Genomic DNA, 223,681 nt, shown 5'->3' on the forward strand with positions numbered 1-223,681 from the left:
CCTCAGCCTGATGATGCTGCCCGGCGCGGTGGCCAGCCTGCTGGTGCTGGGCGCGGTGCTGCACTTCGACATGGCCGGGGATAACCAGGCGTGGTGGATCATCAGCTGCTTGATCGTGTTCATGATCTTCAACTCTGGCGGCATCCAGGTGATCGGCTGGCTGACCGGCGCGGAAATCTACCCCATCGCCATCCGCGACCAAGCCGCCGGCCTGCACGCCGCCATGCTCTGGGGCTCGAACCTGCTGCTCACCGGCACCGCGCTGACCATGACCCACTGGCTCGGTGTGGGCGGGGCGATGTGGGTGTACGCCGGGTTCAACGCGCTGGCGTGGGTGTTCATTTACTTTTTGGTGCCGGAAACCGGTGGGCGCAGCCTGGAAGACATCGAGCGGAGCTTGCGCGACGGGACCTTCTTGCCACACGCCAAAAAACACTGAGGGCTGGCCGTACTCGCGGTTTTGCCTAACAGCTTGCAGCGCTGGCGATGCTGCCTAAGCTGGTGTGCTTTGCCCAAACCGCAAGGCACACCATGAGCATCAAGCAACTGCGGGCCGATGTAGAAGCCCACTTCGACACCTTCGAAAAAGTCCCTCTGAACGCCGCGTGGCGGCGGCGCGACACGCGCATCTGCCTGCTGTGGATGTTGAGCTGCATCATCGCGATCAGCATCGCGTTGGCCGGGCTGCCGGCCACCGTGCTCACCGCCTGGATACCCGCGCTGCTGCCAGTGATGGCCATCACCCTGCTTTGTGCCCTGCACATGAGCGAGGTGTACGCACAATTGCGTGCCCAACGCCTGGGCGCGGCCGGCCACCTCTCCCCCAGCGAGCGGCTGCTGCTGCAACAGCACTGGTTGTGCGAGCGCTACGCCTGCCAGCCGGCGGAGTTGCTCGGCATCGCCCGGCAACTGCGCCACGCCTGGGAAGAGCGCAAGCAGCTTGAAAAGCTCGCCAGCACCGACACCATGGCGCCACGCTTCGTGGCGTTCTTCACCCTGCCGGACTCCGCGCGGCTGATCGGGCTGGTGGCGGCGGTGGCGGCGATCATCGCCACGCTGATCACCTTGGGCGGCAGCATCGATAACGTGTTTTCCGCCCTGGAAGACTGGCGGCCACTGGTGTTCGGTATCGTGCTGCTGACCTTTCTCGGCGCCGAGCTGGTGCTGCTGTGGATCATGGCCTCGGCGATGCTGCGGGAGCTGGGCAGCACGCTGCTGGAGCAACTGGGCTGGCTGCCGCTGAACCCGCGCCGCGTTTACGGTTACCTGCTCACCTTGCACATCGCCCATGAACCGGTCACACCCACCGGGCGCAAGATGACCACGCTGATCCGCGCGATTGCGCTGTGCTTCGAGCCGTTGCCGGTGGTGTGGGGCGTGGTGCGTGGGCGGTTGCGCGGGCCAGTGGGTGGGCTGGGGGCATGAGGGCGTAGCGGCCGGCCCCTCGCCCGGCACAGCCGGCCTCCCACCAGATTTGTGTAAGCCATTGATTTACGAGGCAACACAGAACCCGTGGGAGGCCGGCTGTGCCGGGCGATGGGCCCTCACGCCCGACCTACCACCACAGCTTCACCCCCACCACCAGCCGCGCCTCTTCCACATCATCGCCTTCCTCGCGCACATAATCGGCGCTGCGGCCGAACTGCTTGTTCCAGGTCACGCCCACGTACGGCGCCACCTCGGGGATGATTTCGTAGCGCAGGCGCAAGCCGGTTTCCACATTGGCCAGCCCTGCCCCCTGCTGGCGCTGGGGGTCGTTGCGGGAGAACAGGTTGGCCTCCAGCATCGGCTGCAGGATCAGGTTCTGGGTGATGTTCAGGTCGTACTCGGCCTCCAGCCGCAGCGCGCTCTGGTTGGCCTCGCCAAGGTAGGCGGTGGCCTTGGTGTCGAGCCCGCCCAGGGGTTCGCCCTGCAGGCCCAGCGCCGCCCAGGTTTGCGGGCTGGCGGGTTTGAAGTCCTGGCGCACGCCGGCGACCACGTCCCAATAGGGGCTGATGGCATGCCCGTAGAGGGCCTGCAACTCGGCCTCTTCGGTCAGGCCGTTGGTGCGCTCGCCCTCGGAGCGCAGCCACAGGCGGTCGATGTCGCCGCCCACCCAGCCTTCGAACTCCCAGGCCAGCGCGGTGCCGGCGTCGGCCTTCTGGTATTCGAGGCGGTCGAACGAGAAGTAGCTGTGCAGGTCGCTGTCGTGCATGCCCATCGCGCCCATGCTGGCGTCGGCCCAGGCGCCAGGGCTGCTGGCCAGCAGGCAGGCTGTGAATAACTTACGCATCAACGCGCACCTCGCGGAACATGCCCGCTTCCATGTGGTAAAGCATGTGGCAGTGGTAGGCCCAACGACCGAGGGCATCGGCAGTGACGCGGTAACTGCGGCGCGTGCCTGGGGGGATGTCCAGGGTGTGCTTGCGCACCTTGAACCGCCCGTGTTCGTCTTCCAGGTCGCTCCACATGCCGTGCAGGTGGATGGGGTGGGCCATCATCGTGTCGTTGACCAGCACGATGCGCACCCGTTCACCGTACTTGAGCAGGATCGGCGCGGCGTCGGCGAACTTCACCCCGTCGAACGACCAGGCGAATTTCTCCATGTGCCCGGTCAGGTGCAGTTCGATCGTGCGGCTGGGCTCGCGGCCGTCCGGGTCGGGGAAGGCGCTGGCGAGGTCGGCATAGGTGAGCACGCGGCGGCCATTGTTGCGCAGGCCGATGCCTGGGTCATCCAGGCGCGGCTGGGGGTTCATGGTTTGCATGTCGACCAGCGGGTTGTGCTGTTCCGTGGCCGGGTGGGTCACGGCCGCGGGCTGGGCGCCGTGGTCCATGGCCGGCATGGCCATGCTGCCGTGGTTCATCTTCGAGTGGTCCATGCCAGCCATGCTGCCGTGGTCCATCTTCGCCATGTCCATGCCCGCCATGCCGCCGTGGTCCATCTTCGAGTGGTCCATCCCTGCCATACCGCCTTGGCCCATCTTCGAGTGGTCCATGCCCGCCATGCCGCCGTGGTCCATGCCCATGTCCGCCATGCTCACCAACTGCCGCGCATCCAGCGCCGGCACCGGCGCGCTCAGGCCCACGCGCTGGGCCAGGGTGGCGCGGGCGTAGCCGCTGCGGTCCATGGCCTGGGCGAACAGCGTGTAGGCCGGTTGCTCGGCCGGCTCAACCAGCACGTCGAGGGTTTCCGCCACGGCCAGGCGGAACTCATCGACGCTGACCGGGTTCACGTACTGCCCGTCGGCCGCGACCACGGTCATCTTCAGGCCGGGAATGCGCACGTCGAAGTAACTCATCGACGAGCCGTTGATAAACCGCAGCAGCAGCTTTTCACCGGGCTTGAACAGGCCGGTCCAGTTGCCGTCCGGGGCCTGACCGTTGACTAGGTAGGTGTAGGTTTGCCCGGTCACGTCGGCGAGGTCGGTGGGCTGCATGCGCATGCGTGCCCACATGGCGCGGTCTTTCACGGTGGCGGCAAAGCCGTTGTCGGCCACGTCGTGGATAAAGTCGACCAGGGTGCGCGGCTGCTGGTAGTAGCCGGCCTGGGCCTTGAGGCGGGCGAACACCCGCTTGGGGTTCTCGTCGGTCCAGTCGCTGAGCAGCACCACGTGCTCGCGGTCGAAGCGGTACGGCGCTGGCGTGGCCGGGTCGATCACCAGCGGGCCGTACACGCCCAGTTGCTCCTGGAAGCCCGAATGGCTGTGGTACCAGTAGGTGCCGTGCTGGCGCACGGTGAAGCGGTACTCGTAGAGGCCGCCGGGGGCGATGCCGTGGAAGCTCAGGCCGGGCACGCCGTCCATGTTACTGGGCAGCACGATGCCGTGCCAGTGCAGCGAGGTGGCCTCGTCGAGGCGGTTGCGCACGCGCAAGGTCACCGTGTCGCCCTCGCGCCAGCGCAGCAATGGGCCGGGCAGGCTGCCGTTGATGGTTTGCGCCGGGCGCGAACGGCCGTTGAGTTCAACCGTGCTGGCGGCGATGAACAGGTCGAAATCGCTGCCCTGCAGCACCGCCTGTTGGCTGCCCGAGGCCGCCCAGGCCGGCTGCCGCCACAGCCCCAGGCCACCCAGTAAGGCGCCGCCGGCCAGGCCGGTGACGAAGGTTCTTCTGCTGTGCATGCCGCCTCGCTGCAAGGGCTCTATCGTGCCGCCCAGCATGGCGCCTGGCGGCTGTCAGTGTGCTGATCAGAACATTACAGCCACGTAAGGTTGCAGCGCCTGGGCATATCCATATACCCCTGGGTGGTTCTAAAAATAGAACCGTGGCGGTCAATATTCATATAAGAAAAGGTGATTTCATATTCTCCCGTTATTAAAACTAGGCTCGACTCCACATTCCGCCCCACACCAAGGAGTTGGCCCATGGCTCTCAGCATTGAACCGGTTGCCGGCCGCATCGGCGCACAAATCAATGGCATCACCCTGAGCGGCGACCTGCCCCGCGCGCAGTTCGAGCAGATCGAGCACGCCTTGCTCAAGCACAAAGTGCTGTTCTTCCGCGGGCAAAACCTCACCGACGAGGAACAGGAGCGCTTCAGCCGGCTGTTCGGTGAGCAGGTGCCGCACCCCACCGTGCGTTCGGCGAACAACTCCAGCGCCCTGCTCAACCTCGACTCGAAAGAAAGCCGCGCCAACTCCTGGCACACCGACGTGACCTTCGTCGCCAACCCGCCGAAAATCTCCATTTTGCGTGGTGTGGTGATCCCGCCCTACGGTGGCGACACCGTGTGGGCCAACACCGTGACCGCCTACGAAGAACTGCCCGCCCCGCTCAAGCAACTGGCCGACAGCCTGCGCGCGGTGCACAGCAACCTGTATGACTACGCCCCGCCCGCCCACGCCGCGGAAAACGCCCTGAAGCGCTACCGCGAAGAGTTCACCGCGCTGGAGTACGAAACCGAGCACCCGCTGGTGCACGTGCACCCACAAACCGGCGAGCGCGCGCTGGTGCTGGGGCACTTCGTGAAGCACTTCGTGGGCGTGACGCCGAATGACTCCAAGCAGCTGTTCCGGCTGTTCCACGACCGTATCACCCATGTGAACAACACCGTGCGCTGGCGCTGGCAGGCCGGTGACGTGGCGATCTGGGACAACCGCGCCACCCAGCACATCGCGGTCAACGACTACGGCGATGCCGAGCGCGTGGTGCGCCGCTCGACGCTCGACGGCGAAATCCTCATCGGCGTAGACGGCCAGCCCAGCCGCGCGCTGAAACCCAGCCCGGAAACGCGCTCGCCGCGCACCGAGGCCGACAAAACCCACCTGGCGGCCTGACCCGGAGCACTGCCCATGAAGCGCATAACCCTCAAACGATTTGCCGCCACCGCAGGCGCTACCATCGTGCTCGGCTGGCTGGCCGCGGGCGCCCAAGCCGACGTGCTGCGCATTGGCGTGGCCTCGGCCGGCGGCGGCGACCCGGTCACCTTCGGCGGCTCCACGCTGAGCGTGGTGCGCAACCAGCAACTGCTGGAGAAAGCCTTCGCCGGCAGCGGCACCGAGGTGCAGTGGTTCTTCTTCAAAGGCGCCGGGCCGGCGGTCAACGAGGCGTTGTCGAACCAGCAGATCGACTTCGCCTACGAAGGCGACCTGCCCCAGGTGGTCGCCCGTTCCAATGGCCTGGACACCCGCCTGCTGGCCTCGCTGGGCACCCGCGCGCCGATCTACATCGCGGTGCCGAAGGGCTCGAGCATCAAGACCCTGGCCGACCTCAAGGGCAAAACCGTCGGGCTGTTCCGCGGCACCAACCTGCACCTGCTGGCGATCAACGTACTGGGCAGCGCGCACCTCACCGAGCGTGACCTGAAAGTGATCAACCTCGACACCGGCAGCATCCAGGCGGCGCTGGTGTCGAAAGGGATCGAAGCCGGCGTGGGCGGCTATGAGCTGTTCAAGCTGCGCGACCAGGGCCTGGTCGACATCATCTATTCCAACGAGGAAAACGACCCGCAACAAACCCGCCAGACCAGCCTGCTGGTGCGCACCGACTACGCCAAGGGCCACGAAGCGCAAACGCAAAAGGTGGTCGACACGCTGGTGCAGGCCGCGCGCTGGAGCAGCGACCCGGCCAACCAGCCGGCGCTGTTCGACGAGTTCGCCAAAAGCGGCGTGCCGGTCAGCTCCTGGCAGGCCGAGTTCGCCCCGGGCAGCTTGCCGGTGCGGCTGTCGCCGCTGATCGACGACTACGTGATTGGCCGCTACCAGGCCACCGCCGACCAGGCCCTGCAGGAAAAGCTGATCCGCCGGCCGGTGAAGGTCGACGGCTGGTTCGACACCCATTACCTGAACAACGCCCTCAAGGCCCAAGGCCTGCAAGGCTACTGGACCGCCTACAAGGCTGACGGCAAAACCGCCGAGCAAAACGCGGCCACCGCTGCCGCGGCGCAGGAGCACAGCCATGAGCCAGGCTAGCGGCGCGGCCTTGGCGCGCGGCGCCAGCCTGGCGGGGCCACGGGCACCGTGGCTGCTCGACCGTGCGCTGCCGTGGCTGCTGCCGGTGGCGCTGTTCACCCTGTGGGCGGTGGGCGCGCAACGGGGCTGGGTGTCGCAGCAGGTGCTGCCGCCGCCCAGCTTCGTGTGGGAAACCCTGCGCGACCTCGCCACCAGCGGCGACCTCTGGGTGAACGCCAGCGCCAGCTTCCAACGGGTGGTGCTCGGCTATGCCCTGGGCGCTGGGCTGGGCCTGCTGCTGGGTGGGGCAATGGGCTTGTCGCGCAGCGTGCAGGCTTACCTGCTGCCCAGCTTCAATGCCCTGGTACAGATCCCGGTGCTGGGTTGGCTGCCGTTCGCGCTGTTGCTGTTTGGCATCGGCGAGCCACTCAAGTACGCCCTGATCGCCCACGCCGCGCTGGTGCCGGTGACCCTCGGCACCCTGCAGGCGTTCCGCCAGGCGCCGGCCAAGCTGCTCGAGGTGGGCCGCGCCTACGGCTTCAGCCAAGCGCAGTTGATCACCGGCGTGGTGCTGCCGGCGGCGGTGCCTACGCTGTTCACCGCGTTGCGGCTGGGCTTCACCAAGGCGTGGTTGTCACTGGTGGTGGTCGAGCTGGTGGCCTCCAGCGAAGGCCTGGGCTACTTGATTGTGTACGGCCGGCAACTGTTCCAGCTCGACCTGGTAATGGCCGCGGTGGTGGTGGTCGGCGCGGTGGGTTATGCCATCGACCGCGGCTTCGACTTGCTGGAGCGGCGCCTGAGCGCCTGGAGGCCACTATGAAGGATTACCGCGGCTGGGTACTGCCGATGCTCGCCTTGGGGGTATGGTGGCTGGCCAGCGCGCAGGGCTGGAGCCCGTCTGGGCTGTTGGTTTCACCGGAAAAAGTGTGGGCCACCAGCGTGCAGGAAGTCAGCAGCGGCCACCTTTGGGTGGCACTCGGTGCGAGCCTGGCGCGGGATTTGAGCGGGTTTTTCATCGGCGCCGGGCTTGGCCTGGTGCTGGGTGGCGTGCTCGGGCTGTCGCCCTTGGGCAACCGCTTGCTGGGGCCCAGCTTCAACACCTTCAAGCAGGTCTCGCTGTTCGCCTGGATCCCGCTGATCTCGGTGTGGTTCGGCCTGGGCGATGTGGCCAAGGTGGTGTTTTTGTCTTTGGCGGCGCTGGTGCCGGTGGTGGTGAACACCGCCGACGGCCTGCGCAACGTGCCGCTGCCACTGCTGGAAGTGGCCAAGGTGTATGGCTACAACCGCCGCCAAACCCTGCTGCTGGTGCGCCTGCCGGCGGCCTTGCCGTCGATCTTCACCGGGCTGTACCTGGGGCTGATCTACTCCTGGCTGGCGACCATCGGCGCGGAATACCTGCTGGTGTCGGGGGTGGGCATCGGCAACACCCTGATCGACGGCAGCGAACACTTTCAAATGGACCTGGTGCTGTTCGGCATGGTGGTGATCGGGCTGGTCGGCGGGCTGCTCAACAGCCTCGCGCGCCTGGCCGAAAAACGCTTGCAGCGCCTGTACGGCACGCCCTGAACCCAACGAGGCCTTAACGATGCACGCCAACAGCCTGGTGCTTGATCACGTCAGCAAACACTTCCATAACCCTCAGGGCGGCCCGGCACTGCAAGTGCTCGACGACATCGCCCTGGACATCGCCCCGGGCGAGTTCATCAGCATCGTTGGCGCCAGTGGCTGCGGCAAGTCCACCCTGCTGCGGATGATCCTGGGCCTGGAGCAAGACTTCGACGGGCAGATTCTGCTCGACGGCCAGGCCGTGAACGGCACGGGCCTGGAGCGCGGCATCGTGTTCCAGGACCACCGTTTGTTCCCTTGGCTGAATGTGCAGGCCAACATCGCCGTGGGCCTGAAAAACAGCCCACTGCCGGCGGCGGCCAAGCGCGACGCGGTGCGCGAGCATTTGGCGCTGGTCGGCCTGGAGCGCTTCGCCGAGGCTTACCCGCATCAGATCTCCGGTGGCATGGCCCAGCGCGTGGCGATCGCCCGCGGCCTGGTCAACCGCCCCAGCGTGCTGTTGCTCGATGAGCCCTTCGGTGCCCTCGACGCGCTGACCCGCGCGCGCCTGCAAAACGAACTGCAGCGCATCTGGGCACAGGAACGCATCACCATGGTGCTGGTGACCCACGATGTAGAAGAAGCGGTGCTGCTGGGTGACCGGGTGGTGGTGATGCAGCCCAACCCGGGGCGGATCAAGCGCATCGTCGAGGTCGATCTGGCGCACCCACGGCAACGTAATGACCCACGCCTGGTGGCCTTGCGAGACAACGTATTACAAGACTTCATTGAGCATTGAGGTGGGGGGCTGGCAAGCTAAATGCCAGTATGCTTCCATGGCGCTTCCCGCTTCGCTGGGCAAGCCCGATGGACGCACACCACTTTTTAAAGCTGCTGCGCAGTTGGCAGCACGGTTCGATCAGCCGCCGTGACTTTCTCGGCCGCAGCGGCCTTGGCGTGGCCGCTGCGGTGCTGGCCAGCCAGTTGCCCACCGCCCGCGCGCAAAGCGCCGGCAGCCTGCTGCTGGAAACCTGGCCGCACTATCACAGCCCGGCCACCCTGGAGCAGTTCCAGCAAAGCCATGGCGTGAAGGTGCTGCAGGCGGTCTCGGGCTCCAACGAAGAAATGCTCGCCAAGGTGCGCGCCCAGCCCGGCGAGGTCGACGTGCTGGTGGCCACCAACTATGTGATCGGCAGCTACGCCGCCCAGCGTTTGATCGAGCCGCTGAACCTTGCCCGCCTGCCCAACTTCGACCCGGCCGCCTACGACGGCCGCATGCTCGCCCAGGGCCAGTTGGCCAGCACCTTCTATGGGGTGCCGAAAAACTGGGGCACCACCGGCATGCTCTACAACGCCCAGCGCCTGGCCCAGGGGCCAGCGACCTGGAAGGCCTTCTGGCAATTGGCGCAAACCCGCGCCGACCGCCGCGCCGTGGTCCACGACTACCCGCTCACCGCCATCGGCAACGCGCTCAAGGCCTGTGGCTTCAGCTTCAATTCACTGGAGCCGGCCGAGCTGGACCAGGCCGAAGCCTTGATGCTGCAAACCAAGCCGCACCTGCTGGCGATCACCTCCGACACCCAGCCACTGCTGCGCGCCGGCGATGCCTGGCTGGCGATGGCCTGGACCGGCGACGCGCAGTTGCTGCACCGTGAAAACCCGGCCATGGCCTACGTGCTGGGCCGCGAAGGCGGCGAGATCTGGACCGACTTCTACTGCATCGCCCGTGCCAGCCAGAACAAAGACGCCGCCTACGCCTTGATCGACTACCTGCTCACCCCGGCGCACAACAAACAGGACGTGCTGGAAGTCGGCTACCCCTGCGGCGACCGCCGCGTCGACGCGCTGCTGCCGCCCGAACTGCTGCGCGACCCGATCATGTACCCGGCGGCCGAGGCGCTGTCGCCGCTGGAGTATGGCGCCGCGGCGACCTTGACCAGCCCGCGCCGGGCCGAGATCATGGCGCGCTTCAAGGCTTGAGGCCGGCTGTGCCGTAATGCTGTTCACTTGAGCAATCAAAGCGCTGATTCAAATGGTTTTATTGAGCGCATGACCTGCCCGGCCCTTCGCCCGGCACAGCCGGGATGCCGGACCACGGCCTCCCACCAGATTCGTGTAAGCCATTGATTTACGAGGAAACACGGACCCCGTGGGAGGCCGGCTGTGCCGGGCGATCTGCACAATCCTTCAATACACCCAGGCCCCACCCCGCCACACTGGCGCTTTGCACAACAAGACCGACCCCATGCACCCGAACCTTGCCCTGCCCACCCATGCCTTTCGCCAAGGCGCCCTGGCCATCGTGCCGCTGTCATTGGCCTGCGCCCCCTGGGGCCTGCTCGCCGGTTCACTGGCGATCGACGCCGGCCTCAGCCCCGCCCAAGGCCAGGGCTTGTCGGCTTTCGTGTTCGCCGGGGCGGCGCAACTGGTGGCCATCGGCATGCTCAAGGGCGGCGCCAACCTGCTGTCGATCCTGCTCACCACCGCCCTGCTCACCTCCCAGCACCTGCTGTACGGCCTGCACATGCGCGCCCACCTTGGCGGGCTGCCGGCCCGTTGGCGGCTGGGCCTGGGCTTTTTGCTCACCGACGAATTCTTCGCCCTTACCAGCCACCACACCCCGCAGGTGTTCAACCGCTGGTACGCGCTGGGGGTGGGGCTGACCTTCTACCTGGCCTGGAACGCCTTTACCCTGGCCGGCATCGCCGTGGGCAAAAGCCTGCCAGGGCTGGCCGGGCTGGGGCTGGACTTCACCATCGCCGCCACCTTCATCGCGCTGATCACCCCGCAGGTGCGCAACCTGCCCAGCGCCCTGTGCGTGGTGGTGGCCTTGCTCGGCTCGGTGCTGCTGAACTACTGGCACGTCGAGGCGGCGCTGGTGCTCTCGGGCCTGGCCGGGATGGTCGCCGGCTATGCCTGCAAACGTTTCCAGGAGGCGCGCTGATGTTCGTTTGGCTGGTGATACTGGGCATGGCCCTGCTGGTGTTCCTCAACCGCTACCTGTTCCTCGAGCCGCGCCTGCCCCTGAAGCTGGGCAAAGGCCTGCGGGATTTTCTCGGCTTTGCCGTGCCGGGCATGCTCACCGCCATCTGCGCGCCGATCATTTTCCTGCCCGATCACGCGCTAAACCTGTCGCCGGCCAACCCGTACCTGCTGGCCGGCCTGTGCGCGGTGGGCTTGATGGTGTGGACGCGCAGCGTGCTGGGCACGCTGGTGGGCAGCGCGTGTGTGTTTTATCTGCTGCGGTGGTGGCTGTGAGGGCCCTGCACGCCTGCGCAATCATCCCGCCGAACTCTGAAAAATCGCCTATGGTTGTGAGAGTCCACGACCTGAGGTGCCGTTATGGAAATCGCGTCCCTGTTTGACCAGCTACACACGTTGCCCAGCATTCCCAAGGTCGCCCAGGACCTGATCCTGCAGTTCGACAACCCCAATTCGAGCCTGGATGCCGTCGCCGCCAACATCGAGAAAGACCCAGTCATCTCGGCGAAAATCCTTCGCCTGGCCAACTCCGCGCGGTTCCGCGGCGCGCGGGAGTCCACCAGCATCCAGGACGCCGCCTCGCGGTTGGGCTTCAACACCCTGCGCACGCTGGTGCTGGCCAGTGCCGTGACCGGCGCGTTCAAGGCCGGGCCGTCGTTCGACCTCAAGGCCTTCTGGATGAAAAGCTTTGAAGTGGCGGGTATTTCCCGGGTGATCGCCAAGCAAACCGGCGCCGACGCCGAAACGGCGTTTACCAGCGGCATGATGCACAACATCGGTGAGCTGCTGATCCAGACCGGCGCCCCGGACGTGGCCGAGCGCTTCAACAGCAGCGCCAAGGGCAACACCGCCGGCCACGTGGCCAGCGAAAACCTGCGCCTGGGCTTTGGTTACCCGGAGGTGGGCGCCGAGCTGGCGCGCCGCTGGAACCTGCCGAAGGTGATCCAGGAAGCCATCGCCTACCAGGCGCGGCCGCTGCAATCGCCCGAGGGCAGCAGCCAGCCGACCATTCTCGCCCAGGCGATCCTGGTGGCCGACGCACTCGACAGCCACGGCGGCCTGACCGACGAAGCCAAGGCCGCGCTGGGCAACCCGCTGATCGAGAAGCTCGACCTCGATGCGCTGTTCACCGCCCTGGCGCCGGTGATCGAAGCCGACAAGGCGTTTGCCCAACTGCTCGCATAACCCCCTTGCATGCCAGGGCCTGGCGCGTTTGAATCACAGGCCCTGCGCAACCAAAGCCAAGCCCCCATGCCCAACCCTACCGGTCGCCGCCGTGATTTCCTGTTCGCGGCCTTTGCTTTTTCCGTGGCGATGGTCGGCACCACGCTGCCCACGCCGCTGTACGTGCTGTACCAACAACAACTGGGCTTCGGCCCCACCTGGCTGACGTTGATCTTCTCGATCTACGCCGCCGGGGTGATCGCCGCGCTGCTGCTGGTCGGCAGTTGGAGCGACCAACTCGGCCGGCGCCCGCTGCTGGCCGCCGGCATGCTGATGGGCGCGATCAGCGCGGTGATCTTCCTCTATGCCGGGTCGATCCCGGCGCTGCTGGTGGGCCGGCTGTTTTCCGGCTTCAGCGCCGGGATCATGACCGGCGCCGCCACCGTGGCGGTGATCGAGGCCGCCCCGGCCGCCTGGCGCCAGCACGCCACGCTGATGGCCACCGCCGCCAACATGCTCGGCCTGGGCCTGGGGCCGTTGCTCGCCGGGTTTACCTCGCAATACCTGCCCTGGCCACTGCACCTGGTGTTCTGGCTGCACCTGGGGCTGTTGGCGCTGGCGCTGCTGGCGGTCGCGGCACTGAGCGAAACCGCCCCGCGCCCGGCGCGGCCACGCTTGCGCATCCAGCGCCCGGCGGTGCCCAAGGCGGTGCGGCCGTGGTTCATTCCCGCGTCGATCGGCGGCCTGGCTGGCTTCAGCGTGGCCGGGGTGTTCACCAGCCTGGTGCCGTCGATTCTCGGCCAGGTGATCGGCGTGCACAGCGCGCTGCTGATCGGCGCGCTGATCGGGTTGTTCTTCCTCGCCTCGGTGCTCGGCCAGGCCGCCTTGAAGTGGCTGCCGGCGGCGCGGCACATGGCGCTGGGCTGCAGCGGCCTGTGCCTGGGCATGCTCGCGCTGGGGCTGGCGATCGGCTGGGCGCAGCTGTGGCTGTTGCTGGCCGCCGCGCTGCTGGCCGGCGCCGGCCAGGGCATGGTGTTCCGTGCCGGGATGGCGGCGGTGGCCCAGGCCAGCCCGGCCCAGGAAAAAGCCGCAATCACCTCAGCGCTGTTCGTGGTGCTGTACGTTTGCATGTCGCTGCCGGTGATCGCCCTGGGGCTGTGCATCCCGCTGTTTGGCCTGCGCCCGACCGGCGAAGCGTTCAGCGCGGTGGTGGCGGTGGTGGCGCTGCTCGCGCTGGCCAGCATGAAGCGCGCCGAACGCCGCCAGCAGGGGCTCAGCGCCGCGGGGTGAAGGTGTCGGCGTACTGCTGGCTACGCGGCAGCCCGGCCATGAACAGCGCGCGGGCAAAGGCCTCGACGCTGGCCGGGCCGCCGCACAGCAGCGCCACCGCGCGGCGTGGCACGCGCAGGCTGGCCGGGAGTTGCGCCAGGTACTGCACCTGCAAACCGGGGTGCTCGGCCTGCAGTGCCTCCAGCGCCGCGCGCTGGTAGTGCTCGCTGGCCACGTGCAGCAGCTGGATTGGCCCTTCGTGGCCCTGCCGCAAGGCCTCGCGCAGCACCCCGTACAACGGCGCGAGGCCGGTGCCGGCGGCCAGCAGCCACAACGGCTGGGCGTGCCAGGCCGGGTCGTAATGCAGGGCGCCACCGTGCAGTTCACCCAGGCCGAGGCTGCTACCGGCCACCAGGCCGCGGGCGGCGTCGATAAACGCACCGGGCTGGCGGCAGTCGAGGTGGAACTCCAGCGCGCGATCTTCACCCGGCAGGCTGGCCAGCGAATACGGCCGCGCCACCCCCTCGAGCCACAGCACCAGATGCTGGCCGGCGCGGTACGCCAGCGGCCGTTGCGGCAGCACGCGCAGGCGCAGCACGTGCGGCGACGGCCAGGCGGCGTCGATCACCTGCGCCTGCAGGGCGTCGCGGCGGGGGTCGAAGGTGGCCACTTGCAGGTCACTGACCACCTGGCACTGGCACGCCAGCCGCCAGCCCTCGGCGCGGGCTTCAGGGGCCAGTGCCTGGGGCTGGGCGTCGGCCGGTTCACCTTGCTCACAGCGCACCAGGCAGGCGTGGCAACTGCCGGCGCGGCAGCTGTAGAGCACCGCCACCCCGGCGGCGTTGAGGGCATCGAGCAGGTTGCTGCCCGGCGCCACCTGCCAGCGCCGCCCGCCTGCGGCCAGTTCAGGCATCGACGGCATTCCACGCCGGCAGGCACTGGTTGCGGCCGTTGCGCTTGGCTTCGTAGAGGGCTTTGTCGGCGCGCTGCAAGGCGTCGTCGAGGTCATCGCCGGGGGCGAGCAGGGTCATCCCCGCCGACAAACTCAGCGGCGCCACCCGCCCGGCCACCGGCGCGGCGTTCTGGTAGGCCAGGCGCAGGCGCTCGCAGCACAGGGTCAGGCGCTCGGTGTCCGAGCCCAGCAACAACAGCACGAACTCTTCGCCGCCATAGCGGGCCAGCACATCGCCGTCGCGCAGGCAGGTCGCCGCCACCTGGGCGAAGGCCTGCAGCACCTGGTCGCCAGCGGCATGGCCGTGCACGTCGTTGATGCGCTTGAAGTGGTCGAGGTCGATCAGCGCCAGGCCGTGGTGCAGCCCCGGGCGTAGCATGGACAGCTCGCGCGAGGCCAGGCGCAGGAAGTGCCGGCGGTTGAACAGCCCGGTGAGTTCGTCGGTGGCGACCAGGTCTTCGAGCTGGCGCATCATCCCGCGCAGGGTGTCTTGGTGGGCCTGCAGGGCGAAGCGCCGCTGGCGCATGCGGTGGCGCGAGGCCTGCACATAGCTGGCGTACAGGCACAGCCACAGCAACCCCACCGCCAGCACCCCGGCCTGCATCAGCGCCACGCGCTGGTCGCCCAGGCTGCCGGCCCACCCCAGCGCCAGCAGCATCGCGCAAAAACAGCCGAAGGCCACCACCGCGCAGCGCACGAACACCGGCCGGCTCAGGTGGAACAGGCCGAACAGCAATAGAATGAAGTAGAACACCATGAACAGCCCGCGCAGGCTGTCGGCGACTGCCAGCAGGCAGGTCAGCGCCACGGTCGCCAGCAGCACCTGGGGCTGGGTCAGGCTGGGGTCGGCAAAGCGATGGTTGGCCTGGCTGAGGAACATCGCCAGCAGCCCGCCCTGGCAGCCGAGCGCCACTGCGCTGCCCAGCACCGCGCAGCTCAGCGGCAGGTTCACCAACCCGGCGAACCAGCCCAGCCACGCCAGCGCCAGCACTAGCACGTAGGTGCCCGCCGCGAGAATGAACCGCTTGAGCAGCAATCCCTGCAGGCTTTTTTCAGTCACTCGTTGACTCACCGTGCTCAAGGCGACTCCATCCCTGGCCGATACCACTGGATATGGCAAGGTGCCACTTTAGTGATATGCATCAGAAATAACCATCCCCCAGCGTCTGGCACGGGCCAAAAAGTTGCCCGTTCGGTTGAAACGGCAGGCCGATCACCGACCAACGTTTAAAGCGCAAGCGCTGCGCCCCGCGTTTGCCTGCGGTATACTGCCGCGCCTTTTCGCGCGGCCTGGCCTGGCCGCGAACGATGCCTATGTTCCCGCCTGATAGAGGAGCGCGCTGCATGACCGTGATCAAGCAAGACGACCTGATTCAAAGCGTCGCCGATGCCCTGCAATTCATCTCGTACTACCACCCCGTAGACTTCATTCAGGCCATGCATGAAGCCTACCTGCGCGAAGAATCCCCCGCCGCACGCGATTCGATTGCCCAGATCCTGATCAATTCCCGCATGTGCGCGACCGGCCATCGGCCCATCTGCCAGGACACCGGCATCGTCACCGTGTTCGTGCGCGTGGGCATGGACGTGCGCTGGGACGGCGCCACCCTGAGCGTCGACGACATGATCAACGAAGGCGTGCGCCGCGCCTACAACCTGCCAGACAACGTACTGCGCGCCTCGATCCTCGCCGACCCGGCCGGCAGCCGCAAGAACACCAAAGACAACACCCCGGCGGTGATCCACTACTCGATCGTGCCGGGCAACACCGTCGAGGTCGACGTCGCGGCCAAGGGCGGCGGCTCGGAAAACAAATCGAAGATGGCCATGCTCAACCCGTCCGACTCGATCGTCGACTGGGTACTGAAAACCGTGCCGACCATGGGCGCGGGCTGGTGCCCACCGGGCATGCTCGGCATCGGCATCGGCGGCACCGCCGAGAAAGCCGCGGTGATGGCCAAGGAAGTGTTGATGGAGTCCATCGACATCCATGATCTGAAGGCCCGCGGCCCGCAGAACCGCATCGAAGAAATGCGCCTGGAGCTGTTCGACAAGGTCAACCAGCTGGGCATCGGTGCCCAGGGCCTGGGCGGCCTGACCACCGTGCTCGACGTGAAGATCATGGACTACCCAACCCACGCCGCCTCGCTGCCGGTGTGCATGATCCCCAACTGCGCCGCCACCCGCCACGCGCACTTCGTGCTCGACGGCAGCGGCCCGGCCAGCCTCGAAGCGCCGCCCCTCGACGCCTACCCGGAAATCGTCTGGGAAGCCGGCCCGTCGGCGCGCCGGGTGAACCTCGACACCCTCACCCCCGAAGAAGTGCAAACCTGGCAGCCGGGTGAAACCGTACTGCTCAACGGCAAGATGCTCACCGGCCGCGACGCCGCGCACAAGCGCATGGTCGATATGCTCAACAAGGGCGAGCAACTGCCGGTCGACCTCAAGGGCCGCTTCATCTATTACGTCGGCCCGGTCGACCCCGTGCGCGAAGAAGTGGTTGGCCCGGCGGGCCCGACCACCGCAACGCGGATGGACAAGTTCACCCGGCAGATCCTCGAGCAAACCGGCCTGTTGGGCATGATCGGCAAATCCGAGCGCGGCCCAACCGCGATCGACGCCATCCGCGACAACAAAGCCGTGTACCTGATGGCCGTGGGCGGCGCTGCCTACCTAGTGGCCCAGGCGATCAAGAAGTCGCGAGTGCTGGCGTTCCCTGAACTGGGGATGGAAGCGATCTACGAGTTCGACGTCACTGACATGCCGGTGACCGTTGCGGTCGACAGCAAGGGTGAGTCGGTGCACATCACCGGGCCTGCGATCTGGCAGAGCAAGATTGCCGAGAGCCTGGCGGTGGAAGTGAAGTAAGGGGGCCAGCCGCAAGGGTTGAGCTTCAAGCAGCAAGAGAGACCGCGGCGCCGGGTGCGCCGCGGTCTTTTTTTATGGCCGCAGGTTGATGGAAGAGACCAACCTGTGAGCGTTGCTGATGGTGTGCATGAGCTTACAGATTGATCCCTTCCTTAAAGCCGTGAAATGGCTTAAGTGAACAGCATTACGGCTGTGCGGGAGCTGAGCGCCAAGGCGCAGAACCTGGCCAACCACAAGTACATCAGTTGCCTGACCGCGTGCCGCTATGGCGACGAGCGCAGTGTGATCGGCGCGCTTACCTATCGCTGGTAAGCGCCGGCGGCGTGGCAGGCACCGGGCGGTGCCGCCACGCCCACACCTCAGTGGTGCTCGCGGGTGGCGCGAAATTTCACGTCCGGCCAACGCTCTTCCATCACCGCCAGGTTGACCCGGGTCGGCGCCAGGTAGGTGAGGTGGCCACCGCCGTCGATGGCGAGGTTTTCCATGGCCTTGTTTTCGAAGTCTTCGAGCTTCTTCTTGTCGGCGCAGTCGATCCAGCGCGCCGACCACACGGTGATCGGCTCGTACACGCACTCGACCTTGTACTCTTCCTTCAAGCGGCTGGCGACCACGTCGAACTGCAGCACACCGACCGCGCCGAGGATGATGTCGTTGCTACGCTGCGGGAAGAACACCTGGGTGGCGCCCTCTTCGGCCAACTGCTGCAGGCCCTGGCGCAGCTGCTTGGACTTGAGCGGGTCTTTCAAACGTACCCGGCGGAACAGCTCCGGGGCGAAGTGCGGGATGCCGGTGAAGCCCAGCGCCTCGCCTTCGCTGAAGGTGTCGCCAATCTGGATGGTGCCGTGGTTGTGCAGGCCGATGATGTCGCCCGCCCAGGCTTCCTCGAGCTGTTCACGCTCGGAGGAGAAGAACGTCAGGGCGTCGCCGATGCGCAGGTCTTTGCCCAGGCGCACGTGGCGCATCTTCATGCCTTTTTCGTACTTGCCCGAGCAGATGCGCATGAACGCGATGCGGTCGCGGTGCTTGGGGTCCATGTTCGCCTGGATCTTGAAGATGAACCCGCTGAACTTCTGCTCCACCGGCTCGACCACCCGCTCGCGGGCTTCGCGGGGCAGCGGCTTGGGCGCCCAGTCGACCACGGCATCGAGCACGTGGTCGACGCCGAAGTTGCCCAGGGCGGTGCCGAAGAACACCGGGGTGAGCTCGCCGCGGAAGAACTCATCGGCATCGAACGGGTGGCAGGCGACCTGCACCAGCTCGAGCTGTTCGACGAAACGCTCGTACTCGTCGCCCAGGTAGGCGCGCGCCTCGGCCGAGTCCAGGCCCTGGATGATCTTCGCCTCGGTGCGCTCATGGCCGTGGCCCGGGGTGTAGGCCACGATGTAGTCGCCGGCCAGGTGGTAAACGCCCTTGAAGTCGCGGTAGCAACCGATCGGCCAGGTGATCGGCGCGGCCTTGATCTTCAGCACCGCTTCGATTTCATCGAGCAGCTCGACCGGGTCACGGATGTCGCGGTCAAGCTTGTTGATGAAGCTGACGATCGGCGTGTCGCGCAGGCGGCACACGTCCATCAGGGCGATGGTGCGCGGCTCGACGCCCTTACCGCCGTCGAGCACCATCAGCGCCGAGTCCACCGCGGTGAGGGTGCGGTAGGTGTCTTCGGAGAAGTCTTCGTGGCCGGGGGTGTCGAGCAGGTTGATCATGTGCTCGCGGTAGGGGAACTGCATCACCGAGGTGGTGATGGAAATACCCCGTTGCTTTTCCATTTCCATCCAGTCGGAGGTCGCGTGGCGGTCGGATTTACGCGACTTCACCGTTCCCGCCACGGCGATTGCCTTGCCCATCAGCAGGAGTTTTTCCGTGATGGTGGTTTTACCCGCGTCGGGGTGGGAAATGATGGCGAAGGTACGGCGCTTCGCGACTTCAGCGGCCTGTTGGGTCATGAAGGGTGCCCGGGGAACGGTAAAAAAAGGGCCGGAATTATAGCGCGGGTGGTTCTGCTTGTGGGGATTGTGTGATTGCGGGCCTAGTGCCTGAAAGTGCCTACCCCCCACCTGTCGAGTTTTTCAAACACCCTGAAACACATACAGGGCTTGGCCCAAAGCCGTTTCAGCGCCACCCTGCCCTCCCCCCTGCGACCTCACAGCGCTGGCCAAATGCCGCCTCGCATGGGAACCTTTTAAAAGATGGAGACGTCCATTCCCCCGTTACGACCTTCCGTACGGGGCTGATTCATCGGCAATTTTCAGCCTGACGGGGTTGTGCTCATGGCCCGAACCGCGCCCTGTATTCCAGGCCACGCGACCGGGCTGCTTCTCGCGCAGCCGGCACCGGCCGCCCCTTGTGGGCACTGGCCAACGCCCGCGCTGCGCCGACTGAAAATAGGAGTCCATCTGTGGCTAATGGCTATGGAAAGGGGCTGATGGGGACCGCGGCTATCGTGGTTGTCCTCGCCCTGCTGGTCCACTGGATCGGCATAGACACGCTGCGGCACTATCAGGATGACCTGTGGTTCTACCTGCAGGCGCACCTTGAGCTGGTCCTGGCATCGATGCTCGCCGCCATCCTGGTCGGCATCCCCGCTGGCATCTGGCTCAGCCGCCCTCAGCGCGCGCACAGCGCTGAGCGCTTCATGCAAGTGTTCAATATCGGTAACACCGTCCCGCCCCTGGCCGTACTGGCCATCGCCCTGGGCATTCTCGGCATTGGTGCCGGCCCGGCGATCTTCGCGCTGTTCCTCGCCTCGTTGCTGCCGATCGTGCGCAACACCTACGAAGGCCTGAAAAACGTTGAAGGCTCGCTCAAGGAAGCCGCCACCGGCATCGGCATGACGCCCCGCCAGGTGCTCTGGCAAGTCGAACTGCCCAATGCCGTGCCGATCATCATCGGCGGCGTGCGAGTGGCGCTGGCGCTCAACGTGGGCACCGCCCCGCTGTCGTTCCTGATCGGCGCCAACAGCCTGGGCAGCTTGATTTTCCCGGGCATTGCCTTGAACAACCAGCCGCAACTGGTACTGGGTGCCGCCTGCACCGCGCTGCTGGCGCTGCTGCTCGATGGCCTGGTGACCTTCGCCAGCCGTACCTGGCTCGAACGAGGGCTGGCGCCGGCTCGCTGAGCCCGCCGACAAGGACCGAACATGAAGAAGACAAGCTTGATACTGGGCCTGGCCCTGCTGTGGGCGAGTGCCGCCCAGGCGCAGAGCGCCGTGTTGCGGGTGGGCGCGCGGGTGTTCACCGAACAGACCGTGCTCGCCACCCTGACCGCCGAATACCTCAAGGCCAAGGGCTACGACGTGCAGATTACCTCCGGGCTGGGCAGCAACATCGCCCGCAGCGCCCAGGAGACCGGCCAGCTCGACCTGCTGTGGGAATACACCGGCGTGTCGCTGGTGTCGTACAACCACGTGAACGAGAAGCTCGACAGCGACGCTACCTACCAACGGGTGAAAGAGCTCGACGCGAAAAAAGGCCTGGTGTGGCTGGCGCCGTCGAAGTTCAACAACACCTACGCGCTGGCCTTCCCCGACAAGATCGCCCAGCAGTACCCGCAGGTGAACACCATCAGCCAGTTGAACCAGCTGCTCAAGGCCGAGCCGAAAAAAAGCCACGTGCTGGCCCTGGACACCGAATTCGCCAACCGCCCCGACGGGTTGGTCGGCCTGACCGAAACCTACGGCCTGGCATTCACCCGCCGCGACATCCGCCAGATGGACGCGGGCCTGGTGTACACCGCGCTGCGCAACGGCCAGGTGTTCACCGGGTTGGTCTACACCACCGACGGCCGCCTCGATGCGTTCAAGCTCAAGGTGCTCGAAGACGACCTGCATTACTTCCCCGACTACACCGCCGCCCCGGTGGTGCGCAAGGAGTACCTCGACGCCCACCCGAACCTGGCGGCGCTGCTCAAGCCCCTGGCCGACCTGCTCGACAACGCCACCATGCGCCAGCTCAACGCCCGGGTCGACGTCGACCACGCCAGCCCGACCTCGGTCGCCCGCGATTTCCTCGCGCAGCACCCTGAACTGAACCAGGAGGCGCCATGAGCTTTTTAGACACCTTCGCCCACATCGACTGGCACCAGGTGCTGCAACTCACTGGCCAGCACGTGATGCTGGTCGGCGTGGCGGTCACCCTGGCGATCTTGGTGGGCGTGCCGATCGGCATCGTGATGACCCGCTTCCCGGTGCTCGCCGGCCCCTTGCAGGCCAGCGCCACGGTGCTGCTGACCATCCCGTCGATCGCCCTGTTCGGCCTGCTGCTGCCGTTCTACTCGAAGTTCGGCCAGGGCCTCGGCCCCCTGCCGGCGATCACCGCGGTATTCCTGTATTCGCTGCTGCCGATCCTGCGCAACACCTACCTGGCGCTGACCAGCGTCGAACCAGGCATTCGTGAAGCCGCGCGCGGCATCGGCATGACCTTCGGCCAGCGCCTGCGCATGGTCGAGCTGCCCATCGCGGTACCGGTGATCCTTGCCGGCGTACGCACCGCGGTGGTGATGAACATCGGCGTGATGACCATCGCCGCCACCATCGGGGCCGGCGGCCTCGGTGTACTTATCCTGACCTCCATCAGCCGGAGTGACATGTCGATGCTGATCGTCGGCGCGGTACTGGTGAGCGTGCTCGCCATCATCGCCGACCTGCTCCTGCAATGGCTGCAACGCTCGCTGACCCCGAAAGGACTGCTCAAATGATCGAACTCCAGAACCTCACCAAAACCTTCCAGAGCAACGGCAAAGACGTGCGCGCCGTCGACTCGGTCAGCCTGACCGTCAACGAGGGCGAGATCTGCGTGTTCCTCGGGCCGTCTGGCTGCGGCAAGAGCACCACGTTGAAGATGATCAACCGCCTGATCGAGCCCACCTCGGGCAAGGTGCTGATCAACGGCGAAGACACCACCTCGCTGGACGAGGTGACCCTGCGCCGGCAGATCGGCTACGTGATCCAGCAGATCGGCCTGTTCCCGAACATGACCATCGAAGAGAACATCACCGTGGTGCCGCGCCTGCTGGGCTGGGACAAAGCCCGCTGCGCCGAGCGCGCCAAAGAGCTGATGAGCATGATCAAGCTCGAGCCCAAGCAGTACCTGCAGCGCTACCCGCGTGAGCTCTCCGGCGGCCAGCAACAGCGCATCGGGGTGATCCGCGCGCTGGCGGCCGAAGCGCCGCTGCTGCTGATGGACGAACCCTTCGGCGCGGTCGACCCGATCAACCGCGAGATGATCCAGAACGAATTCTTCGAGATGCAGCGGGCGCTGAACAAGACCGTGATCATGGTCAGCCACGACATCGACGAAGCGCTCAAGCTGGGCGACAAGATTGCCATTTTCCGCGCGGGCAAGCTGATCCAGATCGACCACCCCGACACCCTGCTGGCGCACCCGGCCGATGACTTCGTCAGCAACTTCGTCGGCCAGGACAGCACCCTCAAGCGCCTGCTGCTGGTCAAGGCCGAAGACGCCGCCGACAACGCGCCCTCGGCCAGCCCGGAAACCCCGGTGGCCGAAGCGCTGGAGCTGATGGACGAGCACGACCGCCGCTACGTGGTGGTCACCGACGCCGCCAACAAGGCCAAGGGCTACGTGCGCCGGCGCGACCTGCACCGCCAGAGCGGCAGCTGCGCCGACTACCTGCGCGAGTTCAACGCCACCGCCGCCTACGACGAAAATCTGCGCATCCTGCTGTCGCGCATGTACGAGTTCAACCGCGCCTGGCTGCCGGTGCTCGACGCCGAGAATGTATTCCTTGGCGAAGTGACCCAGGAATCGATCGCCGCCTACCTGAGCTCGGGCCGCTCGCGCGGGATGAAAACCAACATTACCTCGCCGGCTGAGCAAGCGGCGGGCTGACCCCTGGCGGGGCCCGCGCCGTTCATCTTGTAACGGCGCGGGAACACCTGCCTGTCATATCGGTCGTTTAAATAGATGAGGGCAACTTTCGCCCCTTGTTTAATTTATTTAAGCGCGACGTTGAATTTATTTAAACGCGACATTTTTAGTTGATCTTGGCCCCCTCTCGCCCTACAGTGCGCGCCGAGCGTCCATGCTGGAAACGATCCATCCGGCTCAAGTACTGACGACGAGACAGCAAGGTCACCCCCTACCGCGGCGTGACCTTTTTGCTTTCGGCGACATGCCTTGGGAAGTAGGCGAACCAAAGTGGGGATACGGAGGGCGCTTGGGTTTCAACCACTTACATTCACCGTTTGCCACTTGAGGAGTTCCTGCCCATGTCGATCAAGGTCGAAGATTACTACCCTCGCGACACCTTCCAGAAAATGAAGGCGTTCGCCGACACGCAAGAAACCCCATTCGTGGTCATCGACACCGGGATGATCAGCCAGGCCTACGACGACCTGCGCGCCGGCTTCGAGTTCGCCAAGGTGTACTACGCGGTCAAGGCCAACCCGGCCGTCGAGATCATCAACCTGCTGCGCGACAAAGGCTCGAGCTTCGACATCGCCTCCACCTATGAGCTCGACAAGGTCATGGGCTGCGGCGTAGGCCCAGAGCGCATCAGCTACGGCAACACCATCAAAAAAGCCCGCGACGTGCGCTACTTCTACGAGAAGGGCGTGCGCCTGTTCGCCACCGACTCCGAAGCCGACCTGCGCAACATCGCCAAGGCCGCGCCGGGCGCGAAGGTGTACGTGCGCATCCTCACCGACGGCTCCACCTCGGCCGACTGGCCGCTGTCGCGCAAGTTCGGCTGCAACCCGGACATGGCCCTGGACCTGCTGATCCTCGCCAAGCAACTGGGCCTGGTGCCGTACGGTGTGAGCTTCCACGTGGGTAGCCAGCAGCGCGACATCGACGTATGGGACTCGGCCATCGCCAAGGTGAAGGTGATCTTCGAGCGCCTGAAGGAAGAAGACGGCATCACCCTGCAGATGATCAACATGGGTGGCGGCTTCCCGGCCAACTACATCCAGCGCACCAACAGCCTGGAAACCTACGCGGAAGAGATCATCCGCTTCCTCAAGGAAGACTTCGGCGACGACCTGCCGGAAATCATCCTCGAGCCAGGCCGTTCGCTGATCGCCAACGCCGGTATCTTGGTCAGTGAAGTGGTGCTGGTGGCGCGCAAGTCGCGCACCGCGGTCGAGCGCTGGGTGTACACCGATGTGGGCAAGTTCTCCGGCCTGATCGAAACCACCGACGAGTCGATCAAGTTCCCGATCTGGACCGACAAGAAAGGCGAAGACGAAGAAGTGGTCATCGCCGGCCCCACCTGCGACAGCGCCGACATCATGTACGAGAACTACAAGTACGGCCTGCCGCTGAACCTGGCGAGCGGTGACCGCCTGTACTGGCTGTCGACCGGTGCCTACACCACCAGCTACAGCGCCGTGGAATTCAACGGCTTCCCGCCGCTGAAGTCGTTCTACCTGTAAGCTGTACGGGCGTTAACAAAAAGGCGGCACGTGAATCACGTGCCGCCTTTTTTGTTGCTGGGGCACCAGCGCCGTGGTGGCCCGGGCGGGTTAGCCGGCAACAGGGCTCGGCACGCCTACGGCCTCGATGGTCAATTCGAAGGCAACGCTCTCACCACCTTCTACTTGCAGATACAGCACCTCGCCGGTCGCACCGCCCAGCCCCACGGGCTGGCCGTCGGCGTTTTGCAAGGTAACCCCGGCGACGGTCCCGGCCGCTGCGAGCATGGCGCCATCGGGCGCTTTCAATGCCAGGTAGGCGCCAGTCTCTTCCCCGGAGTAGGCACCGAGATAGCCGTTACGGCTGATGTCGATACGCTGGCCGTAAAACGCACTGCCGCCATCGGCGACACGGGCTTCGTAAAGGCCTGCGCCATTGGCGGCCGGGCCAAACCAAAGCGCACTGGATACCGCGTGGCTGATCGGGGTTTGCGGCGTCACCAGCCAGCCGCTATCCGAGTGCAGGGCCACCGTGGCGTCGCTTTGATACACCCGTACAGGGCGTTCGCCGTGCTCGTCTTTTACAACTAGGCGCGCGACGAAAGCCACGGGTTCGCTATTTGTCGGTGGGGTCACTGGCGGGGTCACCGGAGGCGTGACTGGCGGGGTGACCGGCGGGGTGACCGGGGGCTTGACCGGTGGGGTCACCGGAGGCGTGACCGGTGGGGTCACCGGGGGCGTGACTGGCGGGGTCACCGGCGGCTTGACCGGTGGGGTCACCGGAGGCGTGACCGGCGGGGTCACCGGGGGCGTGACCGGTGGGGTCACCGGAGGCGTGACCGGCGGGGTCACTGGTGGGGCCACCGGAGGCGTGACCGGCGGTGCGACCGGCGGCACGGCTGGCTTGGTTGTACCGTCCGGCTGGGTAGCCGGCATGGGGTTGTTCTGAGGGGGCAATGGGTTCGTCATGGCGTTGCTCCTTGGGTGAAGGCAGCCACCCGCGCGAGGAGTCTCGCGCTCGTGCTGGCTGCCTGAAAAGGAACGCCACCTTGGCAGACGGAGGGCGGCCAGGTGCATCCAGAACCGCTTCCCCGTAAGCGAGCCTTAGGTGAGCGGCGAGTGCTCACGCCGCTGTATTTCCTCGGCATAACCCTGGGCCTGCGCTGCCAAGGCAGCCCCCGCGCCCTGCAGGGTGGCCAGGCTGTGGCGCAAGAACGCCGTGTGCCCAGCGGCCTTGGCACGGCTGAGCCAAACGTCCGCTTCGGCCGCCTGCCCCGCTTCGGCCAGCACCAGCGCATGGCTGAACATCCCACGAAAATCCCCCGCCTCGGCGGCGCGGCGGTACCAGGCATGGGCCTCGGCCGGCGCGGCAGGCACCCCAAGCCCCTGCTCCAGGTAACGCCCCAGCAGGTTCATCGACTTGGCGTGGCCGAGGCTGGCGGCGCGCCGGTAACAGGCCAACGCCGCGCTTTGGTCCTGTGCCACGCCGCGGCCGGTGGCGAGCAGGTTGGCGTAGTTGTACAAACCCCAGTCGAGCCCGGCCGCGGCAGCCTGCCGATAATGGCCGGCGGCGGCCGGCAGGTCGGCGGCGCAGCCCCAGCCGTGCTCATGGCAGCGGCCGAGCATGTTGCGCGCCATCAAGTGGCCGCGGCGCGCCGCCAGCTTGAACCAGGTCAGCGCCAGCGCCGGGTCGCGCTCGATGCCATGGCCGTCGAGTAACAGTTGGCCGAGCAGGGCCTGGGCTTCGAGGTCGCCTTCGGCGGCGGCCGCGAGCACCCACTGCGCTGCCTGGCGCGGGTTGCTGGCGGCACTGGCGGGGTCGGCCAGTTCCTCCCGGCGCAGTTGCCAGCCACTCACACCTCCACCCAGCGCCGCAGCAGGTTGTGATAGGTGCCGGTCAGGCGCACCAGCGAGGGGTGCTCGGGCACGTCGCGGTTAAGCGCCTGGATCGCCGCGTCCATCTCGAACAGCAGGGTGCGCTGGGCGTCTTCGCGCACCAGGCTTTGGGTCCAGAAAAACGCCGCGTAACGGGCGCCGCGGGTGATCGGCCGAACCTTGTGCAGGCTGGTGCCGGGGTACAGCACCAGGTCACCGGCGGGCAGCTTGACCTGCTGCACGCCGTAGGTGTCCTGGATCTCCAGCTCGCCGCCGTCGTAGTCGTCCGGGTCGCTGAAGAACACCGTGGTCGAGAGGTCTGTGCGCACCCGCTCGGCGCTGCCGCGTGGCTGGCGCACGGCGTTGTCGATGTGAAAGCCAAAGCTATCGCCGCTGCGGTAGCAGTTGATCAGCGGCGGGAACACCTTGGCCGGCAGCGCCGCCGACATGAACAACGGGTTCGCCCACAGCCGCTCGACGATCGCCGTGCCGATCTCCTTGGCCAGGGCATGGCCCTCGGGCAACTGCAGGTTGTGCTTGGCCTTGGCCGACTGGTACCCGGCGGTGATCTTGCCGTCGGCCCATTCGGCCTGCTCGAGCGCCTGGCGAATGCGCGCGACTTCCTCGCGGGTAAACACCTCGGGAATGTGTAACAGCATGGCGGATGGACCGGTGATTGCGAAGGGGCGCTAATGGTAGTAATTCCCATTGCCTTAGCACAAGCCCTAGCGGCCTGATTGCTCCCGCATCCCTTACATCTTGCAAACCATTCTCGTTTGCAGCCATTGGGGCTGGATCCTAGAGTGCGCACCCAATGCCAACAGGGGGAGCACTCTTAGAAATGTTCAGAAATATCAATGGTTTGAAGATTCCATCTGGCCAGCTCGCATCGTCGCTGGGCGTTTGTGCCATGGCCGCCGCCCTGCCGGCATTTGCCGAAGAACCGCTGGAGCTTGACGCCGTAGACGTCAGCGCCGAAACCGAGGGCTACCGGGCCACCCACAGCCGCTCGCCGAAGCAGACCGACGCCCTGCGCGACACCCCGCGCTCGCTCAGCGTGATCAACGAAACCCTGATACGCGACAGCGCCGCCAGCACCCTGGTGGAGGCGCTGCGCTTCACCCCGGGCATCACCTTCGGCGCCGGCGAGGGCGGCAACCCGTTGGGCGACCGCCCGTTCATTCGCGGTTTCGATGCCCAGGGCGATGTGTACCTCGACGGCGTGCGCGACATCGGCGGGCAAACCCGCGAGCTGTTCAACCTCGAAGCCATTGAATTGACCCGCGGGCCCGACTCCACCCTCAGCGGCCGCGGCGCCGCCGGCGGCACCCTCAACCTGGTCAGCAAGCTGCCCAAGGCACGGGACTTCACCGAGGCCACCACCACCTTCGGCACTGACCAAACCCAGCGCTACAGCCTCGACCTGAACCGCCGCCTTGGCGACAGCGCGGCGTTCCGCCTGAACCTGCTGAGCCACGAGCAGAACGTGGCCGGGCGCCAGGCGGTGGAACAGCAACGCTGGGGCCTGGCCCCGTCGCTGGCGTTGGGCCTGGGCGGCCCGACCCGGCTGACCCTCAGCCATTACCACCTGCGCGGTGACGAACTGCCGGATTCCGGCATTCCCTACCGCTTCGGCGCCGCCACCGGCCATGTAAAAGACCGCCCCGACCACGGCGGCAACCGCAACAACTTCTACGGCCTGAGCGCACGGGACTTCCGCAAAACCCGCAGCGACATCACCACCCTGATGCTCGAACACGACTTCAACGCCCATGCCACCCTGCGCAACACCCTGCGGGTGGGCAACTCCGGCCAGGACTACCTGGTCACCAACCCCGACGGCAGCCAGCACAACATTGACCGCTACGGCACGGTGTGGCGCCGGGCCAACTCGCGTTATTCCGACACCGACACCGCCAGCTACCAGGCCGACCTGTTCGGCAGCTTCACCGCGCTGGGCTTCAAGCACCGCTACAGCGCCGGGCTGGAGGCCAGCCGCGCGCACACCGACATCCGCCGTTATGCGGTCAGCCCGAATCAAAACCCCGCCCCGGAGGGCTGCCTGCCCGGGCTGATCGGCAACGGTGAATGCACCTGGCTCGGCCGCCCGGCGCCGAGCGACCCGTGGGCCGGCAGCGCCCGCCTTGACCCGGCCACCCGCCTGAAAACCCAGGGCGACACCCTGGCGCTGTACGCACTGGACACCGTCGAACTGGCCCCGGCCTGGAAGCTCAACCTCGGCGCGCGCTGGGACCGTTTCGACACCACGGTCAGCGACCCGGCCGGATCCCGCGTGAGCCAGACCAGCCTGTTCTGGAACGGCCAAGCGGCGTTGATCTACAAACCGGTGGAACAGGCCAGCCTGTATGTGGCTTATGGCAGCAGCGCTACCCCACCCGGGGCGTTGGTCAACGAGGGCAGCGAAGGCAACCCGCTGGCCAGCCCCGGCGTGAGCAGCAGCCTGGAGCCAGAAACCACCCGCAACTACGAACTGGGCGCCAAATGGGATGCCCTTGGCGAACAACTCACCCTCACCGCGGCGGTGTTCCGCACCGAAAAAGAAAACACCCGGGTACTGGTAGACAACGCCACCTACCGCAACGCGGGCACTTCGCGGGTCGATGGCCTGGAGCTGACCGCCAGCGGGCAGTTGGCCCCGGCCTGGCGCCTGTTCGCCGGCTACACCTACCTCGCCAGCGAGCTGGTAGACGGCGGCCTGCCAGGCCGCCGCGGCCAGGTAGACCCCACCGGCGTCTCGCCCAAGGGCAAGCGCATGCCCAACGCCCCGCAGCAAAGCCTGGCGCTGTGGAGCACCTACCAGCTCACGCCGAAGCTGAGCCTGGGCGGCGGCGCGTTCTACACCAGCAAGGTGTTCGGCGATGCCGCCAACAGCGTGTACGTGCCCGCCTACACCCGCTTCGATGCCATGGCCAGCTACCAGCTCAGCCGCCACGTCGACCTGCAACTGAACGTGCTGAACCTGACTGACAAGGTGTACTACGACAAGGTCCTGGGTAACCACTACGCCAGCATGGCCCCCGGGCGAACCGCGCTGTTGAGCACCCGGGTGCGCTTTTGAGGCTCTCGGCCTGGCGTGATGTATCCATTTTGAAACACCAAACTGTAAAGAACGTAAATTCCTAACGGATGGGATTGTTTCTCAATTGATACCGCGATTCGTTTCCCTTTATAGTCCGCCGCCTTGAAACCTTGGGGAAGGTCGAATCACATGTCACGTTCAATTGAAACCGTACCGGGCAACCCTCGCCTGCTGGCCTCGGCCGTAGGCGTGGCGCTCACCGCGCTGTCCACCTCACCTGCGTATGCCGCCGATGACGCGCAGAAAAAAGACGACACCATCTCGCTGGGTGCCACCAGCATTTCCGGTGAAGTCATCAACGACGGCTACCAGGCTAAGGAATCGGCCTCGCAGAAGTACACCGCGCCGCTGCGTGACACGCCACGTTCGGTCACCGTGGTGACCCAGCAGGTGATGAAAGACACCGCCGCCACCACCCTGCAAGACGCCCTGCGCAACGTGCCGGGCATCACCTTCGGTGCCGGCGAAGGCGGCAACCCGCAGGGCGACCGGCCGATCATCCGTGGTTTCGACGCCCAGGGCGACACCTACATCGACGGCGTACGCGACACCGGCGCGCAAACCCGCGAAGTGTTCGACATCGAATCGATCGAAGTCAGCAAGGGCCCAAACTCGGCCATGGGCGGCCGCGGCTCGGCCGGTGGCAGCCTGAACCTGATCACCAAGCTGCCGAAGGAAACCGACTTCCTCGACGGCGGCTTCACCTACGGTTCCGACCAGACCCGCCGCTACACCCTCGACGTGAACCGCAAGTTCCTCGACACCGCGGCGTTCCGCCTGAACCTGATGAGCCACGAGCAGAACGTGGCCGGCCGTGATGCGATCAACTACGACCGCTGGGGCGTGGCACCGTCGCTGACCTTCGGCCTGGGTACCGGCACCCGCCTGAACCTGAGCTACTACCACCTCGAAAGCAACGACCTGCCAGACTCCGGGATTCCGTACGGCTACTCGTCGGCCACCGCCACCGCCCACGACGGCAACAAACCGACCTACGGCGGCGACCGCGACAACTTCTACGGCCTGAAAGACCGCGACTTCCGCAAAACCCGGGTCGACATCAGCACGATTGCCTTTGAGCACGACTTCAACGACAGCATGACGCTGAAAAACACCCTGCGCCACGGCAACTCCGGGCAGGATTACATCCTCACCCAGCCAGACGACAGCCAGCGCAACGTCAGCCGCTACGGCACCGTGTGGCGCCGCGCCAACAGCCGGGTGAGCAACACCGACACCACCACCAACCAGACCGACCTGTTTGGCGAGTTCCGCCTGCTCGGGCTGAAGAACAGCTACTCCACCGGGGTGGAATTCACCCGCGAAGAAAGCCGCGTCAGCAGTTACGCGTTCGCCAACCCGGCCAACACCAACCCAGGCTGCCTGGCAGGCGTAGTGGCCGGTGGTACCTGTACCTCGCTGAGCAACCCGAACCCGGACGATGACTACACCGGCACCATCAGCCGCAACTACGCACAAACCGTAACCAAGGGCACCACCCGGGCGATCTATGCCTTCGACACTATCGAGCTGACCCCACAATGGCTGCTCAACGTCGGCACTCGCTTTGACAGCTTCGACACCAAGGCCCGCTCGGCCACCATCGACCAGAGCAACACCAGCAACTTCTGGAGCTGGCAGGCCGGTGTGACCTACAAGCCGGTGGAAAACGGCAGCATCTATGCCTCGTTCGCCACCTCGGCCAACCCACCGGGCAGCAAGCTCAACGAAGGCTCTGAAGACAACTCCTACACCACCGCCGGCGTGACCAGCGACCTGGAACCGGAAACCACCAAGAACTACGAAGTGGGCACCAAGTGGGACTTCTTCAGCGATCGCCTGTCGCTGACCGCCGCGGTGTTCCGCACCGAGAAAGACAACACGCGCATTCTGGTATCGAACTTCACCTATGCCAACGCCGGTAAAACCCGCGTAGACGGCGTGGAGCTGTCGGCCACCGGCAAGCTGACCGACAAATGGCAGGTGTTCGCCGGCTACAGCTACCTCGACAGCGAGCTGGTCGACTCGGGCCTGCCGGCCACCCGTACCGGTGCGGTCAACGCCACCGGCGTGTCGACCGCGGGCAACGAAATGCCCAACACCCCGAAAAACAGCTTCACCCTGTGGACGACCTACCAAGTGCTGCCAAAGCTCACCGTGGGCGGTGGCGCCTATTACGTAGACAAGGTCTGGGGTGATGCCGCCAACACCGTGTACGTACCGTCCTACACGCGTTACGACGCCATGGCCGCGTACAAGCTGAACAAGCATGTGGACTTCCAGGTGAACGTGCAGAACCTCACCGACAAGATCTACTACGACAAGGCCTACGCCGCGCACTTCGCCACCATGGCGCCGGGCCGGACGGTGTTGTTCAGCACCAACTTCCATTACTAAGGGTAGTGGAAGCAACGGCCCCGCCGGCTCAGCACCGGCGGGGCTTTATTACGTATAGTGCTTTCCTTTTTTTCATGGGCCGCGCCGTGTTCAAGAACGTCCTTTTTCAGTTGCACTGGTTCTTCGGGATTACCGCGGGTTGCGTGCTGGCCTTCATGGGCCTGACCGGCGCCGCCTACTCGTTCGAGGATGAAATCCTCCACCTGATCAACCCCGATACCCTCAAGGTGCAGCCCCGCGCCGAAGGCACCTTGCCGGCCAACGAACTGGTGCAAAAGCTGCAGCAGCAAGTGGGCAAGGACGTTGCCGGGTTTACCCTGGAGGTGAACACCGACGAAGCCTCACGGGTGTTCTTCATGCCCGAGCCCGGCCAGCGCCGGGGCGAACTGCGCTACTTCGACGCCTACACCGGGCAACTGCAGGGCGAAGTGCGCGGCGAGGGCCTGTTCAACCTGATCCTGCAACTGCACCGTTTCCTCGCCATGGGCGAAACCGGCAAGCAGATCACCGCCGCCAGCACCCTGGCACTGGTGTTCTTCTGCCTCTCCGGGTTGTACCTGCGCTGGCCACGGCGGGCGCTCGACTGGCGCGCCTGGCTAACCCTTGACTGGGCGAAAAAGGGCCGCGCCTTCAACTGGGATTTGCACTCGGTGTTCGGCACCTGGTGCCTGCTGTTCTACCTCGTCAGTGGTATCACCGGCCTGACTTGGTCCTACGGCTGGTTCCGCGACGGCGTGGTGGCGTTGCTTTCCAGCGAGCCGGCCAGCCAGCGCCCGGCCGAGCGCCGCGAGCGCGCCGGCAACAGCGCGCCGATCACGGTCGACTTCAGCGCCATCGACCAGGGCGTGCGCAGCGCCGCCGGGCCGCACCTGGCCCGCTACAACCTGCGCCTGCCCGCCGGCGGCAACGGCCCGGCCACGGTGTTCTACCTGCTCGACGATTCGCCCCACGACCGCGCCTTCAACCAACTGCAACTGGACCCTGCCAGCGGCCAAGTACGCCGCCACGCCCCCTACGCTGACAAAGCCCTGGGCGACAAGCTGATCACCAGCCTCTATGCCCTGCACACCGGCAGCTACCTGGGCTGGCCCGGCCGTTTGATGATTTTCGCCGCCTCGCTGTGCATGCCGCTGTTCTTCGTCACCGGCTGGCTGCTGTACCTCGACCGCCGGCGCAAAAAAAAGCTGATCGCGCAAAGCCGCCAAGGCCTGGACAGCGCCAGCGAAGGCTGGCTGATCGGCTTCGCCAGCCAGAGCGGGCAAGCCGAGCAACTGGCCTGGCAAGCCGCGGCGCAACTGCAGGTGGGCGGCATTGGCGCCAAGGTGCGCGCCCTGGCGACCATCAGCGAGGGCGACCTCAAGGGCACCGAGCGGGCGCTGTTCGTGGTCAGTACCTTCGGCGACGGCGAGGCGCCAGACAGCGCCCGCCTGTTCGAGAAGCAAATGCGCGCCCTGCACTGGCCGCTGCCGCACCTGCGCTACGGCCTGCTGGCCCTGGGCGACCGCAATTACCCGCAGTTCTGCGCCTTCGCCCGGCGCATCGACACCTGGCTGGGCGCCCAAGGCGCCACGCCGTTGTTCGAGCGGGTCGAGGTCGACAACAACGAGCCCGCCGCCCTCGGGCACTGGGCCGAACAGGTGGCGGCCCAGGCGGGCTCGACCCGCGTGCTGGCCAGCGCGCCGCGTTTCTCGAACTTCACCCTGGCCCAGCGCGAATGGCTGAACCCCGGCAGCGAAGGCGCGCCGGTGTACCTGCTCGGCCTGCGCGGCGACGCGGCGCAGGGCTGGGCCGCCGGCGACATCGCCGAAATCATCCCCGGGCCGGCCGCCGACCAGACCCAAGCGCGGGAATATTCGATCGCCTCGCTGCCCGCCGACGGCCTGCTGCAGTTGCTGGTACGCCAGCACCGCCACGCCGACGGCAGCCTGGGCCTGGGCTCGGGTTACCTGACCGAACACGCCCCGCTGGGCAGCACCTTGCAGGTGCACCTGCGGCGCAACAGCGCGTTCCACCTGCCCGAAGATGACCGCCCGCTGGTGTTCATCGGCAACGGCACCGGCCTGGCCGGCCTGCGCAGTTTGATCCGCCAGCGCCTGGCCCAGGGCCAGCGGCGCAACTGGCTGCTGTTCGGCGAGCGCCAGCGCGCCCACGACTACCTGTGCGGTGCTGAGCTCGACAGCTGGCTGGCCAGCGGTGCGCTGGCGCGGCTGGACCTGGTGTTCTCCCGCGATCAGGCGCACAAGGTGTACGTGCAGCACGCCCTGCGCGACGCCCAGGCCGAGCTGCACCACTGGCTCGCCGAGGGTGCCGCGCTGTACGTGTGCGGTAGCCTGCAGGGCATGGCCGACGGCGTCGACCGCACCCTGCGCGAACTGCTCGGCGATGCCGGCGTGGAGCGGCTGATCGAGCAGGGCCGCTACCGCCGCGACGTGTACTGAGGCTCAGGCGGGCTGCAAGGCCCGCTCGAACACCGCCACGCCGTCGAGGTCACGCAGGGTGACGGTCAACTCGCCGCTCTGCGCCTGGATGTTCACCTCGCCAAAAAACTGAAAGCCCGAGAACGGCGAGCTGTTCTGGGTTTGCGGCGCTTTTTGGAACACCACCTCCGGGCCGAAGGTGGCATCCAGCACGTTCGGCCCGAACGCCCCAGCGTTGAGCGGGCCGGCGACAAACTCCCAGAACGGTTCGAAATCCTGGAACGCGGCGCGGTCCGGGTGGTAGTGGTGCGCCGCGCAATAGTGCACGTCGGCGGTCAGCCACACGGTATTGCGGATGCGCTGCTCACGCTGGAAGGCCAACAGCTCGGCGATTTCCAGTTCACGGCCCAGCGGCTTGCCGTTGTCGCCATTGGCGATCGCTTCCCAGCGGCCCACCCCGGGGCTCATCTCGCCATCCGGCACGCCCAGGCCGATCGGCATGTCGGCGGCGATCACCTTCCACTGCGCGGTCGACGCCTTGAGCTGGGCCTTGAGCCAATCGAGCTGCGCGCGGCCCATGAAGGCGTTGTCGGCGCTCATCCGCGGGCTGAGGTTGGCGTCGTTGGGGCCACGGTAGCTGCGCATGTCTAGCACGAACACATCCAGCAGCGGGCCGTAGGCGATCTTGCGGTACACCCGCTGGCCCTGGTCGGCGGCCTGCGGGCGCATGGGCGAATACTCGAGCCAGGCCTGGCGCGCGGGGGCCACCAGTTGCCGGATGTCCTTGACCTGGTAGCGGTTGTCCAACTGCTTGCTGGGCGACCAGTTGTTGGTCACCTCGTGGTCGTCCCACTGCCAGATCTGCGGCACCTCGGCGTTGAAGCGGCGCACGTTGTCGTCCAGCAGGTTGTAGCGGTAGTTGCCGCGGTAGTCGGCGAGGGTTTGCGCGACCTTGCTCTTGGCCTCGGTGGTGATATTGCGCCACACCCGCCCGCTTTCGGTGGTAAGGGTGGCCGGCACCGGGCTGTCGGCGTAGATGGTGTCGCCGCTGTGGATGAAGAAGTCTGGCAGGCGCAGGCGCATGGCTTCATAGATGCGCATGCCGCCGATGTCCGGGTTGATGCCAAAGCCCTGCCCCACCGTATCGCCGCTCCAGACGAAGCGAATGTCGCGCTTGTGCGTGGGCACGCTGCGCAGGTGGCCGAACCACGGCTCGCTGGCCACCCCGGAGGCCGCATCCTCGAACCACACCCGGTAGAAAATCGCCTGGCCAGCGGGCAGGCCCGTGAGTTCGGCGCGGGCGGTAAAGTCGGTGCTGGCGTCGGCCAAGGCCGACTGCACCCGCCGCGGGTTGCTGAACACGCTGCGGGTGTCCCACTCCACCAGCATCTTCGCCGGGCGGTCACAGCGGCTCCAGACCATCGCCCGGTCGCCCAGCGGGTCACCGGCTTGCACGCCATCGGTCATCACCGGGCGGCTGTTGGCCGCGGCAATTACCGCCGGCGCCAGGCTGGGCAGCAACATGCCGGCACCGACGGTTTGCAGCAGGCGGCGGCGTGCGAGGGGGAAATGGTACATGGGCAGGGCTCCTTCGGCGGTGAAGCAGCCATGTAACGCGGCGAATGTTGCAGGGGGATGGCAGGGGGCATTGCCTGGCTCAATCCGGCCAAGGCTGGCACTGCAGCAGGTGGGGTAAGGAATGTTGCCGAGCAAGCCAGTTGGAAGCAGTGAGGCAGCGCATCGAGACCAAGCGCTCGATGGTCTGCAGCTCCTTCAGCAATGGCCGCTGAAACACCGGCTCGTGGTGGGCAATACGGTTTCTCAATAAGCGAACACCCCGGAGGTCATCCGCGATGCGCTGGCGCGCAGTACGCATGCAGGCGATCCCCAGGTTTGGAAAGACGCTGGCAAGGTGCGGGCGCCAGAGCCGGCTTTCATGGCGAGCGGTAAAGAGTTTTTCCCAGAACACGAACTTGAGCGCCACTATGACCTCCGCGCTACACCTCGCCCTGGCCCTCGCGCTGATAAGGTCATCCACAGGCTGGTAGCCCACCCCACTACCGGCCGGCAAACTACGCTGGAACCCATTGCTCCAGGGCCATCGTTCTCCATATACGGCTTCTACTGCCTCCGCAGCCGCATTGCGAACCACGACTTCGCACAGGTGCAGAGGCAACCACAATGCGCTGCACACCTGGGCATTCCACAGATACAAGTCGACACAAAAAGATGACTCGTACCCCGCCGCGCGCGCAGCCCGCTCGTACGTAGCCAAACGAGGCCCTGAGAGCGCCCTGCGAAGTACTTCATGAAGCACAGTGGTTGACCCCATCGGTATTGCTCCCTATAGTCCAACGACTTGCCGGGAGCCTTGTTGGCCAACGCCTCCCCTCCCGGACACCGCGGTAACGAAAAAGCCCACATCATGTGGGCTTTTTCGTTACCGCGGCCAATGTAGGGTGCATCGCTCAGGCTTCCTACCTGGGAAGCGTTTCAGCATGTGAGCAATCTTCCGCCCAGCACCACGCGGCCCCTTGGGTCCGCCGTGGCCCGGCACTCGGGCTGTGCCGGGCGATAGGCCCGCCAACCCTACCCCGGCACCACCTCCTGCACCTCAGCCCGCTTGATCGCGGCATACACCACCGCGGTGAGCAAACTGCCGGCCAGGATCGCCACCAGGTACGCCAGCGCGTGGTTGATCGCGTTAGGGATCAACAGCACGAACAGCCCGCCGTGGGGCGCCACCAGCTTGCAGCCGAACAGCATCGACAACGCGCCGGTGAGCGCGCCGCCGGCGATGCTGGCGGGGATCACCCGCAGCGGGTCTTTGGCGGCGAACGGGATCGCCCCTTCGGAGATAAAGCACAAACCCAGCACCAGCGCGGCCTTGCCAGCCTCGCGTTCGCTTTGGGCGAACTTGCGCCGGGCGATGAAGGTGGCAATGCCCAGGCCGATCGGTGGCACCATGCCGGCGGCCATGGTGGCGGCCATGGGCGCGGTGGTCTGGGTGGCCAGCAGGCCGACCGAGAACGCGTAGGCTGCCTTGTTGATCGGCCCGCCGAGGTCCACGCACATCATGCCGCCGAGGAGGATGCCGAGCAGGATGGCGTTGGTGGTGCCCATGCTGTTGAGGAACGCGGTCAGGCTGGCGAGCATGCCCGCCACCGGCGAGCCGACCAGGTAGATCATCGCCAGGCCGGTGACCAGGCTGGCCAGCAGCGGGATGATCAGGATCGGCTTGAGCGCCTCGAGGCTGGCCGGCAAGCGCGCCGCGCGGTTGATGCCCCAGGCGGCAAAGCCGGCGATGAAGCCGGCGAGGATGCCGCCGATAAAGCCCGCGCCCAAGGTGCTCGCCAGCAGGCCGCCGATCATCCCCGGGGCCAGGCCCGGGCGGTCGGCGATCGAGTAGGCAATGTACCCCGCCAGCAGCGGCACCATCAGGGTGAAGGCGGCATCACCGATGTGCTTGAGCGCCGCGGCGAGGGTGCCGGGCTGCTCGAAGGCGTGGATGCCGAACACGAACGACAGGGCGATCATCAAGCCACCGGCAACCACCATCGGCAGCATGTACGAGACCCCGGTCAGCAGGTGCTTGTACACGCCCTTGCGCTCGGCCTTGGCCGGGGCCTTGCCGGCCGTGCCCTGGCTTTCGACCTTGGCCTCGGCCAGGGCTTTGTCGAGGGTCGCGCGCGCCTGCTTGAGCGCCACGCCAGTGCCGCAGCGGTAGATGCGCTTGCCGGCGAAGCGTTCGGTGGCTACGTCGATGTCTGCGGCCAGCAGCACTGCGTCGGCCGCGGCGATGGCCTCGGCCGCCAGCGGGTTGCGCGCGCCCACCGAGCCCTGGGTTTCAACCTGCAAGCTGTAGCCGGCCTGGTTGGCCGCCTGCTGCAGGGCTTCGGCGGCCATGAAGGTGTGGGCCACGCCGGTGGGGCACGCGGTGATCGCCACCAGCCTGGGCGTGCCCGTGGTCGCCGCGGCCGCGGGCTCGGCGGCCGGCGCGTGGTACGGCTGGGCGTTCTGCTGGGCCTGGCGCAGGAACGCGTCGGCGTCAGCCAAGGCCTGCGCCGGGGTGCTTTCAAACAGGCGCTTGCCGTCGAAGCGGGCAAGGTCCAGCGGGCCGGTGCGCACCACCAGCACCCAGTCGGCGGCGGCGATGGCCTCGGCGGGGAGTTGTTTTTCCGGGTGTTGCGGGTCGTGCACTTCCACACAGGTGCTCAAGCCCTGGCGCTGCGCCGCGGCGTCGAGCAAGCGTGCGCTGAGCACGCTGGACACCCGCCCGTTGGGGCAGGCGGTGACGATGGCTAACTTCATGTTCACGCCTCTTGTTGTTGTGCCAGCGGGCGCACGCACACGCCGCTTTCGAGGTTGGCCAACGCGGCAAGGTCAGGGATGCCGAAACCGATTTGCGACACCGCCATCGCGGCGATCGCCGTGGCGGTGCGCAAGGTACGCTCGGGCGCCTCGGCGCTGAGCAGGCCATGGACCATGCCCGCCAGCAGCGAGTCACCGGCGCCGACGGTGCTGGCGATGTCTACGGTGGGCGGCAACGCTTGCAGGGCGATGCCCTCGGCAAACCAGTTGACGCCTTGCGCGCCCTGGCTGATCACCACGTTCTGCACGCCCTGGGCGCGCAGCCGGCCGGCGAGGGCCTGCTGCTCGGCGAGCGTGGTCACCGGCTCGGCGAACACCTCGGTCAGTTCATCGGTGTTGGGTTTGATCAACCACGGCTGGCTGCCCAGCCCGGCGCGCAGGGCGGCACCGCTGGTGTCCAGCGCCACGCGCAGGCCGAGGGCATGCAAACGCTCGAGCAACTGGCCGAACCACTGCGGGCTGACCCCACGCGGCAGGCTGCCGGCCACCACCACCGCGTCATGCCCGGGGGCGATGCGCTCCAAGCGCGCCAGCAGGCGCGCCTGGGCGTCGTCGTCCACCCACGGGCCGCTGCCGTTCACATCGGTGATGCGCCCGCTGCTTTCGGCCAGCTTGAAATTGCGCCGGGTTTCCCCCGGCACGCGGATAAAACCGTCGTCAAAGCCGCGCTGGGCGAACAACGCATCGAAGCGGTCGGCGTTGGCCTGGCCGAGAAAGCCACTGACGGTGAGTTGGTGGCCGAGGTCTGCCAGCACCTGGGCAACGTTCAGGCCCTTGCCGGCGGCGTGCACGTGCAGCGCATCGCTGCGGTTCACTTCGCCCAGGCGCAGGGTGGTCAGCTCGACGGTGAGGTCCAGCGCCGGGTTGAGGGTCAGGGTCAGAATCTTTGCCATTTATGGGGTCTCCACCAGCGCTCTTACATCGGCGGCGCTCGCCGCCACCAGGGCGCGCTGCGCCCACTGCCGGGCCTGGGCCAGGGTGAGTTGGCGCACCCCGGCCTTGACCTCGGCGATACTGCCGGCCGCCACGCTCAGTTCATCCACCCCCAGCCCGACCAGGATCGGCAGCGCCGCTGGGTCCGCGGCGAGTTCACCGCACACCCCTACCCACTTGCCATGGGCATGGGCGGCGCGCACGGTGATGTCGATCAACTGCAGCACCGCCGGGTGCAGGCCATCGGCTTGGGCCGAGAGGGTCGGGTGGCCGCGGTCGATGGCCAGGGTGTATTGGGTCAGGTCGTTGGTGCCGACGCTGAAGAAGTCCACCTCGGTGGCCAGCACCGGCGCCAGCAACGCCGCCGACGGCACTTCGATCATGATCCCCACCTGCAGGTCGGCGACGGGGATTTCCTCGCGCAGGCGGGCGACCATCGCCCGGGCCTGGCGCCATTCTTCAACGGTGCCGACCATCGGGAACATGATCCGCAACGGGCGGCCATCGGCCGAGCGCAGCAAGGCACGCAACTGCGCTTCCATCACCTGTGGCCGCTGCAAGGTGAGGCGGATGCCACGCACGCCGAGGAAGGGGTTTTCCTCGGCCGGGATCGGCCAGTACGGCAGCGGTTTGTCGCCGCCCACGTCGAGGGTGCGCACCACCAGCGGGCGCCCGCCCAGGCCGTCGAGCACGCGGCGGTATTCGGCTTCCTGGGTGGCTTCGTCCGGGGCCTGGGCGTGGGCCATGAACACCAACTCGGTGCGAAACAGCCCCACGCCCTCGGCGCCCTGCTCCACCGCCTTGGCCACCGCGGCGCTTTCGCCGATGTTGGCGAACACCTCCACGGCGTGGCCGCAGGCGGTGATGGCGGGCTCCAAGCGCCGCTCGGCGGCCGCGGCCAGGCGCGTGGCGCGCTGGTCACGGTCGGCCAGGGCGCGGGCGAGTACCTCGGCCGCCGGGGCCACTTCGACCCAACCGCGTTGGCCGTCGAGCAGCAGCGCGGTGCCGGGCGCAATCAACAGCACGGCATCACCGGCGCCCACTACCGCGGGGATACCCAGCGCGCGGGCAACGATCGCGCTGTGGGCGGTGGCGCCGCCACGGGCGGTGACGATACCGGCCACGCGGCTGGCGTCGAGGCGGGCGACGTCGGAGGGGCCCACTTCGTCCATCACCAGGATGTACGGCTCGGTGGGCTCTTCAAAGGTGTCAACGCCGCACAGGTGCGCCAGCACCCGCCGGCCGATGTCGCGCAGGTCTGCCGCGCGCTCGGCGAGCAGGCGGTCGTGCAGGGCTTCCTGGCGGCGCGCGGCGGTGTCGATCACCTCGGCCCAGGCCGCGGCGGCGCTTTCGCCTTGCTTGAGGCGCTCGGTGACTTCCTCGGCCAGGGCCGGGTCATCGAGCATCTCTTGGTGGGTCACGAAAATATCGCGGATCGCCTGGGCACTGCTGCGCTGGATCAACCCGTCGATGTCGCGCTTCACCCCTTCCAAGGCGTTCTGCAGGCGGCCCTGCTCGGCTTCGAAGCCTTCGCCGCGGGCAGGGTAATTCAGCTCGCGCAGCACCTGCACATGGGCCGGCCCACTGGCGATGCCAGGCGCCGCGGCCACCGCCTGCAGGCGGCTGCCGGCGGCCGGCGCGCTGGCCTCGGGCACGCTGGCTTGGGCCTCGGCGGCCGGCTCGGGCAGCGCTTCGATCTCTTCACCCAAGCCGGCCTCGACCGCGGCCACCAGGGCCGGCAAGGCGTCACCGGCGATGCCGGGCTCTGCGATGAATTCCAGCACCTGGCCACGGCGCACGCCGAGGCTGAGCAGCTTGCTCAGGCTCTTGGCCGACACTGCCGGCTCTGGGCTGTCGGCCACCCTCAGGTGCACCTCGCCGTTGAAGCTTTTGGCCAACTGCGCCAGCAGTTTGGCCGGGCGCGCGTGCAGGCCATGGGCGTTGGCCAAGGGCACCTGGGCGCTCGGCCAGTCAGCCGGCACGTCGCCGCCCAAGGCCTGCAACACCGCGCGGCTGCTGGTGGCGCGGAACAGTTCTTCGCCGCGGCCTTCGATCAGCAGCGCGCACAGCCGCTCGAGCAACGCCTGGTGCGCCTCGCCGAGGCTGGCCAGGCAGAACAGCCCGTTCAGCGGCTGGCCGAGCAGGCGCAGCGGCCGCGACGGGGTGACGAACGACAACCCCGGGCGCTTCACCGTTTGCTCGCTGTGCAGCCACCACAAGCCATCGCCCAGCGGCAGCGGCGACACCTGCTGAAGGATCGCGGCAAAACCCGGGCTGACGCACTCAGCGCCGCGCAGCAACTTGGCGCCGCGCCACACCAGTTCTTCGAAATCATCGGCCGGCACGTTCAGGGCGATCATCTGCGCGTCCAGTGCCAGCGCCTGCGGGGCGCCTTGCAGCAGCTTGAGCAGCGCCTCGGGGCTGGCAGCGGTACGCAGCGCCTGGCCGAGGTCGGTCTCGCCCAGGGCGCGGGTGAGCAACTGCAGCAAGCGCAAGTGCTCATCGGATTTGGCGGCGATGCCGATGGCCAGGTAAACGATCTGCCCGTCGCCCCAGTCCACCCCGTCGGGGAACTGCAGCAGGCGCACCCCGGTGGCGTGCACCAGGTCGCGGGTTTGCGGGGTACCGTGGGGGATGGCGATGCCCTGGCCGAGGTAGGTCGAGCCCTGGTGCTCGCGGGCGCTGAGCCCGGCCAGGTAACCCTCGGCCACCAGGCCGTCGGCCTGCAGGTGGCTTGCCAGCAGTTGCAAGGCCGCGGGTTTGTCCGCGGCGTGCTGGCCCATGGAAATCTGCTCAGAGGTGAGCTCGAGCATTGCGTGGCTCCTGTTCAGCGCGGCGCAAGGGCGCGCAGGTATTGTTGTGAGCCGATCCTTGCCCGGCGGCGGGCGCGCCGGCTGCTACACTTCTGACCAGCAGAACCGGCAAAACGTTTGACGCTGAAACGTTTAACCCAAGTAAAGCGCGCACGTTACCCGATAATGAACCTCGGATGAAGCCTAGGCCGCCGTTTCGCTTCGCGCTGGCAGGTTTTTTCAACACCGGGGCCGGGCAACCGTTACCATGGCGCGCCCGCTTCGTCGCGACTCAAGGAACCCTCGCGTGAAACTCAGCGATATCGCCCGCCTGGCTGGGGTCTCGGTGACCACCGCCAGCTATGTCATCAACGGCAAGGCCCAGCAGCAGCGCATCAGCACCAGCACGGTGGAGCGCGTGCGCGCGGTGGTCGAGGAACACGGGTTCACCCCCAACCCGCAGGCCGCCGGCCTGCGCAGCCGGCGCACGCGCACCCTCGGGTTCATCCTGCCGGACCTCGAAAACCCCAGCTACGCGCGCATCGCCAAGTTTCTCGAGCAGGGCGCCCGCGCCCGTGGCTACCAGTTGCTGATCGCCAGCTCCGACGACGACCCCGAGAGCGAGCACCAACTGCAGAAACTGTTCCGCGCGCGCCACTGCGACGCGCTGTTCGTGGCCAGTTGCCTGCCACCGGGCGACGGCTGCTACCGCGAAATCCAGAGCCGCGGCACACCGGTGATCGCCATCGACCGGCAGTTGGACCCAACCCTGTTCTGCTCGGTGGTCAGCGATGACCGCCACGCCGCCGAACAGCTCACCGCCAGCCTGCTCAAGCCGGCGCCGCGGCACATCGCGCTGATCGGCGCGCGGCCGGAGCTGAGCATCAGCCAGGCGCGCGCCGCCGGCTTCCAAGACGCCCTGCGGGGCTTTACCGGCACCGTGGTCGCCAAGGAAGCCGAGAGCTTTACCCGTGAAGGCGGCCAGCAGTTGTTCCAGCAACTGCTCGATGAACTGGGGCACCTGCCCGACGCCCTGGTGACCACCTCCTACGTGCTGCTGCAGGGGGTGTTCGACGAGCTGCAAGCGCGCGCGCTGGACTTCTCCACCCTGCGCCTGGCCACCTTCGGTGACACCCAGTTGCTCGACTTCCTGCCGCTGCCGATCAACGCCATGGGCCAGCAGCACAAGCTGATCGCCGACACCGCCCTGGAACTGGCGCTGAACGCGCTCGAGCATAAGCAGTACACCCCCGGCGTGGCGGCGATCGCCCGGCGCTTCAAGCAGCGCATCAAGGAAGCGTAAGCGGTGCGCCTGGTCGACACCCACACCCACCTGGACTTCCCCGATTTCGACGCCGACCGCCCGGCCCTGCTCGCCGAGGCGCAGGCACGCGGGGTGGAGCGCGCGGTGGTGCTGGGGGTGCACCAGGCCAACTGGGCGCGGGTGTGGGCCCTGGCCGAACAGGATGAGCGGCTGTTCGCCGCGCTGGGCCTGCACCCGGTTTACCTGGCCGAGCACCGCGGCGAACACCTGGCCGAGTTGCGCGGCTGGCTCGAGCGCCTGGCCGGGGCGCGCAAGCTGTGCGCGCTGGGCGAATTCGGCCTGGATTACTACCTCAAGGGCCTCGACCGCGACGCCCAGCAGCACTGGTTCGAGGCGCAGCTGGGGCTGGCCTGCGAGTTCAACCTGCCGGTGCTGCTGCACGTGCGCCACAGCCACGCGGCGGTGATCGCCACCCTCAAGCGCTTCAAGGTGCCGCGCCAGGGGGTGATCCACGCCTTTGCCGGCAGTTATGAAGAAGCCCGCGAGTACATCAAGCTGGGCTTCTGCCTGGGCCTGGGCGGCGCCCCCACCTGGCCCCAGGCGCAGCGCCTGCACAAGGTGCTGCCGCGCTTGCCGCTGGAGCATGTGGTGCTCGAAACCGACGCCCCCGACATGGCCCCGGCGATGTACCCCGGCGTGCGTAACAGCCCAGTGCACTTGCCGGAGATCTGCCAGGCGCTGGCGGGGTGGATGGGGGTCGAGGCCGAGCGGTTGGCCGAGGTGAGTACGGCGAATGCGTATCGGGTGTTTGCCTGGGGGCCTTGAACCCTACCAGCGCTGCTCAGCCGCCTTGTCGCTGTCGCGGCCTTCGACCCACTGTTCACCCTCGGGCGTGCGCTCTTTCTTCCAGAACGGCGCGCGGGTTTTCAGGTAGTCCATGATGAACTCGCAGGCCTCGAAGGCCGCCTGGCGGTGGGCGCTGGCAGTGCCGACGAAAACGATCGGCTCGCCCGGCTCCAGCGCGCCGACCCGGTGCAACAGCTCGACCCGCAGCAGCGGCCAGCGCTGCTCGGCCTCGGCGACGATCGCCGCCAGGGCTTTTTCGGTCATGCCCGGGTAGTGCTCCAGCAGCATGCCGTGCACCGCATGGCCGGCGTTGTAATCGCGCACGTAGCCGGTGAAGGTCACCACCGCGCCAATGCCGAGCTGGGCGGCATGCAGGGCGTCGGTGAGCGCACCGGGGCTGAAGGGCTGCTGCTGCACCCGAATGGCCATGCTAGCCCCCGGTCACGGTGGGGAAGAACGCCACAATGTCGCCCTCTTCCACGGGTTCATTCAGCGTGCACAGGGTTTCGTTGCGGGCGCACATCAGGTTGCGCTCGCCGAGCACGTCGTGGCCGCCCAGCGCCAGCAGGTGCTCGCGCACGCTGCCAAGCGTGGTGAAGTCTCCCGTGAGCGGTTCTTGCTCGCGCCCCACCGCCTCGCGGAACCGCGCGAAGTACAGCACGGTGAGGTTCATGGCGCCTCCACCTTGAAGTGGCCGCTCTTGCCGCCAAGCTTCTCGACCAGCCGCACCGCCTCGATGGTCATGCCGCGGTCTACCGCCTTGCACATGTCGTAGATCGTCAGCGCGGCCACGCTGGCGGCGGTCAGGGCTTCCATCTCCACCCCGGTTTGCCCGGCCAGCTTGCAGCGCGCGACGATCAGCACCGCGTCGCTGCCGTCGGGCTGCAGCTCGACCTTCACGCTGGTGAGCATCAGCGGGTGGCAGAGGGGGATGAGGTCAGAGGTTTTTTTCGCCGCCTGGATGCCGGCGATGCGCGCCACGGCGAACACGTCGCCTTTGGGGTGGCCGCCGGAGGCGATCATTTGCAGGGTTTCGGGCAGCATGCGCACGCGCGCTTGCGCCACGGCCTCGCGCGCCGTCACCGCTTTGTCGGTGACGTCGACCATGTTGGCGCGGCCTTGGGAATCGAGGTGGGTGAGCATGAGCACGTTCCGGAGCAGTCTGGAGGCAAAGTTTACCAAGACTTAGGGGGGAAGCGGGAAGCCACAAGTGGGAAGCCACAAGCGGCAAGCGGCAAGCGGAAAGCGGAAAGCCACAAGCGGCAAGCCCCAAGCCCCAAGCCCCAAGCCCCAAGCCCCAAGCCCCAAGCCAACCCTACCCCAAAAGCAAAAAACGGCAAGCAGCGCCCCCGCCACTTGCCGCTTGCCACTTGAAACTTACAGCTGCCCCTACAAATGTGACTCTGCGTACTCGGCCAGCACCGACCGCGGCACGCCCTGCAGGGTGATGTGCACGCCGTTGGGGAAGTCCTTGAAACGCTCGGTCATGTAGGTCAGGCCAGAACTGGTGGCCGACAGGTACGGGGTGTCGATCTGCGCCAGGTTGCCCAGGCAGACCACCTTCGAGCCATTGCCGGCGCGGGTGATGATGGTCTTGATCTGGTGCGGGGTCAGGTTCTGGCACTCGTCGATGAGGATCAGGCTTTGCTGGAAGCTGCGGCCACGGATGTAGTTCAGCGATTTGAACTGCAACGGCACCTTCGAGAGGATGTAATCGACGCTGCCGTGGGTGTTCTCGTCGTCCATGTGCAGGGCTTCGAGGTTGTCGGTGATCGCTCCCAGCCACGGCTCCATCTTCTCCGCCTCGGTGCCGGGCAGGAAGCCGATCTCCTGGTCCAGGCCCTGCACGCTGCGGGTGGCGATGATGCGCCGGTAACGCTTGGTGACCATGGTCTGCTCGATGGCCGCGGCCAGCGCCAGGATGGTTTTACCCGAACCCGCGGCGCCGGTGAGGTTGACCAGGTGGATGTCGGGGTCGAGCAGGGCGAACAGCGCCAGCGCCTGGTGGATGTCACGCGGCTTGAGGCCCCAGGCCTCCTGGTGCAGCAGCGGCTCCTGGTGCATGTCGAGAATCAGCAGCTCATCGGCGCGCACGCCTTTGATCCAGCCGACGAAGCCTTGCTCATCGACGATGAACTCGTTGATGTGCGCCGCCGGCAGCAGTTCGGACAACTGCACGCGGTGCCAGGTGCGGCCGTGGTCCTGGCGGGTTTCGACCTTGCTCACGCGGTCCCAGAACGAGCCGGGCACATCGTGGTAACCCTTCGACAGCAGCGCCACGTCATCGACCAGTTGGTCGGTGCTGTAGTCTTCCGCCTCAAGGCCGCAGGCACGGGCCTTCAGGCGCATGTTGATGTCTTTGGTGACGAGGATCACGCTGGTCTCGGGCTTACGCTCCTTCAGCGCCAGCAACTGGTTGATGATCACGTTGTCGGCCAGGTGCGAAGGCAGCGGGTCTTCGGCGCGGCCATGCTTGTTCATCAGGATCGACAGCTTACCCTTTGGGTCTCCTTTTCCGCGGGCAATCGGCACGCCCTGCTCCACTTGCGCGGGGGTGGCTTCGCCGAGGGTTTTATCGATCAGGCGGATGGCCTGGCGGCACTCGGCAGCCACGGTGTGCTTGCCGTCCTTGAGCTTGTCGAGTTCTTCGAGCACCGTCATGGGGATGGCCACGTGGTGTTCTTCGAAATTGAGCAGGGCGTTGGGGTCGTGTATCAGTACATTGGTATCGAGCACATAGAGGATTGGCTGATTGGAGGAGGGGTTGCGTCCTTGTTCATCCATACTCGGTCACCTTTGTAAGAGCCGTTCGACGCAATACCAGTGCGGTGCTGCGCCTCTAAGCCACCGCACCCCGCAAAGGCGTGGGTGAGCTGCTCGACGGGCGATGGGGCCGGGTCAGGACGCCACCTGTGTCGGCAGGGTTCGGCGGTCAACTCTTTAGTACCGCAAAACCCATTGCTGTACAAAGCATTTACCGTGGCCGGCGGCATTATTTTTACAATGGACGAACAGGGCTTGGCGGCGGCGCCGCGCTGCGGTTAAAGTCCGAAGTTGCCCCGCCGCGCAGAGCATCCGCTAGCGGATGAAATCGCGGCAATCTTCCCAGGCGATGCCGCTCTGCACCGTGCGCTGCAGCAGCGCCGGCAGCGCCGTTTTGGCCTTCAGCTGGGCATCGTGGAACACGATGATCCCCTTGCGCCACAACAGCATCAGCGTCAGCACCCGGTCGGTGGCCAACTCCGCCGTGACCAGGCTGTTGCTGTCGGCGGCGTCGATGTCCCACAACACCACTGCCAGTTGCGCCTGCTCGAAGAATTCACCGCTGTCGGCGCGGCGCTGCCCATAGGGCGGGCGGAACTGCCCCACGAAACTGCCCGGCACCTGTGCCTGCACCAGCGCCACGCTGCGCTGGATCGAGTCCTGCCAGTCGACCCACTGCGCGTGGGAGCGGTACTGCCAGCCCTGCACGCCCACGCATTGCTCGGCGTACAGCTTGGCTGGGTCGTCCTGGGGGGCGTTGTCGCGGCGCAATTGCAGGTTGTTGCCGAGCACGAAGAAGGTCGCGTTCATCTTCTGCTTGCGCAGGTAGTCGGCCACCCAGTCGGTGCTGCCGCCAGCCAGGGTCGGGCCGCTGTCGAAGGTCAGCAGGAATACCCGGTCCTTGAGCTCGTCGCCGTTGTGCTCGCGGTCGTTGAAGCGGGCGATCTCGCTGCTCACCCCGGGGAACAACGCCGCCTGGCGTAGCAGCTCGTCAAGGTAAGTGCGGTTGAAGGCGCGGCCGGGGTCGCGCCACTTGGCGTAGAAGGAATCATCCGCCACCACGAACTCGCTGGCCTGGGCCTTGAGGCTGGCGAGGTCGTCGATGGCATAACAGAAGGACGCGTCTTGCTCGCAGCTTTGCTGGGCGGCGTCGAAGTTCTCCCACAGGCGCTGCCAGAGCCGCGCGCGCAAGGCGTTGACTGAGTCCACTTCGACCTGGCGCAGGCCCAGGCGGTCGGCCAGGGCGTTGGCGTCGAGGGCTTCACTGAGCGCCAGCTCATGGGCAAAGCCAAGGATTTCAGCGCGCGAGGCGACATCGAACAGCACTGGGCTCGCCAGTTGCTCGGGCCAGGTCGCGCGGTCGAGGGTCGCCACCGGCGCCGGCGCGGCGTGGGCATTCAGGGCAAGCAGGCCGATCAAGGCAAGCAGTACGGCGCGCAAGGCGGTGGCTCCACAGGTAAAGGGAGGACTTTAGCATCAAGCGTAATCACCCCCATAGGTGGATTCACCCTGCCCTACCCCCTACACTCGGCCCCCATACCTGATGGAGGCTTTTCAATGCTGTTGGTGATCTCCCCCGCCAAGACCCTCGACTACGACACCCCACCGGCCACCGCCGAGTACACCTTGCCCGAGCACCTGGACGACGCCCAGGTGCTGATCGAGCAACTGCGCACCCTGAGCCCGGCGCAGATCGCCGAGCTGATGAGCCTCTCCGACAAGCTCGCCGGCCTCAACGCCGCGCGCTTCGGCAGTTGGTCCCCGGCGTTCACGCCGGCCAACGCCAAGCAGGCGATCCTGGCGTTCAAGGGCGATGTGTACACCGGGCTGGCCGCGGAAACCTTCCGCGCCGAAGATTTCGCCTATGCCCAGCAGCACCTGCGCATGCTGTCAGGCTTGTACGGTGTATTGCGCCCACTGGACCTGATGCAACCCTACCGCCTGGAGATGGGCACCAAGCTCGCCAACGCCCGCGGCAAAGACCTCTACGCCTTCTGGGGCGAGCGCATCAGCGGCTGGCTGAACCAGGCCCTGGCCGACCAGGGCGACGACATCCTGCTCAACCTCGCCTCGAACGAATACTTCGGCGCGGTCAAGCGCAGCGCGCTGAAGGCCCAGGTGATCGACACCGAGTTCCGCGACCAGAAGAACGGCGAATACAAGATCATCAGCTTCTATGCCAAGAAGGCCCGTGGGCTGATGAGCCGTTTCGTCATCACCGAGCGCGTGCAGCGCGTCGAAGACCTCAAGCAGTTCGACCTCGACGGCTACCGCTTCAGCGCCGAGCGCTCTGCGCCGGGCAAACTGGTGTTTTTGCGCAGCGAGCAGGCCTAGCGCACCAACATGGCGCAGGCAAACCTGTACAAAACCGCCGTGCAAGTCGTGCACGTACATGTTTTGACGGGTTTTCGGCGCCAAAATGTGGTCGTGAAATCCCTGTTGCAACAGCCACTTGCGCCGTTCGTAGATTTTTTTTGGTGCTATTACAAAAATTTTCTTGCTAATGGCAAAAAAATACTAGCCGCCGCTTACCCCCCGCCACATAAGGGTTTCAGGGCTGCGGGCCAGCCTTGTGCCACTACCAAAATCATTAAAAACCTTTAAGAAAATTCAGCCGCCGGTCGCCACCCCTTGGAACTTCGAGGGGGTTTGGCCGCTCCTACCATCCGTAACGATTCTCGAGCGGCGTGTAAGAGATGACTTACAAAGTGTAACAAGGACGAACGGCGAAGGCGCTGTTCACAGATGACTCGGCGGCGGTGAATGCACCCCCGTAAGTTAATGTCTCAGGAGAGATCGGCACAGTAACCCTCAACACAGGGTCAAGTCAGAGCCCCCCACTGCGGGCTCGTACATTTCGGCTTATATGCTTGATTCGCAACGGACAATTCCAAAAAGCGAAGGCAAGTAACGACGTGAAGGTGAGCCGCTTTGTAATAAAGACTGGCTACATTCCAGGGCGAACCCTCTAACTTCCGGGTTCAGCGATGCCCCGTTAGAGCACTCGGTCTTGAGTGTTCGGAATCAATAGGCCTGCATGAGTAATGCGACAGTCGGATGGCATATTTCGCCAGGTATCCGGGTGGCCGATTACTGCCGGTTAATTAACCCCAGTCTGGCTCGAAAGTTGAGCTGGCGCGATAAACACATGAGGTGAATGCGATGCGAATCAGCATCTTTGGTTTGGGCTATGTTGGCGCTGTTTGTGCGGGTTGCCTGTCGGCTCGCGGTCACGAAGTCGTTGGCGTGGATGTTTCCAAAGCCAAAATCGATCTGATCAACCAAGGGAAGTCGCCAATCGTCGAGCCGGGCCTCGAAGAGTTGCTGGCACAGGGCATCCAGAATGGCCGCCTGCGTGGCACCAACGACTTCGCCCAGGCGATCCGCGACACCGACCTGTCGATGATCTGCGTCGGCACCCCGAGCAAGAAGAACGGCGACCTGGGCCTGGAGTTCATGGAGTCGGTGTGCCGCGAAATCGGCCTGGTACTGCGCGACAAGACCTCCCGCCACACCGTGGTGGTGCGCAGCACCGTGCTGCCGGGCACCGTCAAGAACGTGGTGATCCCGATCCTCGAAGACTGCTCCGGCAAGAAAGCCGGCGTTGACTTCGGCGTGGCGGTGAACCCTGAGTTCCTCCGTGAAAGCACCGCGATCAAGGACTACGACCACCCACCGATGACCGTCATCGGCGAGCTGGACAAAGCCTCGGGCGACGAGCTGGAAAAACTCTACAGCGAGCTGGACGCGCCGGTGATCCGCAAGGCCATCGAAGTGGCCGAGATGATCAAGTACACCTGCAACGTGTGGCACGCCACCAAGGTGACCTTCGCCAACGAGATCGGCAACATCGCCAAGGCTTGCGGCGTCGATGGCCGTGAAGTGATGGACGTGGTCTGCCAGGACACCCACCTGAACCTGTCCAAGTACTACATGCGCCCAGGCTTCGCCTTCGGCGGCTCGTGCCTGCCCAAGGACGTTCGCGCCCTGAACTACCGCGCCAGCTCGCTGGACGTGGAAGCGCCGCTGATCGGCTCGCTGATGCGCAGCAACGAATCGCAGGTGCAGAACGCCTACGACATCGTCGCCAGCCACGACAAGCGCCGCGTCGCCCTGCTGGGCCTGAGCTTCAAGGCCGGCACCGACGACCTGCGCGAAAGCCCGCTGGTGGAACTGGCCGAAAAGCTCATCGGTAAGGGCTTCGAGCTGAGCATCTACGACCGCAACGTCGAGTACGCCCGCGTGCATGGCGCGAACAAGGAGTACATCGAGTCGAAGATCCCGCACGTGTCGTCCCTGCTCAACTCGGACTTCGACGCGGTGGTCGATCACGCCGACGTGATCATCCTCGGCAACAGCGACGAGACCTTCCGCAAACTGGCTGACAACGTGCCGGCCGGCAAGCAGATCGTCGACCTGGTGGGCTTCATGAAGAACACCACCGACCCGCAAAAAGGTACCGAAGGTATCTGCTGGTAAGTGAGCCGCCGCGGTGCCCCTCGGGGTGCCGCGGCGTTGCCCATACACCTCGGGCCGCCGCCTTCCAGGCGCCCCGATAAACAGATGGATGCTGATATGCTCAGGCTCAAGCACGGCCTGTTACAGGCTGCCGGTTGGCTGTTTTACGTGTGCGCGTTGATGGTACTGGCGCTGATGCTGCCGGATCGCCTGTTCAACCCCGATTCCAAGGATTTCATCCTGCTGATCGGCGCCGTAGGGATCTGGCGCTACTCGATGGGTTTGATCCACTTCGTACGGGGCATGGTGTTCCTGTACGTGGTTTACCCCTACCTCAAACGCAAGGTGGCGCGGCTGGGTAACACCACCGACCCGTCCCATGTGTTCCTGATGGTCACCAGTTTTCGCATCGATGCTGGCACCACCGCCGCCGTGTACGGCTCGGTGATTCGCGAAGCGATCGAATGCGGCTACCCCACCACCGTGGTCTGCTCGCTGGTGGAAATGTCCGATGAGCTGCTGGTCAAGCAGTTGTGGGAACGGATGAACCCGCCGTCGCGGGTCTCGCTGGACTTCGTGCGCATTCCGGGCACCGGCAAGCGCGACGGCCTGGCCTATGGCTTCCGCGCGATCTCGCGCCACCTGCCCGACGAAAACGCCGTGGTCGCAGTGATCGACGGCGACACCGTGCTGGGTGAAGGCGTGGTGCGCAAGACCGTGCCGTGGTTCGCCTTCTACCCCAACGTGGGCGGCCTGACCACCAACGAATTCTGCGAAGTGCGCGGCGGTTACATCATGAGCGAGTGGCACAAGCTGCGCTTCGCCCAACGCCACGTGAACATGTGCTCGATGGCGCTGGGCAAGCGCGTGCTGACCATGACCGGGCGGATGTCGATGTTCCGCGCCACCGTGGTCACCGACCCGAGCTTCATCGAAGACGTCGAGAGCGATTCGCTGCAGCACTGGCGCCTGGGCCGCTTCAAGTTCCTCACCGGCGACGACAAGTCGAGCTGGTTCAGCCTGATGCGCCTGGGCTACGACACCTTCTACGTGCCGGACGCGGCGATCAACACGGTCGAACACCCGCCGGAGAAGAGTTTCGTCAAGGCCAGCCGCAAGCTGATGTACCGCTGGTACGGCAACAACCTGCGGCAGAACTCCCGGGCCCTGGGCCTGGGCATGTCGCGCCTGGGGGTGTTCACCTCGGTGGTGCTGTTCGACCAGCGCGTGTCGATGTGGACCAGCCTGCTCGGCCTGACCACCGCGATCATCGCCGGGATCAAGTACCACGCCGCCTACCTGATGGCGTATTTCCTGTGGATCGGCATCACCCGCCTGGTCCTCACCCTGCTGCTGTCGCTCAGCGGCCACCGGGTCGGCCCGGCCTACCCGTTGATTCTCTATTACAACCAGATCGTCGGCGCAATCATGAAGATCTACGTGTTCTTCCGCCTCGATAAGCAGTCCTGGACCCGCCAGCCCACTGCGCTGAAACGCGATCTCGCGAGTTTCCAACAATGGTTCAACACCTGGTCGTCTCGGACCATGACGTTCTCGGCAGGCAGCATCTTCGTCGCTGTGCTGTTCGCGCTCATCTGACCGGGCCTCAATGGATTAATCAGGAATTATCACCATGAATACAGCCGTCAATCCCAATGTGGTTCATGAGTCTGAAGCCCAACGCCAGTTCGCCCGGGTCCGGATTCCAGCCAAACTTCGCTACCTCGGCCCCAACCGCGAAACCCAGGAAGTCGTGATCGACGACCTGTCCGCCGGGGGCTTTTCGTTCAGCAGCAAAAAGCCGCTCAAGGAAGGCGAGATCTACCGCGGCCGCCTGATGTTCGTGATCGACAACCTCGGCCTGGGCATGGACATCGAATTCCAGGCTCGCTCGGTCGACAGCGACGGGCGCGTAGGCGCGCAGTTCCAGAACCTCGAGCAGTCCGACATCGCCACCCTGCGCCACCTGATCACCTCGCACATGAGCGGCGAGCTGGTCACCGTGGGCGACGTGCTCGGCACCCTGCAGCGCGATAACTTCACCAAGGCGCGCAAGAACAAGGCACTCAACGATGGCCGTGGCTTCTTTGGCCGGGTCAGCGCGGTGGGCTTCAGCCTGGGCGTGTTCATCGTCGGCGTGGCCGCCTTCGGCTACGTGCTCAATTCGATCTACGGCGCCTATTTCGTGACCCACGCCGAAGCGGCGGTGGTCAGCGTACCGGGCACCAACATCACCATGCCGCGCGACGGCACCGTGTCGAGCCTGATCGGCCCGGACGGCGTGGCCGCCAAAGGCGCGCCGCTGGCCAGCTTCAGCACCAGCATGCTCGACGTGCTCAAGGGCCACCTGGAAGAAGCCGACCTGACCCCAGAGAAAGTCACCGAGCTGTTCGGCAAGCAAATGACCGGCACCCTGACCTCGCCGTGCGACTGCGTGGTCGCCCAGCAACTGGTTGCCAACGGCCAATACGCCAGCAAGGGCGATGTGATCTTCACCCTGGCCCCGCGTGACGCCACCGCCGGCGTCGATGCGCGCTTTGCCTACAGCGACTTCCAGCACGTGCGCCCAGGCAGCCGGGTGAGCTTCCACGTCGCCGGCGAAGACAGCAACCGCGACGGCACCATCATCTCCAGCACCCCGCTCAAGGCAGACGAGCTCTCCTCGGACCTGCGCGTGAGCATCAAGCCTGACCAGCCGCTGCCCAGCAGCCTGGCCGGCCGCCCGGTTGAAGTGACCAACGACCGCGGCCCGAGCCTGGACTGGCTGATCAGCAAAGCCGTGGCGCGCGGTCTCTGACCGGAGCTAAGGAGATGACCGTGGCAGATACTTTCAAAAACCTGCACAGGCCCGTATTGCTGGGCCTGGCCGTGGCCATCGGCCTCGCCGGTTGCGCCGGGCTGCCTGACCAGCGCCTGGCCAACGAGGCGCTGCAAAACGGCGACATCGCGCTGGCGCAGAAGAACTACCAGGCCCTGGCCGACATGGGCTACGTGGATGCCCAGATCGGCCTGGCCGACACCTGGGTAGACAGCGGCGACCCAGCGCAGATGGCCAAGGCCGAAGCGGCCTACCGCGCCGCCGCCGCCACCTCGCCACGGGCGCAATCGCGCCTGGGCAAGCTGCTGGCGATGAAGCCGAACTCGACCGAAGCCGAGCGCCACGAAGCCGAAGGGCTGCTGCGTAAAGCCTTCGACAACGGCGAGCCCGGGGTACTGATGCCCTTGGCGCTGTTGTACCTGCAATACCCGCAAAGCTTCCCCAACGTGAATGCCCAGCAGAAGATCAGCCAATGGCGCGCCGCCGGTTACCCCGAGGCCGGCCTGGCGCAGATCGTGCTGTACCGCATGCAGAACACCTACGACCAGCACCTGGGCGAAGTTGAGAGCATCTGTAAACAGGCGCTGGAAACCAACGACATTTGCTACGTCGAGCTGGCCACGGTGTACCAGAAGCAGAACCGCACCGCCGACCGCGACAGCCTGCTCGAAGACTTGAAGCACAAGTTCGCCTTTGGCTTCGTCGGCGGCCAGCGGGTCGACGGCGTGGCCCGCGTGCTGGCCGACGCCAGCATCGGTACGCCTGACCCGAAAACCGCCAAGGAGCTGCTCGAAAGCGCGGCCCCCAGCTACCCACAGGCCTACATCAGCCTGGCGGACCTGGAATACAGCAACCCGGACCTGGCCAACATCGACGAGATCAACGCCAACATCGCCAAGGGCCACGACGCCGACCCGACCCGCGCCGAGCTGCTGCTGGGGCGCATCGCCTACGAAGGCAAGGCCGGCATTCCCGATGCCAAGGCGGCGCTGGCGCACTTCGAGAAGTCGATCCCCGAGCAGGTCAGCGGTTACTACTACATCGGCCAGATCTACCGCCGTGGCTACCTGGGTGAACCCGAGCCGCAAAAGGCCGTGGACGCCCTGCTGACTGCCGCCCGGCGTGGCCAGAACAGCGCTGACTTCGCCCTCGCCCAGCTCTATTCCGGCGGCCGCGGCACGATGCCGAACATGACCAACGCCTATGTGTTCATCCAACTGGCCAAGGCCCGTACCCAGGCCATGGGCCAGCCCCGCCCGGAGGTAGACGAACTGTTCCAGACCATCGACCAGCAAGTGCAACCGGAACAGCGTGCGCAAGCACAGCAGATCCTCAATCAAGAGATGGCCGCCCGCGGTGCCATGAGTCAGGATAACGCCGCGGTGGCGATGCACGCCCTGCCAGAAGAAGACAATGACGCCGGTAAGGACGAATCTCTATGAAGCTGAACAAATGGATGCTGGCCGGTATTGGCCTGGGGTTTGCGAGTTTGTGGTCGTGCCCGACCCTGGCGGCCTTGACCGCCACGGATAACTTCGGCCTGGAGGTGAAAGCCACCGGCCAGTCCGAGGATGACCGCGACCTGGGTACCCGCTCCGGCGGCGATGTGAACGGTATCGGTATCGACCTGCGCCCCTGGGCGTACGGTGAGTGGGGCAACTGGAGCGGTTACGCGATGGGCCAACTGGTCGCCGCCACCGACACCATCCAGACCGACCCGCTGGTACAGCCCGGCCTGGAAAGCACCAGTGGCAACAGCCGCTACTACAGCAAGGACCGCGAGGCCGACGACAGCTACCTGGCCCTGCGTGAACTGTGGGTCGGCTACAGCGGCCTGACCCCGTACCCGGGCGAGATCCTCAAGTTCGGCCGCCAGCGCCTGCGCCAGAACGACGGCGAGTGGCACGACAACTACATCGAGTCGCTGACCTGGAACTTCGACACCACCCTGCTGCGCGCCAGTGCCGGTGTAGGCCAGCGTTTCAGTGACTACCGCACCGACTTCTCGCGGCTGTCGCCCACCGACAAGGACCGCACCCATTTCTGGGCCGACGCCGCCTACCAGTGGACGCCTGGCCAGTGGGTGGGCATCCGCGCCCACCACATCAGCGATGACGGCAAGCTGGCCAACGCCGGCGAAGAAATCGACGACCTGGACAAAACCGAGAACGGCAACCTCACCTGGGTAGGCCTTGAGGCCGACAGCGATGCCTACAACCATCGCAACCTCAACACCGTCAACTACTGGGGCAGCCTGACCTACCTGACCGGCAACCGCCGTACCTTCGACCGCGCCACCGACCCGGACACCGGCATCGTCACCGCGGGCGATAAGTACAGCGAGCACGTCAACGGCTGGGCCACCGACATCGGCCTGCGCCTGCGCCTCGACCCGCAATGGCAGGTCGGCGCCGCCTATGCCCGCGCCAGCAAGGACTACCAACAGAACGGCCTGCAGAGCAACCGTTCGAACTGGACCGGCACCCGCTCGCGCATCAGCCGCTTCGGTGAAGCCTTCCAGGCCGAACTGGCCAACGTGCAGGCGGCTTCGCTGTTCGGTTCGTGGGAGATGAGCGAGGACTACGACGCCAGCCTGATCTACCACAAGTTCTGGCGCGTCGACGGCAACTCGCCGATCGGCCAAAGCAACATCAATGCCGCCTACGAGAACGCCGACCTGTCCCTGGCCACCCTGCCACTGAACGACGGCGACAAGGACCTCGGCCAGGAAATGGACCTCGTGGTGACCAAGTACTTCAAGCAAGGCCTGCTGCCGGCGGCCGTGGCGAAAAACCTGGATGACCCGTCTGCGCTGATTCGCTTGCGCGCTGGCGTGTTCAAACCGGGCAGCGCCTACGCCGGCGGGGTCGATTCCTACATGCACCGCGCCATCGTCGATGTGATCTGGCGTTTTTGATGCGTACCGCCAAGGGAGTGCATTGAGATGATTCATCCTTACAGCAGTGGCCGCAAGCCCGCTTGGCCGCTGGCCGCACTGGCCGCCGCGCTGATGCTTGCCGGCAGCACCGCCCTGGCCAACCCCGCGCCGGCCCCGGCGCCGAGCAAGCCGGAAGTGGTGAAGGAACTGCAGGAAGCCAAGACCTACAACATCAGCGCAGCCGACGCCGGGCCCCTGGCCATGGCGCCACCGAAGCTGCCTGACCTGACCGGCTACACCGCCGAGGCCGCCAAGGCCAAGGTCGACCGTAGCAAGAAGGGCAAGGTCGCGATCCGCCGCATGATGCAAGAGGATCCTCTCAAGGCCTTCATTGGCGGTGACAACAAGCTCGCCGCCTGGGTCGGCAAGCAGCGTGGCATCCCGGTGGCGATCTTCGTCGACGGCGGCTATGTGAACTTCGCCGACCTGACCAAAAGCGTGCCCAAGCAGTACCTGCGCGAAACCTCGCCAGGCATCTGGGTGGCGCGCATCCCGATCGTGGTGTCGCACAACGCCACCCTGGAAATCGACAGCCGCGTGAAAGACCTGCGGCTGTCCCAGGACGGTGGCTCGTTCATCGTCAACGACGGCAAGCTGTTCACCTTCGACACCCAGGTCACTGGCTGGAACGAGGCGGCCAACAAGCCGTCGCTGTTCAAAAGCCCGAATGAATTCCGCCCGTTCCTGGTTTCCTGGGGCGGCACCGAGACGTACCTGGTCAACACCGTGATGGCCAGCCTGGGTTACAACGAGTCGAAGAGCTACGGCATTTCGATCTCCCAGTACACCCCGAGCATGAAGGCGCAGATGAACCGCGCCGAGCCGACCGGCTGGATCATCGGCTCGACCTTCAGCGACATGTGGTACGGCTACTACTGCTACGAAACCCGTGACTTCGTGGTCAAGAGCAACACCTACAAAGACAACATCATCTACGGCATCGACCCGCACGACCGTTCCCACGGGTTGATCATCGCCGACAACGACGTGTACGGCACCCACAAGAAGCACGGGATCATCGTCTCCCGTGAGGTGGATAACAGCTTCATCATCAACAACCGCAGCCACGGCAATAAATTGTCTGGCGTGGTGCTCGACCGTAACAGCGTCGGCAACGTGGTGGCCTACAACGAGATCTACCAGAACCACACCGACGGCATCACCCTGTACGAGAGCGGTGACAACCTGATCTGGGGCAACAAGGTGCTGGCCAACAAGCGCCACGGCATCCGCGTGCGCAACAGCACCAACATCCGCCTGTACGAAAACATCGCCATGGGCAATGGCCTGACCGGCGTGTACGGCCACATCAAGGACCTCTCGGCCACCGACCGCGACATCAAGCTCGACCCGTTCGACGCCGAAGTGTCGCTGATCCTGGTCGGCGGGCAGCTCTCCGGCAACGGCACCGGCCCGCTGGCGATCGACTCGCCGCTGTCGGTGGAGCTGTACAAGGTGTCGATGCTGGCCCCGTCGAAATCCAGCGGCATCAGCTTCAACGGTGTGCTGGGTGACAACCAGGAACAAATCATGGACTTGCTGGTGCGCCAGCAGAAGGCCGTGCTGATCGACCCGGTCGAACGGCAATCGGACATGGCGCAGGATTGAGGAAGACCCACATGCATTCACAGTTGATCAAATGGCTTGGCTTGTCTGGCCTGACCACTGCCTTGTACCTGGCCAATGGCATGGCCCAGGCCGCTGAAGTCCAGGCCCCGCGCTTTACCGCCGAACCCTGCTGCCAGCTGTGCCCGGCCGCGGCCGACGCGAAAAACTACGTGACCCGCTACCAGCGCAACTTCACCACCCTGGTCGAAGGTGAAGGCGACTGGCTGTTCCGCACCGTCGAAGACCTGCGCACCGAGTTCAAGACCAGCCCCGAAGGCTACAAGCGCATGAAGGAACTGCACGACGCGTTCAAGGCCCGCGGCGTAGAGGTGGTGATCGTGTACCAGCCCACCCGTGGCCTGGTCGACCGCGCCCACATGCTGCCGGCCGACCGCGCGAAGTTCGACTACGACACCGCGCTGAAAAACTACAAGGACATGCTCGGCCGCTTCGCCGCCATGGGCTACCACGTGCCAGACCTGTCGCCGCTGACCAATGAGCAGCAGGCCCACGACTTCTACTTCCGCGGCGACCAGCACTGGACCCCTTACGGCGCCCAGCGCACGGCGAAGATCGTCGCCGAGACGATCAAGCAGATCCCCGGCTACGCCGACATCCCCAAGCGTGAATTCGAGACCAAGGTCTCTGGCCGCATGGGCAAGACCGGCACCCTGCAGAACATGGCCGCGCAGCTGTGCGGCAACACCTACGCCATCCAGTACATGGACCAGTTCTCCACCGAGCCCAAGGGCGAGGCGGCCGACGGCGACCTGTTCGGCGACAGCACCCTGCCGCAGATCACCCTGGTGGGGACCTCCCACAGCGGCAAGAACTACAACTTCGCCGGGTTCCTGCAGCAAGACACCAACGCCGACGTGCTCAACGTAGCCTTCCCCGGCGGCGGCCTGGAAGGCTCGATGCTGCAGTACCTGGGCAGTGAAGACTTCCAGCAACACCCGCCGAAAGTGCTGGTGTGGGAATTCTCCCCGCTCTACCCGCTCGACCAGGAAACCATCTACCGGCAGATGATGGCCATGATGGGCAATGGCTGTGAAGGCAAGACCGCCGAACTCAGCGGCAAAGCCACGCTCAAACCGAATCAGGCCTCTGAACTGTTGGTCAACGGCCGCAACGGCATCAAGGACCTGGAAAACTTCAACCACCAGATCGACATCAAGTTTGCCGATACCTCGGTGAAACAGCTTAAAGCCACCCTGTGGTACATGAACGGCCGCCACGAAGACATCAAGATCGACAAACCCGATACATCCGATACCGACGGGCGCTTTGCCTTCGAGCTGCGCGACGATGCCGACTGGCCCAAGCAAACCCTGCTGGCGCTGGAACTGCACGGGCCGGAAGACCCGAACGCAGGGCCGCAGCAAGTCGAGGCGAAGATCTGCAAACGTAACGTGTTCCCCGGCGTGAATACGCAACAAAGCGCGCAAGCCGGGCTGTGAGGTGATCATGAACCGTGCCACTCGTAACACCCGCAACGCACTGCCGGCCCTGTTGGCCCCCGCAGTGCTGGGCCTGGCCCTGATGGGCACGCAGGCCCACGCCGCCGGCGGCAACCTGGTGCCGCCCCAGGGCTATTACGAAGGGATCGAAAAGGTCAAGGAAAAGGACGGCAACTTCAGCTGCCCGGCCGTGCCCAAACCGTACACCGACTCGCTGCAGTTCCGCAGCAAATACGAAGGCTCGGGCAAAGACCGCTCGACCTTCAACGCGGTCAGCGACGCGGCCTTTCGCAGCGGCACCAAAGACATCACCGACATGGAGCGCGGCACCTCCAAGATCGTGATGCAGTACATGCGCGACGGCCGCCCGGCGCAGCTCGATTGCGCGCTGAACTGGCTGACCACCTGGGCCGGCGCCAATGCGCTGGAGTCCACCGACTTCAACCACACCGGCAAGTCGATGCGCAAATGGGCACTGGGCAGCATGAGCGCCTCGTACCTGCGCCTGAAGTTCTCCGAAGCCCACCCGCTGCAAGGCCACGAGCAACAGGCCCAGCAGATCGAAGCCTGGTTCAGCAAGCTGGCCGACCAGGTGGTGAGCGACTGGAGCAACCTGCCGATGGAGAAGATCAACAACCACTCCTACTGGGCCGCCTGGTCGGTGATGGCCACCTCGGTGGTGACCAACCGCCGCGACCTGTTCGACTGGTCGGTGAAGGAATTCAAGATCGGCGCCAGCCAGGTCGACCCGCAGGGCTTCCTGCCCAACGAACTCAAGCGCAACCAGCGTGCCCTGGCCTATCACAACTACGCCTTGCCGCCGCTGATGATGATTGCCAGCTTCGCCCAGGCCAACGGCGTCGACCTGCGCCCGGAAAACAACGGCGCGCTGCAGCGCCTGGCCAGCAACGTGCTGCAAGGCTCGAAAGACCCACAAGCCTTCCAGGCGAAAAACGGCCAGCAGCAAGACATGACCGACCTCAAGCAGGACAGCAAGTACTCCTGGCTTGAACCCTACTGCACGCTGTACACCTGCGCCCCGGATACCGTCGAGCGCAAGCGTGAAATGGAACCGTTCAAAACCTTCCGCCTTGGCGGCGACCTGACCCGCACCTATGACCCGGCCGCGGAGCAGAACAGCAAGGCCAAGAACAAGGACATGGACAAAGACACCGGCGAAGATTCCTGACGCCGGCCCCCGGCCGGGGCGCCCTTGAGGGCCCCCGCGCCGGTGCTGTTTCGAGTGCCCCGCCACGGCGTTTTTCGTGGGGGGGTTTGGGGGGGGCTGCAAGCGGTTCCCCAGGATGTAGGTACAAGAAGGAGAGATCGGGATGGTTTTCTCATCCAACGTATTCCTGTTCCTGTTCATGCCGATCTTCTTCGGCCTGTACTACCTGTGCGGAATACGCTATCGCAACCTGCTGCTGCTGCTGGCCAGCTATGTGTTCTACGCCTGGTGGCGTATCGACTTCCTGGCGCTGTTCGCCGGGGTCACCTTGTGGAACTACTTCATCGGCCTGAAGGTGGGCGCCAACGGCGTGCGCACCAAGGCCTCGCAGCGCTGGCTGCTGCTCGGCGTGGCGGTCGACCTGGCGGTGCTGGGCTATTTCAAGTACGCCAACTTCGGCGTCGACAGCATGAACGCGATCATCACCTCGTTTGGCCTCGAGCCGTTCATCCTGACCCACATCCTGCTGCCGATCGGCATCTCGTTCTACACCTTCGAGTCGATCAGCTACATCATCGACGTGTACCGCGGCGACACCCCGGCCACCAAGAACCTGATCGACTTCGCCGCCTTCGTGGCGATCTTCCCGCACCTGATCGCCGGCCCCGTGCTGCGCTTCAAGGACCTGGTCGACCAGTTCAACCACCGCACCCACACGCTGGATAAATTCAGCGAAGGCTGCACCCGCTTCATGCAGGGGTTCATCAAGAAGGTGTTCATCGCCGACACCATCGCGGTGATCGCCGACCACGCCTTTGCCCTCGAACACCCCACCACCGGCGACGCCTGGCTGGGGGCGCTGGCCTACACCGCGCAGCTGTATTTCGACTTCTCCGGCTACAGCGACATGGCCATCGGCCTGGGCCTGATGATGGGCTTTCGCTTCATGGAGAACTTCAAGCAGCCGTACATCAGCCAGTCGATCACCGAGTTCTGGCGGCGCTGGCACATCAGTTTGTCTACCTGGCTGCGCGACTACCTGTACATCACCCTGGGCGGCAACCGTGGCGGCACCTTCGCCACCTACCGCAACCTGATCCTGACCATGCTGCTGGGCGGCCTGTGGCACGGCGCGAACTTCACCTACATCATCTGGGGCGCCTGGCACGGCCTGTGGCTGGCGATCGAACGGGCGCTGGGCATCAACGCCGGCCCGCGCAGCTTCAACCCGGTGAAATGGGTGTTCACCTTCCTGCTGGTGGTGATGGGCTGGGTGATCTTCCGCTCGGAAAACCTGCACGTGGCCGGCCGCATGTACGGCGCGATGTTCAGCTTCGGCGACTGGCACCTCTCCGAGCTGTTGGCCTCGAGCCTGACCGGCCTGCAGGTGGCCACCCTGATCGTGGCCTACGTGTCGCTGGCCTACTTCGGCCTGCGCGACTTCTACTACGCGCCGATCAGCGGCAAGGCGCAAAAAGCCGAAGCCAAGCAGCCGCAAGCCGACGGCCCGGCCACCGCGCAACCAGGGCAGATCAAAGCCGTACCCGGCGACCAGCCAGGGCTGGTAATGGCCGGTGCCGGTGCCGGCCACGTGGTCCAGCCGGCCTACTGGGTCGCCGACGTACCGCGTTACGCGATGCGCGTGTTGATCCTGCTACTGTTCGTGGCTTCGATCCTGAAACTCTCGGCGCAGAGCTTCTCGCCGTTCCTCTACTTCCAGTTCTGAGGCGACGACCATGACTCGTACCCTTCGCCTGCTGTACGTTCTGACCTTCTTCGGCATCCTCGTGGCGCTGGGGCTGTGGTCGCTGTTCAGCTTCGGCAGCTTCAGCAAGACCGAACAGATGACCGTGCTCAACGGCAAGTTCACCCACGCGGTGGAAGGCCACTACGACGATGAATTCCCGATCAAGCGGCTGGGCACCAACCTCTGGGCGGCGGTGGACTACAAGCTGTTCCAGGAAGGCCGCCCCGGCGTGGTGTTGGGCCGCGACCAGTGGCTGTATACCGACGAGGAGTTCAACCCGGTCGCCCACGGCGACCAGCTCGAGGCAGACAACTTCGCCCTGATGCGCGGCGTGGCCGAACGCCTGAAGGCGCAGAACATCAAGCTGGTGATGGCGGTGGTGCCGGCCAAGGCGCGGGTGTACCCCGAGCACATTGGCAGCGAGCAACCGGCTGCGCTGCACGCCGACCTCTACCAGCAACTGCACGCGCAACTGGCCCAGGCCGGCATCGCCGCGCCCGACCTGCTCGCGCCGCTGGAGCAGGGCAAGCAGCAAGGCCAGGTGTTCCTGCGCACCGACACCCACTGGACGCCCATGGGCGCCGACCTGGTGGCCAAGCAGTTGGGCGGGTTCATCCAGGCCAACACGCCGCTGGACGCCAGCCCCGTGCAGTACGTGACCGAAGCCGGCCCGGTGCAGCCCTACAAGGGCGACCTGACCAACTTCCTGCCCCTGGACCCGCTGTTCAGCAACCTGCTGCCCAAGCCCGATGACCTCTCGCAGCACACCACCAAGCCCGCCGCCGACGGCAGCGGCGGCGGTGATGACCTGTTCGGCGCCAGCGCTGTGCCGGTGGCGCTGGTGGGCACCAGCTACAGCGCCAACCCGCACTGGAACTTCCTCGGCGCGCTGCAGCAGTCGCTGCACAGCGACGTGGTCAATTATGCCGAAGACGGCCACGGGCCGTTCCCGCCGATGCTCAAGTTCCTCCAGAGCGACGGCTTCAAGAACAACCCTCCGCAGGTGGTGATCTGGGAATTCCCCGAGCGCTACCTGCCCATGAAGGCTGACCTCAGCGGCTTCGATGCCAATTGGGTCGCCGAGCTGAAAAACACCCAGGACAACAACCAGAACCTGGCCGTCGGCCAGAACGACTGACCTGTCAGGCCGTTTTTTTTACGCAGAAGAGGTAAACAACCGATGAACGCAACCACCACTGCCCCGCGCCGTACCACCACCGCCCGCATCGCCAAGGCTTGCGCCCTGGCCGCCGGCCTCTCGGTGCTGTCGCTCAATGCCTTCGCCGGCGGTGACTCGTCGCTGTACCCCACCGCGCCAAAAGGCTCGGCCTTCGTGCGGGTGTACAACGCCGGTTCCCAGGAAATCACCCCAAGCGTCGGCCCAGGCAAATTCACCGCGGTGGCCCCGAGCAGCAGCAGCGCGTACGCCTTCGTACCGGGCGGCAGTTATACCGCCCAAGTAGGTGGCAGTTTGCCTGTAACTTTGGCCAGCGATAAATATTACACCGTCGTTGGCGGAACTTCGCAGCCGAAACTGGTCGAAGAGAACAAGTTTGAAAACAAAGCCAAAGCGCGGATTGACGTCCAAAATCTGACGGACACGCCTTTGACACTTAAAACCGCGGATGGCAAAACCGCCGTCGTTGAAAATGTCGCGCCAAACAAGGGCGGCAGCCGCGAAATCAACCCTGTAAAAGTTTCGCTGGCGCTCTACAACGGCGATAAGAAAGTGGCGGACGTTAAACCGGTTTCCTTGGAGCGCGGCCAAATTACTTCGCTCTTCATTACCGGCTCTGGTAGCAACATCAAGCCAGAATGGGTCGTTCCGCCGGCCTCCTGATAACTGATGAGTTGCGGCCGCTTATTGAAGCGGCCTTCTGAACAAGAAGAAACGGCAGCAACAGCGGTCCAACTTCATTACTGAATTACCTTGGAGAAACGTCATGATTCCAGTGATCCTGTCCGGTGGCAGCGGTTCGCGTCTGTGGCCCTTGTCGCGCAAGCAATTTCCGAAACAGTTCCTGGCCCTGACCGGTGAGCACACGCTGTTCCAGCAAACCCTGGAACGCCTGCTGTTCGAAGGCATGGACAAGCCGATCGTGGTCTGCAACAAAGACCATAAATTCATCGTCAACGAGCAACTGTCGGCACTGAAACTGGAAACCCAGGGCCTGCTGATGGAGCCCTTTGGCCGCAACACCGCCCCCGCCGTCGCCCTGGCCGCCATGAAGCTGGTCAACGAAGGCCGCGACGACCTGATGCTGGTGCTGCCCGCCGACCACGTGATCGAAGACCAGAAAGCCCTGCAGCGCGCCCTGGCCCTGGCCACGGTGGCCGCCGAGCGTGGCGAGATGGTGCTGTTCGGCGTGCCGGCGACCCGCCCGGAAACCGGCTACGGCTACATCAAGTCGACCGCCGACGCCCTGCTCCCCGAAGGCATCGCCCGGGTACAGCAGTTCGTTGAAAAACCCGACGAAACCCGCGCCCAGGAATACGTACAGGCCGGTGGCTACTTCTGGAACAGCGGCATGTTCCTGTTCCGCGCCAGCCGCTTCCTCGAAGAGCTGAAAAAGCACGACCCGGACATCTACGACAACTGCCTGCTGACCCTCGAGCGCAGCGTGCAGGAAGGCGACACCATCGACATCGACGAAGCCAGCTTCGCCTGCTGCCCGGACAACTCCATCGACTACGCCGTGATGGAAAAAACCCAGCGCGCCTGCGTGGTGCCGCTGTCGGCTGGCTGGAGCGACGTGGGCTGCTGGAACTCGCTGTGGGAAGTCAACGCCAAGGACGACAACGGCAACGTCACCAAGGGTGATGTGGTCATCCAGGACAGCCGCAACTGCATGATCCACGGCAACGGCAAGCTGGTGTCGGTGATCGGCCTGGACAACATCGTGGTGGTCGAAACCAAGGACGCCATGATGATCGCCGCCAAAGACAAAGTGCAGGGCGTGAAGCAGATGGTTGCCACCCTCAACGAGGCCGGCCGCAGCGAAACCCAGAACCACTGCGAAGTGTACCGCCCATGGGGCTCGTACGACTCGGTCGACATGGGCGGCCGCTTCCAGGTCAAGCACATCAGCGTGAAGCCAGGCGCCTGCCTGTCGCTGCAGATGCACCACCACCGCGCCGAGCACTGGATCGTCGTGGCCGGCACCGCCGAGGTGACCTGCGACGAGAACGTGTTCCTGCTGACCGAAAACCAGTCGACCTACATCCCGATCGCGTCGGTACACCGCCTGCGCAACCCGGGCAAGATCCCGCTGGAAATCATCGAAGTGCAGTCTGGCGCCTACCTGGGCGAAGACGACATCGAACGCTTCGAAGACATCTACGGCCGCTCCGGCCAGGCGGTGGTCGAGCGTGGTGTGTCGGTCAAGAGCATCACCCAGCAGCGCCAGCACTGATACCCGCTGAGTGAAAGAGAGGCCCCGGGCCAAGCGTAAAGGCTTGCCCCGGGGCCTTTTTTGTTGGGGTTTCTATTTCAAGGCTTTGCCATATGGGCAAAACCACCCAGGCGGTTATGCCAAGGCCCCCTGGATTTGTTAAGCTCGCCGCCAACGCCCCCCGATTGAGCTGAACCTCCAATGCCTGCGAAAAACGCCGCTGCCCTCCACGATCAACCCGGGATCGAAGCTAAAAATCTTCACCATGAGGTTGCGGAGCGCATGCAGGCCCTGGCCGAGCGCCTGGCAAAGGATCCGGTCGCAGCGCTGGCGTTTCACCGAAAAGCCGGCGTTTATAAACAGGGTGGAAAGCTGGCCGCTGCCTACCGCTGATGTACAAGCAGCTTCCTTCCTTCGTTTTAGGCTTCCACGGATGCGATCGCGCGGTTGCGGAAACCATCCTGGCAGGCAACCCAATGTCTCCCAGTAAGAACGACTATGACTGGCTAGGCCAGGGCATCTTTTTTTGGGAAAACAGCCCGGACAGGGCCCTCAGCTACGCAACCAGCCTGATGCGATACCGCAAGCGAGGTAAGGGTTCGGTGAAAGACCCTTACGTAATCGGTGCGGTCATCAACCTGGGCCACTGCTTCAACCTCACCGAAGAAGGCGCCCTTCTGGAGTTGAAGCGTGCCTATGAGCTGCTGAACATGGCCGCGGTTGCTGAACAAGCGCCGTTACCCCAGAACGAACCGGGTTTCGATGGCGACCCTGACCTGCTCAAACGCCACCTTGACTGCGCGGTGTTTCGCTACCTGCATGCCGCGCGAGACGAGCTAGGGTATCGACCTTACCAATCCATCCGCTCGCCCTTCCTGGAAGGTCGGCCCGTGTACCCAGGAACAGCCTTTATGGAAAAGACCCACGTGCAGGTATGCGTGCGCGACCCCATGCTGATAAAGGGCTATTTCCGGCCTCTCAACCCGGATGGGTCCGTATTCCAGCCCTAACCCATTTTTACCCTGGAACAAGCCTATGCCCACCACCCTCATCACCGGCTGCTCCAGCGGCATCGGCCTGGCCACCGCCCGCGCCTTGAAGGCCGCGGGCCATGAGGTGTGGGCCACCGCGCGCAGCGCCGAGGCGGTGGCGCGGTTGGCGGCCGAGGGCTTTACCGCCCGGGCGCTGGACGTGACCTGCCCTACCGCCGTGCAGGCCCTGGCCGCCGAGTTGCCGGCGCTGGATGTGCTGATCAACAACGCCGGCTACGGCGCCATCGGCCCGCTGCTGGATTTACCCGACAGCACCCTGCGCGCGCAATTCGACACCAACGTGCTCGGCCTGCTGGCCGTGACCCGCGCCTGCCTGCCGGCGCTGCGCGCGCGGCGTGGGCTGGTGGTCAACGTGGGCAGTGTCTCGGCGCTGCTGGTTACGCCCTATGCCGGCGCCTACTGCGCCTCAAAGGCGGCGGTGCATGCGCTGAGCGATGCGCTGCGCATGGAGCTGGCGCCGTTGGCGGTGCGGGTAATGGAAGTGCAGCCCGGGGCAATCGGTACGCAGTTTGCCGCCAACGCCGGGGCCCAGGCCGAGCTGGCGTTACGCGAGGGCTCGCCCTGGTGGCCGCTGCGTGAGCACATTCGCGAGCGCGCGCGGGCCTCGCAGCAGCATGGCAGCGCGCCCGAAGCGGTGGCCGCGGCCATCCTCCGCGCCTTGCCACGGCCGCCGAGGGTGTTGCGGGTGGGGCGTGGCAGCCGGGCCTTGCCGTGGTTGGCGCGGTGGCTGCCGAAGGCGCTACTGGAAGGGCTGCTCAGGCGGCGGTATGGGTTGTAGGGCCCCTCGCCCGGCACAGCCGTAATGCTGTTCACTTAAGCAATCAGAGCGCTAAATCGGGGTTAAAAAGCCCTGATTTCTTCAAATGGTTTTACTGAGTGCATGAGCTGACTGGCCCATCGCCCGGCACAGCCGGCCTCCCACCAGATTTGTGTAAGCCATTGATTTTAGGAGAAACACAGCCCCCGTGGGAGGCCGGCTGTGCCGGGCGATGGGCCCTGAAGCTCATGCACAAATTCAGCAGAGCTCACAGATTGATCTCTTCCGTAAAGCCGTGAAATTGCTTAAGTGAACAGCATTACGGCACAGCCAGAGTGCCGGGCGATAGGCCCTAACGTTCGATGATCACCGTGCAGGTGGTGCCCGCCGCCAGCAGCATGCCCTCCGGCACCTGATCGATGTGAATCCGCACCGGCACCCGCTGGGCCAGGCGCACCCAGTTGAAGGTCGGGTTCACGTCGGCCACGCCTTCGCGGCTTTGCGGGTTGTCGCGGTCATAGATGCCGCGGGCAATGCTCTCCACGTGGCCGCGCAGCACCTCGCCGCTCATCATCTGCATCTGCGCGGCATCGCCGACCTTCACGTGGGGTAGCTTGGTTTCTTCGAAAAACCCGTACACCCAGAACGAATGCTCATCGACCACCGCCATCTTCGCCTCGCCGGCGTGGGCGTAGTCGCCGGGGTGCACGTTGAGGTTGGTGACGTAGCCATCGACCTGCGCATGCACCTCGGTGCGCGCCAGGTTCAGCTCGGCCGCGGCCAGTTGCGCCTGGGCCTGCTGGTAGTCGGCCTGGGCGGCGCTGGCGAGGTTGTTGGCGTCGTCGCGGTTTTCCTTGGAGATCACCAGCGCGTCCATGTCGGCGCGGCGGCTGGCGTTGACCTTGCGCATTTCCCAGGTGGACTTGCGCGAGGCCACCAGCGCCTGGGCCTGGGCCACGGCGATGCGGTAGTGCTCGGGGTCGATGCGCAGCAGCACGTCGCCCTTTTTCACCTGTTGGTTGTCGCGCACCGGCACCTCGACCACGTAGCCGGCCACATCGGCGGCGACGTTGATGATGTCGGCGCGCACGCGGCCGTCGCGGGTCCAGGGGGTGTCCATGTACTGCACCCACAGCAGGCGCCCCAGGTACACCGCCAGGGCCAGGACCAACAGGGTGCCGATCAGGCTGAAAAGCTTTTTCATCGGGTTTGTCTCAACGGTAAACGGGCAAGGCCATGGCGGCGCAAATGCACACGAACAGGCACAGGCGCAGCAGCGCCGGGTGCCAGAAGTGGCGGTACAGGTCGAGGCTGGAAAGCCAGCGGTCGAAGGCCCAGGTCACGCCCATGGCGAGCATGAACACCAGGGTCAGGCTGGGCAGGTAAACGCCATGGAAGGCGATTTCACGAAACATCGCGGGGTCCTTGGCTGGCCAGTTGCGCCAGCGGCGATTGCGGGTCGAGCAGTGAGCTGCGGATGAAGTGCAGGTAGCTTTGCACCCGCCGCAGCACTGAAGTGTCGAAGTGCCGGGCGAACGGCTCGTCGGCGCGGCGCACCTCGGCGATGGCGTGGTCCACCGCCTGCAGGCTGCGCTCGAGGTTGGCCTGGGACGGCTGGATGAACAGCCGGATCAACGACCGCCCCATCACCCGGATGCCCTGCCGCCACGGCTGGCGCTCGTGGTAGGCCGGGTGGATCGGCAGGCCGTCCTGTTCGCGGCGCAGTTCGATGATCGCGTGGCCGACCTCCAGCACCACGAACATCCAGCGCAGCATGTTGCGCTGCACCTGCGGCTGGCCGGCGGCCAGCCCATAGGCCTGGTGCACCAGGTCGCGTACGCGGCTTTCGAAGGCGCTGCCCAGGCCCTGGCTGCGGCCGCTGATGGCGAACACCACCAGCCCGCGCAGGTCTTGCTCCAGGCGCCGCCACAGCCAACGGCTGTTCGGCGGCAGGATGATCGCCCCGGCGGCGGCGCAGAACAGCATGCCCAGCAGCATGCCGATGTAGTCGTTGATGAACCCGTAAGGGTTGTACACCGTGAGGTTGTCGGGCACCGAGCCGATCGAGAAAAAAATCAGCAAGCCCACGCCATAGCCCACCCACTGCGGCCGCGATGCCAGGAACGCGCCAAAGGCGAACACCGGCGCCAGCGCCAGGCACAGCAGCGGGAAGCCGTCGATCGCCGGGTAGACGAAAAAGTGCTCGACGAACCCCGCCACCGCCCCCAGCGCCGTGCCGCAGGCCATCTGGAAAGAGAACCGCCGCGGGTTCGGCGTGGCCGCGCTGAGGCCTACGGTGGCGGCGGCGACCAGGGTCATCATCGCCCCGCTCGGCCAGGCCGTGGCCAGCCAGTAGCTGCCCAGCGCCAGCAGCACGAACGCCCCGCGCAGGCCCGAGGCCAGGCAGGCCAGGGCGTTGGTCTGGGCCTTGTAGGGCTCGCGCCATTGCTCACGGGCGTGGTTGTGGTCGGCCAGCGAGGCGTGGGTTTCAGCATAGCTGTGCAGCTCGACCACAAAGCGGTACAGCAGCTCGAAGGCGGTGTGAAAATCCAGCAGGTCGGCCTCGCTGGGCGCGCGCTCCATGAACAGCCCACGCAGGCGCCGCACTTCTTCGGCGAAGCGTTCTTTGTAGTAGTCCAGCGCCCGCGCCAGGCTGGCGGCGTCGGCATCGGTCAGCACCCGCCCGGCGTAAGGCTGGATCAACCCGGCCAAGGCTTGCAGCGCTGGCTCCAGCGCCGCGCGCACCTGGCCGTGGTCGTGAATCCGCTCGAGCAACTGATGCAAGGCGTTGAAGCGGGTGTTCACCGCCATGAACTCGCTGTTCAGCCGGCTCACCCGGCCCGAGCGGCGGCGCATGTGCGGGTCTTCGAAGGCGGTCAGCGCGCGCAGGCTTTCCAGGCCCACGGCCTCGGCCACAAAGCGCACATGGCTGTGCTCGAACTGCGCGCGGTCACCCTGCCCGCCCAGGTGCTGGACCACGAAGCTGGCGAACACGCCAAAGCGCTGGTACAGGGTTTCGCGCATCGCCGCGCTGGAGCTTTGCGGCAATATCGCGGCGCTGACGAAGGTCGACACCAGCAGCCCGAGGGAGATTTCCAGCACCCGCCACACCGCCGCCATAAAGGCGCCGTCGGGGTGCGACAGCACTGGCAGGCCCACCATCGCCGCGGTGTAGCCGGCCAGCACGAAGCCGTAGCCACGAAAATTGCGATGGCGCTGGGCGCCGGCCGAGCACAGGCCCACCCACAGTGCCAGGCTGGGCAAGAACAGTTCGGTGTTCTGCGGGAACAACGCCACCAGCAACACCGTGACCGCCGACCCCGCCAGGGTGCCGAGCAAGCGATAGAAGCTTTTCGCGAACACCTGGCCGCTTTGCGCCTGCATCACGATGAACACCGTGATCATCGCCGTGCGCGGCTGCGGCAACTCCAGGCGCATGGCCAGCCAGAGGGTGAGGAACGCCGCCAGCAGCACCTTGAAGATGAACACCCAGGTCACGCCGTCGCTGCGCACCCATTCGAAAAAACTACGGCGCCAGGGCAAGGCGCCGAGGCGTTGCACAAGTGTGCTCATGGCTGCGCCGGCAGCAGTGCGTCAAGCCGGGCCAACGCCTTGGGCGTGGGCGGCGCCTGCAGGCGGGGCTCGGCGGGGCTGTCGGCGCCGGCGTTGAGGCCTCCGCCCAGGGCGGTGACCAGGCCGGCGTACACGCCCAGGCGCTCGGCGCGCACCTGCTGTTGCACCTGCTGCTGGTGGAACAGCAGGGTTTGCGCGTTGAGCACGTTGAGGTAGTCGGTCAGGCCGCGCTGATAGGCGGTCATCGCCAGGTCATAGGTGCGCCGCGCGCTGCTCACCCCTTCGGCGGCGAAGCGGCTCTGTTTTTCCATCGACTCACGCCGCAGCAGTTGGTCAGACACCGCCTTGAGCGCCTGCACCAGGGTTTGTTGGTAATGGGCCACGGCGAGGTCGTAGCCGGCGCTGGCCTCGCCCAACTGCGCGCGCAGCCGGCCACCGTCGAAGATCGGCAAGCTGAACGCCGGGCCCACGGTGTAGCTGAGCTTTTGCCCGGTGAGGAACTCCAGCATGCCGCCGCCGGTGGCCATGTAGCCAAGGCTGCCGGCCAGGTTCACGTCGGGGTAGAAGCCAGCGTGGGCCACTTCGATGCCCCGCGCCTGGGCCGCCACTTGCCAACGCGCCGCCACCACATCCGGGCGTTGGCCAAGCAACTGCGCCGGCAGCACCGAGGGCAGCGGCAGGTCCGCCGCCAGTTGCAGCGCTGGGCGCTTGAGCCCGGCCGCGGCGCCTGGGCCTTGCCCAGCGAGGGCGGCCAACTGGTTACCGGCCAGGGCCACCTGTTCGTCGAGGGCGTCGAGCTGGCGGTGGGTTTCCGGCAGCGGCGCTTCGGCCTGGCTCACCTCGAACTGGGTGCCGATGCCATGGCGCAGGCGCGCCTGGGCCAGGTCAAGAATCTGCTGCTGCTGGGCCAGGGTGGCCTGGGCGATGTCGCGCAGGTCATAGGCCAGCGCCAGTTGCAGGTACACCCGCACCACGTTGGCGGCCAGCTCCAGCTCAGCCTGGCGTGCCTCGGCCACGCGCTGGTGGGCCACATCCACGGCTTGCTCACTGGCATTGCGCTCGCGGCCCCAGAGGTCGAGGTCGTAGGCCAGGCCCAGGCCGGCGTGGTTGTCCCAGGTGGTTTGCCCGGCCAACTCACCGGGGCCGTAGAACTGGTCCGCCGGCCAGTTGTGCCGGTCGAGCACCGCCTGGGCGTTGACCTGCGGCGCCTCGCGGGCCTCGGCCAGCCCCGCCGCGGCCTGGGCCTGGCGCACCCGCGCGGCGGCCAGGGCCAGGCTCGGGCTGCCGGCCAGGGCCGTGGCCACCCACTGGTCCAACTGGGGGTCAGCGTAGGCGCGCCACCACTGCCCGGCCGGCCAACGCGCGTCGGCGCGGGCCTGGCCAATGGCTTCGTCGGTCGTCAGGCTGTTGGCCTGCGGCGGCGCACTGAGGGCGTGAATGCCCCCGGTTCCGATACAGCCGCTCAATGACAAGGAAAACGCCCAGAACGTAAGAGCCTTCAGCTCTCGAAGGATGCGACGCGGCACAGCGCAGGGTCTCGGAATAGAGGGGGGGCAGGGGTGACGGCGCAGATTCTAGGGCCGCTGGGGAATGGCGATAAGCGGTCAAACTGGTGAATCTTTGTTACAGAAACGGAGACAATCCCGTGGTACGCTTTGCCGCACAATTTTGTAACTGCATGCGACAATTCGCTGTCTATCCAGAGAGTGAGCCATGGACACCCTGCAAAACATGCGTGCCTTCTGCTGCGTCGCAGAGGCCGGTAGCTTCACCGCCGCCGCCGTACAGCTCGACACCACCACCGCGAACATCTCCCGCGCGGTGTCCAACCTCGAAGCCCACCTGCAAACCCGGTTGCTCAACCGCACCACGCGGCGTATCGCCCTGACCGAAGCCGGCAAACGCTACCTGATGCGCTGCGAGCAGATCCTCGCCTTCGTCGAGGAAGCCGAGGCCGAGGCCAGTGACGCCCACGCGCGCCCGGCCGGGCAGTTGAAGGTGCACACCATGACCGGCATCGGCCAGCACTTCGTGATCGATGCCATCGCCCGCTACCGCAAGACCCACCCCGACGTGACCTTCGACCTGACCCTGGCCAACCGCGTGCCAGACCTGCTCGACGAAGGCTATGACGTGTCTATCGTGCTGGCCAGCGAACTGCCGGACTCCGGGTTTGTGTCACAGCGCCTGGGCATCACCTACAGCATCGTCTGCGCGTCGCCCGAATACGTGGCCGCCCACGGCATGGCGCGTTCGCCCAGCGACCTGAAGCGCCACGCCTGCCTGCGCCTGATCAGCCCGGTGGTGCAACTGGAACGCTGGCTGTTCGACGGCCCCGAGGGGCAAGAGATGGTCAACATCAGCAACGCGCCGTTCCAGGTCAACTCCGCCGACGCCATGACCACCGCCATCAAAAGCGGCATGGGCGTGGGCGTGCTGCCGATCTACGCCGCCATCGACGGCCTGCGCGACGGCAGCCTGGTGCGCATGCTGCCCGAATACCGCCTGCAGGAGCTGAACCTGTACGCGATCTACCCGTCACGGCAGTACCTCGACGCGAAAATCAAGACCTGGGTGGAGTACCTGCGCGGGTCGCTGCCGGAGATCCTCGCGGGGCAGGATGCCGACCTGCGCACCCATGAGCTGACCATTGCCATCTGAGCCCGGCCCCCCTTCACCTTCCATGGACAGAGAGCGAGCACAATGAAAAAAACCGTACTGGCCTTCAGCCGCGTCACCCCAGACATGGTCGAGCGCCTCGAGCAGGATTTCGAGGTGATCGTGCCCCACCCCAAGCACGGTGACATCGCCGCGCAGTTCAACGACGCCCTGCCCCACGCCCACGGGCTGATCGGCGCCGGGCGCCCGCTGGGGGAGAAACAACTGGCCGGCGCGGGCAAGCTGGAAGTGGTCTCGAGCGTGTCGGTGGGTTACGACAACTACGACGTGGCCTACCTCAGCAGCCGCGGCATCCTGCTGACCAACACCCCCGACGTGCTCACTGAAAGCACCGCTGACCTAGGCTTTGCCTTGATCATGAGCAGCGCCCGCCGGGTGGCTGAGCTGGACGCCTGGACCAAGGCCGGCAACTGGAAGGCCAGCGTGGGCGCCGAGCAGTTCGGCACCGACGTGTTCGGCAAAACCCTGGGCATCGTCGGCATGGGCAACATCGGCGCGGCGGTGGCGCGGCGCGGCCGGCTGGGCTTCAACATGAACATCCTCTACAGCGGCAACAGCCGTAAAACGGCGCTGGAGCAAGAACTCGGCGCGCAGATGCGCAGCCTCGAGCAACTGCTGGCCGAAGCGGATTTCGTCTGCCTGGTGGTGCCGTTGTCGGATAAAACCCGCCACCTGATCAGCCACGCGCAATTGAAGATGATGAAGCCCGGCGCGATCCTGGTGAACATCTCCCGCGGGCCGGTGGTCGACGAAGCCGCGTTGATCGAAGCGCTGCGCAACAACACCATTCGTGGCGCGGGCCTGGACGTGTACGAGAAAGAACCGTTGGCTGAATCCCCGCTGTGGCAACTGCCCAACGCGGTGACCCTGCCGCACATCGGTTCGGCCACCTCCGAAACCCGCCAGGCGATGGCCTGGCGGGCGATGGACAACCTCACCGCCGCGCTCAAGGGCCAGCGCCCGCAAGACCTGGTCAACCCCCAGGCGTTCAAGGGCTGATCAGCGCGCCGCGGCCCACAGTGGCCGCGGCCGCGGCTTGCGAAACACCAGCCAGTTACCGGCCATGACCAACGCCAACCCCGCCAAGGCTGGCGTTGTCCATTGGTAACCCTCGAACCAGGCCGATACGTTCAACGCCACCAGCGGGAACAGCACCGTGCAGTACGCCGCGCGCTCCGGGCCCAGGCGCCCGACCAACGTCAGGTAGGCAGTGAAGGCCACCACCGAGCCCGGGATCGCCAGGTACAGCAGCGCGCCCAGGTAGCGCGGGGCCGGGTCCCAGCTCAGTGGCACGCCACTGACCAGGCAATAGCCCGCCAGCAACCCGGCGCCGTAGAGCATGCCCCAGGCGTTGCTGGTCAGCGGGCGCAGGCCACGCCGCTGGTGCAGCGCCGACAGCAGGTTGCCGGCCGAGAAGCACAGCGTGCCGGCCAGCGCGTAGCCCAGGCCCAGCCAGGTGTGCCAACCACCCTGCTGCGCCGCCAGTTGCGGCCAGAACAACCCGCCCAGGCCCAGCAGCCCCAGCACCCCGCCGCCGACCACGTTGGGCGCGATACGCTGGCCGAAACACAGCCGCGCGCCCAGCGCGTTCCACAGCGTGGAGGTGGAAAACACCACCGCCACCAAGCCGCTGGGCAACCACAGGCTGGCGTTCAAAAAGCACAGGAAGTTTACGCAGAACAGGCACAAGCCCTGGGCCAGCGCGGCCCCATGGGCGCTGCGGGTCATCGGCTGCAGCCGGCCCGTGGCGCGCAGCACGGCAAACAGCACGGCCGCGGCGAGGGCGAAGCGGTACAGCACCGACACAGCAATCGGCACCACCCCCAACTGCCATTTCAGGGCGATCCAGGTGGTGCCCCAGATGAGCACGGTGCACAGGTACAACGATAGGTTCATGGCGCAGGGCCTCCACGGTCGAGGCGTGCAGCATGGCCAGCGGCCGCGCTGGGCGCTTTCATATTCTTGCGGTTTTTGCCGGCCGGGCATGGGCCGCCGCGTGGCCAGGCAGTACCATGGCAGCCAGAGGACCTGCCCATGCCGCCGCTACCCGAACTCGACGTGTTCCAAAGCCTGTACCGCTCGCCCAACGCCCGCCTGGAGCGCTGCGCGGGGCTGGGCGACGGCTTGGTGGCGGCGCTGTGGCGCAACCACGACGACGCCCAGGACTACGCCGGCCCCGCCCACCACACGCTGTCGTGCTACCTCGCCGGCGGCACCGGGACCTTTCGCCCGCAGCGCCCGCAAGAGCGCGGCGCGCCCGGCAAGGTGTTCGTGTTCAGCGCCGGGCAGGATTCTTCCTGGGTGATCGACGGCGAGCTCACCCTGCTGCACCTGTACTTCAGCCCTGAGCACTTCGCCCTCGCCTGCCTGCGTTACCTCGACCGCGAACCCCGGGCCATGCAGCTCAACGAAGGGCTGTTTCTCGATGACCCGCAGCAGGCCGCGCGCTTTGCCCGGCTGGCGCGGCTGGCCTGGGATGAACCCGGCGAGCGCCTGCTCACCAGCAGCCTGGCCCACGAGATGGTCGGCCATGCCCTGCTCGCCCAGGCTGGCCCGCGGCTGGCGCCGAAACTGCGTGGCGGCCTGGCCGCGCATACCCGCCGGCGCTTGCTGGAGTACATCGACGCACACCTGGCGCAGCCGCTGAGCCTGGGCGAGCTGGCCGGGGTGGCGGGGTTGTCGGAGTTTCACTGCGCGCGGATGTTCCGCGAAAGCCTGGGGGTGGCGCCGCACCAGTATGTGCTGGCGCGGCGCATCGCCCGCGCCCAGCAGTTGCTGCGCGAAAGCCCATTGGCGCTGGGCGAGGTGGCGATGGCCTGCGGCTTCGCCAGCGCCAGCCACTTCAGCAGCCGCTTTGCCCGGCAGGTAGGGGCCAGCCCTGGGGTTTACCGCCAGGCCCTGCGCAGCGCCTCAACCGAAGCTGGCGAGTAACGCCCCCACCGGCCCGGCAATCACGCACACCCCCGCCAGGCCCAGGGCCAGCCGCGGCCGATAGGGCATCAGCCAGACCATCAGCCCGGCGCTGGCCATCAACACCGCGCACCATTGCACCAGGCCCAGGGCCCAGCCCTGGCTGGCCATCGCCGGCCACGGCGAGGCCAGCAGCAGGCACACGCCAAGCAGCCGCAGGCCGCGCAGCAACGCCGGCGGCGCCTTGCGCCCGACCAGCTCGGTGTGGTGTTTGTCCATGGCCAGGCACAGGCTCATGAAGCCGGCGTAACACAGCAGCGCCGAGGTGAACATCAGTGCGCCCCTCCCTTCACCCGCGCCGCGCGCGGGGCGGCTGTGCCCGCCTCGGCGAGCCTGGCCTTGTGCCGCAGCCGCTGCACCACCCAGGCCAGCAGCAGGCCGAAGCCGGCGCAGGCCAGGTCGACCCCGGCCATCGCCCAGTCGCCCTGGGGCAACGACACCGCCAGGCCGGCGCCCGTGGTGAACTGGCTGAGCACCGGCAACGACAGCAGCACCACCGCCGCCAGGCTCAGTTGCTGCACCCAACCGGCGCGGTTGGGCCGCCACAGGGCGTGCAGCAGGCTGGCCAGCCACACCCCGAAAAACACCTTCACCTCCCATTCCGCGCGCCCGGCCAACGCCACCGGCAGCACCCGGTTGGCGCATAGGAACGCCGCCACCGCGCACACCAGCCCGGCCATGCCGGCCAGGTTCAGCGCGCCCACCAGGCGCAGTTCGAACGGCTGCACGGCGGCCTTGGCGTGTTTTTGCAGGCGCTTGTTCAGCCACATCACCAAGCCGGTACCGATCATCGCCGTGGCCGCCAGGCCGCTGATGAAGTAGATCCAGCGCAGCACCGGGCCGGCGAAACGGCCCATGTGCAGGCCATAGAAGCCGCCGGCGATCAGCCCAGGCACGGCCTCGGGGCTGGGCCCGCGCAACAGCGTGCCGTCTACCGCGTTGAAGTCCACGCCACTGCCGGGGGCGTAGGCCACGCGGGTGGCGGGGTCGGGGCTGAAGGTGACCATCGCCGCGGCGGTGCCGGGGTTGTCGATGCTCACCGCGCTGACCCGCCCGCCGGGCCTCACCGTGTGGTAACGGCTGAGCAGGTCAGCCAGGGGCAGCATGGGCGCGGCGGCCTGTGGGTCCCCCGGGCTGGTCGCCTCGGGGAACACATCGGCGTAAAAGCCGCGCGGGTCACCGTTGTAGGCGGTGAGAATGCTCGCGGGCATGACCATGCTCATGAAGATCACCAAGCTGCTGTAGGTGATCATCAAATGGAACGGCAACGCTAGCACGCCCAGCGCGTTATGGCCGTCGAGCCAGGAGCGCTGGCCCTTGCCCGGGCGGAAGGTGAAAAACTCCTTGAAGATTTTCTTGTGGGTGATGATCCCGCTGATCAGCGTGACGAACATCACGAACGCCGCCAGGCTGGCCAGCCAGCGGCCCCAGGGGTAGCCCAGCTCCAGCTCGTAATGGAAGCGGTAGAAAAACTCGCCGCCACGGCTGTCGCGGCTGGCCAGCTCCTGGCCGCTGGCCGGGTCGACGATTTTATCGACAAAACCGCCACGGCCGGTTTTGCCCGCCTCGCGGTAGAACAGCGTGAGCGCCGGCATGCGTGCGTCGGGCAGGCCGATGTACCACTTGGGCGAGCCGGCGGCGTGTTGCTCGAGGTAAGCCTGGGCGCTGGCCAGCGCGGTGCGGGTGCTCACCACCTGGTGGGGCGCTTCGGGGTGGGCCCAGCGGTTGATCTCCTGGCGGAAGTAGGTCAAGGAGCCGGTGAGAAAAATCGCGAACAACAGCCAGCCGAACACCAACCCGGCCCAGGTGTGCAGCCAGGCCATCGCCTGGCGGAAACCCTCTTTCATGAATGCACCACCCAATAAAGCCCCGCGTCGATCGCGCCCAGCACCGCGGCGCAGCCCAGCACCCCTGCCCACACCCGCCAGGTGGAGCGGCAGGCAAAGCACCACACCACCACCAGCAGGTACACCACGAAGGCCAGCATCATGCTGGTGATCACCGCCTGCGCCTTGGCCATGGGCAGCGTCCAGGCCAGGCAGATGCTGGCCAGCGCCGCCAGCGCATAGCCGCCCAGCGCCGCGGCGAGAATGCGCGAAGCGACGGCCAGCCGGTAAACCAGCGGCACGCTGGATGATTTTGTTTTCATGGTTGCAGGGGGCCAGAAAATGCTATGCCGCGATTTTATTGATAAACATTCTCATAATCAAAGGCGAATTTTAGATAGCCCCCTAACGGCACCTAAAACGGGCCCCGCGCACCGGCACGGTGCGGATCGCGTAATGGCCCAAAGCCTTATGGCCCCTAGCATGCGGGCGTATTTCGTCCAGTAAAATGCTGCAAAATATTTATGCGGTGCATGGGGTTGAAATTCACCCGCGCATGCCTGAAGTTGTAACCAAGGGCCGGTATACAGCGCCAGCCGCTGGCGCCCCCGGCACCTTGCTTCCTTGGTTTGCAGAAGGGCTACACCATGCATATTCAAGTCAACAGCGACAACCACATCCAAGGCGGCACCCGCCTGGAACAATGGGTACGCGCCACGCTCGAAGCCGCGCTGGAACGCTTCGGAGACGACCTCACCCGCCTCGAGGTGCACCTGCGCGACGAAAACGGCGACAAGGCCGGCCCACACGACAAACGCTGCCAGATCGAGGCACGCCTCAAAGGCCTGGGCCAGGTGTCTGTCAGCCACAAGTCCCCCTCGCTGGAAACCGCATTGGAGGGCGCCGCGACCAAACTGGAACACGCGCTGGCCCACCAACTGGGCAAACTGAAAAGCAAACGGGCCTACGCGGCCTGACCCATCGTTGATCGATTGGTCAAATAAAAAAAGGCGAGCCCAGTGCTCGCCTTTTTCGTAACTGCCTGATTATTCGGCATGCCCCTTGCTTTGGGTTAGCTAGCGTTGTGCATCGAAGGGCGAAGTGCAAAGGACGTAAAGAAAGACCCGCCAGTGGTCTGGGAGCGCAGAACTAATCGTGAATACGCCCAGTCAATACTCGCAGTCTTGCTAATCAGGTGAAGCTATGGACAACCCCTTTCAGATCATCAGCGATGCGTTCCAGCCCGAATACCGGGTGAACCTGAGCATTCAGGGCCTGGACGGCACCATCATGCTGACGCTGTCGAACGAGGCCGGTATCGTGGCCAAACGGATGATCAGCAGCGCCCAGCGCAACGACCCCAAACGCTTGAAGCGCTTGATCGACAGCATCAAGTTCGGCATCGCCATCGAGCAAGGCGAAAGCGCCATCGAACTGCTCGCGGCCATGACTGACCGCGAAAAAGCCGCCACCCTGGCCGCGCCCGCCGCGCGCAGCGCCTGGCCACAGGGCCGCCCCGGCCTGGCGGTGGGGATCTGAGCGGTCAGATCTCCCCCTTCTCCACCTCGACCACTTCCCCCTTGCCGGCCTGGCCACGCTTGCGCACCGGCCCTTCGATCTTGATCGACGGGTAGCGCGCGGAGGCATAGCGCACCACCAGGATGGCGAACGCCAGCAGCAGGATCGCCCCCGACAGGTAGACCACCCCCAGGTCTGCCGGGCCATGGTGCGACACGTCGGAAATCAGCAGGCGCGTGAGCGCGGTGATGGCCACGTAGATCAGGAAGCGCACCGGCATGTGGTTGGTCTTGAAGTAGATGCCGACCATGGCACCCAATTCCAGGTAGATGAACAGCAGCAGGATGTCGTCCACGCTGATGTGCCCGGTTTCGAGCATTTGCAAAAATGCGAGCACCGCCGCATAAGCGGTAACCCCGCCAATGGCGAACAGCGCCAGGTAGTGGAAACTCTCCACCAGCAGGTTGCCCAGGGATTCGGCGCAGTGGTGCACGCGCTCGCGCAACGTATCGGCCCAGTTGGTACTCATGAGGTTCATCCTGACTGTGTGCATGCCGTCTAAGATAACCCTGCGCGGCGAAAAGGCACGCGCTTGATTGTCGCAGGCCATTACTGTATAAATTCACAGTATTGGCGCGCAGGCGCCGAAGCTCCTCAACCTTGCACCCCCGATCAAGAGGCCGAACATGGCTGTTGAAATCCTTTACCGCAGTACACGTGATCTGGAGACTACCTTCGTGGACCGCAAACTCGCCGATGCCCATGACCAGATGCTCGAGCTGGCCGAGCAGCTCACCGACGTGCTGCTCAAGCACGTGCCGGGGTTGTCCGAGCAGCATGCCGAAGAGGCGAGCATCTTCATGGCCAAGCACCGCGCCGTGTTTGCCACTGCCTTCAAGAACAACGCCGCCGCCCTGGCGGAGTTGAACGCGCCCGCCGAGGCCGCGGAATAACGGCCTATCGGCGCATGGCTTAAGGGCCCTTCGCCCAGCGAAGGGCCCTTAAGTGCCACAAGCAGCCCCGCCCCCCTTCCTTCAAACCCAGCGCCCCCAAGCGCCGCTTTCGCCTGCCCGATAAAAAAGCTTGCAGCCGCTGTATCATGGTATACCATCATACCAAATACAGCCGATGCAGCCTTGGGAGGCACCCATGAGTTTCGAAATCCGCAAAATCGTCACCTACACCGAGCAAACCCTGATCGAAGGCGGCAAGGCCAGCGCCAAGCCGGTGACCATGGTCGGCCTGGCCGCGGTGATCAAAAACCCATGGGTGGGCAACGGCTTTGTCGAAGACCTCAAGCCCGAAATCAAAGCCCATTGCTCCGCCCTGGGCGCGCTGATGGTCGAGCAGCTCACCCGCGCCATCGGCGGCGCGGGCAAGATCGAGGCGTATGGCAAGGCCGCGGTGGTCGGCGCCGACGGTGAAATCGAACACGCCTCGGCGGTGATCCACACCCTGCGCTTCGGCAACCACTACCGCGAAGCGGTCAAGGCCAAGAGCTACCTGAGCTTCACCAACAAGCGCGGCGGCCCCGGCACCTCGATCCAGGTGCCGATGATGCACAAGGACGACGAAGGCCTGCGCTCGCACTACATCACCCTGGAAATGCGCATCGAAGACGCCCCCCGCGCCGACGAAATCGTCGTGGTGCTGGGCGCCGCCGACGGCGGCCGGCTGCACCCGCGCATTGGCAACCGCTACATCGACCTCGAAGAACTGGCCGCTGAAAAAGCCCAATAACGCCTATAACACTGCCGACGCAGGAGCATTCCATGATTCAGCCCGCCGCTGAACGTACCCCGGCCGGGACCAGCTACACGGCCACCGGCACTGGCCACCCTGTTGTGTTGATTCACGGCGTGGGCCTGAACAAGGAAATGTGGGGCGGGCAAATCGTTGGCCTGGCCCCGCAGTACCGGGCCATCGCCTACGACATGCTCGGCCACGGCGCCAGCCCGCTGCCCGCGGCCGACGCCGGCCTGCCCGGTTATGCCGAACAACTGCTCGAGCTGCTCGACCACCTGGGCGTGGAACAGGCCACGGTGGTCGGCTTCTCGATGGGCGGCCTGGTGGCGCGGGCCTTTGCCCTGCACTCCCCGGCCCGGCTCAGTGGCCTGGTGGTGCTCAACAGCGTGTTCAATCGCAGCCCGGAACAACGCGCCGGGGTGATCGCGCGCACCGCGCAAGCGGCCGAGCACGGCCCGGACGCCAACGCCGAAGAGGCGCTGGCGCGCTGGTTCAGCCACGAGTACCGCGCCGCCAACCCGGCGCAGGTGGCGGCGCTGCGCCAGGGCCTGGCCAGCAATGACCCACAGGGCTACCTGACCACCTACACCCTGTTCGCCACCCAAGACATGTACCGCGCCGCCGACCTCGGCGCGATCGCGGTGCCCACCCTGGTGGCCACCGGCGAGCTCGACCAGGGCTCGACGCCGGAGATGGCCCGCCAACTAGCACAACGCATCCCCGGCGCGCGGGTGGTGATTCTGCCGGAACAGCGCCATATGATGCCGGTGGAGTCGCCCAAGCTGGTCAACCAGATGCTGCTGGAGTTTCTCGCTACCCGCGGCACGTTCAACCCTTCGATCAAGGGGATCGTTGCATGAGCCTCACTCGTTTCCAGATGTGCATCGACGGCCAATGGGTCGACGCGCTCTCCGGCAACACCTTCGACAGCCTCGACCCCGCGCTGGCGCAGCCCTGGGCGACCTTGCCCGACGCTGGCGAGGCCGACGTGGAGCGTGCCGTACAGGCCGCGCAGCGGGCCTTCAACGCCCCGGCCTGGCGCCAGCTCAGCGCTACCGCGCGGGGCAAGCTGCTGCGCCGGCTGGGCGACCTGATCGCCGACAACAAAGAGCGCCTGGCCCAGCTGGAAAGCCGCGACAACGGCAAGCTGATCCGCGAAACCCGTGGCCAGGTGGGCTATTTGCCAGAGTTCTTCCATTACACCGCGGGCCTGGCCGACAAGCTTGAAGGCGGCACGCTGCCGCTGGATAAACCCGACCTGTTCGCCTACACGGTGCACGAGCCACTCGGCGTGGTAGCCGGGATCATCCCTTGGAACAGCCCGCTGTACCTCACCGCGATCAAACTGGCGCCGGCGTTGGCGGCCGGTAACACCATCGTGCTCAAGCCCTCCGAGCATGCCTCGGCGACCATCCTCGAGCTGGCCCGGCTAGCCCTCGAGGCGGGCATCCCGCCCGGGGTGGTCAACGTGGTCACCGGCTACGGGGCCAGCACCGGCGCGGCGCTCACCCGCCACCCACTGGTGCGCAAGGTGGCCTTCACCGGCGGCGCCGCCACTGCCCGCCATGTGGTGCGCGGCAGCGCCGAGAACTTCGCCAAGCTGTCGCTGGAGCTGGGCGGTAAAAGCCCGAACATCATCTTTGCCGACGCCGACCTCGACAGCGCCATCAATGGCGCGGTGGCGGGCATCTACGCCGCCTCGGGGCAAAGCTGCGTGGCCGGTTCGCGCCTGTTGGTGCAGGACGAAATCTTCGACGAATTCGTCGAACGGCTGATCGCCCGCGCCCAGCGCATCCGCATTGGCAACCCGCAAGATGAAGCCAGCGAAATGGGCCCGATGGCCACCGCCCAGCAGTTGGCGGTGGTCGAAGGCCTGGTCGCCGATGCCCTGGCCGAAGGCGCGCGGCTGCGCACCGGCGGCCAGCGCGCCGAGGTGGCCGGCGACGGCTGGTACTACCAGCCCACGCTGTTCGAGTGCGACCGCCACTCGATGAAGATCATGCAGGAAGAAGTGTTCGGCCCGGTGGCCTCGGTGATCCGCTTCAAGGACGAAGCCCAGGCCCTGGAAATGGCCAATGACTCGCAGTTCGGCCTGGCCGCCGGCATCTGGACCCGCGACCTCGGCCGCGCCCACCGTATGGCGCGGGACATCCGCTCGGGGATCATCTGGGTGAACACCTACCGCGCAGTGTCGGCCATGGCGCCGATCGGCGGCTTCAATAACAGCGGTTACGGCCGTGAAAGCGGCATCGACTCGGTGCTGGCCTACACCGAGCTGAAAACCGTGTGGATCAACCTGTCGCAAGCGCCCATGCCCGACCCGTTCGTGATGCGCTGAGGAGTACCCCAATGATCGAAGCTAGCATCTACAAAGACGTGATGGGCTCATTCCCCTCCGGGGTTACGGTGGTCACCACCTTCGACGCCGACGGCACGGTGGTGGGCATCACCGCCAGTGCCTTCAGCGCGCTGTCGATCGACCCGGCGCTGGTGTTGTTCTGCCCCAATTACCAGTCCGACACCTACCCGGTGCTGCGCGACAGCAAGCGCTTTGCCATTCACCTGCTGGCCGCCGGGCAAACCGCCGAAGCCTACGCCTTCGCCGGCAAGGGCAAAGACAAGGCCAAGGGCCTGGCCTGGACCACCAGCGAACTGGGCAACCCGCTGCTGCCTGGCGCCACGGCGATCATCGAGTGCGAGCTGTGGCGTGAGTACGACGGCGGCGACCACGCGATCATCGTCGGTGCGGTGCAGCACCTGCACCTGCCCGCGCAGCCGGAAATTCCCATGGTGTACCACCGTGGCAAGCTCGGCGCCCTGCCGTCGCTGGCCTGAGGCCGCGGTGTGAACAGGGCCGGCGAGCATGTAAACTGCGGTGCTATCACGGCACAGGGCGCACGGCGCGCCCCGGCTTTGGCCGGCCCACCTTTTTCAGAGCGGACTCCATGAAACGCCAGCCCCTCGACGACAGCTTCAAGGTCAACCGCAACCCGATCACCCTGCGCGAGATCGTGCTCGACAAACTGCGCAGCGCGATCATGAATTTCCAATTGCTGCCTGGGGACCGCCTGGTCGAGCGCGACCTCTGCGACCGCCTCGGCGTCAGCCGCACCTCGGTGCGCGAGGCATTGCGCCACCTGGAGTCCGAAGGCCTGGTGGAGTTCGCCGACGCCAAGGGCCCGCGGGTGGCGATCATCACCCTGCAGGATGCCTGCGACATCTACGAGCTGCGCTGCGTGCTCGAAGGGCTGATCGTGCAGTTGTTCACCCTGCGCGCCAAGGCCAAGGACATCCGCGCCCTGGAAAAAGCCCTCGACGAAAACCGCCGGGCACTGGCCGAAGGCGAGCTGCAGCAGGTGCTGGACTCCGTGCAGGGCTTTTACGAGGTGCTGCTCGAGGGCAGCGGCAACCATGTGGCCGCCACCCAACTGCGCCAGCTGCAGGCACGCATCAGCTACCTGCGGGCCACGTCCGTGTCGCAAGAGAACCGCCGCGGCGCCAGCAACCAGGAAATGGAACGCATCGTCGAGGCGATCAAGACCGGCGACCCGCTCAAGGCCCACCAGGCCTCGGTCGACCACGTGCGCGCCGCCGCCAAGGTGGCCCTGGAATACCTGAAAACCCGCCCCGAGGGCGGTGGCGCGGTGCGGGACATCGTCGAGCCGGTGGCCCTCAAGGCCCCGGCCATCGAGGCGTAACATGCCGCTGCCGCGCTTCTGCCCGCAGTGCGGCAGCGCCAGCCTGGCCCCGTGCGTGCCGCCGGGCGACAGCCATTCGCGGCTGGTCTGCGGCGCCTGCCAGTACGTTCACTACGTGAACCCGAAAATCATCACCGGCTGCATCATCGAGCGCGAAGGCCAGTACCTGCTGTGCCAGCGCGCCATCCCGCCGCGCCCAGGCACCTGGACACTCCCCGCCGGCTTCATGGAAAGCGGCGAGACCACCGAACAGGCCGCGCTGCGCGAGGTGTGGGAAGAAACCGGCGTACGCGCTGAAATCCTCTCGCCCTACTCGATCTTCAGCGTGCCGCGGATCAGCGAGGTGTATGTGATCTTCCGCGCCATCGCCCTGGAGATCACCGGCCAATTCGGCCCGGAAACCAGCGCCTGCCGCTTCTTCGCCCCCGAGCACATCCCTTGGGAGAGCATCTACTACCCGGCGATCCGGCAGATCCTCGAACGCTATATCGCTGAGCGGCAGGCGGGGGTGTATGGGTTGTACGTGGGCAACGACGATACCGGCAAGGTGCACTTCATTCGTTGAGGGCACGGCCCCGTGCAAGCGCTTCAGGGCCTATCGCCCGGCACAGCCGGCCTCCCACCAGATCTGTGTGGCCCTTGATTTACGGGACAATACACATCTGGTGGGAGGCCGGCTATGCCGGGCGATAGGCCAAACAACCCACCCTACCCCTCAACCCCCTCCACAATCAGAATCTGCGCCTGCGCCGCGCCCTGCCGATACCCCAGCGCTTCCTGATACTCCGCCGAGCGATAACAGGCCACCGCCTGGTCGTACGAGTCGAACTCGATCACCACCACCCGCTGCGCCGCCTGCGGCCCCTCCAGTGAGGCGGTGCGCCCGCCGCGGGCAAGGATGCGCCCGCCATAGAGCTTGAACGCCGCGGGGCCGCGCTTCGTATATTCGGTGTACTGGGTAGGGTCGGTCACATCGACCTGTGCAATCCAATAAGCCTTCATGGTCATCTCGCTTGGGTTTCAGGTGAACGTACGGTGAATGAACATTGCCATTTATTTGTATTATGGTATACCAGAATTCTCACCACTGCCCAACGGACCCCCACCATGCCGTTTGATCGCATCGAAGACATCATCGCCGACTACCGCCAGGGCAAAATGGTGCTGCTGGTGGACGACGAAGACCGCGAAAACGAAGGCGACCTGCTGCTCGCGGCAGCCTGCTGCACACCGGCGGCGATCAGCTTCATGGCCAACGAAGCGCGGGGGTTGATCTGCCTGACCCTCACCGACGAGCACTGCCAGCGGCTGGGCCTGGAACAGATGGTGCCCAGTAACGGTAGCGTGTTTTCCACCGCCTTCACCGTGTCTATCGAAGCCGCCAGTGGCGTGACCACAGGGATTTCCGCCCACGACCGCGCGCGCACGGTGCAGGCCGCGGTGGCCGCCGGCGCCAACGCCGACAGCGTGGTGCAGCCGGGGCACATCTTCCCGCTGCGTGCCCGCGAGGGCGGCGTGCTCACCCGCGCCGGGCACACCGAGGCCGGCTGCGACCTGGCGCGGCTGGCCGGGTTCACCCCGGCGTCGGTGATCGTCGAGGTGATGAACGACGACGGCACCATGGCCCGCCGCCCCGACCTCGAGCGCTTCGCCGCGCGCCACGGGATACGCATCGGCACCATCGCCGACCTGATCCACCACCGCCTGAGCACCGAGCACACCGTGCTGCGCATCGGCGAGCGCGAGCTGCCCACGGTGCACGGCACCTTCCGCCTGATCAGCTATGAAGACGTGATCGAAGGCGGCGTGCACCTGGCCATGGTGATGGGCCAGGTGCAACGCGACGTACCGACGCTGGTGCGGGTGCACCTGGTCGACCCCCTGCGCGACCTGGTCGGCGCTGAGTACCACGGCCCAGCGAACTGGACGCTGTGGGCGGCGCTGGAAAAAATCGCCGAGCACGGCAGCGGCGTGGTGGTGGTGCTGGCCAACCATGAATCGTCCCAGGCGCTGCTCGAACGGGTGGCGCAGTTGGCCAAGCCACGGCCCTACACCCGCTCGCAGTCGCGGATCTATTCCGAAGTGGGCACTGGCGCGCAAATTCTCCAGGACATCGGCGTGGGCAAGTTACGCCACCTCGGCGCCCCGCTGAAATACGCCGGCTTGACCGGTTACGACCTGGAAGTGGTCGAAACCGTGCCCTTCCCTGGCTGAACCCATTCACCGGCCAAGGCGCCTTTTACCCAACAACGGCGGTTTGAAAACGCCCGCCAAAGGCACGAGGAAGTGCGGCAAAACCCTTGCAGAAACTTTGGAATACCATAATATGATATTCCATAGATCGAGCCACACATCAGGGGCCCCCGCCAGGGATAGCGCCAACAACAGCGCCTGATTCGATCCACGTTTTACCGGCCCAATGGGCCCACTGCTCCCGATAGGCGGGCAACAACAGCCCGCTCAGAACACAACAAATGAGGGCGTGAAGATGGTGTTGAACAAACGTATGGCCCAGGTGTTGCTCACGGGCGCACTGGCATTTTCCGGCACGGCGGCGCTGGCGGCTGAAAGCGTCAACTTCGTCAGTTGGGGCGGCACCACCCAGGATGCGCAAAAAGACGCCTGGGCCACGCCATTCAGCAAGGCCAGCGGCATCACCGTGGTGCAAGACGGCCCCACCGACTACGGCAAGCTCAAGGCCATGGTCGAGAGCGGCAACGTGCAGTGGGACGTGGTCGACGTAGAAGCGGACTTCGCCCTGCGCGCCGCCAGCGAGGGGCTGCTGGAGCCGATCGATTTCAACACGGTCAAGCGTGAGCGCATCGACCCACGCTTCGTCGACGACCACGGCGTGGGCTCGTTCTACTTCTCCTTCGTGCTCGGCTACAACAACGCCAAGCTGGGCAAGCACGCCCCGCAGGATTGGGCCGCGCTGTTCGACACCCAGGCCTACCCTGGCAAACGCGCGCTGTACAAATGGCCCAGCCCCGGCGTGCTCGAGCTGGCCCTGCTGGCGGACGGCGTGCCGGCCGACAAGCTCTACCCGCTGGACCTCGACCGCGCCTTCAAAAAACTCGACACCATCAAGAAAGACATCGTCTGGTGGGGTGGCGGCGCGCAGTCACAGCAACTGCTGGCCTCCGGTGAAGCCACCCTTGGGCAGTTCTGGAACGGCCGCATCTACGCCCTGCAACAAGATGGCGCACCGGTCGCGGTGAGCTGGAAGCAGAATCTGGTCATGGCAGACTTCCTGGTGGTGCCCAAGGGCAGCAAGAACAAAGACGCCGCCATGAAGTTCATCGCCAATGCCTCCGGGGCCAAGGGCCAGGCGGACTTCTCCAACCTGACCGCCTACGCCCCGGTCAACCTCGACAGCGTGCAACGCCTGGACAGCACCTTGGCCAGCAATTTGCCTACGGCCTACGGTAAGGATCAGATCACCCTCGACTTCGCATACTGGGCCAAGAACGGCCCGGCCATTGCGACACGGTGGAACGAATGGTTGGTCAAGTGAAACCCGCTTCCCTCGCCACCCCCGCCGCCGGTGCCCCAGGCACCGCCGGCGCGGCCCCGGCACGCGCCGCCCAGCCTGCCGCCGCCTGGCGCCAACGCTGGCGCGGCAGCCGTAACCTGGTGCCGGCGGCGCTGTTTCTCGGGGTGTTCTTTTTCGCCCCGCTGATCGGCCTGCTGCTGCGCGGGCTGCTCGAACCCACGCCAGGGCTGGGTAACTACGCCGCGCTGTTCGCCAACTCGGCCTACAGCCGGGTGTTGTTCAACACCTTCTCGGTGGCCGGGCTGGTCACACTGTTCGCCGTGCTGCTGGGCTTCCCGCTGGCCTGGGTGATCACCCTCGTGCCGCGCGGCTGGGGGCGGGCGATGTTCAACATCGTGCTGCTGTCGATGTGGACCAGCCTGCTGGCGCGCACCTACTCCTGGCTGGTGCTGCTGCAGGCCTCGGGGGTGATCAACAAGCTGCTGATGGCCCTGGGCATCATCGACCAGCCGCTGGAGATGGTGAACAACCTCACCGGCGTGGTGATCGGCATGACCTACATCATGATCCCGTTCATCGTGCTGCCGCTGCAGGCGACCATGCAGGCCATCGACCCGATGGTGCTGCAGGCCGGCTCCATCTGCGGCGCCAGCCCCTGGGCGAATTTCTTCAAGGTGTTCCTGCCGCTGTGCCGGCCGGGGTTGTTTTCCGGCGGGCTGATGGTGTTCGTGATGTCGCTGGGGTACTACGTGACCCCCACCCTGCTCGGCGGCGCGCAGAACATGATGCTGCCCGAATTCATCGTCCAGCAGGTGCAGTCGTTCCTCAACTGGGGCCTGGCCAGCGCCGCGGCCGCGTTGCTGGTGGCGATCACCCTGGTGCTGTTCTACCTGTACCTGAAGCTGCAGCCGGAATCCCCGGTCAGCTCCGTTCACGGGAGGTAACCGCGATGCTTCTGACCCCCAATGCCATGAGCACGCGGATGCGCCTGGGCCTGTACGCCGTGACCGGGTTGATCGCGCTGTTCCTGCTGCTGCCGATCGTGTTCATCGTGCTGTTGTCGTTCGGCTCTTCGCAGTGGCTGGTGTTCCCGCCGCCGGGCTGGACACTGAAGTGGTACCAGCAGTTTTTTGCCAACCCCGAGTGGATGAGCTCGGCGCTGGCCAGTATCAAGGTGGCGCTGCTGACCACGCTGATCGCCGTAACCCTCGGCCTGCCCACTGCGTTTGCCCTGGTGCGCGGGCGCTTCCCTGGGCGGGACCTGCTCTACGGGCTGTTCACCCTGCCGATGATCGTGCCGCTGGTGATCATCGCGGTGGCGGTGTACGCGCTGTTTCTCAAGCTGGGGCTGACCGGCACGTTGTTCTCCTTCGTGGTCAGCCATGTGATCGTCGCCCTGCCCTTTACCATCATCTCGATCATCAACTCGCTGAAGCTGTTCGACCAGTCGATTGAAGACGCCGCGGTGATTTGCGGCGCCTCGCGCCTGCAGGCGGTGATGAAAGTGACCTTCCCGGCGATCCGCCCGGGCATGCTCGCCGGTGGGCTGTTCGCCTTTTTGGTGTCGTGGGATGAAGTGGTGCTGAGCGTGATGATGGCCAGCCCCACCCTGCAAACCCTGCCGGTGAAGATGTGGACCACCCTGCGCCAGGACCTGACCCCGGTGATCGCCGTCGCCTCGACGCTGCTGATCGCCCTGACCCTGCTGGTGATGTTCGTCGCCGCGGCCCTGCGCCGCCGCGCTGCTTCGAGGACCGTACAATGAGTGCCGTGATCAAAGACCCGGCGCAGCCGGCCAGCACGCTGGTGAGCTTGCGCAACCTGAACAAGCACTACGGCGATTTCGCCGCGGTGGACAACATCTCGCTGGACATCCGCGACGGTGAGTTCCTGACCTTCCTCGGCTCCAGCGGCTCGGGCAAAAGCACCACGCTGTCGATGCTGGCCGGCTTCGAAACGCCCAGTTCCGGGGAAATCCTCGTGGGCGGGCAATCGCTGGTGAACGTGCCGCCGCACAAGCGCGACATCGGCATGGTGTTCCAGCGTTACTCGCTGTTCCCGCACCTGTCGGTGCGCGACAACATCGCCTTCCCACTGGCGATCCGCAAGCTGCCGGCGGCCGAGCGTGATAAACGCGTGGAAGCGATGCTCAAGCTGGTGCAACTCGAACGCTTCGCCAACCGCCGCCCCTCGCAGCTCTCCGGCGGCCAGCAACAGCGGGTGGCGATCGCCCGCGCGCTGGTGTACGAACCGCGCATCCTGCTGATGGACGAACCCCTCGGCGCGCTGGACAAAAAACTGCGCGAAGACCTCCAGGACGAACTGCGCCAATTGCACCGGCGCCTGGGCATCACCATCGTCTATGTGACCCACGACCAGGAAGAAGCCATGCGTTTATCCCAGCGCATCGCCATCTTCAGCCACGGCAAGATCGTCGGCCTGGGCAGCGGCTACGACCTCTACCAGAACCCGCCGAATGCCTTCGTGGCTTCGTTCCTGGGCAACTCCAACTTCCTCGCCGTCAAGGCCCAGGGCAACGCCGCGGCCAGCTTTGAAGGCCAGCCGCTGACCATCCGCCTGACCGCCCACTTGGCCCATAACCAGGAAGTGCTGCTGATGGTGCGCCCGGAAAAAGCCCAGGCGCTGAGCGTGGCCCAGGCCGCCAGCACGCCGCTGGCCGAGGGCTGGAACGAAGTGGCGGCCACGGTCAGCGAGGTGCTGTTTCTCGGCGAAAGCCAAACCTGCGCGGTGGTCACCGCTGGCGGCACGGCGATGACCGTCAAGGCGCTGTCCGCCACCGGCATGCCGCTGCGCGCCGGCGAGCCGGTGCGCGTGCGCTGGGCCACCGCCGATGCCTGCGTGTACACCGAATGGCAGGCCAGCGATTTGAACAAGGCCGCTGCGGCGCATTGAGCCCAGCCCAACACCCCGAACAAGGTACCCCATCATGAAGTTTTCACTGTTCGTGCACATGGAACGCTGGGACGAAACGGTCAGCCACCGCCAGCTGTTCGAAGACCTCACCGAGCTCACCCTGATGGCCGAAGCCGGCGGCTTCAGCACGGTGTGGATCGGCGAACACCACGCCATGGAATACACCATTTCACCCAGCCCGATGCCGCTGCTGGCGTACCTGGCCGCGCGCACCACGCGCATCCACCTGGGCGCCGGCACCATCATCGCGCCGTTCTGGCACCCGCTGCGGGTGGCCGGTGAGTGCGCCCTGCTCGATGTGATCAGCAACGGCCGCATGGAAGTGGGCCTGGCGCGCGGCGCCTACCAGGTGGAATTCGACCGCATGGCCGGCGGCATGCCCGCCAGCGAAGGCGGCCAGGCGCTGCGCGAAATGGTCCCGGTGGTCAAGGCGCTGTGGCAGGGCGACTACGCCCACGATGGCGACATCTGGAAATTCCCCACCTCCACCAGCGTGCCCAAGCCGGTGCGCACGCCGCCGATGTGGATCGCCGCGCGCGACCCGGACTCGCACAACTTCGCGGTCAAGCACGGCTGCAACGTGATGGTCACGCCGCTGATGAAAGGCGATGAGGAAGTGCTCGACCTGAAGAACAAGTTCGAGGCGGCCCTGGCCAACAACCCCGAGGTGCCGCGCCCGCAACTGATGGTGCTGCGCCACACCCACGTGCACGCCGAGGATGACCCGGACGGCTGGAAGGTCGGCGCCGCGGCGATCAACCGTTTCTACCGCACCTTCGACGCCTGGTTCGGCAACAAGCAAACCCCGGCCAACGGCTTCCTGCCGCCCAGCCCGGAAGAAAAATTCGCCGAACGCCCGGAGTTCGCCCTGGAGAGCATCCGCAAGAACACCATGATCGGCACCCCGGCCGAGGTGATCACGCGGCTGCGCCATTATCAGGAACTGGGCGTGGATGAGTTCAGCTTCTGGTGCGACAACAGCCTGCCCCATGAAGAGAAGAAGAAATCGCTGAAGTTGTTTATCGAGCAGGTGGTACCGGGCTTCAGGGGGACCCTGAAGCAGGGGTAAGCGGCAAGCGGTAAGCGGCAAGCAGAAGCCCGCTTGCCGCTTGTAGCTCGCCCCTGTGAGCCCCCCGGGCTCAGTGATTATATGCCCGCTCGTTATGCTCGGCGAGGTCCAGCCCCATCTCCTCCATGGCCTCGTGGGCGCGCAAGCCGGTCACGGCGTTGACCGCCTTGAGGATCACCCAACTGGCAACGAAGCAATAGCCAAAGGTGAACGCCACGCCCTTGAACTGCGCCAGCAGCTGTGAGGCGATGGTCACGCCCTCGACCAGCCCGCCCAGTTGCGGCACGCAGAACACCCCGGTCAGCAGCGCGCCGATGATCCCGCCCACGCCGTGCAGGCCGAACACGTCGAGGGTGTCGTCATAGCCCAGGCGCTGCTTGAGCACGGTCACGCTGAGGTAGCAGAACACCCCACACAACAAGCCGATCGCCAACGCGCCCCCCACGCCCACATAGGCACAGGCCGGGGTAATGCCGACCAACCCGGCCAAGGCGCCACTGGCCAGGCCCAGCGCGCTGGGGCGGCCGGCCTTGAGCCATTCGGTGAGCATCCAGCCGACGATGCCGGCGCAGGCGCCGACCTGGGTGTTGATCATCACCATGCCCGAGGTGCCGCTCAGGCCACCGCCGGAACCAATGTTGAAACCAAACCAGCCCACCCACAGCATGGCCGCGCCGGCCATCGCCAGGCACAGGTTATGGGGCGGCATCGGCGTGTGCGGGTAGCCCTTGCGCTTGCCGAGGATCAACGCCGCCACCAGCGCGGCCACCCCGGCATTGATGTGCACCGCGGTGCCACCGGCGTAGTCGAGCACGCCCCAGTTGTGCATCAGCGCCCCCGCCCCGCCCCAGACCATGTGGGCAATCGGCGCGTACACCAGGGTGAACCACACGGCCATGAACAACAGCGCCGCGGAAAACTTCATGCGCTCGGCGAAGGCGCCGGCGATCAGCGCCGGGGTGATGATGGCAAAGGTCATCTGGAAGGTCACGAACACCCCTTCCGGCACCCCGGCCACCAAGCTGTCGGCGTTCATCCCAGCGAGAAACGCCCGGCTCAGGCCGCCGACGAAACTGTTGAAACTCACCTGCCCCTCGACCATCCCGGTGCTGTCGACCACCAGGCTGTAGCCGTACAGCACCCACAACACACCGATCACCCCGGCGATGCCGAAGCATTGGGTGAACAACGACAGCATGTTCTTGGCCCGCACCAGGCCGCCATAGAACAGCGCCAGCCCTGGTACGCACATGAACAGCACCAACGCCGTGGCGGTGACCATCCAGGCGCTGCTACCGGTATCCAGAGGGGGCGCTTCGGCGGCCTGGGCCAGGCCGGCGAACAGCAACAGGGCGAGGCCGCCCGAGAAGGGTTTGATCATGGTGATGCGCTCCTGCGTTTTTGGGGGAAGGAAAACACCTGTGTTGTCTGGGTGGCGGGGTTGGCTGGCCCTTCGCCCGGCACAGCCGGAGTGCCGGGCGAGGGGCCGGTCAGGTCAACCTCAGTACTGCGAACCCGGAATCCAGTGGGTACCGGCCAACGGCACCCGTGCCATCGCCGCGCTCTCGACGGTCAGCGCCACCAGATCCTCGGGGTCGAGGTTGTGCAGGTGGCTCTTGCCGCAGGCGCGGGCCATGGTCTGCGCCTCGAGCACCAACACGCGCAGGTAGTTGGCCAGGCGGCGGCCGCCTTCGACCGGGTCCAGGCGCTGGGCGAGTTCGGGGTCTTGGGTGGTGATGCCGGCCGGGTCGCGGCCGTTTTGCCAGTCGTCGTAGTAGCCGGCGGCCGAACCGATCTTCTTCAGTTCTTCATCCAGCCGTGGGTGGTTGTCGCCCAGGGCAATCAGCGCGGCGGTGCCGATCGCCACCGCGTCGGCGCCCAGGGCCATGGCCTTGGCCACGTCGGCGCCGTTGCGGATGCCGCCGGACACGATCAACTGCACCTTGCGGTGCATGCCCATCTCTTGCAGCGCCTGCACCGCCTGCGGGATTGCCGGCAGGATCGGGATGCCCACGTGCTCGATGAACACTTCCTGGGTGGCGGCGGTGCCGCCTTGCATGCCGTCGAGCACGATCACGTCGGCACCGGCTTTCACCGCCAGCTTCACGTCGTAGTAAGGGCGGCTGGCGCCGATCTTCACGTAGATGGGTTTTTCCCAGTCGGTGATCTCGCGCAACTCGGCGATCTTGATCGCCAGGTCGTCCGGGCCGGTCCAGTCGGGGTGGCGGCAGGCCGAGCGTTGGTCGACGCCCACCGGCAAGGTGCGCATGCCGGCCACCCGCTCGGTGACCTTCATCCCCAGCAGCATGCCGCCACCGCCAGGCTTGGCGCCCTGGCCGAGCACCACTTCGATGGCATCGGCCTTGCGCAGGTCGTCGGGGTTCATCCCGTAGCGCGACGGCAGGTACTGGTACACCAGGTGCTGAGACTGCCCGCGCTCTTCCGGGGTCATGCCGCCGTCGCCGGTGGTGGTGCTGGTGCCGGCGATGGTCGCGCCGCGGCCAAGGGCTTCCTTGGCGTTGGCCGAGAGCGCGCCGAAGCTCATGCCGGCGATGGTCACCGGGATCTTCAAGTGGATCGGTTTTTTCGCGAAGCGGTTGCCGAGCACCACGTCGGTGCCGCATTTTTCCCGGTAACCTTCCAGCGGGTAGCGGCTCACGCTGGCGCCGAGCAACAGCAGGTCGTCGAAGTGCGGCAGCTTGCGCTTGGTGCCGCCGCCGCGAATGTCGTAGATGCCGGTTTCCGCGGCGCGCTGGATTTCCTGGATGGTCAGGCGATCGAACGTAGCCGACTCACGCAGTACTGGGGGTTGTTTCTCGCTCATGGCAATGCTCCTGGATCAGTACGCGCTGGCGTTGTCGACTTTGAAGTTGTACAGCTGGCGGGCCGAGCCGTAGCGTTTGAAGTCGCTGGCCTTTTCGTTCATGCCGGCCTTGTTCAGCAACGCCTGCAGCGCTTCGAGGTGTTCGGCGCGCATGCTTTTCTCGATGCAGTCCGAGCCCAGCGAGGCGACGCTGCCCTTCACGAAAATCTGCGTTTCATACAGCGAATCACCCAGCGCATCGCCGGCGTCGCCGCACACCACCAGGCGCCCGGCCTGGCCCATGAAGCAGCTCATGTGGCCGATGCTGCCGCCCACCACGATGTCGATGCCCTTCATCGAAATGCCGCAACGCGCGCCGGCGTCGCCTTCGATCACCAGCAGCCCGCCATGGGCGGTGGCGCCGGCGGCCTGGGAGGCGCTGCCTTTGACGCGCACGTAGCCGCTCATCATGTTTTCGGCGCAGCCCACGCCCACGTTGCCATGCACCGTCACGCTGGCCTTCTGGTTCATGCCGGCGCAGTAGTAGCCGGCGTGGCCCTGGATATCGATCGAAATGGCTTCGTTCACGCCCACCGCGAGGTTGTGCGCGCCGTTGGAGTGGGTCACCACCCACTCGCGCTCCTCGAGGGTTTTGCTCTGGTCGTGCAGGGCCTGGTTCAGCTCGCGCACGCTGGCGCTGGAGAGGTCGATGGTTTTCATGTGTGGGGGTCCCTTAAGCCGTTTCACGTTCCCAGATGTACATGGTCGCCGGCACCGGCTCCCAGACCTTGGCCTTGTCGATCCCGGGCAGGCTGGCCAGCGCCTGGTACTCCGAGGCCATGGCCACGTAGTCGTCGGTTTCAGCGAGGATCGCCGGCTTGCAGGCGATCGGGTCGCGGATCACCGCGAAGCCGTTGCGGGTGCCGATGGCGAAGGTGAAGAAGCCGTCGAGGTCTTCGAGGGATTTGTCCAGCGCCTGCTTGAGGGTGTCGCCCTGGCGCAGGCGCCAGGTGAGGTAGCCGGCGGCCACTTCGGTGTCGTTCTCGGTTTCGAAGGTGATGCCCTCGCGGCGCAGGTTCTGGCGCAGCCGCGAGTGGTTCGACAGCGAGCCGTTGTGCACCAGGCAGAGGTCTGCCCCGGTGGAGAACGGGTGGCTGCCTTCCATCGTGACCGCGCTTTCGGTGGCCATGCGGGTGTGGCCGATAATGTGGCTGCCCTTCATGCCGGCCAGGCCGAAGCGCGTGGAAATGTCCCGCGGCAGGCCCATGCCCTTGAGGATCTCGATGCTCTGCCCGGCGCTCATGATGCGCACGCTTGGCGCCAGCTCAGCGAGCACGGCGCGCACCGCGGCCTCTTCGGCGTTGACCTTCAGCACCACAGCGCTGGCGTTCTGGAACCAGTCGAGCTCAGCGCCCAGGCGGGTTTTCAACTGCTCGGCCAGCGCGGCGAAGGCATAGCCTTCGGTGGTGGCTTGTAAGGTCAGCTTGACCCAGCCATCGGCTACTTCATCGCCATAGATGGCAAAGCCGGCGCTGTCCGGGCCGCGGTCGGTCATGGCTTCGAGCATCGGCTCGAAGAGCTTGCCAAGCTGGCCCTCCAGGGCAGGGTTTTTCAGGTACAGCCCTACGATTCCACACATATGCGTCCTCACTTCGTTCGGCAGGCGCGGGCGTCAAGCGGCAGGCTTCACGCGCGCACGGGGTTGGCGTCGGTCACGGCTCGCGGCTAGCCGCTGATGGCTGGCCGCTCAGAAAAATTCGGTATAGCGCTGGATCTCCCAGTCGCTCACGTGGCGGCTGTATTCCACCCACTCCATGCGCTTGAGGCGGATGAACTCGGCAACGATCTGCGGCCCCATCAGTTCGGCGAACAGCGGGTCGGCCTCGAGGGCGTCGCAGGCTTCCTTGAGCGATTGCGGCAGGGTCTTGATGCCGCGGGCGGCGATCTCTTCGAGGGTCAGGGTGTAGAGGTTTTCGTTGCACACCGTCGGCACCTCGAGCTGGCGGTCAATGCCGTCGAGCCCGGCGGCGATGATCGCGGCGGTGACCAGGTACGGGTTGCAGCCGGCATCGGGCAGGCGGAACTCCAGGCGCCCGTAGGGCACGCGGACCATCGCCGAGCGGTTGTTGGCGCCAAAGGCGATGAACGCCGGTGCCCAGGTCGCGCCAGAGAGCGAGTTGCCCACCACCAGGCGCTTGTAGGAGTTCACCGTGGGGGCGGCGAAGGCGCACAGCGCCGGGCCGTGGGCGAGCAGGCCAGCGGCAAAGTGGTAGGCCAGTTTCGACAGGCCCATGCCACTGGGGTCGCTGCCGTCATGGAAGAGGTTTTTGCTGCTGGCGCTGGCCAGCGACAGGTGAAAATGCATGCCGTTGCCGGCACGCTTGGGGTCTGGCTTGGGCATGAACGAGCAGATCATGCCCATGTCGTTGGCGATCTCGCCGGCGGCCATGCGGAAGAAGGTAAAGCGGTCGGCCGACTCCATCGCCTCGGAGTAGGTGTAGTTGATCTCGAACTGGCCGTTGGCGTCTTCGTGGTCGATCTGGTAGATGTCGAAGCCCACCGGCTGCAGGGCTTCGGTCAGGCGTTCGAGGAAGGCGCGCGAGCGCGACAGGCCCTTGTAGTCATAGCAGGGTTTGTCGAGGTTATCGCTGGCGTCCACCAGTTGCAGCTTGCCGCCTTCACCGCGCTGGAACAGGCTGAATTCCGGCTCCAGGCCGGTGTTCAGCGTCCAGCCGCGCTGGGCCAGGCGCTCCACCTGCTGTTGCAGCACGTAGCGGGTGTCATACGGCCAGGGCTTGCCCTCCACGTGGCCGATGCACACCACCCGGCCGTAACCGGGCTGCCAAGGCACCGGGGTCAGCGACGCGAGGTCGCCCTTGGCCATGAAGTCCGGGCCATGGGGCTGCATGCCCATGCCGCTGATGGCGAAACCGGCAAAGCCCGCGCCGTCTTCGGCGACCATTTCCAGGCCGCTGACCGGGACCGATTTGGTCTTGGCCGAACCGTGGATGTCAACGAATTGGGCCAGCACGTACTTGATGCCGTGCTGTTCGATCAGGCGCTGGGTATCAGGTGGCAACATGGGGCTTCACTCCTGGGCAAGGGCTGCTGCGTGCGAGGGCCTAATTATTCCAATTAGGAAATTTAGTTTCCCAAAGGGAATGCAACAGCCTTGCCAACTTGGCATACCAAACAACGCCGGGCAGAACGGGAGGAAAATCCGCTGTTTATATGGGAAACTCGTTTTCCCTCAGGGAATATCACAGCCCCTGATCGCACATTCTTGGTGCGAATATAAAATTAATGAACGGAAACCGTGCAGTGCCATGAACAGCCCCATTGAGCAACCGCCCAAGTTGAAGCTCGAGCAGTACCTGGGCATCCAGATCAAGCGCCAGCGCCAGGCGCAAGAGCTCAAGCTGGCCGACGTGGCGCGCATCGCCGGGATCAGCCAGGGCATGCTCAGCAAGATCGAAAACGCCCAGGTGTCGACCAGCCTCGACATCCTCAGCCGCCTCTGCGATGTGCTCGGCATGCCGATGTCGAAGCTGTTCAGCCAGTACGACCAGCAAGGCGGCAGCGCCCTGCTGGTGAAGAAGCACGAAGGCCTGGAGGTGGTGCGCCGCGGCACCGAGAAGGGCCACACCTACCACTTGCTCAACCACACCCGTGGGCCGAAAAAAAGCTTCGAGGCCTACATGGTGAGCATGGACGACGCCAGCGAAGAGTTTCCGACCTTCTCCCACCCAGGCACGGAGTTCCTGCACCTGCTCGAGGGTGAACTGGTGTACCGCCACGGCAACCAGCTGTACCACATGGAGGCCGGCGACAGCCTGACCTTCGACGGCGACGTGCCCCACGGGCCGGAGCAACTGGTGCAGGTGCCGATTCGCTTGTTGTCGATCATGAACTACGGCACCGGCGAGGCCTGAGCCGGCGAAGTTCAAGGCAGCCGACCAACGGCCGTGCACGCCGGGCCCTGGCGGGCCTATACCTGCACAACGCGCCGGTGGTGGGTGTTGGCAGTGGGCGCTTTCTCTGCTTGAGAGGCCCACTATGGATAACAACGATACAGCGCTGGCCGGGCTGCCCGAAGCCGCGGTGATCATCGCCCGGCGCAAAAACGCTGGCATTCCCATCACCACCCCCGCCGCCGGCCTGGCGCTGTCAGGTGGCGGCATGCGCAGCGCGACCTTCAACCTGGGGTTATTGCGCGGCCTGGCCAAGGCCGGGCAGTTGCACCGGTTTGACTACCTCTCCACGGTGTCGGGCGGCGGCTACATTGGCGCGGCGTTCGGGCGGTTGTTCAACCCGGCTGAAAAGGCGCGAGAGGTTGAGGCTGGAGTGGCCTCCGAGGGCAGCCTGTGGCTATGGTGGCTGCGCAACAATGGCCGTTACCTGGCCCCGGCCGGGGCGCGGGATGGGCTGATCGCCTTCAGCTCGATGCTGCGCGGGTTCGTCGCCACACAGTTGGAGGTGGCGGTGCTGATGCTGTTCGTCGCCTGGCTGGTGTTGCTGCCACACCTGCTGATCACCTTCTGGCGGCCCAGCCCGCTGGCCGATGCCACGGTGTTCCGGCTGGCCTCGGGTTGGTTTCTGGTTGCCGTGTTGCCGCTGTTCGCCTGCGCGGTGCTCAGTTGGGCGTACTGGTTCAGCCGCAGCAACAAGCGCTGGAGCGCGGCGCTGAAGGAAACCGCCGCCATGGCCTGCGCGGGGGCCGCCGCCGCCGGGATGTTCTACCTGGCATGGGGCGCCTACCAGGCCCAACTGGGCTGGCTGGCCTATGCGGCGATCGGCGCCTGGCTGGCCGCGGTGCCATGCGGTTGGCTGTTGCGCTTGCCGATCCAGCAGCGGATCACCGCCGACCAGCGCCTGCGCCTGACCGTCAACCTCGGCTGGGCCGTGGCCGCCTGCGTGGCCTGCGGGCTGTTCGGCCTGCTCGACGCCGCCAGTTGGTACGCGGTGGTCGACATGAACGCTTGGCTCAACGGCGTTTCGCCACTGTGGGCGTCGACCGGGCTGTTCGGCTCCACCGGCCTGCTGGCGGTGGCAGCGCGTGCCTTGATGCCGAAGCTGCTCGACCTGTTCAACCAGCCCAAGGGGCCCCACGTGGCGGTGGATAAACTCGCCAACCTGGTGGGCATCGGTGTGCTGCTGTTGCTGCTGTGCTTCTGGGTGCTCGCCCTGCAGATTTTCGTGTTTCTATGCCCGGCCGTGGCCGGCACCGACGACAGCAGCGCGCCACTGCTGCACGCCGGGCTGGTGCTCGGGGTACTGGTGGCCTACGTGCTGCTCAGCGGGGCGAACCTGGAGCAGGTCAACCTGGCGTCGATGCACCACTTTTATCGCTCGCGCCTGGCCCGGGCTTATGTGGCTACCGGCAACAGTGGCCCGGCCGTGGCCAAGCCGCGCTTTCCGGTGTCCCCCCTGGCTGCGGCCGACCGTGAGGTGATTGGCGGCCTGCATTCGATCCGCAACTTCCTCGACAACGACGACCTGCCGCTGCCCGCCTACGCCCCGCACCGCTATGGCGGCCCGGTACATTTGATCAACAGTTGCATCAACCAGACCGTCGACGACCGCACCGGCAGCTACAACGCCGACCGCAAGGGCGTAGCGCTGACGGTCAGCGCCCTCGGGGTGGAAACCGGCACCCAACTGCCACTGCCTTGCCCCGCCCTGGCCAGCACCACCGTGGCGCAGTGGACGGAGATCTCCGGCGCGGCGGTCAGCTCCGGGATGGGCTCGCTCACCTCGCCGGGGCTGGCGGCGTTGTTGTTTCTCAGCGGCCTACGCCTGGGCTACTGGATCGACAACCTGCTGCCCAGCGCCAAACACCCCGCGCCGTGGATGCGTTGGACGGCCAAGTACCGCGCCACTAAAAACGAACTGCTGGCCAGCTTCCCAGGGCTGAACGCCAACTACTGGTACCTCTCCGATGGCGGCCATTTCGACAACACCGGCATCTATGCCCTGCTCAAGCGCCGCTTGCCGCTGATCGTGGCGGCAGACTGCGGCGCCGACCCGGACTACACCTTCCAGGACCTCGAGAACCTCATCCGCAAAGCCAAGATCGACTACAACGCCGACATCGAATTTCTTCAGCCCGCCAGCTTGAGCAACCACCTGGGCAGTGATGCCCAGTACTTCGGCACCCCCGCGACCATCACCGCCACCCCCGGGCAGGCCTGCTTGCTGCTGGCCAAGGTGACCTACGCCGACCGCACGATCGGCAGCCTGCTGGTGGTCAAGCCACGGATGATCGACGACCGCGAAACCAGCCAGCCCTTCGACCTGGTGGCGTATGCCGACCGCAACCCGGTGTTCCCCCAGCACAGCACCGCCGACCAGTTCTTCGACGAAGCGCAGTGGGAGAGTTACCAGCGCCTGGGGGTGTTGCTGGGCAGTTTGCTCGATGGCCGGCGGCTGGCAAAGCTGCAGGCGGCCACCCGCCACGGCGATGCCGACACCCGCGCCAGCGCGGTGAGCCCAGCGGCGGCGGTGGAAGCACCGGCGGAAGGCTCCCCAGCGATGGCGCGGCGCCGGCGCGTGGCGGCCCTGCAAACCTCGGTCGGCTTCGGCGTATCCGCGGGCCTTGCCTTCGCACTGTTCCAGGCGTTCGAACCGGGGCAAAGCAAAACGCAGGCCGAAGCGTCTGGCTATGAAGCCGCGTTCGAGCAACTCGATACGGCCGTGGCCAACCCACCGTGGTCAGTGCCGCGGCTGTGGCACCTGTTCGGCCGGCTTGAGGCCACCAGCGGCGGCTTGCCCGACAAAACCCGCTACGGCAAAGACCTCAACTACCTACAAGCACGCTTGGCTGAACGCTGCGGCGCCAGCGCCGAGCGCAGCGATGCCTGCGACCTGCCCAGCCTGCTCTACCAACCGGCGCGCAGCAGCCTTTACCGCCAGTACTGGTTCGGCCTGGAGATTCCCCACTCACTGCTGCGCCGCGCCGCGCCGGCCAGCGATGGCCAAGCGCTGAAGGTCAGCGAGATGGCCAGGCTGCAACCCTGCCGCAGCGGTACCGCGCTTTACACTGAAATCTACAGCGAGCACGAACGGCCGGCGGCGGTGGCCTTCGTCGAGGGCTTGACCAGTACGCCACTGCGCCCGCAGGGCATCGAGAACGTGAGCCAAGCGCCCCGCGCCCAACCCGTACCGTGGGCCACAGTGATGGTGGTGTACCAACGCAACGAGGACGCCGCCTGCGCCGGCGCGCTGGCCGCGGATTATCAAAGCCGCTACCTGCGCCCGGCCCGGGCCCTGCCAAGGCCGAGCCTGGCGGGCACCGCGCCGCCCATCATCGAGGTATGGATCCCTCCCGCCCAAGCCCAAATTGCCAGCACCCTCCACCCCTGACCCCCACACCCGGCAGCGGCTGCCCCCTTGCCGGGTTTTTTATTCCCACAAAGAAACTATTTTTCACAAAATACCTAGACACCCCTCCCCGCCTTCACCTATAAAAGCACCCAAGGGAATATTAGTTTCCCCATAGGTATTTTTATTCACCCCCCAACACCCCGTTCACCCCTGAATACCACCGTGCCACCCTGCCCCTTCGCCCCCGAGGAGCCACCATGCAAGCCCGTGCCTACATCCTGAAAGTCAGTTGCCCCGCCACCTCCGGCATCGTCGCTGCCGTGACCTCCTACCTTGCCGAAAGCGCTTGCTACATCGGCGAAATGTCGCAGTTCGACGACGAAACCAACGGCACTTTCTTCATGCGCGCGGTGTTTCGCTTCAACGACGGCCAACCCGGGGACCTGGCCCAGCTCAAGGCCGGCTTCGAGGATGTCGCGGTGCGTTTCAGCATGCACTGGGAGCTGTTCGACAACAGCCAACCGATGCGCGTGTTGCTGATGGTGAGCAAGTTCGACCATTGCCTGAGCGACCTGCTGTACCGGCATAACAAGGGCGAGATGGACATGACCATCACCGCGGTGGTGTCGAACCACCTCGACCTGCGGCCGATGGCCGAGCGCGAGGGCATTCGCTTCATCTACCTGCCGGTCACCGCCGAGACCAAGGCCAAGCAGGAGGCCGAACTGATGCGCATCGTCGAAGACACCCACACCGACCTGGTGGTGCTGGCGCGGTACATGCAAATTCTCTCCGATGAGCTGTGCCAGCAGCTCAGCGGCCGGGCGATCAACATCCACCATTCGTTCCTGCCCGGCTTCAAGGGCGCCAAGCCCTACCACCAGGCCTACACCCGCGGGGTGAAGCTGATCGGCGCCACGGCCCATTACGTGACCAGCGACCTCGACGAAGGCCCGATCATCGAGCAGGAAGTTCAGCGCGTCGACCACGCCTACCTGCCTGAAGACCTCGTCGCCGTAGGCCGCGACACCGAAACCGTGGCCCTGTCCAAGGCGGTGAAGTACCACCTGCAGCACCGGGTGTTCCTCAACCACGACCGCACGGTGATCTTCCGATGAGCGCCGCGTTGCTGATCGACGGCAAGGCCGCCGCCGCCCGCGCCCTGGCCGAGGTGAAAGCCGAGGTGGCCGCGCTCAAGGCCGCCGGCACCACGCCGTGCCTGGCGGTGATCCTGGTCGGTGAAGACCCAGCCAGTGACGTGTACGTGCGCAACAAGGTGCTGCGCGCCGGCGAGGCTGGCATTCGCTCGCTGGAACACCGGCTGCCGGCGAACACCGCCCAGGCCGAGTTGCTCGGGCTGATCCAGCGCCTCAATGCCAGCGCCGAGGTGCACGGCATCCTCCTGCAGTTGCCGCTGCCGGCCCACCTCGAAGAAGCCGCCGCGCTGCAGGCGATCAGCCCGCGCAAGGACGTCGACGGCTTCCATGCCGAGAACGTTGGCGGGCTGAGCCAGGGCCGCGCGGTGCTCACCCCTTGCACCCCCAGCGGCTGCATGCAGTTGCTGCGCGACACCCTGGGTGAACTGCGCGGCAAGCACGCGGTGGTGGTCGGGCGCTCGAACATCGTTGGCAAGCCGATGGCCGCGCTGCTGTTGCAGGCCGACTGCAGCGTGACCGTGCTGCACTCGCGCAGCCACAACGCCGCCGAGCTGTGCCGCCAGGCCGACATCGTCATCGCCGCCGTGGGCCGCCCACGTATGATCGGCGCCCATTGGCTGAAGCCCGGCGCGGTGGTGATCGACGTCGGCATCAACCGCGTCGAGGAACACGGCCGCAGCCGCCTGGTCGGCGACGTCGACCTCGACAGCGCGCTGGCCAAGGTCGCCGCCATCACCCCGGTACCCGGGGGCGTGGGGCCGATGACCATTGCCTACCTGATGAAAAACACCGTTACCGCCGCCCGCCAACTGGCGCGCTCACCGGAGGCCCCATGCCTTTCAACCTGCTGAAGTACGGCCTGGGTGCCGAGTACCCGGCCCACGCCGACCTGCCGCCGCCCAAAGACCTCAAGCCACGCTACGACGTGGTGATCATCGGTGGCGGCGGGCATGGCCTGGGCATCGCCTATTACCTGGCCAAGTACCACGGCATCAGCAACGTGGCGGTGCTGGAAAAAGGCTACCTGGGCGGCGGCAACACCGCGCGCAACACGGCGGTGATCCGCTCGAACTACCTCACCAGCGAAGGGGTGAAGTTCTACATCGAGTCGGTGAAGCTGTTCGAGAACCTGTCGAACGAGTTCGACTTCAACGTGATGTACTCCGAGCGCGGCCAGCTCACCCTGGCCCACACCGACGCCACCGTGCGCGCCTTCCGCCAGCGCGCCGAGGTGAACAAGCACTTCGGCGGCCGCACCGAGATGATCGACCGCCAGCAGATCCGCGAGCTGGTGCCCAGCCTGAACCTCGACCCCGGCCATTTACCGGTGCTGGCCGGCCTTTGGCACATGAGCGGCGGCACCGCCCGCCACGACGCTGTGGCCTGGGGCTACGCCAAGGAAGCGGCCAAGCGCGGGGTGGAAATCCACCCGTTGACCGAGGTACAAGACCTGGTGATCGAGAACGGCGCCATCACCGCGGTGAAAACCAACCGCGGCACGGTCCAGTGCGGCTGCGCGGTGCAGGCGATCGCCGGGGCGAGTTCGCTGATGCTGAAAAAAGCCGGCATCCGCGCGCCGATCCACACCTTCCCGTTGCAGGCGATGGTCACCCAGCCGTTCAAGCCGTTCCTCGACCCGCTGGTGAGCAGCTCGGCGCTGCACTGCTACGTGCAGCAAACCAGCCGTGGCGAGGTGGTGTTCGGCGGCGGCTCAGACCCTTACCCGCTGTACAACACCCGCTCCACCCTCGACCTCAAGGAAAGCCTGCTGGCCCACGCCATCGAAATGTTCCCGTTTCTGGCCAACGCCAAGTTGATGCGCCAGTGGGCCGGCATCACCGACATGACCCCCGACTACAGCCCGATCATGGGGCTGTCGCCGGTGAAGAACTACTACCTCGACGCCGGCTGGGGCACCTGGGGCTTCAAGGCCACGCCGATCGTCGGCAAGACCATGGCCGAGATGGTCGCCACCGGCAAAACCCCCGAGCTGATCGCGCCGTTCGCCCTGGAGCGCTTCTCGCGGTTTATCCAGGTCAACGAAATGGGCGCCACGGCCGCCAGCCATTGATGCGGAGCACACGATGAAAATCCTCACCTGCCCGCTCAACGGGCCACGCAACATCAGTGAATTCACCTACGGCGGCGAATTCAAGCGCATGCCCGACCCGGCCACCTGCAGCGACGCCGAGTGGGCCGACTACGTGTTCAATGCGGACAACGAAGCCGGCGTGGTCACCGAATGGTGGCTGCACACGCCGTCGAGTTATTGGTTCCTGGCCGAGCGCCACACCGTGACCGACCAGGTGCTGCGCACTTTCGACCCGCGTGAAGTGTTCACCCAGCGCATCGACTTCGCCGCTGCCCCGGAGGCCGCCCAATGAACCGCCTGCCCGCCCCGATGGGGCTGTTGATCGACCGCAGCAAACCCGTGCGCTTCAGCTTCGAGGGCCAGCCCTTCGAGGGCGTGGCGGGCGACACCCTCGCCAGCGCCCTCTACGCCAACGGCCAGCGGTTGCTCTCGCGCTCGTTCAAGTACCACCGCCCGCGCGGGGTATTGACCATGGCCGGGCAAGACGCCAACAGCCTGGTACAGCTGCCCCATGAGCCGAACGTGCTGGCCTGCACCCTGCCGCTGAGCGAAGGCCTGGCGGCCACCGCGCAGAACTGCAACGGTTCGCTGGAACACGATAAAGACGCCTACCTGGGCAGGTTCTCCAAGTTCATGCCGGTGGGCTTCTACTACCGCGCCTTCTACAAGCCCAAGGGCGCCTGGAAGCACTGGGAGCCGCTGATTCGTAAAAAGGCCGGGCTGGGCGTGCTCGACCTGGCGTTCACCCCGCAGTACTACGACAAAGCCTACCTGTTCACTGACCTGCTGGTGATCGGCGCCGGCCCCGCCGGCCTGCAAGCCGCGCTGACCGCCGCCGACGCCGGCGCGCAGGTGCTGCTGGTCGACGAAAACCCGCTTGCCGGCGGTGCCCTGGCCTATGCGCGGTTCAGCCTCGAGGCCCAGCAGGCCGCCGAGCTGCGCGCCGCCCTGGTGGCCAAGGTGCAGGCCCACGGCAACATCCGCCTGCTGCTCAGCGCCACCGCCAATGCCTGGTTCAGCGACAACTACGTGCCAGTGATCCAGGGCCAGCGCATGTACAAGGTGCGCGCGCGCCAGTGCATCGCCGCCTGTGGCGCGTTCGATCAACCCGTGGTGTTTCGCAACAACGACCTGCCCGGGGTGATGCTCACCAGCGCCGCCCAGCGGCTGATGCGCCTGTACGCGGTCAAGCCGGGCCAACGCGCGGTGGTGCTGACCGGCAACGACGATGGCTACCTGGCCGCGCTGGACCTGCACGAGCAAGGGGTGGAAGTGGCCGCGCTGATCGACATGCGCGCCCAGGCGAACGACCCTGCCCTGGCCCACGCGCTGGCCCAACAGGGCATCGCGGTAAAGTGCAACAGCACGGTGTACGAGGCCCTGCACGCCAAGGGCATGCGCCAGGTCAGCGGCGTAGACATACGCCGCATCGAAGGCCGCGGCGTGGTCGCCGCCAGCGGTGAAACCCTGGCCTGCGACCTGCTGTGCATGAGCGCCGGCTACATGCCGGTGTACCAGTTGCTGTGCCAGGCCGGCGCGCGGCTGGAGTACGACGACGCCAGCGCGGGCTTCAACGTGCGCGGGCTGCCGCCGATCCTGCGGATCGCCGGCTCGGTGAATGGCCGCTTCAGCCTCGCCAACGTGCTCGCCGACGGCCACAACGCCGCCCTCGACGCCCTCGCCGACCTCGGCCTGCGCAGCCCCTGGGCCGGCACCGCCTACCAGAGCGAAGCGCCGCTGAACACGCCGTGGCCGATCTTCCCCCACCCCAAGGGCAAGGACTTCGTCGACTTCGACGAAGATCTGCAAGTGCACGACATCATCAACGCCACCCGTTGCGGCTACCGCGACGTGCAACTGGTCAAGCGTTTTTCCACCGTTGGCATGGGCCCGTCGCAAGGCCGCCACTCGGCCCTGCCCACCGCGCGCCTGGTGGCCGCGGCCACCGGCCGCAGCGTCAGTGAAACCGGCGTGACCACCGCGCGGCCACCGTTCGCCCCGGAAAAACTCGCCCACGTGGCCGGCCGCGCCTTCGACCCATACCGGCAAACCGCGCTGCATTCCCGCCATGCCGCGCTGGGCGCGAAGTGGATGCCCGCGGGCAACTGGCAGCGCCCGGCCTACTACGGCGGCGCCGGCGAGCGCGAGGCCTGCATGCAGGCCGAGGCGTGGCACGTGCGCAACCAGGTGGGGCTGATCGACGTGTCCACCCTCGGCGGGCTCGACGTGCGCGGGCCGGACGCCGGCGAACTGCTCAACCGGATGTACACCTTCAACTTCAGCAAGCAGCCGGTCGGCCGTTCGCGCTACGCGCTGATGACCAACGAGCACGGCGTGGTGATCGACGACGGCGTGTGCGCGCGCTTCGGCGAGCAGCATTACTACGTGACCGCCACCACCAGCGGCGTCGACCGCCTCTACCAGCAGATGCTCAAGTGGAACGCGCAATGGCGCCTGAACGTCGACATCGCCAACGTCAGCGCCGCGCTGGCCGCGGTGAACCTCGCCGGGCCGCAAGCGCGCCAAGTGCTGGCGGCGCTGTGCGGCGACCTTGACCTGTCTGCCGAAGGCTTCCCCTACCTGGCGGTGCGCCAGGGCCGCGTGGCCGGGATCAAGGCGCGGCTGCTGCGGGTGGGCTTCGTCGGTGAGCTGGGCTATGAAATCCATGTGCCAGCGCGCCATGCCGGGGCCTTGTGGGATGCGCTCATGGAAGCGGGCAAGGCGTTTGGCATCCGCCCGTTCGGGGTCGAAACCCAACGCTTGCTACGGCTGGAAAAGGGCCACGTGATCATCAGCCAGGACACCGACGGCATGACCCACCCCGGCGAGATCGACATGAACTGGGCGATCAGCAAGGCCAAGCCGTTTTTCGTCGGCAAGCGCTCGGTGAGCATCCTCGCCGCGCAGCCGCTCAAGCGCAAACTGGTGGGGTTCACCCTGCCCAAGGGCAGCGAGCAACCGCTTGAGGGCCACCTGGTACTGGAGGGGCCAAACATCAGCGGCAACGTCACCTCGTGTGAATACTCCGGCACCCTCGGGCAGATCATCGGCCTGGCCTATGCCGGCGCCAGCCAGGCCAGCCCCGGGCAACAGATACCGATCCGCGTGGAAGGCGGCCGGGTGGTGCAGGCCACCGTGGTGCAACTGCCGTTCTTCGATGCCGCCAACCAACGCCAGGAGCTGTGACCATGACCCGCCTGACCGCCGAGCACTTCGTGCTCGACCTCACCGCCCGCCCGCGGGTGGGTTTTCGTGGCGCGCAAAGCGCGCTGTACCTTGAAGGCCACGGTTTCGAACTGCCTGGCGCGCCCAACCGTGCGCGCCGCCAGGCCGATGGCGGCTGGGCGTTGCAGCTCTCCAACACCGAGTATTTTCTACTCGGCGCCGGCGCCGACGATGGCCAGCGCCTGGCCGACCTCGAGGCCAGCTGGGAGCTCGACCACCAGGCCAACTACCTGCTGCCGCGCCACGACAGCCATGCCTGGCTGCAACTGCAAGGCCCGCGCATCGCCGAGGTGCTGGCCAAGCTCTGCGGGGTAGACCTGCGGCCCCAGGCCTTCGCCCCCGGCCAGGTGGCGCAAACCCAGGTGGCGCGGGTCACCGCGCTGGTGGCCAATACTGGCAGCGACGCCGCGCCGTGCTTCGAGCTGCTGTTCGACCGCTGCTCCCATGAGTACTTTCTCGGCGCGCTGCTCGATGCGCTGGGCGAATTCGGCGGCATTCTCGCGCCTGAGCAGCCATGAGCGAGGTGGACTACATCGTCCCGGCGCTGCAGCGCGGCCTGCGCGTGCTCGGCATGTTCGGCGCGCTCGAGCGCAGCCTCTCGGTGCAGGCCATCGCCGAGCGGCTGGGGGTGAGCGCGTCGGCGTGCTACCGGATCATCTTCACCCTGTGCGAGATGGGCTACTTGGAGAAAGACGGCCAACAGTACCGGCTGGGCGCCCAGGTGATCAGCGACGGCTTCAGCTACCTGGCCAGCCGGGATATCGTCGAAGTGGCCATGCCGTACCTGAACGGGCTGCGCGATCGTACGTCGCTGTCGTGCCACCTGAGCATCCGCGAGCACACCGACAGCCTGTACCTGTGCCGGGCGTTCGCCGCCCAGCGGTTGTCAGTGAACATCCCGATCGGCACGCGCATTCCCTGCCACTGCACGGCCATGGGCCGGGTGCTGCTCACCGCGCTGGAGCCCAGCGCGCTGGCCACGCTGTACCAGCACGTACGCCTCGACGACTACCCCGCCCCCGCGCCGCGCACCCTGCCTGAACTGCAGGAACTGATCGCCACCGACCGCGCCCGCGGCGTGGTGCTGCACCGCTCGGACTACTCCACCGCCATCGCCACCGCCGTCCGCGACCACCGCGGCCAGGTGGTCGCGGCGATCAACCTCTCCGGGCCAGACGCGGTGATGGACGGGCCCGGCGCGGGGGAGCGGTTCGAGGGGTTGCTGCTGGCGTGCAGTGGGTTGATCAGTGGGCAGTTGGGGTACAGGGCCCAAGGGATCAGCGTGTAAGCTCTGCTGACGCTGCGCATGGGCTTCAGGGCCCTTCGCCCGGCTCAGCCGGCCTCCCACGGGTTCTGTGTTGCCTCGTAAATCAAGGAACACACAAATCTGGTGGGAGGCCGTGGTCCGGCACTCCGGCTGTGCCGGGCGAAGGGCCGCTCAGCCATACACCAAGCGCTCGGCCATCTCCTGCGCGACCCGGGCCGGGGAGCGGTGTTGGGCCTGGGCTTGGGCGAAGATGCCGGTCAGGCGTTGGCCGATGCCTTGGAGGTAACGGGCCAATTGCCCGTCGGCCTCGCCGCTGTGGCTAAGCGCGGCGTGGATCAGCCCGCCGGCGTTGATCACGTAGTCTGGGGCATAGAGGATGCCGCGTTCTTCAAGCTGGTCGGCCACCGCCAGGTCACCCAACTGGCCATTGGCGCAGCCCGCCACCGCGGCGCAACGCAGTTGGCCTACCGACTGGTAATTGAGCATGGCGCCAAAGCCGCACGGGGCGAAAATGTCGCACGGGGTGCTGGCCATCCGCTCGGCGGCGACCGGGCGGGCGTCGAGTTGGTCCATGGCCAGTTGCACCCGGCCAGGGTCGACGTCGCTCACCAGCAGGTCGGCGCCGGCGCCGCGCAACAGGCTGGCAAGGGTGTAACCGATGTGCCCCAGGCCTTGCACGCCAACCCGCAGCCCTTCGAGATCGCTGCTGCCCAAGCGCGCCAGCGCCGCGGCGCGGATGCCGGCGAACACCCCTTCGGCGGTGGGCCGCGAGGTGTCGCCGGCGCCGGCGGTGCAGGTCACGTGGCGGGTGTGCAGGGCCACGCAGTCCATGTCGGCCGTCGAGGTGCCGCTGTCGATGGCGGCCACGTAGGTGCCGTTCAGGGTTTCAACGAAGCGCCCGAACGCCTCGAACAACGCCGCGCGGTTATCCACATAGGCGTTGCGCATGATCACCGCCTGCGCCCCGCCCACCGGCAGCCCGGCCAGCGCCGCCTTGAAGCTCATCACCTCGGCCAGGCGCACCGCCTCGGCCATGGCGCTGTCGTCGTCGGGGTAGTGCAGGTAGCGGCAACCGCCCAACGCCTGCGGGTGGCGCTCGCCATGGATGGCCACCACCGCCCGCAGGCCGGTGGCCGGGTCGACGATGACACGCAGGTGCTGCACACGGGTACTTTGCATAAGCGCGAACATCGGCCAGCCCCCGCAGTGGTGTGAAGGTAGTGGCAAACAGTATAGGCAGCGCCGGGCGTTTCGTTTCACCGGCTGGCCGGTGCTGGACTATCCGGCCGCGCAAGGTTAAAAATTAGCCTATGCGGGCCGCGCAGAGCCTGCCGGGGGAAACACCTATGAACCCACGTGATGCGTGCCTGGCGTGCCTGGCCCGAGAGCCCAGCGCCGTGTTCGAGGCGGCCTTGTGGATTGCAGCGGAGCACGAGCCGGCGTCACGCCCGGCGTGGGGGCTGGAGCAGGTCGAGCACCTGCACCTGAGCATCAGCGTCGGCCTGCCGATGCTGCCCCTGCGCGAGCTGGCCCAGCCACTGCTGCGCAGCCTCAACGACCACGGCTACCAACACGACGACTTCCACCCCCTGCGCCCGCAGGCGGCGATGATGGACCAGGTCCTGCAACGCAAACGCGGCCAGCCCCTGGTGCTGGGCATGCTCGCCCTCGAACTGGCGGGGCGCCTGGGCATACCGCTGGTGGGCGTGAACTTCCCTGGGCACTTTTTGCTGCGGGTACCGGGGGCCGACCACTTGCTCGACCCCTGCGGCGGCCGCCGGCTGTACCCCATCGATTGCCGCGAACTGCTCAGCCGGCTGTTCGGCGCCCAAGTGGCGCTGCGCGCCGAGCACATGGCGCCGGCCTCGCCGCTGCAGATGCTGCAACGGTTGTCCCGCAACCTGCGCCAGTTGCACACCCAGCACGACCAGCACATCGCCGCCCTGAAGGATGCCGAGCGGGTGCTGGCGCTGGGCCCTGGCAATGCCGCCGACTACGTGGCCCGCGCCACCCTCTACCAACGCCTGGAATGCCCACAAGCCGAGCGCTTCGACCTGGAGCGGGCACTGCTGCTGAGTGACGACCCGATCCAGCGCCTGCGCCTGACCGACCGTTTGCAGCAGTTGCCCCAGCCCAGCGGCGTGCTCCACTGAGGGGCGCGCGCACTGTTGCAGTGCGCGCAACAGTGAATGTCAATGGGATGCATTTATCTGCCGAGGCGGGTTGTCTATCCTGCGCGCACTCACTGGCTGCGGCCCTGGCTGAACTCCCCCTCAGGCAAGGCGGTAGCTGCTCCGAGGTGGGTATCCAATGGGCGTTGTGTGCTGCTCCGAAGCACGGCGCCTGGCTTGGGCCGCTGTGTGCGCAGCGGCTTTTTTTTGCCCGTTTGTTGCCGGCCTTAGAAAAATCGCTCCAGCAACGGCGCGGCGAACAGGTTCAACAACCCGGTCAGCACCATCACCAGCCCGGCCACGGTGCCTTCTTCACGGCCCACTTCCTGGGCACGGCTGACCCCAGCGCCATGGGCACCGACGCCAAACAGCGCACCGCGCGCCAGCGGGCTGCGCAGTGGCAGCAGGCGCAGCAGCACGCCGCCCAGCATCGCCCCGAACACCCCGGTGAACATCACGAACACGGCGGTCATTTCCGGCACGCCGCCCAGGTCATGGGCCAGCGGCATGGCGAACGGCGTGGTGATCGAACGCGGCACCAACGACAACGCCACGGATGAGTCCAACGCCAGCCAGCGCGCCAGCCACCAGGAACTGGCCATCGACGCCAGGCTGCCAGCGATCATCCCCAGCAACAGTGCCTGCCAGTGCTTGACCAACAGCGCCCGCTGCTGCCAGATCGGCACGGCGAAGGCGACCGTGACCGGGCCCAGTAGCAGCATCAACCAGTGGGTGTTGGCGGCGTATTCGGCGTAATGGGTGTGCAGCGGCGCGGCAATCAACAGCAGCAGCGCCGGCACCAGAATCAACGGCGACAGCACATAGATGCGCGTGCGCCGGTACAGCCAGCGGCTGCCCACGTACAACAGCAGGGTCAGCGCCAGCCAGAACAGCGGCATCGGCTCAAGCGTCACGGCGCACCCCCCAGCGGAACACCGCGTCTACCGTCAGCGCGGTGACCAGCATCACCACCAGGGTGCTGGTGCAGATCACCAGCAGAATACGCAGCCCCTCCTGGCGCACCAACGCGCCGTAGTCGAGCAGGCTCATCAGCGCCGGGATAAAAAACAGCAGCATCTCGGCCATCAACAACCCGGCGCCCAGTTGCAGGTGCGCCGGTTTCAGGCCGTTGAGGGCAAACACCACCAGCAGCAGCGCCAGGCCTACCACCCCACCGGGGATCGGCCAGCCGCAGGCACTGGCCAGCCAGGTGCCCAGCGCGTACAGCGCAAACAGCACGAACATTTCAGCGCCGGCCCTGGCGTAGCGATTCAAAGCGGTCACAGCGTTCACCTCTTACAAGCTGTGGGCAGTCTACAAACGCCGGTGCCATCCCCGAAGCGAATTGTTAGACTAGGTTTGATTCCGCAATGGAATATTCATGCCATGGAACTCAAACAGCTACGCAGTTTTCTCGAGGTGGTGCGCCGGGGCGGGTTTACCCAGGCCGCGGCAACCCTGCACATCAGCCAATCGGCGGTGAGCAAACAGGTGGCGCAACTGGAACAAAGCCTGGGCGTGACCCTGCTTGACCGCCACGGCTCGCAGTTGCACCTCACCGCCGCCGGGCATGCGGTCAAGCAGCGCGCCGAGCAAATGCTGCGCCTGCGCGATGACCTGCTGAACGAGCTGGACGACCTGCAACTGCTGGCCCGCGGCGAGCTGCGCCTGGGCCTGCCGATGATCGGCGGCAACGAGCTGTTCGCCAGCCTGTTCGCCGACTACCGCCAGCGCTATCCAAACGTCAACATCCAGCTCAGCGAGGGCGGCACCCGGGCAATGGAACAGGCCATTCTCGACGGCGAGATCGAGCTGGGCGGCAGCCTGACCCCCACCGACCCGCAATTCGACTACCAGCCCTTTTGCGACGAGCCGCTCGACGCCCTGCTGCCGGCCGACCACCCCTTGGCCGGCAACCAGCAGGTGAACCTCGGGGAGCTGGCGAACACGCCGTTCCTGATGTACCAGCGCAGCTTTTTGCTCAACGACCGCCTGCTGCAGGCGTGCCGGCGCTACGGCTTCGTGCCGCGCGAAGGCGGGCGCAGCGGCCAGGCGGATTTCCTCGTGGCGTTGGTGGCGGCGGGCCAAGGGGTGGTGTTGCTGCCCAGCGTGGTGGCGCGGGCGCTGGTGCGCCCGGGGGTGATCCGCCTGAAACTGGCGGAGCCGGCCAACCTGCGCTGGGACATCGTGTTCATCTGGCGCCGCGGCGCCTACCTGTCGCACGCCGCCCAGGCCTGGCTGGCGCTGCTGCGCGAGCGCCCGGCCAGGTTAGCGCCCTAGCCCTGCTTGAGGGCCTCGGCGAAAGCGTCGACCCACGGCTCGGCGTCGGTTTCCGGGGTGACCGTTTCGCAGGCGTCGAGGCGCAACATCGGCACGATCTGGCGCACGCCCAGTTCGTCGAACAGCTCGCTGATCAACGCGCCACCGCCGCAGAACGAATCGTCGTAGCTCGAATCGCCCAGGCCGATCACCGCGCCCGGCAGGCCGCGCAGGGCTGCCGGCAATTGCGCGCGCAATTCGCTGTACAGCGGGATCAAGTCATCGGGCAGCTCGCCCAGGCCGGTGGTGGAGGTCACCGCCAGCAACGCTTCGGGCTGGGCCGCAAGCAGCTCGGCCAGGCCCGTGCGGTTGAAGTACTGGCACTGCAGGCCCGCCTGGTTCAGGCGCGCCACGGCATGGCGGGCGACTTCTTCGGCGGCGCCGTACACCGTGCCGGAAAATACCACGAGTTTCATAAGTGCGATCCTGGGCAGTTCTGAGCGGCAAATGGTAACAGCTCGCACCGGCCGATGCCCGCCGGCCGGCGATTGCAGTATCATGGCCAAGCCCGCCCGCCACCTTCGGAGCCCAATCGCCATGATCAACGCCACGCTGCTGCAAAAGGTCGTCGGCGCCTCCAACGATGGCATCTGCGTCACCGAGCAGGAGGGCAGCGACTGCATCCTGATCTACGTGAACCCGGCGTTCGAGGAGATGACCGGCTACAGCGCCAGCGACGCCCTCTACCAGGATTGCCGCTTCCTGCAGAACGGCGACAGCCACGACGCCGCCGCCCGCGCGGAGATCCGCGCCGCACTTGCCGCGGGCAAGCCGTGCCGGCAGGTGCTGCGCAATTACCGCAAGGACGGCACGTTGTTCTGGAATGAGCTGTCGATCACCCCGGTCTACCATGAAGGGGACCAACGCACGTATCACATCGGCATACAAAAAGACGTGACCCCCCAGGTACAGGCGCTGCAGCGGGTCGCCGAGCTGGAGGCAGAGCTGGCCCTAGCACGGCAACAGCTGGCATGCTTGAAAAACGATCAACGGTAACGACAGCGGTACGCCATTGTTGTCATAGTTAACAGTGTCGCGCTCGCGACCCGTACCTGACCCGAGCACCCTATGCAACCCGATGCGATCCTTACCCAGGACGAGCTGGAATTCATCCAGACGATGCACCGTACCCAGCCGAGCGTGCGCGATAACACCTCGAACCTGGTGGTCAACGGCGGCAGCCAGATCAAAGACCTGCTCACCCGCTTGATGGCCAACGAGCAGGTGACCATCCAGGCGCAGTTCCAGAACCAGCAACTGAGCTTCCCGCTGCAATTGGTCGAAGACGAATTCCACGCCCAGCACGTCAAGCTCGGCGCCCCCACCATCTACGAAGACGGCCCTATGCTGCGGCCTTGGCGCCTGGCGCTGGCGCACCCGGTGGCGCTGGAAGACGACCGCGGGCGCATGACCGACCTGCTGGTGGTGGAAATTTCCTTCAACGGCCTGCTGGTGCGCATGCGCAACAACACCCGCGCGCCCAAGCACTTCGCCCTGTGGTTCAACCCCGAAGGCTATGCGCCGGTGTCGCTGCGCGGCGCCCAGGAGCGCAAGACCGCCGATGGCCTGGTGGCCTACCGGCTGACCCTGTGCAACCCGCTGGAAACCGAACGGTTGCGCTACTACATGCTTCAGCAGCACCGCCTGAGCCACCCGGAGCTGCACGCGGGCTAACCCCCGTCAGGTGTCCAGCGCCCCCGCCAGAAACAACCCCAAACGCTGCTGCGCGTGCTCGCCACTGGCGCCCAGGCAGGCGATCGGGGTACCCGCCATCTGCTCGGCGACCAACTCACTGGTCGCACCGGCCAGCAGCAGCGGGCACGGCAGCCCCAAGGCCAACTTCAGCAGGCGCTTGGGCAAGTCCGCCGCCGGCGGCCCGTTGCCGAACAGCACCAGCGCCTGCGGCTGCACCACTTCGCAGACCATCGCGAGTTCATGCAACGGCTGGCCGATGGCAAGTACCCGCACCTGGCGGTCGTGGCCGCCCAGCAACAGCGCCGCCACCAGCAGTTCCAGCTCCAGGCATTGTTCCGGCAACGCCACCACCAGCACGCAAGCACCCTCGCCGCGCAGCCGCTGCAAGCGCTGCAGCACGCGGCTACGGAGAAACTGGTCGAGCATCAGCCATTCGCTGGCGCGCTCCAGGCGCTCGCGGGCCTGGTGCAGTTGCTGCCACACCGGCAGCAGGATGTTCTGAAAGGCCACGGCCAGCGGGTAGGTGGAGAACACCTGGCCGTACACGCTCTCCAGCGCGGCGTCATCGAAACGCGCCACCACCTGGCGCAGTTGCCGGCGCCAGCCGAGGTGGTCGTCGTCGAGGGCTTCGTCCTGTGCCGAGTGCTGCGCCGTGCGCGCCAGCACCGCGCCGACCTTGCTCACCGCCACGCCGCGGTCGAGCCAACCGAGGATGGCGCGGATCTCGTCGATGTTCTGCTGGGAGTACAAGCGGTGCCCGCTTTCGGTGCGCACCGGGCGCACCAGCCCATAACGGCGCTCCCAGGCACGCAGGGTGACCGGGTTCACCCCGGTTACCCTGGCCACCTCGCGGATCGGAAACAGCCGCTGTGCCGCCAGCGAGCCAGAAGGCGCGGCCAGGCTGGGCAAATCGCTCATGCTCAAGAAAACCAAGAAGTTGCTGTTGGATCACAGTGTAACGCCAGTTTGCCGCAAGCACGGCGTTTACACCGCCCAACGGGTAACACTGGACGCCGCGCACTTTTTAGGAATAATCCTTGCAGCTTTTTCAGGCGCATGGCCAACACCCCGGCCCTGCCCTTTCGCCAGCCCTTACCCAGGTGCTGCGCCAACGCACGGAGATACACGATGTCTACGCCCCCCGTTACCATGCTGGTCGCGCGCCGCGCCGCCAAAGGCCGCTACCCCGAGCTACTCGCCTGGCTGCACGAAGGTGAGCGCCTGGCCACTGACTTCCCCGGTTACCTGGGCTCCGGCGTACTGGCGCCGCCCGAAGGTGACGACGAATTCCACATGATCTTCCGCTTCGCCTGCGCGCACACCCTGCATGCCTGGGAGCACTCGGCGTCGCGCCAGGCCTGGCTCAGCCGCGGCGATGGGCTGTTTGCCGCGCCTTCCGAACAACGCGCCCAGGGCCTGGCCGGCTGGTTCGGCAACCCGGGGCAACCGCGCCCGCCGCGCTGGAAGCAATCGGTCGCGGTGTGGCTGGCGTTTTTTCCGGTGTCGTTGCTGTTCAACTTCCTGTTCGGCGGCTGGCTGGGCGAATTCGGCCTGCTGCCACGGGTGCTGATGAGCACCCTGGTGCTTACGCCGATCATGGTCTGTGGGTTCATTCCGCTGTCTACCCGGCTGCTGGCCAATTGGCTGAACGCCCCGGCGCGGCCGAAGCCGGCGCCCCACGCACTGCCCCAGGGTCGCTGAAGCGGCCCACCGGTGGTATAAGTTGGCCTTTGCCATCACGCCACCAGCGAGCCCATGACCGCGAAGCACCCCATTCTGATCACCGGCGCGGCCCAGCGGGTCGGCCTGCACTGCGCGCTGCAACTGCTCGCCGCCGGCCAGCCGGTGATCGCCAGCTACCGCAGCCAGCGCCCAGGCCTGGCCGCGTTGCGCGAGGCCGGGGCGGTGCTGCTGCCGGCGGATTTTTCCAGCGCCGCCGGCGTAGAGGCGTTCATCGTGGCGCTGAAGGGCGTAACCCCGCACCTGCGCGCGATCGTGCACAACGCCTCGAGCTGGCTACCCGACGGCCCCGGCGAGCCCGCCGAGGTGCTGCAGCAGATGCTCGCCGTGCACGTGCAGGCGCCCTACCTGATCAACCTCGCCTGCGAGCCGATGCTGCGCCATGGCGGCGCAGCTGATATCATCCACCTCAGTGACGACGTGACCCGCAAGGGCAGCGCCAAGCACATCGCCTATTGCGCGAGCAAGGCGGCGCTCGAAAGCCTGACGTTGTCGTTCGCCGCGCGCCTGGCGCCGGCGATCCGGGTGAACACCATCGCCCCGGCGATGGTCATGTTCAACGAGCACGACGACGCCGCTTACCGCGAGCGTACACTGGCCAAGGCCGCGCTCGGCATCGAGCCCGGCGCCGAGGTGGTGTACCAGAGCCTGCGTTACCTGCTCAGCACCCCGTACGTCACCGGTACCACGCTGGCCGTCAATGGCGGGCGGCACCTGAAATAACCCCGGCAGTGGAGCAACCCCATGGCAAGACTTGAGCCAGGCTTGGCGCGCATCCGGGTCAAGGACCTGCGCGTGCGCACCTACATCGGCATCAACCAGGATGAAATCGTCAACAAGCAGGATGTGTTGATCAACCTGACCATCTGCTACCCCGCCCAGGAGGCGGTGCGCGACAACGACATCGACCATGCGTTGAACTACCGCACCATCACCAAGGCGGTGATCGCCCATGTCGAAGACAACCGTTTCGCCCTGCTCGAGCGCCTGACCCAGGAGCTGCTTGACCTGGTGATGCGCCACCAGAGCGTGACCTACGCCGAAGTCGAAGTCGACAAGCCCCATGCGCTGCGCTTCGCCGAGTCGGTTTCGATTACCCTGGCCGCCAGCCGGCCGGCCCCGGAGGCCTAGCATGAACGACGCCCAACGCACCGAACTGGAAGCCGCCGCCTACCGCCGGTTGGTGGCACACCTGCAACAACGCACCGACGTACAGAACATCGACTTGATGAACCTGGCAGGTTTCTGCCGCAACTGCCTGTCCAAATGGTACAAGGCCGCCGCCGACGAACGTGGCATCGAGCTGAGCCTCGACGCCGCGCGCGAAGGGGTTTACGGCATGCCCTACGACCAATGGAAGGCCCAACACCAGAAAGAAGCGAGCGCCGAGCAACAGGCCGCGTTCGCCAAGGGAACCCCGCATGCCTGATTTGAACAGCTTCCGCGCCAGCCTCGAAACCGGCGAAAACGCCTTCGCCGACACCCTGGCGTTCGTTGCCGAGCATTACGACTACACCCCCACCGCCTTCAGCAACGGCCCGGTCAGCAGCAGCGCCGGGCAGAACGAAGGCTCGTGCAAAACCCTGGCGCTGGCCAAGCTCGAAGGCTTGAGCAGCACTGAGGCGCTGTTGGCGTTTGGCGAACACTACCGCTCGGTGAAAGCCACGCCCGAGGGCAGCGACCACGGCAATATCCGCGCGCTGATCGCCCATGGGCTGGAAGGGGTGAGCTTTGAAGGTGAGGCACTCAAGCGCAAGGCTTGAGTGGGGGGCATCGCCCGGCACGGCCGGGCGAAGGGCCCTGAGCCTTACTCGAAGGTAGCGTTCTGCAACCCGTCGAGATAACGCTCTACGTCCAGCGCGGCCATGCAGCCGGCGCCGGCGGAGGTGATTGCCTGGCGGTACACGTGGTCAGCCACGTCGCCGGCGGCGAACACACCTTCCACGCTGGTGGCGGTGGCGTTGCCTTCACGGCCGCCCTTGACCACCATGTAGCCGTCTTTCAGTTCCAGTTGGCCTTCGAACAGCGCGGTGTTCGGGGTGTGGCCAATGGCGATGAACACGCCGTCGACCTTCAGCTCGCCCGGGGAACCGTCGTTGTTGAGCAGGCGCGCGCCGGTTACGCCCATGGCGTCACCCACCACTTCCTCGACCACGGCATTGAGCTTGAGCTCGATCTTGCCTTCGGCCACACGGCTGTGCAGCTTGTCGATGAGGATTTTCTCGGCGCGGAAGGTCTCGCGGCGGTGCACCAGGGTGACCTTGCGCGCGATGTTGGCCAGGTACAGCGCCTCTTCCACGGCGGTATTGCCGCCACCGACCACGGCGACGTCCTTGTTGCGATAGAAGAACCCGTCGCAGGTGGCGCAGGCCGACACGCCCTTGCCCATGAAGGTTTCTTCCGACGGCAGGCCCAGGTAGCGGGCGCTGGCGCCGGTGGCGATGATCAGCGCGTCGCAGGTGTAGGTACCGCTGTCGCCGGTCAGGGTGAACGGCTTGGCGGCCAGGTCTACCGCGTTGATGTGGTCGAAGACGATTTCGGTTTCAAAGCGCTCGGCATGCTTTTGCATGCGCTCCATCAGCGCCGGGCCGGTCAGGCCTTCGACGTCACCGGGCCAGTTGTCGACTTCGGTGGTGGTGGTCAGTTGGCCGCCAGCCTGCAGGCCGGTGATCAGCAGCGGCTTGAGGTTGGCGCGGGCAGCGTACACCGCGGCGCTGTAGCCGGCAGGGCCGGAACCGAGAATGATCACCCGCGAATGGCGAACGTCAGACATTTGATACTCCTTCGAACCGCGGGCCCCAGGGCCCGGGCGCATGGCCGGTTGGCCGGCTGAATAAAACGGGTTGCCGAGCGTCTTGGGGAAGGCCGGATCAACAACCCTGAAACAGGGCCACGCCGCGCGGCGTGGCGGTTGTGCTTACAGCGAGCTGGCGTTCTCGGCCAGGTAGTCGGCCACGCCCTGGGCGTTGGCCTTCATGCCTTTCTGGCCCGGGCGCCAGCCGGCGGGGCAGACTTCACCGTGCTCTTCGGTGAATTGCAGGGCTTCGACCAGGCGGACCATTTCGTCGACTTCACGGCCCAGCGGCAGGTTGTTGACCACCTGCGCCTGCACCACGCCCTTCTGGTCGATCAGGAACGAGGCCCGCAGGGCCACGCCGTCTCCGTGCTCAACGCCATAGGCGCGCACGATCTCGTGTTTCACGTCGGCGACCATGGTGAACTCGACTTCGCCGATGCCGCCCTTCTCGACCGGGGTGGTGCGCCAGGCGAAGTGGGTGAACTGCGAGTCGATCGACACGCCGACCACCTCGACGCCCAGCTCGCGGAAGCGCGCCATGCGGTTGTTGTGGGCGATGATTTCCGACGGGCAGACGAAAGTGAAGTCCAGCGGCCAGAAGAACAGCACCACGTACTTGCCCTGCAGCGAGGACAGCTTGAAGCTGTCGACCAGGGTGCCGTTGCCCAGTACCGCCGGGGCGTTGAAATCAGGTGCTTGCTTATTGACCAGTACGCTCATGAGAGCCTCCAGAATAGGTGGATGACCAAGGGTTGGAAGTGATGAATGGGCAAAGCTTAGCGAGCTGCCGCGAATTAGGGAAATGTACATTGGCAATCCCTTCCATAGGTTGCGCCAATGCCGCTTCGTTGTAACCACGTGTAAACCCGCTTCCTGAAGCGCCGGCCAGGCGGTAGGGTGGGCACTGTTTCCCTTGACGGAGCCTAGCATGCCCTCCCCCCGCGTCCTTTCCGGCCCAGGCTACCTGCGCGAAGGCCTGAGCCTGATCGCCCGCCCTGAACTGCGCGCGTTCGTGATCCTGCCGCTGGCGATCAACCTGGTGCTGTTTTGCGCGCTGGTGTACTTCGCCGGGCACGAATTCAGCGCTTGGCTCGACCACCTGATGCCCACCCTGCCGAGCTGGCTGAGCTTTCTCAACTGGCTGCTGTGGCCGCTGTTCGTGCTGTTGCTGCTGCTGATGGTGTTCTTCACCTTCACCATGGTCGCCAACATCATCGCCGCGCCGTTCAACGGGTTTCTCGCCGAAAAGGTCGAGGTGCTGGTCACCGGCAAGGACGATTTCCCCGCCTTCAGCTGGGGCGAGCTGGTGGCGATGGTGCCGCGCACGATGAACCGCGAAATGCGCAAGCTCGGCTATTACCTGCCGCGCGCCCTGGGGCTGCTGGTGCTGTCGCTGATCCCGGGCGTGAACGTGATCGCCGCGCCGCTGTGGTTGCTGTTCGGGGTGTGGATGATGGCCATCCAGTACATCGACTACCCCGCCGACAACCACCAGATGAGCTGGCAAGACATGCTCGCCTGGCTGCGGCAAAAGCGCATGGCCTGCCTGAGCTTTGGTGGCATCGTCTACCTGGTGCTGTTGGTACCGCTGCTCAACTTGCTGATGATGCCCGCCGCGGTGGCCGGGGCCACGCTGTTCTGGGTGCGCGAGCGGGGGCAAGGCTGAAAAGTCCTAAATAGTTAGGGCATGGCCGCGCCCGCTTCGGGGCTCAATAGCCCGGCGCAATCACGCGCCCCTTAGAGCAAGGAGGCTCTTATGCAAAACCCCAACGAAGGCTACGACGAGCACGCCGCGGCCCTGCTGCCAACCCTGCAATACCTCATGAACAATGAAACAGCGCTCGCCGGCCTGACGCCGGAAACGCTGTTCATCAACGGTATCGACCCACACAGCGGTGTGGTGATCGATTCGAATACGTTGCTCCATGCAACGGTCATTTGCGTCATCGAGCGCAACCCGCCCGAGCATGGCCCACAACACGAACATGCCGGCGTATTCACCGTCGCCCACTCATTCCAAGACGAACACCGTGTCGACGCCTCGTTCACCACCCAGGACTTCTGGCACATGGTGCAACAGGCCTACGACACCGTTCCGGCATGACTGAGGGCGCCAGCCATGAACGACGACCTCGAACTGAGCACCGCCACTGAACAGGACACCCTCGAGCAAACACTGGCGAGGCGCCTGGACGAAGCGCTGGCAGACGCCGGCGTGCCGTACCCGGCCAGCAGCCTGTACGTTAATTCGGTCGACAACCTGCGCGACCAGGTTGTAAGCCAGTCCAGCAACTTTGTGGCGTACGCGGCGGCCGCCGCCCAGGCGCACAACTCGCTGACCTGGAACGGCGAGCAGGATATCGGCGTGTTCCTGGCGCCCGACACCTTTGATTACGCCCAGCGCGCCGATACCGAAGCGTTCAACGTCGGCCGCTTCTTCGAACTGGCCAACGACGTGCTCGACACCCTTTAACCGGCCAGCGCGGCGTCGATGGCCTGGGTCACCTCCGGTGCATCGGGTTCGGTGCGCGGCGAGAACCTCGCCAGTACCTGGCCGTCGCGGCCGATCAGAAACTTCTCGAAATTCCAGGTGATGTCGCCGGCAAAGGCGGCATCATCGCCGGCCAGCAACGCGTAGAGCGGCGCGCGGCTGGCGCCGTTCACCTCCACCTTCGCCGCCAGCGGGAAGGTCACCGCGTAATTCACGCTGCAAAAGCTCTGGATGTCCTGGGCGCTGCCGGGCTCTTGCCCACCAAACTGGTTGCACGGCACCCCCAGCACGCTGAACCCTTGCGCCTGGTAGCGCTGATGGAGGTTTTCCAGCGCCGCGTATTGGGGGGTCAAGCCGCACTTGGAGGCTACGTTCACCACCAGCACCACCTCACCCTTGAACCGTTCCAGCGGCAGTGGCGCGCCGTCCAGCGCGTGCAGTTTCAGATCATGGAACCCGGGCATGGCGCCCTCCTTAACGTTTGGAAATAAAAAAAGCGCCCCTCCTTACGGAGCAGGCGCCTTTTTGGACCGTGCGGCAGGCCGCATGCTCAATCAGTGGTGGTGGCCACCTTCGCCGTGCACGTGGCCGTGGGCGATTTCTTCCTGGCTGGCGTCACGCACGCTGACCACCTTGACCTTGAAGTTCAGGCGCTGACCCGCCAGCGGGTGGTTGCCGTCGACGGTCACGTCGTCGCCGTCGAGGTCACGGATGGTGACGATTTGCATCTGGCCATCGGGTGCCGAGGCGTGGAACTGCATGCCCACTTCCAGCTCGTCGACGCCTTCGAACATGCTCCGGCTCAGGGTGCTGACCAGCTCGGCGCTGTAGTCGCCGTAGGCGTCTTCCGGCTCGATGGCAACGTTCAGTTCGTCGTCGGCCTGCTTGCCTTCGAGGGCCTTTTCCAGGCCGGGGATGATGTTGCCCGCGCCGTGCAGGTACACCAAGGGCGCACCGCCGGCGGAGCTGTCGATGACCTCACCAGCATCGTTGGTGAGGGTATAGTCGATGGAGACAGCCTTGTTGGCGGCAATCAGCATGGGGTAAGACCTTTTGCATGAGGATGTGGAAAGCACAAGTGTAAACAAGCCTTCGGGCGAATGCGAACCGCAACCGCCGGTGGTGATCACCGGCTTCGCCCAGGACGCCCACGGCGACTGGTTCGCGCAGCTCTCTTGCGGGCACACCCAACACCTGCGCCATGCGCCGCCCTGGCAGTTGCGCGGCTGGGTGCTCGAGCCCGCCAAGCGCGCCCGGCGCATCGGTACGCCCTTTACCTGCGGTTGGTGCGCGCAAGGGGCAAGCCGCGTTACTCTTGGGCAACGGTGAGCGGCCGGCCAACAGGCCGCCACCGGCCCTGCACTCATCGAGAGCGTGTACATGCAGACCTTTTTCCTCGCGCCGACCGATTTCGGCGTAGGCCTGACCTCCATCAGCCTGGGGCTGGTGCGTGCCTTGCAACGCGCCGGCCTGCAGGTTGGCTTTTTCAAACCGGTGGCCCAGCCCCACCCCGGCGATACCGGCCCGGAGCGCTCCAGCGAACTGATCGCCCGCACCCATGGCTTGAAGCCCCCTCAACCGCTGAGCCTGGGCCATGTGGAGCGGATGCTCGGCGACGGCCAGCTCGATGAACTGCTCGAGCAGATCGTCAGCCTCTACCAGCAGGCCAGCGCCGGCCTCGACGTACTGATCGTCGAGGGCATGGTGCCCACCCGCCAGGCCAGCTACGCCGCGCGGGTGAACCAGCACTTGGCCAAAAGCATGGACGCCGACGTGATCCTCGTCTCGGCCCCGGAGAGCGAAGCGCTGGCCGAGTTGTCTGGCCGGGTAGAGCTGCAAGCGCGCCTGTTCGGCGGCCCGCGTGACCCAAAAGTGCTCGGCGTGATCCTCAACAAGGTGCGCACCGAGCAAGGCCTGGAGAGCTTCGCCAAAAGCCTGCGCGAGCACTCGCCATTGCTGCGCGGCGGTGAGTTCCGCCTGCTCGGTTGCATCCCCTACCAGGAAGACCTCAACGCCCCGCGCACCCGCGACGTGGCCGAGCTGCTCGGCGCCCAGGTGCTCAACGCCGGGGACTACGAACAACGGCGCATGGCGCGGATCATCATCTGCGCGCGCACGGTGGTGAACACCGTGCCACTGCTCAAGCCCGGCGTGCTGGTAGTGACCCCCGGTGACCGTGACGACATCATCCTCGCGGTCAGCCTGGCCACGCTCAACGGCGTGCCACTGGCGGGGCTGCTGCTCACCAGCGATTCGATGCCCGACCCGCGCATCCTCGACCTTTGCCAGGGCGCGCTGCAGGCCGGCCTGCCGGTGCTGTCGGTGAGCACCGGCTCGTACGACACCGCCACCCGGCTGAACCAACTGAACCGTGAAATCCCCATCGACGACCGCGAGCGCGCCGAGACCATCACCGACTTCGTCGCCGGGCACCTCGATGCGCGTTGGCTCGAACAGCACTGCGGCACCCCGCGCGAGCTGCGGCTGACCCCGGCGGTGTTCCGCTATCAGTTGATCCAGCGCGCCCAGCAGGCCGACAAACGCATCGTGCTGCCCGAAGGCAACGAGCCGCTGACCATCCAGGCCGCGGCCCAATGCCAGGCCCGTGGCATCGCCCGCTGTGTGCTGCTGGCCAAGCCAGAGGAGGTGCAGGCGGTGGCCCGCGCCCAGGGTATCGAGCTGCCACCCGGCCTGGAAATCCTCGACCCCGACGCGATCCGCGCGCGCTACGTGGCGCCGATGGTGCAACTGCGGCGCAGCAAGAACCTCAACGAGCCGATGGCCGAGCAACAGCTCGAAGACCCGGTGGTGATCGCCACCATGATGCTAGCGCTGGATGAAGTCGACGGGCTGGTGTCGGGGCTGGTGCACTCCACCGCCAATACCATTCGCCCGGCGCTGCAGTTGATCAAGACCGCACCGGGCTGGAACCTGGTGTCTTCGGTGTTTTTCATGCTGTTCCCCGACCAGGTGCTGGTGTACGGCGACTGCGTGATGAACCCCCACCCCGACGCCCAGGAACTGGCCGAGATCGCCCTGCAGAGCGCGGACTCCGCGCAAGCCTTCGGCATCGCGCCGCGGGTGGCGATGCTCAGTTACTCCAGCGGCCAGACCGCCGGCGAAGAGGTAGAAAAGGTGCGCGAAGCCACGCAATTGGCGCGCGAGGCGCAGCGTGGCTTGCAGATCGACGGCCCCTTGCAGTACGACGCCGCCAGCAACCAGCAGGTGGCCCGGCAATTGGCGCCCGACAGCGAAGTGGCCGGGCGCGCCACGGTGTTCGTGTTCCCCGACCTGAACAGCGGCAACACCACCCACAAGGCGGTGCAGCGCAGCGCCGATTGCGTGAGCGTGGGGCCGATGCTGCAGGGCCTGCGCAAGCCAGTCAACGACCTGCCGCGCGGCGCGCAGGTCGAAGACATCGTCTACACCATCGCCCTGACCGCCATCCAGGCCAGCCGGGTGGTGGAGTTGTAGGCCGGCGGTTTACTGCTGCTGGGCCGGCGCCTGGTACTGCTGGCCGGGGATCGGCTTGAGGTTGACCTCGACGCGGCGGTTCTGCGCCCGGCCGTTAGCGTCGGCGTTGCTCGCCACCGGTTGGTCCGGGCCCATGCCGCGCACGCCCAGGCGGCTGCCATCTACCCCTTGCGAGGTGAGGTAGGTGGCCACGGCCTGGGCACGGGCCTGCGACAGGTCCATGTTGTGCTGGCGGGCGCCGGTGCTGTCGGTGAAGCCGACGATCTCGATGGTGTTCTCGTTGAACTGCTTGAACGAGGTGGCGAGGTTGTTCAGCGGCGCATAGAAGCTCGGCGCGATGGCCGAGGAATCGGTGCCGAAGGTGATGTTGCCGGGCATGATCAGTTTGATCTGGTCACCTTGGCGCTGCACCTCTACCCCGGTGTTGGCCATGCTGGCGCGCAGTTGGGCTTCCTGGCGGTCGGCGTAGTAGCCATAACCGGCGGCGGCGCCACCGGCGACCACGGCGCCGATCAGCGCGCCCTTGCCACGGTTGTTGTGGTCGATGGCGGCACCGGCCACGGCCCCGGCCAACGCGCCCAGGCCGCCGTATTTGGCGGTGCGGCTCATGCCCTGCGAACCTTGCCCCTCCTGCGCCTGCCCCTGGTTGCTGTAGGGGTTGGGCTGGTTGGCGCAGCCAGCCAGTACAGTGGCGGCAACGGTGGCGAGAATCAAACGGCGTGCGGTGAACATCTCAAGGCTCCTGTCAAAGCGGTTGGGGATACAGGGGTCGCGATAATGAGCCATTGGAACACTGAAAGCCCTTGAAATTCAGTGACAAAAACTTTAGCCCTGGGCACCGCCCCCGGCGCCCTTCACTCGATACCGAGTGCTACGCCCGCCACCGGGCAGCCGTTCGATACAGCCCTTCTCCAGCAAGGCCGCCAGATGCCGGGTGGCCGTGGCCTTGGCTACCTTCGCCACGGCCTGGTATTGCGAAGCATTGATGCCCTCTTCGAAGCCCGCCGGGCCGCCATCGAGCAGGCGGTTGAGCACCTTGACCTGCTCTGGCAACAGCCCTTGGTGGCGATGCGACTGCCAGAACCGTGCCTTGTGCAACACCCGTTCGATCCGCGCCAGGCCCCCTTCGAGGCTGCGCTGCAGGGTGATGAGAAACCACTCCAGCCAGGCAGTGATGTCCAGGCCGCCCTTTTGGCTGCGCTCCAGTATCCGGTAATAGCCGCCGCGATCATCGAGGATGCTTGCGGCCATGGCGTACAGGCGGATCGCCTGGCCGTCGGCCTGGGCCAGCGCGAGGTCAGTGAGGGCGCGGGTCAGGCGGCCATTGCCGTCGTCGAACGGGTGCAGGGTGACGAACCAGAAATGCGCGATGCCCGCGCGCAGCAGAGGGTCCAGGGTGGCGTCTGCGCGGCTGGCGGCAAACCACTGTAAAAACTGCTCGACCTGTTGCTCCAGCCCCTCCCGGGGTGGCGCCTGAAAATGCACCGTAGGCCGGTCGAGCCGGCCAGACACCACCTGCATGGGCTCATCGCCCCGCCAAGTGCCTACTCGCGGCGCCGCCAGCATCGAGGCCGGCTCGGCAAACAGGCATTGGTGCCAGGCAAACAAGCGCTCGCGGGTGAGCGCGGCGCCAGGGTTGCCGGTGGCATCGAGCATCAATTCAGCCAGGCCTTCGCTGCGCGGGCTGGGCTTGCCTTCATCGCTCAGCCCCAACCGCCGCGCCAGCGACGAGCGCACCGAACTGGCACTGAGCGGCTCATCTTCAATGGCCGAAGAGGTGATGATGTTCTGCAGCAAGGCATCGAGGCTCAGCCCGGCTTCAGTCTCGCCCGCCAACCCGGCCATCCCCAGCAACCGCCCCTGCAACTGGGTGCAGGCCCTCAGCAACGCCGCCAACGGCCCGGCCTGCCAGGTAAAACCCGGCCACTGCGGTTGTTGCCAGATCCAGCGTGGCTCGCTCATGTCAGCCCCCTCGGCAGTGCGTGAGCCGAATAACCCGGCTATTCGGCTCACATAATGAGCCGAATATACCGCCTATTCGGCTCACCGCCCACCTCAGTACTGCACGCCCTGGGTCAGCCCACCATCGACGAGAAAATTGCAACCGGTGGTAAAGCTGGCCGCGGCGCTGGCCAGAAACAGCGCCGCGTTGGCCACTTCTTGCGGGCGGGCCATGCGCCCCATGGGGTTGGCGGCCAGGCACTGGGCGAACAGCTCCGGGCTGTCGCGCTCGATGCTGCCCCACACGCCCTCCGGGAAATACACGTTGCCCGGCGACACCGTATTGACCCGAATGCCGTCGCCGGCATGCCGCGCCGAGAGGGTTTTGCCGTAGTGGATCAACGCCGCCTTGAGCACGCCATAGGGCTCGGCGAAGCGGTCCACTTCGCGCCCGGACACGCTGGAGATCAACACCACCGCCCCGGCCGGCGAGCGCTTGAGGTACGGCAGCGCGGCGTTGAAGAAACTCACCGTGCCGAGCAGGTCGGTGTCGAACGCCCGGCGCCAGGTGGCCAGGTCGCCGCCACCGGCCAGGGCGCTGACGTTCGGCACGATGATGTCTACACCGCCCAGGCGCTCGGCGCTGGCCTCGACCCAGGCGGCCATCTGCGCCGGGTCGGTCACATCCACGGCCTGGCCGAACACCGCGCCGGCCAAGGCGGCTTCGGTGGCGCGCACGCCCGCCTCGCCGCGGGCACAAAACGCCACCCGCGCGCCCTCGGCGGCGAACGCCTCGACGATGGCCCGGCCGATGCCGCGCGAACCGCCGCTGACCAATACCCGTGCCTGTTTCAATTGAAGGTCCATAGTGGCTCCTGAGTTGCCGCGAAGAAACGATTCAGGGCACTCTAAACAGCGAACCCACCCTGGGCAGCCCCCTGCCCCACGCCCGTGCCGAAAGTTCGGCAGGGCCGAACGGAGCGCCCCCATGGCTACCCTGCAGTCGGTCGAACGCACCCTGCACCTGCTTGAAACCCTCGCCGAGCAAGGCGGCAACGCGCGCCTGGGCGAGTTGGCCAGCGCCTGCGGGCTGAGCAAAAGCACTGCCCACGGCATGCTCGATACGCTGGTGGCGCTGGGCTATGTGAGCCGCGAAGGTAGCCGCTACACCCTGGGCCTGCGCGTGCAGGCCTTGGCCGGCCCAGCCGAGGCGCCAGCGCGGCGCCTGCGTGAAGGCTTCGCGCCGGCCCTCGCGGCCTTCACTGAACTGACCGGGCAGCGTTGCGTGCTGGCGGTGCCGGGCGGCAGCCGCGCTTACCTCACCCTCGATGGGCTGGACGGCGACGGCCAGCGCTGGCTCCCGCCAGCGGATGCGCAGCGCGATGCCCTCGCCACCTCCGCGGTGGGCCAGGTGTTCCTCGCCCACGACCCCAACCTGTTACGCCGCCTGCGCCGCGAGGCCGCCCAGCCATTGGCCATGGAGCCGCGCCTGGGCGAAATCAGCCGCCAGGGTTACGCCCTCGACCTGGGCGCCTCGCGCCAGGGCCTGCATTGTTTCGCCCTGCCGCTGCGGGTGCGTGGCCAGGTGGTGGCGGCGCTCGGCGCGCAAGGCTCGGCCCAGCAACTGGCACCGGCCCGGCTGCAACGGCTGGCGCGGCGGGCGATGCGCGAACTGTTCGAGCTGATCAGCTGCTAAGCAGTTCGGCATAGCGCGGCAAGTCGATATTCCCGCCGCTGATGATCACCCCCACGCGCTTGCCGCGCCACTGCTCGGCCACCCCGCGCAGGGCGGCCAGGCCCAGGCAGCCGGTGGGTTCGACGACCATCTTCATGCGCTCGGCGAAAAACCGCATGCCCTGCACCAGCTCATCGTCGCTGGCGGTGAGGATGCCGTTCACCTGCTGTTGGATGATCGCGAAGGTGTACTGCCCCAGGTACTGGGTTTGCGCGCCATCGGCCAGGGTTTGCGGGGTGGCGATGCGCACGATGCGCCCAGCCGCGAGGGATTGCTGGCCGTCGTTGCCGGCCTCGGGCTCAACCCCGTAGAGGCTGCAGGCCGGCGCCAGCGCGCGGGTCGCCAGCGCGCTGCCAGAGAGCAGCCCACCCCCGCCCAGGGGCACGAACAACGCATCGAGCGGGCCTACCTCTTCGAACAGCTCCTTGGCCGCGGTGCCCTGGCCACTGAGCACATCGGGGTGGTCGTAGGGTGGCACCAGGGTCATGCCGCGTTCTTCAGCCAGGGCGCGGCCGAGGGCTTCGCGGTCTTCACGGTAGCGGTCATAGGTGATCACCTCGGCGCCATAGCCACGGGTGGCGGCCAGCTTGGCCGCGGGGGCGTCGGCGGGCATCACGATGGCCGCCGGGATACCCAGAATGCGCGCCGCCAGGGCGATGCCCTGGGCGTGGTTGCCGGAGGAGAACGCCACCACACCGCGCTCACGCTGGCCCGCGTCGAAACGCGCCAGGGTGTTGAAGGCGCCGCGAAACTTGAACGCGCCCATGCGCTGGAAGTTCTCGCACTTGAAGAACACCTCGGCGCCCAGGGCGTGGTCCAGCGTGCGCGAGGTCAGCACCGGGGTACGATGGGCGTGGCCTTCGAGGCGCTGGGCGGCGGCTTGAACGTCGGCATAGGTGGGCAAGGCAATCATGGCGAAGGCTCCTGGTCGAGGGGTTGGGTACGTAGCCAGTCTTCGCGGCGCAGCTCCCAGGTTTCCTGGAGCATCTCACCGGCCACGAAACGCCCGGGCTCGGTGCGCACGCAGCGCATGCCTTCACGCACCGACACGCGCTTGGAGGCCAGGTTGGCTTCGGCCTTGGGCACGTGCATCAGCGGCCGCTGCAGCGTCACGAACCAATAATGGTTGATCACCTGGCAGGCCTCGCGCATATAGCCCTGGCCCTGCCAGGCCGGCGCCAGCCAAAAGCCCCGGTGGTTGCCGGGGTGCTCGTACAGGCCAATGCTACCGATGCACTGCGCCGGCGCCTGGCGCAGGCGGATCATCCAGTGGCGCTCTTCGCCGCGCGCGCTGGCAGGCAAGGCGTGGTCGCGCACAAAAGTCAGCGCGCCGTCGGCCGGGTACGGCCAGGGCACGTTGTGGTTGAGGTAGCGCACCACCTCCCAATGGGGGAACAACTGCTGGATGGCCGCGGCATCGGCCAGTTGCAGCGGGGTGAGCAACAGGCGCTGGGTGGTGAAGGTTGGCAAGGCGTCCATGGCTGGCAAACCGGCTAACGTGAATGGCCCACCATACTGACCGATTTTGCCGCGCCGCGGCCAGCCCACGCCGTGCGGCCGGCGCCGGCTTGGTGTTAAATAGCGCGCTAAGGTTGTTACACCGCACGCTCAATACGGGTTTCTCCCATGCTCGAAGTCACCGAAGTGTCCATCGCCCAACTGCGGGCCGCCCTGGAAGCCGGCCACACCACCGCCGTCGAGTTGGTGCAGGCTTATTTCGAACGCATCGACGCCTACGACGGCCCCGCCACCGCCACCGCCCTCAACGCCGTGGTGGTGCGCAACCCCGACGCGCTGGCCGAGGCGCGGGCCGCCGATGCGCGCCGGGCCAACGGTGAAACCCTGGGCCCGCTCGATGGCATCCCCTACACCGCCAAGGACAGCTACCTGGTCAAGGGCCTGACCGCCGCCTCCGGCAGCCCGGCGTTCGCCCACCTGGTGGCGCAGCGCGACGCCTTCACCATCGAACGCCTGCGCGCCGCCGGGGCGATCTGCCTGGGCAAGACCAACATGCCACCCATGGCCAACGGCGGCATGCAGCGCGGTGTGTATGGCCGCGCCGAAAGCCCGTACAACGCCGGCTACCTGACCGCGCCGTTCGCCTCGGGCTCGTCCAACGGCGCTGGCACCGCCACCGCGGCCAGCTTCGCCGCCTTTGGCCTGGCCGAAGAAACCTGGTCGAGCGGGCGCGGCCCGGCCTCGAACAACGGGCTGTGCGCCTACACGCCGTCGCGCGGGGTGATCTCGGTGCGCGGCAACTGGCCACTGACGCCGACCATGGACGTGGTGGTGCCCTATGCGCGGACCATGGCCGACCTGCTCGAAGTGCTCGAGGTGGTGGTGGCCGATGACCCTGACACCCGTGGCGACCTCTGGCGCCTGCAACCCTGGGTGCCGATCCCGAAGGCCTCCGAGGTGCGCCCGGCGCATTACCCGGCGCTGGCCGCCGGGCCCAAGGCACTGGCCGGGCAGCGCCTGGGCGTGCCGCGCATGTACATCAACGCCGACCCCGCCGCCGGCACCGCCGAAGCCCCCGGCATCGGCGGCCCGACCGGCCAGCGCATTGCCACCCGGGCCTCGGTGATCGCCCTCTGGAAGCAGGCGCGGATGGCCCTGGAGGCCGCTGGCGCGGAGGTGATCGAGGTGGACTTCCCGCTGGTGTCGAACTGCGAAGGCGACCGCCCCGGCGCGCCGACGGTGTTCAACCGCGGGCTGGTCAGCCCGGCGTTTCTTCACGATGAACTGTGGGGCCTGAGCGCCTGGGCCTTCGACGACTTCTTGCGCGCCAACAACGACCCGGCGCTGAACCGCCTGGCCGACGCCGACGGGCCGCGGATCTTCCCCCACGACCCTGGCACCTTGCCCAACCGCGAGGGTGACCTGGCCGCCGGCATGGACGAGTACGTGAAGATGGCCCAGCGCGGCATCACCCCCTGGGAGCAGATCGCCACCCTGCCCGACGGCCTGCGCGGCCTGGAGCACACCCGCCGGCTCGACCTCGAAGACTGGATGCAGCAGCAGCGCCTGGACGCGGTGATCTTCCCCACCGTGGCCGATGTAGCCCCGGCCAGCGCCGACGTTGACCCGGCCGCCGCCGACATCGCCTGGAGCAACGGCGTTTGGGTGGCCAACGGCAACCTCGCCATCCGCCACCTGGGCGTGCCCACGGTCACCGTGCCGATGGGGGTGATGGCCGACCTCGGCATGCCGGTGGGCCTGACCTTCGCCGGCCAGGCCTACAGCGACTCACGCCTGCTGCGCCTGGCCTCGGCCTTCGAAGCCACCGGCAACCAGCGGATGATCCCACCGCGTACGCCGCCCCTGCATCGGCGGCCGTGAGGCCGGTTGTGGCGTAATGTTGTTCACTTAGGCCATCAGAGCGCTCAATTGAGGGGGAAAAGCGCTGATTACTTCAGGTGGTTTTACTGAGCGCATGACCTGACTGGCCCTTCGCCCGGCACAGCCGGCCTCCCACCAAGATTTGTGTGGTCCTTGATTTCCTAGGCTACACAGAACCCGTGGGAGGCCGGCTGTGCCGGGCGAGGGGCCAACCGCAGCAACCCCTACAACCCGTCGAGCAAACCGTCCTGGCGCAGCAGGTCGACGATGACCTGCTCATCCACGGCGTAAACCCCGCGTGACGCCTTCCACACCAGCTTCTTGTCCTGCAGCGCCAGCAGTGCCTGCTGAATGCCGGAAATATCAGTCTTGGCATCCGCTGCGGCCGCGCCGGCCGACTCCATCGCACGCCCGTAGAGTGCCTGGGTCTGGGCCTCAAAGGGGGCGTAGTCATCTCCCTTGGCCGCCAAGACTCGCAATACCGCACCCTGAATCGGGGTCAGGCTATGGATCACCTTGCGCAGGTTACCGGCGAATTCGGCCGCCTGCGCCTTGACCAGCGCCTCGAAACGCGAGGGCACCTCTTCGGGTGCCAAGGTCATGTCGAAGCGAATTTCGTCGGCGGCCGCGCCCAACAGTTCTGGCCGGTGGCCGCAGGCTTCGAACAACGCGAAGACTTCATCGGGTACCAGGGCCACCGGCAGCTCGACCTCGGCACAGAACCACTGGATGTAATCCCGCCCCAGCGTAGGAAACGGCACCATCGCCTTGTTCGCGGGTGATGGCGTGCTGCGCCTCATCGATGATCAGCACGAGGGGCTTCTTCAACTCATCAGACAGCACCGCGAGCGCCTGAGACGTGACACATCCTTACCTAGGCCTCGAGCGCCAGGCGTAGATCTTCCCGCGCAAAGGTGGATTTGCCGGTGCGCCTGGGGGCGGACAAGAACACACCCGAACCCATACAGGCCTAGGTGAGGGAATTACAGAGAATTATTAGAAATTATTATTTTTTATGAGAGCACCTCATACCACCCCCAACGCCGCCGCCTCGACCACTACCCTCACCCGCCGCAACACCCCCTCCAGTGCCTCCATAGCGACCGAACCCAGCGCCAGGCGCAGCGCCCGGGGCACCTGGGGCCCCACGGCGAAGGGCTCGGCGGTGGCCACGGCGATGCCCTCGCGCAGCAGCGCCATGGCCACTTGATCGGCGCGGGCGTCTTCGGCCAGGGGCAGCCAGATGAAGTACCCCGCCGGATGGCCGAGGTACGCCAGGCCGTCGAACACCGCCCGGGCAATTCGCTGGCGGGCCTGGGCGTCTGCGCGCTTGTGCGCTTCAAGCCGGGCGACGCTGCCGTCTTCAAGCCAAGCGCAGGCGATGGCAGTGAGCACCCCGGGGGCGTTCCAGGTGGTGGCGCGGACCATCCGCTCCAGCGCCGGCACCCACTGCGCCGGCGCCGCCACAAAGCCGATGCGCAGCCCCGTGGCGACGCTCTTGGACAGCCCGCTCACATACAGCGTGCGCTCCGGCGCCAGTTGCGCCAGCGGCGCCGGTGGCTGTTGCGCCAGGTAGGCATAGGCGGCGTCTTCGATCAGGGCCAGGTCGTGTTCGCGGGCCAGCGCCACCAGTTGCATGCGCGCTGCCAGTGGCATCACCCAGCCCAGCGGGTTGTGCAGGGTCGGCATGCAGTACAGCGCCCGCACCGGCCGGCCGCGGCAAGCCTGGGCCAGGGCGTTGAGGTCGGGCCCGTGGGCGCCAGCGGGGATCGCCAGCACCTCCAGCCCCAACGCCTGGGCCAGCACCTTGAAGCCGGAGTAGGTCAGCGCGTCGGCCGCCACCACATCGCCGGCGCGCAGGCGGCTCATCAGGCTGATCGCCAGGCCGTGCTGGGCACCGTTGCTGATCACCACCTGTTCAGCCTGCGCCGGCACCCCGTGGCCGCGCAGGTAGCGCGCCACCGTGGCACGCTCACTGGGGCGCCCGGCGTGGGGCTGGTAGCGCAGCAAGGCTTCGAGGTCGCCGGCCGCGGCCAACTGGCGCAGGGCCGCGCGCAGTTGCTCGGCCTGGCCGGGCAAGGTGGGGTAATTGAAGTTGAGGTCGGCCATGCCCTGAGGGACGGTTTGCTGCTCGATGCCCAACCCCGGCGGCAGGGCCAGCTCGCGCACGAAGGTGCCACGGCCGGTTTCGCCACTGACCAAGCCCATGGCTTCCAGCTCGGCGTACACCCGGCTGGCGGTGGCCAGCGCCAGGCCCTGCTCGGCCGCCAGTTGGCGGTGGGTCGGCAGGCGCGTGCCAGGCGCCAGGGCACCGCTGCGAATCGCTGCTTTGAAGTGGTCGACCACCTGTTTGTAGCGGGCCTTGGCCATGGTTGTATCCAGTACAATTTTTTGATTGTACTGATACTGCGCCCCACACTGGCCGCCAGGCAAGGCCACCAACAGGCGTTATTCAGATGGCACGCGGCACACACATTCAACTCGGCCACAGCGCCCAGGGCTGGCTCAACGGCTTGATCGGGGTGGTGATTTTCAGCGGTTCGCTGCCGGCCACGCGGCTGGCGGTGCAGGCCTTCGACCCGCTGTTCCTGACCTGCGCGCGGGCCACCCTGGCCGGCGTGCTCGGCGCGTTGTTGCTGGTGCTGTTCAAGCCTACTCGCCCCCAGGGCCGGCAGTGGGCCTCGCTGCTGACCGTGGCCTTGGGCGTGGTGCTGGGCTTCCCGCTGCTCACCGCGCTGGCGCTGCAGTCGGTCACCTCGGCCCATTCGATCGTTTGGCTGGGCTTGCTGCCGCTGGCCACCGCGGTGTTCGCGGTGCTGCGCGGCGGTGAGCGGCCGCGGCTGGCGTTCTGGTGTTTTTCCCTGCTGGGCAGCCTTTGTGTGGTGGGCTTCGCCGCCGCCCAGGGGCTGCAGGCCTCGGCCCGCGGCGATGCGCTGATGCTGCTGGCGATCATCGTCTGTGGCCTGGGTTACGCTGAGGGCGCGCGGCTGTCGCGCAGCCTCGGCGGCTGGCAGGTGATTTGCTGGGCGTTGCTGCTGGCCTGGCCGCTGATGGCGGCGCTGGCGGCTTGGCGGCTGCCGGCCAGCTTCAGCGCGGTAGGCCTGCCGGCCTGGCTCAGCCTGGGCTATGTAGCGCTGTTCAGCATGCTGCTGGGCTTTGTGTTCTGGTACCGCGGGCTGGCCTTGGGCGGGATTGCCGCGGTGGGGCAGTTGCAGCTGTTGCAGCCCTTTTTTGGCCTGCTGCTGGCGGCGGCCCTGCTCGGTGAACAGGTGACCGCCAGCATGCTCGGCGCCACCGCCGCGGTGGTGCTGTGCGTGGCCGCGGCGCGGCGTTTCTCCCGTTAAAGCTCGCGGGCCCAGCCACGTAACACGAACTTCTGCACCTTGCCGGTGGAGGTTTTCGGCAAGGCCTTGAATACCACGGTTTTCGGCACCTTGAAGCCCGCCATGTGCTCGCGGCAAAACTGGATGATCGCGGCGGCGTCAACCTCCGCCGCGCCGTCCTTGAGGGTGACGAAGGCGCACGGGGTTTCCCCCCATTTTTCGTCCGGGCGTGCCACCACGGCGGCCTCGAGCACCGCCGGGTGGCGGTACAGCACGCTTTCTACCTCGATGGTGGAGATGTTCTCGCCGCCCGAAATGATGATGTCCTTGAGCCGGTCGCGCACCTCGATATAGCCGTCGGCGTGCCACACCGCCAGGTCGCCGGTGTGGAACCAGCCGCCCTCGAAGGCTTCGGCGGTGGCCGCCGGGTTGGCCAGGTAGCCTTTCATCACCGTGTTGCCACGCATGAAGATCTCACCCAGGGTTTGCCCGTCTTGCGGCACCGGCACGCCGGTTTGGCCGTCGGCCACGCACAGGCCGTCGAGGGTGTGATACCGCACGCCCTGGCGTGCCTTGAGGCGGGCGCGCTCGTCGGCCGGCTCAGCGTTCCAGGCGTCATGCCAGGCACACACGGTGACCGGGCCGTAGGTTTCGGTCAGGCCGTAGGCGTGGGTCACGTTCACGTTCAGCGCTTCGACCGAGGCGATCACCCGCGCCGGTGGCGCGGCGCCGGCGGTCATCACCTGCACCGGGTGGGCGAACGGCGCGCAGCCCGGTAGGTTGGCCAGCGCGTTGAGCACCACCGGCGCGCCACAGAAGTGGCTGACGCCATGTTCGCGGATCAGCGCCGCCACCCGCGCGGGCTCGACCTTGCGCAGGAACACATGGGTGCCGGCCAGGGCGGTGACCGTCCACGGGTAGCACCAGCCGTTGCAGTGGAACATCGGCAGCGTCCACAGGTACACCGGGTGGTGCCCCATGGCCCAGGCCATTTGGTTGCCAATGGCGTTGAGGTAGGCGCCGCGGTGGTGGTACACCACGCCCTTGGGGTTGCCGGTGGTGCCAGAGGTGTAGTTGAGCGAAATCGCCTGCCATTCATCCGCCGGCCAGGCCCAGGCGAACTCAGGGTCACCGGCGGCCAGCAGGGTGTCGTAGTCCAGTTCGCCCAGCGGCTGGCCGGGGCCGTCGTATTCAGCGTCGGCCACGGCAATCACCACCGGCGGCTGTTGCAACCGCGCCAGCGCCGCGGCAATCACCTCGCTGAACTCGGCATCGACCAGCACCACCCGCGCCTGGCCGTGGCCGAGCATGTAGGCGATGGCTTCGGCGTCGAGGCGCACATTGAGGGTGTTGAGCACCGCGCCGAGCATCGGCACGGCAAAGTGTGCCTCGAGCATCGCCGGGATGTTCGGCAACATCGCCGCCACGGTATCGCCCTCGCCCACCCCGAGCCGGGCCAGCGCCGAGGCCAGGCGCCGGCAGCGGCTGTAGGTTTCAGCCCAGTTGCGGCGCAGGGCGCCGTGCACCACCGCGGTGTGCTGGGGGTACACCTGGGCGCTGCGTTCGATAAAGCTCAACGGGGTCAGGGCCACGTGGTTGACGGCGGCACGGGGCAGGCTTTGCGGGTCTTCGTGGGCCATTGTTATTAGCTCTTATGGTCGGGGTGCACTCAAGTGTAGGCAAGAATGTTCCGGCCCTTCGCCCGGCGCAGCCTGCCTCACGGGGATAAAACGGGGCTTGGGCAGGGCTCACTCCGCGGCATGCCGCCGGTCGAAATCCCACACTTCGGCAAAGCCCATCAGCTCGCACATGTCTTGGAAGCTGTACAACTGCTCGCCTACCCCCAGGGTGCCCTTGCCGGCCTTGAGTTCGCCGTATACCTGCTCCAGCGCCTTGGCCATGGCTAAAAAACCTGCGGCTGGGTAAATCGCCATGGCAAAGCCCAGGGCTTTGAGGTCGGCCGGCGCCAACTGCGGGGTGCGCCCGCCTTCGACCACGTTGCACAGCAGCGGCGCGTCGAAGCTGCGGCCGATGGTGCGCAGCTCTTCTTCGCTCTCCGGGGATTCAATGAACAGCACGTCGGCGCCGGCCTTCAGGTAGGCCTCGGCGCGGCGCAGGGCTTCGTCCAGGCCGAGGCTGGTTCGGGCGTCGGTGCGGGCGATGATCTGCAGGTTCGGGTCTTGCCGGGCCTGGGCGGCGACCTGGATCTTGCGCACCATGTCATCGCAGGCAATCACCCGGCGGCCGGGGGTGTGGCCGCATTTTTTCGGAAATTCCTGGTCTTCGAGCTGAATGCCCGCCGCCCCGGCGCGCTCGTAGCCGCGCACGGTATGGGCCACGTTGAGCAGGCCGCCATAGCCTGTGTCGCCGTCGCAGAGGATCGGCGTGCGGCTGGCGGCGCAAAAGGCGCCCACGCGGTTGACCATGTCGGTGTAGGTGGCCAGCCCGGCGTCGGGCTCGCCCAGGTACGAGGCCACCGTGCCGAAGCCGGTCATGTACAGGCAGCCAAAGCCCATGCTGGCGGCCAGGCGAACCGAGATCAGGTCGAACACGCCGGGGGCGACCAACAGTTCCGGGCCGGCCAGGCGGGCCTTGAAGTCTTGCCGCAACAGTGAAAAGTCCATGTGCACCTCGTGCTCAGTGATGAAGATGGTTGGCCGCTTCGGCGCGGCTGCCGGGGGCGATGTGGGCGTCGCTGGCGATGGCCTCGAGCGAGCGGCGGTTGGTTTCCGTGCCGAACAGCCACAGCACCAGCGCCATCGACAGCAATGCGCCGGTGATCACCAGCAGCACGTTGCCGACCTCGCCGTTGGCGTACACCAGCACCACCACCTGCGGCGCGATGATCCCGGCCAGGCGCCCGGCGGCGCTGGCCACACCGGCGCCGCGCATGCGGTTCTCGGTGGGGAACAGTTCGGGGATGTACGAGGCAATGCCCAGCGCGACCATCAGGTAGGTGCAGGTGAACAGCAAGAAGCCCCACAGCGTGGCCGCCGGCAGCCCGCTGGAATGGCTGTACAGCCAGCCGAACAGCGCCGCCAGCAAGGCCACGCCGATCAGGCCGTTCTTGCGCCCCACCCGGTCGGCCAACAGCACCCCGGCCAGCGCGCCGGCCGGGCCGCCGAGCGACATCAGGGTGGTGTAGCCCAGCGAGGACTTCAGCTCCAGGCCCTGCTGTACCAGGAAGGTCGGCACCCACACGATGAAGCCGTAGATCACCACGTTGATCGCCACCTGCACCCACACCGCCACCAGCGTGCGGCGCAGCACCGGCCGCCGAAACAACGACCCCAACCCGTGCTGGCGCGGCGGCAGTTCGATGCTCGGCGGCAACGGCGGCAGTGCCGGGCTGGCCGCTTCGATCTGCCGCAAGATCGCGTCGGCCTCGGCATGCCGGCCCTTGGCTTCGAGCCAGCGCGGCGATTCGGGCAGGTTCTTGCGCAGTAACCACACCCCCAGCGCGCCGATCCCGACGATGGCGAACATCGCCCGCCAGCCAATGCTGGGGATGATCAGGTAGCCCAACGCGGTCGAGGCGAACAGCGCCGAGTTGGTGATCAATGACAGGTACGAAGACCAGCGCCCACGCACCTTCGGCGGGATGAACTCGCCGATCGAGCTGTAGCCAATCACAATCTCCGCGCCCAGCCCCAGGCCCATGAAGAAGCGGCACACGATCAAGAACCACATGTTCGGCGCCAACGCCCCGGCCAGCGAGGCCAGGCCGAAGATCGCCAGGTTGAACTGGTAGGTGAACTTGCGCCCCTTGGCATCGCCCAGCACCCCGGCGGCAAAGGCGCCGAGCAGCATGCCGACGAAGGTGGACGAGAGAAACGCGGCGTTCAGCGAAAGGTTCGACCAGCCGCTGCGGGTCAACTCGCCGATCACGCCACCGGCGAGGTAGATGTCGAACGAGTCGAGAAACATGCCGGCGCCGATCAGCCACAGCAATTGCCGGTGGAAGCCGGAGGTGGGCAAACGATCAAGGCGCGCACCGGCCTGGGCGGTACGGTTCATGGGCTATCTCCTGCGGTGTATTGTTGTTATGGCCCGCGTGGTTACAGCAGTGCGTCAACGACGGTGGGCGTTCTCCAGCACAGAGGCTTGCGCGGCCAACAGGTGGCTGCGCATCACCGCCTCGACCCACTGCGGGTTGCGCGCGCGCAGCGCCTGCACCAGCTCGAAATGCTGGCGCACGCTGCGCGCGCGGTCGGCCTGGCCGAAGGTGGCGAAGGTCCATTTGATCAGCGGCACTTCCTTGAGCGCCTGCAGCGAGGCCAGCAAGCGCCGGTTGCCGGCGCCTTCGTTGATCACATCGTGAAAGCGCTTGTTGGCGGCGAACCAGGCCTCGGTGACCGCCTGCGGGTCACCACTGGCATTGAGCGCGGCCATGTGCTCGGCCAGGGCCAGCAGCTCATCCAACTGGCCCTGGCCAAGGTGATGCGCGGCCTGGGCGGCCAGGTAGGGCTCGATCAACGCCCGCGCCTCGAAGATTTCCTCGATGTCGCGCACCGACCACTGCTTCACCCGCGCGCCGCGGTGGGGCAACACCTCAAGCCAGCCTTCGGCGCCCAGCCGGCGAAACGCCTCGCGCACTGGGGTGCGGCTCACGCCGTAGGCTTCGGCCAGATGGGCCTCGCGCAGGTGAGCGCCGGGGGCGTAGTGGGCCTGGGCGATGCCCTGCTTGATGGCGCTGTAGACGTCGTCGGCGCCGGGGGTGGGGAGAGGGTTAGGGGTCGGCATTGCACACAATCGCTCAGTTTTTGTTCTGTTATTGGCGTGTTCTACTGGTTTTAACCATAGATTGCATGCAATGGATGTCAAGGCCTAAGCGGGAGGGCCCATCGCCCGGCACAGCCGGCCTCCCACTCGATTTGTGTAAGCCATTGATTTACTGAGAAATACACAACCCGTGGGAGGCCGTGGTCCGGCACTCCGGCTGTGCCGGGCGATGGGCCCTCAACCCCGTACGCAAGCTACCCTTGCTACACCCCCTCGCACCGGAGCCCCAATGCCCACCCTGCCCGCCCGCCTCGCCCGGCGCCTGCTCAGCCTCGATGATTTCGAGCGCGCGGCGCAACGCCACCTGCCACGCCCGTTGTTCGGCTACATCGCTGGCGCCGCCGAAGACAACCAGGCCTTCCACGCCAACCGCCAGGCCTTTGCCCACTACGCCCTGCTGCCACGGGTGCTGGTCGACATCGCCCAGCGCAGCACCGCGCGCGAGCTGTTCGGGGTGCGTTACGCGCAGCCGTTCGGCATCGCGCCGATGGGCATCAGCGCGCTGACCGCTTACCGCGGCGACCTGGTGCTGGCGCGGGCGGCGGGCCAGGCGCAGGTGCCGATGATCATGAGCGGCTCGTCGTTGATCCGCCTCGAAGACGTAGCCAAGGCCAACCCCCAGGCGTGGTTCCAGGCCTACCTGCCAGGCGATGAGGCGAACATTCTGGCACTGGTCGAGCGGGTTAAACGCGCCGGCTTCGGCACCCTGGTGATCACCGTCGATGTGCCGCTGGCGGCCAACCGCGAGAACAACCTGCGCAGCGGCTTCTCATTGCCGCTGCGGCCCACCCCACGGCTGGCCTGGGACGGCCTGAGCCACCCACGCTGGTTGCTCGGGACCTTCCTGCGCACACTGCTGCGCCACGGCATGCCGCATTTCGAGAACAACTACGCCTACCGCGGCGCGCCAGTGTTGTCGCCCAAGGCGCTGCGCGACTACAGCGACCGCGGCCACTTGCACTGGGCGCACCTGGCGTTGATCCGCCGGCATTGGCCAGGGCGGTTGGTGGTCAAGGGCATCCTGCACCCGGCCGACGCCCAGCGCGCCCAGGCCGAGGGCGCCGACGGGGTGATCGTGTCGAACCACGGCGGCCGCCAGCTCGACGGCGCGCTGGCGCCGCTGCATGCGCTGCCGGCGGTGATCGCCGCCTGCCCGGGGTTGCCGGTGATGCTCGACAGCGGCGTGCGCCGCGGCACCGACGTGATCAAGGCGCTGGCGCTGGGCGCGGCGTTCGTGTTCGTCGGCCGGCCGTTCGGGTTTGCCGCCGCGGTCGGCGGCGAGGCCGGCGTGGCCCATGCGCTGGGCCTGCTGGGCAGCGAGGTGTCGCGTGACCTCGCCCTGCTCGGGCTGTGCACCCTCGATGAACTCGGCCCGGCGCTGCTGGCGCCGGCCGGCGCGCCGCTGCAAATGCCCGCACAAGCCGGATAGTCCACGCAACAAGCGGACAGACCGCCCCGCCGCGCTGCTCGAAGATGGCCTCCACGTTCATTCACACGGGAGAGCCACCATGAAAGGCCGTTATGTGCAGGTGCACGCCACCGGCGGCGAGAGCTTCAAGGCCTACCTGGCCACCTCGATCGATGGCCGCGGCCCGGGCGTGGTGCTGTGCCAGGAAATCTTCGGGGTCAACGAGGCGATGCGCCAAGTGGCCGACCAGTTGGCCGAAGAAGGCTACACGGTGCTAGTGCCAGACCTCTACTGGCGCCAGGCGCCTGGGCTCGAACTGGGCTACGGCGAGAGCGACTTCCAATGGGCGCTGTCGCTGTACCAGAACTTCGACGAGACCCTAGGGGTGATCGACATCGGCGCCAGCCTCGGCCACCTGCGCGGCCTGCCGGAGTGCAGCGGCGCCGGGCTGGCGGTGGTGGGCTATTGCCTGGGCGGCAAGCTGGCCTACCTGGCCGCCTGCCGCCTGCCCCAGGTGGCCTGCGCGGTGGGTTACTACGGGGTTGGCATCGAGCACGCGCTGGAGGAACTCGCCGGGCTCAAGGGCCGGCTGGTGCTGCACGTTGCCGAGCTCGATGGTTTCTGCCCGGCGCCAGCGCGCGAGGCGATCCTCCAGGCGCTGGCGGCCACACCCAACACCGAAGCCTACCTGTACCCCGGCGTGGACCACGCCTTCGCCCGCCCCGCCGGCGTGCATTACCACAAGCCGTCGGCGCTGCTGGCCCATGAGCGCAGCGTGGCGGCGCTGCGCCGCTGTATTGGCCCGGACTACAACCTCTCGGCGCTGTGGGAAGAACACATCCGCCACGAGTTCGACACCCGCGACGTGGCCGCGACCATGGCGACCATGGTCGCCGAGCCCTACGTCAACCACATCCCGACCATGACCGGCGGCGTCGGCCAGCGCGAGCTGGCGCGCTTTTACCGCTATCACTTCGTGCACAACAACCCGGCCGACATGCAGCTCACGCCGATCTCGCGCACCGTGGGCGCCACGCAGATCGTCGACGAGTTCGTGATGCGCTTTACCCACGACCGCGAAATCGACTGGCTGCTGCCCGGCGTGGCCGCCACCGGCCGGGTGGTGGAAATCCCCATGCTCGGGGTGGTGAAGTTCCGCGGGCCGAAGCTGTACCACGAGCACATCTACTGGGACCAAGCCAGCGTGCTGGTGCAGGTGGGCCTGCTCAACCCCAACGGGCTGCCGGTGGCCGGCGCTGCCACCGCGCACAAGCTGCTCGACGAAAGCCTGCCCTCGAACACGCTGATGCCCACCTGGGCCGCCAGCGCTGGCCTGCCGGTGGAGGGTTGAGCGATGCACTATTCCCTTGAAGGCCAGACCGCGCTGGTCAGCGGCGGCGCCACCCTGATCGGCGAAGCCGTGGCCCAGGCGCTGATCGGCGCCGGTGCCCGGGTGGCACTGCTCGACATCGACCCGGCCGGCGCCGCGGTGGCCCAGCGCTTGGGCGAGCGGGCGCTGTTCGTGCCCTGCGACCTGGCCGACGACGCCTCGCTGGCCCAGGCCCTGGCCCAGGTGCACCAGCGCCTGGGGCCGGTGAGCCGGTTGGTCAACCTGGCCTGCACCTACCTCGACGACGGCCTGGCCTCGCCTCGCGCCGACTGGCTGCGGGCGTTGAACGTGAATGTGGTGTCGGCGGTGTGCCTGGCCCAGCGCCTGCACGCCGAGCTGGCCGCCCAGCGCGGCGCGATCGTCAACTTCACGTCGATCTCCGCCCGCTGCGGGCAAAGCGGCCGCTGGGTATACCCGGTGTCGAAGGCGGCCATGGCCCAGCTCACCCGCAGCATGGCCCTGGACCTGGCCGCCGACGGCATCCGGGTGAACTCGGTATCACCCGGCTGGACCTGGTCGCGGGTGATCAGCGAAGTGGCCGGCGGCGACCGCGCCAAGGCCGACCGCGTGGCCGCCGACTACCACCTGCTGGGCCGCCTCGGCGAGCCCGCGGAAGTCGCCCAGGTGGTGCTGTTTCTCTGCTCGGAGGCCGCCAGCTTCGTCACCGGCGCCGACTACGCGGTCGACGGCGGCTACTCGGTGATGGGCCCCGAACGCAACCAGCCAGCCATCCCGCGCTTGGCCGAATAACCCCCCAACCCTCGCAACAGGAGAAACGCCATGCGTCGCATCGCCATCGTGGGCGCCGGCCAGGCCGGCCTGCAACTGGCCCTGGGCCTTCAGGCCAAAGGCTACACCGTGACCCTGGCCACCAACCGCAGCGCCGATCAGGTGCGCGCGGGCAAGGTGATGTCCAGCCAATGCATGTTCAACAGCGCCCTGCAAACCGAGCGCGACCTGGGCCTGAACCTCTGGGAAGAACACTGCCCAGCGGTGGAAGGCATCGGCCTCAGCGTACCGGCCGCCGACCGCCCCGGCGAGCGTGCGCTGCACTGGAGCGCGCGCCTCGAGCGGTACGCCCAGGCGGTGGACCAACGCCTGAAGATGCCCGCCTGGATGGACCTGTTCGTGCAGCGCGGTGGCGAGCTGCAACTGCTCGACGTGGGCGTGGCTGAGCTGGAAGCGCTCACCGCGCGCCACGACCTGGTGCTGCTGGCCGCCGGCAAGGGGGAGGTGGTCAACCTGTTCGAGCGCGATGCCGAACGCAGCCGCTTCAGCCAGCCGCAACGGGCCCTGGCCCTGACTTACGTGCACGGCATGGCGCCGATGGCGCCGTATTCGCGAGTGGCCTTCAACCTGATCCCCGGCGTGGGCGAGTACTTCGTGTTCCCCGCGCTGACCCTCAGCGGGCCGTGCGAAATCATGGTGTTCGAAGGCGTGCCCGGCGGGCCGATGGACTGCTGGGGCGATGTGCAAACCCCGCAGCAGCACTTGGCGCGCAGCCTGGAGCTGGTGCAGCGCTTCGCCCCGTGGGAAGCCGAGCGCTGCCGCCAGGTGCAACTGACCGACGCCGGTGGCGTGCTCGCTGGGCGCTTCACGCCGATGGTGCGCAAGCCGGTGCTCACCCTGCCGTCGGGCCGCCAGGTGTTCGGCATGGCCGACGCCCTGGTGGTCAACGACCCGATCACCGGCCAAGGCTCGAACAACGCCGCCAAGTGCAGCCAGGTGTACCTGCAGGCGATTCTCGACCACGGCGACCAGGCCTTCACCCCAGCCTGGATGGCGCAGACCTTCGAGCGCTACTGGGCCTACGCCGGCCAGGTGGTGGCCTGGACCAACAGCCTGCTGACACCGCCGCCGGCCCACGTGCTCGAACTGCTCGGCGCGGCCAGCCAGTGCCAAAGCCTGGCGGCGTTGATCAGCAACGCCTTTGACGACCCCCGGGGCTTCCAGCCCTGGTGGTTCGACGCCGACGCCTGCCAGGCGCTGATCGCCCACCACCTGCGACTGGCCGCCTGAGGACGCTGAAATGACCGATACCTCCCTGCATCAGCTGGTCAGCGCCGCCAGCGGCGACCCGCGCGCGCTGCGCAACCTGCTCGGCCAGTTCGCCACCGGCGTGACGGTGATCACCACCGTCGGCGCCGCCGGGCGCAAGGTCGGGATGACCGCCAACTCGTTCTCGTCGGTGTCGCTCGACCCGCCGCTGATTCTCTGGAGCCTGGCGCGCACGGCGCCGAGCCTGGCGGACTTTCTCGGCGCCAGCCACTTCGCCATCAACGTGCTTGGGCAAGACCAGCACGGCCTCTCCGGGCACTTCGCGCGGCCCGCCGAAGACAAGTTCGCCGGCATCGAGCACCACAGCGGCACCGCCGGCGTGCCCCTGCTCGAAGGCGCTATCGCCACCCTGGTGTGCCGCAACCTGACCCAGTACGAAGGCGGCGACCATTTGATCTTCCTCGGGCAGATCGAGCACTACCGACACAGCGGCGGAGAACCGCTGGTCTTCCACGCTGGGCAGTACCGGGTGGCCGCCGCGCACCCGGCGCTGGCCGGTTGATTGCCCTGCCGTGACCCTTTCCAGGAGCTTTGCATGAAACCGACGCGTACTTTGGCCGCCGCCCTGGCGCTGGCCGCCGGCAGCGCCCACGCCTACGACCTGCCCGTGGTCAACCTGGGGCTGACCAGCTTCCTCGACGGCGGCCTACCGGCCGGGCCGGGCTGGTACCTGCAGCAGTACTTCCAGAACTACAGCAGCAACCGCCTGGTGGACAAGAACGGCGATAAGTTGCCGTTGCCGAAAACCCAGCTCGACTATCAGGTGGCGGTGACCCAGCTCAGCTACCTCTCCGGCCTGCGCCTGGGCAACGCCAGCCTGGGCATCAATACCTTGCTGCCGGTGGTGACCAAGATGCAGGTCGACGACGGCCTGCACAACGCCGCCCTGAAGGACCAAGGCGGGGTGGGCGACTGGCTGATCGGGCCGTTCATTCAGTTCGACCCGGTGATGGGCCCGAACGGCCCGCGCTTCGTGCAGCGCATCGAGTTCCAGGTCAACCTGCCCACGGGCCGCTACAGCAGCGACAGAGACATCAACCCCGGTAACAACGCGGTATCTTTCGACCCGTACTGGGCAGCCACCTACTGGTTCACGCCGAAGTGGACGGCATCGATCCGCGCCCACTACCTGTACAACTTCAAGAACCACGACCCCAGCTATGCCTTTGGCGACGCCGACACCGTACAGGCCGGCCAGGCCCTGCACGCCAACTTCGCCACCGAGTACGCGGTCACCCCGCAACTGCGGCTGGGCCTCAACGGTTACTGGCTCAAGCAGATCAGCGACACCCAGGTCGATGGCCACGACGTGAGCGGGCGCCGGGAGAAGGTCTGGGCGATCGGCCCGGGGGGGATGTACAGCTTCTCCAAGGATGACCACCTGATCGTCAACGCCTACTTCGAACAGGACGTGGAAAACCGCCCCGACGGCTCCCGCGTGCAAGTGCGCTACGTGCACCACTTCTGAACCGCCCTGTTGGCTCCTTTTGGTTCGCCTGCCCTCGGGCAGGCTTTTTTCATGGTGGAGGCCTGGCGATGACCGAGGCACTGATTTGCCGTACCGACCCGCAAGGGCGCATCACCTTCTGCAGCGCCGCGTTCGCCCACCTGCATGGGCTCAGCCCCGAGCAACTGCTGCAGGCCCCGGCCGCGCGGCTGCGCCATGAGCACGCGCCAGCGGCGTTGTTCGAGCAACTGTGGGCCAGCCTGGGCCAGGGCACGCCGTGGCTGGGGCCGCTGTGCAACCGCGGCGCCGATGGCCGCCCGCTGTGGCTGGAGGCCTATATCAAACCGGTGTGGCGCGGCGGCGTGCTGGCCGGCTACGGCGCCTTCTACCAGCCACTGCCCGCGGCCCTGCACGGGGCTGCCCAACGCGGCTGGCGGCAACTGCGCCAACGCCCGCCGGGGCTAGCCCAGGGCGCGCTGCTGTGGGGCGGCGGTGCCGCGCTGGCCGGCGCGGCAGGCACGGCGCTGAGCCTGGGCGAAGGCGGGGCGATGCTGGCCAGCGCCGCGGTGGCGGGGCTGGCCGTGCTGGCCCAGCGCTGGCACCTGGCGCGGCAACTCAACGCGCTGCTCGGCAGCCACCCGCAACTGTGCAGCGCCCCACGCATGGCCCGCTGCTACGGCACCGGCTGGGCACCGCTGGCGCGCCTGCGGATGGCCTTGCGTGGGGAGGCGATGCGCCTGCGCACGGCCTTGGCGCGGGTGGCCGCCGCCGGCGCGCAACTGCACCAGCACGCCGGCGACGTGAACGCGCTGATCGCCCACGAAGCCGGGCGCCTGGATGCCCAGCGCGAAGACAACCAACAAACCGCCGCCGCGCTGCATGAGCTGGCCAGCGGCATCCGCGCGGTCAACCAGCATGTGGCGGCGACCCTGGCCAGCACCTACACCGCCACCGCGCTGGCCGCCAGCGGCCGCGAAGGCAACGCCGGCGCCGAGCAGGCCTTGCACACCCTGGCGCAGTCGGTGAGCACCAACGTGCAGGCCGGCGCGCGGCTGGGCGATGCGGTGGAAGCGATCGGCAGCATCACCGCGATCATCGACGCGATCGCCACCCAGACCAACCTGCTGGCGCTCAACGCAGCCATCGAAGCCGCCCGCGCCGGCGAAGCCGGGCGCGGCTTCGCGGTGGTGGCCGATGAAGTGCGTGGGCTGGCCCGGCGCACCCACGAAGCGACCCAGGGCGTGCAGCCGCTGCTGGCCCAGTTGCAGGCGGCCAACCAGCACAGCCAGCAGGCCGGCCGCCAATGCCTGGCGCTGGCCGAAGACGGCACCCGGCAGATGCGCGCGGTCACCGGCCAGTTGGCGCAACTCGATGAGGCCTTGGCCGAAGTGCGGCAGATGAGCGACCACATCGCCGCGGCGATGCAGGAGCAGGAAGCGGTGGTCGGCATGCTCGACGAACGCGCCCACCACGCCGCCAGCGCCGTGGCCGGCAGCGCCGACCAGGCCCGCGCGGCGCAGGCGCTGGTGCAGGGGTTGAATGGGCAGGTGCAGGCGCTGCAGCGCCTGGCGGGGGAATTCGAGGGCCAGTGATCGGCTTGAGGGCCCTTCGCCCGGCGCAGCCGGCCTCCCACGGGGTCTGTGTTGCTTCCAAAATCAATGGCTTACACAAATCTGGTGGGAGGCCGTGGTCCGGCACTCCGGCTGTGCCGGGCGAGAGGCCCGGCAACCTCACCGCCCACTCTGCAAGAACTTCTCGCTGTACAACTGGTGCTCGGCCAACGCCTGGCCGGCGAGCCAGCCGCGTACCGCTTCGATCATCGGCGGCGGGCCGCACAGGTACATGTCGAAGGCCTGCGCCGCCAACGCCTGGGCGTCGAGGTGGTCGGGGATGTACCCCGCGCGGCCTCGCCAGGCATCGCCCGGGCGGCTGACCACCGGGGTGTAGTCAAACCCGGGGATGCGCGCCTTGTAGCCCTCCAGGCGGGCCTGCTCGCAGAGGTCATCCTCTTGGTTCACGCCATAGAACAACCGCACTGGCTGGCCGCAGCCGCCGCGTTCGGCCATGGCGTCGAGCATGCCGAGGAACGCCGACAACCCCGTGCCGCCCGCCACCAGCACCAGCGGCCGGCGCACCTCGCGCAGGTAGAAACTGCCCATTGGCGCTTCCAGCTCGATCAGTTGCCCAGGCTGGCAGCCATCACGCAAGTAATTGCTCATCGCCCCATCCGGCAGCAGGCGGATCAAAAACTGCAGGCGGTTGCCCGGGTTGGGCAGGTTGGCGAACGAGTAGGCCCGCCATTGCTCGCTGCCCGGCACCTTCAACCGCGCGTACTGCCCCGGCAGGTATTGCAGCGGTTGCGGGTGTTGGCCGGCGCACAGGTGGAGGATCGCCGTGCTCGCCGACACCTGTTCCACCGCCAGCACCCGCGCGCTCACGCGCAACGGCCCGGCGGCGTGGCACAGGCTGGCGGCGTGGTCGAAGTAAAAGCTGGCGTCGGATTGCACGCGGGTCTGGCAGGCGAGCACTTTGCGCTCGGCCAGGTCGCGCGGGCTGAGCGCTTCGTCGTCGACGTAATCCTGCTCGTAACGGCCGCTTTCGCACTGGCCCTGGCAGGTGCCGCACACCCCTTCACGGCAATCCAGCGGCAGGCTGATGCCCTGGCGCAGGGCCGCGTCGAGCAGCAGCTCGCCGGGCTTGACCTGGATGAAACTGCTCGCGCCATCGGCGAAGTTCAAGGCAACGGTAAAGCTCATGGCGCACCTCACAGATGGTAAAAGTCGAGCACCGAATCAATCGTGTCGTTCAGCAGCAGCACATGCTTGCGGCGGATGCGAAACCCCTCGCCGTCGCGGCGCAGCAGGTAGGTGGCGTGGCCAAAAAAACTGCCTTGGGCGCCCTGGCGGGCGTACAGGGTTTGCCAGCCCACCCGCGCTTGTAGCTCACCGCTGGGCAGCTCCAGCACCCGCAGGTTGCTCACCTGGTGCAGGGTGCGCGGCAACGGCGTTGAGGCCGCACTCTTGCCGGTGCGCAGGCGAAACACGCGGTCTTCAAGGCCGGAACGGTCGGCGTAGTAGATGTACGAAAGGCCCTGGTTGGGGTCGGTCACGTAGCAGTGCTCGCTTTCCCATTGCGGCAGGTGGAAGGTGCTGTCTTCGTCGAACAGGGCCAGGTAGGCGTCCCAGTCCTGGGCGTCGCACAGTTCGGCCTGGTGAAACAGAAATTGCTCGATGGCGGTGTGCAGGGTCATCTCAAAGCTCCTTGGGTTGCAGCGCTTGGCGGGCCAGGCCTTCGAGCAGCAGGCGCTGCCAGGTGCCGTGCTGGTTCACGTAGAGGCCCTCGTGGGTGAACTCACGGCCGGTCATGGCCGGCTGAATGCCCAGCGCTTCGCTGTTGGGGGTGGGGCCGGTGGTCCACTGGTGGTGCCCACGGGAGATGTCGCTCCAGCGCTCCAGGCGCGCCTGGAAGCCCCGCTGTTGCTCGCGGAACTCCACCAGGTCATCGGGGGTGCCGAGGCCACTGACGTTGAAGAAATCCTCGAACTGGCGAATGCGGTTAGTGCGGTCGGCCGCGGCCTCGCCCTTCACGCCGATGCACTGGCTGATCACCTCGGTCTTGTTCCAGGCCAGCGGGCGGATGATCCGCAACTGTGAGCTGATCTGGTCCATGAAGAACAAACTGGGGTAGATGTTCAGGTTGCGCAGGCGGTGCATCATCCACTCGGCGCGGGCCTGGCCGTGGGCCTCGACCAGGCGCGGCATCACGCTGGCGTAACCAGGACGCACGCTAGGGTTGGGCATGTCGCTGAACAGCAGGCTGTGGCCGTTGCGGAAGGAGAACCAGCCATCGTCGGTGGCGGCGTCGCCGGCGCCCAGCTTGGAGTAGTCGAGGGTGCTCGCGGCGCCGCCCTTGGCGGCGTTCACCTGCTGGCGGTGCTGCACGGTAGACACGTAGTTATAGTGCACGGTACTGACGTGGTAGCCGTCCAGGCCGTTCTCGTTCTGCAGCTTCCAGTTGCCGTCGTAGGTGTAGCTCGACTTGCCCGGCAGCACCTCGAGCTCACCGGTAGGCGACTGCGCGACCATCATGTCGAAGAACAGCTTGGCGTCGCCCAGGTAGCTTTCGAGGGTGTCCTGGCCGGCGGCGTCCAGGCTGATGAACACAAAGCCCTTGTAGCTCTGGATGCGCGCTTTCTTCAGCCCGCGGGTGGCTTTGTCGAAGCCTTCGGGGTATTCACCCGGGGCCTTGACCTTGACCAGGCGGCCGTCGCTTTTGTAGCACCAGGCGTGGAACGGGCAGGTGAAGGTGCTCTGGTTGCCCTTGCCCACCCGGGTCAGCGTGGCGCCGCGGTGCTGGCAGGCGTTGATCAGCGCGTTCAGCTCGCCGTTGCCATCACGGGTGATGATCATCGGCTGGCGGCCGGCGCGCACGGTCACGAAGTCATGGGGGTTGGGGATTTCGCTTTCATGGCAGGCGTAGATCCACACCTTTTCGAAAATCAGCTCCATCTCCAGGTCGAACAGCTCGGGCTCGGTGAAGATGTCGCGGGCCATGCGGTACACGCCCTCGGCGGGGCGAAAATCCAGGCAGCCCTGGAGGTAATCGAGCCATTGCTCACGGTTGCGGGTGCTCATCAGGTGTGTCCTCTGTAGTAGCCCTTGGCGGGGCGGGAACGTGACCTGATTGAACGGCCGGGTGGCCCTGGGGCTCTAGCCACTTGGTGGGCGAAGTTCATCCATTTAGTTCGGCGCGGCCACTGGCCTGCCAATTGCTAGCAGTAAATGGATAGCCCGGCCCCAGGCCGCGGCGCACACTGTGACCACGCGAACCGCGCGGAGCTGCCCCATGCCCACTTCCCCTCTCGACATCCAGGCCCAGCACCATGAGCTGGCCGCCGCCTGCAACTGGATGGCAGGCATCTGCGGGCCGCACCAGCTCGACGCCAGCCACCCCGAGCACCTCAGCTTCGAGCACAGCGGCGCGCGCCTGCCCGGGCGGGCCACGGTGCTCGGCTGCATCAGCTATGGCACGGCAGTGAACATCGGCATCCAGGGGCTAGACGCCTACAGCCTGAGCCTGCCCATCGAGGGCCGCCAACAGCTCAGCAGCGGCGGCGCCCAGGTGCGCTCCCATGCGCAGTTGGGGGTGGTGGTGGCGCCGTTCGGCCGCCAGCAACTGGCCATGGCCGACGACTGCCGCAAGCTGCAGGTGGTGGTGCGCCAGCAGACCATGCGCGAGGTCGCCGAAAGCCTGCTGCAACGGCCCTTGGCCGAGCCGGTGCGGTTTGCCCTGGAGATGGACCTGCGCCATGCCAAGGTGCAGGCGTGGTGGGAAATGGTGCGCCAGTTGCTGGCCAGTTGGCCGGCGGTCAGCGCGCTGTATGGGCACGCGCCGCTGGCAGGGGAATTCGAGGCGCTGTTGATCAAGGGCCTGCTGCTGGCGCAGCCGAACAACTACAGCGACGAACTGCTGGCCAGCCCTGGGCAGCCGGTGCCGCAGTACCTGGAGCGGGCGCGGCGCTACCTGCGCCGCAACGCTGGCGAAGCGATCCGCCTGGCCGATGTAGAGGCCGCCAGCGGTGTAAGCCGCGGCAAGCTGTTCGACGCCTTCGCCCGCCACCACGGGCAAACCCCGATGGCCTGGCTCAAGCATTACCGGCTGCGCCAGGCGCGCTCGGCGCTGCTCACCGGGCCGGCCAGCGCCAACATCTCGCAACTGGCGTTGGCCTGGGGCTTCGGCCACCTGGGGCGGTTCGCCAGTGACTACCGCAAGGCCTTTGGCGAAACCCCGTCGCAAACCCTGGCGCGCCTGCGCCCCTGAGGGTTACGGCTGGCGAAAGCGCCGGGTCGCCGAGGGCAGCTCACCAAAGCGGCGCTTGTACTCCTGGGCGAACCGCCCGAGGTGGGCAAAGCCCCATTTGAACGCCACGTCGGTGACCGAGGCCTGCTCGTTCTCGCGCAGCTCGCGGTGCACCTGCTCCAGGCGCAGGTCGCGCAGGTAGGCCATGGGCGTGGTATCGCGAAAATTACGAAAGCCGGCGAACAGCGTGCGCACACTCACCCCGGCCTGCTCGGCGAGCATCTCGACCGACAGCGGCTGGCCCAGGTGGGCGCGAATGTACTCTTCGCTGCGCTTGACGAACCACGGCGAGGCGCCGCGCTGGGGCGCCTGGGCCAGCTTGGCGCTGGCCAGGTGCGGCTGGCCGTAGAGCAAGGCATTGAGCAGCGCGGACTCGAACTGCTTGAGCACCAGCGGCTGGTGCAGCGGGTGCGCGGGCTGGGCGATGGCTTCAAGCAACAACTGCAGCAGTTGCACGAAGTACGCGCCGCCGGGCTGGGTGAGGTCCAACCGGGGGTCGAACTCGGGCAGCCGCGCCTCGGCCAGGTGTTGCCGGCAGTGTTCGGCCACGTCCTCGGCATCCAGGCGCAGCGCCAGCTGCGGCGCGGCGCCCTGCCAGCGCATGCGCAGCGGTTGCTGCGGGGAAATCAACGACGCCAGTTGCGGCGAAGACTCGAAGTGGCAATCACCAAAGCCAATCTGCGCGCTGCCACGCAGCGGCACCTGCACCAGGTAAAACCGCTCCAGCCGGCCGGGGTCGATGTGCACATCGCTGCCGTACTCCAGCCGGCTCACCGACAAGCGCCCGCGGCTGACGTTGTGCATGCTCGCGCTCACCCCCTCGCCACGCCGCGCCGGCGCCAGCTGGTGGGGCTTGAATACGCGGCCCACGCCGCTGCACACGGCCTCTTGGTCGCTGTGCAGGAACAGCAAATTGTGGGCGCCGAACAGCGCACTGTCGCGCCAGCGTTCGGCGCTGGGCGATACCGCATCGCTGTGGGTCATTGTTACCTCCGTGCACACAGGCTGGGCTTTGTGCACCCCTTTGTGCAGGGCCATTTGCACTGTGCGGATAGCGGCTGCGCTATCCGGATACCGCAAGGCCCAGAGTGGGGTGCTAGGTGCCGGTTGGGGCCGGCTTACCTTGGGAGGAGCAAGGAACGGACCAACTGTGCGGGGCAAGAATGCAAATGGCCCTTCGCCCGGCAGCGCCGGGGGAAGGGCCATTGAAGCCTGAAGCGGGGATCAGCCAAAACGACCGGTGATGTAATCCTCGGTCTGGGTTTTGTTCGGCTTGGTGAAGATGGTGTCGGTGTCGCCGTGTTCGATCAGTTCGCCTAGGAACATGAACGCGGTGAAGTCCGAGCAACGCGCGGCCTGTTGCATGTTGTGGGTCACGATCACCACGGTGAACTGTTCCTTCAGTTCGGTAATCAGCTGCTCGATGCGGCCGGTGGAGATCGGGTCGAGCGCCGAAGTAGGCTCGTCGAGCAACAGCACCTGGGGCTTGAGGGCGATGGTGCGGGCAATGCACAGGCGCTGCTGCTGGCCACCGGAGAGGCCCTGGGCGCTCTTGTTCAGTTTGTCTTTCACTTCATCCCACAGCGCCGCGCCGCGCAGGGCCTGCTCGACGCGCTCTTCCATCTCACGCTTGCCCAGGCGCTCGTGGTGGCGCACGGCATAGGAGATGTTGTCGTAGATCGACATCGGGAACGGCACGGGCTTCTGGAACACCATGCCCACGTGGCTGCGCAGGCGGTTCATGGAGTAGTTCGAGGCCAGGATGTTCTCGCCATTGAGCAGTACTTCGCCCTTGGCTTCCTGCTTGGGGTACATCGAGTAGATGCGGTTGAACACCCGCAGCAGGGTGGACTTGCCGCAGCCGGACGGGCCGATGATGGCCGTGACCTGCTTCTCCGGGATGTCCATGTGGATGTTCTTCAGCGAGCGATGGCCGTTGTAGAAGAACTCGAGGTCCCGGACCTGGATCTTGGTACGCAGGGGGGCAACAGTGTTAAGGGCAGCCGTGTTCATCAGTGGGACCTATCGCGCAGAAGAATGAGACGGGAGAGCAGGCTGAGCGTCAGTACGAACAGCGTCAGGATCAACGCGCCGGCCCAGGCCAGGGCGTGCCAGTCATCGAACGGGCTCATCGCGTATTGGAAAACGACCACCGGTACGCTGGCGATCGGCTTGAGCAGGTCGCTGCTCCAGAACTGGTTGCCGAACGCGGTGAACAGCAGCGGCGCGGTTTCGCCGGTGATGCGCGCCAGCGCCAGCAGGATGCCCGTGACCACACCGGCGCGGGCGGCGCGCAGCACGATCTGCAGGGTCATCTTCCATTGCGGCACACCCAGCGCCAGCGCGGCTTCACGCATGGTGCCCGGCTGCAGCTGGAGCATTTCGTCGGTGGTGCGCACCACCACCGGGATCACCAGCAGGGCGAGGGTCAGGCCACCGGCCAGGGCGGAGAAGCCCACCTGGTGGTTGGTCAACGCACTGACCGGCAGGATGAACGCGGTGTACACGAACAGCCCGAGCACGATCGACGGGGCCGACAGCAGGATGTCGTTGATGAAGCGCACGATCATGCCCATGCGGGTGTAGCGGGCGAACTCGGCCAGCCACACGCCGGCCATCAGGCCGATCGGGGTACCCACCAGCAACGCCAGGGCAGACATCAGCAAGCTGCCGTAGAAGGCGTTGGCCAGGCCACCGCTGGCGCCCGGCGGGGGCGTCATCTGGGTGAACAGGTGCGGGCCCAGGGCCGCGGCGCCATTGATGATGGTGGTGATCAGGATCCACACCAGCCACAGCAGGCCGAAGCCGGTGGCGGCGCAGGCGAAGACCATCGCGAGCTGGTTCTTGAACGCCCGCATCCGGTAGAGGTTTTCGTTGGCCGTGGTCATTTGACCCCCTCGTTACGCGACAAGCGCATCAGCATGATCCGTGCAATCGCCAGCACGATGAAGGTCACCACGAACAGCAGGAAGCCCAGGGCGATCAGCGAGCTGCGGTGCAGGTCGGTGTAGGCCTCGGAGAATTCGTTGGCGATGACTGAAGCGATCGAACTGCTCGGCATCAGCAGCGACGCCGACAGCTGGTGGGCGTTACCCAGTACGAAGGTGACCGCCATGGTTTCACCCAAGGCGCGGCCCAGGCCGAGGAATACGCCACCGACCACCGCCGAGCGGGTGTAGGGCAGCACGATGTCCCAGACCACTTCCCAGGTGGTACCACCCAGGGCGTAGGCCGATTCCTTCAGTTGGGTCGGCACGGTGCGGAACACTTCGTTCATCACCGAGGTAATGAAGGGGATGATCATGATCGCCAGCACGATGGCCGCGGTCAGGGTACCGATGCCCAGCGGCGGGCCCTGGAACAGCGCGCCGATGACCGGGATCGCGCCCAGGTTGTCGTTGATCCAGGGCGTCAGGTGTTCAGCCATGAAGGGCGCGAAGACGAACAGGCCCCACATGCCATAGATGATCGAAGGGATGCCGGCGAGCAGTTCGATCGCCGAGGCGATCGGCATGCGCATCCACGGCGGCGCCACTTCGGTCAGGAAAATCGCAATGCCGAAACTGACGGGCACGGCAATGAGCAACGCCAGGAACGAGGTCACCAGTGTGCCGTAGATCGGCACCACCGCGCCAAAGCGCTCCCCCACTGCGTCCCAATCGGTGCTGGTGAAAAAGTCCAGGCCGAAGGTGTGGAAAGCCTGGGCGCCACCCCACAGGGTAGACCCGGCAATGCAGGCCAGAAGGCCCAGCACGATCATCGCAGCAGCACGTACCGTACGGCGGAACCACACATCGTGGCGATGATCGCGGGCAGCCCGCGCTTCGCTGTCACTTCGGTTCTTGGCAATCACTGTAGCCAGCACTTGAGAGTTATCGGTCATCATAGTCCGCTCGCAAAAAATCCTCTCAAGGGGCAGGGCCCTTGAGAGGTGAGTGTTGCACTCAGATCGTTACTTGAACTCAGAAGCCCAGTAGCTTTCGATCTGCTTGACCAGCGACTCTGGCAGAGCCACGTAGTCCAGCGATGCAGCTTGGTCCTGGCCATGTTCCAGCGACCATTTGAAGAAGTCGAAAGCGGCTTTGCTTTCTTCGGCCTTCTTAGGCTGCTTGTACATGATGATCCAGGTGGTAGCGGCGATCGGCCAGGCGTCTGCGCCCGGGGCGTTCACCAGCAGCAGGTTGAAGTCCTTGGCGTTTTTCCAGTCAGCGGTAGCACCGGCAGCGGCGAAGGCTTTGGCGCTAGGCTCGAGGAACTGGCCACCGGCGCTCTTCAGCTGGGTGTGCGACAGGCTGTTCGACTTGGCGTAGGCGTATTCAACGTAGCCGATCGAACCTTTGATCTGCTTGACGTAGGCAGCCACACCTTCGTTACCCTTGCCACCTACACCGACCGGCCATTGAACGGTCGAACCGGCGCCGGCTTTCCACTCGCCAGCCGAGGCTTTGTCGAGGTAGCTGGTGAAGTTGAACGAGGTGCCCGAGCCGTCCGAACGGTGAACGACGGTGATTTTCTCGCCTGGCAGTTTCACGTCAGGGTTCAGTGCCTTGATGGCAGCGTCGTCCCAGGTGGTCACGGTGCCCTGGAAGATCTTGGCCAGGGTCGGGCCGTCGAGTTTCAGTTTGCCCGGAGCAACGCCTTCGACGTTGATGATCGGCACGATACCGCCGATCACGCTCGGGAACTGGCCCAGGCCAGCGGCGGTCAGGTCTTCGCCTTTCAGCGGGGCGTCGGAAGCGCCGAAGTCAACGGTAGCAGCCTTGATCTGGGCGATACCGCCGCCCGAACCGATCGATTGGTAGTTGATCTGGTTGCCCGACTTCTCGCCATAGGCCTGGGCCCATTTGGACAGAACCGGGTACACGAAGCTCGAGCCGGCACCGGTCACGGTGGTCGCGGCCTGGGCAACACCGGTCAGGCACAGCGAAGCCAGCAGAATCGAAAGGCGGGTCTTGGTCAGCAGTCTCACGGCACACCTCAGTCAAAGGGTATTTGTGTGGAGTCATTCCACAGGAGTAAGCCGTGCCGATTTAATGCGGGTTATGTGACTCTTTGATGACAGCAGTAGGCAGGAATTATGACAGCCGGGCTGGAAGCCCCGTGGCCAGCGGTGTGCAGAGGGGGTAGAAAAAGTTCCCTACCCCCGTAAAACCCATGGCAATGGGCCACTCCCGGGGGTTTTTCGGGGCGCTTTCCACGCGGTTCGCTCAGAACCTGAGGCCCAGCGTGAGGGCGAGAAAATCCCGGTCGTTGATCGTGCTGTAGCGGCCGCCGAAGTAATTGGTGTAGGCCAGTGATGCACTGTAGGTGCGTTGGTAGTCGGCGTCCAGGCCGAGGGTGACGGCCTTGCGGCCCTCCTCGAATTGCCCGCCCGGCTGCGGCGAATAACCGTTCACGTCGTGGGCCCAGGCCAGGCTGGGGCGCAGCGTTAGGCGGGGCACCACCTCGAAGAAGGTCCATTGCGCGCGGGCGCGGTAGCCCCAGGCGGTGGTGGTGGTAAAGCCGCCGCCGTCGCAATAGCGGCTGCCCGCCTGGCACTGCCCTGGCGGCGCGCCAAAGGCCACGTCACGCCCGTAATAGCCACTGCCCAGGCCGTTGACGCGGGTGGCGCCGAGCTCCGCCAGCAGGGTGAAGCGGTCTGCCCCCAGGCCACCGTCGAAGGTGTGTTCCAGGCTGCTGCGCAGGTCGGTGACCGGCGCGCGCTGGTAGCCCTGGTCGGCGCCACTGGCGTTGCTTTGCTGCAACACGCTGTACCAATTTTCCTGCAGGGGCGCGTTGGGGCGGTAGCTCAGTTCGCCGCGCCAGCGGGTACCTTCGGGTAAAACCGACGAAAAGCTCAATCCGTACAAATGAATGTTTTCAGGATATTTCACGTAGTACCCAGGGCCGTCGCCGGCCAGGTAGGCGGCGCGGCTGTGGTAGTTGAGCACGTAGGCACCCAGCTCGGTATTCCACGGGCTGAGCTGGTAATGCACGGCCAGGCCGAACTGGCCGCCGCTGCTGGGTTCATCGTCATGGCCGCGGGCAACCAGCGTGCCTTCGGGCTGGCCGGCGCTGGCCGGGCCGAGGGCCAGGTTGCCCGCGCAGCCCTTGGCCAGGGCATCGCTGCTGGCGAAAAACGTGCCGCAGTTGGCCTGTTGGTCTGGGTCCCACGCCAGTTGGTAAAAGCCATCGACTGACAGCGCGTCGGTCAGGTTCTGCCGCACGTAGAACAGGCTGGTCGGCAGTGCCTGCTCGCGCCAGGGCGCGGCGGCGCTGGGGAACAGTTGCGCGCCGGTGGGGTTGATCGCATCGATGCCGCCGCCGATCAACTGCGCTTCGCCCCAGTGCACCACCTGCCGGCCCACGCGCACGGTGCCAGGCTGCCCGCCCAGTTGGTAATGCTGCCAGGCGAAGGCTTCGAGCAACTGCCCGCCGGCACTGCGGCTGCCCAGCGCGCGGCCGCTGTCGTCGATGTCCTTGAAGCGCTGATGTTCGTCTTCGAGCTTGAAGTCGTACCAATAGCGGCCACGCAGGTACAGGCCGCTGTCCTGGTAGCGCAGCTCCAGCGCGTGCACGCCCTCGAAACGGCGGCTGAAGGCCTCGCCACGCTTGAAGTTCAGGCGGCCATCGTCGCTGCTGGCGGCCGCGGCGTGGCCACCGTTGCTGGCGCCCACCAGGCGCTGGCTGGGCGAGGCCAGGCCCCAGCCACTGCTGAGCGAGAACTGGGTGTCGAACTGGCCTTCCACCGGGCCGATGTTGAGCGGTACGCCGAAGCTGGGCCCCGCCATCAAGGCGACCACACCCAACGCCCAACTGCCCTGCCATGCCCTGCCGCCCAAAGTGCCTGCCCCTGCCGAAAAAAGGCCCATGCTGGCGGCCCGGCGCGGCAGGCGTCAAGCGCCCGGGGTGGTTTTCATAAAGACGACAGGAACGGGCTGTTGCTCGCCTGCCAGTCGACGATGTCGACCCGGATGCGTTTCTTGTCCAGCTTGCCGACGCTGGTCTTGGGGATTTCCGGTACCCGCGCGATCTGGCTGGGCACTGCCCATTTGTTGATCCGGCCCTGCTCCACGAACGGCGCCAGGTGGGTTTTGATCGCCTGGGCGTCGAGCGCCTGGCCCTCGTGCAGCACCACCAGCGCGAACGGCCGCTCGCCCCACTGGGCGTCGGCCACGCCCACCACCGCCACCTCGCGCACCACCGGGTGCTGGGCGATCAACGCCTCGAGCTCGAGCGAAGACACCCACTCGCCGCCGGTCTTGATCACATCCTTGATACGGTCGCGGATGTCGATCACCCCGTGTTCGTCGAGGGTGGCCACGTCGCCGGTGTGCATCCAGCCGCCCTGCCACAGCTCGGCGCCTTTTTCCGGTTCCTTGAAGTAGCTCATGGTCAGCCACGGCGCGCGCAGCACCAGTTCGCCCTGGCTGTGACCGTCGGCCGGCTGGAAATTACCCTCGGTGTCGACCACCGCGGCATCGACCAGCGGCACCGGCACCCCGGCCTTGAGCCGGTAGGGAACCCGCGTGGCGTCGTCGGCGGCCATCAGTTCTTCGTCGAAGTAGGCGCAGGCGATCAACGGGCAGGTTTCAGACATGCCGTACGCCGCGGTGAGCTGGATCCCCCGCGCCAGTGCGGCGTCGTACAGGGTGCGGTTGAGCGCGCTGCCGCCGATGATGATCTTCCAGCCGCCAAAATCGATACCAGCGCCCTGCTTGCAGGCCAGCAGCATTTGCAGGATGGTCGGCACGCAGTGGGAGAAGGTGACCTTCTCCTGCTGCCACAGCCGCACCAGCATGTCGGGCTCGTAGCGGCCGGGGTACACCTGCTTGATGCCGAGCATGGTGGCCACGTAGGGCACGCCCCAGGCATGCACGTGGAACATCGGGGTGATCGGCATGTACACGTCGTTGGTGCCCATCAGCCGCACGCAGTCGACGCTGCCCAGCAGGGTGGCGATGCCCATGGTGTGCAGCACCAGTTGCCGGTGGGTGAAGTACACCCCCTTGGGGTTGCCGGTGGTGCCGGTGGTGTAGAAGGTGGTGGCCACCGAGTTCTCGTCGAAATCGGGGAAGTCGTAGTGCTCCGGCTGCGCCGCCAGCAGCGCTTCGTACTCGCCCAGCAACCCGGGCAGGTCATGCTCGCCGGCGCCGCTGTCGCTGAGCACGATGGTGCTTTCGACCGTGGTCAGTTGCCCGGCCAGGGCGTTGTACAGCGGAATGAACTCACTGTTGACCAGCACCAGGCGGTCTTCGGCGTGGTTCATGGTGTAGAGGATCTGCTCCGGCGACAGCCGCACGTTGATGGTGTGCGCCACCGCGCCGATCATCGGGATGGCGAACATGCACTCGAGGTAACGGTGGCTGTCCCAGTCCATGATCGCCACCGTGTCGCCAGGCTTGACCCCCGCAGCGACCAGCGCCCCGGCCAGGCGGGCGATGCGCGTGTTGAGGGTGCGGTAGTCGAAGCGCACCAGGTCGCGGTAGACGATTTCCCGGGAACGTTCATAACGGCTGCCCGATTTGAGCAAATGCTTGATGAGCAGCGGGTAGGAGTAGGCACCTTCGGCGGGAGGGAGAACACGCGTCTGCATCGGGGGGTCCTTTTAGGCGAGTGCTGGGCAATCTCCTGAGCCTAGCACTCGTTTCAGAGCCCTCAATGCATTTCGGTCAGGGCGATCTTCACCCCCAACGCCACCAGCACCGCGCCCATGGTGCGGTCGAACCAATGGCCCATGCGGGCAAAGCCAGCGCGCACCCGCGCCTGGCTGAACAGCAGCGCCACCAGGCAGAACCACCCCGCGGTGGCGAAGGCCAGGTACACGCCATAGCCGGCCTGTACCGCCAGTGGGGTGTGCGGGTTGATCACCACGGTGAACAGCGACAGGAAGAACAGCGTCGCCTTGGGGTTCAGGCCGTTGGTCATGAAGCCCGCGGTGTAGGCCTGGCGTGGCGAGCGTGGCTGCAGGCCGCGCACCAGAACGGCCTCGCCGGGCGCCGCCGGGCGCGCGCGCAGGGCCTTGAAGCCGATGTACAGCAGGTAAGCAGCCGCCAGCCATTTGAGCAGGTTGAACAGCACGATCGACTGCGACACGATCAGGCCGATCCCCAGCAACGAATAGCCTACGTGGAGGAAGATCGCCGAGCCCACGCCCAGCGCTGTCCAGGTGCCGGCGCGGCGGCCGTGGGTCACGCTTTCGCGCACCACCACGGCGAAATCCGGCCCGGGGCTGGCCACAGCGAGCAGGTGAATCAGTGCAACGGTGAGAAACTCGGTCCAGTACATGGCGGCAGGCCTCAAAATTTGTAACAAATAGGTTCTTCGATTGGGTAATTTACCACCACAACCCCACAAGAGGCGGCACCTGATGCGCGCGGTTTTTCTCGATCACAGCTCCCTGGACCTCGGCGACCTCGACTTGGCGCCCCTGCGCCAGGTGTTCAGCGCCCTGCACCTGCACGCCAGCACCGAGCCGGCCGACACTGCCGCGCGCCTGGCCGGGTACGGGGTGGCGATCAGCAACAAGGTACTGATCGACGCCCAGGCCCTGGCCGCCAACCCACAACTGAAGCTGATCCTGGTGTCAGCCACCGGCACCAACAACGTTGACCTGGCCGCCGCCCGCGCCCAAGGGGTGACGGTGTGCAACTGCCAGGGCTACGGCACCCCGTCGGTGGCGCAGCACACGCTGATGCTGCTACTGGCGCTGGCCACCAGCCTGCCGCAGTACCAGCAAGCGGTCGCCGCCGGGCAATGGCAGAAGGCCAAGCAGTTCTGCCTGCTGGACTTCCCCATCGTCGAGCTGGAGGGCAAAACCCTCGGCCTGCTCGGCCACGGCGAGCTGGGCAGCGCGGTGGCGCGCCTGGCCGAAGCGTTCGGCATGCGCGTGCTGATCGGCCAGTTGCCCAACCGCCCGGCGCGCGACGGCCGCTTGCCGCTGAGCGAACTGCTGCCGCAGGTCGATGCCCTCACCCTGCACTGCCCGCTCAACGAACACACCCGCGACCTGATCGGCGCCGCCGAGCTGGCGCTGCTCAAGCCCGGCGCGTTTGTGATCAACGCCGGGCGCGGCGGCCTGGTCAATGAACAGGCCCTCGCCGATGCCCTGCGCAGCGGCCACCTTGGCGGCGCCGCCACCGACGTGCTGACCACCGAGCCGCCGGCCGCCGGCAACCCGTTGCTGGCCAGCGACCTGCCGCGCTTGATCGTGACCCCGCACAGCGCCTGGGGCAGCCGCGAAGCACGCCAGCGTATCGTCGGCCAACTGGCCGACAACGCCGGCGCCTTCGCCGAGGGCCGGGCACTGCGCGTGGTCAGCTGAGCTTTGGTAAACTTCGCGGTTTTTTAGCCAAGGAGCTGACCATGGACCCGCGCAGTGAAGTGCTGCTACGCCAGGCCGACCTGTTCGCCGGCCCACTGCTGCTGGCCGGCGCGCCGGCCGACGGCCTGCTCGCGCAGCTGCCGCAGGCCCAGGCCTGGAGCTGGAACGCCGCCGACCACGGCGCCCTCGCCGGGCGCTTCGGCGGGCGCTGCCACTTTGGCACCGAGGTGCCCGCGGGCAGCTTCAGCGCCGCGGTGCTGTTCTTGCCCAAGGCCAAGGACCTCGCCAGCTACCTGCTCGATGCCCTTGCCGCCCGCCTGGGCGGCGCCACGCTGTACCTGGTGGGAGAAAAGCGCGGCGGCATCGAGGGCTCGGCGCGGCTGCTGCAAGGTTATGGCGCACCGCGCAAGCTCGACAGCGCGCGGCACTGCCAGTTGTGGCGGGTTGATGTCGCCACCCCGCCCGCGGCCCCGGTGCTGCAGGCCTTGGCACAACGCTTCAGCGTCGCGGCCCCGGGCGGCGCGCTGCAGGTGGTGAGCCTGCCGGGGGTGTTCAGCCACGGCCGCCTCGACCGCGGCACCGCGCTGCTGCTCGAACACCTTGAAGGCCTGCCCGGCGGGCACCTGCTGGACTTCGGCTGCGGCGCCGGGGTGGTTGGCGCGGCGCTCAAGCGGCGCTACCCGGATAGCCGGGTCAGCCTGCTGGATGTCGATGCCTTCGCCATCGCCGCCAGCGCGCTGACCCTGGAGGCCAATGGCCTGGCCGCCGAGCTGATTTGCGGCGACGGCATCGACGCCGCGCCCAGCGGGCTGGAGGCGATCATCAGCAACCCGCCGTTCCATACCGGGGTGCACACCCACTACGCCGCTACAGAAACGCTGCTGCGAAAAAGCCGCCAATGCCTGCAAAAAGGTGGGGAAATCCGCCTGGTCGCGAATAGCTTCCTGCGCTACCCGCCGCTGCTCGAAGAGGCCTTGGGCAATTGCCAAACCCTCGCTGAACGTGAGGGCTTCCGCCTCTATCGCGCGGCCAAGGCCTAGAAACAAACCGCTTGCCTTTGCCAAGCCAGCTAGGCAGAATCCGCTCCGTCCTAGGGGAGTAGTCTCCCGGCGAGCCGCCTGGCTCGCATTGGCACGCGTCAACACACTTGGCCCACAGGCCATGGCGCGAGCGACCCGGAGGCCCACGTCAGAGGGGCCCGGCGGTTTGACAAGACCTATGACACGCACACCTTACCCGGGGCGGGGAGGCTGTACGTGTCATAGCCGTGTCGACCCGCCCCCGTAGGAAGCCTGATGCTTGAATCCCTTCTTGTCCCAACCGGTATCGTTGCGCTGGCCGAAATCGGTGACAAGACCCAACTCCTTGCGCTGATCCTCGCCGCTCGCTTTCGCAAGCCGGTACCGATCATTCTCGGCATTCTTGCCGCCACGCTGGCCAACCATGCCGCCGCTGGCGCCGTGGGCGCGTGGGTGAGTAGCTACCTGACCGACACCGTGCTGCACTGGATCCTCGCCGCGAGCTTCACCGCCACCGCGCTGTGGACGCTGGTGCCCGACAAAATGGACGACGACGAAGCCAACCGCGGCAGCAAGTTCGGCCCGTTCATGGCCACGTTGATTGCGTTCTTCATCGCTGAAATCGGCGACAAAACGCAAGTGGCCACGGTGATGCTGGCCGCCCAGTACCCGCACCTGCTGCTGGTGATCATCGGTACCAGCCTGGGCATGCTGATCGCCAACGTGCCGGTGGTGCTGGCGGGCAACTTCGCCGCCGACAAACTGCCGCTGACCCTGATCCGCCGCCTGGCCGCCGCCGCGTTCTTCGTGCTGGCGGTGTACTCGGTGTACAAGGCGATGGTGGTGAGCGGCTGGCTTTAAGCCTGCCGCTTCCAGCGGGAAGCGGCAAGCGGCAAGCGGCAAGCAAGCAAGCAAGCAAGCAACAAGCCTGAGGGCTAGCCCTTGGCGGCCTGGTAGAGCGGCATCACCTTGGGGATCGCCGCCTGCAAGGCGCTGATGCGGTTGGCGTCGGAGGGGTGGGTGCTGAGGAATTCCGGCTGCCCTGCCCCACCGGCGGCGTTCATTTTCTTCCACAGAGTGATCGCCGCGTTCGGGTTGTAGCCGGCGCGGGCCGACAGCTCCAGGCCGATGAGGTCTGCTTCGTTCTCGTTGGCGCGGCTGTTGGGCAAGGTCATGCCGTACTGGGTGACCGTGTCGGCCAGCGCCAGCGAATCCTGCCCCAGGCCGAACAGGGCGCCGGCGCCCTGCTTCGCCATCTCGATGCCGTACGCCTTGGACATCGCCTCGCGGCCGTGCTCGCGCAGGGCGTGGGCGATTTCATGGCCCATCACCGCGGCCAGTTCGTCGTCGCTCAGTTGCAGTTTATCGATGATCCCGGTGTAGACGATGATCTTGCCGCCGGGCCCGCAGTTGGCGTTCAGTTCATCGCTTTTGATCAGGTTCACCTCCCACGGCCACTGCGCGGCGTCCGGGCGCAGCTTCGGCGCCTGGGCGATCAGGCGGTCGGCCACTGCCTGCACGCGCTTGGCCTCGGCGCTGTTCTTGTCCAGCGCGCCCTGGGCGCTGGCCTTGCTCAGCGTGTCTTTATAAGAGGTGGCATACATCTGGTTGACCTGGTCGGTCGAGAGCATGCTGAACATGTACTGCTTGCGGTTGACACCGACCGCGTCGCCGCTGGTGGTGTTCACCGCCTGGCACCCGGCGAGCAGCAGGCTGCCGGCCAGCGCCAGGGGAAAGAATGGCTTGCGCATGAAAGGGTTCCCTTACCGATGTGGCGTGTATCGTAACCGATACGATGGGCGGCGGGGATGGTGGCAAATGGGCCGTTTACATAGAGAAACCAAACCAGGCAGCCAATAGGGAAGCGGTGCTTGGTAGGCCATACAGGTATTGGTAAGGTTCGGGGCCAACAACGAAAAAACCCGCCATTAAGGCGGGTTTTGTCTACAGCACTTGCTTATGTCCGTGGGTGGAGGCTTGCGCCCGCGTTTCCCTCGGCGAGTGCAGTCGAGATTAAGGAAAGCCGCCCGTGCCGTCAACTCCCCACCCCTCATTACCATCAGCCTTGAGCCGGCTGTTGTCGACACCACGCTTCGCAACCTATGAGGCTGCCACTGCCATAGCTGGGCAAGTTCAACCATGGGCAGCTGTTACTTTGTATGCCTGGAATGCACAGGTGGCCGGGGCGATGCTTGCTCCGCTGCACATGTGCGAGATAACAGTACGCAACGCTGTCGCCGAAGCGCTCTGCGCCGTATACGGCCCACGCTGGCCTTGGCAGAGCACATTCGAAATGAGCTTACCGATGCCGAAAGGGCCGGGTTACAACCCCCGCCGCGACCTTATCGACACGCGCAAGCGCGTGCCGACTCCGGACCGGGTGATTGTCGAGCTCAAGTTCAAATTCTGGGAAAGCCTGTTTACTCGCCGCCACGATGCCAGGGTGTGGATACCGCAACTGTTCACGACGTTCCCCCATCTTCCCCGCGATCGCTCGGTAGCCGAGCACCGTCAACGCCTGGCGGACGACTTGAAATCCATCCGTTTACTCCGCAACCGCATCGCCCATCACGAACCTATCTTCAACCGGAAATTGGCAGAAGACCTTTCCAGGGCAAAAAAGATTGTCGCAGCACGCTGCGGGGTTTGCGCCTCCTGGATGCTGGGTGAACAGCTAGCGACAGCTGCCATCGGCGCCAACCCGCTTTGACTCACGCCGGCGTCAAACACTCCGGCGCATCCAGCTTCGGGTCGTTCACCAATTTTGCCAACGGCCGCTCGCGCAGGCTGGCGCAGGGCTTGGCCAGCAGGCTGTACAGCTGCGGCAGCGGCGTGTCGGCGGCCAGCCACAGCGCCTGCTCGCGGGCATCGAGGATCAACGGCCGGCGTTGAGCGGCGGCGGCCTGGGTGACCACCGCGGTGCTCAGCCATACCTCCTCACCTACGCTGTAGGCCTCCCACACGGCGGCGAAGTACAGGTTCGAGCCTTCGCCTGGGGTCAACCAATAGGGTTGCTTGCGCACCGAGCCGCGCCACTCGTAAAAACCATTGGCCGGCAGCAGGCAGCGGCGCTGGCGGAACGCCTCACGGAACAACGGCTGCTCGGCCAGGGTTTCGGCGCGGGCCTGGGCCGGGGTACGGGAGAAGTCGGTGACCCAGGCTGGGGTCAGCCCCCAGCGCGCGCGGGCCAGGTTCAGGCCTTCGGGGCCTTGGCGCTGGATCAGCACCGCCTGGCCGGGAGAGATGTTCCATTGCGCCTGATGCTGCGCGGGAAACCCCGGCAAGGCGGCAAAAGCCGGGTTCCAGCGAAACAGCGCGTAGCGTCCACACATCAGAAGGGCAAGGCTCCGGTCAGCACAGCAAGATACCAGGGCCGCTGTCAGGCTCTTCGCCCGCCACCGGCAGGGCGCTAGTGTACTGGTTGATCAGCGCCAGCGCGCGCTCGGCCTGGGCATCGTCCACCGCCAGGTTCAACAGGCCGATGGCCGGCAGCTCGCCCATCGCGCCGACCAGGTCGCGGCCCTGCAGGTGCGCGCCGATGCCCTCACTGGCGAGCATCACCAGCAACACCTCGGCCTCGAGCAGGTTTTCCGGTTCGTAGATGCGCTTCATCATTCGTTCTCGCTGTACACATCCAACGACCACTGGCTGCCATCGGTGTGCAGCACGAACTGAATCGGCCGGCAGCACACCGGGCAGTCTTCAATATAGTCCTGATCCCCGCCCGACAGGTCGAGCACGGCCTCGGCCGGCTCGCCGCAATAGGGGCAAAAATAACGCTCGGTTTCCAGCATCGGGCTTCCCCTTCCAGTTATGCGTATAATCGCCGCTCTGTTTCACTACTCAAGCCGTTGCCAACAAGAGAGCATGATGGGCGAATTCGATGCCATCCGACCTTACGATGACTCCGAGGTCAAAGCCGTACTGACCAGGCTCCTCAAAGACCCGGCGTTTCTCGACACCCTCATCCACTTCCGCTTCCCGCGCTTTGCCGGTGGTTTCGGCTGGCTGCTCAAGCCGATGGTGGCGCGCAAGCTCGCCCGCGAATTCGCCGGCATCGAGAGCGTGGCCGCCCTGCAAGACAAGGTCGAGATGTACGTCGACCACACCATCGAACGCGCCACCGATGGGGTGACCTACACCGGCGTCGAGCAGTTCAAGTCCGGCAATGCCTATCTGTTCCTGGCCAACCACCGCGACATCGTGATGGACCCGGCCTTCGTCAACTACGCCGTGTACCACGCCGGGCTGCCCACGCCGCGCATCGCCATTGGCGATAACCTGCTGCAACGGCCGTTCGTCAGCGACCTGATGCGCCTGAACAAAAGCTTCATCGTGCACCGCTCGGTCAGTGGCCGCCGGGAAAAACTCGCCACTTACCAGTTGCTGTCGGCGTACATCAACCACTCCATCCGCAGCGACTGCGCCTCTATCTGGATCGCCCAGGCCGAAGGCCGGGCGAAGGATGGCGATGACCGTACCGACTCGGCCATCCTGAAAATGTTCCACATGAGCCGCAAGGAAGAGCCTTTCGCCGAAGTTATCCGCTCGCTGAACCTCACCCCGGTGTCGATCAGCTACGAGTATGACCCGTGCGACGCGGCCAAGGCCCGCGAGCTGTACATCCGCGCCACCACCGGCACTTACAAGAAGGCGCCGGGCGAGGATGACCTGAGCATTGCCCTGGGCATTACCGGCTACAAGGGCCGGGTGCACATCAACTTCTCCGCGCCGGTGGCCGAACTGCTCGAAGACACCAAGCAACTGGCGGCGGAGATCGACCGGCGCATCCTCGGCGGCTACCGGCTGTTCCCGGTGCACTACCTGGCCTACGCCCAGTGGGAAGGGGCCGACCCGGCGCTGGTGGTGCCCGCCGCCAGCGAGCTGTTCGAGGCCCCGGAACTGGCCGCGGCCCGCGAAGAATGGCAGCGCCGCCTCGACGGCTGCCCGGCCGAACACCGCCCGTACCTGGTGCAGCAGTACGCCACCCCGGTGCGCAACCAGTACCGGGTCAAGGCTGGGCTGGAGCTTTGAGCCGCGCGGTTTAAATTCGCGCGGTCATCTGTTCGTCATGCTCTTGGGGCACGCTTGCGGCCCCACTTCGCCAACGGACAGGACGCTACCCCGATGCTGCACGCCCACAACCAGGACCGCCTCTACCTGATCACCCCCAGCGACGAGCAACAGGCCTTGATCGACGGCCTGAGCATCAATGTGCACGACCGTGGCTGGCTGGTGTATTGCGCGCTGGGCGGGCATGCGCACCACGACCTGCTCGAGGCCGATGCGCGCACCGGGATTGGCATGCCGGACTTCGGCATCGAGGCGGCCTGACCGGCCCTTCGCCCGGCACAGCCGAGCGAGGGCCGCGGGATCACTGGCGCAGGGTCTGGCCGATGGTCGGGTCCTTGAATACCCGGGTGAGGGCATCGCTCAACACATCACTGACCAACTTGGTGTTGGTTTCCTGGTTCGGCGCCATGCCGAAACGCTGGTTCAGCGAAGCACTGTAGCGGCCGCTGTAGCTGTGGCTAGGGCCACGCACGTCGGCGCGGAAGGTGGCCGAGATATTGGCTTCGGTCACGTAGGTGCTGTCTTTCGGCGACTGGTACTTCAGGTCAGCCAGGGTCAGGGTCAATACCGGCGCGCCCATCGCCGAGGCGTTGGGGGTGTAGCCGAGCAAGCGCACCGCGGCTTCGGCCTGGGCTTGCAGCTTGGGCACGACGTCGTTGCCCTGCACGCTCACCGCGCTGGTTTCAGGGTACAGGCCGCCGCGGGTACCGAGCACTGGCGAAGGCCGGCCATCGACCACGCGCACCTGCACGGGCTGGCCCTGGCCAACCGGCGCGAGCTGCTCGAGCAGTTTGGGCTGGGGGCTGAGTTGCTGTGGGCTGCTCGCGCAACCAGCCAGCGTCAGGGCGGACACAGCGATCAAACCGAACAACAAGCGTGGCAACATGCGCGATTCTCCAAAAAGGGCACGAGGCGCCAGTATACCGGCAGCGCAGGGCCCGGGGTATCAGGATGATGTTAAGACTGAACGCCGGCCGCGGCGTTCCTCGCCCGGTTGCAAGCTGGCTGTAAAGGCTTTGTCACCACGGCGTCACGAGCTGTTGATAAGGTTTTGACAAACGCGCCCTGCCCCGAGGTTGTTCCCATGCGCTCCCTGCTCACCCGCCTTGGCCTGCTCGCCCCGCGCCGCACCTACGCCCTGCTCGACAGCAACGGCTTGTGCAGTGGTTTCCACACCGGCACCCAGGCGCCCGCGGGCTATGGCTGGGTGCAGGTACCCGAGGCGCGCCTGCACTGGTTGGGCCGCCCGCTGCCCGCCGAGGCCCGCCTGCCGGCCCGCGCCAGCGGCCGAAACTGGGCCCGCGCCTTCGCCGGGTGACGCCTTCACGGAAGAAAACCGCCTAAAAAGCGAACTTTTTCCCCGCGTTCACCGCTATAATCTGCCCCCGATTATAAGGTCGTCTCCTGATCGGGCTGCGCTATATCGCCGCACCGCGGCATGCTACCCCTCGCCCACCAGAGAGCCGCCCACTTCAGGCCATCGCCCGCGTTGCGCGGTGAGCTTTCTTTGAGGTTCACGTCTTCAAAAGAGCGTGAAAAACAACGGGTTTTCACAACTTCACAAGAGTGTGGCGAGCAAAATGAACAGTCTTGCAGCAGCTAAAGCACCATTAACCACAAGGCCAGGCGCATCGAACCCAACCCGATACCGGGGCTGACCCGGCCACGGCGCATTGCCTCGCCCGTTGGTCGAATTGCCCGAGCATGCCGGCGCATGCGTAGATAGGCACCTTCGGCAACCGGGAGCGCGGCGTGCGCTGGCGATGATCATCGGCCAGGGCCGGGTGAGCTTACCTGCTTTGCGCGGTCACACCCCTAGTGAGGCCTGGCTGTCAAACAGATGTGGTTGATTTTGGAGATGCGTTAATGGCGCAGAATGAAGCAGTGGACGTAGTGCTGGTGGGCGCGGGCATCATGAGTGCCACCCTGGCGGTGCTGCTCAAGGAGCTCGACCCGGCCCTGCGGCTGGAAGTGGTCGAGGCGATGGACTCGGGCGCGGCAGAGAGCTCCAACCCCTGGAACAACGCCGGCACCGGGCACGCCGGCCTCTGCGAGCTGAACTACACGCCGCAGGCGGCCGACGGTTCGGTGGACATCAAAAAGGCCGTGCACATCAACACCCAATTCGAGGTGTCGAAGCAGTTCTGGGCCTACCTGATCCGCAAGGGCGCCTTTGGCACCCCGAAAGCGTTCATCAACCCGGTGCCGCACCTGAGCTACGTTTCTGGCGACAAGGGCGTGGCCTTCCTGAAGAAGCGCTTCGAATCGCTCAAGCCCCATCACGCCTTCGCCGAGATGGAGTACACCGAAGACAACGCCCTGCTCAAGCAGTGGATGCCGCTGATGATGCCGGGCCGCGACCCGAACGAGCACCTGGCGGCGACCCGCGTGCAGAACGGCACCGACGTGAACTTCGGCGCGCTGACCAACAAGCTGCTGGGCTACCTCGGCCAAACCGACGGCAGCGAGGTGAAGTACTCCAAGAAGGTCACCGGGCTGCGCCGCAACACCGGCGGCTGGGAAGTCGACATCAAGGACGTGAACAGCGGCGCCACCCGCCAGGTCAATGCCCGCTTCGTGTTCCTCGGCGCCGGCGGCGCGGCGCTGCCGCTGCTGCAGGCCTCCGGCGTTGAAGAAGGCAAAGGCTTCGGCGGCTTCCCGGTCAGCGGCCAGTGGTTGCGCTGCGACAACCCCGAGGTGGTCAACCGCCACCAGGCCAAGGTGTACAGCCAGGCCGCGGTGGGTTCGCCACCGATGTCTGTACCGCATCTCGACACCCGCGTGGTCGAAGGCAAGAAGTCCCTGCTGTTCGGGCCCTATGCCGGCTTTACCACCAAGTTCCTCAAGCACGGCTCGCTGATGGACCTCCCCCTGTCGGTGCGCATGAGCAACATCGGCCCAATGCTGGCCGTGGCCCGCGACAACATGGACCTGACCCGCTACCTGGTCAACGAAGTGCGCCAGTCGATGGAGCAACGCCTGGCCTCGCTGCGCAAGTTCTACCCCGAGGCCAAGGCCGAGGACTGGCGCCTGGAAGTGGCCGGCCAGCGGGTGCAGATCATCAAGAAAGACCCGAAAAAAGGCGGCGTGCTGCAGTTCGGTACCGAACTGGTGGCGGCCAAGGACGGCAGCCTGGCGGCCCTGCTGGGCGCCTCGCCGGGTGCGTCGGTCACGGTGTCGATCATGCTCGAGCTGATCGAGCGCTGCTTCCCCGAGCAGTACGCCAGTGCCTGGGCGGGCAAGCTGGCGGAGATCTTCCCCGCCCGCGAAAAAGCCCTGGCGGCGGACGCCGAGCTGTACCAGCGGGTCAATGCCCAGAGCAACCAGGCCCTGGAACTGGTGGAGCCGGCCAGCGACAGCGGCGAGCGGTATGCCTGACGCACCATGAAAAATGCCCCTGAAAAGGGGCATTTTTTTGCGTCGGGGTTGGCTACCCCTCAGCCTTTGGCCGCCTCGATGATCTCGATGTATTCCTCGGCATTGCGCTGGTCTTTGATCAGCGCGATGAAGTCGTGGCCGTCGGCATCCTGGGCGTTCAGGTCATGGCCGGCTTCCTTGAAAAAGCCAACGAAGCGCTCGAAGTCATGGGCACGCAGGCCGCGGTAGGCCTTGATCAGCTTGTGCACGGCCGCCGGGGTGGCATCGGCCGGTTCGTATTGCAGGAAGCTCTTGACGTAGTCATCGCTGATTTCGTCGCCGATCACCTGCTTTTTGTCTTTGCGCATTGCCACTTCACCCTCAGCTCACGGTTGGTATCACAGGGCTGGGAGTGTACCCCCGGCCCCGGCGCGGCTCAATGCGCGCGCGGGCCGCTGGTGCCGGTGGTGTGCAGGTCGGCCCAGATGTGGCCGTTGGCGTAGGCCAGGTACTGCACATACACCGTGTCGTTGCGCAGCAGGTCCATCAACAGGCGGTACTGCACCAGCGGGTAGTTCAGGGTGAGGGTTTTGCTGGCTTCGTCGAAGCTGGCCTTTTTCAGGCTTTTGCTTTCGCTGTCGAAACTGATGACCACCTGGGCCAGGGTGCCGCCCTTGGTCAGCGGCTTGCCCTTGAGGCGCAAGGTGAGCGGTGCGGTGACCGGGATCGGCTGCTCGTTGGACAACCGTTCGTTACCGGCCACCACGCTGAACTCGGTGACCTGCAGCAACTGCTGCTGGGTCGGCTCGCCCTGGCGCAGGTTTTGCTCATCGGGCGGCAGGTACTGCGCATGCAGGGGCGCGGCGGCAAGCGACAAAGGCAACAACAGCAGCGGCAAGGCAGCGAACAGCACGCGCATGGCAGGCTCCAGCGGGGGTGGGCGCTGCACTGTAGCACAGCGCCCGGCCCCGCCGCGCGCCGCTTACAGGCCTTTTACCGCGTAGATGCCCGCGGCGTTGCGCCAGTAGCCTTTGTAGTCCATGCCGTAGCCGAAAATGAACCGGTCGATGCACGGCAGGCCGGTGAAATCGGCCTTCAGGCCCGGGCTGGCCTTGCGGTCGTGGGCTTTGTCGATCAGCACGGCGGTGCGCACCGAGGCGGCGCCGGCGTGTTTGCAGAAGTCGATGATCGCGCTCAGGGTGTGCCCTTCGTCGAGGATGTCGTCGATGATCAGCACGTCACGGTCGATGAACGAGATCTCCGGCTTGGCCTTCCAGAACAGGTCGCCGCCACGGGTTTCGTTGCGGTAGCGGGTGGCGTGCAGGTACGAGGCCTCCAGCGGGAAGCGCAGGTGCGTGAGCAGCTTGCCGGCGAAGATCAGCCCGCCGTTCATCACGCAGAACACCACCGGGTTGCTGTCGGCCATTTGCGCGGTGATCGCCTCGCCCACCCGGGCGATCGCGGCTTCAACCTCGGCTTCGGGGTACAGGCAATCGGCCTCGTCCATCACTTGGCGAATGTGCGTAAGGTCGGCGGGCATGGGCGCTCTCCAGGGGGCTGGCGGGTAAAAGCCGGCAAAGGTACGCATCCGGGCGTTCCGAATCAAGCGTTTGTGGACTAGTGTTCCACCTTGGCCACACACGCCGCCAGGAATGGATTAATCTAGCGCGTTTTTTGTTCCGCGCCCTTTGGAGACAGTGCCCATGCCCACTCGCGAAATACGCCACCCGCTGATCCGCCACAAGCTCGGCCTGATGCGCCGCGCCGACATCAGCACGAAGAATTTTCGCGAACTGGCCCAGGAGGTCGGCGCGCTGCTGACCTACGAAGCCACCAAAGACCTGCCGCTGGAAACCTACGAAATCGACGGCTGGTGCGGCAAGGTGCCGGTGGAGAAAATCGCCGGCAAGAAGATTACCGTGGTGCCGATCCTACGCGCCGGCATCGGCATGCTCGACGGTGTGCTCAGCCTGATCCCGGGGGCGAAGGTCAGCGCCGTGGGCGTGGCGCGCAACGAGGAAACCCTCGAGGCGCACACCTACCTGGAAAAACTCGTGACCGGCATCGAAGCGCGCCTGGCGATGATCATCGACCCAATGCTGGCCACCGGCGGCTCGATGGTCGCGACCATCGACCTGCTGAAAAAAGCCGGCTGCCGCGACATCCGCGCGATGGTGCTGGTGGCCGCGCCCGAAGGCATCGCCGCAGTGGAAAAAGCCCACCCCGATGTGCAGATCTACACCGCCTCGATCGACCAGGGCCTGAATGAGCAGGGGTACATCATCCCTGGCCTGGGCGATGCCGGTGACAAGATTTTCGGGACCAAGCAGAAGGATTGACCGAAGGGCCCATCGCCCGGCACAGCCGGCCTCCCACCAGATTTGTGTAAGTACTTGATTTAAGGGGCAACACAGAACCCGTGGGAGGCCGGCTGTGCCGGGCGAAGGGCCAGTCAGGTCATGCGCTCAGCAAAACCATTTGAAGAAATCAGGGCTTTTTAACCCCGATTCAGCGCTCTGATTGCTTAAGTGAACAGCATTACGGCACAGCCGGGCGATGGGCCGCCCCCCTTACCCCGCCCGCTCACACAGCGCCGCCAACGCCTGCGCCCACTGCGGGTTGTCATTCAAACACGGCACCAACACCAGTTCCTCGCCACCGGCCTCGCGGAACTGTTCGTTGCCGCGGATGCCGATTTCCTCGAGGGTTTCGATGCAATCGGCGACGAACGCCGGGCACATCACCAGCAGCCGCTTGACCCCACGCGCGGCCAGCGCATCCAGCGCCGCGTCGGTGTAGGGCTCGATCCACTTGTTCTTGCCCAGCCGCGACTGGAACGCCACCGACCACTTGCCTTCCGGCAGGCCCATAGCCTGGGCGAAGGCACGGGCGGTGGCCAGGCATTGGCCGCGATAGCACACCGCGCGCTCTTCGGCGCTGGCCTGGGCGCAGCAGTCGGCGGCGCGCAGGTCGTGCCGGCTGCCCTTGGGCAGCAATTTGCGGATGTGGCTTTCCGGCAGGCCGTGGAAGCTCAGCAGCAGGTGGTCGTAGTCATGTTCCAGCCATGGCGCGGCGCTGGCGGCCAAGGCCTGGATGTAGGTGGGGTCGTCGTAGAACGGGCGCAGGGTGCTGACGCTCAGCGGCAGCTGTTGCTCGGCCACTGTGTGTTTGGCCAGCTCGAGCACGGTGGTCACCGTGCTGTCGGCGAACTGCGGGTACAGCGGCGCCAGGGTCACCCGGCGCACGCCCTGGGCGGCCAGGCGTGCCAGCACGCTGGGCAATGCCGGCTCGCCGTAACGCATCGCCACCTCGACCGGGCCATGGGGCCAGAGGCTGTGCATCTGCGCCTGCAAGCGGCGGGTGAGCACCACCAGCGGCGAGCCCTCCTCCCACCAGATCGACGCATAGGCGTGGGCCGACTGCGCCGGGCGCCGGGCGAGGATCAACGACACCAGCAAGCGCCGCAGCGGCCAGGGCAGGTCGATGACGTAAGGGTCCATGAGAAATTGATTGAGGTAGCGGCGTACGTCGCCCACCTCGGTGGAAGCCGGCGAGCCGAGGTTGACCAGCAGCAAAGCGTGATCGGTCATGCACAGTCCTGTTTCAAGGGCGCGAAAAAACGTTATCCAGTGCGGTTTGCACATCGTTGTAACGGAAGCTGAAGCCGGCCTCGAGCAACCGCGCCGGCAGGGCCCGCTGGCCACCGAGCAGCAGCCCGGACATCTCGCCCAGGCCAAAGCGCAGCAGGGATTCGGGCAGCGGTATCAGCGCCGGGCGGTGCAAGGCCTTGCCCAGGCGCTTGACGAACTCGCGGTTGCGCACCGGGTGCGGCGCGCAGGCATTATAGGGGCCGCTGGCGCTCTCACGGTTCAACAAAAAATCTATCAAGGCGATCTGGTCGTCGATGTGAATCCACGGCATCCATTGCCGGCCGGTGCCCAAGCGCCCACCCAGGCCCAGCTTGAACGGCAGGGCCATGCGCGCCAGCATGCCGCCCTCGGCGCTCAGCACCAGCCCGGTGCGCAGCAGCACCACACGAATACCCAGCTCGCTGGCGCGCTCGGCGGTTTCTTCCCAGGCAATGCACAGTTGGCTGGCGAAGTCTTCGCTGACCGGGCCGTGCTCTTCGGTCAGCTCGCGCTGGCCGCCGTCGCCGTACCACCCCACCGCCGAGCCCGAGAGCAACACTGCGGGGCGCTGGCGGCGGTGGCCAAGCCAGGTGAGCAGTTGTTCGGTCAAGGCCACCCGGCTGGCCCACAGCAGCTTGCGCCGCTGGCCGGTCCAGGGGCGGTCGGCGATCGGCGCGCCGGCCAGGTTGACCACCGCGTCCAACGGTTCGTCGTCGAGTGCCTGCAGTTGCCCGATCGCCCGCACCGCTGCGCCGCAGCGCGCGGCGACTGTGTCTGGCTGGCGGCTGAGTACCGTCAGGCGGTGGCCCTGGGACAACCAGAGCTTGCAAAGCTGCTGCCCGATCATCCCTGTACCGCCGGTCAGCAAAATGTGCATGGCAGTCACCTCAATGTGTCCGGCTGGGGGGCCGGTGTGGTCTATTCCTTATCAGAGCAAGGCACTAATGGCCGCGTACGCTCTCAGATAAAACATAGAGCAACACAGCCCTCATTGGTTTTAAGGACGCCACAACTTATACCAGTTTTACCGAATGTACAGGCTTGCAGGGCAAGCGTAGTCTGTTCAGTACGACGTAAAGAGGCATTCCATGACCACTGCACCCATTGCAATCATCGGCACTGGCATCGCTGGGCTCTCTGCGGCCCAGGCACTGACCAAAGCCGGGTGCGCCGTGCACCTGTTCGACAAAAGCCGTGGCCCCGGTGGCCGCGCCTCGAGCAAGCGCAGCGACTTCGGTTCCCTCGACCTCGGCGCGCAGTATTTCACCGCCCGCGACCGCCGTTTCGTCAACCAGCTCCAGCAATGGCAGGCCCAGGGCCTGGTGGCCGAATGGTCGCCCACCCTGTACACCGCCAACGGCAACGGCCTGAACCTGAGCCCAGACGAACAAGTGCGCTGGGTCGGCACCCCGCGCATGGGCGCCATCGGCCGCGAGCTGGCCAAAGACCTGCAAACCGTTTACAGCTGCCGCATCGTCGAAGTGTTTCGCGGCAAAGAGTACTGGCACCTGCTCGACGCCGAGAACCAGAGCCATGGCCCCTTCAGCCATGTGATCTGCGCGGTGCCAGCCCCCCAGGCCACGGCGCTGCTCAGCGCCGCGCCCAAGCTTGCCGCGGTCGCCGCCGGGGTGAAGATGGACCCCACCTGGGCCGTGGCGCTGTGCTTTGAGCAGCCACTGGATACCGACCTCGAGGGCTGCTTCGTGCAGAACAGCCCGCTAGACTGGCTGGCCGCCAACCGCAGCAAGCCCGGCCGCGACGGCAACGGCGACACCTGGGTGCTGCACGCCAGCAGCGAGTGGAGCCGCCAGCACATCGACCTCTCCAAGGAGGCAGTGATCGACCACCTGCACGGCGCCTTCGCCGAACTGGTGAACTGCCCGATGCCCGCCCCGGCCATGAGCGTGGCGCACCGCTGGCTCTACGCCCGGCCCGCCGGCAACCACGAATGGGGCGCTCTGGCAGACGCCGACCTGGGCCTGTACGTGTGTGGCGACTGGTGTTTGTCAGGCCGCGTCGAGGGTGCCTGGCTCAGCGGCCAGGAGGCCGCGCGCAAGTTGCTCGAACACCTGGAGTGACGCCCATCACACCGGCGGGCAGTTGACTCTGCCCGCGGTGAACTTATCATCGGCAACCTTGTACAAACATTCTAGCTTGTACAATTTTATGCCGAGGTCTTTATGCCCGATCCTGCGCCCGCCAAACCGAGAATTGCTATCAGCGCCTGCCTGATGGGCGAGGAAGTGCGCTACAACGGCGGGCATAAGCAGTCCCGCTACTGCCGCGGCCTGCTCAGCGACTATTTCGAGTTCGTGCCGGTGTGCCCGGAAGTGGCGATCGGCCTGGGCATCCCGCGCCAGCCCATCCGCCTGGTGGGCGAGGCCAGCAACCCTCGCGCGCTGGGCACGGTAGACAACCGCCTGGACGCCACCGCCGCATTGGCCGAATACGGCCGCGAGATGGCCGCCAAGCTCGATGACGTGTGCGGCTACATCTTCATGCAGAAATCCCCTTCCTGTGGGGTGGAACGGGTCAAGGTATATCGCGAAGACGGCCTGCCGCAGTTCGAAACCGGCAGCGGCATCTACGCCCGGGTGTTCTGCGAAAGCCGGCCTAGCCTCCCCGTGGAAGAAGAAGGCCGCCTGTGCGACCCGGTGCTGCGCGAGAACTTCATCGTGCGGGTGTACGCCTACGCGGCCTGGCAACAGCTACTGGCCCAGGGCCTGAGCCGCCACGGCCTGACGGATTTTCACGCCCGCTACAAATACCAGTTGATGGCCAGCCACCCACAGCAGTACAAAGCCTTGGGCAAGTTGCTCGGCATGGCCACCACCGCCAGCCTCGAAGAGGTCGCCGCGCAGTACTTCAGCGGGCTGATGCAAGCCCTCAAGCGCCCGGCCACCCGTGGTACCCACGCCAATGTGCTGATGCACATCAGCGGCTACCTGCGCCACTACCTCAACCCCTCGGACAAAGAGGAACTGCGCGCGCTGATCCTGCAGTACCGCGACGGCATCGTGCCGCTGGTGGTGCCGCTGACGTTGCTGAAACATTTATTCCGCCTGCACCCGGACCGTTATATCGCTCAGCAGGTCTACTTGCAGCCCCACCCCGAAACCCTGAGCCTTCGAAATGCGATCTGAACCATGAGCCCAGCCTTAGCCCCCGATGACGATGCCGACTACGGCAAGGCGCTAGCCGAAGGCTGGCTACCGATTCGCGAAGTGTCGCGGCGCACCGGCGTCAACCCGGTTACCCTGCGCGCCTGGGAGCGCCGTTATGGCCTGGTGGTGCCGCACCGCACGCCCAAGGGCCACCGCCTGTATTCGCTGGAGCACCTGCAGCGCATCGAGGCGGTGCTCACCTGGCTCAACCGCGGGGTGACCGTCAGCCAGGTCAAGGCGCTGCTCGACAAGCCCGCCGAACGCATCGTGCACCGCAGCGAAGGCGAGTGGGTACCGGCCCAGCAGCAGTTGATCCACGCCATCAGCGCGCTGGCCGAGCGCAAGCTCGATGACCGGTTCAACCAGGCCATGGCGCTGTACCCACCGGCCACCCTCTGCAGCCAGTTGCTGATGCCCTTGCTGCGCGAGCTGGAACTGCGCTGGCAAAGCCAGCCGGGTACCGCCGCGGAGCGGGTGTTCTTCCTGGGGTGGCTGCGCAGCAAGCTGGGCGCGCGCATTTACCACAACAACCGCCAGCTCAATGGCCAGCCGTTGCTGCTGCTGAACCTCTCCGATGCGCCGATGGAGCCGGCCATGTGGGTCACCGCCTGGCTGGCCAGCAGCGCCGATTGCCCGGTGGAGGTGTTCGACTGGCCGCTGCCGGCCGGCGAACTGACGCCGGCCATGGAGCGCCTGAATGCCCGCGCCGCCGTGTTGTATTCCAGCCGGCCGCTGAACCTCGAGCTGTTGCGTGCGCAACTGACCAGCCAACGCTTCGTGCTGCTGGCCGGGCCCTGCGTGGAAATCCACCGCAGCGAGCTGGCGATGCACCCGCAGTTGTCTCATTTACCGCTGGCGTCTTCGCCGCTCGACGCCCACCGCCAGTTGCAACTGGCCAATCTGATCTGAGGGCCCCATGGCCACACCCGCTCACCAGCTGTACTGGCTGCGCACCGACTTGCGCGTGCACGACAACACTGCCCTGGCCCGCGCCTGCGCCGCCGGCCCAACGATTGCAGTGTTCCTGCTCAGCCCCGGGCAATGGCACCAACACGACGACGCGGCCTGCAAGGTCGACTTCTGGCTGCGCAACCTCAAGGCCCTGGCCGCCGAGCTGAAAGCCCTGCACATCCCGCTGCTGGTGCGCGAGGCCAACCACTGGGCACAGGCACCGAAAGTGATCGCCGCGCTGTGCGAAGAGCACGCCATCGAGCAGGTGCACTGCAACCGCGAGTACGGCGTGAACGAAACCCACCGCGACGACGCTGTGGCCGCCGCGCTCGGTAAAAACGGCGTGGGGTTTACCGCTTATGTAGACGCCACGCTGTTCGAGCCCGGCAGCGTGCTCACCCACAGCGGCGGCTATTTCAAGGTGTTCAGCCAGTTCCGCAAGGTCTGCAACGAGCGCTTGGGGCACAGCTTGCCGGGCATCGTGCGCAAGCCCAGCGCGCAAGCGCCGCTGCGCGTGGCCAGTGACCCGCTTCCCGATTCGGTGAAAGGCTTCGCCACGCCCTCGCAGAGCCTGCGCGAGCTGTGGCCGGCCGGCGAGGGCGAAGCCCGGCGGCGCCTGGAGCACTTTACCGATGGCGTGATCGAGGCCTACGACGTAGACCGCGACCTGCCCTCGCGGCCAGGCACCAGCACGTTGTCTGCCTACCTCACCGCCGGGGTGCTGTCGCCCCGGCAATGCCTGCACGCGGCACTGCGGCACAACCACGGCGAGCTGCAGAGCGGCAACGCCGGTGCCACCACCTGGATCGGCGAGCTGATCTGGCGGGAGTTCTACAAGCACATTCTGGTGGGTTTCCCGCGGGTGTCGATGCACCGCGCCTTTCGCCCGCAAACCGAGGCCCTGCCCTGGCGCCACGCGCCGAAAGACCTCGAAGCCTGGCAACAGGGCCGCACCGGCTTCCCGATCATCGACGCCGCCATGCGCCAGTTGCTCGAAACCGGCTGGATGCACAACCGCCTGCGCATGCTGGTGGCGATGTTCCTGACCAAAAACCTGTTGATCGACTGGCGCGAGGGCGAGCGTTTCTTCATGCAGCACCTGATCGACGGCGACCTGGCCGCCAACAACGGTGGCTGGCAATGGAGCGCGTCTACCGGCACCGACTCAGTGCCGTACTTCCGCCTGTTCAACCCGCTGAGCCAGTCGGAAAAATTCGACGCCCAGGGGGTGTTCCTCAAGCAGTGGCTGCCAGAGCTGCAAAGCCTGAGCAAAAAAGACGTGCACAACCCGGCGCAGGCGCGCGGGCTGTTCGATGAGGTGGATTACCCCAAGCCGATCGTTGACTTGAAGCAGAGCCGTGAACGGGCGTTGAGCGCCTTCAAAAACCTTTGAGGGCCTTACGCCCGGCACGGCCGGGCGATGGCGCTTACAACGGCATCTTGTAGTTCAGCGAATACGCCTCGATGCCATCGTTCGGCTCTTTGATGCCGGCGTTGGAGTAGTGAATGGCCCGCACGCTCAGCTCGTGCCCACCGCCAAACTGCACGCCCAGGCCGATGCGGTCTTCGAAGTTGAAGGCCGAGCCCAGGTCGCGGTCTTCGACCTTGCTGCGGGAGAACACCGACACGCCGATGCCCAGGTCGATGAACGGCTTGATCGAGCCGCTGCCGAATTCGTAACGGAACACCGGGGCGAACGACAGCGTGCTCACGCTGGAGCGTTTGTCACCGTCCCAATAGGTGTAACCGGCGTCCCAATAACCGGTCAGGCGCCCCATGCTGGTTTGCCACCAGCTTTTGTCCCAGTCGATCGCGTAGCCCAACCGATACACTTGGGTCGACTGGCCGGTATCACCCGCCGAAAAACTGATGCCGTCTGCCTGTGCCCCTGTGCTGTACCCCACCGCAAGCGCCGCCACTGCGGCCAGCCCCAACAGTCGCTTCATCGATGTACTTCCTGTGTTGTGTTTTCGAGTTATAGCGCAGCTATAGAAGGCCGTCGCGCTTTGTTAGTTCACTGACACATTACTCGCTTTTCACGTTTTTTTTACTTTGGCAGTTCCGCCACCTGGCCTGGCGCAAACCCCAGCCGTTCCAGCACCTCGGCGAACTGCGCGGGCGCGCCGCTGGTCCAGTAGCGCACAGCGCCCGCGGCCTGCTCTGAGAGTAGCCCGGATTGCGCCAGCAGGCGCTGGGCCTGGCGCGCCACCGCGGCGCCGGTGTCGATCAACACCACCTCGGGGGGCAGCAACTCGGCCAGCAGCGGGCGCAGGAAGGGGTAATGGGTGCAGCCCAGGATCAGCGTGTCGCAGCCAGCGGCCAGCAGCGGCTGGAGGTAACCGCTGAGCACGCCGCGCAGGGCCGGGCTGCGCAAATCGCCGGCCTCGATCAACTCCACCAGCCCCGGGCAGGGCTGGGTGAGTACGGTCACGTCCACGGCAAAGCGGTCGAGCAAGGCGGCAAAGCGCGCGCTTTGCAGGGTGCCGGTGGTGGCCAGCACGCCCACGCGACCATTGCGGGTGGCACTGGCGGCCGGCTTCACCGCGGGCTCCATGGCCACCAACGGCCACTGCGGGTAACGCTCACGCAGGTCCGCGGCGGCGGCGGCGGTGGCGGTGTTGCAGGCGATCACCATCGCCTTGGCGCCCTGGGCCCGAAAGAACTCGGCCACGGCCACCATGCGCTGGCGAATGAATTCAGGGGTTTTCTCACCGTAGGGGCAGTGCCCGCCATCGGCCACGTACAGGTAATGCTCGGCCGGCAGCAGTTGTTGCAGCTCGCGCAGCACCGACAGGCCGCCGACGCCAGAGTCGAACACGCCGATCGGCGCCGCCCGTTCAAGCATGGCCGGCGCCACACACCGCGCAACTGGGGTCACGCTTGACCCGCAGCTCGCGAAACCTCGTGCTCAAGGCATCGACCAGCAGCAGCCGGCCCACCAACGGGGTGCCGAAGCCGGCCAGCAGCTTCAACGCTTCCAGCGCCTGCAGGCTGCCGACCAGGCCCACCAGCGGGCCGAGCACGCCGGCCTCGCTGCAGGTGAGTTGCTCTTCGCTGCCATGGCCATACAGGCAGTGGTAGCAGGGGCTGGCGGGCTCGCGCGGGTCGAACACCGCCAACTGGCCCTCGAGGCGGATCGCCGCGCCGCTGACCAACGGCACCGCGGCGGCCACGCAGGCGGCGTTGACCGCCTCGCGGGTGGTGAAGTTGTCGGAGCAGTCGAGCACCACGTCGACCTCAGCCACCAGGGCGGCCAGTTCCTCGGCGGCGAGCACCGCGCGGTGCGGCACCAGGGTGATCTCGGGGTTGAGCGCGGCGAGCCGTTCGGCGGCCGAATCGACCTTGCCCTGGCCGACGCTGGCGCTGCTGTGCAGCACCTGGCGTTGCAGGTTGGTCACGTCCACCGTGTCGAAGTCCGCCAGGTGCAGGGTGCCGACCCCGGCTGCGGCCAGGTACAGCGCCACGGGCGAGCCGAGCCCGCCGAGGCCGACGATCAATGCCCGGGCGGCCTTGAGCTTGAGCTGCCCGGCCACGTCGACCTGGGCCAGCAGCACCTGCCGGCTGTAGCGCAGCAGTTCCTGATCACTCAGCACAGGGTGCGGCCCAGGGTGATGCGTTCATGGCCGCCGAGGTCCAGCCGGCTTTCGATCTGCTCGAAATCATGCTGGGCCAACAGCTCGCGCACCCGCGCCGCCTGGTCGTAGCCGTGCTCGAGCATCAGCCAGCCACCGGGCAGCAGGTGCCGGGGCGCCTGGGCGATGATCAGGCGGATGTCGTCGAGGCCGTCTTCGCCCGACACCAGCGCGCTTTCCGGCTCGAAGCGCACGTCACCGGCGGCCAGGTGCGGGTCGCCACTGGCGATGTATGGCGGGTTGCTGACGATCAGCTCGAAGCGCTCACCGGCAACCGCCTCGAACCAGTGGCTGGCGCGCACGAACACGTTGCCCAGGCCGAGGCGCTGGCGGTTGCGCTCGGCCAACGCCACGGCTTGCTCGACGCGGTCCACCGCGGTGACCTGCCAGCCGGCGCGCTCGCGGGCCAGGGCCAGGGCGATGGCGCCGCTGCCAGTGCCGAGGTCGAGCACCTTGGCTGTGTGCTGCGGCACCAGCGCCAGCGCGGTTTCGACCAGCAGTTCGGTTTCCGGGCGCGGGATCAGCGTGTGCGGGGCCACCTCGAGGTCGAGCGACCAGAAGCCCTGCTGGCCAAGAATGTACGCCACCGGCTCACCGGCGCGGCGGCGCTCAAGGTAGCCGGCGAAGGCCTCGGCGGCTTCGCTGCCCACGATGCGCTCAGGCCAGGTGCGCAGGTAACTGCGGTTTTTGCCCAAGGCCGAGGCCAGCAGCAGCTCGGCATCGAGTTGGGCGGTGGGCGATTGGGGAAGCTGCGCGTCGCGCAGCAAGCTTGCGATGATGGTCATTTAGTCACCCAGGGCCGCCAGTTGGTCGGCCTGGTATTCGGCCAGCAGCGGTTCGATCACGGCATCGACACCGCCCGCGAGGACTTCGTCAAGGGCATACAGGGTCAGGTTGACACGGTGGTCGGTCACCCGCCCCTGCGGGAAATTGTAGGTACGGATACGCTCGGAGCGGTCGCCCGAGCCCACCAGCAACTTACGCTCGCTGGCAATGGCATTCTGCGCCGCGCTGGTTTGCATGTCGTTGAGCTTGGCCTGCAGCCAGGACATCGCCCGCGCGCGGTTCTTGTGCTGCGAGCGTTCCTCCTGGCACTCCACCACGATGCCGGTGGGCAAGTGGGTGATGCGAATCGCCGAGTCGGTCTTGTTGATGTGCTGCCCACCCGCGCCAGAGGCACGGTAGGTGTCGACCCGCAGGTCGGCCGGGTTGATCTCGATGGCGATCTGCTCATCGGGCTCGGGCAGCACCGCCACGGTGCACGCCGAGGTATGAATGCGGCCCTGGGACTCGGTTTCCGGCACCCGCTGCACACGGTGCGCGCCCGACTCGAACTTGAGCTTGCCGTACACGTTGTCGCCCTCGACGCGGGCGATCACTTCCTTGAAGCCGCCGTGCTCGCCTTCGCTCTCGCTCATCACCTCGACCCGCCAGCCGCGGCGCTCGGCGTAGCGCGAGTACATGCGGAACAAATCGCCGGAGAAGATCGCCGCTTCATCGCCACCGGTGCCGGCGCGGATCTCGAGAAAGACGTTGCGGCCGTCGTTCGGGTCTTTGGGCAGCAGCATGCGTTGCAGGGTGCCTTCCATTTCAGTGATGGCGTCCTTGGCCTCGCGCACTTCTTCGACGGCCATTTCGCGCAGGTCCGGGTCGCTGTCCTTGAGCAGCGCCTGGGCCCCGGCGAGGTCGGCCTGGGCCTTGCGCCAGCCGGCATAGGCCTGCACCACCGGCTCGACCTCGGCGTATTCACGGGAATAGGCACGGAATTTCACCTGGTCGGTGATGACCTCCGCGTCACCGAGCAGCGCGGTGAGCTCCTCGTAGCGGTCCTGGAGGGTGTCCAGCTTGTTGAGCAGCGACGCTTTCATTGCAGGGGTTTATCCGTGGGGCCCTGGTTCAGGGCGAACAATTCCTGGGCCGTGGCCAGCGCATCGACGCGGCCCTCGGCGGAAAACTTCTTCAACTGCACGCTGGGGGCGTGCAGCAGCTTGTTGGTCAGCCCGCGCGCCAGTTGCGCCAGCGCTTCTTCGGCGCTGGTGCCGTTGGCCAGCGCGCGCTGGGCCTTTTGCAGTTCTTCGTCACGCAGCCGCTCACCCTGCTCGCGGTAGGCGCGCAGCACGTTGACCGCCGCCAGCTCGCGCAGCCGCGCCATGAACTCGCCAGCGCCGGCCGAGACCATGTCTTCGGCGGCCTGGGCCGCGCCCTGGCGGCTCTTGAGGTTTTCCGCGACCACGTCGTGAAGGTCATCGACCGAATACAGGTACACGTCGTCGAGTTCGCCCACTTCCGGCTCGATATCGCGCGGCACGGCGATGTCGACCATGAAGATCGGCTTGTGCTTGCGCAGCTTCAGCGCGCTCTCGACCGCGCCCTTGCCGAGGATCGGCAACTGGCTGGCGGTGGAGCTGATCACGATGTCGCTGTTGGCCAGCTCTTGCGGGATGTCGGCCAGCAGCACGGCGCGGGCGCCGAACTCCTCGGCCAGGGTGCTGGCCCGCTCGAGGGTACGGTTGGCCACTACGATACGCTTCACGCCCTGCTCGTGCAGGTGGCGGGCGACCAGCGTGATGGTTTCGCCGGCGCCGATCAGCAGGGCCTGGCTGCGCGCCAGGTCGCTGAAGATCTGCCGCGCCAGGCTGACCGCGGCGAACGCCACCGACACCGGGTTTTCGCCGATGGCGGTGTCGGTGCGCACCTGCTTGGCGGCGTTGAAGGTGGCCTGGAACAAGCGCCCCAGCAGCGGCCCGACGGTGCCGGCTTCGCGCGCCACGGCGTAGGCGGATTTCATCTGACCGAGAATCTGCGGCTCGCCCAGCACCAGCGAGTCGAGCCCGGAGGCGACCCGCATCATGTGCCGCACGGCGTCGTCTTCCTGGTGCACGTAGGCGCTGGCGCGCAGTTCGTCGAGGCTGAGCTTGTGGTAGTCGGCCAGCCAGCCCAGCACCGTGTCGGCGGCCAGGCCGTCCTGCTCGAGGTACAGCTCGCTGCGGTTGCAGGTAGACAGGATCGCGGCTTCGCGGCTGGCGGTGTGCCGGCAAAGCTGCTGCAAGGCGTCGACCAACTGCTCGGGAGTGAACGCAACGCGCTCACGCACGTCTACCGAGGCAGTCTTGTGGTTGATACCCAGGGCGAGGAAGGCCATTGAATGTCGCTGAGGCTGTAAAGAAGCCGACAATTGTCCTACTTCGCCGCATTCAGAACAACCACCGCACTCTATTGTCCCAATAGGCGAATCCGGATCCGGCCCTGCGTATGGGTTTTGCCCCTTCGCTTGTGTCATCATGCCTTCAATCGCAGGTCATTCCCGAAAAGCCTCCTTTATGAATAGAACCCCCGCGTTGCTTCTCGCCCTTGCCATGCTCAGCGGCTGCCAAGGCCTGCCGCCGGTCGGCCAGCCGTCCGGGCAAGCCGAGGACGACGCCACGGCCAGCGCCCCGGCCAAGGCCGCGCCGCAGCAGTACGCCAGCTTCCCGCCGGGCACGGTGTACAGCTTGCTGGCCGCCGAGCTGGCCGGGCAGCGCAACCGCTTCGACATCGCCCTGGCCAACTACATCGACCAGGCGCGCAAAACCCAGGACGCCGGGGTGGCCGAACGGGCCTACCGCATCGCCGAATACCTCGGCGCCGGCCAGTCGGCCCTGGAAATGTCGCTGCTGTGGGCGCGCACCGCCCCCGACAACATCGACGCGCAACGCGCCGCCGCCATCCAGTTGGCCCGCGGCGGGCGCTACGACGAGTCGATGGTGTACATGGAGAAGGTGCTCCAGGGCCGCGGGGAAACCCACTTCGACTTCCTCGCCCTGAGCGCGGCGGAAACCGACAAACCCACTCGCGACGGGCTGCTGCACAGCTTCGACCGCCTGCTGGGCAAATACCCGGGCAATGGCCAGCTGGTGTTTGGCAAGGCGCTGTTGCTGCAGCAGGACGGCGACACCGCCGGCGCGCTGAAGCTGCTGGAAGCCAACCCGCCCAAAGACGGCGAAATCGCCCCGGTGCTGCTCGAGGCGCGCCTGCTGCAGGCCACCGACCAGCCCAAGGACGCCCTGCGCCTGCTGGAGAAGTACATCCGCAAGAACCCCGACGACAAGCGCCTGCGCCTGACCTACGCGCGCACGCTGGTCGAGCAGGACCGCATCGCCGACGCCAAGGTGCAGTTCAGCCAATTGCTGCAGCAGTACCCCGATGACGACGACCTGCGCTATTCGCTGGCGCTGATCTGCCTGGAACAAAAAGACTGGGACGAAGCCGAGGGCTACCTCAATGACTTGGTCGAGCGCGGCGCCCATGTCGATTCGGCCCACGTGAACCTCGGCCGCCTGGCCGAAGAGCGCGGCGACACGGAAAAAGCCCTGGCCGAGTATGGCCAGGTCACCCCCGGGCCGGATTACCTGCCCGCGCAGCTGCGCCAGGCCGACATCCTGATCGCCACCGGGCGCAGCGACGAAGCCGCCAAGCGCCTGGCCAGCGACCGCGCCTCGGCCCCCGACTACGCCGTGCAACTGTGGCTGGTCGAATCCGAGGCGCTGGCCGACAACGGCAAGGACGCCCAGGCCATGGCCGTGCTGAACAAAGCCCTCGGCCAGCACCCGAACGACACCAGCCTGCTCTACACCCGCGCCATGCTCGCGGAAAAACGCGGCGACCTGGCCGGCCTGGAGCGCGACCTGCGCACCATCATCGGCCGCGAGCCGGACAACGCCATGGCCCTCAACGCTTTGGGCTACACGCTGTCCGACCGCACCACCCGCTACGCCGAAGCCAAGGCGCTGATCGAAAAAGCCCACGCGCTCACCCCTGAAGACCCGGCCATCCTCGACAGCCTGGGCTGGGTGAACTTCCACCTGGGCAACCTCGACGACGCCGAGCGCTACCTGCGCCAGGCGTTTTCCCAGTTCCCCGACCACGAAGTGGCCGCGCACCTGGGTGAAGTGCTCTGGGCCCGCGGCAAGCAGCGCGAAGCCAAAGACGTGTGGGCCGCGGGCCTGAAAGACCAGCCCGACAGCCCACTGCTGCGCAGTACCGTCCTGCGCCTGACCGGATCCGAGACGCTTTAACCCATGCGATTGCGCCACAGCTTCGTTGTACTTGCCCTTGCCCTGCTCGCCGGCTGCGCCGGCCTCGGCCCCCGTGAAGCCGTGCAGGGCACCGGCTCGCCTGAACAATGGAACGCCCACAAGGCCAGCCTGAACCGCATCGACGGCTGGGAAATCAACGGCAAGGTGGGCATCCGCGCCCCGCAGGATTCCGGCAGCGGTACCCTGTATTGGCTGCAACGCCAGGATTACTACGACATCCGCCTGTCGGGCCCGCTCGGCCGTGGCGCCGCGCGGCTCACGGGCCACCCGGGGCAGGTCAGCCTGGAGGTGGCCAACCAAGGCCGCTACCAGGCCAGCACCCCCGAAGAGCTGGTCAAGGCGCAACTGGGCTGGAACCTGCCGGTGTCGCACCTGGTGTACTGGGTGCGCGGCCTGCCCGCCCCCGGCAGCCCGAGCAAGGTCACCCTTGACGGCGACAGCCGCCTGGCGCACCTGGAGCAAGACGGCTGGAGCATCGACTACACCCGTTACAGTGAACAGGGCGCCTACACCCTGCCCGAGCGCATCAAGCTGCAGGGGCAAGACCTCGACGTGACCCTGGTGATCAAAGACTGGCAGCCGCGCCAGCTGGGCCAACAACCGTGAATGCCGCGCGCCTGACCCTGCCCTCGCCGGCCAAGCTCAACCTGATGCTGCACATCACCGGGCGCCGCGCCGACGGCTACCACGAGCTGCAAACGGTGTTTCAGTTTCTCGACTACGGCGACGAACTCGACTTCGCCGTGCGCGACGACGGCCAAGTGCGCCTGCACAGCGACCTCACCGGGGTGCCCCACGATAGCAACCTGATCGTGCGCGCCGCCCGCGCCCTGCAAAGCCAGAGCGGCACGGCATTGGGCGCCGACATCTGGCTGCGCAAGGTGCTGCCGATGGGCGGCGGGATCGGCGGCGGCAGCTCGAACGCCGCCACCACCCTGCTCGGCCTGAACCACCTCTGGGGCACCGCCTGGAGCGAAGACCGCCTTGCCGCGCTGGGCCTCACGCTGGGCGCCGACGTGCCGGTTTTCGTGCGTGGCAAGGCCGCGTTCGCCGAGGGCGTGGGCGAGATCCTCACCCCGGTAAGCCCCGAAGAACCGTGGTATCTGGTGCTCGTACCGCAAGTCTCTGTAAGTACAGCAGAAATTTTTTCAGATCCCCTGTTGACACGTAACTCGAAGCCCATTAAAGTGCGCCCCGTTCTCGAGGGAAACAGTCGAAATGACTGCCAACCGGTGGTAGAGAGGCGTTACCCAGAAGTTCGTAACGCTTTGAGTTTGCTAAGTAAATTTACTTACGCTAGACTCACCGGCACTGGAAGTTGTGTGTTTGGGGCCTTCCCAAACGAAGCCGAAGCTGATAAAGTTTCGGGCCTTCTGACAGAGACTCTTACAGGGTTTGTAGCAAAGGGAAGCAACACTTCAATGTTGCATCGCAAGTTACAGAGTCTGTTCTAAGAACCGAGTGCCAGGCACTCGATGATCCGCTACAGGGGCGTCGCCAAGCGGTAAGGCAGCAGGTTTTGATCCTGCCATGCGTTGGTTCGAATCCAGCCGCCCCTGCCATTTTCCTATACTCATCCAGGTATACCCTCAGCCGGCAGGTACTGCGCGTGTCCAAGATGATGGTCTTTACGGGGAATTCCAACCCCGATCTGGCTCGGCGTGTTGTACGTCAGCTCCATATCCCACTGGGTGATGTTTCGGTCGGCAAGTTCTCCGACGGCGAAATCAGTGCTGAAATCAACGAAAACGTTCGCGGTAAAGACGTTTTCATCATTCAGCCTACGTGCGCCCCGACCAACGACAACCTGATGGAACTGGTCGTGATGGCAGATGCCTTCCGTCGTTCCTCGGCAACTCGTATCACCGCGGTAATCCCCTATTTCGGTTATGCCCGCCAAGACCGCCGCCCTCGTTCGGCGCGCGTGGCGATCAGCGCCAAGGTCGTGGCCGACATGCTCACCGTGGTCGGTATCGACCGCGTGCTGACCGTCGACCTGCATGCCGATCAAATCCAGGGGTTCTTCGATATTCCGGTCGACAACATCTACGGCTCGCCCGTACTGGTCGATGACATCGAAGATCAACGTTTCGAAAACCTCATGATCGTCTCGCCCGACATCGGTGGCGTGGTGCGCGCGCGCGCCGTGGCCAAGTCGCTGGGCGTCGACCTGGGGATCATCGACAAGCGTCGCGAAAAGGCCAACCACTCCGAGGTGATGCACATCATCGGTGACGTCGAAGGCCGTACGTGCATTCTGGTCGATGACATGGTCGACACCGCCGGCACCCTCTGCCACGCCGCCAAGGCGCTGAAAGAGCACGGCGCGGCCAAGGTCTACGCCTACTGCACCCACCCGGTGCTGTCGGGCCGTGCGATCGAGAACATCGAGAACTCCGTGCTCGACGAGCTGGTGGTGACCAACACCATCCCGCTGTCGGCCGCGGCACAAGCTTGCTCGCGTGTCCGCCAACTGGACATCGCACCCGTTGTCGCCGAAGCGGTCCGCCGCATCAGCAACGAAGAATCGATCAGCGCGATGTTCCGCTGAGGGGCAACCCTCGGCCATCACGCTGTCGTTAAGTGCCCCGCCCTGGCCTCTTGCCGGGCGGGGCTTTTTTGCCTCGAACGCCGCGCGCTGGTCGCAAACGCGTGGCCTACAGGCCAATTTGGAGAAACAACATGACTGACTTCACCCTGAATGCCGAAGTGCGTTCCGACCTGGGGAAAGGTGCGAGCCGCCGCCTGCGTCGTAACGCCGCCCAAGTGCCTGCCGTAATCTACGGTGGCAACCAAGAGCCTGTTTCGATCAGCATCCTGGCCAAAGAAATCGCCAAACTGCTGGAAAACGAAGCCGCCTACGCTCACGTGATCGAGCTGAGCGTTGGCAGCACCAAGCACAACGTGCTGGTCAAGGCCCTGCAGCGTCACCCGGCCAAAGGCCACATCCTCCACGCTGACTTCATCCGTGTCGTCGCTGGCCAGAAACTGACCGCCAAGGTCCCGGTTCACTTCATGAACCAGGAAGCAGCAGTCAAGAAAGGCGGCGAAATCTCGCACACCGAAACCGAGCTGGAAGTGTCCTGCCTGCCGAAAGACCTGCCTGAGTTCATCGAGGTCGACCTGGCCAACGCTGAAATCGGCACCATCATCCACCTGTCCGACGTTAAAGCACCGAAAGGCGTTGAGTTCGTGGCCCTGGCCCACGGCAACGACCTGGCTGTTGCCAACGTTCACGCCCCGCGCGTTCAGGTTGAAGACGAAGCCGCTGGCGAAGGCGAAGGCGCTGCCGAGTAATCGCAGCCTTTACCTGTGCCACTCAGGCCGCCCATGGGCGGCCTGAGGTGCCTGTAACAAGAGAGAGCCCCTGACGTGACCGCCATCCAGTTGATCGTTGGCCTGGGAAACCCCGGCCCCGAATACGAACAGACCCGGCATAACGCAGGGGCTCTTTTCGTTGAACGCATCGCCCGTGACCAGAACGTCAACCTGGTTGCCGATCGCAAATATTTCGGCCTTGTGGGGCGTTTTTCCCACAAAGGCCACGACGTTCGCCTGTTGATCCCCACCACCTACATGAACCGTAGCGGGCAGGCCGTGGCGGCGCTGGCGAATTTCTTTCGCATCGCCCCCGATGCCATCCTGGTGGCGCACGACGAACTCGACATGCCCCCCGGGGTCGCCAAGCTGAAAACCGGCGGCGGCCACGGCGGGCACAACGGGCTGCGCGACATCGTCGCCTCGCTCGGCAACAACAACGGTTTCCACCGGTTACGCCTGGGCATCGGCCACCCCGGGGACGCCAGCAAGGTGTCCGGTTTCGTGCTTGGCCGCGCACCGCGCGCCGAACAGGATAAACTCGACGCCAGTATCGACTTCGCCCTCGGCGTGCTTCCCGACATCCTCGCTGGCGACTGGGCCCGTGCGATGCGTGAGCTGCACAGCCAGAAGGCCTGACTCTTCGAAGAGGGAAGCACCATGGGTTTCAACTGCGGCATCGTCGGCCTGCCTAACGTCGGCAAGTCCACCCTGTTCAACGCGCTGACCAAATCCGGTATCGCGGCCGAGAACTTTCCGTTCTGCACCATCGAACCGAACAGCGGCGTGGTCCCCATGCCCGACGCACGCCTCGACGCCCTGGCGGCCATCGTCAAGCCGGAGCGGGTGATCCCCACCACCATGGAATTCGTCGACATCGCCGGCCTGGTCGCCGGTGCCTCCAAAGGTGAAGGCCTGGGCAACAAGTTCCTGGCCAACATCCGCGAAACCGACGCCATCGCCCATGTGGTGCGCTGCTTTGAAGACGACAACGTGATCCACGTGTCGAACAGCGTCGACCCCAAGCGCGACATCGAAGTGATCGACCTCGAACTGATCTTCGCCGACCTCGACAGCTGCGAGAAGCAACTGCAGAAGGTCACCCGCAACGCCAAGGGCGGCGACAAAGACGCCATCGCCCAGAAGGCCCTGCTGGAACAGCTGATCAGCCACTTCACCGAAGGCAAGCCCGCGCGCAGCCTGATGAAGAACATGAGCGCCGACGAGAAGGCCCTGGTCCGCGGCTTCCACCTGCTGACCAGCAAGCCGGTGATGTACATCGCCAACGTCGCCGAAGACGGCTTCGAGAACAACCCGCTGCTCGACGTGGTCAACGCCATCGCCGCTGACGAAGGCGCCGTGGTGGTGCCGGTGTGCAACAAGATCGAAGCGGAAATCGCCGAGCTCGACGATGGCGAGGAAAAAGACATGTTCCTCGAGTCCCTGGGCCTCGAAGAGCCTGGCCTGAACCGCGTAATCCGCGCCGGCTATGCCCTGCTCAACCTGCAAACCTATTTCACCGCCGGGGTGAAGGAAGTGCGCGCCTGGACCGTGCGCGTGGGCGCCACCGCCCCGCAATCGGCAGCGGCCATCCACACCGACTTCGAAAAGGGCTTCATCCGCGCCGAAGTGGTCGCGTATGACGACTTCATCCAGTACAAGGGTGAAGGCGGTGCCAAGGAAGCAGGCAAATGGCGCTTGGAAGGTAAGGAATACATCGTTAAAGACGGCGATGTGATGCACTTCCGCTTCAACGTTTAAGGTTTACCGCCCTTCGCTTGGCACCGCCAGGCGAAGGGCCAGCAGCCTCCCCCCCTACACCATCCCCCGCAACGCCCCCGCCAACGCCCGCACATCCTCAACGGTAGTATTCACCCCCGGCGTCACCCGAATGCACGGCCCACACGCTGAGCCTTCACGGCCCACGGTGAACAGGTTGTACTCCTCGAGCAGCCGCGCGCGCATCACCATTTGGTCCGGTGCCTCGCTGAACCTGAACGCGGTGATCCCGCAGTACAGCCGCGGGTCATCCGGGGTCAGTACCTCGATGCCCGGCAACTGCCGCGCCTCACGCACCCAGAGGTCACGCAAATAGCGCAAGCGCGCGCCCTTGGCCGCCCAGCCGCCCACCGCCTGGTGCTCGGCGAACACCGCCGGCAGGCTCATCAGCGCAGGCACGTTCGGCGTGCCGTAGGGCGCCAGGCTGCGCACGTCACCGGCGGGGTAGCTGGGGTTGCCCATGTCCGGGTCAAAGCTGCCCAAGCGGTCGCGCTGTACGCGGATCACCCCCAGGCTCAGCGGTGCGCCGATCCACTTCTGCAGGTTGAAGCCGGCGAACGGGATGCCCAGCGCCGGCAAGTCGACCTCCAGTTGCCCCAGCGAATGGGCGCCGTCGAGCAGCACGTCGATACCACGGGCCCTGGCCGCCTCGGCGATGGCCTGGGCCGGCATCACCAGGCCGGTGCGGTGGGTGACGTGGGTCAGCAGCATCAGCTTGAGCCGCGGGTGCGTGGCGAAGGCCTCGCTGTAGGTGGCCAGCACGGCCTCGTAGCTGGCCGGGTGGGCGTGGCGGACTTCGATCACCTCCACCCCGCGGGCCTTGGCCAGCCAGCGGAAGGCCGCCTGCACGGCGTGGTAGTCGAGGTCGCTGATCAGCACCTGGTCGCCGGGTTGCAGGCGGTTGTAGTTGCGGATCAAGGCATACAGCGCCTCGGTGGCGCTGCGGGCGAACGCCAACTCCTCGGCCGGCACGCCGATCAGCTCGGCCAGTTGCTGGCGGATGGCCTCGGCCTGCTGGCGGTCGAAGCCTTCGCGTACGTACACGGCGTTGCTGCGGTTCACGTATTCGATCGCGTCGGTGTAGGCGGCCAGCACGCCGCGGCTCATGCGCCCGAAGTAACCGTTGTCGAGGTTGATCGGGCCGCTGTCGCGGGGGTAGCGGGTGGCGACCTCGGCCCAGAAGGCCTCGTCGTCGGCGCGCGGTGGGATGTGCGGTGGCATGGTGGCGGCAGTCCTTGGCGGCAAAGGGCTGAGCATCGCTGAGTTGCGGGGTGGGTTCAAGGCGAAGGGCCAGCAAACTTGAGCTACGCTGGCACAGGGCCGGTATTTTCTGCCAGAAGCATTCTCATACACGCGGGTTGGGCACGGAGGCGCGATGAGCACCCTAAACACCCCTGACACGGACATCACCCAGGCCCTGAACGCCGCACTGGCCGAACAGCAGCGAGCCCAGGAAACCCTCAAACGGCAGTTGGTGCTGTACGTCAGCAACAGCCGCGCGGCAGCCCTGGCAGAGGCCGAGGCGCGCTGCGAGCGCTTGGAGGCGGCCCTGCGCGAGGCCGAGGCCCAGCGCGAGCAGGACGCCCTGGCCCAGTACCAGGCGCTGGCGGCGCTCAGCGCGCGGTTCACCCAAGTCACCCTGGAAGCCAGCCAGGTCGCCCAGAGCTACCGCCTGAAAAGCCGGGTGCTGGTCGGGCTGGTGGCACTGGCGCTGATGATCGTGCTGCTGCCAGTGATGCTCGCCACCCTCTAGAACGCCCAGCGGGCGTTGGCCACCAGGTTGCGCGGCTCGCCGTACGAGCCGGAATTGAAGGTGCCGAGGCCGTCGTAGTACTTCTTGTCGAACAGGTTGTTCAGGTTCAGGCCCACGCTCAGGTGCTCATCGACCTTATAGTTGGCCAACAACCCCACCACCCCATAGGCGCGCTGGTAGGCCTTGGTGCCGAAGTCTTCGTTGCTGGCGTAGATCGAGCTTTGCCACAGCCAGCTGCCGCCCACCGTCAGGCGGTTCCAGGCGCCCGGCAGTTGGTAGCGGGTGGCGAGCTTGAACAGGTTCATCGGCTGGTTGGTTTCTACCCGGTTACCGTCGTTGTCGTTCGACTCACGGTAGGTGTAACCGGCCAATACCTGCCAACCCGGCAGCACTTCGCCGTTGATCTCGGTTTCGATGCCGCGGGTGGTGGTGCCGGCAATCGCCCGATAAATCTCACTGCCATCGTCGGCGTTGCCGACAAACTGCGGGGTGTTCTTCTGCTTGACCTCGAACACCGCCGCACTGGCGTTCAGCGCGCCGTTGAAGAATTCGCCCTTGATGCCCAGCTCGTAGTTGTCGCCCTCGAGCGGCGCGAGCGAGGTGCCACCGGCGGTGCGGTAGTAGGTTTGCGGCAGGAAGATCGAGGTGTAGCTGGCGTACACCGAATAGGTGTCGTTGAGGTCAAGCACCACACCGGCGTAGGGGGTGACTACGCCGTGCTTCTTGGTCACATCGGTGGTGCCGTCGGCAGCGCCTACCGCTCGGTTGTAGTCCTCCTGGCGCCAGGTACTCACGCGGCTGCCAAGGATCAGCGTGAGCGGGTCGTAGGGCTTCAGCCGCACGGCCGCGTACAGCCCCTGCTGGCTCAGGCGGCTGATACTCTCTTCGGTTTTGTTCAGGTGCGGCTTGGCGTGGGGGTCGCCGTCCCACTGGTAGATGTTGTCCAGGTCAGGGAAATTATTCTGGTAGGTCGGGTAGTTCAGGTGGGTGTAGGCAATGTTGCTACCGACCACCAACTCATGCTCTCGCCCACCCAGCTCGAAGGGGCCGCTGGCGTACAGGTCGAGGTTGTCCTGGGTCTGGTAGCTGTCGAGCCGGTTGATGTACATCCCCGCGCCGCTGCCGGTGAGGGCATCGGGCGCGCCGCGGCTGGCCGAACCGGTCACGCCATGGCGGTAGGCGTACTGGTGGCTGTAAGCGGCCTTGGCGCTCCAGCCGCCGCCCAACTGGTGGTCGAGCACCGTGCTGAGGTTGTACTGGTTGTTGTCGAGGTAGCTCCAGCGCGCCCCGGGGTTGAACGAGCGGGAAAAGTTCGTGGCGCTGCCGTTGCTGTAGAACAGCGGAATGTGGCCGAAGCTGACGCCATCGGAATTGTTGTTCTGGTAATCCAGGCTGGTGCGCAGCACGGTGCTGGCATTCAGGTCGATGTCCAGCGCGCCGTACATCACCCGCTTGTCGGTCTTGTACCAGTCAACGAACGAGTTGGCGGTTTCGTACACCGCCACCAGCCGGCCGCGTACGTTGCCGCTGTCGGTCAGCGGCCCGGACACATCCGCCTCGGAGCGGTAACGGTCCCAGGCGCCGGCCTCACCGGCCACATAGCCCTGGAACTCCGCGGTGGGGCGCTTGCGCACCAGGTTGAGGGTGGCCGACGGGGTACCCGCGCCGCTGAGCAGGCCGGTGGCGCCGCGCACGACCTCAACGCGGTCGTAGATGGCCATGTCGGCGAGGGTGCTGGTGAACTGCTGCGACTCGTTGGCGACCTGGGCCGGCACGCCGTCGTACTCGAAGTTCTGGATCTGGAACCCACGGGAGTAGAACGTGTAACGCTCGCTGTCGCGGTGGTTGCTGCTCAACCCCGGGGTGAAGGTGACCACGTCGTCAAGCGAGCTGAGGTTGTGGTCGGTCATCAGTTGCCGGGGGATCACCGTCACCGATTGCGGGGTTTGCCGCAGGCTCAGCCCGAACTTGCTGGCGGTGCGGGTCTGGCCGGTGGTGTACGCGCCGGTGTCTTCGGTGGTTTCGCCCAGGGCCGCGCCGCTGATGCTGCTCACCCCCAACTGCAGGGTATCGCCTTCAGCCCCCGGCACCAGCACGAAGCTGCCGTCAGTGCTGGGCGCGGCGCTGAGGCCAGAACCGGCCAGCAACTGGGCAAACCCCTGCTCCACGCTGTAACTGCCGCTCAGCCCGGCGCTTTGCTTGCCTTGGGTCAGGGCGCTGTCGAACGACAACACCACGCCGGCCTCATTGGCGAAACGGCCCAGCACCGCGCCCAGCGGGCCGGCACCGATGGTGTAGTTTTTTTGTACGCTGGCCGCCTGCGCGCCTGCGCTGCCGAGCAGCACCGGCTCAAGGCACACCAGCCCCGCGCCGAACAGGGCGAGGCGCAAGGTGCTGCGTGGGTTGAAGGCCAAGGCGTTGAAAGAGCGGGGGCGCATGCTGACTCCTGAGGCTCGCGGCGAGCGAATGTGAAGGCTGTTGAACAGGAGTCGCGCCGCCTGGGCAAAATCGACAATGCCCCGTGAAGTTTTTTTACACCGGTACCACCCGGGCCCAGAACGGCCCATAGCGCTCGACCCGCACCGGCAGCGCGCGGGCCACCGCGGCGAGGGTAAGGTCGAGGTCGCGCAGCGAATAAGCGCCCGACACCCGCCAGTGCCCCACCTCACCGGCGCAGCCCAGGTACCCGGGCCGATAGCGCTGCAACTCGGCGATCAAGCGGTCGAGCCGCCAGCCGTCGATCACCAGCCGGCCGCTGACCCAGGCGTCTTCGTCTGCCGCCAAGGCGCGCGGCGGCATTACCCCGTCGGCGCTGAAGGCCACACCCTGCCCGGCCTGGATCACCGCTTGCTCGCCCGCCACATGGGCCGGGTGCACCGCCACCGCGTGCTCGAACACCGCCAGCTCCGTGTGCCGCGGGTACAGGCGGGCGCCAAAGCGCGTGCCGAGCGCGCGCAAGGTGCCGTGGCCGGTGCTCAGGGTAAAGGGCCGCGCGTCTTTGGCAGTTTCGATGAACACCTCGCCGGCCCGCAGGCGCAGGGCCCGCGCCGTGGCGGTGAAGTCCACATCCACCGCGCTGGCGGTGTTCAGCACCAGCCGGCTGCCATCGGCCAGGCGCAGGCTGCGCTGCTCACCGGTGCCGGTGCGCAGATCGGCCAGCCACACCGGCGCCTGGCGGTAGCCACCCCAGCCGAGCGCGCCCAGCCCGGCGCCAAGCACCAGGCCCTTGAGCAGCGCGCGGCGGCCCAGGCCACCCGCGCCGGCCTGGGCCAGCACGTTGTAACCCAGCCCGCCCTGGGCCTGGCCCAGTTGCGCCTGCAGCATGGCCAGCCGCTGCCAGGCCCACTGGTGAGTGGGGCACGCGTTATGCCATTGCTGCCATTGCTGCTGCAGGGCCGGGTCTGCCGGTGCCGCGCCGAGGCGGGCGAACCACTGCGCCGCGGCGCTGAGCGCCTGGCGGCGATCGCTGGCGGCCATCAGGGGTTGTCCAGCGCGAACAGCAGGCAATGCTCGGTGGCCTTGGCGATGTACTTGGTCACCGAGCTGACCGTCACCCCCAACTGCGCGGCAATCGCCTTGTACCCCAGGCCCTGCAATTGCGAGAGCAAAAACGCCTGCTTCACCCGCGGCCCCAGGCCGCTGAGCATGGCATCGAGCGCCTGCAGGGTTTCCAGCAGCATTAGTCGCTCTTCCGGCGCCAGCGCGTACTGCTCAGGCTGCTCGGCCAGCAGCTGCAGGTAGGCTTGCTCCACCGAACGGCGGCGAAAGCCATCGACCATCACCCGCTTGGCCACCGTGACCAGATAGTGCCGCGGCTCGACCAGTTGCGCCGCCAATGGCGCGCGGCGGTCAGCCAGCAGCACCCGCAGGAAGGTGTCCTGGGCGATGTCGGCGGCCTGCTGAGAACAGCCCAGGCGGCCACGCAGCCAGTTCACCAGCCAGCCGTGATGCAAGCCATAGAGCCCGGCGATGCTCTGGGGCGGGCTGGGCTGGGGGGCGAGGTTGGGCATGGAAGGGGAAAGGGGTAGTTGAGAATGAGTTGCAATGTATTTCAATTGTAGCGGGACGGCAATGGCTGCGATGCGCTTGGCGTGGCCCACGCTAAAAATCAGAACATTTTGTGTACTAAGGGATTTTGCCCTCCGCGGGATGGGAAAATCCGCTCCCCCTCGGACGGAAGTGAAGCAGTGCATCCTCCACAGCCCCCAGCCTTAGCGGCTCAGTACCTGCCGGGGCTGCACGCCCACGACTTCATTGCCCAGCCGTTCACAGGCCAACAAAGCTTCGGTTACATCCCGACTATCAAACGCCAAGGTATTTCATTACCCGCCGGTGAGATCTACCTCCGCGCTGGCCGGCACGTGGGGCCGAACAAGGGCTTCGGTGTGAACCACATATGGGCTGAACATGCCCATGAGCTACCGCGATGGGGGTGCAAGGCCATAGGCGAAGTAGCGGCATACGTCGCGTCCATCATCGTTCACAAGGCCCCGATCTATTGCGAATTCCATCAAACCCGCAATGGCTATCGCCTCGCAATATTGCGCAGCGCGAAGGGATACGCAGTGCTCGAGCCCATTCTCGGAAACGGGCAGGCGTTGAGGTTCTACTCAGTGGTCACCGCATATCGGCTGAATCGCAGAGGGCACGGAAGCCTGGTAGGTAACGTGCAATGCAATAGGCCATAGAAGGCCATAAAAAAAGCGCCACGATGGGCGCTTTTGAAGATGTGCAAGGGCCTGTAGTCGCAGCGCTTACTTAGCTCATCCCAGGTAACCCTGGAGATGGGGTCGCAAGCCAACCGTTGATGCCTGGTTGCCGCTACTCGGGACGGTGCATCCCGCGATCCACACTGCCGGCCAATGAGCACCTTGACGCCGGGCAGCAACGCTCTTATCGAGCCCTTGACGTTATTTTCATCGATGCCCGATGGGCAGTCAACCCACCGGCCCACTCCCCTCCTCCACCAGCGCTGGCGCCTCCCGGCCCAGCTCCAGCTCGGCACGGTCGACCCACTCGCCGCTCAACTCGCCCTTGACCGCCACGCCCAATTGGCGGAAGTCATTGACCTGCTTGACCAGGTTGCCGCGGCCATTCACCAGTTGGTCGCAGGCTTTGCGGTAGGCGTCCTGGGCTTTTTCCAGGCTGGAGCCGACGGCGTCCATGCTGCCGAGGAAGGTGCGCAGTTTGTCGTACACCTTGGCGGCGCGGTCGGCGAGTTCGGCGGTGTGCTTGTTCTGGTCTTCGAAGCGCCACAACTGGCGCACGATGTTCAGGCTGGTGAGCAGGGTGGTCGGCGTGGCCACCAGTACGTTCTGCTCGATGGCCTTGTGGAACAGGCCTTCATCGGCCTTGAGCGCCTCGACGAAGGCCGATTCGATCGGCACGAACATGAACACCATTTCCGGGGCGTTCAGCCCGGGCAGGTCGAAGTACTGGCGGTCGGCCAATTCCTTGATCCGTGCGCTGAACGCCGCCACATGCTCGGCCAGGGCCAGGCGCCGTTCGGTGTCATCCTCGCTGTTGATGTAGCGCACGTAAGCGTTGAGCGAGACCTTGGCGTCGATGATCAGGTGCTTGCCCTGGGGCAGGTAAACAATGGCGTCCGGGCGTTGCCGGCCGTTTTCGCCGGTGATGCTCACCTCGCGTTTGTAGTCCCGGTTGAGCACCAGCCCGGAGCGGTCGAGGACGTTTTCCAGGATCAGCTCGCCCCAATTGCCTTGGGCCTTTTTCTGGCCTTTGAGGGCGGTAGTGAGGTCGTGGGCTTCCTGGGTGATCTGCCGGTTCAGCTCCTTGAGGTGCAGCAGTTCCTGGGCCAACGCCGCCTGTTGTTGCACGTCCTTGTGGTGGATGTCTTCGACCTTGGCGCGAAAGCCTTCGATCTGCTCGCGGAACGGCTTGAGCAGCGCATCGAGGGACTGCTGGCTGTGCTGGGAGAACGCCTGGCCCTTGGCTTCGAAGATCTGCCCGGCGAGTTGCTCGAATTCGAGCTTGAGCTGTTCGCGGCTTTCCTTGAGCAACTGCTGCTGCTCGGCGAAGTGCTGCTGCTTGTGCTCCAGGGTGCTGGTGAGGGTGGCGTGCTCCCGGCCCAGCTCGGCGAAGCGGCCGTGCAGTTCATCGTACTGGGCCTGCAACTGAGCGCGGCCGGCGCGGTGCTCCTGCAGTTGCGCCTGGGCCTGCTCCTGCTGGGCCTGGGCCACGCTGGCCTGGCGCTGGGCCTCGGCCTGGGCGGTGTAGGCCTGTTGGGCCTGCTCGCGCAGTTGCAGGGCCTCGCCACGGGCCTGGCCACACTGCTGTTGCCAGTGCTGGGCGTGTTGCTGCTCGGCGCGCAGGCCGGCGTTGAGCTCGCCCAACTCGAGTTGCTGGGCGAGGTTGGCGTCGCGCTGCTGCTCCAGCAGCAACTGCGCCTGCTCCAGTTGCGCCTGGCTGGCGCGCTGGCGCGCGGCCTGCCAGGCCACGGCCAGGCCCAGGCCGGCGCTGGCCAGCAGCAAGGCGGCGCAGGCCCATTGCAGGGTGGTGGGGTCAAGCATTGCGTATCTCCTGAGTGTGGCCGGCCAAAGCTTCGGCCAACTGTGCCGGCAGCCCGCTGGTGCGTTCCACCTGGCGGCCGGCGGCGCCTTCGAACACCGCCGGGTTGACCTCGGCCAGGCTGAACCAGCGTTTGCCGCGAGTGATCGCGGTGTACAGCAATTCTTTGGTCAGCACCGGGTTCAGCGCATCGGGCAGCACCAGCGCGGTGTGCTCGAACTCCGAGCCCTGGGACTTGTGCACGGTCATGGCGAACACGGTGTCGACTTCCACCAGCCGGCTCGGCAGCACGAAGCGCACCCCGGCGCTGCCGTCGTTACGCGGGAAGGCCACGCGCAAGGCCAACTGGCCACCCGGGGTGGGCACCTGCAGGGCGATGCCGATGTCGCCGTTCATCAGGTTCAGGCTGTAGTCGTTGCGGGTCACCAGCACCGGGCGGCCTTCGTACCAGCCATGCTCGCCGGGCAGCAGCCCGCGGGCATGCAGCGCCGCGGCCAGGCGCTGGTTCAACCCTTCAACACCCCAGGGGCCGCGGCGCAAGGCGCAGAGCAGGCGGAAGCGATCGAACGCCACCAGCAGTTCAGCGGCCCAGGCTTGCCAGGCCGGGGCGTCCCACTCGGTGCCGGCGGCCGGGCGCAGGTGCTGCAAAGCCTGCAGGTAATGCCGATAGCCGGGGCGCTCACCCTGGCCGTCGATCAGCAGGGTGTCGAGGGCGGCGTCCTGTTCGTTGCGCAAGCGCAGCGCCAGCAGTTGATCGGACGGCGCCGCCAGCAACTGCCGGGCAGCGCTGGCCTGCTGGGCGTTGACCAGCCGCGCCAGGCGGCCGATGCCCTGCTCGGCGTCGAAGCGCCGCGAGTAGCGCAGCATCACCGTTTGCTGGGCCAAGGGGTCGCCCGCGCCTTCGGCAAACACCAGCGCCGGCGCCTGCACCGCCTCGCCGGTGTGCTCGGCCAGCCAGCGCACGGTGGCCTGGCTGTAGTGGCCGGCCTCGGCGTCGCGGCAGAGGTCGCCCAGCACCGAGCCGGCGTCGACCGAGGCCAACTGGTCTTTGTCGCCCAACAGGATCAAGCGCGCCGCCGGCGGCAGCGCGGCGAGCAGGCAGGCCATCATCTCCAGGTCGATCATCGAGGCTTCGTCGACCACCAGTACGTCCAGTTGCAGGCGGTTGCCGGCGTGGTGAATGAAGTTGCGCGAATCCGGCCGGCTGCCGAGCAGGCGGTGCAGGGTCGAAACCTCGGTGGGGATCGCCGCGCGCACCTCATCGCTCACCGGCAGCGCGCTGACCGCCCGGCCGATGGACTCGGACAACCGCGCCGCGGCCTTGCCGGTGGGTGCCGCCAGGCGAATGCGCAGTGGCCGCCCGGCCTGCACCGCCGGGGTTTGCAGCAAGCCCAGCAGGCGCACCACCGAGGTGGTCTTGCCGGTGCCGGGGCCGCCAGTGATTACGCTGAAGTGCGCCCGCGCGCAGAGTGCGCAGGCGAGTTTTTGCCAATCGCTCTGGCGCTCGCCATTGACCCACAGCGGCTCAGGAAACAACTGCTGCAAGCGTTCGCCCAACTGCGCCGGGGTGCTGGCCGGTTGTTCCAGGCGCTCGGCGAGGGCCTGGGCGATGCGCCGTTCGTAGTTCCAGTAGCGGCGCAGGTACAGCCGCGCGCCGGCCAGCACCAGGGGCCGCTCGGGCTGCTCAAGGCCGTTGTCGTGGTCTTCGACCAGCGGGTTGGCCGCCAGCGCCTGGCGCCACTGGGCCAGGTCGAGGCCGGCAAGCCAGGCAGAGGGCAATTGGCCGCCGTGCTCGCCTTCGGGTGGCATCGACAGGGTGAAGTCCGGCGCGCGCAGGGTGGCTTGCAGGTCGAGGCAGGTGTGGCCGCGGCCCAGTTGGTGGCTGACCATCGCCGCCGCCAGCAGCACCGGCGCCGGGCTGTGCGGCGCCTGCTCCAGCACGAAGCCGGCGAAGGCGCGGTCGAGCGCGCGCAACCAGCCGCGCAGCACCCAGTAATCGAGTTGCTGCAACAAGTGCTCGCTGCTGGCCTGGCCGACCGGCTGGGCGCCGCGCTCATGTGGGCGCAGGTTGTCGCTGAGGGTTTTCAGGCTCATGCCGTGTGCTCCTGGCGCTGGCCTTGGAAGAGGTGGTCGAGCTGTTCGATCACCGCGCGGGTGGGGCGCTCGAAATGCACACCATGGCCCGGCGCCTGTTGGCCACGAATGAACAGGTACAGCGCGCCGCCCATGTGCTGGTCGTAATCGTAGCCGGGCAGGCGCGCGCTCAGTTGCCGGTGCAGGGCCAGCAGGTACAGGCACAGTTGCAGGTCATAGCGTTTGCCGAGCATGGCCTCGGCCATGGCCAGCGGCACATAGGCCTCGCTGCTGGCGCCCAGCCAGTTGGATTTGAAGTCCGCCACGTAGTAGCGGCTCTGGTGCTCGAACACCAGGTCGATGAACCCTTTGAACAGGCCGTTGAGCTGGTTGTACGCCAGCGCCGGGCGTTGCACCCCGGCCAGGGTACCCGCGGTGACGATGCCATCGAGCGCCGGCACCGCCACCTGCGAGCTGGAGAACCAGAACTCCATCTCTACCTGGTAGGCGGCCAGCTCCGCCAGGCGCACCGGCTCGAAGCCGGGCAGCGGCAAGGGCGTGTTGAAGTACTCCAGCAGCCATTGGCTCAACGGTTCGATCCAGCTTTCCCAGTCACGCAGGTTGCAGCGCCGCGCCACGGCATTGCGCAGGCGTTGAGGGTCAGCCGCGACCGCGCCGAAACCTTCACGGCCAGCCCACTCGAACAGGCCGTGGAGGAAGGTGCCGGGGCCGGCGCCACGGGGGAAGCCGTGGATCCCCGGGGCATTGGCCAGCGGTGGTTCTTCGGCTTCGAGGGCCTCGCGCAGGTTGGCTTCCTGGGCGGTGCTTGGCTCTGGCACCAGGCCGCCGAGGTGGCCGTCGGCGGCCAGTGCCAGCGCCGAGTAGCTGGCGATCCACCAGTGTTGCTGGACCTTGCCAGCCGGCTCCAGCGCCGGGCCCAAGGCCCCGGCGCGGGCCAGGGCATGGCGTTCGAAGCCAACCTGCGGGGCCGCCTGCAACGCCAACGCCGTGGCCTCCCCGGCCAGCGCCTGCAACTGCCCAGCCAGGGCCCCGGCGGGCACTTCTTCGCCGCCGGCGAGCAGGTAGCCGAGGGCGCCCTTGTGCAGCTCGGTGGCTTTGCCACCGGCCCGGCCCTGCTCGGCCATGCACACCCAGGTGGCGTAGCGGGCGCGGGTCAGGGCCACGTAAAGCAAGCGCATTTCTTCGCCCAGGCGCTCGTCGTTGGCCAGCGCGCGGGCGGCTTTGGCGGCGTCGCCCGGGGCCAGTTCCACGGCCAGCGCATGCTCGGCGTCGTGGTACATCGGCGGGGTGTTGCCACGGCCGTCGATCTCGCGCGCGGCGCAGGCGAACGGCAGCAGCACCAACGGGTATTCCAGGCCCTTGGACTTGTGCACCGTGACCACTTTGATCAGGTCGGCGTCGCTCTCCAGGCGGAGGATTTCTTCTTCGCTGGCGCTGTCGATCTGCTCGGCCAGGTGGCGGATCAACGCATGCTCGCCGTCCAGCTCGGCGGCGCTGCGCTGCAGCCATTCGGCCAGGTGCAAAAGGTTGGTCAAGCGCCGCTCGCCGCCCGTGGCGCGCAGCAACCGCGCCGGCACCTGGTAGTGGTTGAACAACCGCCGCAGCATCGGCAGCACGCCCTGGTACTGCCAGACCTTGCGCAGCTCCCGCAGGCGCTCGACCTGCTCTTCCCAGTAGCGCTCGTTGTGGTTCAGCTCTTCGAGGCGGGCCCAGCTCAGGCCGATGCTGTGGGTGGCCAGCGCGGCGCGTAGCAACGGGTCGCTGCCCGGCTGGGCGCAGGCACGGAGGATGAACAACAGGTCGCGGGCCTCGTCGCTGGCGAACACCGAGTCGCGGTCAGACAAGTACACGCTGGCCAACTGGCGCCGGGCCAGGGCACCGCGCAGGGTTTCGGCTTCAGCGCGGCTGCGCACCAGCACGGCGATGTCGGCCGGGCGCAGCGGGGTGAGCACGCCGCCCTTGAGCAGCCCACTGGCGGAGCCTTCGGCCAGCCAGCCCTGGATCGCCGAGGCGCAGGTTTCGGCGGCCAGTGCCAGGTAATCGCGTTTGTTGATCAAGCCGTCTTGGGGCAGCTGCCAGAAGGTCAGCGCGGTGGCCGGCTGGCCGTGCAGTTGCAGCACTTCTTCACGGCCCTTGGCGCCCACGGCGTTGAACGGCACCGGGTTGCCGCCGGCCTCGGCGAAACGAAACGCCCCGCGCGGGTAGCGCTCGGCAAAGGCGAAGCAGTGGTTGACCGCGTCGACCATGGCCTGGCTGGAGCGGTAGTTGGTGCCCAGGGTGTAATGCCGCCCGGCGGTGGCCTCGCGGGCTTGCAGGTAAGTGTAGATGTCGGCCCCGCGGAACGAGTAGATCGCCTGCTTGGGGTCGCCGATCATGAACAACCCGCAGTCGGGCAGGTTCTCGCGCACTGCGTAGATGCTGTCGAAAATACGGTACTGCACCGGGTCGGTGTCTTGGAATTCGTCGATCAGCGCGACCGGGTACTGCTCGCGGATCAACCGCGCCAGGCGCGGCCCGGCGGGCCCCTGCAGGGCCTGGTCGAGGCGCTGCAGCAGGTCGTCGAAGCCGATCTGCGCGCGCTGGCGCTTTTGCGCGTCGAAGCGCTGGCGCACCTCGGCGAGGGCGTGCAGCAGCAGTTGCGGGCGGATGTCGAGCTTTGCCGCGTGGGCCTCCAGCCAGGTATCGATCGCGGCGAACGCCGGGTGCGCCGGGGCCTGCGCCTTGGCCTTGAGCTTGAACCCGCGCTGGCCGAAGCGCTCGATGTTCTTCGGCGCCGGCGCGCCCTGGGCCCAGGCGGCCAGCGCGGCCAAGGCGGCGTTGAACACCTCGTCCTGGTCGTACTTGCGGTAGCTGTTGCCGTTCAGCGCCGGGCGCAGTTCGCGCAGCAGTGCTTCGAGTTCCTCGCGGTGCGCCAGCCACAGCGCGCGGGCGGCGGCCTCCAGTTGCGGCACCTGCTCATACCACTGCCCAGGGCCCTGCAGCAACCCGGCCAGGGAGGCCGGCGTGGGCAGCACGCTGCCCTCGAACTGATACTGGGCGTCGCCGCGCGACAACAACGGCAGCAGCGCGTGCTCCAGCGCTTCGGGACCACTGAAGCAGTCACCGATGGCCATCGCCTGGGGCAGCGGCAGGCTATAGAAATGCCGCCGCCAGTAGTCGCGCACCACCTCGCTGAGCAGCTCGCGCTGGTCGGTTTCAAGGGTTTGGGTAAACAGGCTGCCGCTGTCGAAGGCGTGCTCGCGCAGCATGCGGTAGCACCAGCCGTGGATGGTCGAAACGGCGGCTTCGTCCATCCACTCGCCGGCCAGTTGCAGGCGCTGGGCGCACCCCGGCCACTGCTCGGCGGGGTAACTGGCGCGCAGGCTGACCAGCAGGCTGTCGTGCTCGCCCTCTGGCGAGGCAAAGCAGGCGGCGGCCTCGGCCAGGCGCGCGCGGATGCGATCGCGCAGCTCTTGGGTGGCAGCGTCGGTGAAGGTCACCACCAGCACCTGGGGCGGCGTGAGCGGCCGTGGGAAGGCATTCTCGCCACCGTGGCCGAGCACCAGGCGCACATACAGCAGGGCGATGGTGAAGGTTTTGCCGGTGCCGGCGCTGGCCTCGATCAGGCGGCTGCCGTGCAGCGGGAAACTCAGCGGGGCAAGGTTCAAGGGCGTCATTGCACAGTGCTCTCGGCCAGGTGTTGAAAGAGCCCGCCATACAGCCGCTCGGCCCACTGGCCGAACTGCCCGCTGGCATTGAGGCTGTCGAAATCCGGGTAGGCGCGGCGCAGGGCGAAAGAGCCCTCCACCTCACCAGCGGCCATGTAGCCGCCTTCGTAGGCGTCGCGGGCAGCGGCCAGGCGCGGCGCTTCATCGCCTTCGTCGCCGGGGCTTTGCTCGAGCCAGGCAAAGGCGCTGCGGCAGGCGACCGGCAACGGTTCGCGCATGGCCTGGGCCCAGGCCGCGAGCAGGCTGGCCAACTGCGCCCGGGCTTGCGCGGCCGGGATCGGCCGCAGCACCACGTCGCCCTTGAGGCTCACCCACACGCTGGTGCAGGGCTGCTCGCCCAGTTGCAGCGCTAGGTGGTACACCCACGGCCGCACCAGGTTGTGCCAGCGGTACACGCCTTCATCCACCAGTTTTTTGCTGTCGAGCTGGATCAACGCCAAATGGCCCTCGGCGTTCTGCCGCAGGCCGCCGACCCAGTCGCTGAGCCCGGGCACCTGCGCCTCGGCGTCCGCCGGCAGCGCCGCGGCCACCTGGCCTTCGACCGGGTACGGCCAAGCGCGCAGGTGGGCCTGGTAGCGGTCCAGCAGGTTCGGCAGCGGCGCGGCCAGGTCACGCGCGCTGAGCGCGCCGAAGGCGCCCAGTGGCAACTCGCCACGGCGTTGCAGGCGCTCGACCTCGGCGCCCAGCCGCGCCGCCAGTTGCTCGGGCTGCCAGGCGGCTTCTACCCACCCCTTGAGCGCCTGGCTGAGGGCATCCTGATGCTGCCAGCGCTCCAGGCCATCGAGGGCGAACGCTTCGTCATCGCGGCTGGTCAGGGCCTGCTCGGCAAAACGCACCTTCAGCCGCTGCTCGAAAAACGCCGCCACCGGGTCGCGCAGCAGGTTGGCCAGTTGGCGCAAGCTCAGCGGGGTGTCCATGCCCAACGCCGCCAGCGGCCCCTCGGCCGCGGTGCTGGCTTGAGCCGCGTGCACCTCACGCCACTCGTGGGCATAGGTATACAGGCCATCAGGCCCGGGCTGGCCGGCGAAGTAGGTAGCGCTGAACGGCTGCAACGGGTGGGCCTGGGTCAAGGCGGCGAGCAGTTCATCTTTTTTGCCGCTGCCGCCGGCCAGCGCCCAACCGGCGCTGAGGTGATCGCGCAACTGGCTGACCAGCACCGACGGCACCCGCTCGCTGTTGTCGCGGATGTTGCGCCCAACCCAGCTCACGTAGAGCTGGTCGCGCGCCGACAACAGCGCCTCGAGCAGCAGGTAGCGGTCGTCTTCGCGGCGGGAACGGTCACCGGGGCGGTAGTCGTTGCGCATCAGGTCGAAGTCCACCGCTTGCTGTTGCCGCGGGAAGTCGCCGTCGTTCATGCCGAGCAGGCACACCAGCTTGAACGGGATCGCGCGCATTGGCATCAGGGTGCAGAAATTCACCGCGCCGGCGAGAAAGCGCTGGCTCAGGCTGCCCTGCTCGATGCCGGCCAGCCAGGCCTCATGCACCACCGGCAGGGTGACCGGCTCGGCGAAACCGGCCAGTTCGCAGGTGGCGCGCCAGTCGTCGAGCAGGGCCAGCAACTGGTCGAGCAGCAGTTGGTCGGCGTCGCCCTGGGGCTTGAAGAACACCCGCAACAGCGCTTGCAGGCGCTCGACCCAGCCCTCGGGGGTGGCGGGTTGTTGCAGGTCGAGGCGGGCCACGTCGAGGCGCTCGATCAGCGCCAGCAACGGCCCGGCCAGGGCCGCCTCCAGGCCGGCCACTTCGTCGTACGGCTCGATACCGCCCAGCGCGGGCGCCTGGCCGCTGGCGTACCCGAGCAGCATGCGCCGCAGGCCGAAGCGCCAGGTGTTCTGCTCCAGGCCTTCGGGCATCTCGAGGCTTTCACGGTGGGCGGCGTCTACGCCCCAGCGCACCCCAGCGCCGTCGACCCAACGCTGCAGGGTGGGCACGTCGGCTTCATCGATGCCCAAGCGCGCGCGCACCGCGGGCACGTCGAGCAGGTCAAGGATGTCACTCACGCTGAAGCGGCTTTGCGGCAACCGCAGCAGGTGCTCCAGGGCGATCAGCAGCGGCTGGCGACCGCGCTGGCCCTGGTCGGCGAGGGTGAACGGGATGTAGCGGGCGTCGTCACGCGGCACCTGGCCGAACACCGCCTGGATGTGCGGGGCGTAGGCGTTGATGTCGGGCACCATGACGATCACATCGCGCGCCTGCAGGGCAGGGTCGGCGCTGAAGCGGGCGAGCAGTTGGTCGTGCAGCACCTCGACTTCGCGCTGGGCGCTGTGCACCAACTGGAAGCGCAGCGAGTGGTCGCCGCTTGGGTCGACCGCCGGCCACAGCGGGCGGCTTTCGGCCAGCGGGCGCAGTTCGAGGATGTCGTTCTGCAACTGGCCGAGCAGGTGCGTGGGTTGGCTGTCGTCGAACAGGTCGATGCGCCCGCCACTGACGGCCTGGAACAGGTTCTGGTAACTGGCCGGGTCGTCATAGCTGTCGAGCAGGTTGATGTAGTCGCGGCCTTGCTTGCCCCACGCCGCCAGCAGCGGTTGGCCGTGGTTGCCAGCCGGCGCCGCGCCGAGCTTGTGCGGCTGGCGCCGGTAGGCGTGGCCGAGCAGTTCTTTGTCAGCGACGATGTCGGCCCAGTGGTGGCGGCAAGGGTTGTGCACGCACAGCAGCACCTGGCTGTGCCGGGCCAGCGCGGCCAGGGCTTCGAGCACCTGCGCCGGCATCGAGGAAATCCCGAACACCACCACCCGCCGCGCCAGCCCCGCCGGCGCCGGGCCGGGCTCGGCCAGGCGCTCGATAAAGCGCCGGTGCACGCCGGCGCGGCTCTGCGCCAGGGCGCCCTCGCCCACATCGGCGAGCACCTCGCGCCACAGTTGGGCCTGCCACAGTTGGTCAGCGGCCAGCGGCTGCACGCCGCCGCGCAGGTGGCGCAGTTGGTCGTGCCCGGCGGCCCAATCGTCGAGCCAGTCGGCGCGGTACACCTGGTATTGGTCGAACAGGTCAGCCAGGCGTTCGGCCAACTGGTGCAGCTTGCGCCCATCGCCGTCGTCACCCAGAAACCCCGCCAGCCCGGCGAACGCCGGCTGCCCGAGCAGGCCCGGCAGCACGCGCATCAACCGCCACAGCAGCGGGGCTTTGTCGAGGGGGGAGGTTTCCGGCGTGCTGGCGCGGCCGAGCACGTTGCGGTAGGCCTGCCAGAGAAAACGCGCCGGCAGCTGCACCTCGAGCGCGGCGGCGATGCCGCAACCGCCGGCGCTGCGGTCTTCGGCCAGGGCCAGCTTCAGCCATTGGGCGATGCCGTTGCTGTGCACCAGCACGGTTTCGTTTTCCAGTGGTGCCAGCGGGTAGCGTTGCATCCAGTTCACCGCCAGGGCGCGCAGGTCGTCCAGGCGGTTGCCATGCACGATCATGAAACCGGGGGTCAGCGAAGGTCCTTGCTGCATCGTGCTACCTCTTCGAGCGGGCGCGTCAGGCCGGCCATTGTACACGGGTACCCTTTCCCATCACCCCGGCTTATGCCGCGTTGCAGGCAGAACGATTGGTCAGCGCCAAGCGTGGCGGGCATGCTGGCGTGGTCTTTCCAAGCCCGGTGCCGCCATGACCGCCAGCCAGCTCGCCACCCTCCTCGCCCTCACCGCCGCGCTGATGCACGCCGGCTGGAACGCGGTGGTCAAATCCAGCGGCGACCGCCTGTGCACCATGGCCGCGCTGGACACCGTGGCGTTTTTCGGCGCGCTGCTGGCGGTGCCGTTCGTGGCGCCACCGGGGGCGGCGATCTGGGCGTTGATCGGGCTGTCGCTGCTGGTGAACCTGGTGTACCGCTACCTGCTGGTGCGGGCCTACCACCACGGCGACTTCGGCCAGGTGTACCCGCTGGTGCGCGGCCTGCCGCCGCTGCTGGTGGCGGCGATCGCCGCGCTGTGGCTGGGTGAGCACCTGGGCGCGCTGGCGCTGCTGGGCATCGGCTTGATTTCCGCCGGCATCCTCAGCCTGCTGCACGGCCGTGGCCACTGGGCGGCCACCGGCGCGGCGCTGGGTGCCGGGCTGTGCACCGCGCTGTACACGGTGATCGACGCCCAAGGCGTGCGCCAGAGCGCCAGCGCCCTGCAGTACGTGGTGTATTTCACCCTGACCATGAGCCTGCCCGTGCCCCTGCTCGCCGCCGCCCGCCGCGGCCCGGCGCTGGCCCGGCATCTACGCCAGCAGTGGCGCGCCTCGCTGTTCGGCGGCCTCACCTACGCCGGCGCCTACGCACTGGTGCTGGTGGCGATGCGGCTGGACAGCGTGGCCAAGGTCGCGGCGCTGCGGGAGAGCAGCGTGATCATCGCCGCGGTGATTGCCACGCTGCTGTTCAAGGAACGCTTCGGCGTGCGCCGAGGGGTGGCGGCGCTGTTGGTGGCGGTGGGGATTGGGGTGGTGAAGTTGGGCTGAGGGGCTCTTGGCCCTTCAGCAAGCCAGCAGTACAGGGCTAATTCGCATTTGCACCCGCCGCCCCCCCCAAAGCAGGCAAATCGGCAGGTTACAGGGCAACAATCCGATCAAACATATCTGGGTAGCGCTCAACAAGCCTGAAAAGCAAGGAGGCCTGGACATTCGGCCGCGCTTTGGATTGCTCCCACTTTCGTAATGTACCGGTGCTCACGCGAAAACACTGCGCGAAAACTGGCTGAGACATATGCAGCTTCTCGCGCAGTGCCACGATTTCATCTGCTGACACTGAAGGTACTGGCTTACTGTCGACTTCGAATTGACGCAGGGTGAGGCGGCCCTCTCGGTGCTGGGCCATCTCCTCTACCCCTTCCATCAACTCTGCGAAAAGATTTCTTTTAGTCATACGACACCTCGCGCTAGCTCAGCGGTGATTAGGGCCTGGGCGGTGAAGTTGGGCTGAACGGCTCTCGGCCCGGTGTAGCCCCACCAGTGCCAGCCCACGGCATCCTCCAGGTTGGGGTCGCTTGCGGGAAGCCCTCAACCCTGCAAATACGCCCGATAAAACGCCAACACCGCCAGGTTCTTGTCCTTGGCCTCGAACATCATGTCGAAGCGATCGAGAAACGCCAGCGCATAGCGGTTCACCACCTGGTTCCACATCATCGCGCTGTGCCCGTACAGCTCGGTCTTGCCCACCTGCGCCAGCACGGCGTCCATCTCCAGCGGCGCATCCGCGGCGAAGCCGAGGGCCTGCAAGCGTTCCACCGGCTGCGAGTAGTGCATCACCGGGCGCACACCGCGCCAGCTGTCGATGATCGCCTGCACCCGTGGGCTGTCGGGGGCGATGCGGCGGTCTTCGTTGATCCAGCTGTGGTGGATGTCGAGCACCACCGGGGCGAGGTCGGCCAGTTGCAGGCAGGCGTCGATGCCGTAGGTTTTTTCTTCGTTCTCGAAGGTGATGCAATGGCGCGCCACCTCCGACAACCGTGGCCACACCGCGCGCACACCCTCGGCGCCGAGGCGGCCGGCGATGTGCACGTTGCATTTGAAGTCCTGGAAGCGCTGGCCGTAGCCCATCCAGCGGATCATGTCGGCGTGGTATTCGAATTCGGCCAGGCTGTTTTCCACCACCTGGGGTTTGTCCGAGCCGAGCACGCAATACTGCCCAGGGTGGAAGCTCAGGCGAATATCCGCGGCGCGGGCCTGCGCGCCGATGGCCGCAAAGCCGGCCTCGAGCCTCGCCACCACACTCGGCGCGCGGTAGAACGCAGCCCATTCGGGGTGGCTGTAGAACGGCAGCAAATCACTCGACAACCGCAGCATGTGCAACGGCGCCGGCAGGCTGGCCACATACGCCAGCAGTTGCAACTGGGCGGCGAGGTTGTGCTCGATGATGCCCAACAGCTTGGCCTCGGCCTCGCTGGCGGCCACGCTGCCCAGCCAGCGCAGGGTGGTGGTGCGCGGGTTGTAGCCGCGCTGCAGGGCTTCGACTTCCTTGAGGGTTTCGCTGCCCTGGGGGTGGCGGTACTGGCAGGCGAAGCCGAGCCGGTAAGGGGTTTGCATCAGTTGTACTTCCACTGTTCGAGCAAGGGGCCGCCGCTGCCAGCGACCGGGTCGCTGGGCGGGAAGGCCAGGTGCGCCATCATACGTTGCTGCTCGGCCGAAGGCGCGCCGCGCAGCACGTCCCAGTCCTGGCCACGGGGGTAGCCACCGACCACCAGAAAATCCGCGCTAGCCTCCAGCAGGCAATGGCCGGTGCCGCACGGGAGCAGGGCCACGTCGCCGGCATCGACCACCACTTCATGGCCCTCCGGGCCGCCCAGCATCAGCCGCGCGTGGCCGGCGGCAAAGCCGAGCACCTCATGGGCCGTGGAGTGGTAATGGTGGTAGCGGTACACGCCGTTACGCCACTGCGCCGGCCACTGGTTGCGGCCGAACAGGGCTTCGAAGGCGCTGGCTTTGTCGGCCTCGCTGGCGGCCAGCGCCTGGCGGTAGAGCAGCACCGGCAGGCGCGGGTTGTTCGGCACCCAGCCGTTGGGCTGCAGCAGCAGCGGCTCTACCCGCGGCCCCGCCGCCTGGGCCGGGCCGCTGGGTAAAGCCCCGTACAGCCCGGCAACGGCCAGCAGGCGGATGAAATCGCGGCGTGGTGTGGCGGCCATGGGGGTGGTCCTCGGCGTAAACGTTGGCGGTTTACCCTAGGACCACCCCGCGCCCGGAACGCTCAACCGCGCTGCAACTGCAACAGCACCTCCAGCGGGTGGCGCAGGGTTTTCTCGGTGTAGCGCTTGGCCTGGCTGCGGCAGGAGTAACCGGTGGCCAGCGCCTCGCCCTGGGCCTCGGCCGGGGCGGCGACCTGGCGCGCCCACGACTGGTCGAAAATGGCCCGCGAGGTGTCCTGGTTGCGTGCTTCATGGCCGTAGGTGCCGGACATCCCGCAGCAGCCAGTGGCCTGGGTGCTGAGCACCAGGCCGGCGCGGCTGAACAGGGTTTCCCACTGGCGGGTGCTGGCCGGCACGTTGGTTTTCTCGGTGCAGTGGGCCAGCAGGCGGAAGCGCTCGCCGCTGCCTTTCTTCTCTTCAGGCAAGGCATCGAGCAGCCATTCCTGGGGCAGCTCGACCTTCGGCGCCTGGCCGATGCCCGGCACCTTCTGGTACTCCTGGCGGTACACCAGGGTCATGGCCGGGTCCAGCCCGACCAGGCGCACGCCAAAGCCGCTCAGGGCCTGCAACTGGCTGGCGTTGCGGATCGCTGCCTTGTTGAAGGCAGCGAGGAAGCCCTGCACATGCAGCGGCTTACCGTTGGCGCTGAACGGCGCCAGGTACACCTGGTAGCCCAGGCGCGCGGCCAGCTCGATGAACTGCGCCAGCAACGGCGTTTCGAAGTACCGCGTGAAGGCGTCCTGGACGATGATCACGCTGCGCTCGCGCTGCTCGCTGCTCAGCCCGAGCAAGCGTTGGGCGGTGGCCGGCTGCACGTTCCAACGCTGCAGCAGCGCGTGGAAGTCAAAGCGGCTGAGCAACGGGCTGTCGACCATGCCCACCTGGCGGGCCAGCAGGTTCTTGATCCAGCCAGCGTTCATCAGCCCGTTGTACAGCGCCGGGAAGCGGGCGAAATACGGAATGGTGAACTCCAGCGAGCCAATCAGGTAATCCCGCGCCGGGCGCAGGTAGCGGCCGTGGTACAGCTCGAGAAAGCGCGAGCGGAATTCCGGCACGTTGACCTTGATCGGGCACTGCCCCGCGCAGGATTTACACGCCAGGCAGCCGGCCATGGCGTCGTACACCTCGTGGGAAAAGTCCGCCTGGCCACGCTGTTGCTCGCGGGTATTGCGGATGCGCTGCGCCAGGTTGGAGAAAAACCGCGGCCGGCGCTGGGCCGGGGCAAGTACGTCGACCCCGGCCTCGCCTTGCAGGCGCAGCCATTCACGAATCAACGAGGCGCGGCCTTTGGGCGAGTGCTGGCGCTGGCGGGTGGCCTTCCACGACGGGCACATGGCGTCGTTAGGGTCGAAGTTGTAGCAGGCGCCGTTGCCGTTGCAGTGCACGGCGGTGCCGTAGCTTTGCCACACGCGCTCGTCGATGGTGCGGTCGAGGTCGCCACGCAGGGTGACTTCGTCAACCTTCAGCAGTGGCTCGGGGCTTGCCAGCGGGGTGCAGATTTTGCCGGGGTTGAGCTGGTTGTGCGGGTCGAAGGCGCCCTTGAGCGCCTGCAGCGAGGGGTACAGGTCACCGAAGAACGCCGGGGCGTACTCCGAGCGCACACCCTTGCCGTGCTCACCCCAGAGCAGCCCGCCGTAGCGTTGGGTCAGCGCCGCCACGGCGTCGGAGATCGGCCGTACCAAGGCAGCCTGGGCCGGGTCTTTCATGTCGAGCGCGGGGCGCACGTGCAGCACCCCGGCGTCCACGTGGCCGAACATCCCGTAGGCCAGGCCGTAGCTGTCGAGCAAGGCGCGGAAATCGGCGATGTAATCGGCCAGTTGCTCTGGCGGCACGGCGGTGTCTTCAACGAACGGCTGCGGGCGGATTTCGCCCTCGACGTTGCCCAGCAGGCCCACCGAACGCTTGCGCATGGTGTACACCCGGTTCACCGCCTCGGCGCCTTCGGCCAAGGTATGGCCCAGGCGCTCGACGCTGTTGTCGCTGCGCAGGTGCTCGACGAACGCCGCCACGCGGGCGTTCACCTCGTGTGGGTCATCGCCGGAGAACTCCACCAGGTTGATGCCCAGGGTCGGCCGTTCGGCGTCACCAGGGAAGTACTCCGCCACGCTGTGCCAAACGATGTCTTTCATCGCCAGCAGCAGCACCTTGGAGTCGACGGTTTCGATCGACAGCGGCTTGTGCTCGATCAGCGCGCGGGCATCGCGCAGCGCATCCATGAAGCCCGCGTAGCGGATGTTCACCAACACCGAATACTTCGGGATCGGCAGCACGTTGAGCTTGGCCTCGACCACAAAGCCTAGCGACCCCTCGGCGCCGCACATCACGCTGTTGAGGTTGAAGCGGTTCTGCTCGTCGCGCAGGTGCGCCAGGTCGTAGCCGGTCAGGCAGCGGTTGAGCTTGGGAAACCGCGCGGCAATCAGCTCGGCCTTGGTTTCGTTGATCTCGCGGGCGACCCGGTATACCTGGCCGACGCGGTCCTGGCGGGCGCACTGGCGCTCCAGCTCGGCATCGTCGATGGCGCGGCTGTGCAGCGGCTCGCCACCGAGCAGCACGCTGTGCAGGTCGAGCACGTGGTCGCGGGTTTTACCGTAGGTGCAACTGCCCTGGCCGCTGGCGTCGGTATTGACCATGCCGCCCACGGTGGCGCGGTTGGAGGTGGACAACTCCGGGGCGAAGAACAGCCCGTGGGGCTTGAGCGCAGCGTTGAGTTGGTCTTTCACCACCCCGGCCTGCACCCGCACCCAGCGGCCTTCTACGTCGATCTCGAGGATTTTGTTCATGTGCCGCGAGAGGTCGACGACGATGCCATCGGTCAGCGACTGGCCATTGGTGCCGGTGCCGCCCCCGCGCGGGGTGAGCTTGATCGCGCTGAACGCCGGTTCGCCCATCAGCCGCGCGACCCGCGCTACGTCGGCGGCATCGCGCGGGAACACCGCGGCTTGCGGCAGGCGCTGGTAGATCGAGTTGTCGGTGGCCAGCACCGTGCGGCTGGCGTAATCGGTGCTGATTTCACCCTGGAAGCCGGCGTTTTTGAGCGCGGCGAGAAAATCACGGTAGCTGGCCGCGGCGGCGGCCGGTTGCAATGCGGCGATCATGGGAAGGCCTCTGAATACGGCTAAAAATACGGGCCCCGCTTGCCATCAGGCGGTGGCTGCGGCAGCCTCTCTCATTCGATGTTGGCATGCTCGCGCGATTGCACGTGCAAGACAAACGGAAAATCCGCCCGTTATCGATGACTTTTCTGCATGAATTACCGCCGCCTTACCCCGTCAATGTCGTGGCTGCTGGCCTTTGAGGCCGCCGCCCGCCATGAAAGCTACACCCGCGCCGCCGAAGAACTCTCGCTGACCCAAAGCGCGGTGAGCCGGCAGGTGCAGGCGCTGGAGCACAGCCTCGGGCTGACGCTGTTTCGCCGCGAGGGCCGCCAGGTGCAACTCACTGACGTCGGCCGGCTTTACCAGCGCGAGGTGGCCGAGGCGCTGGGGCAACTGCGCGGCGCCACCTTGCAGGCGCTGGCGTTCCAGTCGGGCACCGGCACCCTGCGCCTGGCCACGCTGCCCACCTTCGGCTCGAAATGGCTGCTGCCGCGCCTGCACCTGTTCTACCGGGCGCACCCAGGCATGCTGGTGCACATTCATTCGCGGATCGAACCGATCGATTTCGCCACCAGCGAGATCGACGCGGCCATCGGCGTGGGCATGGGCGAGGTGCCGGGGCTAACCTGCCACCGCCTGCAAGCCGAGGAACTGGTGGTGATCCACGCCCCCGGCAGCCCGCCGCTGGCCGCGGCCGAGGTGGCCGAGCACGTGCTGCTGAACGTGGCCAACAACCCCCAGGCTTGGCCGGAATGGTTCAGCCACCACGGCCTGGCCCACCGCGCCATGCGCCTGGGGCCGAGCTTCGAGCTGACCTCGCACCTGGTGCAGGCGGTGCGCGCCGGCATCGGCATCGGCCTGGTGCCGCGGGTATTGGTAGAAGAGGAACTCGCCGCCGGCGAGTTGCTGTGCAGCGGCGCGCCGTTTGCCAGCAAACGCAGTTACTACCTGCTGTACCCGCCGCGCAATGAGGGGTTGCCGTCGTTGCGGGCGTTCAGGGGGTGGTTGTTGGGGCAGATTTGACGGCCCTGCGCCCGGCACAGCCGTAAGGCAGTTCACTTAAGCCATTTCAGGGCTTCAAGGAGAGGATCAATCTGTGAGCTCTGCTGATTTTGTGCATGAGCCGCAGGGCCTATCGCCCGGCACAGCCGGCCTCCCACGGGGTCCGTGTCGCCTCCAAAATCAATAACTTACACAAATCTGGTGGGAGGCCGGCTGTGCCGGGCGATAGGCCGGAAAACCCAGCCAATCACGCCGCCTTCTTACCCTCCGTCGACGGCAACAGCACCGTCAACATCCCCAACAACGGCATGAACGAGCACAGTTTGTAGACGAACTCGATGCCGTGCACGTCGGCCACCTCGCCCAGCGAGGCGGCGGCGATGCCACTGAAGCCGAACATCAGGCCGAAGAACACCCCGGCGATCATGCCGACGTTGCCCGGCACCAGTTCCTGGGCGTACACCACGATCGCCGAAAACGCCGAGGCGAGGATAAAGCCGATGATCACACTGAGCACGCTGGTCCAGAACAGGTCGACGTAGGGCAGCGCCAGGGTGAACGGCGCGGCGCCGAGGATCGAGAACCAGATCACCGCCTTGCGGCCGATGCGGTCACCGATCGGGCCGCCGAAAAAGGTGCCCGCCGCCACCGCGCCGAGGAACAGGAACAGGTGCAACTGGGAGCTGGCCACTGACAGGTCGAAGCGCTCGATCAGGTAAAAAGTGAAGTAACTGGTGATGCTGGCCATGTAGATGTACTTGGAGAACACCAGCAGCGCCAGCACCACCAAAGCGAAGGTGACCCGCTGGCGGCTGAGGCCGTGGGTGGCTTCGCGGGCTTTTTTACCCTTGGCGGCGTTGAGGTGGCCGCGGTACCAACGGCTCAGGCCATACTGCACGCCGATGGCGAACACCGCGAACAGGCCGAACCAGGCCACGTGGGTTTGCCCGAAGGGGATGATGATCGCCGCCGCCAGCAACGGGCCGATCGCCGTGCCGGCGTTGCCGCCCACCTGGAAGGTCGATTGCGCCAGGCCAAAGCGCCCGCCAGAGGCCAGCCGCGCCACCCGCGAGGTTTCCGGGTGGAAGGTCGATGAGCCGATGCCGATCAGCGCCGAGGCCATGAGGATGGTCGGAAAGCTGGTAACGAACGCCAGCATCACGATGCCCATCAGGGTGCAGACCATGCCGGCCGGCAGCAGGAACGGCTTGGGGTGGCGGTCGGTGTAGAAGCCGATCCACGGCTGCAGCAGCGAAGCGGTGACCTGGAAAGTCAGGGTGATCAGCCCGACCTGGGCGAAGGTCAGGCCATACTGGGCCTTCAACATTGGGTAGATCGACGGCAATACCGACTGGATCAGGTCGTTGATCAGGTGCGCCAGGGCGCAGGAAGCGACGATGCTCATCACCAGCGGGCTGCTGGACGGCGACGCGGAGGGGGCTGCCTGCGGCGAGGCATTGGTCATGGCCATTACACGGATACCTGAAGGGAGGGAAGTGACGCACGGTTCAGGTGCGTCACTGTGCCACTTTGTCGCGGCCCGTGCCAGCCACTATTACAAGATGTTTCTCAAGCCAGCTTGAACCTCGCGGTGTTGGCGCTCAGCGCATGGCTGCCC

At 66.3% G+C, this 223,681-nt stretch carries 208 protein-coding genes, 1 tRNA gene, 2 pseudogenes and 1 riboswitch (2 of these 212 running past the window's edge); of the genes and pseudogenes, 117 read left to right on the plus strand and 94 right to left on the minus strand.

What is annotated here, in order from left to right; all coding sequences use genetic code 11:
* On the plus strand, positions 1 to 439 hold the end of the coding sequence (locus tag ACFZCE_RS00265; RefSeq protein ID WP_390934993.1) for a sugar porter family MFS transporter. The gene continues 1,022 nt to the left of window position 1, outside the view; the window shows 439 of its 1,461 coding nt (coding positions 1,023-1,461); its start codon lies off the left edge, out of view; it ends in the stop codon at positions 437 to 439.
* Between the two features lie 92 nt (positions 440 to 531).
* Positions 532 to 1,425 (plus strand): hypothetical protein, encoded by an 894-nt coding sequence (locus ACFZCE_RS00270; RefSeq protein WP_390934995.1) that lies wholly within the window; start codon positions 532 to 534, stop codon positions 1,423 to 1,425.
* 130 nt (positions 1,426 to 1,555) lie between these two features.
* Here ACFZCE_RS00270 and ACFZCE_RS00275 read toward each other — a convergent pair.
* Both ACFZCE_RS00275 and ACFZCE_RS00280 read right to left on the minus strand, forming a co-directional pair.
* Positions 1,556 to 2,209: pseudogene (locus tag ACFZCE_RS00275) on the minus strand (copper resistance protein B); the annotation flags it as partial.
* A 55-nt stretch (positions 2,210 to 2,264) separates the two neighbouring features.
* Positions 2,265 to 4,097 (minus strand): copper resistance system multicopper oxidase, encoded by a 1,833-nt coding sequence (locus ACFZCE_RS00280; RefSeq protein WP_390934997.1) that lies wholly within the window; start codon positions 4,095 to 4,097, stop codon positions 2,265 to 2,267.
* 243 nt (positions 4,098 to 4,340) lie between these two features.
* Between ACFZCE_RS00280 and ACFZCE_RS00285 the strand changes: the two genes are divergently transcribed.
* From ACFZCE_RS00285 to ACFZCE_RS00330, 10 genes are all read left to right on the plus strand, one after another.
* Complete coding sequence (locus tag ACFZCE_RS00285) at positions 4,341 to 5,252, plus strand: TauD/TfdA family dioxygenase (RefSeq protein WP_390934998.1); 912 nt, start codon at positions 4,341 to 4,343, stop codon at positions 5,250 to 5,252.
* A 15-nt stretch (positions 5,253 to 5,267) separates the two neighbouring features.
* On the plus strand, positions 5,268 to 6,386 hold the full coding sequence (locus tag ACFZCE_RS00290) for an ABC transporter substrate-binding protein (protein WP_390934999.1): 1,119 nt from the start codon (positions 5,268 to 5,270) through the stop codon (positions 6,384 to 6,386).
* Complete coding sequence (locus ACFZCE_RS00295) at positions 6,373 to 7,185, plus strand: ABC transporter permease subunit (protein ID WP_390935001.1); 813 nt, start codon at positions 6,373 to 6,375, stop codon at positions 7,183 to 7,185. The genes ACFZCE_RS00290 and ACFZCE_RS00295 overlap by 14 nt, the downstream gene beginning before the upstream one ends.
* Complete coding sequence (locus tag ACFZCE_RS00300) at positions 7,182 to 7,931, plus strand: ABC transporter permease subunit (RefSeq protein WP_390935003.1); 750 nt, start codon at positions 7,182 to 7,184, stop codon at positions 7,929 to 7,931. The genes ACFZCE_RS00295 and ACFZCE_RS00300 overlap by 4 nt, the downstream gene beginning before the upstream one ends.
* Positions 7,932 to 7,950: 19 nt before the next feature.
* Entirely contained in the window at positions 7,951 to 8,709 is a 759-nt protein-coding gene (locus ACFZCE_RS00305) for an ATP-binding cassette domain-containing protein (RefSeq protein WP_390935005.1), read from the plus strand.
* Between the two features lie 68 nt (positions 8,710 to 8,777).
* Positions 8,778 to 9,890, plus strand: a complete 1,113-nt coding sequence (locus ACFZCE_RS00310; protein ID WP_390935007.1) for an extracellular solute-binding protein — start codon at positions 8,778 to 8,780, stop codon at positions 9,888 to 9,890.
* Positions 9,891 to 10,155: 265 nt separating this feature from the next.
* Positions 10,156 to 10,854: an AzlC family ABC transporter permease gene (locus ACFZCE_RS00315; protein WP_390935009.1), complete on the plus strand. Its 699-nt coding sequence runs from the start codon at positions 10,156 to 10,158 to the stop codon at positions 10,852 to 10,854.
* Entirely contained in the window at positions 10,854 to 11,168 is a 315-nt protein-coding gene (locus ACFZCE_RS00320; protein WP_390935011.1) for an AzlD domain-containing protein, read from the plus strand. The genes ACFZCE_RS00315 and ACFZCE_RS00320 overlap by 1 nt, the downstream gene beginning before the upstream one ends.
* A gap of 84 nt (positions 11,169 to 11,252) precedes the next feature.
* The gene (locus ACFZCE_RS00325) at positions 11,253 to 12,077 is read left to right on the plus strand and encodes an HDOD domain-containing protein (RefSeq protein ID WP_390935013.1); all 825 of its coding nucleotides are present in this window, start codon (positions 11,253 to 11,255) and stop codon (positions 12,075 to 12,077) included.
* A 66-nt stretch (positions 12,078 to 12,143) separates the two neighbouring features.
* On the plus strand, positions 12,144 to 13,346 hold the full coding sequence (locus tag ACFZCE_RS00330) for an MFS transporter (protein WP_390935015.1): 1,203 nt from the start codon (positions 12,144 to 12,146) through the stop codon (positions 13,344 to 13,346).
* On the opposite strand, the gene ACFZCE_RS00335 is transcribed toward ACFZCE_RS00330, so the two are convergent.
* The gene (locus ACFZCE_RS00335; protein WP_390935017.1) at positions 13,330 to 14,238 is read right to left on the minus strand and encodes an iron-sulfur-binding ferredoxin reductase; all 909 of its coding nucleotides are present in this window, start codon (positions 14,236 to 14,238) and stop codon (positions 13,330 to 13,332) included. The two genes, ACFZCE_RS00330 and ACFZCE_RS00335, sit on opposite strands and share 17 nt — an antisense overlap.
* Positions 14,231 to 15,337: a diguanylate cyclase domain-containing protein gene (locus ACFZCE_RS00340; protein WP_390936419.1), complete on the minus strand. Its 1,107-nt coding sequence runs from the start codon at positions 15,335 to 15,337 to the stop codon at positions 14,231 to 14,233. The genes ACFZCE_RS00335 and ACFZCE_RS00340 overlap by 8 nt, the downstream gene beginning before the upstream one ends.
* A gap of 284 nt (positions 15,338 to 15,621) precedes the next feature.
* On the opposite strand from ACFZCE_RS00340, the gene ACFZCE_RS00345 reads away from it, so the two are divergent.
* On the plus strand, positions 15,622 to 17,145 hold the full coding sequence (locus ACFZCE_RS00345) for a FumA C-terminus/TtdB family hydratase beta subunit (RefSeq protein WP_390935019.1): 1,524 nt from the start codon (positions 15,622 to 15,624) through the stop codon (positions 17,143 to 17,145).
* Between the two features lie 174 nt (positions 17,146 to 17,319).
* On the plus strand, positions 17,320 to 17,457 hold the full coding sequence (locus tag ACFZCE_RS00350) for a hypothetical protein (protein ID WP_390935021.1): 138 nt from the start codon (positions 17,320 to 17,322) through the stop codon (positions 17,455 to 17,457).
* A 47-nt stretch (positions 17,458 to 17,504) separates the two neighbouring features.
* On the opposite strand, the gene ACFZCE_RS00355 is transcribed toward ACFZCE_RS00350, so the two are convergent.
* Positions 17,505 to 19,088, minus strand: coding sequence for a peptide chain release factor 3 (locus ACFZCE_RS00355; protein ID WP_390935023.1), 1,584 nt, complete (start codon positions 19,086 to 19,088; stop codon positions 17,505 to 17,507).
* Positions 19,089 to 19,567: 479 nt separating this feature from the next.
* On the opposite strand from ACFZCE_RS00355, the gene ACFZCE_RS00360 reads away from it, so the two are divergent.
* The 5 genes from ACFZCE_RS00360 to ACFZCE_RS00380 all read left to right on the plus strand — a co-directional run bounded on the left by ACFZCE_RS00360 (position 19,568) and on the right by ACFZCE_RS00380 (position 24,535).
* Positions 19,568 to 20,260 (plus strand): ABC transporter permease subunit, encoded by a 693-nt coding sequence (locus ACFZCE_RS00360; RefSeq protein WP_390935025.1) that lies wholly within the window; start codon positions 19,568 to 19,570, stop codon positions 20,258 to 20,260.
* A gap of 21 nt (positions 20,261 to 20,281) precedes the next feature.
* Positions 20,282 to 21,187: a glycine betaine ABC transporter substrate-binding protein gene (locus ACFZCE_RS00365; RefSeq protein WP_390935026.1), complete on the plus strand. Its 906-nt coding sequence runs from the start codon at positions 20,282 to 20,284 to the stop codon at positions 21,185 to 21,187.
* Complete coding sequence (locus ACFZCE_RS00370) at positions 21,184 to 21,837, plus strand: ABC transporter permease subunit (protein ID WP_390935027.1); 654 nt, start codon at positions 21,184 to 21,186, stop codon at positions 21,835 to 21,837. The genes ACFZCE_RS00365 and ACFZCE_RS00370 overlap by 4 nt, the downstream gene beginning before the upstream one ends.
* Positions 21,834 to 22,991, plus strand: coding sequence for a betaine/proline/choline family ABC transporter ATP-binding protein (locus ACFZCE_RS00375; RefSeq protein WP_390935028.1), 1,158 nt, complete (start codon positions 21,834 to 21,836; stop codon positions 22,989 to 22,991). Before ACFZCE_RS00370 ends, ACFZCE_RS00375 begins: the two co-directional genes overlap by 4 nt.
* A 380-nt stretch (positions 22,992 to 23,371) precedes the next feature.
* The gene (locus ACFZCE_RS00380; RefSeq protein WP_390935029.1) at positions 23,372 to 24,535 is read left to right on the plus strand and encodes a type III PLP-dependent enzyme; all 1,164 of its coding nucleotides are present in this window, start codon (positions 23,372 to 23,374) and stop codon (positions 24,533 to 24,535) included.
* Between the two features lie 90 nt (positions 24,536 to 24,625).
* Here ACFZCE_RS00380 and ACFZCE_RS00385 read toward each other — a convergent pair whose 3' ends face one another.
* The 3 genes from ACFZCE_RS00385 to ACFZCE_RS00395 form a co-directional block, all read right to left on the minus strand.
* Positions 24,626 to 25,123: a hypothetical protein gene (locus ACFZCE_RS00385; protein ID WP_390935030.1), complete on the minus strand. Its 498-nt coding sequence runs from the start codon at positions 25,121 to 25,123 to the stop codon at positions 24,626 to 24,628.
* A 495-nt stretch (positions 25,124 to 25,618) separates the two neighbouring features.
* Positions 25,619 to 26,371: a tetratricopeptide repeat protein gene (locus tag ACFZCE_RS00390; RefSeq protein ID WP_390935031.1), complete on the minus strand. Its 753-nt coding sequence runs from the start codon at positions 26,369 to 26,371 to the stop codon at positions 25,619 to 25,621.
* Positions 26,368 to 27,048, minus strand: coding sequence for a Fe2+-dependent dioxygenase (locus tag ACFZCE_RS00395; protein ID WP_390935032.1), 681 nt, complete (start codon positions 27,046 to 27,048; stop codon positions 26,368 to 26,370). The genes ACFZCE_RS00390 and ACFZCE_RS00395 overlap by 4 nt, the downstream gene beginning before the upstream one ends.
* A gap of 251 nt (positions 27,049 to 27,299) precedes the next feature.
* On the opposite strand from ACFZCE_RS00395, the gene ACFZCE_RS00400 reads away from it, so the two are divergent.
* The 3 genes from ACFZCE_RS00400 to ACFZCE_RS00410 all read left to right on the plus strand — a co-directional run bounded on the left by ACFZCE_RS00400 (position 27,300) and on the right by ACFZCE_RS00410 (position 34,324).
* A complete protein-coding gene (locus ACFZCE_RS00400) occupies positions 27,300 to 29,468 on the plus strand; it encodes a TonB-dependent receptor domain-containing protein (protein WP_390935033.1) in 2,169 nt (722 codons plus the stop codon).
* Between the two features lie 150 nt (positions 29,469 to 29,618).
* Positions 29,619 to 31,886, plus strand: a complete 2,268-nt coding sequence (locus tag ACFZCE_RS00405; RefSeq protein WP_390935035.1) for a TonB-dependent siderophore receptor — start codon at positions 29,619 to 29,621, stop codon at positions 31,884 to 31,886.
* A gap of 74 nt (positions 31,887 to 31,960) precedes the next feature.
* Positions 31,961 to 34,324 carry a PepSY domain-containing protein gene (locus ACFZCE_RS00410; RefSeq protein WP_390935036.1) on the plus strand — a complete coding sequence of 788 codons (2,364 nt, stop codon included), beginning with the start codon at positions 31,961 to 31,963 and terminating at the stop codon, positions 34,322 to 34,324.
* Between the two features lie 3 nt (positions 34,325 to 34,327).
* Here ACFZCE_RS00410 and ACFZCE_RS00415 read toward each other — a convergent pair whose 3' ends face one another.
* The 5 genes from ACFZCE_RS00415 to ptsP form a co-directional block, all read right to left on the minus strand.
* The gene (locus ACFZCE_RS00415) at positions 34,328 to 35,881 is read right to left on the minus strand and encodes an alkaline phosphatase D family protein (RefSeq protein WP_390935038.1); all 1,554 of its coding nucleotides are present in this window, start codon (positions 35,879 to 35,881) and stop codon (positions 34,328 to 34,330) included.
* A 79-nt stretch (positions 35,882 to 35,960) separates the two neighbouring features.
* Positions 35,961 to 36,287 carry a hypothetical protein gene (locus ACFZCE_RS00420; RefSeq protein WP_390935039.1) on the minus strand — a complete coding sequence of 109 codons (327 nt, stop codon included), beginning with the start codon at positions 36,285 to 36,287 and terminating at the stop codon, positions 35,961 to 35,963.
* Positions 36,288 to 36,892: 605 nt separating this feature from the next.
* On the minus strand, positions 36,893 to 38,614 hold the full coding sequence (locus ACFZCE_RS00425) for a PTS fructose-like transporter subunit IIB (RefSeq protein WP_390935041.1): 1,722 nt from the start codon (positions 38,612 to 38,614) through the stop codon (positions 36,893 to 36,895).
* Between the two features lie 2 nt (positions 38,615 to 38,616).
* Positions 38,617 to 39,567: a 1-phosphofructokinase gene (gene pfkB, locus ACFZCE_RS00430; RefSeq protein ID WP_390935043.1), complete on the minus strand. Its 951-nt coding sequence runs from the start codon at positions 39,565 to 39,567 to the stop codon at positions 38,617 to 38,619.
* Positions 39,568 to 42,420: a phosphoenolpyruvate--protein phosphotransferase gene (gene ptsP / locus ACFZCE_RS00435; RefSeq protein ID WP_390935045.1), complete on the minus strand. Its 2,853-nt coding sequence runs from the start codon at positions 42,418 to 42,420 to the stop codon at positions 39,568 to 39,570. It abuts the gene before it with no gap.
* Positions 42,421 to 42,706: 286 nt separating this feature from the next.
* Between ptsP and cra the strand changes: the two genes are divergently transcribed.
* Both cra and ACFZCE_RS00445 read left to right on the plus strand, forming a co-directional pair.
* Positions 42,707 to 43,702: a catabolite repressor/activator gene (gene cra, locus ACFZCE_RS00440; RefSeq protein WP_390935046.1), complete on the plus strand. Its 996-nt coding sequence runs from the start codon at positions 42,707 to 42,709 to the stop codon at positions 43,700 to 43,702.
* A 3-nt stretch (positions 43,703 to 43,705) separates the two neighbouring features.
* Entirely contained in the window at positions 43,706 to 44,488 is a 783-nt protein-coding gene (locus ACFZCE_RS00445) for a TatD family hydrolase (RefSeq protein ID WP_390935048.1), read from the plus strand.
* 3 nt (positions 44,489 to 44,491) lie between these two features.
* Here ACFZCE_RS00445 and moaE read toward each other — a convergent pair whose 3' ends face one another.
* From moaE to ACFZCE_RS00470, 5 genes are all read right to left on the minus strand, one after another.
* Positions 44,492 to 44,938: a molybdopterin synthase catalytic subunit MoaE gene (moaE, locus tag ACFZCE_RS00450; RefSeq protein ID WP_390935050.1), complete on the minus strand. Its 447-nt coding sequence runs from the start codon at positions 44,936 to 44,938 to the stop codon at positions 44,492 to 44,494.
* 1 nt (position 44,939) lies between these two features.
* Positions 44,940 to 45,182 carry a MoaD/ThiS family protein gene (locus ACFZCE_RS00455; RefSeq protein ID WP_390935052.1) on the minus strand — a complete coding sequence of 81 codons (243 nt, stop codon included), beginning with the start codon at positions 45,180 to 45,182 and terminating at the stop codon, positions 44,940 to 44,942.
* Positions 45,179 to 45,652 (minus strand): cyclic pyranopterin monophosphate synthase MoaC, encoded by a 474-nt coding sequence (gene moaC, locus ACFZCE_RS00460; RefSeq protein WP_390935054.1) that lies wholly within the window; start codon positions 45,650 to 45,652, stop codon positions 45,179 to 45,181. The genes ACFZCE_RS00455 and moaC overlap by 4 nt, the downstream gene beginning before the upstream one ends.
* 246 nt (positions 45,653 to 45,898) lie before the next feature.
* Positions 45,899 to 47,293, minus strand: a complete 1,395-nt coding sequence (locus tag ACFZCE_RS00465) for a PhoH family protein (protein WP_390935056.1) — start codon at positions 47,291 to 47,293, stop codon at positions 45,899 to 45,901.
* A gap of 294 nt (positions 47,294 to 47,587) precedes the next feature.
* Positions 47,588 to 48,712: a polysaccharide deacetylase family protein gene (locus ACFZCE_RS00470; protein ID WP_390935057.1), complete on the minus strand. Its 1,125-nt coding sequence runs from the start codon at positions 48,710 to 48,712 to the stop codon at positions 47,588 to 47,590.
* A 117-nt stretch (positions 48,713 to 48,829) separates the two neighbouring features.
* Between ACFZCE_RS00470 and yaaA the strand changes: the two genes are divergently transcribed.
* The 16 genes from yaaA to ACFZCE_RS00550 all read left to right on the plus strand — a co-directional run bounded on the left by yaaA (position 48,830) and on the right by ACFZCE_RS00550 (position 68,691).
* Positions 48,830 to 49,606 carry a peroxide stress protein YaaA gene (yaaA, locus tag ACFZCE_RS00475; RefSeq protein ID WP_390935058.1) on the plus strand — a complete coding sequence of 259 codons (777 nt, stop codon included), beginning with the start codon at positions 48,830 to 48,832 and terminating at the stop codon, positions 49,604 to 49,606.
* Between the two features lie 828 nt (positions 49,607 to 50,434).
* Positions 50,435 to 51,751, plus strand: coding sequence for a nucleotide sugar dehydrogenase (locus ACFZCE_RS00480; RefSeq protein ID WP_390935059.1), 1,317 nt, complete (start codon positions 50,435 to 50,437; stop codon positions 51,749 to 51,751).
* Between the two features lie 96 nt (positions 51,752 to 51,847).
* A complete protein-coding gene (alg8, locus tag ACFZCE_RS00485; protein ID WP_390935060.1) occupies positions 51,848 to 53,329 on the plus strand; it encodes a mannuronan synthase in 1,482 nt (493 codons plus the stop codon).
* Positions 53,330 to 53,363: 34 nt separating this feature from the next.
* Entirely contained in the window at positions 53,364 to 54,527 is a 1,164-nt protein-coding gene (locus ACFZCE_RS00490) for an HlyD family efflux transporter periplasmic adaptor subunit (RefSeq protein WP_390935061.1), read from the plus strand.
* 20 nt (positions 54,528 to 54,547) lie between these two features.
* Positions 54,548 to 55,990, plus strand: coding sequence for an alginate biosynthesis protein AlgK (locus tag ACFZCE_RS00495; protein ID WP_390935063.1), 1,443 nt, complete (start codon positions 54,548 to 54,550; stop codon positions 55,988 to 55,990).
* The gene (locus tag ACFZCE_RS00500) at positions 55,987 to 57,465 is read left to right on the plus strand and encodes an alginate export family protein (protein WP_390935064.1); all 1,479 of its coding nucleotides are present in this window, start codon (positions 55,987 to 55,989) and stop codon (positions 57,463 to 57,465) included. Before ACFZCE_RS00495 ends, ACFZCE_RS00500 begins: the two co-directional genes overlap by 4 nt.
* A 27-nt stretch (positions 57,466 to 57,492) precedes the next feature.
* A complete protein-coding gene (algG, locus tag ACFZCE_RS00505; RefSeq protein WP_390935066.1) occupies positions 57,493 to 59,094 on the plus strand; it encodes a mannuronan 5-epimerase AlgG in 1,602 nt (533 codons plus the stop codon).
* Between the two features lie 11 nt (positions 59,095 to 59,105).
* A complete protein-coding gene (locus ACFZCE_RS00510; protein WP_390935068.1) occupies positions 59,106 to 60,554 on the plus strand; it encodes an alginate biosynthesis protein AlgX in 1,449 nt (482 codons plus the stop codon).
* 7 nt (positions 60,555 to 60,561) lie between these two features.
* Positions 60,562 to 61,743 carry a mannuronate-specific alginate lyase gene (locus ACFZCE_RS00515; protein ID WP_390935069.1) on the plus strand — a complete coding sequence of 394 codons (1,182 nt, stop codon included), beginning with the start codon at positions 60,562 to 60,564 and terminating at the stop codon, positions 61,741 to 61,743.
* Positions 61,744 to 61,885: 142 nt separating this feature from the next.
* Positions 61,886 to 63,448 carry an MBOAT family O-acyltransferase gene (locus ACFZCE_RS00520; RefSeq protein WP_390935071.1) on the plus strand — a complete coding sequence of 521 codons (1,563 nt, stop codon included), beginning with the start codon at positions 61,886 to 61,888 and terminating at the stop codon, positions 63,446 to 63,448.
* A gap of 10 nt (positions 63,449 to 63,458) precedes the next feature.
* Positions 63,459 to 64,607, plus strand: coding sequence for an alginate O-acetyltransferase (locus tag ACFZCE_RS00525; protein ID WP_390935073.1), 1,149 nt, complete (start codon positions 63,459 to 63,461; stop codon positions 64,605 to 64,607).
* A gap of 42 nt (positions 64,608 to 64,649) precedes the next feature.
* Positions 64,650 to 65,309 carry an alginate O-acetyltransferase AlgF gene (locus ACFZCE_RS00530; RefSeq protein WP_390935075.1) on the plus strand — a complete coding sequence of 220 codons (660 nt, stop codon included), beginning with the start codon at positions 64,650 to 64,652 and terminating at the stop codon, positions 65,307 to 65,309.
* A gap of 103 nt (positions 65,310 to 65,412) precedes the next feature.
* Positions 65,413 to 66,882, plus strand: coding sequence for a mannose-1-phosphate guanylyltransferase/mannose-6-phosphate isomerase (locus tag ACFZCE_RS00535; protein ID WP_390935077.1), 1,470 nt, complete (start codon positions 65,413 to 65,415; stop codon positions 66,880 to 66,882).
* 180 nt (positions 66,883 to 67,062) lie between these two features.
* Positions 67,063 to 67,254 carry a hypothetical protein gene (locus tag ACFZCE_RS00540; protein ID WP_390935078.1) on the plus strand — a complete coding sequence of 64 codons (192 nt, stop codon included), beginning with the start codon at positions 67,063 to 67,065 and terminating at the stop codon, positions 67,252 to 67,254.
* Entirely contained in the window at positions 67,254 to 67,871 is a 618-nt protein-coding gene (locus ACFZCE_RS00545) for a hypothetical protein (protein ID WP_390935080.1), read from the plus strand. Before ACFZCE_RS00540 ends, ACFZCE_RS00545 begins: the two co-directional genes overlap by 1 nt.
* 25 nt (positions 67,872 to 67,896) lie before the next feature.
* Complete coding sequence (locus ACFZCE_RS00550) at positions 67,897 to 68,691, plus strand: SDR family oxidoreductase (protein ID WP_390935082.1); 795 nt, start codon at positions 67,897 to 67,899, stop codon at positions 68,689 to 68,691.
* A gap of 331 nt (positions 68,692 to 69,022) precedes the next feature.
* On the opposite strand, the gene ACFZCE_RS00555 is transcribed toward ACFZCE_RS00550, so the two are convergent.
* Genes ACFZCE_RS00555 through ACFZCE_RS00570 form a run of 4 tightly spaced genes read right to left on the minus strand, consistent with a single transcriptional unit; the run spans position 69,023 to position 73,769 of the window.
* A complete protein-coding gene (locus ACFZCE_RS00555) occupies positions 69,023 to 69,874 on the minus strand; it encodes an efflux RND transporter periplasmic adaptor subunit (RefSeq protein ID WP_390935084.1) in 852 nt (283 codons plus the stop codon).
* A gap of 10 nt (positions 69,875 to 69,884) precedes the next feature.
* Positions 69,885 to 70,085 (minus strand): DUF1656 domain-containing protein, encoded by a 201-nt coding sequence (locus ACFZCE_RS00560; protein ID WP_390935086.1) that lies wholly within the window; start codon positions 70,083 to 70,085, stop codon positions 69,885 to 69,887.
* Positions 70,075 to 72,243 carry an FUSC family protein gene (locus ACFZCE_RS00565; RefSeq protein WP_390935087.1) on the minus strand — a complete coding sequence of 723 codons (2,169 nt, stop codon included), beginning with the start codon at positions 72,241 to 72,243 and terminating at the stop codon, positions 70,075 to 70,077. The genes ACFZCE_RS00560 and ACFZCE_RS00565 overlap by 11 nt, the downstream gene beginning before the upstream one ends.
* The gene (locus ACFZCE_RS00570) at positions 72,240 to 73,769 is read right to left on the minus strand and encodes an efflux transporter outer membrane subunit (RefSeq protein ID WP_390935089.1); all 1,530 of its coding nucleotides are present in this window, start codon (positions 73,767 to 73,769) and stop codon (positions 72,240 to 72,242) included. The genes ACFZCE_RS00565 and ACFZCE_RS00570 overlap by 4 nt, the downstream gene beginning before the upstream one ends.
* Before the next feature lie 187 nt (positions 73,770 to 73,956).
* Between ACFZCE_RS00570 and ACFZCE_RS00575 the strand changes: the two genes are divergently transcribed.
* Positions 73,957 to 74,904, plus strand: coding sequence for a LysR substrate-binding domain-containing protein (locus tag ACFZCE_RS00575; RefSeq protein ID WP_390935091.1), 948 nt, complete (start codon positions 73,957 to 73,959; stop codon positions 74,902 to 74,904).
* 42 nt (positions 74,905 to 74,946) lie between these two features.
* On the plus strand, positions 74,947 to 75,921 hold the full coding sequence (locus ACFZCE_RS00580) for an NAD(P)-dependent oxidoreductase (RefSeq protein ID WP_390935093.1): 975 nt from the start codon (positions 74,947 to 74,949) through the stop codon (positions 75,919 to 75,921).
* Here the strand turns inward: ACFZCE_RS00580 and ACFZCE_RS00585 are convergent, their stop codons facing one another.
* A complete protein-coding gene (locus ACFZCE_RS00585) occupies positions 75,922 to 76,818 on the minus strand; it encodes an EamA family transporter (RefSeq protein ID WP_390935095.1) in 897 nt (298 codons plus the stop codon).
* Positions 76,819 to 76,956: 138 nt separating this feature from the next.
* Here ACFZCE_RS00585 and ACFZCE_RS00590 point away from each other — a divergent pair, with 138 nt between their 5' ends.
* Positions 76,957 to 77,853 (plus strand): helix-turn-helix domain-containing protein, encoded by an 897-nt coding sequence (locus ACFZCE_RS00590; RefSeq protein WP_390935096.1) that lies wholly within the window; start codon positions 76,957 to 76,959, stop codon positions 77,851 to 77,853.
* Here ACFZCE_RS00590 and ACFZCE_RS00595 read toward each other — a convergent pair.
* From ACFZCE_RS00595 to ACFZCE_RS00605, 3 genes are read right to left on the minus strand one after another with little or no spacing between them, the layout of a single operon-like run.
* Positions 77,833 to 78,165: a DUF3325 family protein gene (locus ACFZCE_RS00595; protein ID WP_390935098.1), complete on the minus strand. Its 333-nt coding sequence runs from the start codon at positions 78,163 to 78,165 to the stop codon at positions 77,833 to 77,835. The genes ACFZCE_RS00590 and ACFZCE_RS00595 overlap by 21 nt on opposite strands.
* Positions 78,165 to 79,739 carry a PepSY domain-containing protein gene (locus ACFZCE_RS00600; RefSeq protein ID WP_390935100.1) on the minus strand — a complete coding sequence of 525 codons (1,575 nt, stop codon included), beginning with the start codon at positions 79,737 to 79,739 and terminating at the stop codon, positions 78,165 to 78,167. The genes ACFZCE_RS00595 and ACFZCE_RS00600 overlap by 1 nt, the downstream gene beginning before the upstream one ends.
* The gene (locus ACFZCE_RS00605; RefSeq protein ID WP_390935102.1) at positions 79,736 to 80,041 is read right to left on the minus strand and encodes a DUF3649 domain-containing protein; all 306 of its coding nucleotides are present in this window, start codon (positions 80,039 to 80,041) and stop codon (positions 79,736 to 79,738) included. Before ACFZCE_RS00605 ends, ACFZCE_RS00600 begins: the two co-directional genes overlap by 4 nt.
* A 324-nt stretch (positions 80,042 to 80,365) precedes the next feature.
* Here ACFZCE_RS00605 and ACFZCE_RS00610 point away from each other — a divergent pair, with 324 nt between their 5' ends.
* Positions 80,366 to 80,695: an HPF/RaiA family ribosome-associated protein gene (locus ACFZCE_RS00610; RefSeq protein ID WP_390935104.1), complete on the plus strand. Its 330-nt coding sequence runs from the start codon at positions 80,366 to 80,368 to the stop codon at positions 80,693 to 80,695.
* 226 nt (positions 80,696 to 80,921) lie between these two features.
* Positions 80,922 to 81,257 carry a DUF3509 domain-containing protein gene (locus tag ACFZCE_RS00615; protein ID WP_390935106.1) on the plus strand — a complete coding sequence of 112 codons (336 nt, stop codon included), beginning with the start codon at positions 80,922 to 80,924 and terminating at the stop codon, positions 81,255 to 81,257.
* A gap of 4 nt (positions 81,258 to 81,261) precedes the next feature.
* Here the strand turns inward: ACFZCE_RS00615 and ACFZCE_RS00620 are convergent, their stop codons facing one another.
* Positions 81,262 to 81,765: a phosphate-starvation-inducible PsiE family protein gene (locus ACFZCE_RS00620; protein WP_390935107.1), complete on the minus strand. Its 504-nt coding sequence runs from the start codon at positions 81,763 to 81,765 to the stop codon at positions 81,262 to 81,264.
* Positions 81,766 to 81,922: 157 nt separating this feature from the next.
* Here ACFZCE_RS00620 and ACFZCE_RS00625 point away from each other — a divergent pair, with 157 nt between their 5' ends.
* From ACFZCE_RS00625 to ACFZCE_RS00655, 7 genes are all read left to right on the plus strand, one after another.
* The gene (locus tag ACFZCE_RS00625) at positions 81,923 to 82,189 is read left to right on the plus strand and encodes a YebG family protein (RefSeq protein WP_390935109.1); all 267 of its coding nucleotides are present in this window, start codon (positions 81,923 to 81,925) and stop codon (positions 82,187 to 82,189) included.
* Positions 82,190 to 82,385: 196 nt separating this feature from the next.
* Positions 82,386 to 82,976 (plus strand): amino acid synthesis family protein, encoded by a 591-nt coding sequence (locus ACFZCE_RS00630; protein WP_390935111.1) that lies wholly within the window; start codon positions 82,386 to 82,388, stop codon positions 82,974 to 82,976.
* Between the two features lie 32 nt (positions 82,977 to 83,008).
* Positions 83,009 to 83,842, plus strand: a complete 834-nt coding sequence (locus tag ACFZCE_RS00635) for an alpha/beta fold hydrolase (RefSeq protein WP_390935113.1) — start codon at positions 83,009 to 83,011, stop codon at positions 83,840 to 83,842.
* Positions 83,839 to 85,320, plus strand: coding sequence for an aldehyde dehydrogenase family protein (locus ACFZCE_RS00640; RefSeq protein WP_390935115.1), 1,482 nt, complete (start codon positions 83,839 to 83,841; stop codon positions 85,318 to 85,320). The genes ACFZCE_RS00635 and ACFZCE_RS00640 overlap by 4 nt, the downstream gene beginning before the upstream one ends.
* An 11-nt stretch (positions 85,321 to 85,331) precedes the next feature.
* Positions 85,332 to 85,817 (plus strand): flavin reductase, encoded by a 486-nt coding sequence (locus ACFZCE_RS00645; protein WP_390935117.1) that lies wholly within the window; start codon positions 85,332 to 85,334, stop codon positions 85,815 to 85,817.
* Positions 85,818 to 85,927: 110 nt separating this feature from the next.
* A complete protein-coding gene (locus tag ACFZCE_RS00650) occupies positions 85,928 to 86,680 on the plus strand; it encodes an FCD domain-containing protein (RefSeq protein WP_390935119.1) in 753 nt (250 codons plus the stop codon).
* Position 86,681: 1 nt separating this feature from the next.
* Positions 86,682 to 87,245: an NUDIX domain-containing protein gene (locus ACFZCE_RS00655; protein ID WP_390935121.1), complete on the plus strand. Its 564-nt coding sequence runs from the start codon at positions 86,682 to 86,684 to the stop codon at positions 87,243 to 87,245.
* A 143-nt stretch (positions 87,246 to 87,388) separates the two neighbouring features.
* Here the strand turns inward: ACFZCE_RS00655 and ACFZCE_RS00660 are convergent, their stop codons facing one another.
* A complete protein-coding gene (locus ACFZCE_RS00660; protein ID WP_390935123.1) occupies positions 87,389 to 87,682 on the minus strand; it encodes a DUF1330 domain-containing protein in 294 nt (97 codons plus the stop codon).
* 105 nt (positions 87,683 to 87,787) lie between these two features.
* Here ACFZCE_RS00660 and ribBA point away from each other — a divergent pair, with 105 nt between their 5' ends.
* The 6 genes from ribBA (at position 87,788) to ACFZCE_RS00690 (ending at position 94,176) form a co-directional block, all read left to right on the plus strand.
* Complete coding sequence (ribBA, locus tag ACFZCE_RS00665) at positions 87,788 to 88,894, plus strand: bifunctional 3,4-dihydroxy-2-butanone-4-phosphate synthase/GTP cyclohydrolase II (protein ID WP_390935124.1); 1,107 nt, start codon at positions 87,788 to 87,790, stop codon at positions 88,892 to 88,894.
* 274 nt (positions 88,895 to 89,168) lie between these two features.
* Entirely contained in the window at positions 89,169 to 90,194 is a 1,026-nt protein-coding gene (locus tag ACFZCE_RS00670) for an extracellular solute-binding protein (RefSeq protein WP_390935126.1), read from the plus strand.
* A complete protein-coding gene (locus ACFZCE_RS00675; RefSeq protein WP_390935128.1) occupies positions 90,179 to 91,117 on the plus strand; it encodes an ABC transporter permease subunit in 939 nt (312 codons plus the stop codon). Before ACFZCE_RS00670 ends, ACFZCE_RS00675 begins: the two co-directional genes overlap by 16 nt.
* Positions 91,118 to 91,122: 5 nt before the next feature.
* Positions 91,123 to 91,938 carry an ABC transporter permease subunit gene (locus tag ACFZCE_RS00680; protein ID WP_390935130.1) on the plus strand — a complete coding sequence of 272 codons (816 nt, stop codon included), beginning with the start codon at positions 91,123 to 91,125 and terminating at the stop codon, positions 91,936 to 91,938.
* Positions 91,935 to 93,086 (plus strand): ATP-binding cassette domain-containing protein, encoded by a 1,152-nt coding sequence (locus ACFZCE_RS00685; RefSeq protein WP_390935132.1) that lies wholly within the window; start codon positions 91,935 to 91,937, stop codon positions 93,084 to 93,086. Before ACFZCE_RS00680 ends, ACFZCE_RS00685 begins: the two co-directional genes overlap by 4 nt.
* A gap of 34 nt (positions 93,087 to 93,120) precedes the next feature.
* Positions 93,121 to 94,176, plus strand: coding sequence for an LLM class flavin-dependent oxidoreductase (locus tag ACFZCE_RS00690; RefSeq protein ID WP_390935134.1), 1,056 nt, complete (start codon positions 93,121 to 93,123; stop codon positions 94,174 to 94,176).
* Positions 94,177 to 94,246: 70 nt separating this feature from the next.
* On the opposite strand, the gene ACFZCE_RS00695 is transcribed toward ACFZCE_RS00690, so the two are convergent.
* The 5 genes from ACFZCE_RS00695 to glnT form a co-directional block, all read right to left on the minus strand.
* Positions 94,247 to 95,557 carry an ammonium transporter gene (locus tag ACFZCE_RS00695; RefSeq protein ID WP_390935136.1) on the minus strand — a complete coding sequence of 437 codons (1,311 nt, stop codon included), beginning with the start codon at positions 95,555 to 95,557 and terminating at the stop codon, positions 94,247 to 94,249.
* A gap of 120 nt (positions 95,558 to 95,677) precedes the next feature.
* On the minus strand, positions 95,678 to 97,000 hold the full coding sequence (locus ACFZCE_RS00700; protein ID WP_390935138.1) for a glutamate synthase-related protein: 1,323 nt from the start codon (positions 96,998 to 97,000) through the stop codon (positions 95,678 to 95,680).
* 15 nt (positions 97,001 to 97,015) lie between these two features.
* Positions 97,016 to 97,699 carry a protein glxC gene (locus ACFZCE_RS00705; RefSeq protein WP_390935139.1) on the minus strand — a complete coding sequence of 228 codons (684 nt, stop codon included), beginning with the start codon at positions 97,697 to 97,699 and terminating at the stop codon, positions 97,016 to 97,018.
* Positions 97,700 to 97,712: 13 nt separating this feature from the next.
* Positions 97,713 to 98,618, minus strand: coding sequence for a glutamine amidotransferase family protein (locus ACFZCE_RS00710; protein ID WP_390935141.1), 906 nt, complete (start codon positions 98,616 to 98,618; stop codon positions 97,713 to 97,715).
* Positions 98,619 to 98,726: 108 nt separating this feature from the next.
* Positions 98,727 to 100,061 carry a type III glutamate--ammonia ligase gene (gene glnT, locus ACFZCE_RS00715; protein WP_390935143.1) on the minus strand — a complete coding sequence of 445 codons (1,335 nt, stop codon included), beginning with the start codon at positions 100,059 to 100,061 and terminating at the stop codon, positions 98,727 to 98,729.
* Positions 100,062 to 100,305: 244 nt separating this feature from the next.
* Here glnT and ACFZCE_RS00720 point away from each other — a divergent pair, with 244 nt between their 5' ends.
* The 9 genes from ACFZCE_RS00720 (at position 100,306) to ACFZCE_RS00760 (ending at position 112,064) form a co-directional block, all read left to right on the plus strand.
* Positions 100,306 to 100,911: a cupin domain-containing protein gene (locus ACFZCE_RS00720; protein ID WP_390935144.1), complete on the plus strand. Its 606-nt coding sequence runs from the start codon at positions 100,306 to 100,308 to the stop codon at positions 100,909 to 100,911.
* A gap of 124 nt (positions 100,912 to 101,035) precedes the next feature.
* Complete coding sequence (locus ACFZCE_RS00725; RefSeq protein WP_390935146.1) at positions 101,036 to 104,341, plus strand: patatin-like phospholipase family protein; 3,306 nt, start codon at positions 101,036 to 101,038, stop codon at positions 104,339 to 104,341.
* Between the two features lie 218 nt (positions 104,342 to 104,559).
* Positions 104,560 to 105,420 (plus strand): formyltetrahydrofolate deformylase, encoded by an 861-nt coding sequence (purU, locus tag ACFZCE_RS00730; protein ID WP_390935148.1) that lies wholly within the window; start codon positions 104,560 to 104,562, stop codon positions 105,418 to 105,420.
* A complete protein-coding gene (gene folD, locus ACFZCE_RS00735; protein WP_390935150.1) occupies positions 105,417 to 106,310 on the plus strand; it encodes a bifunctional methylenetetrahydrofolate dehydrogenase/methenyltetrahydrofolate cyclohydrolase FolD in 894 nt (297 codons plus the stop codon). Before purU ends, folD begins: the two co-directional genes overlap by 4 nt.
* Positions 106,292 to 107,530, plus strand: a complete 1,239-nt coding sequence (locus ACFZCE_RS00740) for an FAD-dependent oxidoreductase (RefSeq protein WP_390935152.1) — start codon at positions 106,292 to 106,294, stop codon at positions 107,528 to 107,530. Before folD ends, ACFZCE_RS00740 begins: the two co-directional genes overlap by 19 nt.
* 13 nt (positions 107,531 to 107,543) lie before the next feature.
* Positions 107,544 to 107,843: a sarcosine oxidase subunit delta gene (locus ACFZCE_RS00745; RefSeq protein WP_390935154.1), complete on the plus strand. Its 300-nt coding sequence runs from the start codon at positions 107,544 to 107,546 to the stop codon at positions 107,841 to 107,843.
* Positions 107,840 to 110,737, plus strand: a complete 2,898-nt coding sequence (locus tag ACFZCE_RS00750; protein ID WP_390935155.1) for a 2Fe-2S iron-sulfur cluster-binding protein — start codon at positions 107,840 to 107,842, stop codon at positions 110,735 to 110,737. The genes ACFZCE_RS00745 and ACFZCE_RS00750 overlap by 4 nt, the downstream gene beginning before the upstream one ends.
* Positions 110,738 to 110,739: 2 nt before the next feature.
* Positions 110,740 to 111,294 (plus strand): sarcosine oxidase subunit gamma, encoded by a 555-nt coding sequence (locus ACFZCE_RS00755; RefSeq protein WP_390935157.1) that lies wholly within the window; start codon positions 110,740 to 110,742, stop codon positions 111,292 to 111,294.
* Positions 111,291 to 112,064, plus strand: coding sequence for an IclR family transcriptional regulator C-terminal domain-containing protein (locus ACFZCE_RS00760; protein WP_390935159.1), 774 nt, complete (start codon positions 111,291 to 111,293; stop codon positions 112,062 to 112,064). Before ACFZCE_RS00755 ends, ACFZCE_RS00760 begins: the two co-directional genes overlap by 4 nt.
* Positions 112,065 to 112,214: 150 nt before the next feature.
* Here the strand turns inward: ACFZCE_RS00760 and ACFZCE_RS00765 are convergent, their stop codons facing one another.
* A complete protein-coding gene (locus ACFZCE_RS00765) occupies positions 112,215 to 113,234 on the minus strand; it encodes a Glu/Leu/Phe/Val dehydrogenase dimerization domain-containing protein (protein ID WP_390935161.1) in 1,020 nt (339 codons plus the stop codon).
* A 155-nt stretch (positions 113,235 to 113,389) separates the two neighbouring features.
* Here ACFZCE_RS00765 and ACFZCE_RS00770 point away from each other — a divergent pair, with 155 nt between their 5' ends.
* Positions 113,390 to 114,196 carry a tetratricopeptide repeat protein gene (locus tag ACFZCE_RS00770; RefSeq protein WP_390935163.1) on the plus strand — a complete coding sequence of 269 codons (807 nt, stop codon included), beginning with the start codon at positions 113,390 to 113,392 and terminating at the stop codon, positions 114,194 to 114,196.
* Positions 114,197 to 114,441: 245 nt separating this feature from the next.
* On the opposite strand, the gene ACFZCE_RS00775 is transcribed toward ACFZCE_RS00770, so the two are convergent.
* Together ACFZCE_RS00775 and ACFZCE_RS00780 are read right to left on the minus strand one after the other, a co-directional pair.
* Entirely contained in the window at positions 114,442 to 115,128 is a 687-nt protein-coding gene (locus ACFZCE_RS00775; RefSeq protein WP_390935165.1) for an LrgB family protein, read from the minus strand.
* Complete coding sequence (locus tag ACFZCE_RS00780; RefSeq protein WP_390936421.1) at positions 115,118 to 115,459, minus strand: CidA/LrgA family protein; 342 nt, start codon at positions 115,457 to 115,459, stop codon at positions 115,118 to 115,120. The genes ACFZCE_RS00775 and ACFZCE_RS00780 overlap by 11 nt, the downstream gene beginning before the upstream one ends.
* A gap of 141 nt (positions 115,460 to 115,600) precedes the next feature.
* On the opposite strand from ACFZCE_RS00780, the gene ACFZCE_RS00785 reads away from it, so the two are divergent.
* Positions 115,601 to 116,494, plus strand: coding sequence for a LysR substrate-binding domain-containing protein (locus tag ACFZCE_RS00785; protein WP_390935167.1), 894 nt, complete (start codon positions 115,601 to 115,603; stop codon positions 116,492 to 116,494).
* Here ACFZCE_RS00785 and ACFZCE_RS00790 read toward each other — a convergent pair.
* The gene (locus ACFZCE_RS00790) at positions 116,491 to 116,949 is read right to left on the minus strand and encodes a flavodoxin (RefSeq protein ID WP_390935169.1); all 459 of its coding nucleotides are present in this window, start codon (positions 116,947 to 116,949) and stop codon (positions 116,491 to 116,493) included. The genes ACFZCE_RS00785 and ACFZCE_RS00790 overlap by 4 nt on opposite strands.
* Before the next feature lie 121 nt (positions 116,950 to 117,070).
* On the opposite strand from ACFZCE_RS00790, the gene ACFZCE_RS00795 reads away from it, so the two are divergent.
* Both ACFZCE_RS00795 and ACFZCE_RS00800 read left to right on the plus strand, forming a co-directional pair.
* Positions 117,071 to 117,529, plus strand: coding sequence for a PAS domain-containing protein (locus tag ACFZCE_RS00795; protein WP_390935171.1), 459 nt, complete (start codon positions 117,071 to 117,073; stop codon positions 117,527 to 117,529).
* Between the two features lie 72 nt (positions 117,530 to 117,601).
* Positions 117,602 to 118,207 carry a hypothetical protein gene (locus tag ACFZCE_RS00800; RefSeq protein WP_390935173.1) on the plus strand — a complete coding sequence of 202 codons (606 nt, stop codon included), beginning with the start codon at positions 117,602 to 117,604 and terminating at the stop codon, positions 118,205 to 118,207.
* 6 nt (positions 118,208 to 118,213) lie between these two features.
* Here ACFZCE_RS00800 and ACFZCE_RS00805 read toward each other — a convergent pair whose 3' ends face one another.
* On the minus strand, positions 118,214 to 119,146 hold the full coding sequence (locus tag ACFZCE_RS00805) for a MerR family transcriptional regulator (RefSeq protein WP_390935175.1): 933 nt from the start codon (positions 119,144 to 119,146) through the stop codon (positions 118,214 to 118,216).
* Positions 119,147 to 119,356: 210 nt separating this feature from the next.
* Here ACFZCE_RS00805 and ACFZCE_RS00810 point away from each other — a divergent pair, with 210 nt between their 5' ends.
* From ACFZCE_RS00810 to ACFZCE_RS00830, 5 genes are read left to right on the plus strand one after another with little or no spacing between them, the layout of a single operon-like run.
* Positions 119,357 to 119,929 (plus strand): antibiotic biosynthesis monooxygenase, encoded by a 573-nt coding sequence (locus ACFZCE_RS00810; protein WP_390935177.1) that lies wholly within the window; start codon positions 119,357 to 119,359, stop codon positions 119,927 to 119,929.
* A 54-nt stretch (positions 119,930 to 119,983) separates the two neighbouring features.
* Positions 119,984 to 120,691: a dihydromonapterin reductase gene (gene folM / locus ACFZCE_RS00815; RefSeq protein ID WP_390935179.1), complete on the plus strand. Its 708-nt coding sequence runs from the start codon at positions 119,984 to 119,986 to the stop codon at positions 120,689 to 120,691.
* Positions 120,692 to 120,712: 21 nt separating this feature from the next.
* A complete protein-coding gene (gene folX, locus ACFZCE_RS00820; RefSeq protein ID WP_390935181.1) occupies positions 120,713 to 121,099 on the plus strand; it encodes a dihydroneopterin triphosphate 2'-epimerase in 387 nt (128 codons plus the stop codon).
* Between the two features lies 1 nt (position 121,100).
* Complete coding sequence (locus ACFZCE_RS00825) at positions 121,101 to 121,397, plus strand: DUF1244 domain-containing protein (RefSeq protein ID WP_390935183.1); 297 nt, start codon at positions 121,101 to 121,103, stop codon at positions 121,395 to 121,397.
* A complete protein-coding gene (locus ACFZCE_RS00830; protein WP_390935185.1) occupies positions 121,390 to 121,731 on the plus strand; it encodes a HopJ type III effector protein in 342 nt (113 codons plus the stop codon). The genes ACFZCE_RS00825 and ACFZCE_RS00830 overlap by 8 nt, the downstream gene beginning before the upstream one ends.
* A gap of 44 nt (positions 121,732 to 121,775) precedes the next feature.
* Here the strand turns inward: ACFZCE_RS00830 and trxB are convergent, their stop codons facing one another.
* Positions 121,776 to 122,741: a thioredoxin-disulfide reductase gene (gene trxB, locus ACFZCE_RS00835; RefSeq protein WP_390935187.1), complete on the minus strand. Its 966-nt coding sequence runs from the start codon at positions 122,739 to 122,741 to the stop codon at positions 121,776 to 121,778.
* Between the two features lie 144 nt (positions 122,742 to 122,885).
* Positions 122,886 to 123,485 (minus strand): redoxin domain-containing protein, encoded by a 600-nt coding sequence (locus tag ACFZCE_RS00840; protein WP_390935189.1) that lies wholly within the window; start codon positions 123,483 to 123,485, stop codon positions 122,886 to 122,888.
* Positions 123,486 to 123,693: 208 nt separating this feature from the next.
* Between ACFZCE_RS00840 and cysZ the strand changes: the two genes are divergently transcribed.
* The 3 genes from cysZ to ACFZCE_RS00855 all read left to right on the plus strand — a co-directional run bounded on the left by cysZ (position 123,694) and on the right by ACFZCE_RS00855 (position 125,238).
* Positions 123,694 to 124,431 (plus strand): sulfate transporter CysZ, encoded by a 738-nt coding sequence (gene cysZ / locus ACFZCE_RS00845; protein ID WP_390935191.1) that lies wholly within the window; start codon positions 123,694 to 123,696, stop codon positions 124,429 to 124,431.
* 90 nt (positions 124,432 to 124,521) lie between these two features.
* Positions 124,522 to 124,869: a hypothetical protein gene (locus ACFZCE_RS00850; RefSeq protein WP_390935192.1), complete on the plus strand. Its 348-nt coding sequence runs from the start codon at positions 124,522 to 124,524 to the stop codon at positions 124,867 to 124,869.
* A gap of 15 nt (positions 124,870 to 124,884) precedes the next feature.
* Positions 124,885 to 125,238 (plus strand): hypothetical protein, encoded by a 354-nt coding sequence (locus ACFZCE_RS00855; protein WP_390935194.1) that lies wholly within the window; start codon positions 124,885 to 124,887, stop codon positions 125,236 to 125,238.
* Here the strand turns inward: ACFZCE_RS00855 and ACFZCE_RS00860 are convergent.
* Together ACFZCE_RS00860 and ACFZCE_RS00865 are read right to left on the minus strand one after the other, a co-directional pair.
* The gene (locus ACFZCE_RS00860) at positions 125,235 to 125,720 is read right to left on the minus strand and encodes a glutathione peroxidase (protein ID WP_390935196.1); all 486 of its coding nucleotides are present in this window, start codon (positions 125,718 to 125,720) and stop codon (positions 125,235 to 125,237) included. The genes ACFZCE_RS00855 and ACFZCE_RS00860 overlap by 4 nt on opposite strands.
* A 90-nt stretch (positions 125,721 to 125,810) precedes the next feature.
* Positions 125,811 to 126,296 (minus strand): FKBP-type peptidyl-prolyl cis-trans isomerase, encoded by a 486-nt coding sequence (locus ACFZCE_RS00865; RefSeq protein WP_390935198.1) that lies wholly within the window; start codon positions 126,294 to 126,296, stop codon positions 125,811 to 125,813.
* A gap of 13 nt (positions 126,297 to 126,309) precedes the next feature.
* Here ACFZCE_RS00865 and ACFZCE_RS00870 point away from each other — a divergent pair, with 13 nt between their 5' ends.
* Entirely contained in the window at positions 126,310 to 126,585 is a 276-nt protein-coding gene (locus tag ACFZCE_RS00870) for a DUF3565 domain-containing protein (RefSeq protein WP_390935200.1), read from the plus strand.
* A gap of 51 nt (positions 126,586 to 126,636) precedes the next feature.
* Positions 126,637 to 128,730 carry a phosphate acetyltransferase gene (gene pta / locus ACFZCE_RS00875; RefSeq protein ID WP_390935202.1) on the plus strand — a complete coding sequence of 698 codons (2,094 nt, stop codon included), beginning with the start codon at positions 126,637 to 126,639 and terminating at the stop codon, positions 128,728 to 128,730.
* 9 nt (positions 128,731 to 128,739) lie between these two features.
* On the opposite strand, the gene ACFZCE_RS00880 is transcribed toward pta, so the two are convergent.
* From ACFZCE_RS00880 to ACFZCE_RS00890, 3 genes are all read right to left on the minus strand, one after another.
* Complete coding sequence (locus tag ACFZCE_RS00880; protein WP_390935204.1) at positions 128,740 to 129,462, minus strand: OmpA family protein; 723 nt, start codon at positions 129,460 to 129,462, stop codon at positions 128,740 to 128,742.
* A gap of 93 nt (positions 129,463 to 129,555) precedes the next feature.
* Entirely contained in the window at positions 129,556 to 130,692 is a 1,137-nt protein-coding gene (locus ACFZCE_RS00885) for a DUF4172 domain-containing protein (protein WP_390935206.1), read from the minus strand.
* Positions 130,693 to 130,785: 93 nt separating this feature from the next.
* Positions 130,786 to 131,538: an SDR family oxidoreductase gene (locus ACFZCE_RS00890; protein ID WP_390935208.1), complete on the minus strand. Its 753-nt coding sequence runs from the start codon at positions 131,536 to 131,538 to the stop codon at positions 130,786 to 130,788.
* Between the two features lie 121 nt (positions 131,539 to 131,659).
* Between ACFZCE_RS00890 and ACFZCE_RS00895 the strand changes: the two genes are divergently transcribed.
* Positions 131,660 to 132,367 (plus strand): helix-turn-helix domain-containing protein, encoded by a 708-nt coding sequence (locus ACFZCE_RS00895; protein WP_390935210.1) that lies wholly within the window; start codon positions 131,660 to 131,662, stop codon positions 132,365 to 132,367.
* Here ACFZCE_RS00895 and ACFZCE_RS00900 read toward each other — a convergent pair.
* Positions 132,357 to 133,319, minus strand: coding sequence for a threo-3-hydroxy-L-aspartate ammonia-lyase (locus ACFZCE_RS00900; protein ID WP_390935212.1), 963 nt, complete (start codon positions 133,317 to 133,319; stop codon positions 132,357 to 132,359). The two genes, ACFZCE_RS00895 and ACFZCE_RS00900, sit on opposite strands and share 11 nt — an antisense overlap.
* Positions 133,316 to 133,885, minus strand: a complete 570-nt coding sequence (locus ACFZCE_RS00905; protein ID WP_390935214.1) for a GNAT family N-acetyltransferase — start codon at positions 133,883 to 133,885, stop codon at positions 133,316 to 133,318. The genes ACFZCE_RS00900 and ACFZCE_RS00905 overlap by 4 nt, the downstream gene beginning before the upstream one ends.
* 147 nt (positions 133,886 to 134,032) lie before the next feature.
* Here ACFZCE_RS00905 and ACFZCE_RS00910 point away from each other — a divergent pair, with 147 nt between their 5' ends.
* Positions 134,033 to 135,745, plus strand: coding sequence for an amidase (locus ACFZCE_RS00910; RefSeq protein ID WP_390935216.1), 1,713 nt, complete (start codon positions 134,033 to 134,035; stop codon positions 135,743 to 135,745).
* A gap of 224 nt (positions 135,746 to 135,969) precedes the next feature.
* Here the strand turns inward: ACFZCE_RS00910 and ACFZCE_RS00915 are convergent, their stop codons facing one another.
* Both ACFZCE_RS00915 and ACFZCE_RS00920 read right to left on the minus strand, forming a co-directional pair.
* Positions 135,970 to 136,506: a hypothetical protein gene (locus tag ACFZCE_RS00915; protein WP_390935218.1), complete on the minus strand. Its 537-nt coding sequence runs from the start codon at positions 136,504 to 136,506 to the stop codon at positions 135,970 to 135,972.
* 265 nt (positions 136,507 to 136,771) lie between these two features.
* Positions 136,772 to 138,115: an aminotransferase class I/II-fold pyridoxal phosphate-dependent enzyme gene (locus tag ACFZCE_RS00920; protein ID WP_390935220.1), complete on the minus strand. Its 1,344-nt coding sequence runs from the start codon at positions 138,113 to 138,115 to the stop codon at positions 136,772 to 136,774.
* Positions 138,116 to 138,201: 86 nt separating this feature from the next.
* On the opposite strand from ACFZCE_RS00920, the gene ACFZCE_RS00925 reads away from it, so the two are divergent.
* Complete coding sequence (locus tag ACFZCE_RS00925; protein WP_390935222.1) at positions 138,202 to 139,089, plus strand: EamA family transporter; 888 nt, start codon at positions 138,202 to 138,204, stop codon at positions 139,087 to 139,089.
* Here ACFZCE_RS00925 and ACFZCE_RS00930 read toward each other — a convergent pair.
* The 4 genes from ACFZCE_RS00930 to ACFZCE_RS00945 form a co-directional block, all read right to left on the minus strand.
* Positions 139,086 to 140,708, minus strand: coding sequence for an AMP-binding protein (locus tag ACFZCE_RS00930; protein ID WP_390935223.1), 1,623 nt, complete (start codon positions 140,706 to 140,708; stop codon positions 139,086 to 139,088). The two genes, ACFZCE_RS00925 and ACFZCE_RS00930, sit on opposite strands and share 4 nt — an antisense overlap.
* Positions 140,709 to 140,816: 108 nt before the next feature.
* Positions 140,817 to 141,692, minus strand: a complete 876-nt coding sequence (locus tag ACFZCE_RS00935) for an isocitrate lyase/phosphoenolpyruvate mutase family protein (RefSeq protein WP_390935225.1) — start codon at positions 141,690 to 141,692, stop codon at positions 140,817 to 140,819.
* 13 nt (positions 141,693 to 141,705) lie between these two features.
* The gene (locus ACFZCE_RS00940; RefSeq protein WP_390935227.1) at positions 141,706 to 143,085 is read right to left on the minus strand and encodes an MFS transporter; all 1,380 of its coding nucleotides are present in this window, start codon (positions 143,083 to 143,085) and stop codon (positions 141,706 to 141,708) included.
* Positions 143,086 to 143,139: 54 nt separating this feature from the next.
* Positions 143,140 to 143,811, minus strand: coding sequence for an FCD domain-containing protein (locus tag ACFZCE_RS00945; protein WP_390935229.1), 672 nt, complete (start codon positions 143,809 to 143,811; stop codon positions 143,140 to 143,142).
* A 268-nt stretch (positions 143,812 to 144,079) separates the two neighbouring features.
* On the opposite strand from ACFZCE_RS00945, the gene ACFZCE_RS00950 reads away from it, so the two are divergent.
* The 8 genes and pseudogenes from ACFZCE_RS00950 to ACFZCE_RS00985 all read left to right on the plus strand — a co-directional run bounded on the left by ACFZCE_RS00950 (position 144,080) and on the right by ACFZCE_RS00985 (position 151,745).
* A complete protein-coding gene (locus ACFZCE_RS00950) occupies positions 144,080 to 145,279 on the plus strand; it encodes an alpha-hydroxy-acid oxidizing protein (RefSeq protein ID WP_390935231.1) in 1,200 nt (399 codons plus the stop codon).
* 79 nt (positions 145,280 to 145,358) lie between these two features.
* The gene (locus ACFZCE_RS00955; protein ID WP_390935233.1) at positions 145,359 to 146,609 is read left to right on the plus strand and encodes a dienelactone hydrolase family protein; all 1,251 of its coding nucleotides are present in this window, start codon (positions 145,359 to 145,361) and stop codon (positions 146,607 to 146,609) included.
* Between the two features lie 3 nt (positions 146,610 to 146,612).
* Entirely contained in the window at positions 146,613 to 147,398 is a 786-nt protein-coding gene (locus ACFZCE_RS00960; RefSeq protein WP_390935235.1) for an SDR family oxidoreductase, read from the plus strand.
* Positions 147,399 to 147,428: 30 nt separating this feature from the next.
* Positions 147,429 to 148,667: a styrene monooxygenase/indole monooxygenase family protein gene (locus tag ACFZCE_RS00965; protein ID WP_390935237.1), complete on the plus strand. Its 1,239-nt coding sequence runs from the start codon at positions 147,429 to 147,431 to the stop codon at positions 148,665 to 148,667.
* A gap of 10 nt (positions 148,668 to 148,677) precedes the next feature.
* Entirely contained in the window at positions 148,678 to 149,208 is a 531-nt protein-coding gene (locus ACFZCE_RS00970; RefSeq protein WP_390935239.1) for a flavin reductase, read from the plus strand.
* A gap of 33 nt (positions 149,209 to 149,241) precedes the next feature.
* Positions 149,242 to 150,174 carry a transporter gene (locus ACFZCE_RS00975; protein WP_390935241.1) on the plus strand — a complete coding sequence of 311 codons (933 nt, stop codon included), beginning with the start codon at positions 149,242 to 149,244 and terminating at the stop codon, positions 150,172 to 150,174.
* Positions 150,175 to 150,242: 68 nt separating this feature from the next.
* Positions 150,243 to 150,515, plus strand: a pseudogene (locus ACFZCE_RS00980) (PAS domain-containing protein); the annotation flags it as partial.
* On the plus strand, positions 150,516 to 151,745 hold the full coding sequence (locus ACFZCE_RS00985; protein ID WP_390936423.1) for a methyl-accepting chemotaxis protein: 1,230 nt from the start codon (positions 150,516 to 150,518) through the stop codon (positions 151,743 to 151,745).
* A gap of 138 nt (positions 151,746 to 151,883) precedes the next feature.
* On the opposite strand, the gene antC is transcribed toward ACFZCE_RS00985, so the two are convergent.
* Genes antC through antA form a run of 3 tightly spaced genes read right to left on the minus strand, consistent with a single transcriptional unit; the run spans position 151,884 to position 154,787 of the window.
* A complete protein-coding gene (gene antC, locus ACFZCE_RS00990; protein WP_390935243.1) occupies positions 151,884 to 152,909 on the minus strand; it encodes an anthranilate 1,2-dioxygenase electron transfer component AntC in 1,026 nt (341 codons plus the stop codon).
* Between the two features lie 8 nt (positions 152,910 to 152,917).
* Positions 152,918 to 153,403: an anthranilate 1,2-dioxygenase small subunit gene (gene antB / locus ACFZCE_RS00995; protein WP_390935245.1), complete on the minus strand. Its 486-nt coding sequence runs from the start codon at positions 153,401 to 153,403 to the stop codon at positions 152,918 to 152,920.
* 1 nt (position 153,404) lies between these two features.
* Entirely contained in the window at positions 153,405 to 154,787 is a 1,383-nt protein-coding gene (gene antA, locus ACFZCE_RS01000; RefSeq protein ID WP_390935247.1) for an anthranilate 1,2-dioxygenase large subunit, read from the minus strand.
* Positions 154,788 to 154,998: 211 nt separating this feature from the next.
* Here antA and ACFZCE_RS01005 point away from each other — a divergent pair, with 211 nt between their 5' ends.
* Positions 154,999 to 155,973, plus strand: coding sequence for a helix-turn-helix domain-containing protein (locus ACFZCE_RS01005; protein WP_390935249.1), 975 nt, complete (start codon positions 154,999 to 155,001; stop codon positions 155,971 to 155,973).
* A 3-nt stretch (positions 155,974 to 155,976) separates the two neighbouring features.
* Here the strand turns inward: ACFZCE_RS01005 and ACFZCE_RS01010 are convergent, their stop codons facing one another.
* The 8 genes from ACFZCE_RS01010 to ACFZCE_RS01045 all read right to left on the minus strand — a co-directional run bounded on the left by ACFZCE_RS01010 (position 155,977) and on the right by ACFZCE_RS01045 (position 165,279).
* Complete coding sequence (locus ACFZCE_RS01010; protein ID WP_390935251.1) at positions 155,977 to 156,996, minus strand: helix-turn-helix domain-containing protein; 1,020 nt, start codon at positions 156,994 to 156,996, stop codon at positions 155,977 to 155,979.
* A 240-nt stretch (positions 156,997 to 157,236) separates the two neighbouring features.
* Positions 157,237 to 158,025, minus strand: coding sequence for a phosphate ABC transporter ATP-binding protein PstB (gene pstB, locus ACFZCE_RS01015; protein WP_390935253.1), 789 nt, complete (start codon positions 158,023 to 158,025; stop codon positions 157,237 to 157,239).
* Complete coding sequence (gene pstA / locus ACFZCE_RS01020; RefSeq protein ID WP_390935255.1) at positions 158,025 to 158,900, minus strand: phosphate ABC transporter permease PstA; 876 nt, start codon at positions 158,898 to 158,900, stop codon at positions 158,025 to 158,027. The genes pstB and pstA overlap by 1 nt, the downstream gene beginning before the upstream one ends.
* Entirely contained in the window at positions 158,897 to 159,895 is a 999-nt protein-coding gene (gene pstC / locus ACFZCE_RS01025) for a phosphate ABC transporter permease subunit PstC (RefSeq protein ID WP_390935257.1), read from the minus strand. Before pstC ends, pstA begins: the two co-directional genes overlap by 4 nt.
* Positions 159,896 to 159,964: 69 nt before the next feature.
* Entirely contained in the window at positions 159,965 to 160,981 is a 1,017-nt protein-coding gene (pstS, locus tag ACFZCE_RS01030) for a phosphate ABC transporter substrate-binding protein PstS (RefSeq protein ID WP_390935258.1), read from the minus strand.
* Between the two features lie 238 nt (positions 160,982 to 161,219).
* Positions 161,220 to 162,863 (minus strand): DUF1302 family protein, encoded by a 1,644-nt coding sequence (locus ACFZCE_RS01035; RefSeq protein ID WP_390935260.1) that lies wholly within the window; start codon positions 162,861 to 162,863, stop codon positions 161,220 to 161,222.
* 44 nt (positions 162,864 to 162,907) lie between these two features.
* Positions 162,908 to 164,587, minus strand: coding sequence for a long-chain-fatty-acid--CoA ligase (locus tag ACFZCE_RS01040; protein ID WP_390935262.1), 1,680 nt, complete (start codon positions 164,585 to 164,587; stop codon positions 162,908 to 162,910).
* A gap of 62 nt (positions 164,588 to 164,649) precedes the next feature.
* Positions 164,650 to 165,279, minus strand: a complete 630-nt coding sequence (locus ACFZCE_RS01045) for a LysE family transporter (protein ID WP_390935264.1) — start codon at positions 165,277 to 165,279, stop codon at positions 164,650 to 164,652.
* An 82-nt stretch (positions 165,280 to 165,361) separates the two neighbouring features.
* Here ACFZCE_RS01045 and ACFZCE_RS01050 point away from each other — a divergent pair, with 82 nt between their 5' ends.
* From ACFZCE_RS01050 to ACFZCE_RS01060, 3 genes are all read left to right on the plus strand, one after another.
* A complete protein-coding gene (locus tag ACFZCE_RS01050; protein ID WP_390935266.1) occupies positions 165,362 to 166,315 on the plus strand; it encodes a 2-hydroxyacid dehydrogenase in 954 nt (317 codons plus the stop codon).
* A 41-nt stretch (positions 166,316 to 166,356) separates the two neighbouring features.
* Complete coding sequence (locus ACFZCE_RS01055; protein ID WP_390935268.1) at positions 166,357 to 167,355, plus strand: methyltransferase; 999 nt, start codon at positions 166,357 to 166,359, stop codon at positions 167,353 to 167,355.
* A gap of 41 nt (positions 167,356 to 167,396) precedes the next feature.
* Positions 167,397 to 167,590: riboswitch (yybP-ykoY riboswitch) on the plus strand.
* A gap of 20 nt (positions 167,591 to 167,610) precedes the next feature.
* Complete coding sequence (locus ACFZCE_RS01060) at positions 167,611 to 168,195, plus strand: TMEM165/GDT1 family protein (protein WP_390935270.1); 585 nt, start codon at positions 167,611 to 167,613, stop codon at positions 168,193 to 168,195.
* 74 nt (positions 168,196 to 168,269) lie between these two features.
* On the opposite strand, the gene ACFZCE_RS01065 is transcribed toward ACFZCE_RS01060, so the two are convergent.
* Positions 168,270 to 169,085 carry a M48 family metalloprotease gene (locus tag ACFZCE_RS01065; RefSeq protein WP_390935272.1) on the minus strand — a complete coding sequence of 272 codons (816 nt, stop codon included), beginning with the start codon at positions 169,083 to 169,085 and terminating at the stop codon, positions 168,270 to 168,272.
* A gap of 437 nt (positions 169,086 to 169,522) precedes the next feature.
* On the opposite strand from ACFZCE_RS01065, the gene ACFZCE_RS01070 reads away from it, so the two are divergent.
* Entirely contained in the window at positions 169,523 to 170,044 is a 522-nt protein-coding gene (locus tag ACFZCE_RS01070) for a hypothetical protein (RefSeq protein WP_390935274.1), read from the plus strand.
* A 1-nt stretch (position 170,045) separates the two neighbouring features.
* Here the strand turns inward: ACFZCE_RS01070 and ACFZCE_RS01075 are convergent, their stop codons facing one another.
* The 3 genes from ACFZCE_RS01075 to ACFZCE_RS01085 are packed head-to-tail and all read right to left on the minus strand — an operon-like array spanning position 170,046 to position 171,128.
* On the minus strand, positions 170,046 to 170,666 hold the full coding sequence (locus ACFZCE_RS01075) for an SOS response-associated peptidase family protein (RefSeq protein ID WP_390935276.1): 621 nt from the start codon (positions 170,664 to 170,666) through the stop codon (positions 170,046 to 170,048).
* A gap of 19 nt (positions 170,667 to 170,685) precedes the next feature.
* Positions 170,686 to 170,946, minus strand: a complete 261-nt coding sequence (locus ACFZCE_RS01080; protein ID WP_390935277.1) for a putative signal transducing protein — start codon at positions 170,944 to 170,946, stop codon at positions 170,686 to 170,688.
* A complete protein-coding gene (locus tag ACFZCE_RS01085; protein ID WP_390935279.1) occupies positions 170,946 to 171,128 on the minus strand; it encodes a CPXCG motif-containing cysteine-rich protein in 183 nt (60 codons plus the stop codon). The genes ACFZCE_RS01080 and ACFZCE_RS01085 overlap by 1 nt, the downstream gene beginning before the upstream one ends.
* 73 nt (positions 171,129 to 171,201) lie before the next feature.
* On the opposite strand from ACFZCE_RS01085, the gene ACFZCE_RS01090 reads away from it, so the two are divergent.
* The gene (locus ACFZCE_RS01090) at positions 171,202 to 172,368 is read left to right on the plus strand and encodes a 1-acyl-sn-glycerol-3-phosphate acyltransferase (RefSeq protein WP_390935281.1); all 1,167 of its coding nucleotides are present in this window, start codon (positions 171,202 to 171,204) and stop codon (positions 172,366 to 172,368) included.
* 93 nt (positions 172,369 to 172,461) lie between these two features.
* Entirely contained in the window at positions 172,462 to 172,668 is a 207-nt protein-coding gene (locus tag ACFZCE_RS01095) for a hypothetical protein (protein WP_390935282.1), read from the plus strand.
* A gap of 40 nt (positions 172,669 to 172,708) precedes the next feature.
* On the opposite strand, the gene ACFZCE_RS01100 is transcribed toward ACFZCE_RS01095, so the two are convergent.
* Positions 172,709 to 173,293 carry a YajG family lipoprotein gene (locus tag ACFZCE_RS01100; RefSeq protein WP_390935284.1) on the minus strand — a complete coding sequence of 195 codons (585 nt, stop codon included), beginning with the start codon at positions 173,291 to 173,293 and terminating at the stop codon, positions 172,709 to 172,711.
* A gap of 198 nt (positions 173,294 to 173,491) precedes the next feature.
* On the opposite strand from ACFZCE_RS01100, the gene ACFZCE_RS01105 reads away from it, so the two are divergent.
* Together ACFZCE_RS01105 and mqo are read left to right on the plus strand one after the other, a co-directional pair.
* Positions 173,492 to 173,725, plus strand: coding sequence for a hypothetical protein (locus ACFZCE_RS01105; protein ID WP_390935285.1), 234 nt, complete (start codon positions 173,492 to 173,494; stop codon positions 173,723 to 173,725).
* 548 nt (positions 173,726 to 174,273) lie between these two features.
* On the plus strand, positions 174,274 to 175,785 hold the full coding sequence (mqo, locus tag ACFZCE_RS01110; RefSeq protein ID WP_390935287.1) for a malate dehydrogenase (quinone): 1,512 nt from the start codon (positions 174,274 to 174,276) through the stop codon (positions 175,783 to 175,785).
* 59 nt (positions 175,786 to 175,844) lie between these two features.
* On the opposite strand, the gene ACFZCE_RS01115 is transcribed toward mqo, so the two are convergent.
* The 3 genes from ACFZCE_RS01115 to ACFZCE_RS01125 form a co-directional block, all read right to left on the minus strand.
* A complete protein-coding gene (locus tag ACFZCE_RS01115) occupies positions 175,845 to 176,132 on the minus strand; it encodes a PA4642 family protein (RefSeq protein WP_390935289.1) in 288 nt (95 codons plus the stop codon).
* A 68-nt stretch (positions 176,133 to 176,200) separates the two neighbouring features.
* Entirely contained in the window at positions 176,201 to 176,683 is a 483-nt protein-coding gene (locus ACFZCE_RS01120) for a hypothetical protein (RefSeq protein WP_390935290.1), read from the minus strand.
* Between the two features lie 63 nt (positions 176,684 to 176,746).
* Positions 176,747 to 177,304 (minus strand): hypoxanthine-guanine phosphoribosyltransferase, encoded by a 558-nt coding sequence (locus ACFZCE_RS01125; RefSeq protein WP_390935291.1) that lies wholly within the window; start codon positions 177,302 to 177,304, stop codon positions 176,747 to 176,749.
* 163 nt (positions 177,305 to 177,467) lie between these two features.
* Between ACFZCE_RS01125 and upp the strand changes: the two genes are divergently transcribed.
* A complete protein-coding gene (gene upp, locus ACFZCE_RS01130; protein ID WP_390935293.1) occupies positions 177,468 to 178,103 on the plus strand; it encodes a uracil phosphoribosyltransferase in 636 nt (211 codons plus the stop codon).
* 231 nt (positions 178,104 to 178,334) lie between these two features.
* On the opposite strand, the gene hemH is transcribed toward upp, so the two are convergent.
* On the minus strand, positions 178,335 to 179,354 hold the full coding sequence (gene hemH, locus ACFZCE_RS01135; protein ID WP_390935295.1) for a ferrochelatase: 1,020 nt from the start codon (positions 179,352 to 179,354) through the stop codon (positions 178,335 to 178,337).
* A 13-nt stretch (positions 179,355 to 179,367) separates the two neighbouring features.
* Positions 179,368 to 180,270: a TIGR01777 family oxidoreductase gene (locus ACFZCE_RS01140; protein WP_390935297.1), complete on the minus strand. Its 903-nt coding sequence runs from the start codon at positions 180,268 to 180,270 to the stop codon at positions 179,368 to 179,370.
* A gap of 211 nt (positions 180,271 to 180,481) precedes the next feature.
* Between ACFZCE_RS01140 and ACFZCE_RS01145 the strand changes: the two genes are divergently transcribed.
* The 4 genes from ACFZCE_RS01145 (at position 180,482) to phrB (ending at position 184,901) form a co-directional block, all read left to right on the plus strand.
* Positions 180,482 to 181,471: an FAD-dependent oxidoreductase gene (locus ACFZCE_RS01145; protein ID WP_390935299.1), complete on the plus strand. Its 990-nt coding sequence runs from the start codon at positions 180,482 to 180,484 to the stop codon at positions 181,469 to 181,471.
* A gap of 102 nt (positions 181,472 to 181,573) precedes the next feature.
* Complete coding sequence (locus tag ACFZCE_RS01150) at positions 181,574 to 182,536, plus strand: DUF1722 domain-containing protein (RefSeq protein ID WP_390935301.1); 963 nt, start codon at positions 181,574 to 181,576, stop codon at positions 182,534 to 182,536.
* Between the two features lie 3 nt (positions 182,537 to 182,539).
* Positions 182,540 to 183,466 carry a MerR family transcriptional regulator gene (locus ACFZCE_RS01155; RefSeq protein WP_390935303.1) on the plus strand — a complete coding sequence of 309 codons (927 nt, stop codon included), beginning with the start codon at positions 182,540 to 182,542 and terminating at the stop codon, positions 183,464 to 183,466.
* Positions 183,467 to 183,473: 7 nt separating this feature from the next.
* Positions 183,474 to 184,901 carry a deoxyribodipyrimidine photo-lyase gene (gene phrB, locus ACFZCE_RS01160; protein WP_390935305.1) on the plus strand — a complete coding sequence of 476 codons (1,428 nt, stop codon included), beginning with the start codon at positions 183,474 to 183,476 and terminating at the stop codon, positions 184,899 to 184,901.
* Between the two features lie 34 nt (positions 184,902 to 184,935).
* On the opposite strand, the gene ACFZCE_RS01165 is transcribed toward phrB, so the two are convergent.
* The 6 genes from ACFZCE_RS01165 to hemA all read right to left on the minus strand — a co-directional run bounded on the left by ACFZCE_RS01165 (position 184,936) and on the right by hemA (position 190,282).
* Positions 184,936 to 185,454 (minus strand): acyloxyacyl hydrolase, encoded by a 519-nt coding sequence (locus tag ACFZCE_RS01165; RefSeq protein ID WP_390935306.1) that lies wholly within the window; start codon positions 185,452 to 185,454, stop codon positions 184,936 to 184,938.
* A gap of 101 nt (positions 185,455 to 185,555) precedes the next feature.
* Complete coding sequence (gene murI / locus ACFZCE_RS01170) at positions 185,556 to 186,353, minus strand: glutamate racemase (protein WP_390935308.1); 798 nt, start codon at positions 186,351 to 186,353, stop codon at positions 185,556 to 185,558.
* Entirely contained in the window at positions 186,346 to 187,101 is a 756-nt protein-coding gene (locus ACFZCE_RS01175; protein ID WP_390935310.1) for a molybdopterin-synthase adenylyltransferase MoeB, read from the minus strand. The genes murI and ACFZCE_RS01175 overlap by 8 nt, the downstream gene beginning before the upstream one ends.
* Positions 187,095 to 187,925, minus strand: a complete 831-nt coding sequence (gene prmC, locus ACFZCE_RS01180) for a peptide chain release factor N(5)-glutamine methyltransferase (RefSeq protein WP_390935312.1) — start codon at positions 187,923 to 187,925, stop codon at positions 187,095 to 187,097. The genes ACFZCE_RS01175 and prmC overlap by 7 nt, the downstream gene beginning before the upstream one ends.
* Positions 187,926 to 189,008 (minus strand): peptide chain release factor 1, encoded by a 1,083-nt coding sequence (prfA, locus tag ACFZCE_RS01185; RefSeq protein ID WP_390935314.1) that lies wholly within the window; start codon positions 189,006 to 189,008, stop codon positions 187,926 to 187,928.
* On the minus strand, positions 189,005 to 190,282 hold the full coding sequence (gene hemA, locus ACFZCE_RS01190; protein ID WP_390935316.1) for a glutamyl-tRNA reductase: 1,278 nt from the start codon (positions 190,280 to 190,282) through the stop codon (positions 189,005 to 189,007). The genes prfA and hemA overlap by 4 nt, the downstream gene beginning before the upstream one ends.
* Before the next feature lie 178 nt (positions 190,283 to 190,460).
* Here hemA and ACFZCE_RS01195 point away from each other — a divergent pair, with 178 nt between their 5' ends.
* From ACFZCE_RS01195 to ychF, 8 genes are all read left to right on the plus strand, one after another.
* On the plus strand, positions 190,461 to 192,194 hold the full coding sequence (locus ACFZCE_RS01195; protein WP_390935318.1) for a tetratricopeptide repeat protein: 1,734 nt from the start codon (positions 190,461 to 190,463) through the stop codon (positions 192,192 to 192,194).
* Positions 192,195 to 192,197: 3 nt separating this feature from the next.
* A complete protein-coding gene (gene lolB, locus ACFZCE_RS01200) occupies positions 192,198 to 192,821 on the plus strand; it encodes a lipoprotein insertase outer membrane protein LolB (RefSeq protein WP_390935320.1) in 624 nt (207 codons plus the stop codon).
* A 44-nt stretch (positions 192,822 to 192,865) separates the two neighbouring features.
* A complete protein-coding gene (gene ispE / locus ACFZCE_RS01205; RefSeq protein WP_390936425.1) occupies positions 192,866 to 193,669 on the plus strand; it encodes a 4-(cytidine 5'-diphospho)-2-C-methyl-D-erythritol kinase in 804 nt (267 codons plus the stop codon).
* A 33-nt stretch (positions 193,670 to 193,702) separates the two neighbouring features.
* A tRNA-Gln gene (locus tag ACFZCE_RS01210) sits at positions 193,703 to 193,777 on the plus strand.
* A gap of 47 nt (positions 193,778 to 193,824) precedes the next feature.
* Positions 193,825 to 194,766: a ribose-phosphate diphosphokinase gene (locus ACFZCE_RS01215; RefSeq protein ID WP_390935321.1), complete on the plus strand. Its 942-nt coding sequence runs from the start codon at positions 193,825 to 193,827 to the stop codon at positions 194,764 to 194,766.
* A gap of 131 nt (positions 194,767 to 194,897) precedes the next feature.
* Complete coding sequence (locus ACFZCE_RS01220; protein WP_390935323.1) at positions 194,898 to 195,512, plus strand: 50S ribosomal protein L25/general stress protein Ctc; 615 nt, start codon at positions 194,898 to 194,900, stop codon at positions 195,510 to 195,512.
* 75 nt (positions 195,513 to 195,587) lie between these two features.
* Complete coding sequence (pth, locus tag ACFZCE_RS01225) at positions 195,588 to 196,172, plus strand: aminoacyl-tRNA hydrolase (RefSeq protein ID WP_390935325.1); 585 nt, start codon at positions 195,588 to 195,590, stop codon at positions 196,170 to 196,172.
* A gap of 21 nt (positions 196,173 to 196,193) precedes the next feature.
* The gene (gene ychF, locus ACFZCE_RS01230) at positions 196,194 to 197,294 is read left to right on the plus strand and encodes a redox-regulated ATPase YchF (protein WP_390935327.1); all 1,101 of its coding nucleotides are present in this window, start codon (positions 196,194 to 196,196) and stop codon (positions 197,292 to 197,294) included.
* Positions 197,295 to 197,348: 54 nt separating this feature from the next.
* On the opposite strand, the gene ACFZCE_RS01235 is transcribed toward ychF, so the two are convergent.
* Positions 197,349 to 198,533: an aminotransferase class V-fold PLP-dependent enzyme gene (locus tag ACFZCE_RS01235; RefSeq protein WP_390935329.1), complete on the minus strand. Its 1,185-nt coding sequence runs from the start codon at positions 198,531 to 198,533 to the stop codon at positions 197,349 to 197,351.
* Between the two features lie 154 nt (positions 198,534 to 198,687).
* Here ACFZCE_RS01235 and ACFZCE_RS01240 point away from each other — a divergent pair, with 154 nt between their 5' ends.
* Positions 198,688 to 199,065 carry a hypothetical protein gene (locus tag ACFZCE_RS01240; protein WP_390935331.1) on the plus strand — a complete coding sequence of 126 codons (378 nt, stop codon included), beginning with the start codon at positions 198,688 to 198,690 and terminating at the stop codon, positions 199,063 to 199,065.
* Here ACFZCE_RS01240 and ACFZCE_RS01245 read toward each other — a convergent pair.
* The 7 genes from ACFZCE_RS01245 to recC form a co-directional block, all read right to left on the minus strand.
* Positions 199,062 to 201,503 carry a TonB-dependent siderophore receptor gene (locus tag ACFZCE_RS01245; RefSeq protein ID WP_390935333.1) on the minus strand — a complete coding sequence of 814 codons (2,442 nt, stop codon included), beginning with the start codon at positions 201,501 to 201,503 and terminating at the stop codon, positions 199,062 to 199,064. The genes ACFZCE_RS01240 and ACFZCE_RS01245 overlap by 4 nt on opposite strands.
* A gap of 94 nt (positions 201,504 to 201,597) precedes the next feature.
* The gene (locus ACFZCE_RS01250; protein WP_390935334.1) at positions 201,598 to 202,542 is read right to left on the minus strand and encodes a FecR domain-containing protein; all 945 of its coding nucleotides are present in this window, start codon (positions 202,540 to 202,542) and stop codon (positions 201,598 to 201,600) included.
* Positions 202,542 to 203,075: a sigma-70 family RNA polymerase sigma factor gene (locus ACFZCE_RS01255; RefSeq protein ID WP_390935336.1), complete on the minus strand. Its 534-nt coding sequence runs from the start codon at positions 203,073 to 203,075 to the stop codon at positions 202,542 to 202,544. Before ACFZCE_RS01255 ends, ACFZCE_RS01250 begins: the two co-directional genes overlap by 1 nt.
* Before the next feature lie 927 nt (positions 203,076 to 204,002).
* Positions 204,003 to 205,595 (minus strand): DNA recombination protein RmuC, encoded by a 1,593-nt coding sequence (rmuC, locus tag ACFZCE_RS01260; protein WP_390935337.1) that lies wholly within the window; start codon positions 205,593 to 205,595, stop codon positions 204,003 to 204,005.
* Positions 205,588 to 207,687, minus strand: coding sequence for an exodeoxyribonuclease V subunit alpha (gene recD, locus ACFZCE_RS01265; protein WP_390935339.1), 2,100 nt, complete (start codon positions 207,685 to 207,687; stop codon positions 205,588 to 205,590). Before recD ends, rmuC begins: the two co-directional genes overlap by 8 nt.
* Positions 207,684 to 211,343 carry an exodeoxyribonuclease V subunit beta gene (gene recB / locus ACFZCE_RS01270; protein ID WP_390935341.1) on the minus strand — a complete coding sequence of 1,220 codons (3,660 nt, stop codon included), beginning with the start codon at positions 211,341 to 211,343 and terminating at the stop codon, positions 207,684 to 207,686. The genes recD and recB overlap by 4 nt, the downstream gene beginning before the upstream one ends.
* Complete coding sequence (gene recC, locus ACFZCE_RS01275; protein ID WP_390935343.1) at positions 211,340 to 214,819, minus strand: exodeoxyribonuclease V subunit gamma; 3,480 nt, start codon at positions 214,817 to 214,819, stop codon at positions 211,340 to 211,342. Before recC ends, recB begins: the two co-directional genes overlap by 4 nt.
* A 154-nt stretch (positions 214,820 to 214,973) precedes the next feature.
* On the opposite strand from recC, the gene ACFZCE_RS01280 reads away from it, so the two are divergent.
* Positions 214,974 to 215,807 carry an EamA family transporter gene (locus tag ACFZCE_RS01280; protein WP_390935344.1) on the plus strand — a complete coding sequence of 278 codons (834 nt, stop codon included), beginning with the start codon at positions 214,974 to 214,976 and terminating at the stop codon, positions 215,805 to 215,807.
* 88 nt (positions 215,808 to 215,895) lie between these two features.
* Here the strand turns inward: ACFZCE_RS01280 and ACFZCE_RS01285 are convergent, their stop codons facing one another.
* The 4 genes from ACFZCE_RS01285 to ACFZCE_RS01300 all read right to left on the minus strand — a co-directional run bounded on the left by ACFZCE_RS01285 (position 215,896) and on the right by ACFZCE_RS01300 (position 221,061).
* On the minus strand, positions 215,896 to 216,210 hold the full coding sequence (locus ACFZCE_RS01285) for a type II toxin-antitoxin system MqsA family antitoxin (protein ID WP_390935346.1): 315 nt from the start codon (positions 216,208 to 216,210) through the stop codon (positions 215,896 to 215,898).
* A 134-nt stretch (positions 216,211 to 216,344) separates the two neighbouring features.
* On the minus strand, positions 216,345 to 217,370 hold the full coding sequence (locus ACFZCE_RS01290) for a UV damage endonuclease UvsE (RefSeq protein WP_390935347.1): 1,026 nt from the start codon (positions 217,368 to 217,370) through the stop codon (positions 216,345 to 216,347).
* The gene (locus ACFZCE_RS01295) at positions 217,370 to 217,966 is read right to left on the minus strand and encodes a cupin (protein ID WP_390935349.1); all 597 of its coding nucleotides are present in this window, start codon (positions 217,964 to 217,966) and stop codon (positions 217,370 to 217,372) included. Before ACFZCE_RS01295 ends, ACFZCE_RS01290 begins: the two co-directional genes overlap by 1 nt.
* Before the next feature lie 62 nt (positions 217,967 to 218,028).
* Complete coding sequence (locus ACFZCE_RS01300; protein ID WP_390935350.1) at positions 218,029 to 221,061, minus strand: FAD-linked oxidase C-terminal domain-containing protein; 3,033 nt, start codon at positions 221,059 to 221,061, stop codon at positions 218,029 to 218,031.
* 150 nt (positions 221,062 to 221,211) lie between these two features.
* Here ACFZCE_RS01300 and ACFZCE_RS01305 point away from each other — a divergent pair, with 150 nt between their 5' ends.
* The gene (locus ACFZCE_RS01305; protein ID WP_390935352.1) at positions 221,212 to 222,084 is read left to right on the plus strand and encodes a LysR substrate-binding domain-containing protein; all 873 of its coding nucleotides are present in this window, start codon (positions 221,212 to 221,214) and stop codon (positions 222,082 to 222,084) included.
* A gap of 226 nt (positions 222,085 to 222,310) precedes the next feature.
* On the opposite strand, the gene ACFZCE_RS01310 is transcribed toward ACFZCE_RS01305, so the two are convergent.
* Positions 222,311 to 223,534 (minus strand): MFS transporter, encoded by a 1,224-nt coding sequence (locus ACFZCE_RS01310; RefSeq protein WP_390935354.1) that lies wholly within the window; start codon positions 223,532 to 223,534, stop codon positions 222,311 to 222,313.
* A 98-nt stretch (positions 223,535 to 223,632) separates the two neighbouring features.
* On the minus strand, positions 223,633 to 223,681 hold the final stretch of the coding sequence (locus ACFZCE_RS01315) for a methyl-accepting chemotaxis protein (RefSeq protein ID WP_390936427.1). 2,045 nt of this gene lie beyond the right edge of the window; 49 of the gene's 2,094 nt are visible here — the last part of the coding sequence; its start codon lies beyond the right edge, outside the window; its stop codon occupies positions 223,633 to 223,635.

The sequence above is a fragment of the Pseudomonas sp. NPDC007930 genome, assembly GCF_042958985.1.
In the GTDB taxonomy this organism is placed as follows: domain Bacteria; phylum Pseudomonadota; class Gammaproteobacteria; order Pseudomonadales; family Pseudomonadaceae; genus Aquipseudomonas.

Bases quoted from the DNA above. Each gene is read 5' to 3' on its own strand.
- ACFZCE_RS00465 (WP_390935056.1), bottom strand. From the start codon at position 47,293: ATGGATGAACAAGGACGCAACCCCTCCTCCAATCAGCCAATCCTCTAT.
- ACFZCE_RS00755 (WP_390935157.1), top strand. From the start codon at position 110,740: ATGACCCGCCTGACCGCCGAGCACTTCGTGCTCGACCTCACCGCCCGC.
- ACFZCE_RS01100 (WP_390935284.1), bottom strand. From the start codon at position 173,293: ATGTTGCCACGCTTGTTGTTCGGTTTGATCGCTGTGTCCGCCCTGACG.
- ACFZCE_RS00395 (WP_390935032.1), bottom strand. From the start codon at position 27,048: ATGCTGTTACACATTCCCGAGGTGTTTACCCGCGAGGAAGTCGCGCGC.
- ACFZCE_RS01045 (WP_390935264.1), bottom strand. From the start codon at position 165,279: ATGTACTGGACCGAGTTTCTCACCGTTGCACTGATTCACCTGCTCGCT.
- ACFZCE_RS01060 (WP_390935270.1), top strand. From the start codon at position 167,611: ATGCTTGAATCCCTTCTTGTCCCAACCGGTATCGTTGCGCTGGCCGAA.
- pstB (WP_390935253.1), bottom strand. From the start codon at position 158,025: ATGAACACGGCTGCCCTTAACACTGTTGCCCCCCTGCGTACCAAGATC.
- ACFZCE_RS01165 (WP_390935306.1), bottom strand. From the start codon at position 185,454: ATGAAGCGACTGTTGGGGCTGGCCGCAGTGGCGGCGCTTGCGGTGGGG.
- prmC (WP_390935312.1), bottom strand. From the start codon at position 187,925: ATGACCATCATCGCAAGCTTGCTGCGCGACGCGCAGCTTCCCCAATCG.
- ACFZCE_RS00640 (WP_390935115.1), top strand. From the start codon at position 83,839: ATGAGCCTCACTCGTTTCCAGATGTGCATCGACGGCCAATGGGTCGAC.
- hemH (WP_390935295.1), bottom strand. From the start codon at position 179,354: ATGACCGATCACGCTTTGCTGCTGGTCAACCTCGGCTCGCCGGCTTCC.
- ACFZCE_RS00650 (WP_390935119.1), top strand. From the start codon at position 85,928: ATGAAACGCCAGCCCCTCGACGACAGCTTCAAGGTCAACCGCAACCCG.
- ACFZCE_RS01005 (WP_390935249.1), top strand. From the start codon at position 154,999: ATGCCCACTTCCCCTCTCGACATCCAGGCCCAGCACCATGAGCTGGCC.
- upp (WP_390935293.1), top strand. From the start codon at position 177,468: ATGCCCACTCGCGAAATACGCCACCCGCTGATCCGCCACAAGCTCGGC.
- ACFZCE_RS01080 (WP_390935277.1), bottom strand. From the start codon at position 170,946: ATGAAGCGCATCTACGAACCGGAAAACCTGCTCGAGGCCGAGGTGTTG.
- ACFZCE_RS00825 (WP_390935183.1), top strand. From the start codon at position 121,101: ATGAACGACGCCCAACGCACCGAACTGGAAGCCGCCGCCTACCGCCGG.
- ACFZCE_RS01285 (WP_390935346.1), bottom strand. From the start codon at position 216,210: ATGACTAAAAGAAATCTTTTCGCAGAGTTGATGGAAGGGGTAGAGGAG.
- ACFZCE_RS00710 (WP_390935141.1), bottom strand. From the start codon at position 98,618: ATGTGTGGAATCGTAGGGCTGTACCTGAAAAACCCTGCCCTGGAGGGC.
- ACFZCE_RS00310 (WP_390935007.1), top strand. From the start codon at position 8,778: ATGGACGCACACCACTTTTTAAAGCTGCTGCGCAGTTGGCAGCACGGT.
- ACFZCE_RS00680 (WP_390935130.1), top strand. From the start codon at position 91,123: ATGCTTCTGACCCCCAATGCCATGAGCACGCGGATGCGCCTGGGCCTG.
- ACFZCE_RS00900 (WP_390935212.1), bottom strand. From the start codon at position 133,319: ATGATTGCCTTGCCCACCTATGCCGACGTTCAAGCCGCCGCCCAGCGC.
- ACFZCE_RS00690 (WP_390935134.1), top strand. From the start codon at position 93,121: ATGAAGTTTTCACTGTTCGTGCACATGGAACGCTGGGACGAAACGGTC.
- ACFZCE_RS00300 (WP_390935003.1), top strand. From the start codon at position 7,182: ATGAAGGATTACCGCGGCTGGGTACTGCCGATGCTCGCCTTGGGGGTA.
- ACFZCE_RS00400 (WP_390935033.1), top strand. From the start codon at position 27,300: ATGGCCGCCGCCCTGCCGGCATTTGCCGAAGAACCGCTGGAGCTTGAC.
- ACFZCE_RS00605 (WP_390935102.1), bottom strand. From the start codon at position 80,041: ATGAAAACAAAATCATCCAGCGTGCCGCTGGTTTACCGGCTGGCCGTC.
- ACFZCE_RS00525 (WP_390935073.1), top strand. From the start codon at position 63,459: ATGACTCGTACCCTTCGCCTGCTGTACGTTCTGACCTTCTTCGGCATC.
- recB (WP_390935341.1), bottom strand. From the start codon at position 211,343: ATGACGCCCTTGAACCTTGCCCCGCTGAGTTTCCCGCTGCACGGCAGC.
- ACFZCE_RS00705 (WP_390935139.1), bottom strand. From the start codon at position 97,699: ATGAAAACCATCGACCTCTCCAGCGCCAGCGTGCGCGAGCTGAACCAG.
- ACFZCE_RS00855 (WP_390935194.1), top strand. From the start codon at position 124,885: ATGAACGACGACCTCGAACTGAGCACCGCCACTGAACAGGACACCCTC.
- ACFZCE_RS00635 (WP_390935113.1), top strand. From the start codon at position 83,009: ATGATTCAGCCCGCCGCTGAACGTACCCCGGCCGGGACCAGCTACACG.
- ACFZCE_RS00290 (WP_390934999.1), top strand. From the start codon at position 5,268: ATGAAGCGCATAACCCTCAAACGATTTGCCGCCACCGCAGGCGCTACC.
- ACFZCE_RS01115 (WP_390935289.1), bottom strand. From the start codon at position 176,132: ATGCGCAAAGACAAAAAGCAGGTGATCGGCGACGAAATCAGCGATGAC.
- ACFZCE_RS01240 (WP_390935331.1), top strand. From the start codon at position 198,688: ATGAGCACCCTAAACACCCCTGACACGGACATCACCCAGGCCCTGAAC.
- ACFZCE_RS00335 (WP_390935017.1), bottom strand. From the start codon at position 14,238: ATGCCTGAACTGGCCGCAGGCGGGCGGCGCTGGCAGGTGGCGCCGGGC.
- ACFZCE_RS00305 (WP_390935005.1), top strand. From the start codon at position 7,951: ATGCACGCCAACAGCCTGGTGCTTGATCACGTCAGCAAACACTTCCAT.
- ACFZCE_RS00895 (WP_390935210.1), top strand. From the start codon at position 131,660: ATGGCTACCCTGCAGTCGGTCGAACGCACCCTGCACCTGCTTGAAACC.
- alg8 (WP_390935060.1), top strand. From the start codon at position 51,848: ATGCTCAGGCTCAAGCACGGCCTGTTACAGGCTGCCGGTTGGCTGTTT.
- ACFZCE_RS01250 (WP_390935334.1), bottom strand. From the start codon at position 202,542: ATGGCCGCCAGCGATCGCCGCCAGGCGCTCAGCGCCGCGGCGCAGTGG.
- antC (WP_390935243.1), bottom strand. From the start codon at position 152,909: ATGAGCTTTACCGTTGCCTTGAACTTCGCCGATGGCGCGAGCAGTTTC.
- ACFZCE_RS00930 (WP_390935223.1), bottom strand. From the start codon at position 140,708: ATGGCCCACGAAGACCCGCAAAGCCTGCCCCGTGCCGCCGTCAACCAC.
- ACFZCE_RS00600 (WP_390935100.1), bottom strand. From the start codon at position 79,739: ATGAAAGAGGGTTTCCGCCAGGCGATGGCCTGGCTGCACACCTGGGCC.
- ACFZCE_RS01095 (WP_390935282.1), top strand. From the start codon at position 172,462: ATGCTGCACGCCCACAACCAGGACCGCCTCTACCTGATCACCCCCAGC.
- ACFZCE_RS01300 (WP_390935350.1), bottom strand. From the start codon at position 221,061: ATGATCGCCGCATTGCAACCGGCCGCCGCCGCGGCCAGCTACCGTGAT.
- ACFZCE_RS00410 (WP_390935036.1), top strand. From the start codon at position 31,961: ATGGGCCGCGCCGTGTTCAAGAACGTCCTTTTTCAGTTGCACTGGTTC.
- ACFZCE_RS00355 (WP_390935023.1), bottom strand. From the start codon at position 19,088: ATGACCCAACAGGCCGCTGAAGTCGCGAAGCGCCGTACCTTCGCCATC.
- ribBA (WP_390935124.1), top strand. From the start codon at position 87,788: ATGCCGTTTGATCGCATCGAAGACATCATCGCCGACTACCGCCAGGGC.
- ACFZCE_RS00520 (WP_390935071.1), top strand. From the start codon at position 61,886: ATGGTTTTCTCATCCAACGTATTCCTGTTCCTGTTCATGCCGATCTTC.
- ACFZCE_RS00425 (WP_390935041.1), bottom strand. From the start codon at position 38,614: ATGAAGTTAGCCATCGTCACCGCCTGCCCCAACGGGCGGGTGTCCAGC.
- ACFZCE_RS00905 (WP_390935214.1), bottom strand. From the start codon at position 133,885: ATGGACGCCTTGCCAACCTTCACCACCCAGCGCCTGTTGCTCACCCCG.
- ACFZCE_RS01070 (WP_390935274.1), top strand. From the start codon at position 169,523: ATGCTTGCTCCGCTGCACATGTGCGAGATAACAGTACGCAACGCTGTC.
- ACFZCE_RS00770 (WP_390935163.1), top strand. From the start codon at position 113,390: ATGAACCCACGTGATGCGTGCCTGGCGTGCCTGGCCCGAGAGCCCAGC.
- ACFZCE_RS00545 (WP_390935080.1), top strand. From the start codon at position 67,254: ATGTACAAGCAGCTTCCTTCCTTCGTTTTAGGCTTCCACGGATGCGAT.
- ptsP (WP_390935045.1), bottom strand. From the start codon at position 42,420: ATGCTCGAGCTCACCTCTGAGCAGATTTCCATGGGCCAGCACGCCGCG.
- ACFZCE_RS01245 (WP_390935333.1), bottom strand. From the start codon at position 201,503: ATGCGCCCCCGCTCTTTCAACGCCTTGGCCTTCAACCCACGCAGCACC.
- ACFZCE_RS00910 (WP_390935216.1), top strand. From the start codon at position 134,033: ATGCTCGAAGTCACCGAAGTGTCCATCGCCCAACTGCGGGCCGCCCTG.
- ACFZCE_RS00630 (WP_390935111.1), top strand. From the start codon at position 82,386: ATGAGTTTCGAAATCCGCAAAATCGTCACCTACACCGAGCAAACCCTG.
- ACFZCE_RS01035 (WP_390935260.1), bottom strand. From the start codon at position 162,863: ATGGGCCTTTTTTCGGCAGGGGCAGGCACTTTGGGCGGCAGGGCATGG.
- ACFZCE_RS00765 (WP_390935161.1), bottom strand. From the start codon at position 113,234: ATGTTCGCGCTTATGCAAAGTACCCGTGTGCAGCACCTGCGTGTCATC.
- ACFZCE_RS00625 (WP_390935109.1), top strand. From the start codon at position 81,923: ATGGCTGTTGAAATCCTTTACCGCAGTACACGTGATCTGGAGACTACC.
- recD (WP_390935339.1), bottom strand. From the start codon at position 207,687: ATGAGCCTGAAAACCCTCAGCGACAACCTGCGCCCACATGAGCGCGGC.
- ACFZCE_RS01155 (WP_390935303.1), top strand. From the start codon at position 182,540: ATGAGCCCAGCCTTAGCCCCCGATGACGATGCCGACTACGGCAAGGCG.
- ACFZCE_RS00500 (WP_390935064.1), top strand. From the start codon at position 55,987: ATGAAGCTGAACAAATGGATGCTGGCCGGTATTGGCCTGGGGTTTGCG.
- ACFZCE_RS00455 (WP_390935052.1), bottom strand. From the start codon at position 45,182: ATGAACCTCACCGTGCTGTACTTCGCGCGGTTCCGCGAGGCGGTGGGG.
- ACFZCE_RS00375 (WP_390935028.1), top strand. From the start codon at position 21,834: ATGATCGAACTCCAGAACCTCACCAAAACCTTCCAGAGCAACGGCAAA.
- glnT (WP_390935143.1), bottom strand. From the start codon at position 100,061: ATGTTGCCACCTGATACCCAGCGCCTGATCGAACAGCACGGCATCAAG.
- folM (WP_390935179.1), top strand. From the start codon at position 119,984: ATGACCGCGAAGCACCCCATTCTGATCACCGGCGCGGCCCAGCGGGTC.
- ACFZCE_RS00655 (WP_390935121.1), top strand. From the start codon at position 86,682: ATGCCGCTGCCGCGCTTCTGCCCGCAGTGCGGCAGCGCCAGCCTGGCC.
- ACFZCE_RS00890 (WP_390935208.1), bottom strand. From the start codon at position 131,538: ATGGACCTTCAATTGAAACAGGCACGGGTATTGGTCAGCGGCGGTTCG.
- lolB (WP_390935320.1), top strand. From the start codon at position 192,198: ATGCGATTGCGCCACAGCTTCGTTGTACTTGCCCTTGCCCTGCTCGCC.
- ACFZCE_RS01295 (WP_390935349.1), bottom strand. From the start codon at position 217,966: ATGGCCGCCACACCACGCCGCGATTTCATCCGCCTGCTGGCCGTTGCC.
- ACFZCE_RS00415 (WP_390935038.1), bottom strand. From the start codon at position 35,881: ATGTACCATTTCCCCCTCGCACGCCGCCGCCTGCTGCAAACCGTCGGT.
- ACFZCE_RS00700 (WP_390935138.1), bottom strand. From the start codon at position 97,000: ATGAGCGAGAAACAACCCCCAGTACTGCGTGAGTCGGCTACGTTCGAT.
- ACFZCE_RS01290 (WP_390935347.1), bottom strand. From the start codon at position 217,370: ATGCAAACCCCTTACCGGCTCGGCTTCGCCTGCCAGTACCGCCACCCC.
- ACFZCE_RS00560 (WP_390935086.1), bottom strand. From the start codon at position 70,085: ATGTTTCGTGAAATCGCCTTCCATGGCGTTTACCTGCCCAGCCTGACC.
- ACFZCE_RS00380 (WP_390935029.1), top strand. From the start codon at position 23,372: ATGTCGATCAAGGTCGAAGATTACTACCCTCGCGACACCTTCCAGAAA.
- moaE (WP_390935050.1), bottom strand. From the start codon at position 44,938: ATGGCCATTCGGGTGCAGCAGCAGCCCTTCAGCCCCGGTGCGCTCACC.
- ACFZCE_RS01310 (WP_390935354.1), bottom strand. From the start codon at position 223,534: ATGGCCATGACCAATGCCTCGCCGCAGGCAGCCCCCTCCGCGTCGCCG.
- ACFZCE_RS00330 (WP_390935015.1), top strand. From the start codon at position 12,144: ATGCCCAACCCTACCGGTCGCCGCCGTGATTTCCTGTTCGCGGCCTTT.
- ACFZCE_RS00325 (WP_390935013.1), top strand. From the start codon at position 11,253: ATGGAAATCGCGTCCCTGTTTGACCAGCTACACACGTTGCCCAGCATT.
- ACFZCE_RS00945 (WP_390935229.1), bottom strand. From the start codon at position 143,811: ATGCCGACCCCTAACCCTCTCCCCACCCCCGGCGCCGACGACGTCTAC.
- ispE (WP_390936425.1), top strand. From the start codon at position 192,866: ATGCTGCACATCACCGGGCGCCGCGCCGACGGCTACCACGAGCTGCAA.
- prfA (WP_390935314.1), bottom strand. From the start codon at position 189,008: ATGAAAGCGTCGCTGCTCAACAAGCTGGACACCCTCCAGGACCGCTAC.
- ACFZCE_RS00805 (WP_390935175.1), bottom strand. From the start codon at position 119,146: ATGAGCGATTTGCCCAGCCTGGCCGCGCCTTCTGGCTCGCTGGCGGCA.
- ACFZCE_RS00970 (WP_390935239.1), top strand. From the start codon at position 148,678: ATGACCGATACCTCCCTGCATCAGCTGGTCAGCGCCGCCAGCGGCGAC.
- ACFZCE_RS00365 (WP_390935026.1), top strand. From the start codon at position 20,282: ATGAAGAAGACAAGCTTGATACTGGGCCTGGCCCTGCTGTGGGCGAGT.
- ACFZCE_RS00585 (WP_390935095.1), bottom strand. From the start codon at position 76,818: ATGAACCTATCGTTGTACCTGTGCACCGTGCTCATCTGGGGCACCACC.
- ACFZCE_RS00315 (WP_390935009.1), top strand. From the start codon at position 10,156: ATGCACCCGAACCTTGCCCTGCCCACCCATGCCTTTCGCCAAGGCGCC.
- pstC (WP_390935257.1), bottom strand. From the start codon at position 159,895: ATGACCGATAACTCTCAAGTGCTGGCTACAGTGATTGCCAAGAACCGA.
- trxB (WP_390935187.1), bottom strand. From the start codon at position 122,741: ATGTCTGACGTTCGCCATTCGCGGGTGATCATTCTCGGTTCCGGCCCT.
- yaaA (WP_390935058.1), top strand. From the start codon at position 48,830: ATGCTGTTGGTGATCTCCCCCGCCAAGACCCTCGACTACGACACCCCA.
- ACFZCE_RS00285 (WP_390934998.1), top strand. From the start codon at position 4,341: ATGGCTCTCAGCATTGAACCGGTTGCCGGCCGCATCGGCGCACAAATC.
- ACFZCE_RS00935 (WP_390935225.1), bottom strand. From the start codon at position 141,692: ATGGACTTTTCACTGTTGCGGCAAGACTTCAAGGCCCGCCTGGCCGGC.
- ACFZCE_RS00965 (WP_390935237.1), top strand. From the start codon at position 147,429: ATGCGTCGCATCGCCATCGTGGGCGCCGGCCAGGCCGGCCTGCAACTG.
- ACFZCE_RS00840 (WP_390935189.1), bottom strand. From the start codon at position 123,485: ATGAGCGTACTGGTCAATAAGCAAGCACCTGATTTCAACGCCCCGGCG.
- ACFZCE_RS01085 (WP_390935279.1), bottom strand. From the start codon at position 171,128: ATGCTGGAAACCGAGCGTTATTTTTGCCCCTATTGCGGCGAGCCGGCC.
- ACFZCE_RS00975 (WP_390935241.1), top strand. From the start codon at position 149,242: ATGAAACCGACGCGTACTTTGGCCGCCGCCCTGGCGCTGGCCGCCGGC.
- ACFZCE_RS00565 (WP_390935087.1), bottom strand. From the start codon at position 72,243: ATGAGCACACTTGTGCAACGCCTCGGCGCCTTGCCCTGGCGCCGTAGT.
- ACFZCE_RS00550 (WP_390935082.1), top strand. From the start codon at position 67,897: ATGCCCACCACCCTCATCACCGGCTGCTCCAGCGGCATCGGCCTGGCC.
- ACFZCE_RS00370 (WP_390935027.1), top strand. From the start codon at position 21,184: ATGAGCTTTTTAGACACCTTCGCCCACATCGACTGGCACCAGGTGCTG.
- ACFZCE_RS00535 (WP_390935077.1), top strand. From the start codon at position 65,413: ATGATTCCAGTGATCCTGTCCGGTGGCAGCGGTTCGCGTCTGTGGCCC.
- ACFZCE_RS01075 (WP_390935276.1), bottom strand. From the start codon at position 170,666: ATGTGTGGACGCTACGCGCTGTTTCGCTGGAACCCGGCTTTTGCCGCC.
- ACFZCE_RS00925 (WP_390935222.1), top strand. From the start codon at position 138,202: ATGGCACGCGGCACACACATTCAACTCGGCCACAGCGCCCAGGGCTGG.
- ACFZCE_RS00695 (WP_390935136.1), bottom strand. From the start codon at position 95,557: ATGATCAAACCCTTCTCGGGCGGCCTCGCCCTGTTGCTGTTCGCCGGC.
- ACFZCE_RS00960 (WP_390935235.1), top strand. From the start codon at position 146,613: ATGCACTATTCCCTTGAAGGCCAGACCGCGCTGGTCAGCGGCGGCGCC.
- ACFZCE_RS00860 (WP_390935196.1), bottom strand. From the start codon at position 125,720: ATGCCCGGGTTCCATGATCTGAAACTGCACGCGCTGGACGGCGCGCCA.
- ACFZCE_RS01105 (WP_390935285.1), top strand. From the start codon at position 173,492: ATGCGCTCCCTGCTCACCCGCCTTGGCCTGCTCGCCCCGCGCCGCACC.
- pta (WP_390935202.1), top strand. From the start codon at position 126,637: ATGCAGACCTTTTTCCTCGCGCCGACCGATTTCGGCGTAGGCCTGACC.
- ACFZCE_RS01220 (WP_390935323.1), top strand. From the start codon at position 194,898: ATGACTGACTTCACCCTGAATGCCGAAGTGCGTTCCGACCTGGGGAAA.
- ACFZCE_RS00955 (WP_390935233.1), top strand. From the start codon at position 145,359: ATGAAAGGCCGTTATGTGCAGGTGCACGCCACCGGCGGCGAGAGCTTC.
- ACFZCE_RS00320 (WP_390935011.1), top strand. From the start codon at position 10,854: ATGTTCGTTTGGCTGGTGATACTGGGCATGGCCCTGCTGGTGTTCCTC.
- ACFZCE_RS00950 (WP_390935231.1), top strand. From the start codon at position 144,080: ATGCCCACCCTGCCCGCCCGCCTCGCCCGGCGCCTGCTCAGCCTCGAT.
- hemA (WP_390935316.1), bottom strand. From the start codon at position 190,282: ATGGCCTTCCTCGCCCTGGGTATCAACCACAAGACTGCCTCGGTAGAC.
- ACFZCE_RS00830 (WP_390935185.1), top strand. From the start codon at position 121,390: ATGCCTGATTTGAACAGCTTCCGCGCCAGCCTCGAAACCGGCGAAAAC.
- ACFZCE_RS00745 (WP_390935154.1), top strand. From the start codon at position 107,544: ATGAAAATCCTCACCTGCCCGCTCAACGGGCCACGCAACATCAGTGAA.
- ACFZCE_RS01055 (WP_390935268.1), top strand. From the start codon at position 166,357: ATGGACCCGCGCAGTGAAGTGCTGCTACGCCAGGCCGACCTGTTCGCC.
- ACFZCE_RS00675 (WP_390935128.1), top strand. From the start codon at position 90,179: ATGGTTGGTCAAGTGAAACCCGCTTCCCTCGCCACCCCCGCCGCCGGT.
- ACFZCE_RS00800 (WP_390935173.1), top strand. From the start codon at position 117,602: ATGCAACCCGATGCGATCCTTACCCAGGACGAGCTGGAATTCATCCAG.
- antA (WP_390935247.1), bottom strand. From the start codon at position 154,787: ATGAGCACCCGCAACCGTGAGCAATGGCTCGATTACCTCCAGGGCTGC.
- ACFZCE_RS00670 (WP_390935126.1), top strand. From the start codon at position 89,169: ATGGTGTTGAACAAACGTATGGCCCAGGTGTTGCTCACGGGCGCACTG.
- ACFZCE_RS00540 (WP_390935078.1), top strand. From the start codon at position 67,063: ATGCCTGCGAAAAACGCCGCTGCCCTCCACGATCAACCCGGGATCGAA.
- ACFZCE_RS00725 (WP_390935146.1), top strand. From the start codon at position 101,036: ATGGATAACAACGATACAGCGCTGGCCGGGCTGCCCGAAGCCGCGGTG.
- recC (WP_390935343.1), bottom strand. From the start codon at position 214,819: ATGCAGCAAGGACCTTCGCTGACCCCCGGTTTCATGATCGTGCATGGC.
- ACFZCE_RS00620 (WP_390935107.1), bottom strand. From the start codon at position 81,765: ATGAGTACCAACTGGGCCGATACGTTGCGCGAGCGCGTGCACCACTGC.
- ACFZCE_RS00740 (WP_390935152.1), top strand. From the start codon at position 106,292: ATGCCTTTCAACCTGCTGAAGTACGGCCTGGGTGCCGAGTACCCGGCC.
- purU (WP_390935148.1), top strand. From the start codon at position 104,560: ATGCAAGCCCGTGCCTACATCCTGAAAGTCAGTTGCCCCGCCACCTCC.
- phrB (WP_390935305.1), top strand. From the start codon at position 183,474: ATGGCCACACCCGCTCACCAGCTGTACTGGCTGCGCACCGACTTGCGC.
- ACFZCE_RS00795 (WP_390935171.1), top strand. From the start codon at position 117,071: ATGATCAACGCCACGCTGCTGCAAAAGGTCGTCGGCGCCTCCAACGAT.
- ACFZCE_RS00515 (WP_390935069.1), top strand. From the start codon at position 60,562: ATGAACCGTGCCACTCGTAACACCCGCAACGCACTGCCGGCCCTGTTG.
- ACFZCE_RS00660 (WP_390935123.1), bottom strand. From the start codon at position 87,682: ATGAAGGCTTATTGGATTGCACAGGTCGATGTGACCGACCCTACCCAG.
- ACFZCE_RS00510 (WP_390935068.1), top strand. From the start codon at position 59,106: ATGCATTCACAGTTGATCAAATGGCTTGGCTTGTCTGGCCTGACCACT.
- ACFZCE_RS00760 (WP_390935159.1), top strand. From the start codon at position 111,291: ATGAGCGAGGTGGACTACATCGTCCCGGCGCTGCAGCGCGGCCTGCGC.
- ACFZCE_RS00490 (WP_390935061.1), top strand. From the start codon at position 53,364: ATGAATACAGCCGTCAATCCCAATGTGGTTCATGAGTCTGAAGCCCAA.
- ACFZCE_RS00785 (WP_390935167.1), top strand. From the start codon at position 115,601: ATGGAACTCAAACAGCTACGCAGTTTTCTCGAGGTGGTGCGCCGGGGC.
- ACFZCE_RS00645 (WP_390935117.1), top strand. From the start codon at position 85,332: ATGATCGAAGCTAGCATCTACAAAGACGTGATGGGCTCATTCCCCTCC.
- ACFZCE_RS00580 (WP_390935093.1), top strand. From the start codon at position 74,947: ATGAAAAAAACCGTACTGGCCTTCAGCCGCGTCACCCCAGACATGGTC.
- ACFZCE_RS01010 (WP_390935251.1), bottom strand. From the start codon at position 156,996: ATGACCCACAGCGATGCGGTATCGCCCAGCGCCGAACGCTGGCGCGAC.
- ACFZCE_RS00360 (WP_390935025.1), top strand. From the start codon at position 19,568: ATGGGGACCGCGGCTATCGTGGTTGTCCTCGCCCTGCTGGTCCACTGG.
- ACFZCE_RS01255 (WP_390935336.1), bottom strand. From the start codon at position 203,075: ATGCCCAACCTCGCCCCCCAGCCCAGCCCGCCCCAGAGCATCGCCGGG.
- ACFZCE_RS00685 (WP_390935132.1), top strand. From the start codon at position 91,935: ATGAGTGCCGTGATCAAAGACCCGGCGCAGCCGGCCAGCACGCTGGTG.
- ACFZCE_RS00480 (WP_390935059.1), top strand. From the start codon at position 50,435: ATGCGAATCAGCATCTTTGGTTTGGGCTATGTTGGCGCTGTTTGTGCG.
- ACFZCE_RS00865 (WP_390935198.1), bottom strand. From the start codon at position 126,296: ATGCTGATTGCCGCCAACAAGGCTGTCTCCATCGACTATACCCTCACC.
- ACFZCE_RS00615 (WP_390935106.1), top strand. From the start codon at position 80,922: ATGGACAACCCCTTTCAGATCATCAGCGATGCGTTCCAGCCCGAATAC.
- ACFZCE_RS00880 (WP_390935204.1), bottom strand. From the start codon at position 129,462: ATGTTCACCGCACGCCGTTTGATTCTCGCCACCGTTGCCGCCACTGTA.
- ychF (WP_390935327.1), top strand. From the start codon at position 196,194: ATGGGTTTCAACTGCGGCATCGTCGGCCTGCCTAACGTCGGCAAGTCC.
- mqo (WP_390935287.1), top strand. From the start codon at position 174,274: ATGGCGCAGAATGAAGCAGTGGACGTAGTGCTGGTGGGCGCGGGCATC.
- ACFZCE_RS00590 (WP_390935096.1), top strand. From the start codon at position 76,957: ATGCCGCCGCTACCCGAACTCGACGTGTTCCAAAGCCTGTACCGCTCG.
- ACFZCE_RS01145 (WP_390935299.1), top strand. From the start codon at position 180,482: ATGACCACTGCACCCATTGCAATCATCGGCACTGGCATCGCTGGGCTC.
- pfkB (WP_390935043.1), bottom strand. From the start codon at position 39,567: ATGGCAAAGATTCTGACCCTGACCCTCAACCCGGCGCTGGACCTCACC.
- ACFZCE_RS01040 (WP_390935262.1), bottom strand. From the start codon at position 164,587: ATGCAGACGCGTGTTCTCCCTCCCGCCGAAGGTGCCTACTCCTACCCG.
- rmuC (WP_390935337.1), bottom strand. From the start codon at position 205,595: ATGCTTGACCCCACCACCCTGCAATGGGCCTGCGCCGCCTTGCTGCTG.
- ACFZCE_RS01120 (WP_390935290.1), bottom strand. From the start codon at position 176,683: ATGCGCGTGCTGTTCGCTGCCTTGCCGCTGCTGTTGTTGCCTTTGTCG.
- pstA (WP_390935255.1), bottom strand. From the start codon at position 158,900: ATGACCACGGCCAACGAAAACCTCTACCGGATGCGGGCGTTCAAGAAC.
- ACFZCE_RS00850 (WP_390935192.1), top strand. From the start codon at position 124,522: ATGCAAAACCCCAACGAAGGCTACGACGAGCACGCCGCGGCCCTGCTG.
- ACFZCE_RS00885 (WP_390935206.1), bottom strand. From the start codon at position 130,692: ATGAGCGAGCCACGCTGGATCTGGCAACAACCGCAGTGGCCGGGTTTT.
- ACFZCE_RS00555 (WP_390935084.1), bottom strand. From the start codon at position 69,874: ATGAAAAAGCTTTTCAGCCTGATCGGCACCCTGTTGGTCCTGGCCCTG.
- ACFZCE_RS00595 (WP_390935098.1), bottom strand. From the start codon at position 78,165: ATGTTCACCTCGGCGCTGCTGTGTTACGCCGGCTTCATGAGCCTGTGC.
- ACFZCE_RS01140 (WP_390935297.1), bottom strand. From the start codon at position 180,270: ATGCACATTTTGCTGACCGGCGGTACAGGGATGATCGGGCAGCAGCTT.
- ACFZCE_RS00750 (WP_390935155.1), top strand. From the start codon at position 107,840: ATGAACCGCCTGCCCGCCCCGATGGGGCTGTTGATCGACCGCAGCAAA.
- ACFZCE_RS00720 (WP_390935144.1), top strand. From the start codon at position 100,306: ATGAACAGCCCCATTGAGCAACCGCCCAAGTTGAAGCTCGAGCAGTAC.
- ACFZCE_RS01235 (WP_390935329.1), bottom strand. From the start codon at position 198,533: ATGCCACCGCACATCCCACCGCGCGCCGACGACGAGGCCTTCTGGGCC.
- ACFZCE_RS00405 (WP_390935035.1), top strand. From the start codon at position 29,619: ATGTCACGTTCAATTGAAACCGTACCGGGCAACCCTCGCCTGCTGGCC.
- algG (WP_390935066.1), top strand. From the start codon at position 57,493: ATGATTCATCCTTACAGCAGTGGCCGCAAGCCCGCTTGGCCGCTGGCC.
- ACFZCE_RS00530 (WP_390935075.1), top strand. From the start codon at position 64,650: ATGAACGCAACCACCACTGCCCCGCGCCGTACCACCACCGCCCGCATC.
- ACFZCE_RS00810 (WP_390935177.1), top strand. From the start codon at position 119,357: ATGTCTACGCCCCCCGTTACCATGCTGGTCGCGCGCCGCGCCGCCAAA.
- ACFZCE_RS00575 (WP_390935091.1), top strand. From the start codon at position 73,957: ATGGACACCCTGCAAAACATGCGTGCCTTCTGCTGCGTCGCAGAGGCC.
- ACFZCE_RS00790 (WP_390935169.1), bottom strand. From the start codon at position 116,949: ATGAAACTCGTGGTATTTTCCGGCACGGTGTACGGCGCCGCCGAAGAA.
- ACFZCE_RS01125 (WP_390935291.1), bottom strand. From the start codon at position 177,304: ATGCCCGCCGACCTTACGCACATTCGCCAAGTGATGGACGAGGCCGAT.
- ACFZCE_RS01305 (WP_390935352.1), top strand. From the start codon at position 221,212: ATGAATTACCGCCGCCTTACCCCGTCAATGTCGTGGCTGCTGGCCTTT.
- folD (WP_390935150.1), top strand. From the start codon at position 105,417: ATGAGCGCCGCGTTGCTGATCGACGGCAAGGCCGCCGCCGCCCGCGCC.
- ACFZCE_RS01195 (WP_390935318.1), top strand. From the start codon at position 190,461: ATGAATAGAACCCCCGCGTTGCTTCTCGCCCTTGCCATGCTCAGCGGC.
- ACFZCE_RS01280 (WP_390935344.1), top strand. From the start codon at position 214,974: ATGACCGCCAGCCAGCTCGCCACCCTCCTCGCCCTCACCGCCGCGCTG.
- ACFZCE_RS00295 (WP_390935001.1), top strand. From the start codon at position 6,373: ATGAGCCAGGCTAGCGGCGCGGCCTTGGCGCGCGGCGCCAGCCTGGCG.
- ACFZCE_RS00610 (WP_390935104.1), top strand. From the start codon at position 80,366: ATGCATATTCAAGTCAACAGCGACAACCACATCCAAGGCGGCACCCGC.
- moaC (WP_390935054.1), bottom strand. From the start codon at position 45,652: ATGCTCACCCACCTCGATTCCCAAGGCCGCGCCAACATGGTCGACGTC.
- antB (WP_390935245.1), bottom strand. From the start codon at position 153,403: ATGACCCTGCACACCGCCATCGAGCAATTTCTGTTTCACCAGGCCGAA.
- ACFZCE_RS00920 (WP_390935220.1), bottom strand. From the start codon at position 138,115: ATGGCCAAGGCCCGCTACAAACAGGTGGTCGACCACTTCAAAGCAGCG.
- cysZ (WP_390935191.1), top strand. From the start codon at position 123,694: ATGCCCTCCCCCCGCGTCCTTTCCGGCCCAGGCTACCTGCGCGAAGGC.
- murI (WP_390935308.1), bottom strand. From the start codon at position 186,353: ATGCTTGAACGGGCGGCGCCGATCGGCGTGTTCGACTCTGGCGTCGGC.
- ACFZCE_RS00940 (WP_390935227.1), bottom strand. From the start codon at position 143,085: ATGAACCGTACCGCCCAGGCCGGTGCGCGCCTTGATCGTTTGCCCACC.
- ACFZCE_RS01065 (WP_390935272.1), bottom strand. From the start codon at position 169,085: ATGCGCAAGCCATTCTTTCCCCTGGCGCTGGCCGGCAGCCTGCTGCTC.
- folX (WP_390935181.1), top strand. From the start codon at position 120,713: ATGGCAAGACTTGAGCCAGGCTTGGCGCGCATCCGGGTCAAGGACCTG.
- ACFZCE_RS00780 (WP_390936421.1), bottom strand. From the start codon at position 115,459: ATGTTCGTGCTGTTTGCGCTGTACGCGCTGGGCACCTGGCTGGCCAGT.
- ACFZCE_RS00280 (WP_390934997.1), bottom strand. From the start codon at position 4,097: ATGCACAGCAGAAGAACCTTCGTCACCGGCCTGGCCGGCGGCGCCTTA.
- ACFZCE_RS00270 (WP_390934995.1), top strand. From the start codon at position 532: ATGAGCATCAAGCAACTGCGGGCCGATGTAGAAGCCCACTTCGACACC.
- ACFZCE_RS01050 (WP_390935266.1), top strand. From the start codon at position 165,362: ATGCGCGCGGTTTTTCTCGATCACAGCTCCCTGGACCTCGGCGACCTC.
- ACFZCE_RS00345 (WP_390935019.1), top strand. From the start codon at position 15,622: ATGACCGTGATCAAGCAAGACGACCTGATTCAAAGCGTCGCCGATGCC.
- ACFZCE_RS01090 (WP_390935281.1), top strand. From the start codon at position 171,202: ATGATGGGCGAATTCGATGCCATCCGACCTTACGATGACTCCGAGGTC.
- ACFZCE_RS01150 (WP_390935301.1), top strand. From the start codon at position 181,574: ATGCCCGATCCTGCGCCCGCCAAACCGAGAATTGCTATCAGCGCCTGC.